This window comes from Halorubrum ejinorense (assembly GCF_039522565.1).
GTDB classification, from domain to species: Archaea; Halobacteriota; Halobacteria; order Halobacteriales; family Haloferacaceae; genus Halorubrum; species Halorubrum ejinorense.
Genome location: NZ_BAAADQ010000002.1, coordinates 221,333 through 444,688, shown reverse-complemented (window position 1 = coordinate 444,688; position 223,356 = coordinate 221,333). Strand labels below are relative to the sequence as shown.

General features: G+C 69.4%; 216 protein-coding genes and 2 pseudogenes (2 of these 218 only partly in view). 104 read left to right on the top strand and 114 right to left on the bottom strand.

All coding sequences use genetic code 11. From position 1 onward, the window contains the following. Positions 1-698 carry the 3' portion of a S1 family peptidase gene (locus ABDZ89_RS04365; protein WP_343776966.1) on the top strand. It extends 208 nt beyond the left edge of the window, so the window shows 698 of its 906 coding nt (coding positions 209-906); its start codon lies beyond the left edge, outside the window; the stop codon is at positions 696-698. Positions 699-824: 126 nt separating this feature from the next. On the opposite strand, the pseudogene ABDZ89_RS04360 reads toward ABDZ89_RS04365, so the two are convergent. The 4 genes and pseudogenes from ABDZ89_RS04360 to ABDZ89_RS04345 form a co-directional block, all read right to left on the bottom strand. Beyond that, positions 825-1,157: pseudogene (locus tag ABDZ89_RS04360) on the bottom strand (DUF2249 domain-containing protein); the annotation flags it as partial. Between the two features lie 123 nt (positions 1,158-1,280). Next, a complete protein-coding gene (locus ABDZ89_RS04355) occupies positions 1,281-1,994 on the bottom strand; it encodes an alpha/beta hydrolase (protein ID WP_343776964.1) in 714 nt (237 codons plus the stop codon). Beyond that, positions 1,991-2,998, bottom strand: a complete 1,008-nt coding sequence (locus ABDZ89_RS04350) for a VOC family protein (RefSeq protein ID WP_343776962.1) — start codon at positions 2,996-2,998, stop codon at positions 1,991-1,993. Before ABDZ89_RS04350 ends, ABDZ89_RS04355 begins: the two co-directional genes overlap by 4 nt. Before the next feature lie 131 nt (positions 2,999-3,129). Continuing rightward, positions 3,130-3,495, bottom strand: coding sequence for a DUF5658 family protein (locus ABDZ89_RS04345; protein WP_343776961.1), 366 nt, complete (start codon positions 3,493-3,495; stop codon positions 3,130-3,132). Positions 3,496-3,599: 104 nt separating this feature from the next. Here ABDZ89_RS04345 and ABDZ89_RS04340 point away from each other — a divergent pair, with 104 nt between their 5' ends. After that, positions 3,600-3,980: a DUF5830 family protein gene (locus ABDZ89_RS04340; protein WP_343776960.1), complete on the top strand. Its 381-nt coding sequence runs from the start codon at positions 3,600-3,602 to the stop codon at positions 3,978-3,980. A gap of 91 nt (positions 3,981-4,071) precedes the next feature. After that, a complete protein-coding gene (gene menD, locus ABDZ89_RS04335; RefSeq protein ID WP_343776958.1) occupies positions 4,072-5,964 on the top strand; it encodes a 2-succinyl-5-enolpyruvyl-6-hydroxy-3-cyclohexene-1-carboxylic-acid synthase in 1,893 nt (630 codons plus the stop codon). Between the two features lie 3 nt (positions 5,965-5,967). Here the strand turns inward: menD and ABDZ89_RS04330 are convergent, their stop codons facing one another. Further along, positions 5,968-6,417 (bottom strand): hypothetical protein, encoded by a 450-nt coding sequence (locus tag ABDZ89_RS04330; RefSeq protein WP_343776957.1) that lies wholly within the window; start codon positions 6,415-6,417, stop codon positions 5,968-5,970. A gap of 318 nt (positions 6,418-6,735) precedes the next feature. On the opposite strand from ABDZ89_RS04330, the gene ABDZ89_RS04325 reads away from it, so the two are divergent. Further along, positions 6,736-8,295, top strand: a complete 1,560-nt coding sequence (locus ABDZ89_RS04325; protein WP_343776955.1) for a hypothetical protein — start codon at positions 6,736-6,738, stop codon at positions 8,293-8,295. Between the two features lie 63 nt (positions 8,296-8,358). Here ABDZ89_RS04325 and ABDZ89_RS04320 read toward each other — a convergent pair whose 3' ends face one another. Then, on the bottom strand, positions 8,359-8,727 hold the full coding sequence (locus ABDZ89_RS04320) for a BsuPI-related putative proteinase inhibitor (protein ID WP_343776953.1): 369 nt from the start codon (positions 8,725-8,727) through the stop codon (positions 8,359-8,361). Between the two features lie 21 nt (positions 8,728-8,748). Between ABDZ89_RS04320 and ABDZ89_RS04315 the strand changes: the two genes are divergently transcribed. Next, entirely contained in the window at positions 8,749-9,582 is an 834-nt protein-coding gene (locus ABDZ89_RS04315; RefSeq protein WP_343776952.1) for a DUF2797 domain-containing protein, read from the top strand. A 40-nt stretch (positions 9,583-9,622) separates the two neighbouring features. After that, positions 9,623-10,288: a trimeric intracellular cation channel family protein gene (locus ABDZ89_RS04310; protein ID WP_343776951.1), complete on the top strand. Its 666-nt coding sequence runs from the start codon at positions 9,623-9,625 to the stop codon at positions 10,286-10,288. A gap of 25 nt (positions 10,289-10,313) precedes the next feature. Here ABDZ89_RS04310 and ABDZ89_RS04305 read toward each other — a convergent pair whose 3' ends face one another. From ABDZ89_RS04305 to ABDZ89_RS17160, 4 genes are all read right to left on the bottom strand, one after another. Next, positions 10,314-11,360, bottom strand: coding sequence for an ABC transporter permease (locus ABDZ89_RS04305; protein ID WP_343776950.1), 1,047 nt, complete (start codon positions 11,358-11,360; stop codon positions 10,314-10,316). After that, positions 11,353-13,383 (bottom strand): ABC transporter permease family protein, encoded by a 2,031-nt coding sequence (locus ABDZ89_RS04300; RefSeq protein WP_343776949.1) that lies wholly within the window; start codon positions 13,381-13,383, stop codon positions 11,353-11,355. Before ABDZ89_RS04300 ends, ABDZ89_RS04305 begins: the two co-directional genes overlap by 8 nt. Beyond that, the gene (locus ABDZ89_RS04295; protein ID WP_343776948.1) at positions 13,380-14,405 is read right to left on the bottom strand and encodes an ABC transporter ATP-binding protein; all 1,026 of its coding nucleotides are present in this window, start codon (positions 14,403-14,405) and stop codon (positions 13,380-13,382) included. The genes ABDZ89_RS04300 and ABDZ89_RS04295 overlap by 4 nt, the downstream gene beginning before the upstream one ends. Before the next feature lie 213 nt (positions 14,406-14,618). Then, positions 14,619-14,738: a DUF7989 family protein gene (locus tag ABDZ89_RS17160; RefSeq protein ID WP_464388570.1), complete on the bottom strand. Its 120-nt coding sequence runs from the start codon at positions 14,736-14,738 to the stop codon at positions 14,619-14,621. A gap of 189 nt (positions 14,739-14,927) precedes the next feature. Here ABDZ89_RS17160 and ABDZ89_RS04290 point away from each other — a divergent pair, with 189 nt between their 5' ends. Next, positions 14,928-15,371 carry an SRPBCC family protein gene (locus tag ABDZ89_RS04290; RefSeq protein WP_343776947.1) on the top strand — a complete coding sequence of 148 codons (444 nt, stop codon included), beginning with the start codon at positions 14,928-14,930 and terminating at the stop codon, positions 15,369-15,371. A 28-nt stretch (positions 15,372-15,399) separates the two neighbouring features. Here the strand turns inward: ABDZ89_RS04290 and ABDZ89_RS04285 are convergent, their stop codons facing one another. Both ABDZ89_RS04285 and ABDZ89_RS04280 read right to left on the bottom strand, forming a co-directional pair. Then, the gene (locus tag ABDZ89_RS04285; protein WP_343776946.1) at positions 15,400-15,882 is read right to left on the bottom strand and encodes a VOC family protein; all 483 of its coding nucleotides are present in this window, start codon (positions 15,880-15,882) and stop codon (positions 15,400-15,402) included. Positions 15,883-15,973: 91 nt separating this feature from the next. After that, entirely contained in the window at positions 15,974-16,423 is a 450-nt protein-coding gene (locus ABDZ89_RS04280) for a DoxX family protein (RefSeq protein ID WP_343776945.1), read from the bottom strand. Between the two features lie 69 nt (positions 16,424-16,492). On the opposite strand from ABDZ89_RS04280, the gene ABDZ89_RS04275 reads away from it, so the two are divergent. Together ABDZ89_RS04275 and ABDZ89_RS04270 are read left to right on the top strand one after the other, a co-directional pair. Then, entirely contained in the window at positions 16,493-16,930 is a 438-nt protein-coding gene (locus tag ABDZ89_RS04275; RefSeq protein WP_343776943.1) for a winged helix-turn-helix transcriptional regulator, read from the top strand. Positions 16,931-17,705: 775 nt separating this feature from the next. Further along, positions 17,706-18,176 (top strand): DUF7960 family protein, encoded by a 471-nt coding sequence (locus ABDZ89_RS04270; RefSeq protein WP_343776997.1) that lies wholly within the window; start codon positions 17,706-17,708, stop codon positions 18,174-18,176. A gap of 80 nt (positions 18,177-18,256) precedes the next feature. Here the strand turns inward: ABDZ89_RS04270 and ABDZ89_RS04265 are convergent, their stop codons facing one another. Then, positions 18,257-18,535, bottom strand: a complete 279-nt coding sequence (locus ABDZ89_RS04265; RefSeq protein WP_343776942.1) for an acylphosphatase — start codon at positions 18,533-18,535, stop codon at positions 18,257-18,259. A gap of 152 nt (positions 18,536-18,687) precedes the next feature. On the opposite strand from ABDZ89_RS04265, the gene ABDZ89_RS04260 reads away from it, so the two are divergent. From ABDZ89_RS04260 to ABDZ89_RS04240, 5 genes are all read left to right on the top strand, one after another. Next, on the top strand, positions 18,688-20,142 hold the full coding sequence (locus ABDZ89_RS04260) for a phosphohexomutase domain-containing protein (protein WP_343776941.1): 1,455 nt from the start codon (positions 18,688-18,690) through the stop codon (positions 20,140-20,142). 204 nt (positions 20,143-20,346) lie between these two features. Beyond that, entirely contained in the window at positions 20,347-21,501 is a 1,155-nt protein-coding gene (locus ABDZ89_RS04255) for a BMP family lipoprotein (protein ID WP_343776939.1), read from the top strand. Positions 21,502-21,620: 119 nt separating this feature from the next. Beyond that, positions 21,621-23,231 (top strand): ABC transporter ATP-binding protein, encoded by a 1,611-nt coding sequence (locus ABDZ89_RS04250; protein ID WP_343776937.1) that lies wholly within the window; start codon positions 21,621-21,623, stop codon positions 23,229-23,231. After that, positions 23,228-24,475, top strand: coding sequence for an ABC transporter permease (locus ABDZ89_RS04245; protein WP_343776935.1), 1,248 nt, complete (start codon positions 23,228-23,230; stop codon positions 24,473-24,475). Before ABDZ89_RS04250 ends, ABDZ89_RS04245 begins: the two co-directional genes overlap by 4 nt. After that, positions 24,468-25,547, top strand: a complete 1,080-nt coding sequence (locus tag ABDZ89_RS04240) for an ABC transporter permease (RefSeq protein WP_343776933.1) — start codon at positions 24,468-24,470, stop codon at positions 25,545-25,547. The genes ABDZ89_RS04245 and ABDZ89_RS04240 overlap by 8 nt, the downstream gene beginning before the upstream one ends. A gap of 49 nt (positions 25,548-25,596) precedes the next feature. On the opposite strand, the gene fer is transcribed toward ABDZ89_RS04240, so the two are convergent. Further along, positions 25,597-26,397 (bottom strand): ferredoxin Fer, encoded by an 801-nt coding sequence (gene fer, locus ABDZ89_RS04235; protein WP_343776931.1) that lies wholly within the window; start codon positions 26,395-26,397, stop codon positions 25,597-25,599. 159 nt (positions 26,398-26,556) lie between these two features. Here fer and ABDZ89_RS04230 point away from each other — a divergent pair, with 159 nt between their 5' ends. Beyond that, the gene (locus ABDZ89_RS04230) at positions 26,557-27,927 is read left to right on the top strand and encodes a geranylgeranyl reductase family protein (protein ID WP_343776929.1); all 1,371 of its coding nucleotides are present in this window, start codon (positions 26,557-26,559) and stop codon (positions 27,925-27,927) included. Positions 27,928-27,957: 30 nt separating this feature from the next. Continuing rightward, positions 27,958-28,422, top strand: coding sequence for a Rieske (2Fe-2S) protein (locus ABDZ89_RS04225; protein WP_343776927.1), 465 nt, complete (start codon positions 27,958-27,960; stop codon positions 28,420-28,422). Between the two features lie 29 nt (positions 28,423-28,451). Here the strand turns inward: ABDZ89_RS04225 and ABDZ89_RS04220 are convergent, their stop codons facing one another. Continuing rightward, the gene (locus tag ABDZ89_RS04220; RefSeq protein ID WP_343776925.1) at positions 28,452-29,732 is read right to left on the bottom strand and encodes an amidohydrolase; all 1,281 of its coding nucleotides are present in this window, start codon (positions 29,730-29,732) and stop codon (positions 28,452-28,454) included. Positions 29,733-29,804: 72 nt separating this feature from the next. Beyond that, positions 29,805-30,284 carry a pyridoxamine 5'-phosphate oxidase family protein gene (locus ABDZ89_RS04215; RefSeq protein ID WP_343776923.1) on the bottom strand — a complete coding sequence of 160 codons (480 nt, stop codon included), beginning with the start codon at positions 30,282-30,284 and terminating at the stop codon, positions 29,805-29,807. A gap of 120 nt (positions 30,285-30,404) precedes the next feature. On the opposite strand from ABDZ89_RS04215, the gene arcS reads away from it, so the two are divergent. Then, the gene (gene arcS / locus ABDZ89_RS04210) at positions 30,405-32,213 is read left to right on the top strand and encodes an archaeosine synthase subunit alpha (RefSeq protein WP_343776921.1); all 1,809 of its coding nucleotides are present in this window, start codon (positions 30,405-30,407) and stop codon (positions 32,211-32,213) included. A gap of 118 nt (positions 32,214-32,331) precedes the next feature. Here the strand turns inward: arcS and ABDZ89_RS04205 are convergent, their stop codons facing one another. Then, positions 32,332-33,942: a SufS family cysteine desulfurase gene (locus tag ABDZ89_RS04205; protein WP_343776920.1), complete on the bottom strand. Its 1,611-nt coding sequence runs from the start codon at positions 33,940-33,942 to the stop codon at positions 32,332-32,334. 40 nt (positions 33,943-33,982) lie between these two features. Between ABDZ89_RS04205 and ABDZ89_RS04200 the strand changes: the two genes are divergently transcribed. Next, positions 33,983-34,624, top strand: coding sequence for a type 1 glutamine amidotransferase (locus ABDZ89_RS04200; protein ID WP_343776919.1), 642 nt, complete (start codon positions 33,983-33,985; stop codon positions 34,622-34,624). 153 nt (positions 34,625-34,777) lie between these two features. Here the strand turns inward: ABDZ89_RS04200 and ABDZ89_RS04195 are convergent, their stop codons facing one another. The 6 genes and pseudogenes from ABDZ89_RS04195 to ABDZ89_RS04170 form a co-directional block, all read right to left on the bottom strand. Beyond that, positions 34,778-35,203: a universal stress protein gene (locus tag ABDZ89_RS04195; protein ID WP_343776917.1), complete on the bottom strand. Its 426-nt coding sequence runs from the start codon at positions 35,201-35,203 to the stop codon at positions 34,778-34,780. A gap of 222 nt (positions 35,204-35,425) precedes the next feature. Then, positions 35,426-35,719, bottom strand: a complete 294-nt coding sequence (locus ABDZ89_RS04190) for a DUF6199 family natural product biosynthesis protein (RefSeq protein WP_343776916.1) — start codon at positions 35,717-35,719, stop codon at positions 35,426-35,428. Positions 35,720-35,911: 192 nt separating this feature from the next. Next, positions 35,912-37,414, bottom strand: a complete 1,503-nt coding sequence (locus tag ABDZ89_RS04185) for an MATE family efflux transporter (RefSeq protein ID WP_343776995.1) — start codon at positions 37,412-37,414, stop codon at positions 35,912-35,914. Positions 37,415-37,552: 138 nt separating this feature from the next. Further along, on the bottom strand, positions 37,553-37,993 hold the full coding sequence (locus ABDZ89_RS04180; protein WP_343776915.1) for an EamA family transporter: 441 nt from the start codon (positions 37,991-37,993) through the stop codon (positions 37,553-37,555). Positions 37,994-38,023: 30 nt separating this feature from the next. Further along, positions 38,024-39,804 (bottom strand): annotated as a pseudogene (locus ABDZ89_RS04175) (histidine kinase N-terminal 7TM domain-containing protein). 127 nt (positions 39,805-39,931) lie between these two features. Then, complete coding sequence (locus ABDZ89_RS04170) at positions 39,932-40,897, bottom strand: UbiA family prenyltransferase (RefSeq protein ID WP_343776914.1); 966 nt, start codon at positions 40,895-40,897, stop codon at positions 39,932-39,934. Between the two features lie 179 nt (positions 40,898-41,076). Here ABDZ89_RS04170 and ABDZ89_RS04165 point away from each other — a divergent pair, with 179 nt between their 5' ends. Continuing rightward, positions 41,077-41,847, top strand: a complete 771-nt coding sequence (locus ABDZ89_RS04165) for a VOC family protein (RefSeq protein WP_343776912.1) — start codon at positions 41,077-41,079, stop codon at positions 41,845-41,847. 27 nt (positions 41,848-41,874) lie between these two features. Here ABDZ89_RS04165 and ABDZ89_RS04160 read toward each other — a convergent pair whose 3' ends face one another. The 9 genes from ABDZ89_RS04160 to ABDZ89_RS04120 all read right to left on the bottom strand — a co-directional run bounded on the left by ABDZ89_RS04160 (position 41,875) and on the right by ABDZ89_RS04120 (position 49,495). Beyond that, complete coding sequence (locus ABDZ89_RS04160; RefSeq protein ID WP_343776909.1) at positions 41,875-44,565, bottom strand: hybrid sensor histidine kinase/response regulator; 2,691 nt, start codon at positions 44,563-44,565, stop codon at positions 41,875-41,877. 79 nt (positions 44,566-44,644) lie between these two features. Further along, positions 44,645-45,082 carry a Zn-ribbon domain-containing OB-fold protein gene (locus tag ABDZ89_RS04155; RefSeq protein WP_343776907.1) on the bottom strand — a complete coding sequence of 146 codons (438 nt, stop codon included), beginning with the start codon at positions 45,080-45,082 and terminating at the stop codon, positions 44,645-44,647. Then, positions 45,079-46,245, bottom strand: a complete 1,167-nt coding sequence (locus tag ABDZ89_RS04150; RefSeq protein WP_343776905.1) for a thiolase domain-containing protein — start codon at positions 46,243-46,245, stop codon at positions 45,079-45,081. The genes ABDZ89_RS04155 and ABDZ89_RS04150 overlap by 4 nt, the downstream gene beginning before the upstream one ends. Before the next feature lie 118 nt (positions 46,246-46,363). Next, positions 46,364-47,116 (bottom strand): proteasome assembly chaperone family protein, encoded by a 753-nt coding sequence (locus tag ABDZ89_RS04145; protein ID WP_343776903.1) that lies wholly within the window; start codon positions 47,114-47,116, stop codon positions 46,364-46,366. A 74-nt stretch (positions 47,117-47,190) separates the two neighbouring features. After that, positions 47,191-47,403, bottom strand: a complete 213-nt coding sequence (locus ABDZ89_RS04140) for an RNA-protein complex protein Nop10 (protein WP_343776901.1) — start codon at positions 47,401-47,403, stop codon at positions 47,191-47,193. Between the two features lie 27 nt (positions 47,404-47,430). Then, complete coding sequence (locus ABDZ89_RS04135; protein WP_343776899.1) at positions 47,431-48,231, bottom strand: translation initiation factor IF-2 subunit alpha; 801 nt, start codon at positions 48,229-48,231, stop codon at positions 47,431-47,433. Positions 48,232-48,249: 18 nt separating this feature from the next. Next, entirely contained in the window at positions 48,250-48,423 is a 174-nt protein-coding gene (locus ABDZ89_RS04130) for a 30S ribosomal protein S27e (protein ID WP_004595868.1), read from the bottom strand. A gap of 2 nt (positions 48,424-48,425) precedes the next feature. Beyond that, complete coding sequence (locus ABDZ89_RS04125; RefSeq protein ID WP_008004085.1) at positions 48,426-48,707, bottom strand: 50S ribosomal protein L44e; 282 nt, start codon at positions 48,705-48,707, stop codon at positions 48,426-48,428. A 113-nt stretch (positions 48,708-48,820) separates the two neighbouring features. Beyond that, a complete protein-coding gene (locus ABDZ89_RS04120) occupies positions 48,821-49,495 on the bottom strand; it encodes a cyclase family protein (protein WP_343776993.1) in 675 nt (224 codons plus the stop codon). 113 nt (positions 49,496-49,608) lie between these two features. Between ABDZ89_RS04120 and ABDZ89_RS04115 the strand changes: the two genes are divergently transcribed. Beyond that, entirely contained in the window at positions 49,609-51,885 is a 2,277-nt protein-coding gene (locus ABDZ89_RS04115; protein WP_343776896.1) for a S9 family peptidase, read from the top strand. Positions 51,886-51,915: 30 nt separating this feature from the next. Here the strand turns inward: ABDZ89_RS04115 and mce are convergent, their stop codons facing one another. Beyond that, the gene (gene mce, locus ABDZ89_RS04110) at positions 51,916-52,302 is read right to left on the bottom strand and encodes a methylmalonyl-CoA epimerase (RefSeq protein ID WP_343776894.1); all 387 of its coding nucleotides are present in this window, start codon (positions 52,300-52,302) and stop codon (positions 51,916-51,918) included. Positions 52,303-52,420: 118 nt separating this feature from the next. On the opposite strand from mce, the gene ABDZ89_RS04105 reads away from it, so the two are divergent. Next, positions 52,421-53,224: a formate/nitrite transporter family protein gene (locus tag ABDZ89_RS04105; protein WP_343776892.1), complete on the top strand. Its 804-nt coding sequence runs from the start codon at positions 52,421-52,423 to the stop codon at positions 53,222-53,224. Positions 53,225-53,252: 28 nt separating this feature from the next. Here the strand turns inward: ABDZ89_RS04105 and ABDZ89_RS04100 are convergent, their stop codons facing one another. Then, complete coding sequence (locus ABDZ89_RS04100; RefSeq protein WP_343776889.1) at positions 53,253-54,926, bottom strand: acyl-CoA mutase large subunit family protein; 1,674 nt, start codon at positions 54,924-54,926, stop codon at positions 53,253-53,255. 243 nt (positions 54,927-55,169) lie between these two features. Between ABDZ89_RS04100 and ABDZ89_RS04095 the strand changes: the two genes are divergently transcribed. Together ABDZ89_RS04095 and ABDZ89_RS04090 are read left to right on the top strand one after the other, a co-directional pair. Then, positions 55,170-55,835, top strand: a complete 666-nt coding sequence (locus ABDZ89_RS04095; RefSeq protein WP_343776887.1) for an O-methyltransferase — start codon at positions 55,170-55,172, stop codon at positions 55,833-55,835. Between the two features lie 46 nt (positions 55,836-55,881). Continuing rightward, positions 55,882-58,497 carry a hybrid sensor histidine kinase/response regulator gene (locus tag ABDZ89_RS04090; protein WP_343776885.1) on the top strand — a complete coding sequence of 872 codons (2,616 nt, stop codon included), beginning with the start codon at positions 55,882-55,884 and terminating at the stop codon, positions 58,495-58,497. A 41-nt stretch (positions 58,498-58,538) separates the two neighbouring features. Here ABDZ89_RS04090 and ABDZ89_RS04085 read toward each other — a convergent pair whose 3' ends face one another. Continuing rightward, entirely contained in the window at positions 58,539-58,937 is a 399-nt protein-coding gene (locus ABDZ89_RS04085) for an OsmC family protein (RefSeq protein ID WP_343776883.1), read from the bottom strand. A gap of 155 nt (positions 58,938-59,092) precedes the next feature. Beyond that, positions 59,093-59,815 carry a metal-dependent hydrolase gene (locus ABDZ89_RS04080; protein ID WP_343776881.1) on the bottom strand — a complete coding sequence of 241 codons (723 nt, stop codon included), beginning with the start codon at positions 59,813-59,815 and terminating at the stop codon, positions 59,093-59,095. Positions 59,816-60,097: 282 nt separating this feature from the next. On the opposite strand from ABDZ89_RS04080, the gene ABDZ89_RS04075 reads away from it, so the two are divergent. The 8 genes from ABDZ89_RS04075 to ABDZ89_RS04040 all read left to right on the top strand — a co-directional run bounded on the left by ABDZ89_RS04075 (position 60,098) and on the right by ABDZ89_RS04040 (position 67,902). Beyond that, positions 60,098-61,180 (top strand): ATP-binding protein, encoded by a 1,083-nt coding sequence (locus tag ABDZ89_RS04075; protein WP_343776879.1) that lies wholly within the window; start codon positions 60,098-60,100, stop codon positions 61,178-61,180. 43 nt (positions 61,181-61,223) lie between these two features. After that, on the top strand, positions 61,224-62,348 hold the full coding sequence (locus ABDZ89_RS04070) for a DUF8108 domain-containing protein (protein WP_343776877.1): 1,125 nt from the start codon (positions 61,224-61,226) through the stop codon (positions 62,346-62,348). Positions 62,349-62,406: 58 nt separating this feature from the next. Continuing rightward, positions 62,407-63,150 carry a fumarylacetoacetate hydrolase family protein gene (locus ABDZ89_RS04065; protein WP_343776875.1) on the top strand — a complete coding sequence of 248 codons (744 nt, stop codon included), beginning with the start codon at positions 62,407-62,409 and terminating at the stop codon, positions 63,148-63,150. Positions 63,151-63,408: 258 nt separating this feature from the next. Then, the gene (locus ABDZ89_RS04060; protein ID WP_343776873.1) at positions 63,409-64,809 is read left to right on the top strand and encodes an HflX-like GTP-binding protein; all 1,401 of its coding nucleotides are present in this window, start codon (positions 63,409-63,411) and stop codon (positions 64,807-64,809) included. A 68-nt stretch (positions 64,810-64,877) separates the two neighbouring features. Next, entirely contained in the window at positions 64,878-65,972 is a 1,095-nt protein-coding gene (hisC, locus tag ABDZ89_RS04055) for a histidinol-phosphate transaminase (protein ID WP_343776871.1), read from the top strand. Next, a complete protein-coding gene (locus ABDZ89_RS04050; RefSeq protein ID WP_379700544.1) occupies positions 65,969-66,688 on the top strand; it encodes an adenylate kinase family protein in 720 nt (239 codons plus the stop codon). Before hisC ends, ABDZ89_RS04050 begins: the two co-directional genes overlap by 4 nt. A gap of 26 nt (positions 66,689-66,714) precedes the next feature. Beyond that, positions 66,715-67,317 carry a CDP-alcohol phosphatidyltransferase family protein gene (locus ABDZ89_RS04045; RefSeq protein ID WP_343776869.1) on the top strand — a complete coding sequence of 201 codons (603 nt, stop codon included), beginning with the start codon at positions 66,715-66,717 and terminating at the stop codon, positions 67,315-67,317. Positions 67,318-67,665: 348 nt separating this feature from the next. After that, positions 67,666-67,902, top strand: a complete 237-nt coding sequence (locus ABDZ89_RS04040) for a DUF7120 family protein (protein WP_343776867.1) — start codon at positions 67,666-67,668, stop codon at positions 67,900-67,902. Positions 67,903-67,961: 59 nt separating this feature from the next. On the opposite strand, the gene ABDZ89_RS04035 is transcribed toward ABDZ89_RS04040, so the two are convergent. Together ABDZ89_RS04035 and ABDZ89_RS04030 are read right to left on the bottom strand one after the other, a co-directional pair. Further along, on the bottom strand, positions 67,962-69,146 hold the full coding sequence (locus tag ABDZ89_RS04035) for an MFS transporter (RefSeq protein WP_343776990.1): 1,185 nt from the start codon (positions 69,144-69,146) through the stop codon (positions 67,962-67,964). Between the two features lie 87 nt (positions 69,147-69,233). Then, entirely contained in the window at positions 69,234-70,415 is a 1,182-nt protein-coding gene (locus ABDZ89_RS04030) for a M24 family metallopeptidase (RefSeq protein ID WP_343776865.1), read from the bottom strand. Between the two features lie 106 nt (positions 70,416-70,521). Between ABDZ89_RS04030 and ABDZ89_RS04025 the strand changes: the two genes are divergently transcribed. Next, positions 70,522-71,178, top strand: a complete 657-nt coding sequence (locus ABDZ89_RS04025) for a DUF7978 family protein (RefSeq protein WP_343776863.1) — start codon at positions 70,522-70,524, stop codon at positions 71,176-71,178. 270 nt (positions 71,179-71,448) lie between these two features. Further along, complete coding sequence (locus tag ABDZ89_RS04020) at positions 71,449-72,426, top strand: transcription initiation factor IIB (protein ID WP_343776861.1); 978 nt, start codon at positions 71,449-71,451, stop codon at positions 72,424-72,426. Between the two features lie 51 nt (positions 72,427-72,477). On the opposite strand, the gene ABDZ89_RS04015 is transcribed toward ABDZ89_RS04020, so the two are convergent. Beyond that, positions 72,478-72,966, bottom strand: a complete 489-nt coding sequence (locus ABDZ89_RS04015) for a cupin domain-containing protein (RefSeq protein WP_343776859.1) — start codon at positions 72,964-72,966, stop codon at positions 72,478-72,480. Between the two features lie 156 nt (positions 72,967-73,122). Here ABDZ89_RS04015 and ABDZ89_RS04010 point away from each other — a divergent pair, with 156 nt between their 5' ends. Further along, entirely contained in the window at positions 73,123-73,596 is a 474-nt protein-coding gene (locus ABDZ89_RS04010) for an NUDIX hydrolase (RefSeq protein WP_343776857.1), read from the top strand. A gap of 95 nt (positions 73,597-73,691) precedes the next feature. Continuing rightward, positions 73,692-75,956 carry a DUF7527 domain-containing protein gene (locus ABDZ89_RS04005; RefSeq protein WP_343776855.1) on the top strand — a complete coding sequence of 755 codons (2,265 nt, stop codon included), beginning with the start codon at positions 73,692-73,694 and terminating at the stop codon, positions 75,954-75,956. Between the two features lie 131 nt (positions 75,957-76,087). Here the strand turns inward: ABDZ89_RS04005 and ABDZ89_RS04000 are convergent, their stop codons facing one another. Further along, entirely contained in the window at positions 76,088-76,393 is a 306-nt protein-coding gene (locus ABDZ89_RS04000) for a hypothetical protein (protein WP_004045854.1), read from the bottom strand. A 294-nt stretch (positions 76,394-76,687) separates the two neighbouring features. On the opposite strand from ABDZ89_RS04000, the gene ABDZ89_RS03995 reads away from it, so the two are divergent. Further along, positions 76,688-78,037 (top strand): adenylosuccinate synthase, encoded by a 1,350-nt coding sequence (locus tag ABDZ89_RS03995; RefSeq protein WP_343776851.1) that lies wholly within the window; start codon positions 76,688-76,690, stop codon positions 78,035-78,037. A gap of 102 nt (positions 78,038-78,139) precedes the next feature. After that, positions 78,140-78,955, top strand: a complete 816-nt coding sequence (locus ABDZ89_RS03990) for a hypothetical protein (protein ID WP_343776849.1) — start codon at positions 78,140-78,142, stop codon at positions 78,953-78,955. A 27-nt stretch (positions 78,956-78,982) separates the two neighbouring features. Here ABDZ89_RS03990 and ABDZ89_RS03985 read toward each other — a convergent pair whose 3' ends face one another. Beyond that, positions 78,983-79,846 carry an aldo/keto reductase gene (locus ABDZ89_RS03985; RefSeq protein WP_343776847.1) on the bottom strand — a complete coding sequence of 288 codons (864 nt, stop codon included), beginning with the start codon at positions 79,844-79,846 and terminating at the stop codon, positions 78,983-78,985. Between the two features lie 164 nt (positions 79,847-80,010). Here ABDZ89_RS03985 and ABDZ89_RS03980 point away from each other — a divergent pair, with 164 nt between their 5' ends. The 4 genes from ABDZ89_RS03980 to ABDZ89_RS03965 all read left to right on the top strand — a co-directional run bounded on the left by ABDZ89_RS03980 (position 80,011) and on the right by ABDZ89_RS03965 (position 83,744). Next, the gene (locus ABDZ89_RS03980; RefSeq protein ID WP_343776845.1) at positions 80,011-80,499 is read left to right on the top strand and encodes an Lrp/AsnC family transcriptional regulator; all 489 of its coding nucleotides are present in this window, start codon (positions 80,011-80,013) and stop codon (positions 80,497-80,499) included. Then, positions 80,496-81,635, top strand: a complete 1,140-nt coding sequence (locus ABDZ89_RS03975) for a pyridoxal phosphate-dependent aminotransferase (RefSeq protein ID WP_343776843.1) — start codon at positions 80,496-80,498, stop codon at positions 81,633-81,635. Before ABDZ89_RS03980 ends, ABDZ89_RS03975 begins: the two co-directional genes overlap by 4 nt. A 121-nt stretch (positions 81,636-81,756) precedes the next feature. Beyond that, positions 81,757-82,911, top strand: a complete 1,155-nt coding sequence (locus ABDZ89_RS03970; protein ID WP_343776841.1) for an acyl-CoA dehydrogenase family protein — start codon at positions 81,757-81,759, stop codon at positions 82,909-82,911. A 74-nt stretch (positions 82,912-82,985) separates the two neighbouring features. Then, positions 82,986-83,744, top strand: a complete 759-nt coding sequence (locus tag ABDZ89_RS03965) for a sensor histidine kinase (RefSeq protein ID WP_343776839.1) — start codon at positions 82,986-82,988, stop codon at positions 83,742-83,744. A 27-nt stretch (positions 83,745-83,771) separates the two neighbouring features. Here ABDZ89_RS03965 and msrB read toward each other — a convergent pair whose 3' ends face one another. Then, positions 83,772-84,194, bottom strand: coding sequence for a peptide-methionine (R)-S-oxide reductase MsrB (gene msrB / locus ABDZ89_RS03960; RefSeq protein WP_343776837.1), 423 nt, complete (start codon positions 84,192-84,194; stop codon positions 83,772-83,774). Positions 84,195-84,278: 84 nt separating this feature from the next. On the opposite strand from msrB, the gene ABDZ89_RS03955 reads away from it, so the two are divergent. After that, complete coding sequence (locus ABDZ89_RS03955; protein ID WP_343776835.1) at positions 84,279-84,515, top strand: CDGSH iron-sulfur domain-containing protein; 237 nt, start codon at positions 84,279-84,281, stop codon at positions 84,513-84,515. An 18-nt stretch (positions 84,516-84,533) separates the two neighbouring features. Here the strand turns inward: ABDZ89_RS03955 and ABDZ89_RS03950 are convergent, their stop codons facing one another. Then, on the bottom strand, positions 84,534-85,619 hold the full coding sequence (locus ABDZ89_RS03950) for a DNA topoisomerase IV subunit A (RefSeq protein ID WP_343776833.1): 1,086 nt from the start codon (positions 85,617-85,619) through the stop codon (positions 84,534-84,536). Further along, positions 85,620-88,076 carry a DNA topoisomerase VI subunit B gene (locus tag ABDZ89_RS03945; RefSeq protein ID WP_343776831.1) on the bottom strand — a complete coding sequence of 819 codons (2,457 nt, stop codon included), beginning with the start codon at positions 88,074-88,076 and terminating at the stop codon, positions 85,620-85,622. Between the two features lie 213 nt (positions 88,077-88,289). Between ABDZ89_RS03945 and ABDZ89_RS03940 the strand changes: the two genes are divergently transcribed. Beyond that, entirely contained in the window at positions 88,290-89,285 is a 996-nt protein-coding gene (locus ABDZ89_RS03940; RefSeq protein WP_343776829.1) for an SDR family NAD(P)-dependent oxidoreductase, read from the top strand. A gap of 25 nt (positions 89,286-89,310) precedes the next feature. Here the strand turns inward: ABDZ89_RS03940 and ABDZ89_RS03935 are convergent, their stop codons facing one another. Then, positions 89,311-89,874 carry a hypothetical protein gene (locus ABDZ89_RS03935; protein ID WP_343776827.1) on the bottom strand — a complete coding sequence of 188 codons (564 nt, stop codon included), beginning with the start codon at positions 89,872-89,874 and terminating at the stop codon, positions 89,311-89,313. Positions 89,875-89,990: 116 nt separating this feature from the next. Continuing rightward, on the bottom strand, positions 89,991-90,185 hold the full coding sequence (locus ABDZ89_RS03930; protein ID WP_004045866.1) for a cold-shock protein: 195 nt from the start codon (positions 90,183-90,185) through the stop codon (positions 89,991-89,993). 193 nt (positions 90,186-90,378) lie between these two features. Between ABDZ89_RS03930 and ABDZ89_RS03925 the strand changes: the two genes are divergently transcribed. Together ABDZ89_RS03925 and ABDZ89_RS03920 are read left to right on the top strand one after the other, a co-directional pair. Continuing rightward, entirely contained in the window at positions 90,379-93,087 is a 2,709-nt protein-coding gene (locus ABDZ89_RS03925; protein ID WP_343776825.1) for a heavy metal translocating P-type ATPase, read from the top strand. 79 nt (positions 93,088-93,166) lie between these two features. Then, positions 93,167-93,823 carry an NAD-dependent epimerase/dehydratase family protein gene (locus ABDZ89_RS03920; RefSeq protein ID WP_343776823.1) on the top strand — a complete coding sequence of 219 codons (657 nt, stop codon included), beginning with the start codon at positions 93,167-93,169 and terminating at the stop codon, positions 93,821-93,823. A 57-nt stretch (positions 93,824-93,880) separates the two neighbouring features. Here ABDZ89_RS03920 and ABDZ89_RS03915 read toward each other — a convergent pair whose 3' ends face one another. From ABDZ89_RS03915 to ABDZ89_RS03870, 10 genes are all read right to left on the bottom strand, one after another. Continuing rightward, on the bottom strand, positions 93,881-94,156 hold the full coding sequence (locus tag ABDZ89_RS03915) for a DUF8119 family protein (protein ID WP_343776821.1): 276 nt from the start codon (positions 94,154-94,156) through the stop codon (positions 93,881-93,883). An 86-nt stretch (positions 94,157-94,242) separates the two neighbouring features. Further along, on the bottom strand, positions 94,243-94,704 hold the full coding sequence (locus tag ABDZ89_RS03910) for a universal stress protein (protein WP_343776819.1): 462 nt from the start codon (positions 94,702-94,704) through the stop codon (positions 94,243-94,245). A gap of 2 nt (positions 94,705-94,706) precedes the next feature. Then, positions 94,707-96,500, bottom strand: coding sequence for a sodium:solute symporter family transporter (locus tag ABDZ89_RS03905; protein WP_343776817.1), 1,794 nt, complete (start codon positions 96,498-96,500; stop codon positions 94,707-94,709). After that, a complete protein-coding gene (locus ABDZ89_RS03900) occupies positions 96,497-97,033 on the bottom strand; it encodes a DUF4212 domain-containing protein (protein WP_343776815.1) in 537 nt (178 codons plus the stop codon). The genes ABDZ89_RS03905 and ABDZ89_RS03900 overlap by 4 nt, the downstream gene beginning before the upstream one ends. A 113-nt stretch (positions 97,034-97,146) precedes the next feature. Then, entirely contained in the window at positions 97,147-99,141 is a 1,995-nt protein-coding gene (acs, locus tag ABDZ89_RS03895; protein WP_343776814.1) for an acetate--CoA ligase, read from the bottom strand. Positions 99,142-99,261: 120 nt separating this feature from the next. After that, positions 99,262-101,034, bottom strand: a complete 1,773-nt coding sequence (locus ABDZ89_RS03890; protein ID WP_343776813.1) for a bacterio-opsin activator domain-containing protein — start codon at positions 101,032-101,034, stop codon at positions 99,262-99,264. Positions 101,035-101,264: 230 nt separating this feature from the next. Continuing rightward, positions 101,265-103,226 (bottom strand): acetate--CoA ligase, encoded by a 1,962-nt coding sequence (acs, locus tag ABDZ89_RS03885; RefSeq protein ID WP_343776812.1) that lies wholly within the window; start codon positions 103,224-103,226, stop codon positions 101,265-101,267. Between the two features lie 107 nt (positions 103,227-103,333). Next, positions 103,334-104,680: a GTPase HflX gene (gene hflX / locus ABDZ89_RS03880; RefSeq protein ID WP_343776810.1), complete on the bottom strand. Its 1,347-nt coding sequence runs from the start codon at positions 104,678-104,680 to the stop codon at positions 103,334-103,336. Next, positions 104,677-105,027: a DUF2209 family protein gene (locus ABDZ89_RS03875; protein WP_343776988.1), complete on the bottom strand. Its 351-nt coding sequence runs from the start codon at positions 105,025-105,027 to the stop codon at positions 104,677-104,679. The genes hflX and ABDZ89_RS03875 overlap by 4 nt, the downstream gene beginning before the upstream one ends. Before the next feature lie 150 nt (positions 105,028-105,177). Continuing rightward, positions 105,178-106,230, bottom strand: a complete 1,053-nt coding sequence (locus ABDZ89_RS03870) for a threonine aldolase family protein (protein ID WP_343776808.1) — start codon at positions 106,228-106,230, stop codon at positions 105,178-105,180. Between the two features lie 120 nt (positions 106,231-106,350). On the opposite strand from ABDZ89_RS03870, the gene ABDZ89_RS03865 reads away from it, so the two are divergent. Continuing rightward, positions 106,351-107,877, top strand: coding sequence for a carboxypeptidase M32 (locus ABDZ89_RS03865; RefSeq protein WP_343776806.1), 1,527 nt, complete (start codon positions 106,351-106,353; stop codon positions 107,875-107,877). 51 nt (positions 107,878-107,928) lie between these two features. On the opposite strand, the gene ABDZ89_RS03860 is transcribed toward ABDZ89_RS03865, so the two are convergent. After that, positions 107,929-108,543, bottom strand: a complete 615-nt coding sequence (locus ABDZ89_RS03860) for a hypothetical protein (protein WP_343776805.1) — start codon at positions 108,541-108,543, stop codon at positions 107,929-107,931. Between the two features lie 135 nt (positions 108,544-108,678). Then, positions 108,679-109,851 carry a 3-dehydroquinate synthase II gene (locus ABDZ89_RS03855; RefSeq protein ID WP_343776804.1) on the bottom strand — a complete coding sequence of 391 codons (1,173 nt, stop codon included), beginning with the start codon at positions 109,849-109,851 and terminating at the stop codon, positions 108,679-108,681. A 126-nt stretch (positions 109,852-109,977) separates the two neighbouring features. Here ABDZ89_RS03855 and ABDZ89_RS03850 point away from each other — a divergent pair, with 126 nt between their 5' ends. Both ABDZ89_RS03850 and ABDZ89_RS03845 read left to right on the top strand, forming a co-directional pair. Then, a complete protein-coding gene (locus tag ABDZ89_RS03850; RefSeq protein WP_343776802.1) occupies positions 109,978-111,540 on the top strand; it encodes an HTTM domain-containing protein in 1,563 nt (520 codons plus the stop codon). 89 nt (positions 111,541-111,629) lie between these two features. After that, entirely contained in the window at positions 111,630-112,208 is a 579-nt protein-coding gene (locus tag ABDZ89_RS03845) for an NADPH-dependent FMN reductase (protein ID WP_343776800.1), read from the top strand. A 3-nt stretch (positions 112,209-112,211) separates the two neighbouring features. On the opposite strand, the gene ABDZ89_RS03840 is transcribed toward ABDZ89_RS03845, so the two are convergent. The 4 genes from ABDZ89_RS03840 to trpC form a co-directional block, all read right to left on the bottom strand. Next, positions 112,212-113,003, bottom strand: a complete 792-nt coding sequence (locus ABDZ89_RS03840) for a 2-amino-3,7-dideoxy-D-threo-hept-6-ulosonate synthase (RefSeq protein ID WP_343776798.1) — start codon at positions 113,001-113,003, stop codon at positions 112,212-112,214. A gap of 82 nt (positions 113,004-113,085) precedes the next feature. Next, entirely contained in the window at positions 113,086-113,973 is an 888-nt protein-coding gene (gene trpA / locus ABDZ89_RS03835; protein ID WP_343776796.1) for a tryptophan synthase subunit alpha, read from the bottom strand. Next, positions 113,974-115,278 carry a tryptophan synthase subunit beta gene (gene trpB / locus ABDZ89_RS03830; protein WP_343776794.1) on the bottom strand — a complete coding sequence of 435 codons (1,305 nt, stop codon included), beginning with the start codon at positions 115,276-115,278 and terminating at the stop codon, positions 113,974-113,976. Continuing rightward, positions 115,275-116,105, bottom strand: coding sequence for an indole-3-glycerol phosphate synthase (trpC, locus tag ABDZ89_RS03825; RefSeq protein ID WP_343776792.1), 831 nt, complete (start codon positions 116,103-116,105; stop codon positions 115,275-115,277). The genes trpB (ABDZ89_RS03830) and trpC overlap by 4 nt, the downstream gene beginning before the upstream one ends. 198 nt (positions 116,106-116,303) lie before the next feature. Here trpC and ABDZ89_RS03820 point away from each other — a divergent pair, with 198 nt between their 5' ends. Next, positions 116,304-116,774 (top strand): MGMT family protein, encoded by a 471-nt coding sequence (locus ABDZ89_RS03820; protein ID WP_343776791.1) that lies wholly within the window; start codon positions 116,304-116,306, stop codon positions 116,772-116,774. A gap of 189 nt (positions 116,775-116,963) precedes the next feature. Here the strand turns inward: ABDZ89_RS03820 and ABDZ89_RS03815 are convergent, their stop codons facing one another. Continuing rightward, on the bottom strand, positions 116,964-117,395 hold the full coding sequence (locus ABDZ89_RS03815; protein WP_343776789.1) for a pyridoxamine 5'-phosphate oxidase family protein: 432 nt from the start codon (positions 117,393-117,395) through the stop codon (positions 116,964-116,966). 108 nt (positions 117,396-117,503) lie between these two features. On the opposite strand from ABDZ89_RS03815, the gene ABDZ89_RS03810 reads away from it, so the two are divergent. Both ABDZ89_RS03810 and ABDZ89_RS03805 read left to right on the top strand, forming a co-directional pair. Next, complete coding sequence (locus ABDZ89_RS03810; protein ID WP_343776788.1) at positions 117,504-118,139, top strand: SOUL family heme-binding protein; 636 nt, start codon at positions 117,504-117,506, stop codon at positions 118,137-118,139. A gap of 59 nt (positions 118,140-118,198) precedes the next feature. Next, positions 118,199-118,627 (top strand): desampylase, encoded by a 429-nt coding sequence (locus ABDZ89_RS03805; RefSeq protein WP_343776786.1) that lies wholly within the window; start codon positions 118,199-118,201, stop codon positions 118,625-118,627. Between the two features lie 42 nt (positions 118,628-118,669). Here the strand turns inward: ABDZ89_RS03805 and cmk are convergent, their stop codons facing one another. Then, a complete protein-coding gene (gene cmk / locus ABDZ89_RS03800) occupies positions 118,670-119,284 on the bottom strand; it encodes a (d)CMP kinase (protein ID WP_343776784.1) in 615 nt (204 codons plus the stop codon). A gap of 228 nt (positions 119,285-119,512) precedes the next feature. On the opposite strand from cmk, the gene ABDZ89_RS03795 reads away from it, so the two are divergent. Both ABDZ89_RS03795 and ABDZ89_RS03790 read left to right on the top strand, forming a co-directional pair. Beyond that, positions 119,513-122,464, top strand: a complete 2,952-nt coding sequence (locus ABDZ89_RS03795; protein WP_343776783.1) for an ATP-dependent helicase — start codon at positions 119,513-119,515, stop codon at positions 122,462-122,464. Positions 122,465-122,557: 93 nt separating this feature from the next. After that, the gene (locus ABDZ89_RS03790) at positions 122,558-123,343 is read left to right on the top strand and encodes a CDP-alcohol phosphatidyltransferase family protein (protein WP_343776781.1); all 786 of its coding nucleotides are present in this window, start codon (positions 122,558-122,560) and stop codon (positions 123,341-123,343) included. 60 nt (positions 123,344-123,403) lie between these two features. Here the strand turns inward: ABDZ89_RS03790 and ABDZ89_RS03785 are convergent, their stop codons facing one another. Next, complete coding sequence (locus ABDZ89_RS03785; RefSeq protein ID WP_343776780.1) at positions 123,404-123,763, bottom strand: DUF7475 family protein; 360 nt, start codon at positions 123,761-123,763, stop codon at positions 123,404-123,406. Between the two features lie 197 nt (positions 123,764-123,960). Between ABDZ89_RS03785 and ABDZ89_RS03780 the strand changes: the two genes are divergently transcribed. From ABDZ89_RS03780 to ABDZ89_RS03765, 4 genes are read left to right on the top strand one after another with little or no spacing between them, the layout of a single operon-like run. After that, the gene (locus ABDZ89_RS03780) at positions 123,961-125,007 is read left to right on the top strand and encodes a zinc-dependent alcohol dehydrogenase (RefSeq protein WP_343776778.1); all 1,047 of its coding nucleotides are present in this window, start codon (positions 123,961-123,963) and stop codon (positions 125,005-125,007) included. Continuing rightward, on the top strand, positions 125,007-125,378 hold the full coding sequence (locus tag ABDZ89_RS03775) for a 6-pyruvoyl trahydropterin synthase family protein (RefSeq protein ID WP_343776776.1): 372 nt from the start codon (positions 125,007-125,009) through the stop codon (positions 125,376-125,378). Before ABDZ89_RS03780 ends, ABDZ89_RS03775 begins: the two co-directional genes overlap by 1 nt. A 7-nt stretch (positions 125,379-125,385) precedes the next feature. Continuing rightward, positions 125,386-126,522: a glycosyltransferase family 4 protein gene (locus ABDZ89_RS03770; protein ID WP_343776774.1), complete on the top strand. Its 1,137-nt coding sequence runs from the start codon at positions 125,386-125,388 to the stop codon at positions 126,520-126,522. Continuing rightward, positions 126,519-127,292 carry a class I SAM-dependent methyltransferase gene (locus ABDZ89_RS03765; protein WP_343776772.1) on the top strand — a complete coding sequence of 258 codons (774 nt, stop codon included), beginning with the start codon at positions 126,519-126,521 and terminating at the stop codon, positions 127,290-127,292. The genes ABDZ89_RS03770 and ABDZ89_RS03765 overlap by 4 nt, the downstream gene beginning before the upstream one ends. Before the next feature lie 31 nt (positions 127,293-127,323). Here ABDZ89_RS03765 and ABDZ89_RS03760 read toward each other — a convergent pair whose 3' ends face one another. Both ABDZ89_RS03760 and ABDZ89_RS03755 read right to left on the bottom strand, forming a co-directional pair. Next, positions 127,324-127,512 carry a hypothetical protein gene (locus ABDZ89_RS03760; RefSeq protein ID WP_343776770.1) on the bottom strand — a complete coding sequence of 63 codons (189 nt, stop codon included), beginning with the start codon at positions 127,510-127,512 and terminating at the stop codon, positions 127,324-127,326. 61 nt (positions 127,513-127,573) lie between these two features. Further along, a complete protein-coding gene (locus ABDZ89_RS03755) occupies positions 127,574-128,554 on the bottom strand; it encodes a formyltetrahydrofolate deformylase (protein WP_343776768.1) in 981 nt (326 codons plus the stop codon). A 180-nt stretch (positions 128,555-128,734) separates the two neighbouring features. Here ABDZ89_RS03755 and purS point away from each other — a divergent pair, with 180 nt between their 5' ends. After that, complete coding sequence (gene purS, locus ABDZ89_RS03750; RefSeq protein WP_343776766.1) at positions 128,735-128,986, top strand: phosphoribosylformylglycinamidine synthase subunit PurS; 252 nt, start codon at positions 128,735-128,737, stop codon at positions 128,984-128,986. Next, positions 128,983-129,660, top strand: coding sequence for a phosphoribosylformylglycinamidine synthase I (gene purQ / locus ABDZ89_RS03745; RefSeq protein ID WP_343776764.1), 678 nt, complete (start codon positions 128,983-128,985; stop codon positions 129,658-129,660). Before purS ends, purQ begins: the two co-directional genes overlap by 4 nt. 43 nt (positions 129,661-129,703) lie before the next feature. Here purQ and ABDZ89_RS03740 read toward each other — a convergent pair whose 3' ends face one another. After that, positions 129,704-130,039 (bottom strand): SHOCT domain-containing protein, encoded by a 336-nt coding sequence (locus ABDZ89_RS03740; protein WP_343776762.1) that lies wholly within the window; start codon positions 130,037-130,039, stop codon positions 129,704-129,706. 220 nt (positions 130,040-130,259) lie between these two features. Between ABDZ89_RS03740 and ABDZ89_RS03735 the strand changes: the two genes are divergently transcribed. Beyond that, positions 130,260-130,652 (top strand): VOC family protein, encoded by a 393-nt coding sequence (locus ABDZ89_RS03735; RefSeq protein ID WP_343776760.1) that lies wholly within the window; start codon positions 130,260-130,262, stop codon positions 130,650-130,652. A gap of 28 nt (positions 130,653-130,680) precedes the next feature. On the opposite strand, the gene aglF is transcribed toward ABDZ89_RS03735, so the two are convergent. Further along, positions 130,681-131,433: a UTP--glucose-1-phosphate uridylyltransferase AglF gene (gene aglF, locus ABDZ89_RS03730; RefSeq protein WP_343776758.1), complete on the bottom strand. Its 753-nt coding sequence runs from the start codon at positions 131,431-131,433 to the stop codon at positions 130,681-130,683. Between the two features lie 192 nt (positions 131,434-131,625). Then, a complete protein-coding gene (locus tag ABDZ89_RS03725) occupies positions 131,626-132,378 on the bottom strand; it encodes a glycosyltransferase family 2 protein (RefSeq protein ID WP_343776756.1) in 753 nt (250 codons plus the stop codon). 553 nt (positions 132,379-132,931) lie between these two features. On the opposite strand from ABDZ89_RS03725, the gene ABDZ89_RS03720 reads away from it, so the two are divergent. The 3 genes from ABDZ89_RS03720 to ABDZ89_RS03710 all read left to right on the top strand — a co-directional run bounded on the left by ABDZ89_RS03720 (position 132,932) and on the right by ABDZ89_RS03710 (position 135,265). Beyond that, entirely contained in the window at positions 132,932-134,098 is a 1,167-nt protein-coding gene (locus tag ABDZ89_RS03720; protein WP_343776754.1) for a glycosyltransferase family 4 protein, read from the top strand. Between the two features lie 112 nt (positions 134,099-134,210). After that, complete coding sequence (locus ABDZ89_RS03715) at positions 134,211-134,717, top strand: NUDIX hydrolase (RefSeq protein ID WP_343776753.1); 507 nt, start codon at positions 134,211-134,213, stop codon at positions 134,715-134,717. Positions 134,718-134,761: 44 nt separating this feature from the next. Beyond that, positions 134,762-135,265, top strand: a complete 504-nt coding sequence (locus ABDZ89_RS03710; protein ID WP_343776751.1) for a DUF7344 domain-containing protein — start codon at positions 134,762-134,764, stop codon at positions 135,263-135,265. Positions 135,266-135,324: 59 nt separating this feature from the next. On the opposite strand, the gene ABDZ89_RS03705 is transcribed toward ABDZ89_RS03710, so the two are convergent. The 3 genes from ABDZ89_RS03705 to ABDZ89_RS03695 are packed head-to-tail and all read right to left on the bottom strand — an operon-like array spanning position 135,325 to position 136,995. Continuing rightward, positions 135,325-135,894, bottom strand: coding sequence for a metal-dependent hydrolase (locus ABDZ89_RS03705; RefSeq protein WP_343776986.1), 570 nt, complete (start codon positions 135,892-135,894; stop codon positions 135,325-135,327). Between the two features lies 1 nt (position 135,895). Then, positions 135,896-136,861 carry a DUF1616 domain-containing protein gene (locus ABDZ89_RS03700; RefSeq protein WP_343776749.1) on the bottom strand — a complete coding sequence of 322 codons (966 nt, stop codon included), beginning with the start codon at positions 136,859-136,861 and terminating at the stop codon, positions 135,896-135,898. Continuing rightward, positions 136,858-136,995, bottom strand: a complete 138-nt coding sequence (locus ABDZ89_RS03695) for a hypothetical protein (RefSeq protein ID WP_343776747.1) — start codon at positions 136,993-136,995, stop codon at positions 136,858-136,860. Before ABDZ89_RS03695 ends, ABDZ89_RS03700 begins: the two co-directional genes overlap by 4 nt. A gap of 220 nt (positions 136,996-137,215) precedes the next feature. On the opposite strand from ABDZ89_RS03695, the gene ABDZ89_RS03690 reads away from it, so the two are divergent. After that, on the top strand, positions 137,216-137,518 hold the full coding sequence (locus ABDZ89_RS03690) for a winged helix-turn-helix domain-containing protein (protein ID WP_343776745.1): 303 nt from the start codon (positions 137,216-137,218) through the stop codon (positions 137,516-137,518). Positions 137,519-137,591: 73 nt separating this feature from the next. Here ABDZ89_RS03690 and ABDZ89_RS03685 read toward each other — a convergent pair whose 3' ends face one another. After that, positions 137,592-139,673 (bottom strand): hypothetical protein, encoded by a 2,082-nt coding sequence (locus ABDZ89_RS03685; protein ID WP_343776743.1) that lies wholly within the window; start codon positions 139,671-139,673, stop codon positions 137,592-137,594. Positions 139,674-139,888: 215 nt separating this feature from the next. Between ABDZ89_RS03685 and ABDZ89_RS03680 the strand changes: the two genes are divergently transcribed. Together ABDZ89_RS03680 and ABDZ89_RS03675 are read left to right on the top strand one after the other, a co-directional pair. After that, positions 139,889-141,013: a DUF354 domain-containing protein gene (locus ABDZ89_RS03680; RefSeq protein WP_343776741.1), complete on the top strand. Its 1,125-nt coding sequence runs from the start codon at positions 139,889-139,891 to the stop codon at positions 141,011-141,013. Then, complete coding sequence (locus ABDZ89_RS03675; protein WP_343776739.1) at positions 141,010-142,413, top strand: antibiotic ABC transporter permease; 1,404 nt, start codon at positions 141,010-141,012, stop codon at positions 142,411-142,413. The genes ABDZ89_RS03680 and ABDZ89_RS03675 overlap by 4 nt, the downstream gene beginning before the upstream one ends. Before the next feature lie 32 nt (positions 142,414-142,445). On the opposite strand, the gene wecB is transcribed toward ABDZ89_RS03675, so the two are convergent. The 6 genes from wecB to ABDZ89_RS03645 are packed head-to-tail and all read right to left on the bottom strand — an operon-like array spanning position 142,446 to position 148,938. Beyond that, positions 142,446-143,528 (bottom strand): non-hydrolyzing UDP-N-acetylglucosamine 2-epimerase, encoded by a 1,083-nt coding sequence (wecB, locus tag ABDZ89_RS03670; RefSeq protein WP_343776737.1) that lies wholly within the window; start codon positions 143,526-143,528, stop codon positions 142,446-142,448. Between the two features lie 3 nt (positions 143,529-143,531). Then, complete coding sequence (locus tag ABDZ89_RS03665) at positions 143,532-144,824, bottom strand: glycosyltransferase family 2 protein (RefSeq protein ID WP_343776735.1); 1,293 nt, start codon at positions 144,822-144,824, stop codon at positions 143,532-143,534. After that, complete coding sequence (locus tag ABDZ89_RS03660) at positions 144,824-146,218, bottom strand: nucleotide sugar dehydrogenase (RefSeq protein WP_343776733.1); 1,395 nt, start codon at positions 146,216-146,218, stop codon at positions 144,824-144,826. Before ABDZ89_RS03660 ends, ABDZ89_RS03665 begins: the two co-directional genes overlap by 1 nt. Next, complete coding sequence (locus ABDZ89_RS03655) at positions 146,215-147,201, bottom strand: Gfo/Idh/MocA family oxidoreductase (RefSeq protein WP_343776732.1); 987 nt, start codon at positions 147,199-147,201, stop codon at positions 146,215-146,217. The genes ABDZ89_RS03660 and ABDZ89_RS03655 overlap by 4 nt, the downstream gene beginning before the upstream one ends. Then, complete coding sequence (locus tag ABDZ89_RS03650) at positions 147,194-148,321, bottom strand: DegT/DnrJ/EryC1/StrS family aminotransferase (RefSeq protein ID WP_343776731.1); 1,128 nt, start codon at positions 148,319-148,321, stop codon at positions 147,194-147,196. Before ABDZ89_RS03650 ends, ABDZ89_RS03655 begins: the two co-directional genes overlap by 8 nt. Beyond that, the gene (locus ABDZ89_RS03645; RefSeq protein WP_343776729.1) at positions 148,318-148,938 is read right to left on the bottom strand and encodes an acyltransferase; all 621 of its coding nucleotides are present in this window, start codon (positions 148,936-148,938) and stop codon (positions 148,318-148,320) included. The genes ABDZ89_RS03650 and ABDZ89_RS03645 overlap by 4 nt, the downstream gene beginning before the upstream one ends. A 433-nt stretch (positions 148,939-149,371) precedes the next feature. On the opposite strand from ABDZ89_RS03645, the gene ABDZ89_RS03640 reads away from it, so the two are divergent. Next, a complete protein-coding gene (locus ABDZ89_RS03640; RefSeq protein WP_343776728.1) occupies positions 149,372-151,147 on the top strand; it encodes a COG1361 family protein in 1,776 nt (591 codons plus the stop codon). A gap of 222 nt (positions 151,148-151,369) precedes the next feature. Here the strand turns inward: ABDZ89_RS03640 and ABDZ89_RS03635 are convergent, their stop codons facing one another. Further along, complete coding sequence (locus tag ABDZ89_RS03635) at positions 151,370-152,581, bottom strand: Gfo/Idh/MocA family protein (protein WP_343776726.1); 1,212 nt, start codon at positions 152,579-152,581, stop codon at positions 151,370-151,372. A 171-nt stretch (positions 152,582-152,752) separates the two neighbouring features. Between ABDZ89_RS03635 and ABDZ89_RS03630 the strand changes: the two genes are divergently transcribed. Then, positions 152,753-153,763 carry a glycosyltransferase family 2 protein gene (locus tag ABDZ89_RS03630; protein ID WP_343776724.1) on the top strand — a complete coding sequence of 337 codons (1,011 nt, stop codon included), beginning with the start codon at positions 152,753-152,755 and terminating at the stop codon, positions 153,761-153,763. A gap of 94 nt (positions 153,764-153,857) precedes the next feature. On the opposite strand, the gene ABDZ89_RS03625 is transcribed toward ABDZ89_RS03630, so the two are convergent. The 8 genes from ABDZ89_RS03625 to ABDZ89_RS03590 all read right to left on the bottom strand — a co-directional run bounded on the left by ABDZ89_RS03625 (position 153,858) and on the right by ABDZ89_RS03590 (position 165,076). Continuing rightward, a complete protein-coding gene (locus tag ABDZ89_RS03625) occupies positions 153,858-154,085 on the bottom strand; it encodes a hypothetical protein (protein WP_343776722.1) in 228 nt (75 codons plus the stop codon). Between the two features lie 124 nt (positions 154,086-154,209). Next, positions 154,210-154,428: a hypothetical protein gene (locus ABDZ89_RS03620; RefSeq protein WP_343776720.1), complete on the bottom strand. Its 219-nt coding sequence runs from the start codon at positions 154,426-154,428 to the stop codon at positions 154,210-154,212. A 99-nt stretch (positions 154,429-154,527) separates the two neighbouring features. Beyond that, positions 154,528-157,221, bottom strand: coding sequence for a hypothetical protein (locus ABDZ89_RS03615; protein WP_343776718.1), 2,694 nt, complete (start codon positions 157,219-157,221; stop codon positions 154,528-154,530). 279 nt (positions 157,222-157,500) lie between these two features. Further along, positions 157,501-159,309 (bottom strand): hypothetical protein, encoded by a 1,809-nt coding sequence (locus ABDZ89_RS03610; RefSeq protein ID WP_343776716.1) that lies wholly within the window; start codon positions 159,307-159,309, stop codon positions 157,501-157,503. Next, positions 159,306-160,895, bottom strand: a complete 1,590-nt coding sequence (locus ABDZ89_RS03605; RefSeq protein ID WP_343776714.1) for an alkaline phosphatase family protein — start codon at positions 160,893-160,895, stop codon at positions 159,306-159,308. Before ABDZ89_RS03605 ends, ABDZ89_RS03610 begins: the two co-directional genes overlap by 4 nt. A 130-nt stretch (positions 160,896-161,025) precedes the next feature. After that, positions 161,026-162,279, bottom strand: a complete 1,254-nt coding sequence (locus ABDZ89_RS03600) for an alginate lyase family protein (protein WP_343776712.1) — start codon at positions 162,277-162,279, stop codon at positions 161,026-161,028. A gap of 58 nt (positions 162,280-162,337) precedes the next feature. Further along, a complete protein-coding gene (locus ABDZ89_RS03595) occupies positions 162,338-163,510 on the bottom strand; it encodes an FG-GAP repeat domain-containing protein (protein ID WP_343776710.1) in 1,173 nt (390 codons plus the stop codon). Positions 163,511-163,570: 60 nt separating this feature from the next. Continuing rightward, the gene (locus ABDZ89_RS03590) at positions 163,571-165,076 is read right to left on the bottom strand and encodes a lipopolysaccharide biosynthesis protein (RefSeq protein WP_343776708.1); all 1,506 of its coding nucleotides are present in this window, start codon (positions 165,074-165,076) and stop codon (positions 163,571-163,573) included. Between the two features lie 188 nt (positions 165,077-165,264). On the opposite strand from ABDZ89_RS03590, the gene ABDZ89_RS03585 reads away from it, so the two are divergent. Then, positions 165,265-166,269: a glycosyltransferase family 2 protein gene (locus ABDZ89_RS03585; RefSeq protein ID WP_343776706.1), complete on the top strand. Its 1,005-nt coding sequence runs from the start codon at positions 165,265-165,267 to the stop codon at positions 166,267-166,269. 11 nt (positions 166,270-166,280) lie between these two features. Here ABDZ89_RS03585 and glmS read toward each other — a convergent pair whose 3' ends face one another. Next, complete coding sequence (glmS, locus tag ABDZ89_RS03580) at positions 166,281-168,095, bottom strand: glutamine--fructose-6-phosphate transaminase (isomerizing) (RefSeq protein WP_343776704.1); 1,815 nt, start codon at positions 168,093-168,095, stop codon at positions 166,281-166,283. A 514-nt stretch (positions 168,096-168,609) separates the two neighbouring features. Here glmS and ABDZ89_RS03575 point away from each other — a divergent pair. The 6 genes from ABDZ89_RS03575 to ABDZ89_RS03550 all read left to right on the top strand — a co-directional run bounded on the left by ABDZ89_RS03575 (position 168,610) and on the right by ABDZ89_RS03550 (position 171,631). Beyond that, positions 168,610-169,209 (top strand): DUF7344 domain-containing protein, encoded by a 600-nt coding sequence (locus tag ABDZ89_RS03575; protein ID WP_343776702.1) that lies wholly within the window; start codon positions 168,610-168,612, stop codon positions 169,207-169,209. A gap of 187 nt (positions 169,210-169,396) precedes the next feature. Further along, positions 169,397-169,951, top strand: a complete 555-nt coding sequence (locus ABDZ89_RS03570) for a DUF7344 domain-containing protein (protein WP_343776700.1) — start codon at positions 169,397-169,399, stop codon at positions 169,949-169,951. Between the two features lie 194 nt (positions 169,952-170,145). Then, a complete protein-coding gene (locus tag ABDZ89_RS03565; protein WP_343776698.1) occupies positions 170,146-170,409 on the top strand; it encodes a HalOD1 output domain-containing protein in 264 nt (87 codons plus the stop codon). Positions 170,410-170,480: 71 nt separating this feature from the next. Then, positions 170,481-170,792 (top strand): HalOD1 output domain-containing protein, encoded by a 312-nt coding sequence (locus ABDZ89_RS03560; RefSeq protein WP_343776696.1) that lies wholly within the window; start codon positions 170,481-170,483, stop codon positions 170,790-170,792. Between the two features lie 181 nt (positions 170,793-170,973). Continuing rightward, the gene (locus ABDZ89_RS03555; protein WP_343776694.1) at positions 170,974-171,285 is read left to right on the top strand and encodes a HalOD1 output domain-containing protein; all 312 of its coding nucleotides are present in this window, start codon (positions 170,974-170,976) and stop codon (positions 171,283-171,285) included. A gap of 169 nt (positions 171,286-171,454) precedes the next feature. Further along, complete coding sequence (locus ABDZ89_RS03550; RefSeq protein ID WP_343776692.1) at positions 171,455-171,631, top strand: DUF7511 domain-containing protein; 177 nt, start codon at positions 171,455-171,457, stop codon at positions 171,629-171,631. A 394-nt stretch (positions 171,632-172,025) separates the two neighbouring features. Here ABDZ89_RS03550 and ABDZ89_RS03545 read toward each other — a convergent pair whose 3' ends face one another. After that, positions 172,026-172,262, bottom strand: coding sequence for a HalOD1 output domain-containing protein (locus ABDZ89_RS03545; protein ID WP_343776690.1), 237 nt, complete (start codon positions 172,260-172,262; stop codon positions 172,026-172,028). 168 nt (positions 172,263-172,430) lie between these two features. Here ABDZ89_RS03545 and ABDZ89_RS03540 point away from each other — a divergent pair, with 168 nt between their 5' ends. After that, complete coding sequence (locus ABDZ89_RS03540; RefSeq protein WP_343776688.1) at positions 172,431-172,772, top strand: DUF7344 domain-containing protein; 342 nt, start codon at positions 172,431-172,433, stop codon at positions 172,770-172,772. Between the two features lie 31 nt (positions 172,773-172,803). On the opposite strand, the gene ABDZ89_RS03535 is transcribed toward ABDZ89_RS03540, so the two are convergent. Then, the gene (locus ABDZ89_RS03535; protein WP_343776687.1) at positions 172,804-173,601 is read right to left on the bottom strand and encodes a TrmB family transcriptional regulator; all 798 of its coding nucleotides are present in this window, start codon (positions 173,599-173,601) and stop codon (positions 172,804-172,806) included. A 390-nt stretch (positions 173,602-173,991) separates the two neighbouring features. Between ABDZ89_RS03535 and ABDZ89_RS03530 the strand changes: the two genes are divergently transcribed. Then, positions 173,992-174,792, top strand: a complete 801-nt coding sequence (locus ABDZ89_RS03530; protein ID WP_343776686.1) for a TrmB family transcriptional regulator — start codon at positions 173,992-173,994, stop codon at positions 174,790-174,792. Positions 174,793-174,909: 117 nt separating this feature from the next. Continuing rightward, a complete protein-coding gene (gene ilvD / locus ABDZ89_RS03525; RefSeq protein ID WP_343776684.1) occupies positions 174,910-176,700 on the top strand; it encodes a dihydroxy-acid dehydratase in 1,791 nt (596 codons plus the stop codon). Between the two features lie 51 nt (positions 176,701-176,751). On the opposite strand, the gene ABDZ89_RS03520 is transcribed toward ilvD, so the two are convergent. Together ABDZ89_RS03520 and ABDZ89_RS03515 are read right to left on the bottom strand one after the other, a co-directional pair. Beyond that, positions 176,752-177,360 (bottom strand): mechanosensitive ion channel family protein, encoded by a 609-nt coding sequence (locus tag ABDZ89_RS03520; protein WP_371152885.1) that lies wholly within the window; start codon positions 177,358-177,360, stop codon positions 176,752-176,754. A gap of 391 nt (positions 177,361-177,751) precedes the next feature. After that, complete coding sequence (locus ABDZ89_RS03515) at positions 177,752-178,003, bottom strand: DUF7999 family protein (RefSeq protein ID WP_343776680.1); 252 nt, start codon at positions 178,001-178,003, stop codon at positions 177,752-177,754. A gap of 232 nt (positions 178,004-178,235) precedes the next feature. On the opposite strand from ABDZ89_RS03515, the gene ABDZ89_RS03510 reads away from it, so the two are divergent. Further along, a complete protein-coding gene (locus tag ABDZ89_RS03510) occupies positions 178,236-178,727 on the top strand; it encodes an NYN domain-containing protein (RefSeq protein ID WP_343776678.1) in 492 nt (163 codons plus the stop codon). Between the two features lie 22 nt (positions 178,728-178,749). Here the strand turns inward: ABDZ89_RS03510 and ABDZ89_RS03505 are convergent, their stop codons facing one another. Beyond that, positions 178,750-179,412 carry a S26 family signal peptidase gene (locus tag ABDZ89_RS03505; RefSeq protein ID WP_343776676.1) on the bottom strand — a complete coding sequence of 221 codons (663 nt, stop codon included), beginning with the start codon at positions 179,410-179,412 and terminating at the stop codon, positions 178,750-178,752. Positions 179,413-179,544: 132 nt separating this feature from the next. On the opposite strand from ABDZ89_RS03505, the gene ABDZ89_RS03500 reads away from it, so the two are divergent. Further along, positions 179,545-180,729, top strand: coding sequence for a glycine cleavage system aminomethyltransferase GcvT (locus tag ABDZ89_RS03500; RefSeq protein ID WP_343776674.1), 1,185 nt, complete (start codon positions 179,545-179,547; stop codon positions 180,727-180,729). Between the two features lie 9 nt (positions 180,730-180,738). Here ABDZ89_RS03500 and moaC read toward each other — a convergent pair whose 3' ends face one another. Continuing rightward, on the bottom strand, positions 180,739-181,266 hold the full coding sequence (moaC, locus tag ABDZ89_RS03495) for a cyclic pyranopterin monophosphate synthase MoaC (RefSeq protein ID WP_343776672.1): 528 nt from the start codon (positions 181,264-181,266) through the stop codon (positions 180,739-180,741). Beyond that, positions 181,256-182,716 (bottom strand): NAD(P)H-hydrate dehydratase, encoded by a 1,461-nt coding sequence (locus tag ABDZ89_RS03490; RefSeq protein ID WP_343776670.1) that lies wholly within the window; start codon positions 182,714-182,716, stop codon positions 181,256-181,258. The genes moaC and ABDZ89_RS03490 overlap by 11 nt, the downstream gene beginning before the upstream one ends. A gap of 260 nt (positions 182,717-182,976) precedes the next feature. On the opposite strand from ABDZ89_RS03490, the gene ABDZ89_RS03485 reads away from it, so the two are divergent. From ABDZ89_RS03485 to ABDZ89_RS03475, 3 genes are read left to right on the top strand one after another with little or no spacing between them, the layout of a single operon-like run. Then, positions 182,977-184,041 carry a glycosyltransferase gene (locus ABDZ89_RS03485; RefSeq protein WP_343776668.1) on the top strand — a complete coding sequence of 355 codons (1,065 nt, stop codon included), beginning with the start codon at positions 182,977-182,979 and terminating at the stop codon, positions 184,039-184,041. Continuing rightward, the gene (locus ABDZ89_RS03480) at positions 184,042-185,799 is read left to right on the top strand and encodes a DUF2070 family protein (protein WP_343776666.1); all 1,758 of its coding nucleotides are present in this window, start codon (positions 184,042-184,044) and stop codon (positions 185,797-185,799) included. It abuts the gene before it with no gap. A 59-nt stretch (positions 185,800-185,858) separates the two neighbouring features. Beyond that, positions 185,859-187,301: a pentapeptide repeat-containing protein gene (locus tag ABDZ89_RS03475; RefSeq protein ID WP_343776664.1), complete on the top strand. Its 1,443-nt coding sequence runs from the start codon at positions 185,859-185,861 to the stop codon at positions 187,299-187,301. Between the two features lie 19 nt (positions 187,302-187,320). On the opposite strand, the gene ABDZ89_RS03470 is transcribed toward ABDZ89_RS03475, so the two are convergent. Further along, on the bottom strand, positions 187,321-188,334 hold the full coding sequence (locus ABDZ89_RS03470; protein WP_343776662.1) for a lysylphosphatidylglycerol synthase transmembrane domain-containing protein: 1,014 nt from the start codon (positions 188,332-188,334) through the stop codon (positions 187,321-187,323). A 151-nt stretch (positions 188,335-188,485) separates the two neighbouring features. Here ABDZ89_RS03470 and ABDZ89_RS03465 point away from each other — a divergent pair, with 151 nt between their 5' ends. The 7 genes from ABDZ89_RS03465 to ABDZ89_RS03435 all read left to right on the top strand — a co-directional run bounded on the left by ABDZ89_RS03465 (position 188,486) and on the right by ABDZ89_RS03435 (position 195,444). Further along, on the top strand, positions 188,486-189,346 hold the full coding sequence (locus ABDZ89_RS03465) for a hypothetical protein (RefSeq protein ID WP_343776660.1): 861 nt from the start codon (positions 188,486-188,488) through the stop codon (positions 189,344-189,346). A gap of 37 nt (positions 189,347-189,383) precedes the next feature. Next, on the top strand, positions 189,384-190,430 hold the full coding sequence (locus ABDZ89_RS03460; protein WP_343776658.1) for a glycosyltransferase family 4 protein: 1,047 nt from the start codon (positions 189,384-189,386) through the stop codon (positions 190,428-190,430). An 88-nt stretch (positions 190,431-190,518) separates the two neighbouring features. Beyond that, complete coding sequence (gene proC / locus ABDZ89_RS03455) at positions 190,519-191,295, top strand: pyrroline-5-carboxylate reductase (RefSeq protein WP_343776656.1); 777 nt, start codon at positions 190,519-190,521, stop codon at positions 191,293-191,295. After that, positions 191,288-192,163, top strand: a complete 876-nt coding sequence (gene proB / locus ABDZ89_RS03450) for a glutamate 5-kinase (protein ID WP_343776654.1) — start codon at positions 191,288-191,290, stop codon at positions 192,161-192,163. Before proC ends, proB begins: the two co-directional genes overlap by 8 nt. Further along, positions 192,156-193,508, top strand: coding sequence for a glutamate-5-semialdehyde dehydrogenase (locus tag ABDZ89_RS03445; RefSeq protein WP_343776652.1), 1,353 nt, complete (start codon positions 192,156-192,158; stop codon positions 193,506-193,508). Before proB ends, ABDZ89_RS03445 begins: the two co-directional genes overlap by 8 nt. A gap of 126 nt (positions 193,509-193,634) precedes the next feature. Next, positions 193,635-195,077: a carotenoid oxygenase family protein gene (locus ABDZ89_RS03440; RefSeq protein WP_343776650.1), complete on the top strand. Its 1,443-nt coding sequence runs from the start codon at positions 193,635-193,637 to the stop codon at positions 195,075-195,077. Positions 195,078-195,138: 61 nt separating this feature from the next. Beyond that, a complete protein-coding gene (locus ABDZ89_RS03435; RefSeq protein WP_343776648.1) occupies positions 195,139-195,444 on the top strand; it encodes a hypothetical protein in 306 nt (101 codons plus the stop codon). On the opposite strand, the gene ABDZ89_RS03430 is transcribed toward ABDZ89_RS03435, so the two are convergent. Further along, the gene (locus ABDZ89_RS03430; protein ID WP_343776646.1) at positions 195,397-195,960 is read right to left on the bottom strand and encodes a hypothetical protein; all 564 of its coding nucleotides are present in this window, start codon (positions 195,958-195,960) and stop codon (positions 195,397-195,399) included. The two genes, ABDZ89_RS03435 and ABDZ89_RS03430, sit on opposite strands and share 48 nt — an antisense overlap. A 122-nt stretch (positions 195,961-196,082) precedes the next feature. Between ABDZ89_RS03430 and trpB (ABDZ89_RS03425) the strand changes: the two genes are divergently transcribed. Then, positions 196,083-197,246: a tryptophan synthase subunit beta gene (gene trpB, locus ABDZ89_RS03425; protein WP_343776644.1), complete on the top strand. Its 1,164-nt coding sequence runs from the start codon at positions 196,083-196,085 to the stop codon at positions 197,244-197,246. Positions 197,247-197,285: 39 nt separating this feature from the next. Here the strand turns inward: trpB (ABDZ89_RS03425) and ABDZ89_RS03420 are convergent, their stop codons facing one another. Together ABDZ89_RS03420 and ABDZ89_RS03415 are read right to left on the bottom strand one after the other, a co-directional pair. Then, positions 197,286-197,867, bottom strand: a complete 582-nt coding sequence (locus ABDZ89_RS03420) for a GNAT family N-acetyltransferase (RefSeq protein ID WP_343776642.1) — start codon at positions 197,865-197,867, stop codon at positions 197,286-197,288. A gap of 116 nt (positions 197,868-197,983) precedes the next feature. Next, positions 197,984-198,310 (bottom strand): hypothetical protein, encoded by a 327-nt coding sequence (locus ABDZ89_RS03415; protein WP_343776640.1) that lies wholly within the window; start codon positions 198,308-198,310, stop codon positions 197,984-197,986. A gap of 315 nt (positions 198,311-198,625) precedes the next feature. Here ABDZ89_RS03415 and ABDZ89_RS03410 point away from each other — a divergent pair, with 315 nt between their 5' ends. Next, on the top strand, positions 198,626-199,084 hold the full coding sequence (locus tag ABDZ89_RS03410) for an OsmC family protein (protein WP_343776638.1): 459 nt from the start codon (positions 198,626-198,628) through the stop codon (positions 199,082-199,084). Positions 199,085-199,311: 227 nt separating this feature from the next. Here the strand turns inward: ABDZ89_RS03410 and ABDZ89_RS03405 are convergent, their stop codons facing one another. After that, on the bottom strand, positions 199,312-200,253 hold the full coding sequence (locus ABDZ89_RS03405) for a DMT family transporter (RefSeq protein WP_343776636.1): 942 nt from the start codon (positions 200,251-200,253) through the stop codon (positions 199,312-199,314). A gap of 241 nt (positions 200,254-200,494) precedes the next feature. On the opposite strand from ABDZ89_RS03405, the gene ABDZ89_RS03400 reads away from it, so the two are divergent. After that, entirely contained in the window at positions 200,495-201,289 is a 795-nt protein-coding gene (locus ABDZ89_RS03400) for a helix-turn-helix transcriptional regulator (protein WP_343776634.1), read from the top strand. Positions 201,290-201,772: 483 nt separating this feature from the next. On the opposite strand, the gene ABDZ89_RS03395 is transcribed toward ABDZ89_RS03400, so the two are convergent. From ABDZ89_RS03395 to ABDZ89_RS03385, 4 genes are all read right to left on the bottom strand, one after another. After that, entirely contained in the window at positions 201,773-202,807 is a 1,035-nt protein-coding gene (locus ABDZ89_RS03395; protein ID WP_371152896.1) for a transcription initiation factor IIB, read from the bottom strand. Positions 202,808-203,252: 445 nt separating this feature from the next. After that, the gene (locus ABDZ89_RS17080) at positions 203,253-203,393 is read right to left on the bottom strand and encodes a DUF7563 family protein (RefSeq protein ID WP_425544602.1); all 141 of its coding nucleotides are present in this window, start codon (positions 203,391-203,393) and stop codon (positions 203,253-203,255) included. A 4-nt stretch (positions 203,394-203,397) separates the two neighbouring features. Beyond that, positions 203,398-204,828: a Fe-S cluster assembly protein SufB gene (gene sufB, locus ABDZ89_RS03390; RefSeq protein WP_343776631.1), complete on the bottom strand. Its 1,431-nt coding sequence runs from the start codon at positions 204,826-204,828 to the stop codon at positions 203,398-203,400. A gap of 166 nt (positions 204,829-204,994) precedes the next feature. Continuing rightward, on the bottom strand, positions 204,995-205,297 hold the full coding sequence (locus ABDZ89_RS03385) for a DUF8152 family protein (RefSeq protein WP_343776629.1): 303 nt from the start codon (positions 205,295-205,297) through the stop codon (positions 204,995-204,997). A 649-nt stretch (positions 205,298-205,946) separates the two neighbouring features. On the opposite strand from ABDZ89_RS03385, the gene ABDZ89_RS03380 reads away from it, so the two are divergent. The 5 genes from ABDZ89_RS03380 to ABDZ89_RS03360 all read left to right on the top strand — a co-directional run bounded on the left by ABDZ89_RS03380 (position 205,947) and on the right by ABDZ89_RS03360 (position 211,518). Further along, a complete protein-coding gene (locus ABDZ89_RS03380) occupies positions 205,947-206,780 on the top strand; it encodes an MBL fold metallo-hydrolase (RefSeq protein WP_343776627.1) in 834 nt (277 codons plus the stop codon). Positions 206,781-206,873: 93 nt separating this feature from the next. Continuing rightward, on the top strand, positions 206,874-208,706 hold the full coding sequence (locus ABDZ89_RS03375) for a hypothetical protein (protein WP_343776625.1): 1,833 nt from the start codon (positions 206,874-206,876) through the stop codon (positions 208,704-208,706). Positions 208,707-208,803: 97 nt separating this feature from the next. After that, positions 208,804-209,709 (top strand): phosphoribosyltransferase HisG-related protein, encoded by a 906-nt coding sequence (locus ABDZ89_RS03370; RefSeq protein ID WP_343776623.1) that lies wholly within the window; start codon positions 208,804-208,806, stop codon positions 209,707-209,709. 404 nt (positions 209,710-210,113) lie between these two features. Beyond that, positions 210,114-210,494 carry a DUF5805 domain-containing protein gene (locus ABDZ89_RS03365; RefSeq protein WP_343776621.1) on the top strand — a complete coding sequence of 127 codons (381 nt, stop codon included), beginning with the start codon at positions 210,114-210,116 and terminating at the stop codon, positions 210,492-210,494. Beyond that, the gene (locus tag ABDZ89_RS03360) at positions 210,487-211,518 is read left to right on the top strand and encodes a tyrosine-type recombinase/integrase (protein WP_343776619.1); all 1,032 of its coding nucleotides are present in this window, start codon (positions 210,487-210,489) and stop codon (positions 211,516-211,518) included. Before ABDZ89_RS03365 ends, ABDZ89_RS03360 begins: the two co-directional genes overlap by 8 nt. 290 nt (positions 211,519-211,808) lie before the next feature. Here ABDZ89_RS03360 and ABDZ89_RS03355 read toward each other — a convergent pair whose 3' ends face one another. Together ABDZ89_RS03355 and ABDZ89_RS03350 are read right to left on the bottom strand one after the other, a co-directional pair. Beyond that, positions 211,809-212,438, bottom strand: a complete 630-nt coding sequence (locus ABDZ89_RS03355) for a nitrous oxide reductase accessory protein NosL (RefSeq protein WP_343776617.1) — start codon at positions 212,436-212,438, stop codon at positions 211,809-211,811. Between the two features lie 84 nt (positions 212,439-212,522). Further along, positions 212,523-213,320 carry a sulfite exporter TauE/SafE family protein gene (locus ABDZ89_RS03350; RefSeq protein WP_343776615.1) on the bottom strand — a complete coding sequence of 266 codons (798 nt, stop codon included), beginning with the start codon at positions 213,318-213,320 and terminating at the stop codon, positions 212,523-212,525. A gap of 170 nt (positions 213,321-213,490) precedes the next feature. Between ABDZ89_RS03350 and ABDZ89_RS03345 the strand changes: the two genes are divergently transcribed. From ABDZ89_RS03345 to ABDZ89_RS03335, 3 genes are read left to right on the top strand one after another with little or no spacing between them, the layout of a single operon-like run. Further along, positions 213,491-215,545 carry a right-handed parallel beta-helix repeat-containing protein gene (locus ABDZ89_RS03345; protein WP_343776613.1) on the top strand — a complete coding sequence of 685 codons (2,055 nt, stop codon included), beginning with the start codon at positions 213,491-213,493 and terminating at the stop codon, positions 215,543-215,545. Next, a complete protein-coding gene (locus ABDZ89_RS03340) occupies positions 215,542-216,357 on the top strand; it encodes an ABC transporter ATP-binding protein (RefSeq protein ID WP_343776611.1) in 816 nt (271 codons plus the stop codon). Before ABDZ89_RS03345 ends, ABDZ89_RS03340 begins: the two co-directional genes overlap by 4 nt. Next, positions 216,354-217,217, top strand: a complete 864-nt coding sequence (locus tag ABDZ89_RS03335) for a copper ABC transporter permease (RefSeq protein WP_343776609.1) — start codon at positions 216,354-216,356, stop codon at positions 217,215-217,217. The genes ABDZ89_RS03340 and ABDZ89_RS03335 overlap by 4 nt, the downstream gene beginning before the upstream one ends. Positions 217,218-217,263: 46 nt before the next feature. Here ABDZ89_RS03335 and ABDZ89_RS03330 read toward each other — a convergent pair whose 3' ends face one another. Continuing rightward, entirely contained in the window at positions 217,264-217,617 is a 354-nt protein-coding gene (locus tag ABDZ89_RS03330) for a DUF7471 family protein (protein WP_343776607.1), read from the bottom strand. Positions 217,618-217,777: 160 nt separating this feature from the next. Between ABDZ89_RS03330 and ABDZ89_RS03325 the strand changes: the two genes are divergently transcribed. The 3 genes from ABDZ89_RS03325 (at position 217,778) to ABDZ89_RS03315 (ending at position 220,221) form a co-directional block, all read left to right on the top strand. Next, positions 217,778-218,281, top strand: coding sequence for a winged helix-turn-helix transcriptional regulator (locus ABDZ89_RS03325; RefSeq protein WP_343776605.1), 504 nt, complete (start codon positions 217,778-217,780; stop codon positions 218,279-218,281). A 102-nt stretch (positions 218,282-218,383) separates the two neighbouring features. After that, positions 218,384-219,070: an SCO family protein gene (locus tag ABDZ89_RS03320; RefSeq protein ID WP_343776603.1), complete on the top strand. Its 687-nt coding sequence runs from the start codon at positions 218,384-218,386 to the stop codon at positions 219,068-219,070. Between the two features lie 290 nt (positions 219,071-219,360). Beyond that, entirely contained in the window at positions 219,361-220,221 is an 861-nt protein-coding gene (locus ABDZ89_RS03315; RefSeq protein ID WP_343776601.1) for a phosphatase PAP2 family protein, read from the top strand. Between the two features lie 173 nt (positions 220,222-220,394). Here the strand turns inward: ABDZ89_RS03315 and ftsY are convergent, their stop codons facing one another. From ftsY to ABDZ89_RS03290, 5 genes are all read right to left on the bottom strand, one after another. After that, positions 220,395-221,483: a signal recognition particle-docking protein FtsY gene (gene ftsY, locus ABDZ89_RS03310; RefSeq protein ID WP_343776600.1), complete on the bottom strand. Its 1,089-nt coding sequence runs from the start codon at positions 221,481-221,483 to the stop codon at positions 220,395-220,397. A 15-nt stretch (positions 221,484-221,498) separates the two neighbouring features. Then, positions 221,499-221,954 carry a prefoldin subunit alpha gene (gene pfdA / locus ABDZ89_RS03305; RefSeq protein ID WP_343776984.1) on the bottom strand — a complete coding sequence of 152 codons (456 nt, stop codon included), beginning with the start codon at positions 221,952-221,954 and terminating at the stop codon, positions 221,499-221,501. Then, positions 221,954-222,130, bottom strand: a complete 177-nt coding sequence (gene rpl18a, locus ABDZ89_RS03300) for a 50S ribosomal protein L18Ae (RefSeq protein WP_004595730.1) — start codon at positions 222,128-222,130, stop codon at positions 221,954-221,956. Before rpl18a ends, pfdA begins: the two co-directional genes overlap by 1 nt. Positions 222,131-222,229: 99 nt before the next feature. Further along, a complete protein-coding gene (locus ABDZ89_RS03295; RefSeq protein WP_343776596.1) occupies positions 222,230-223,045 on the bottom strand; it encodes an ABC transporter permease in 816 nt (271 codons plus the stop codon). After that, on the bottom strand, positions 223,042-223,356 hold the final stretch of the coding sequence (locus ABDZ89_RS03290; RefSeq protein ID WP_343776594.1) for an ABC transporter ATP-binding protein. 678 nt of this gene lie beyond the right edge of the window; the window shows 315 of its 993 coding nt (coding positions 679-993); its start codon lies beyond the right edge, outside the window; its stop codon occupies positions 223,042-223,044. Before ABDZ89_RS03290 ends, ABDZ89_RS03295 begins: the two co-directional genes overlap by 4 nt.

Here is a 223,356-nt window from a genome sequence, read left to right as displayed (position 1 = left end):
AAGACGAGCGGATCGAAGCACTCGAAGGGAGGTCCGGGGAGCATCAGTACAGCGAGGAGGTCAGACAGGCCGCGACTGCTGCCGGTCGAACGCTCAGGGAGGCTGTCGTCGCGTTCGAGTTCGAGTACGCCGGGAACTACGGATCGGGCGGAACGGGCTGGTTCATCGATCAGAACCACGTCATTACGAACGCGCACGTCGTCCGTGACGCGGTAAACGGCGACACTGAGTCGGCGACCGGATACCTCCTCGACGGCACGGAGTTCGACTTCTCGGTCACTGACGTCGCCGAGGACGACGACGTGGCGCTGGTCGAGACCGAGACGGCGGCCCCGTACGTCCCGCCGCGAGGAACGGCGTCCTCGCTGACTGCCGGCCAACCGCTCGTCCAGGTCGGACACCCTTCGTTCATCGGTAATTGGGTCATCGGTCTCGGCGAGTACGCGAAGGACGGATACGGTGATTCCTTCAACACGGAGATGCCCTCGACGACCGGGAACAGCGGCTCTCCGGTCATCACGCTCGACGGGACTGTCGTCGGACTCACGTACGCCGGGACCCCTCGCGAGGAAAGCAGCGGACCGCCGACACCGAGTGAAGAGGGGGCGCTCGAAGAGTACCCGTATCAGACGTCACAGTACGGACTACACGTGACTATCGACGCCGTCGAGGAGTACTACGAGCGCTGGACGAAGTAGCGCCCCGAGCGAATTCGATCGCCCCAGTGACCCCGGAGAGCGGTCGGCCGGCCCCGCTCAGAGCCGCCGCCGGACCAACCGCGCGGCGATCGCGACGGGGACGACACACCATGCGGCGAGCGCGAGCGACAGCGAGAGCCGGACCGTCTTCGGTTCGCGGCCGGGGAACGCACGGGCGTGGGGCTCGCCGTCGAGGTCGGCGAGGCTGACAGCCTCCGGATCGGCTCCGGTCGCCGCCTTCGGCAGTTCGGCGACGAACCGCTCCGGCCCTTCGCGCCCGACCGCGTACGCCTCGTCGTCGAACGCGGGGACCTCCGCCGACAGCTCGTAGTACAGCGGCTTCGGGTCGTGGTCGTTGACTATCGTGAGCGACTCGCCCGGCTCCAGCGCCGCGAACGCGTCGTGGATCCGGTCGTGTCGCTCGTTCGGCGGTATGGATCTGACGTCGAGTTCGGATATCGGCGTCTCACCGTCGACGACGCTCCCGCATGTCCTCCGGCGCGAACCCGTTCGGAACTCGGCCGTGTGGCGGCGGGCCGGGGAGTCGCGCGAGCCCCCAGGACACCCGAGCCCGGCCGCGAGTCAGTCGTCGTCGAGGAGGTCGCCGATGCGCTCGCCGATCCGTTCCATCGTCGCGTCGGAGAGCCCGTGGCCGTCGCCCGGGTCGATCCGGCACTCGACCGCGGCGCCGGCGCGCTCGAAGACGCGCCCGGTCGCCCGGACTCGGTCGGCGGGCACGTACGGGTCGTCCTCGCTGCTGTCGAGCGCGACCGGCGTCCCGTGGAGGGGGCCGGGCGGTTCCTCGTCGCTGCGACCTCCTTCGCCCGATTCCGCCGCCGCGTCCACCTCGCGCGAATCGAGTTCCTCCCCCGGCAGCGCGGCCGAGACGACGAACGCGCCGCCGAACCGACGGGGGCGACGCCGGAGGTACTCCGCGACGACCGACCCGCCCTGCGAGACGCCGACGAGGACGACGCGCTCGGGCGGGACGCCGGCGTCGCGAGCGACCTCGACCGCGCTGGCGACGCAGTCGACCGCCGAGGCCAGCGCGGGTTCGTTGGCCGCTATCGCAGCGTCGTGCGGGGCCGGGAACCACGTCGACCGGACCGCGCCGGGCGCGAGGAGGGTCGCCCCCGAGCGGTAGAACTCGTCGGCGAGGCGGACGAGCCCCTCGGGCGTCCCGCCTCGACCGTGGACCAACACGACCGCGACTTCCGCGGCCGCGACCGGCGCGCCGCCGGTCACGAGCGTCGCCTCCGCGTGCGGGCCGGAGACCCCGGGAAGTCGGCGAGTCATCGCTGCGAGTCGGCGGCGTCTCCCTCGCTCGCCTCGGTGGCACCCGGTCCGTCGAACGCGGGGAGCTGCGACTCGATCAGCTCGCGGTCCGGCTCGAACCGCGGCGGGAGGTAGAGGTCCGCGGCGTGACCCGTCGCGTCGGGGTCCGCGAGCCCCGGTCCCGCCGGCCCGTCGGGGGTCGGCGCCTCGGTCGCGAGTTCGACGAGGAGCCCGCCGGGACCGCGGACGTACAGCGAGTGGTAGAAGTGGCGGTCCTTCACGCGCGACACGTCGTACCCGCGGTCGCGGAACAGGTCGTGCCACTCCAGTAGGGCCTCGCGGTCGGCGACGCGGACCGCGGCGTGGTGGAGCGTCCCCGGCCCCTCCCGGAGGTACGCCGCGTCGCGGTCGAGGAGGTCGACGACCGTCGCGCGGTCGCCCGGCGCACGGTACCGAATCCGGTCGGCCGACTCCGCCTCGTACTCGAAGCCGAGGGTCTCCAGCACGCTTGCGGTCCCGTACGGGTCGGCGGGGAGCGCGGTCACCCCGTGAAGCCCCCGGATCGCGTTCGCCGCCGAGACGGGACCGTCGGTCCACGGATCGGCGCCGGCCTCCCCGCCGGGGGTCGCGACCAGTTCGATCCGGGTACCGGAGGGGTCCGCCAGGGACAGGCCGCGGTCGCCGAAGCGCGCGTCCGCGTCGAGCGGGTCGGCCTCGACGTCGCGGTCGGCGAGCCGGTCGCGCCAGTATCCGAGCGAGTCCGGCGGCACCGCGAACGCGACCGCCTCGTACCCGGGTTTCCCGGGCCTCCCGGGGTCTGCGTTCGGGTCCGGAAAGACGGTGACCACGGAGCCCGGCGAGCCGGTCGCGTCACCGAAGTAGAGGTGGTACTGGAGCCGCTCCTCGTAGTTCACCGTCCGGCGGAGCAACCGGAGCCCGAGCGTCTCGCCGTAGAAGTCGGCGTTGGCCGTCGGCTCGCCGACGATCCCCGTGACGTGATGGAGGCCGGGGGTGTCAGAGATCATGCCGATCCGTTCGCCGCGCGCGGGAAAGTCGGTGTCGGTAGTGGGGTTTCCGCCGGGTACTCGGTCGCTGGACGCCGGTCCGAGGATCGGCCGCGCGCGAGCGTTGCCGTCGGCTGAGAGCGTCTCCGGCTTCAGGAGAGCCACAGCAGTCGCACGTTGCTCGCGGTGAGGTACGTCCCGGTCGCCGTGAGCAGCACCGGCGGGAAGTAGTACAACAGTTTGTCGCCCTCGCGCGCTCCCTCGACGCTGATCCAGAGCATGATCAGGTAGACGACGAACTTCAGCGCCACGAGCCCCGCGAACCCGAACGAGTCGAGCGCGAAGGCGACCACGGGGTTCGCCTCGGTTATCGCCGGGACGTACCGGAGGAAGGCGATAGTCGAGACGATGTCGCCGACGCCGTACGTCGCGGTCGCCGCGATCCACAGCCAGTAGAACTCGTTCGGGCGCCGGCGGTACGCGGGGCGGCGCCGGGACCGGTCGCGGGATCGAACCACGGATCGAACTGTCGACAGACGAAGGTGAATCTGCCGGTTCTCGCGGTTCCGGCGCCGGACCGGCATCCCGCCGACTTAAGACGACCCGCGCCGTTTCGCCGGCCGTGACGGAGCCGTCGACCCGCGAGGAGAAGCTGGAGCTCGGCGTCGAGCTGCTCGCGCACCTCGAACGCGAGGAGCTCGACCTCGCCGACGCGGTCGACCGGATCGAGACGATCACGACGAGCCCCGCGCTCACCCGGGACATCCTCGACGCCGCCGAGAAGCGCGGCGTCGTCGACCGCGAGGGCGCTCTGCTTCGGATCCGCCGCGGTGGGACCTACGTCGAGTACGAGAGTCAGGTCGCCGTTCGCGAGGGCGAGTTCACCTGCCGGCGGTGCGGCGCGAGCGTCACGACCGGGCACTTCGTGAAACTGGACGCGGGCGAGCTCGGTCCGTTCGGCTCCTCGTGCGTACGGAAGGTGACAGGGCGGGAGTCCGAGTAGCGAGGGGTCGGTGCGCCGCTCGGTCGTCGCCGGGACCGCCCCGTCGACCGAACCCGCCGGAGTATTTACCTCGGAGGTCGAACGGCGGGTAATGACCGCGCCGAACCGGAACGTCCTGTGGGCGAACGCGCTCGTCGACGAGCTCGTCGCCGCGGGCGTCGACGCCGTCGTCGCCTCGCCCGGCAGTCGCTCGACGCCGCTGACCGTCGCCGCCGCGAGCCACGAGGAGATCCGCGTTTACTCGCAGCTCGACGAGCGCTCCGCGGCGTACTTCGCGCTCGGTCGGGCCCGCAGGACCGGCCGCGTGACGCCGCTGATCTGTACCTCCGGCACCGCCGCCGCCAACTACCACCCGGCCGTGATGGAGGCGAGCAACGCCCGCGTCCCCCTGTTGGCGCTCACCGCCGACCGACCGCCCGAACTGCGCGACTCCGGCGCGAACCAGACCGCGGACCAGGAGAAGCTGTACGGCGACGCCGTCAGGTTCTACAAGGACCTCCCCGAGCCGGCCGCCGAGGACCGGGCGCTCCGGTCGCTGCGCACCACCGTCGCCCGCGCCGTCGCGACCGCGGAGGGCGCCGACCAGGGACCGGTCCACCTCAACGTCCCGTTCGCGAAGCCCCTGGAGCCGACACCGGTTCCGGGCGACGTGCCCGACGACCTCCCGGAACTGGCCGAATACGGACGCGACGGCCCCTACGTCGACGTGACTCCCGGGGCCCCCGAACCGGGCGACGACGAGGTGCGAGCGCTCGCGACCGCCCTCGGCGAGGCGGAGCGCGGCCTGATCGTCGCCGGCCCCGCCGACCCGCCGGGCATCGACCCCGAGTCGGTCACGGCGCTCGCGCACGCGACCGGGTTCCCCGTGCTGGCCGACCCGCTCTCGGGGCTCCGGTACGGCGGCCACACGCGCGTCGCGCCCGTCGTCGGCGCCTACGACGCGTACCTCTCCGCCGACCTCGCGGGCGACGGCGAGGGGTCGGAAGACTGGCGTGACCCCGACGCGGTCCTCCGGCTCGGCGCCTCGCCGACCTCGAAGCGGCTCCGGAAGTACCTCGCCGAGACGGGCGCCGACCAGTACCAGGTCGACCCCGCGGGACGGTGGCGCGAGGCCGAGTTCGCCGCGACCGACCTCGTCGTCGCCGAGCCGAGTCGGCTCTGCGCACGGCTCTCCCGGCACGTCCGCGGCGGCAGCGGCGACCCCGGCTGGCGCGAACAGTGGGAGGAAGCGGACCGGACCGCGGCGGCCGTTCACGCCCGTGACGCCGACGTGGAGGGCGACGGGAATGGCGACGCGGAGTCGACCGCGGCCGACGCCGGGTTTCACGAGGGCGACGCCCTGCGTGCGGTCGCGGACGCGCTCCCCGACCCGGCGACGCTCTTCGTCTCCAACTCGATGCCCGTCCGCGACCTCGACCGGTTCGTCGGGCCGACGACCGCGAACGTCACCGCGCTCGGCAACCGGGGCGTCTCAGGCATCGACGGGATCGTCTCCAGCGCGCTCGGCGCGGGCGTCGGGACGACCGACGATCTCACGCTCGTCCTCGGCGACCTCGCCTTGTACCACGACGCCAACGGCCTGCTCGCTATCGACCGCTGCGATGCGGACGCGACGGTCGTGACGATCAACAACGACGGCGGCGGCATCTTTCACAAACTACCGATCGAGGCGTTCGATCCGCCGTTCACCGACTCGTTCAAGACCCCGCACGGGCTGGCGTTCGAGCCGCTCTCCGAGTTCCACGGGCTGGAGTACGCCCGGATCGACGCGCGTCCCGAGGCGCTCGCGGAGCGCGGTGAAACGCCGGCGGAGCGCGCCGACGCGGTCGCCGCGGACGTGACCGCCGCGGTCTCCCGCGCTCACGAGGCGGCGGGGTCGCACCTGATCGAGGTCGAGACGGCGGCCGAGGCCAGCCATCGGACGCGGGAGCGGCTGGCGGCCGCGGTCGAGCGCGCGGTCCACGGCGACGAGCCGGCCGAGTAGGACTCAGGCGGCCATCGGATTCGGCTCGTCGCGGCGCCCCTCGCCGATCGAGACCCCCGCGTACGCGACGACGGCGAATTGGATCCCGACGCCGAGGCTCGCGCCGAGCGAGAAGACGGCGGTGAGGACCGCTCCGCTGCTCGGGGCGAGATACCAGAGGACGGCGGCCGAACCGACGAGGAACGCGACCGTCGCGCTCGCGCCCGTCGCCAGCGCGGTCGACGTCGGGGAGACGTCCGCGTCTCGCAGGCCGGACCCGAGTGCGACGCCGAAGACCAGGCCGTATATCAGTACGAAAGCCACGAACTGAGCGCTCATGAGGTACATCGTGAACCGCTCGGACGGCGGAAGCGACACGGGTGATTGGAGGAGGAGGGCCGAGAACCGTCTGATTCCGCTGACCGCGAGCGCAACGACCGCGGCGACGATCGGTGGGAGGGCTGCCGTACGCATGACTGAAGGCCGGACCGCGCGGCACTTATAGATTCATCACTCCAGGGAAACGACCGCCTCCGAGCGCACGTCGCGGTCCGTCGTGGTCTCTCGCCGCCGACTCGATAGGTACCGGCGGCTCCGTTGAAAGCTTCAACAACTGATAGAAACGGCGTGCTGAATACGGACGCGTATCTCGCAGAGAGCTGGTTCAGACCGAACTCCGTTCGTTGTCGATCTCGGGCACAGGCAATGGATCTGGAACAGGAAGCGCGTGCACAAATTTGATGACTATTTATAATCTAATTTATATGTTTAAAGCACGTTCGTAGTTCAGATATGGATAGCAACTCGAACGAGACGAGAAGCCGTACCGAGCGGAGCCCCTCCGGGTGGGGAATCACGAGGCGAACGATGCTCGCTGCCGGCGGAGCGGCCGTACTCGGTGGGCTCGCGGGATGTTCCGCCGTCGACGGACTCATCGACCGCGGTGCCCAGCAGCTGGTCGGGACGACGGCCTCCGCCCCGGCGGCGTTCTACCCCGGGCAAGCGCCGCCGAACCAGGGCCCTGACAGCGACGGTGACGGGCTGGCGTTCTCTCTCGCTGGTACTACCGAGGTTCGGGCGGTGCCGGCAACGGTCCGGGCTGATTCTCGTGAGATCGACCTTGAGGGCTGGTCGACGAGCGCGCAACAGAAGGCGAGGGGACCGGGATACCGCCGCAAGGCCCTCGCGGGCAGACCACCACGGAATAGGCCACGGACGCAGAGTGCCGACGACGATACGGACACTGAGACCGCGGATGACGACGCTCTCAGGGAGTACCTGGAGAACGAGCCGACTATCGGAGAGCGGTTCGTCGTCTGTCTGCCCGACGCGAAGCTGCCGGGTGACCGTGGCTCGCTGGCCGAGCAACTCACGCTGGATCGGGTGCTCGCGTACTTCGCCCCCTCACGCGAACCGGACGGTGTCCGCGCACCGTTCCACGACCAGTACGGGAGCCAGGGAATCGAGTACGACGACGACGGGTGTATCCGGACCGTCGGCTCCGTGTCGCTCCACGAGGACCTCGCCTGTCAGAACATTCTCTCGGCGGAACTGGACACCTACCGCACCGCAGGCCGGGGCATCGTCGGCCACGGAATGGAGGGGGCCGCTGTCGTCAGTGGTGCGCCGATATCGGCTGGCACCATCGGAACACGCGTCTTCCTCACGACCGACGGCACCGGCGAAATCATCCTCGGCGAGGACAGAGATATGGTGATGCCGGGCGACAACGTCGAATACGACAACGGCGGATCAGGCTCGCAGACGCTGGTCTGTCCCGTGGCCGTGACGCCGGTGGATGCACCGACGGCGTTGCCCGGGCTGTTCTACGTCCGGCGGGTCATCCACGACGATCAAATCATCTTGGCCGGCGGGTGGATACTCGACGAGGGCGCACTCTTCGAGGAGTCGGTGACGCTCCTGTTCGACGAGGGTCTGACCGAGGTCGCGAGCGTCACCCCGGATGATATCGAGAGCGACGAGTACGGGGACCGTATCGTCGAGCAGTTCGTCCGCGACCGGAGCCGATTGGGCTCGTTGGTCGGTACCACTCTGGCAGAGAGCACCGAGATGAATAACGCAGAACTGATCGAGCAGATGGCATCGCAAGCATTCCAGACCGACGAGGGGCGGAAAGGACTCAACGCCGTGAACGTGAAAGTCCTCGGTGAACGGGGGGACGACGACGATGACGACGACGGCAGCGATGAGATCTGGCTGAGCGCGACGGCGCTGGACGCTCCGCTCGTCCATCTGGCCGGGGCCCAAGAACTATCGGAGGAAGAAAAGTTCGAAGCGGCGGGCAGTGGCGAGGAAGTCGATATCTTGGGCATGGGAGCCGAAAAGTTATGAATTTCGGATGGCACGTTGGGAGTCAGTTCCATTCCGATACTATGCTGTATATATGCTCTGTATTCAGCACGACTGTAAAAAAATGTCATCCTCTATATACTTTGACAAGGCCGTCTCGGCGGGCGGGTGGCGCCACGTCCGCTCGTAGGCGACCGACTCGCCGGGGGCGATGGTCTCGCTGCCGAGCGCCTGCGTGAACGTCCGGGCCGCGCCGTACCGCCAGATCGGGTCGGCGGAGTCGCCGCCAGTCGGACTAGCTCCCCTCTCTCGTCGTCGAGCGCGCCCGGCGGATACGCGGTGAACTCCGCGCGCTGGCCGGTCTGAAATTCGAGCGTGGCCGGCTCCGACCCGTCGGTTTCGATCCCCAGCGAGAGCGCCACCCCGTCGTCGGTCTCCGTCGCCGCCGAGCGCCGCGACGACGGCTATAAGCATCGGCTGCCCGTACCTCGGGGCGTGCAGGTCGTCGGCTACGAGACGGACGGCGCGAGCGACTCCCCGGAGACGGAGAGCGGCTCGGCCGCGGACGACGCTCCGACCGCGGCGACCGACGGGCCGGTTGGAGGCGGGCTCTACGTCGCCGACGGCGGGAGCGTCGACTACGTCGACGCGAGTCCGGGGACCGAGCTGTCCTTCGGGCTCGGGGAGCGCCGCTGTGCCGGGACGGTTCACGAGGGAGACCACGTCGCCTGCGACGCCGGCGACGCGCCGTACTGCGACGACCACAGTCACGTCTGGGTGTGCGCCCGGTGTACCGGGACGTGCCTGAAAGACGAGATGGACTGCCACGAGACCCACGCGATGTACCTCGCCGCGTTCGCGCCGGACGTGCTGAAGGTCGGCGTCACCCGCGAGTGGCGGCTCGGCACCCGCCTCCGCGAGCAGGGGGCCGACCGCGCGGCGCATATTCGGACGTTCGAGAACGGTCGGATCGCCCGCGAAGTGGAGTCCGAGCTGGCGGCCGGCGACGACCTCGTCGACCGCGTGCGCGTCCCGACGAAGCTCGACGGGTTCGGTCGCTCGGTCGACGGCGACGCGTGGGAGGCGCTTCTCGCGCGGTTCGATCCGATAGAGCGGTTCTCGTTCGATTACGGGCTCGGCCTCGACGAGCGACCGGTCGCCGAGACGATGGCCGCCGGGACCGTCCGCGGCTGGAAGGGGCGAGTCCTGGTGCTCGACCGCGGCGGTTCGACGTACGCGGTCGACGCCCGCGACCTCGTCGGCTACGAACTGACCGACGCCGTGCCGGAGCGGGAGCTCCAGTCGAGCCTCGGCGCGTTCGGCGGGTGAGCCGGAGCGCTCAAAACGGCCGAGCGCCTACGATCGAGCAGTGACACAGGGCGTCCTGACGACCCTCTTCGGCGATCCGTTCGCCGTCATGAACACGGTCGGACTCGTCGCGTTCGCGCTGGTCGGCGCGAGCAAGGCCGTCCGCGAGGAGTTCGACCTGTTCGGCGTCGCGGTCGTCGGGCTGGCGATGGCGTTCGCGGGCGGCGTCACGCGCGACCTCCTCGTCGCTCGCGTGCCGCTGGCGCTGCGCTCGCCGGTCGAGATCTTCTTGGGGTTCGTCGGGGTCACGCTCGCCGTGGGACTGAGCGCGCGGCTCGCCTCGCCGGACGAACACCCGATCACGGTCGCCGCCGACGCCGTCGGGCTCGCGGCGTTCGCCACCACCGGCGCCATCGTCGCGACCGGCGCGGGGGTGTCCGCCTTCGGCGTGGTTGCGGTCGCGACGATCAACGCGGTCGGCGGCGGCGCGCTGGCGGACATTCTGCTCGACCGACCGCCGTTCATCCTCTTCGAGGACTTCTACGCGAGCTGCGCGGTGGCGGGCGGCGTCGCCTACTGGCTGGCCGGGGCGCTCGGCGCGCCCTCCGGTCTCGCGGCCGCGACGTGCGCGGCGGTGACCGTCGGCGTCCGGCTCCTCGCCGTCGCGTACGGGTGGCGACTCCCGACCGCGGCGGAGCTCGACGAGCGGATCAGCGGCCGGTCGTAGACGTTCGACGGAACGAGTCGCCGGCTCAGCGGCCGAACCCCTCGGCGGCGACGACGCGCCGGACGCCGAGGTAGGCGGCCGCCGCGATGGCTGCGTACGCGACCACGAGGACCCCGGTCGTCGCGTCCGCGCTGTCGATCGCCAGCCGCGCCACCGCGTTGGCCGGGCCGCCCGCCATCGCCGTCGCGCCGCCGAACAGCACGAGGACCGCGACGGAGTAGAGTAGCTGTGCCGCCTGCCGGTCGGGGGCGACCGCCGAGATACCGACCGCGACCGAGACGACGAGCGTCGTCAACGCGGTCATCAGCGCGAGTATCGGGCCGACGTTCGCGACCGACGTGCCGTTCGCCTCGAGGAGCAGCAGCCACAGCAACGCCTGTCCGGGGGCGATCCCGATCGCCGCGGCCGCCTTCCCGTCGACGATATCGGCGACCGTGACGGGCGCGACGCGAAGTAGCTCCAGCGTGCCCTGATCGATCTCTTCGGTGATCGAGTCGACGACGAGTGACCCCGAGATGAAGACGGGAAGGAACACCAACACCGGGATCAGGACGGTGTATGTGAACGAGAAGTACGGGCTGGTCTCGCCGCGGTCCGGGAGCGGCAGCGGCGACTCCTCCAGATACGAGGCGCGCGCGTCGCGCTCGTTCAGCTCGTAGGCACGGAGGAGATCCCGGAGCTGTACCACGATCACCGTCGTCTCCACGGTCGCGTCCGGGGCGGTGACGACGGTCGACACCCGCCCCGACTCCGTGCGAGTCGCGATCACCACCGCGTCGGCCGCGTTCCGCTCGAAGGCGCTCCGCGCGTCGGCCGGGTCGGCGTACGGCGTGACCGACGCCCCCGGGACCTCGGCCGCCGCGCGCTCTAAGTCGTCGACCGCGTCGCCCGCGCCCGCGACCTCGATCTCCGCGCCGTCGAGCGCGCCCGGGTCGTACATCGAGACGAGCCCGACGACGAGGAACGACGAGAACGCCGCGATGAACAGCTGGATCGCGATCGCCAGCAGGATCGTCTTCTCTGCGCGCAACCCGGCGAGTTCGCGCCCGGCTATCGTCAGGCGGCTATCCAAGGCTCACCACCCCCGCGTTGTAGGCGGCGTGACCGAGCGTCGCCACCACGAGCGCGACCGCGTAGGCCGTCCGACCGCGGCTCGCTCCCACGGCGGCGACGGTCGTCGTGACCCCGTGGAGGACCAGCGGGGCGAAGAACAGCGCCGCCAGCGCGACCGGCGGGAGCCCGGAGAGCCCGGCCACGTCGCCAAACGCGGCGCGGCCTAGGAACAGCTCCGTGAGCCCGACCGCCTGAACGACCGCGGTTGCCTTCTCCGCGAGGAAGAAGCCGACCGCCGAGGCGAGCCCGACCGCGAGCGCGACGCGGAGCGCGCCGCCGACGGGGCCGTCGTCGGTCGGCGACTCGGAGGCGTCTCGCCTCGACCGTCCGAAGACGCCGCGCTCGAAGCCGGCGTACAGGCCGATAGACTTCGCGACCTCCTCGATGAACGCGATGGTAACGAGCAACACCGGGACCGACACCGTGATCGGCAGCGCGAACAGCACCGCGACGGCCAACAGCTCGGCGACGAACACGAAGGGGATCGTACAGGCCGTGAGGAACGCGACCGACACGAGCGCGCGCAGCTGGCCGCGCCCGAGGAGCGATCCGCCGGCGGACACGGGTGCGAGCCGCACCGCGAGCGCGTCGAGGAACTTCCGGCCCACCGGCTTCTGTGAGAACATGTCCTCCTCGCGGTAGACGCCGAGCCCGAGGCCGAAAAGCAGCGTCGCGCCGACCGCCATCGGCACCGTCGAGAACAGCGCCTCGCCGACGGAGACGGCCTCGCCCTGGAGGTCGAAGACGACGAGCGTGAGCGGGGAGACGAGCGCCACCGGCGTCACGTTCGTGAAGATGGCAGGGACGAACGCGTACGTCGTCAACAGGACGCTCACGCCCACCGTGACGAAGGTGAGCTCCTTGAACGAGCGCGCGAACATCGCGCCGACGAACGTGGCCCCGAGGAACGTCGCTGCCACCGGTGCGACCGCGAACACCGACAGCGGCCCGCCGCCGACCGCGAGCGCGATGAGGGACGTGACGGCCGCGGCGCCCGCGGCGTACGGCAGCGTCTTGCCGGCGACGATCTCCGCCGGCGACAGCGGCGTGACGAGGAGCGGCTCCCCGCGGCGGTTCGTCCGCTCGTCGAGGATCGACGAGCCGTACGCCTGAATTAGGAAGTTCATCGGCACGAGGAAGACGAACGCGAGGAGTAGCGAGGTGAACGGGAACGGCGGCGTGATCGACCCCGGCGAGCCGACCGTGTCCGCGCCGAACGCGCCGCCGCCGATCGACGGCACCGCGAACCCGCCGTCGTCCGAGCCGCCGTCCGCGTCGACGGAACCGGCGCCGTCCGGCCCGCTCCCGTCGGTCGCGTCGCCGCCGTCCGAACCGCCGGCGGAGCCGCCGCCCGTCGCGTCGCCTCCGCCGGATCCGCCGCCGTCGGTCGCGTCGCCGCCGCTCCCGCCGAGGGTCGCGCCCTCGTCGAACCCGGTCGTCCGACCGGCGTACCGAAGCGTGACGGTGATCGGGAACGCGGCCGTCCGGTTCGGCTCGGCCCGCATCAGCCGTTCGTTGTGCGCCTCGACCGCCTCGCGGACCGACGCGGCCGCGGCCTCGCCCTTCCGCGTGTCGCTGGCGCGGACGACCACCTCCGTCACCTCGGCGGCGTCTATCGCGCCGTCGTCCTCGGCCCCCGCGGCCACGACCGTCACCACGACGGCGTCGGCGGAGTCACCGAGTGACTCGGGGCCCGCCGAGACGGGGCGGAGCGACGGGTTCGCCTCGACGGCGTCCGCGTACGGAGAGTCCGCGTCGACGCCGACGCGGTAGATGTCGCGGTCGACGTCGAGGCCGGCGACGCCCGTCGCCACGCCGACGCCGACGACGCCTCCAGCGACGAGGAGGAGGGCGAGCCCCGCCGTGAGCGTCCGTCGGTCGACGCCGCCGGTCGCGCGCGACGACTCCCACTTCGCGACTCGGAGGACGCGGCGGACGCCGACCGCGAGCCGCTGGGCGACCCGGCGCAGCCGATCGATCACTCGACGGCCTCCGTCGGCGTCTCGGCGTCCGTCTCGTCTTCTGACCCCCCGTCCGACCCGGCCTTCGCGTCGGCCGCGTCGCCCTCCGTTGCGTCCGCGTCTGGGTCGCCGGTGTACCGGCCCGGCATCGGGCGGCCGACGATGTCGAGGAACACGTCCTCGAGGCTCGGCTCTCGGCTCCGGATGTCGACGACCTCGCCCCCGGCGTCGGCGACGGCCTCGCGGACCGCCGCGATCGCGTCCATGCTCGGGACGGTCGTTCGGAAGCGGTCCCCGACGGCCTCCGTCGGCGCGTCGAGGTCGGCGAGCGCGCCGGTCGCGGTCGGCTCGACGTCGGTGAACACGCGGTAGGTCGTCTCGCCGTGGCGCTCGCGGATCCCGTCGACGCTCCCGCGGGCGACGATCCGCCCCTCGTTCATGACCACGACGCGGTCACAGACCGACTCGACGTGATAGAGGTTGTGCGCCGAGAAGACGACGGTCTTCCCCGTCTCGCGGAGCTCTCGGGTGAACGCCAGCACGGAGTTCGTCGTCACCGGGTCGAGCCCGGAGGCCGGCTCGTCGTACACCAGCACGTCCGGGTCGTTGACGAGCGAGCGCGCGATTGCGACCTTGCGTTTCATGCCCTTCGAGACGTCGCCGAGCCGCCGCTCGCGGTGGTCGAGTTCGAGGCGGTCGAGCGCGGCCTCGATCCGCTCGTCGGCCACGTCGCGGGGCACGTCGTAGAGGTCGGCGAAAAAGCGGAGGTACGACAGCGCGGTCATCTCCTCGTACAGCGGCGACTCCTCCGGCAGGAACCCGAGGTGCCGGCGCATCTCGGGGTCCGACGCGTCGAACCCGGCGACGGTCACCTCCCCGTCCGTCGGCTCGACGAGTCCGGCGATCACCTTGAGCGTCGTCGTCTTGCCCGCCCCGTTCGGGCCCACGATCCCGAACACCTCGCCGTCGTCGACGCTGAAGTCGCTGTCGACGACGGCCGCGAAGTCGCCGTAGGTCTTCCGCAGCCCCGACACCTCGATCATGCGTGCGCCTCCGCCGGGGTTCGGGTTAAAGCCACGCCCTCGGTTATCGGCGGCGAGAACGGACGGACGGACCGGGCGCGACGCCGGGGTTCGCGAGCGACCACCGTCGGGACGACGTCAGTGAGATCGCCCCGGGAGAGCGCGCTCTCGGGTGAGAGCCGAGCCGTCGGCTCCGCGTCGTCGAAAGCGAAAAACGGACCGAAAAAGACCGCGTTACTCCTCTTCTTCCTCTTCTTCGACCGGCCCTCGGCCTCGTTCCCAGACCGCGTCGGCGGACGTGCCGTTCGGTGCCGTGTGAGAGACGTCTTTCATGGTGTCGTTGTCGTTTGCCATCTTGTTCCCTCCTACCGCTAAACCCCGTATTAACCCTTCGTGGAAAGAGATAATGAGTCCTGATACCATATAAGGAATATATATGCTACGTCGCGAGCGCACCTCGATCGGTAGACGAACTTCGGGAAACAGCCCCTTCAGGTGTGCGGAACCGAACGCACGTTCGGATCCATCGGCGATGGCACCGCGATGACCCGCGCGGGTTCGGAGGAAAGCGATCGCGACGATCGAACGTCGGTGGTCCGCGAGGGAACGACGCTGGCGGTCGGCCGCGACGTCGCAGCGCCGCCGGAGGCGACCGCGGAGACGCTCCGCGACACGCGGCGGTGGCCGGAGTGGAGCCCTTCCGTCCGCGCCGTCGAGAGCACGGACCGGTACGTCGAGACCGGAACGACCGGGCGGGTCCGCGTCGCGGGCGCTTGGGTCCCGTTCCGGGTGACGGCCGCGACGCGGCTCCGCTGGGACTGGCGGGTCGCCGGCGTGCCAGCGACCGGTCACCGCGTCGAGCGCTACCCCCGGCGTCCCGATCGGTGCCGAGTCGTCATCGAAGTGCCGCTGCTCGCGGCGCCGTACGTCCCGATCTGTCGCCGCGCGCTCGACCGGTTCGCGGCGCTCGTCGAAGGGGACGAATGAGGGTCCGAAGGGGCCGGCGTCTGCCCGGTCAGTTTTCGTAGCCGCGTTCGAACGGGTCGATCGCCTCGCTCCCGGGGTCGTCCTCGTCGCGGGTGAACCCCGGCCCCTGCGTCGCCAGCTCGAAGACGAGTCCGTCGGGGTCGGTGAAGTAGATGCTCTTGAAGTAGGTTCGGTCCTTCACCTCGGAGACCCGCACGTCCCGCTCGCGCAGGTGCGCCTGCCACTCCCGGAGCGTCGCCTCGTCTTCGACGCCGAACGCGAAGTGGTGGCTCGCGCCCGGCCCGGGCGTCCCCCGCGAGTCCGGGTACTCGAAGTAGGTGACGGTGGTCCCGGGCTCGCCGTCGGGCGTCGACGAGAAGTAGTAGTGGGGCGTTCCCGGGTCGTCGTAGTTCTGGGTCCGCTTGACCGTGTGCCAGCCGAGCACGTCCTCGTAGAACGACTGCGTCTCCTCGATGTCGGTACAGATGTTCGTGACGTGGTGGAGCCCGGTCGTCGGCGGCGGGTCGCTCATGCGTCCGGCCTCGCCGCCGAGACGGTTAGCCGTTCCGGCGGTCACGGTCCGGGAGCGGCCGGCAGTGACGAGAGCGGGGCCCAAGCGCGCCTCAGAACAGCCCGACGCCGACCGCGTACGGCCACGCGGTGCCGCCGACGGCGAGCAGCGCCAGCGCCGCGCCGGCGCCGTAGACGTTCTTCAGGAAGCTCGTCATCTCGTTCTGTCTCTCCTCGGGGTCGTCGACCGACCAGAAGTCGTGCATCGTCACGGCGGAGGCGAGGAGGAAGACGGCGAGACCGCCGGCCGCGACGACGGGGAACGCGCCCGCCGCGACCCCGAGACCGCCGAGAACGAGGACCGCGCCGGACGCGATCACCGAGAACGCCGGCGCCGGGAGTCCCTTGAACTCGGCGTAGCCGGCCATCGTTTCGAGGTCCATGAAGTGGTTGAGCCCCATGAACGCGAGCGTCGCGCCGAACAGGATCCGGCCGAGCAGGAACAGCTCGCCGGCGAGGGCGGTGTCGAACTGGAGCGGTAGCGTCGTGAATTCAGCTAACATCGTGTAACCTGCTATACGGACGTAACCTATTTATCGCTTCCCGGACAATACGGTTAGTAGGTAACACCGATGTCATCGCAGGATCTCGCCGGGACGGAATCGGCGGAAACGACGGCAGGAGAGGCAGAACCGGCCGCGACCGGATCGGAGACCGACGGGAGCGAGTCGGCGACGGGAGCGGAGGCGGCGACCGCGCCGGAGACGCCCTGTCCGGTGATCGACTCGCTCGAGCAGATCGGCTCGAAGTGGCGGCTCGTCGTCCTCCACGAACTGCTCAGCGGCGAGGTGCGGTTCAACGAGCTCAAACGCGAGACCGACGCCAACGCCCGCACCCTCTCGCGCGTGCTCGACGACCTCCAGGAGACCGGCTTCGTCGACCGGAGGCTGGAAGAGGACTCGCCGGTGGCGACGTACTACAGTTTAACTGACAAAGGCGAGTCGCTCGCGCCCGTCTTCGAGGAGATCGACGACTGGGCCAACGAGTGGCTGGCCGAATGTGAAGCGTAAGATCTGGTTAAATATACTGTTGGTCATTTATAAGTGACACTCTGCCTCGTGGCTGTTTGTTTATAAATCGGTACTGGCGAATTGACGGCTAACACCTCCAAAGCCCCAGCCGCGAGGGCGGCGCACGCTCGTTGCGCTCCTCGGTCGCTCGTTTCACTCGCTCCCTGCGGTGCTTCCGTCGCCTGCGCCGCCCTCGCGGCTGCCCCTTTGAGTCCCGCCCCGCACAGCATCGCACCTCTCACCTCCCCAGCCTCGTCAGTCGCCTCCGCTTCGCTCCGGCGACTGACTCCCTCGCGCGTGCTACTCGGCCGCGAGGCGGCCTCGCAGGCACGCGCCACCGCACCAGACCTCGTCCGAATCAGTGGATCGCTGGGAGACACGTACCGACCGATCCGTGACGATTACCCGTTCACCACCTGCCGCTTATAAACAAGATACGCTAAGGGAGCCATCAGAAGGAAGATGACGGCGGTTAGGGCTGAGAATAGCTCGGCGGAATCTATCGCGAAACTGTAGAACATCCCGAATCCGGCGAGAACGTACGCTACAGCGAGTGCCCAAATTACTTTACTCACATGACATAACTGCCATCTAACAATATAAGAATTGTGGAAATATAGGTTGCTAACAGCCACAGATGGGTTAATGTACGGTGATTATGGTTACGCTTTCCGACCGTCAGTTTAGTTATATAAGGTATTGCCGACGGTGGGGTCTCGCCCGTGGGCTTCTCCGCGCCGAAACGCACACCCCTTTCCGACCCGTATGAATGGACGTGTACGCCGGACTGAAGAACACCCCCTGTTGCCTGTGCGGCCGGGACGACACCCACACCCGGATAGCGGTGCCGCCGCGGGCGCTCCGGCTCATGGAGAACGGAGGACCGATCGCGTGGCGCGACGTGGTCGGGACGGTCACGCTCCGCTTTTGCGCCGACGACTGGGACCTCGTAAGCGACCTCGCCATCGAGATGGACGCGCATCCGCTCTCGCGGTGTAACGCGGCGCACGTCTCCCTGGACCTCCGCGAGGACCACGAGGCCCTGCTGTCGGCGACGAAGGCCGAGACGGACCAGACCGAGTTGGAGGCGCGACTGACGCGCGAGGCCGAGGCGACGCTCGACGCGGTCGACGACGCCTACACCGAGGAGCGCGACGTCGTCGAGGCGATAGTGGTGTTGCGCGCGTTAGAGGAACTGGGCGTGCGAGACAGCTCCGGCGACGCCGCGACGGTCGGCGACGACTGACGCCGGACGCCACCTCCGTCGACCCCGGCCCGGCGGTCACCTCTCACCGCCTCCGTCGACCCCGGCCCGGCGGTCGCTCCTCACCACCTGACTTCGAACCCGTCCTCGCCCTCCGGCTCGACGTACTCCGCGTCGACGTCGTCGACGTCCGCCGCCTTGCTCCCCGTCTCGCACCACGCGACCATGTCGCGAACGTCTCCCTCCGGTCCCTCGAAGACGGCCTCGACGCGGCCGTCGTCGAGGTTCCGTACCCACCCGTCGACCCCCGCCTCCCGGGCGGTGTCGCGGGTGGTCGCCCGGTAGTAGACGCCCTGAACGCGACCCGAGACGAACACGTGCGCACGAACGCGGTCGGTCATCGGTGGGTCGTGCGCCCGCCGTCCTGTTAAACGGCCCGCCCGCGAGCGACCGAACCGCGGCGTGACCGTCCGGCCCGCGAGCGACCGGTCCTCGACCGACCGGCCCGCGCGCAACCGACGCCTACTAACTCCCGGGCGCCGAGGTGGCCGACATGGACCTGTTCGGAACCGCCGGTATCCGCGGCGGCGTCGAGGACCGCGTCACGCCGGCGCTCGCGCTCGCAGTGGGGCGAGCCGTGAGCGCCGAGATCCGCTCGCGAGCCGACGAGACGGACGCCGAGTCGACCGTCGTTCTCGCCCGCGACGGGCGAGTGACGGGGCCCGCGCTCGCGGCCGCGATGGAGGCCGGTCTGGCAGCCGGGGGCGTTACCGTCCGCCGCGCCGGTCAACTCCCGACGCCGGCGCTCGCGCACGCCTCTCGCGGGCGGTACGGCGTGATGCTCACCGCCTCGCACAACCCGCCGACGGACAACGGGATCAAACTGTTCCGCGACGGCTCCGAGTTCGACCGCGAACTGGAGCGCGCCGTCGAGGCCGGGGTCGCCGACGAGGAGCCGGTCGCCCCGTGGGACGAGTGGACGGAGGCGGTCCGGACCGATCCCCTCGGCGACTACCTCGACGACGTGCGCGAGTACGCCGCGGGGTTCGGCGCCGACCTCGACGGGCTCAGGGTCGCGGTCGACTGCGGCAACGGGATGAGCGCCCCGGCGACGCCGACCGTCCTCCGCGAACTGGGCGCCGACGTCGTCACGCTCAACGGGAACGTCGACGGCCACTTCCCCGGCCGCGGAAGCAAGCCGACCCCGGAGACGCTCGCGGACCTGCGCGCGTTCGTCGCCGACGCCAACGAGGGGGTCTCGGACCCGGGACGCCCGACCGATGAGGGCGACGGCGAGGCCGAGGGGTTCGCCTTCGGCATCGGCCACGACGGCGACGCCGACCGGATCGTGATCGTCGACGCCGACGGCGAAGTCGTCCACGAGGACACGGTCCTCGCCGTCCTCGCGGAGCGCTACACCCGCGCGAGCGATGCGGCCGACCCGGTCGTCGTCACGACGCCCAACGCCTCCGGGCGGATCGACGAGCGCGTCCGCGAAGCCGGGGGGCGCGTCGAACGAGTGCGCCTCGGCGCGCTTCACGAGGGAATCGCGACGGTCCGGGAGGCGGCCGCGGCCGCCGGGAACGACGCCGGTACCCGCGTCGTCTTCGCGGCCGAACCGTGGAAGCACATCCACGTCGGCTTCGGCGGGTGGATCGACGGGGTGACTTCCGCGGCGGTGATCGCCCGCCTCGTCGCCGCTGACGGACTCGGCGCGCTCCGAGAACCCGTCACCGAACGCCCGTATCGCAAGGCGAGCGTCTCGTGTCCCGACGAGGCGAAGGAGTCGGTGATGGACCGACTGGAGACGGCGCTGCCGGCGGCGTTCCCCGACGCCGCGGTCGACACCGACCACGGCGTCCGGCTGGAGTTCGCCGACGCCTCGTGGACGCTGGTGCGACCGTCCGGCACGGAGCCGTACGTTCGGGTGTACGCCGAGAGCGACGACGTCGACGACCTCGTCGCGGACGTCGAAGCCGTGGTCGAGGACGCCGTCGCGGCGTCGTAGCCCGCCTTCCGGGTCGGGCCTCCCGCCGAGCCGACGCCGCGGGGTTAATCGTTCACAACCGTGGGGAATTCGGATTCGTGGATCGAAATGCGGTGAACGGTCGCTCATTCGGGTCGAATTCGGCGTGCTCTCCTCACGAACGTGCTCCCGCGCCGCGGAGGGAACGGTGAATTTATGCCGCGTTCCGACGGGGTTACGTACGAGATGGCATCCGACTTCGAGCGGCGGCGGTTCATCAAGGCGGCAAGCGCAGCGGGCCTCATCGGCCTCGCCGGGTGTAGCGGCGGCCCGAGCGACGGTGAGGACGGCTCCGACGGCTCTGACGGGTCAGACGGAATGGACGGCGACGACGGTGGGGACGGCGACGACGGGTCCGACGGCTCCGACGGTGGGGACGGCCCGGCGGCGAACATCGGCATGGTCTACGCGACCGGCGGCCTCGGCGACGGGTCGTTCAACGACCAGGCCCAGCAGGGCGCCATTCAAGCCGAAGAGGAACTGGGGATCGCGTTCCGCGAGTCCCAGCCCGACGAGGTGGCGCAGTTCAGCACGTTCCAGCAGCAGTTCGCGGGATCGGACGACCCGGACTACGACCTGGTCTGCTGTATCGGCTTCCTCCAGGCGGACTCCCTCGCGGAGTCGGCCTCGTCGTACCCCGACCAGGACTTCATGATCGTCGACTCGGCGGTCGACGCCGACAACGTCGCGAGCTACGTCTTCCAAGAGCACGAGGGGTCGTACCTCGCCGGGCTGATGGCGAGCCTGCTCACGACGCGCTCGTTCTCCGCCGGCGCGGGCTCGACCGCGGGCGACTCGACGAACCTCGGGTTCGTCGGCGGCGTCGAGTCCGACCTGATCCAGAAGTTCCAGGCCGGCTTCGAGGCGGGCGCCTCCGCGGGCAGCGACGACGTGGACGTCAGCGTCAACTACACCGGGAGCTTCAACGACCCGGCGGCGGGCCGCGAGGCGGCGAACGCGATGTACAACAGCGGGGCCGACATCGTCTACCACGCCGCGGGTAACACCGGCACGGGCGTCTTCCAGGCCGCCCAAGAGCAGGAGCGGTTCGCGATCGGCGTCGACCGCGACCAGTCCGTCACGCGCCCCGAGTACTCCGACGTCATCCTCGGGAGCATGGTCAAGCGGGTCGACACCGCCGTGTTCAATTCGATCGAGGCGACGGTCAACGACGAGTTCCCCGGCGGCTCGAACGTCGCGCTCGGCCTCGAAAGCGACGGCGTCGAGCTCGTCTACGGCGACCAGCTCGGCTCGGAGATCCCCCAGGAGATCCGCGATCAGGTCGCGACCGCCCGCGACGACATCATCGCCGGCGACATCGACGTTCCCTCGGAGCCGTAACGGTCACCGAACCGACGCGACCCCTTCTCGCGTTCCGCGGTAACGGGCAGTCGTCCGGTGGCTTCCGCGGACGTATCCAAACATATTCAGCCCCCCTCGAACCAGAGATAATCAGACCAATGGCCTCAGCCGTCCACCTCGACGGGATCACGAAGCGGTTCCCCGGGGTCGTGGCGAACGACGACGTCGACCTCGAAGTCGAGCGCGGCACCGTTCACGCACTCTTAGGCGAGAACGGGGCCGGCAAGACGACGCTGATGAACGTTCTCTACGGCCTCTACGAACCGACGTCGGGGACGGTCCGGCTCGACGGCGAACCGCAGGCGTTCCGCTCGCCGCGGGACGCGATCGACGCCGGAATCGGGATGATCCACCAGCACTTCATGCTCGTGGACCCGATGACCGTCACCGAGAACATCACGCTCGGCAACGAGCCGCGGAAGTGGGGCGGACTCGCGGTTGACCGAGCCGGCGCCCGCGAGGCCGTCGTCGATCTCGCCGACCGCTACGGGTTCGACGTGGACCCGGACGCGCGTATCGAGGACGTCTCCGTCGGCGAGCAACAGCGCGTCGAGATTCTGAAGGCGCTGTACCGCGGCGCCGACACGCTCATCCTCGACGAGCCGACCGCCGTCCTGACGCCCCAAGAGGTCGAGGAGCTGTTCGACGTGCTCGACGAACTCACGGCGCAGGGGAAGACGATCATCTTCATCACGCACAAGCTCGGCGAGGCGATGCGCGCGGCCGACGAGATCACCGTCCTCCGCGACGGGAAGAAGGTCGGCGCCGTCGACGCGAACGCGACCAGCCAGGAGGAGCTCGCGGAGCTGATGGTCGGCCGCGAGGTCCTCTTAGACGTCGATCACGGCGCCGCGGAGACGGGCGATGTCGTCGCGTCGGTCTCGGACATCGTCGTCGAGGACGACCGCGGCGTCCGCGCCGTCGACGGCGTCTCCTTCGACGTCCGGGCCGGCGAGGTGTTCGGGATCGCGGGCGTGGACGGCAACGGCCAGTCCGAACTCGTCGAGGCCGTCACCGGGCTTCAGGACGCCGACGCGGGCGAGATCCGCTTCCTCGGCGAGGACGTCACGACGGCCTCCCGACGCCACCGGATCGACTCCGGAATGGCGTACATCCCAGAGGACCGTCAGGAGCGCGGGCTCGTGATGGAGTTCGACTTAGTCGAGAACGGGCTGTTGGGCAGTCAACACGGACGCGAGCTCGCGCCGAACGGCCGGATAAACTGGGACGACACGCGGGACCACGCCGACGCCATAATCGACGAGTACGACGTGCGACCGCCGGACGCGGACGCCGAGGCGCACTCGCTGTCGGGCGGCAACCAACAGAAGTTCATCGTCGGCCGGGAGTTCGAGCGCGACCCCGAGCTGGTGGTCGCCTCGCATCCGACGCGGGGCGTCGACGTCGGCTCGATCGAGTTCATCCACGAGCGACTGCTCGAACTCCGGGAACAGGGCGTTGCGATCGTCCTCGTTTCCTCGAAGCTCGAAGAGGTTCAAGGGCTCTCCGACCGGCTGGCGGTCGTCTACGAGGGGGAGTTCATCGACGTGGTCGACCCCGACGAGACGACGGAAGAGGAGCTCGGCCTGCTGATGGCCGGGGAGCGTCCGGGCGACGACGGCGGGGGCGGTGACCCGGAGGCGACGACGAGCGAGGCGGAGCCGAACGCAGCGGCCGACACCGACGCCGCGGACGGTGAGCGCGCGTGAGCGCCGCCGACCGCGCGCGCGGCGCGCTCGAACGGCTCGTCGAGGCGTCGGCGACCGAACGCATCCTGATCAGCTCGGCGGCGCTCGTCCTCTCCGTCCTCATCGGTGCGGTGCTGGTGCTGGTGGCCGGCCGGATGACGAGCTGTACCGCCGGCGAGGCGGTGTACTACTTCGGCACCGGGTTCTGTTACGACCCCGTCGTCGTCTTCGATCGGCTGTTCCTCGGGGCGCTCGGCGACCCGTTCAGCGGGGGCTGGTCGCCGGAGGGGCAGTTCTCTGTGACGCTCAGGGAGACCACGCTCCTGATCTTCACCGGGCTCTCGGTCGCGCTGGCGTTCCGCGCCGGGATATTCAACATCGGGACCCAAGGGCAGATGGTCGTCGGCGCGCTGGCGACCGCCCTCGGCGTCCTCTGGGCGTCGGCGTTCGTCTCCGGCGTCGTCGGCACCGTCGTGTTGATCCCGTTCGGGCTCCTCGTCGGTGGCGTGGGCGGCGGCCTCTACGGGTCGATTCCGGGTCTGCTGAAGGCGTACGCCGACGCCAACGAGGTGATCACGACGATCATGCTCAACTTCATCGCGACCGGCGTGGCGCTGTACCTGGTCAGCGGGATCTTCAAAGACCCCAACAGCGCCGCGAACCAGACCGTCCCGCTGCCGGAGTTCGCGCAGTTCCCCGCCGTGCTGTTCGGCGCTCGCCAGGACTTCTCGCTCGTCGCGCTCCTGTTCGGGCTCCTCGCCGTCGGCGCGCTGTACTACGTCCTCGAACACACGGCCTTCGGGTACGACGTCCGCACGAGCGGTGTCCAGCCCGAGGCGGCCGAGTACGGGGGCGTCGACTCCAAACGCACCATCGTCGCGAGCCTGACGCTCTCGGGCGCGCTCGGCGGCGTCGCGGGCGCGATGTACGTGATGATGATCCTCGGGACGTTCCAGACGGGGATTCCGGCCTACGGCTTCGACGGGATCACGGTCTCGATCCTCGCCGGCAACAATCCCCTCGGGGTCGGCGTCGCCGCGCTGCTTTTCGGCGTGTTGAAAAGCGGGACCACGGTGGTCCAGTTCGCGACCGACGTGCCGCCGCAGCTCGTGGGCGTCCTCCGCGGGCTCATCATCCTCTTCGTGGCGATGCCGGAGTTCTTCCGGCTGCTGGCCAAGGGGCTCCCGGGCGTGGGGTCGAAACCGGAGGCGGTCGCGACCGACGGCGGCACCGTCGTCGAGGAGGGGGGTGAGTCCGATGAGTAACGTCGACGCCGAGGGCGCGGCCGTTGACGAGGACGGTCTCCTCGACCGGTACTCGACGCGCGCGCTGTTCGCCGGAACGACGATCGGAGCCGTCGTCGCGCTGCTCGTCGCGGGCCTGCTGTTCCCGGACTCGCTCGCTGGGACGCTCGCCGCCGTCCTCACGAGCGAGAACACGCTGGCCGCGGCGCTGCGGCTCTCCGTGCCGATCGCGTTCGCCGCGCTCGGCGGCATCTTCGCGGAGAAGTCGGGCGTGATCAACATCGGGCTGGAGGGGCTCCTGATCATCTCGGCGTTCGGCGCCGTCTACGTCACCGAGGTCACCGGCGGCGTCTGGATCGGCTTCGTCAGCGGCGTGATCGCGAGCACGCTGCTCGCGGCGCTTTTCGCCGTGGTGACGATCAAGTTCCGCGCGGACCAGATCATCGCCGGGCTCGCGGTCTGGCTCATCGCGCTCGGGCTCGCGCCGTTCGCCTCGCAGGTGATCTACAGCAGCCCGAACACGCCGATCGTCGCGACCATGGGGTCGATCACCGTGCCGGTGCTCGCCGACCTGCCGTTCTTCGGGGCGCTGTTCTCGGCGTCGCCGTCGGTGTACCTGCTGTTCCTCGCCGTCTTCGCCTCGTGGTACGTCTTCGAGCGGACGGCGTTCGGTCGGTGGATCCGCGCAAGCGGAGAGAATCCGAAGGCGCTCGACACCGCCGGCGTGAGCGTCACCCGCGTCCGGTACGCGGCGGTTATCATCTCCGGCGTGCTCGCGGGGATGGGCGGCGCGGCGCTGTCGCTCGACCTCGGGCAGTTCACGGGGAACGGGCCGACGATGGTCAACGGGAAGGGGTTCATCGCCATCGTGGCGTACCTGTTCGGTAACTACAACCCGATCGGGGCGTTCCTCTCGACGATGCTGTTCGCGGGCCTGGACGCGGTACAGACCGTCCTCCAGCTACAGGGGATCGGCGTCCCCCGCCAGCTGATCCGGATCACCCCGTTCGTGGTGGTCATCATCGTGCTCGCGCTGGTCGGTCGGACGCAGCTCCCGGAGGCGGCCGGCGAGCACTACGACACCGAGGAGTGAGCCGACGGCGGCGCGGCCGTCGCGGCCGGGTGTCGGACTATTCTCGCGGTCAGTCGGACGCGCCGGCGTCGTCCGCCGGCGACGGCAGCCGGAGGTCGGCGAAGGCGTCCGTGTCGCCGACGCCGGTCACCAACTTGACCTCGTCGGTGATCGGCACGCCGACGCAGGAGAGCCGGGCGTTCGCCTCTCGGATCTGCTCGTCCGAGAGCACTGACTGTCCCGGCATCGCCACGTCGCCTTCGACGACGGTCACGGCGCAGTTCGAGCAGGCGCCGCCGCGGCAGGCGTACGGCCACGACCGACCGCCGCGCTCCGCGGCCTCGAGGATCGACTCGCCGGGCTCGACGAGGAAGCGCCCGTACTCCGGCAGGTCGAGGTCCGCCTCCGACGCCTTCTCGAAGAGGTCCTCGTCGTCGATCGACCAGCCGCGTTCGGTCAGCGCGCCGCGGTCGAGGTGGTAGACGGTCGACGGCGACCCGGTGCGAACCGGCTCGACCGACCCCTCGGCGTACCGCCGGACCACGTCGGCCGCCTCGGCGACCGGCTCGCCGTCGAGCGCGTCGAACCAGCCGCGGACGGTCGCGGGCGCGAGGTTCGACTCGTCGGCGACCGCCTCGATGTCGACCCCTTCGAGCCGGGCGACCGTCGAGGCGAACCCGGGCGAGTCGAGCGCCTCGATCGTCTCCACGATCCACTCCTCGGACCGGCCGTACCACGAGGCGAGCTCCGCCGTGCCGATCCCCCTGTCGTACGCCACGGCGATCATCAGCGCCGCGGTCGTCTCGGCCGACCGGACCTCCGGGAGCCACGCCCGAAGCCGATCTGCGTCGACCTGCTCCAGTTGACCCATAGACATGAAGCCGGTCTGGACGTTGTTAATAAGCGAGCCTGAACAGTTAGGTTTCCGCACGGAGCCCGGCGACCTCGGGGTGAGCCCGGAAATCCGTCCCCTCACTCCCGACCGAAACGGGAGCAAAGAGTTTTGCCGGACGCACGACACGCTTCGGTAATGGATATCGACGAGTACGACGTGGTCGTGGCGGGCGCCGGCACCGCCGGCTGCTACGCCGCAGCGACGATCGCGAACGAGGGGCTCGATGTCGTCATCGTCGAGCGGAAGGACGAACAGGAGGCCGGCCACATCGCCTGCGGCGACGCACTGAAGGGCGCCGACGCCTTCCCCGAGGCGATCCCGAAGGACCGACTCGAACCCGCGTTCACGAACACGGGCGTCGACCACGGCCGCTTCGAGATCCCGCAGGAGGACACGATCTTGGAGATCCCCGTCCCCGGCGAGCTCGCCGTCATCGACCGCTGGGAGTACGGTCGACAGGTCATCGCCGGCGCCGAGGACGCGGGCGTCGACTTCCACTACGACACGGTGATCAGCGACGTGATCCAAGACGGCACGGGTCGCGTCACCGGGCTGCGAGCCAAGCGCAAAGGCGACCCGGTCACCTACGCGTCCGACCTCGTGATCGACGGCCTGGGCTCGCTCTCGCTGCTCCAGGACAAGGCCGACTTCGAGGACGCGACCTTCGACACGAACGTGCGCTACTCGCAGTTCTGCTCGGCGTACCGCGAGATCGTCGAGGTGCCCGAGCCGGTCGAGTGGGACGACGCCTTGGTGTTCAAAGCGACCGACCGCGCGGCGGGTTACCTCTGGTACTTCCCGCGGACCTCGACCGAGATCAACGCCGGGCTCGGCTTCCAGATGAACGAGGAGCCGATGCAGCTGGTCGAGGCGCTGAAACGCGACCTCCGGAACCGCCCCGAGTTCGAGGGCGCGGAGGTCAAGGACAAACTCGGCGCCGCGCTGCCCACCCGACGCCCCTACGACTCGGCGGTCGCGCCGGGCTACATGGCGGTCGGCGACGCCGCGGGCCACGTCAACCCCACGACCGGCGGCGGCATCGCCGGCGCGGCGTACGCGGGCAAGTACGCCGGCGAACAGGCGGTGAAGGCCATCTCCGACGGCGACGTGACCGAGGAGAACCTCTGGCGCTACAACACCAGAGTAATGGACCACTTCGGCGGTCGCTACGCCGGCCTCGACGTGTACAACGTCCTCTCGACCGCGGTCGACGTCGACGACCTGATGGGCCTGCTCGCGTCGCTGCCCGGTGAGAAGCTCGCGGAGGCGCTCTACGAGGGCTCGACCTCGATGTCCTTCGGGCTGAAGGTGAAGGCCGCGATCAAGAGCTTCGGCTACTGGGGAACGATCCGGAACTTCTACCAGACGAAGTCGCTGGCCGACGAGCTGCTCGCCCACTACGAGGAGTACCCGACGAGCCCCGCCGCGATGGCCAACTGGACCAGCGAGCGCGACGCCATCATGGACCGGGTGTACGAGACGACCGGCGCCGACGCGAAGTACTGAGACGCCGGCCGATCGACCGCGACTCACCCAATGAGCGACTACCGACTCACGACGGTCGAGACCGTTCGCGAGCGGGGATCGTGGGCGTTCACCGCCCGCGAGGGCGACGCGGACCGCGAGGTGTTCCTCGTGCCGTGCGCCGACGAGCCGGACGGCGGAGTGGACCCCGAGGATTCAGACGGCGAAGGGCAACCGGTCCGCGCGTGGATCAACCGCTGTACTCACGAGGACCAGCGGCTCTACCGCGAGGAAATCGGTGCGGTCACGCGGGGCGGCTCCGTCGTCTGCCCGAAGCACGGCTCGGCGTTCGACGCCTGCGAGGGCTCCTGTGACGACGGCGAGGCCGCGGGGACGACGCTCCGCTCGATCGACGTCGACGTGCGCGACGGGGCGGTGTTCCTCACCGACGACGACCTCGCGTACCTCTACGAGGGGCTGCCGGACGACGACGGCGACGACGAGGGGCCGTCGTCGAGCTCGCACTTGACTTTCTGACCGCGCCCGCCGACGCCGACCTCGACCGGCTACGGCCGCGTCTCGGCCACGCGCCGGATGGCGCCCGCGAGCACGTCGACGCCGACCGAGATGTCGTCTTCGACCGTGTCGAACGTGCTCGTGTGGTGGCCGCCGGGGTGGTCGGTCCCGACGCCGACGTAACAGGCCAGCCCGCCCTGCTCTTGGACGCGGTTCATCAGGAACGTGGCGTCCTCGGAGCCGCCCAGCTCGTCGCTGTCGACGATGTTCGTGACGCCCGCGACGTCGCCCGCGGACTCTCGGACGTGCCCGGCGAGGGCGTCGTCGCTCGTCGCGCTCGGCGCCTCGCCCAGCGTCGACACGTCGACCTCGCAGTCGTGCATCTCGGCGGCCGAGTCGAGGATGCGGTCGGCGTGGTCGGACATGTACTCGGCCAGCTCGGTCGAACCGCCGCGCAGTTCGCCCTCGATGTGTGACTCCTCGGGGATGATGTTCGTCGCCGTGCCGCCGCCGACGAGCCCGGCGTTCACCCGCGTTGGGCCGTCGGCGTGGCGCGGGATGGAGTAGAGGTTCTGGACCGCCGCCGCCATCGCCTGAACCGCGTTGCGTCCGGCCTCCGGGCGGGCGCCGGCGTGGGCCGGCGCGCCGGTGAACTCCGCGAGGAAGTGTCGCACCGCGAGGAACCCCTCGACCCCGCAGACGACCTCGCCGGAGGGGTGATCTAACCCGACGTGGACCGCGTAGAGGTAGTCGACGTCGTCGAGGTGGCCCGACTCGGCCATCGGTTTCCCGCCCGCGACCTGCTCTTCGCCCGGCTGGAAGAACACCTTGAGGGTGCCCGAGAAGTCGGAGTCGAGGACGGCGTCGAGCGTGGCGAGCCCGATGGTCGCGTGAGCGTCGTGGCCGCAGGCGTGCATGAACCCCTCGTTCTCGGAGCGGAACCCCTCGGCGGCCGGGACGTGCTCGTCCGACTCCGACTCGGTGATCGGGAGGGCGTCGATGTCGACGCGGAGTCCCACGACCGGCCCCTCGCCGCGCTCGGCGACCGCGACGCAGCCGGTGTAGCCGCCGGAGAGCCGGTCGAGGATCTCCGGGTCGGCGCCCGCCTCGCGGGCCCGCGTCTCCCACTCCGCGAGCTCGTCGTCGTCGGGGACGTTCAGGCGCTCGTCGGTCGCCAGCGCGTCGGGCCCGACGTGGAGCGCCGTCAGGTCGCGGTCCCGAAGGGCCTCGACGATGCGGGCGGTGGTGTAGAACTCGCGCCACGCGGGCTCGGGGTGGCGGTGGAGGTCGCGGCGGAACGTCCGGTACTCGTCTGCGTCGAGAACGCTCATACCGGTCGGTGGCTCGGCGACCGCTTAAACGATCGCCCCGCGGACAGCGACGGGGGTCGCGCGGCCCTCGCCTCACTCGTCGGCCGAGCCCATCCGGCCCGAGTAGTCCCACGTGTGGAGCCGCTCGGGCCGGATCCGGATCTCGACCTCCTCGCGTTCGGGGCGTAGGAGTCGCTCGCCGGTCGGGTTGTCGACGCCGCCGAGGTACTTCTCCAGCAGCGACCGGAGCAGGTCTTTGTCGTCGTCGGGGAGGACCGTCGCGCGGCCGCGGCCGCGGACTCCCATGTACGGCGGGTCGTTCGTCGACACGTCGAAGGAGACCTCGTCGTCGTGGCCGACGAACTCGACGAGGTCCGCGTCCGCGCTGGTCGCACAGCGGATCGCGTCGCTCGGACCGTCGGGGTCGTCACCGGGGTCGGGGTCCCACGCGAACCACAGCGAGACGATCCACGGGCGGTCGCTCGGCGTCCGGCAGCCGAGACGGACCGGGACGCGCGCCGCGGAGAGGTAGTCGTCGACGCGGTCGCGGTCCCACGGGCCGGTCGGTTCCATGTGATCGCAACGGTCGCTCGCCGCCTAACAGTTGCGGCGGGCGCGTCGAGGCGGGCCGGCGGGTCCCGCTCGGCGACCGCGGAACACAAGAGAATTGACCGTCCCCGCGCGAGTGGAGGTATGACCGACTACTTCGAGGTCCACGAGCGCGACGGCGCCGCTCGCCTCGGCGAACTCCGCCTCGCCGAGTCCGTGTCGACGCCGGCGCTCGCGGACCCGTTCCTCGACGACCCCGGCAGCCTCTGGGCCGCCGAGCAGGGGGTGCCCGAGGGCGACGAGGCCGCGCTGACGGTGTTGCCGCACCGGTCGTTCCCCGCCGGCACCCGCGACGAGGTGCGCGAGTCGTTCGCGGTCGACCACCCCGACGTCGAGTTCCCCTCGGCGGCGGTCGTCGACAGCCGCGGCGCCGCCGACCTCGGTGCGGACGCCTACCTCCTGTCCGACGCGCAGGGGTTCGTCGGCCACGGCGAGGCGTTCCGCGACGCGATCGTTCGGGCGAAGGCGGCGCTACCGCCGGACGCGGCCCTCGGGCTCTCCGGGGTCGCGACGCCGCGGAACGTCGCCGTGCTCGCGTACGCCGGCGTCGACCTCGTCGACGCGACGCTCGCGCGGACGAAGGGGACGCAGGGGCGATACCTCACCGCCGACGCGGCCCACTTCCTCGAAGACCTCACGGAGCTGCCGTGCGCCTGCCCGGCCTGCGCGAAACCCCGCGGCGAGTTCACGCGCGCCGACTGCGCCGAGCACAACGTGAACGCGCTCCGCGCCGAACTCCGTCGGGTCCGCGAACGGATCCGAAGCGGCCGCCTGCGCGACTACGTCGAGGGACAGGCGCGTCACGAGGGCTGGCTCACGGCGACGCTCCGCGAGTTCGACGACCAGTGGGGATACCTCGAGGAGCGGACGCCGCTCATGCGCGACGCCGAGGTGACCGCGGCCTCGGCGGAGACGCTCGACCGCGTCGAGATCCGGCGGTTCGCCGACCGCGTGACGAGCCGCTACCGGAACCGGTTCACCGACCAGCCGCTCGTCTTGGTCCCCTGCTCGGCGACGAAGCCGTACAGCGACTCCCAGAGCCACCGCCAGTTCCACGACGCGGTCAAGTGGCGCGGCCACACCGTCTCGATGACCTCGCCGATCGGCGTGGTCCCCCAGGAGCTGGAGACGACCTACCCCGCACAACACTACGACTCGGTGGTCACCGGCGACTGGAGCGAAGACGAGATCGAGTTCGTCGCCGAGGTCCTCCGACGATACCTCGAACGCAACGACTACTCCCGCGTGATCGCGCACGTCCCCGAGGACGGCTACCGCGAGATCTGCGAGCGCGTCGAGCGCGACCCCGCGGTCGACCTCGACTTCGAGTACACCTGCGTCGACCACCCGACGACCGACGAGTCGCTCGGCGAGCTGAACGCCGCGCTCCAGGGCGAGCCGGCCTACAGCAAGCGGGAGCGCGAGCACAACACCGTCCGCGCGCTCGCGGACTACCTGCTCGGCGACGGCGCCGGCGACGACCTGTTCGGGGGCGACGCGGGAGCGAGCGCCGATATCCGCACCACCGGACGCTACCCGAAGCTCCAGGTGTGGGGCGACGACCCCGACGCGGGCCGCGAGGGGGAACCTGGCGAGCAGTTAGCGACGATGGTTCCGCAGTACGGCACCCTCTCATTCACCCTCGACGGCGCGCGCCGCTGGGTCGAGAGCGACGCGCCGACGAAACGCGTCGAGATCGACGCGTTCGTCCCGCACGGTTCCGTCCTCGCGCCCGGCGTCGTCGACGCGGACGACAGGATCCGAGTCGGCGACGAGGTCGTCGTCGAGGGGCCGAAGGCGTTCGCTGTCGGCCGCGCGGCGATGTCCGGCCCGGAGATGGCGGGCTCGACGCGCGGGGTCGCCGTGGAGGTCCGGCACGCCGACGAGAACTGACTGGGCCGGAGAGCGGTAGGTCGGCCGATCGGGCCGATCGGGCCGGACGGGTCGGCCGCACCACCGAGGCACTCTCCCGTCTCGTCCGAGAGGGGCGACGGACGACGCGGTGAGGGCTCTACGCGCCGTTCCCCTCGACGTACTCGCGGGCCGCCTCTCGGATGACGTCCTCCGGGCCTTCGACGCACTCGCGTCGGAGGTCGGGGTACTGCGCGTCGAGCGTACGGGTGACGTACCCGTCGAGGTCGGCGACCTCCCCGACGGACATCCCGACGAGGTGCTCCGAGAGGAGGCTGGCGACGGCGCGGCTGACCGCACAGCTCCGGCTTTCGAAGGCGATCTCCTCGATGCGGCCGTCGGCGATCGCGACGTGGAACTCGCCGTCGTCGCCGCAGGTCGTCTCTTCGGAGGACTTCGCGAACGTCGGATCGGTGAGCGGGCCCGAGTTACGTGGGCGATGGTAGTGTTCGCTGATGAGGTCGTGGTAGCGGTCGGAGGCGAGGTACGCGTCCAGATTGTCGCGCGCGGAGTCGACGACGTCGAGGAGGCGGTCGACGTCCGCACGGGTGTTGTAGACGTAGAACGACGCCCGCGCGGAGCCGGGGATGTCGAGTCGATCGTGGAGCGGCTGCGTACAGTGGTCGCCGGCGCGGATCGCGATGCCGCGGTCGTTGAGGAGGCTGGAGAGGTCGTGGCCGTGGACGCCGTCGACGTTGAACGAGACGAGGCCGGTGCGCTCCTCGCCGACGCCGGGACCGTACGTCCGGACGAACTCCCTCTCGGCGAGTTCCCGGAGGAGATACTGTGCGAGCTCGTTCTCGTGGTCGCGGACGGCGTCCATCCCCAGCTCCGCGAGATAGTCGACGGCCGCGCCGAGCGCGATGCCCTCCGCGATGGGCGGCGTGCCGGCCTCGAACTTCCAGGGGAGCTCGTTCCACGTCGAGTCGGTGAGCGTGACGTTCCGGATCATCTCCCCGCCGAACAGGAACGGGTCCAGCTCCGCTAGGACCTCCCGTTTCCCGTACAGTCCACCGATGCCGGTGGGGCCGGCGAGCTTGTGGCCGCTGAACGCGAAGAAGTCCGCGTCCATCGCCCCCACGTCGACGGGCCGCGTCGGGGCGGACTGGGCGCCGTCGACGACCGCGTACGCGTCGTGGTCGTGCGCGAGGGCCGCGAGGTCCGCGACGGGGTTGACCGTTCCGAGCACGTTCGAGACGTGCGGCGCGCAGACGACCGCGGTGTCGTCGGTGACGAGGTCGCGGGCGGCGTCCATGTCGAGGTGGCCGTCGGCCGTGACGGGGACGTGGCGGACGGTCGCGCCCGTGCGCTTGGCGATCTGCTGCCAGGTGACCAGCGAGGCGTGGTGGTCCATCTCCGTCGCGACGATCTCGTCGACCTCGTCGAGGTGTCGGCTGAGCCCGTACGCGACGAGGTTGATGCTCTCGGTGGTGTTCTTGGTGAAGACGATCTCCTCGCGGCCGTCCGCGCCGATGAAGTCCGCGACGCGGTCGTGTGCCTCTTCGTAGGCGAGCGAGGCCTCGTGGCTGAGCTCGTGGATCCCCCGGTGGACGTTCGCGTTGTACCCCGCGTAGAACTCCTCGAAAACGTCGTACACTTGGCGGGGAGTGTGCGTGGTCGCGGCGTTATCGAGGTAGGTGAGCGGATGCCCGTTCACGCGCCGGTCGAGCACGGGGAAATCCGAACGGACCGCCTCGGCATCGAAACTCATGTAGCTACCAAGAGTGCAACTCATCTTAAATAAACCCCAGATGATATTGGTACTCGATAACGCGGTCGACGGCGGGTACATGGCCGACGAGGTAGTCCGCTTCCTCCCCGACGCCCGGGCGTACCGCTACCCGCACGAGGACGGCGACCCGAGCCTCGAGGCCGTGGACGGCGTCGTCATCGGCGGAAGCGAGGCCGGCGTGCACGACGAGCCCGACCGGCCGTGGATCACGGCCCAGAAGCGCTTCGCGCGCCGGCTCGTCGAGGAGGGCGTCCCGACGCTCGGCATCTGTTTCGGTCATCAGATTCTGAACGCCGCCCTCGGCGGCGCGGTCGCGGACAGCGGGACGTCCCGCCTCCGGCTCCACGACGCCGAACTCGACGCCGACGAGCCGCTGTTCGACGGCGTCGAACCGAGCGTGCCAGTGCTCCACTCCGACGTCGTGACGGAACTCGGCGACGGGATGGAGGTCATCGGGCGTGCGGATTACTACGAGTACTTCGCCACTCGACACCGCGACCGGCCGGTCTGGTCGGTCCAGTATCACCCCGAATTCACCCACCGAATCGCGGACGAGTACGACGGCTGGGATGCGGCCGACGGCTCCTTCGAGGACTCCACCGCCACCCGAACGCTCGCCAACTTCGCGGAGCTCGTCGAGTCGTCCGGGAGCGAATCGTAGCGGTTGCGGGTTCACCCTCGGAGCGGCGACGAGGCGCCGGCCACGCGCGGTATCGCCTCCGCTGACCGCACCCTGGGACCGCGGCGGTCACCGCGACAGTGGGGTCCTCTCGCGCCGGCCGGCCGCTCGGGGGCCCGGCGCGTCGGTCGGGCGTCACGCTCGCCGGTCCGGGAACACCATCACGGGAACGTCCGCCTCTCGGATGAGGCGGCCTCCGGGGTCACCGGTGATCGTCCGCTTCCACGCGTCGATGTCACGGGGGGTGAACGCGACGAGGGTCGCCTCGGTCATGCCGATGGCGTCGACGAGCGCCGTCGCGACCTCCTGCGCGTCGAGCGTCACCCATTCGAACTGGAGGTCGTCTCGGTGGAGGATGTCGAAAAACGTCTCGTAGGTCGCTCCCGCGAACTCGTCGCGGCCCGTCTTGATCGTCGTCTCGCCGCTCTCGCCCCGCGTCACGTGCGTCACGATGAGCGTCGTACCCGGGTCGAGGTGCGGCCGAACCGCCCGCGCCGTGGCCTCGGCGTCGTCCGGGCCCGCGATCGGTATCAGGATGCGTTCGAATAGCTCGTCGTTCACGAGCGTACCCTCCGAGGGGGCGAACAAAAGCGTGCGGGGCGTTCTCGGCAGCCGACCGAGCGTCTCGGAACGCCGGTCGGCGGGCGGTGTCGAACGCCGCGCGGAGTGACTCCTCCCACTTCTCTCGTCGTTCTCGAACGAGTGACGCGAGTCAGGGCCCGCGGAGTCCGACTCGAAACCGTTCGTCGGCCGGTCTCCCGGGAGCCCGTGCCCGAGATACCTTCACTCGTCGTCTTCGGTCCCCGCCGCGTCGGCGAGCCCGGAGGGTTCGGCCTCCAACTCCTCCGTATCCTCGAGGAGGAGCCCCGTCCCGCCCGCGGCGATCATGCCCACGCCGATCGCGCGCAGCTGCCGGACGTACGCCGGCTTCGCTTCGAGATCCGAGGCGTTGTCGAAGTTCTTCCCTATCATCTTCTTCGTGAGCCGGACGCTCGCCTGTGGGAACAGCGCCGTCACGACTCCCTGTAACAGTATCAGCGCCGACCCGAACAGCCGGCCTTTCTCGCAGTCTTTCACGTCGATCCGTCGGTGTCGCTGGCGCATAAATACTGCCCACATTCTCCAATACTGGATACACTATCTCGTCCAAATTCGGTCCCTCGTTCCATCTAGCATAGAAAATTGTTTTCTTGATACAATACTATCTCGCCGGTACGGTATCCGCATACGACTCGCGTCGCGAAACGGCGGATCGACTCTTCGCCCGACTCAGTCGTCCGCGGTCGCCTCCGGGCGGTACGCCTCGCTGATCGCCTTCCATTTCCCGGAGCGGAACCGCAGGTAGTTGATCGCGGCGGGGATCGTCGTCTCGGCCATGAACGCGAGGTACAGCCCCCACAGCCCGATCGCGGGGAGCGCGACCTCCGAGACGGTGAATCCGACGAGCGGGAGGTCGATCGCCGGCGTCGCGTCGTACGCGCCGACGTACGCGAGCGGGATCGACACGCAGAACATCCCGAGGAACTGGCTCGCGAACGGAATTTTCGTGTCGCCGGCAGCGTCGAGGGGGCCCGCGGCGCCGCCGGAGACGCCCTGGAATATCACCGCGGCGCAGGCCGCGTACACGAGGTTGACGGCGATCGGTATCTCCGGGCTGTCGGGCGACTGGGCGAAAAGCGAGACGATGTCGGTCGCGAACACCGCGATCAGCACCGCGGAGACCGCGTACGTCGCCACCGAGTGGCGGATGATGTCGCGGGCGTACGCCTCGGCCTCGTCGGGCCGCTCGACGCCGAGCTCCTGCCCGACCAGGCTGGAGGAGGCGAGGCCGAACCCCCAGCCGGGCGTGTTCATGATCCCCCAGATGCGGCGGGCGATGACGAACGCGGCCACCGTGTTCTCGCCGAACACGTCGAGGATGGCGAGCATGGGGAACTCGGCGGCGGTCCACACGAGGTTGCGCGCGCCGACGGGCACGCCGATCTCGACGAGGTCGCGTAACATTCCGGGGTTGAGGTAGGAGCCGGCCGGGTCGATCGCGACCGGGAACTCGCCGATCAGCGGGGCGCTCCCGCGAACGAGTCCGACCGTGAACCCTCCCACCGCGAGGACGTTCGAGAGGACGGTGCCGACCGCGGCGCCCTCGACGCCCCAGCCGAACCCGAAGATGAACAGCGCGCTGAGGACGATGTTCGCGACCGCGCCGCCCGCCCGCACCTGCATCGCGGTGTAGGCGTCGTCGCAGCCGACCAGCACGCGGCTGCCGACGAGGTTGAGCGCGGCGAACGGTACGCCGAGCCCGACGATCCGGAGGTAGTCGGCGCCGAACGCGATCGCCCGTTCGTTGCCGCTCAACACGTCGATGAACGAGGGGGCGAACAGCCAGAACGCCGCGCTGACGGGGATCGTGATCGCGACCGCGAGGAGGACGCTCGACCGGACGGCGTCGCCGAGTTCGACGAACGCCTCGGCGCTGTATCGCTGGGAGACTAAGGCGATGGTGCCGCCGGCGACGCCGCCGCCGAGCGCGAACGCGAGCCCCCAGTACGGGCCCGCGAACCCGACGCCGGCGACGGCGCTCGTGCCGACCGCGACGCCGACCATCGCCACGTCGACCGCGTTCTTGGACATCCGAGCGATGCCCGTGACGATCCGCGGCCACGCGAGGTCGGTGGTCCGAACCACGCGGTGTCGGTCGATCAGCCCGACCTTCGCGAGGGCGAACCCGATGTAGAGGATGAGCGCGCGGAACGGGTTCGGGAGGTTCGACAGGCGGGACACTGCGGGTGCGCTCCTTTTCCGCTGCCGGCTAAAGGGGTTTCGTCACGCGGCAGCGGGTGCCGGATCGACGGGCGGACTCCCGGTCGCGGCGGCGGGGCCCGTACGGCCTGAAAATCGGTTTCGGGGCCGTTACGCGCCCGAGACGAGGTAGACGGAGGCGGCGGCGAAGACGATCCCGAGCCCCTTGCGAAGGGTGAACGACTCGCCGAGGAACAGGAAGCCGATCACCGAAGAGAAGACGAGGAACATCGCGAAGATGGGCGTCACGACGCTCACCGGACCGAGCGACAGCGACCGGTACAGCGCGAGGATCCCGACGCCGAGGAAGAACCCGGCGGCGAGGACGTGCGCCAACTTCGGCGAGGCGAGGTGCGTCGTGAACCCCTGGCCGGTGTAGGCGATCACTCCGACCGCCATCACGATGAGCAGCGTGTTCGACACGACGACCGCGACGTCGCTCGGTATCGCGTTCGGGCCGGTCGTGGCGACGCGCATCAGTGGAGAGACGAGCGCGTACGCGCCCATCGCGAGCAGCGCGTACGGGAGGTACGTAGTGGCCGTGGCGTCCATACCTCGCGGTCGCCCGCCGGCGACAAGTGCCTATCGACCCGCGTTCGGGGGCGGCCCCCGGTGCCCCGGTTTGTCGCCGGCCGACCGGTCGCCGTCGGTCGGCTCACGGCCGATCCACTGGGAGCCGCCCGCCCCGTCGCGGTCGACCGGAACGCTCACCGTGACCGTCGTGCCTCGGGGGTCCCGTGCGTCGAACGAGATCCGTCCGCCGAGGTGGTCGACGCCCCACTTGACGATCCACAGCCCGATCCCGCTCCCGTGTCGGAGCGGCGTCTCCGTGCCGCGCTTCAACACGTCGTACTCGGTGGGCTCGATGCCGGGACCGTCGTCGGCGACGGTGACCTCGATCCACCCGTCCGCGACGGCCGCGTCGATCCCCACCCACGGCGTCTCCGCGTCGTTGTGGCGGACCGCGTTCGAACAGAGGTTCTCCAAGACGACCGCAAGACGACCGGCACCCGAACGGTGGGAACCGACCCGACCTCGATCCGCGCGTCGGCGTCGAGCGAGCGCGCGTCCGCGGCCGCCTCGTCGATGACGTCCTCGAGGGGGACCGACGTGGACTTCTCGGTCGGGTCGAACAGCTCGCCGGCGGTCCGGGTGCGCTCGCTGAGCTCGAGCATGCGCGACGCGCTCTCCTCGACGACGGAGAGGGCGCGTTCGTCGGCCGGGTCCGCCCGCAGCTGTTCGGCGTACCCCTGAATGAGGTTGGTCTCCGTCCGCACGTCGTGGCGGAACACGCGGTTGAGCACGTTGAGACGTTGCTGTTGGCCGAGGTACGCTCCGACGTCGTGGTAGGCTATCACGCGGGCGGTCGTGCGGTCGTGGTCGTCCGTCACGTCCCTGACGGTCACCTCGTACGGGCGCTGCCCGTCCCGACCGACGATCGGGATCGCACGCGGCGCGTCCCCGTCGTCGTCGGGGTCGCGGACCGTGTCGTACTTCGGAACGACCGTCGCGGCGTCCCTACCGATCGCCTCCCGGCGGTCGATGCCGAACGTCTCGACCGCGCTCTCGTTCAGATCGACGAGCAACCCCTCGGTGCCGACGACGAAGACCGGGTCGTGGAGCTGCTCGAAGACGAGCTGTCGCGCCCGGCGGCGCGGGGCGGGCGCGAGCGTCAGCAGCCGGAACCGCGAGAGCGCGAGGAGGTACGCGACTCCGGAGACGGCGAACACCAGCGGCGTCGGGTCGAGTCCGGGGATCGGAGTCGAGCCGGTGAGGTACGCGATGCTACCGGCCCACGGCGCTGCGGTCCCGACCAGCAGGGCCGCGCTCTGTCCCCGGAACGAGCGGGCGTCGTCGCGGATCAGCTGCAGCAGGGGGACCGACCCGACCGCGCCGAGGAGGTACGTGTACGCCGCGATGATGTAGTACAGCGGTCCCGGAGTGGCGTCGAGGAACGTGCCGACCGCGGTCTCGCGCACGGTGTAGTCGACGGTGAGCAGGCCCCCGGGGTCGCCGAGGGCGGCGACGAGGACGGTGGCGACGGGGAGGATGGAGACCAACGACACAGAGAAGGGGGTCACGTAGCGGTCGTACCCGGTGTACGCCAGCGCGAAGAACAGCCACCCGATCGGGATCGCGACGACGCCGACCCACTGGATGTCGTACCACAGGGCCTTCGCCGGGAGCGTGGCGGCCTCCAGTTCGAAGACGAGAAACGTCGCCCACCAGACCTGCCCGGTGAGCAGCACCGCGAGCCAGGTCGCGCCCGGCTCGGGGCGCTCCCGCCACGCGAGGATCGCCGCCGCCAACCCGACCGTCACCGAGACGAGCAGAAAGGGAGAAAGTGTGCTCAGCGCGGCCATAGGGTTTTTTACACACATTGTGTTTATAACTCATCGGGTCTAATTTTCTCACTCAAAAATCGGGCGTTCCGAGCCGCCACGGCCGCGACCTCCGTTCTCGGTCGGTCGGCGCGATGAAGACGCGATCTCAGCCGGCAAGCGCCAACAGGACCCCGGCCGCGACGAGGTAGCTACAGTCGGGTGCGGCACCGAGGATCCCGCCGTCGAGCCGGTGGGACGCCGCGGTGACGACCAGCGAGACGGCGAGGCCGGCACCGAGCGCTACCAGCGCCGGGGTCGACACCGTTCCGACCGCGGCGACGGTCACCAGCAGCCCGGCGGCGACCGCGTCGACGCCGAGCAGCGCCCGGCGCGTTCGGGCGACCCCGTACACGACCGGCAGCGTCGCCACGCCGTGTGCGGCGTCGGCGGCGACGTCCCTGACGTTCGGCACCTCGACGTCGACGAACGAACGGACGGCGACGTACGCGAAAAGCAGCGCGACCGTGGGTCTCCCGGCCGACTCGATACCGGTCCCGGCGAACGCGAGCGGGGCACCGACGACGGCGACCGCCCAGGCGAGCGCGACCGCAGCGGAGTTGAGGAGGAAGACCTCCTTCAGCCGCGGAAGCGTGATTCTGCCGAGCCGCGTGTCACGGCCGCCGACGGCCGGCAACCAGTCGGCGGCGTAGCCGACCCACACCGCGCCCGGAACGAGGACGAGCCCGAGCGCCGCGGGGCCGGCGGTGACCGCGAGCGCGACCGCGAGCGCGTAGCTCACCGCCGCGGCGGTCATCAACTGGTCGCTGTAGCGCAGCGCGAAGCGGGCCCGGGAGGGAATCGACCCCGCGTCGGTGCCGGCGTCGGCGACGTGGTCCGCGGCGTACACCGCGAACGCGACGAGCCCCACCGCGACCGGCGCGGTCGACCACGAGACGCCGAGCGCCACCGTCGCGATGGCGACTTCGAGCGCGGCGACGACCGCCGTGAAGGGCGCGCCCGCGGCGAACGCGGCCGCCTGTCTGATCCCGCTCGCCTCGCGGGGCGTTGTCTGTGAGCGATGCTGCTCCGCTGTGCCGTCCGGGGTGGACGGTCTGGTCGGTTCGTTTGCCATAGTGGCGTCCGCCGCCGTCTGGCGGCGAACGTCCGGTATCGGCACGGAAGCCATATCTATCCACGCCGTACGGCGTTAATAAAACTCGAATGAGGCTGTTATCTGCTCGGCCGCTCCCGCGCCGCGTGCCTGCTTCGGGCTTCAGTACGCTTTTGACCCGAGCGACCGATCTCACACCCATGGACGGAACCTTCGATCACGTGATGATCCGCGTCGAGGACCTCGAAGAGAGCCTCGACTGGTATCAGACGCACCTGAACTACGAGGAGAAGGGCCGCTGGGAGGCCGACACGTTCACCAACGTCTTCCTCGGCCCAGAGGACGTACACGAGGACGGCGCGCTCCTCGAACTCACGTACAACCACGACGACCGCACCTACGACGTCGGCGACGCGTGGGGCCACATCGCGGTCCGCGTCCCCGAAGACGCGCTTCAGGAGTCGTACGACCAGCTGATGGCCGAGGGCGTCGACGACTACCGCGACCCCGAGTCCTGCGGGAACCGCTACGCGTTCGTGAAAGATCCCGACGGTCACGAGATCGAGATCGTCAAGCGCGACTACGGTGCGAAGTGGAGCATCGACCACACGATGATCCGCGCCGAGGACGCCGACGAGGCGCTCGGCTACTGGACCCGCAAGTTCGAGTACGCGGAGCAGCCGTCCGGTCGCTGGGAGGCGGACTCCTTCTCGAACTACTTCATGGCGCCCGAAGGCGCCGCCGAGGAGGCGATGAAGCTGGAGCTCACCTACAACTACGACGGCCGCGAGTACACCATGGGCGACGGCTGGGGCCACGTCGCGGTGCGCGTCGACGACCTCGACGACGCGTGGGACGCGTTGATGACCCGCGAGGCGCCCGACTACCGCGACCCAGAGTCCTGTGGCCACAGCTACGCGTTCACGAAAGACCAGGACGGCCACGAGGTCGAACTGGTCACGCGCGACTGACCGAGCGCGCCCCTCCCGTAGCGCCGATCACGCGGCGGACTCGACGCCCGTGATCTCGAAGCGCGCACCGCCTTCCTCGCTTTCGGTGGCCCGGACCGACCAGCCGTGAGCGTCGGCCACCTGTTCGACGATCCGCAGCCCGAACCCGGTCCCCGACTGCGAGGTGGAGTAGCCGGCGTCGAACACCTCCTCGCGCTGCTCCGGGTCGATCCCCGGCCCGTCGTCGGCCACGTAGAACCCGTCCGGCAGCGACCCGACCGTGATCGTCACGTCATCGCCCCCGTGTTCGACGGCGTTGCGCATCAGGTTCTCCAACAGCTGTTTAAGTCGTCCCTCGTCGGCGAGGATCATCTCCTCGGCGTCGGCACGCAGCGTCGCCTCGCCCGTGTCGACGGTCCGCCAACAGGAACCGATCACTTGCCCCAGGTCCACCGGCTCGGCGTCGGTCACGGGCTCGCCCTCGCGCGCGAGCGTGAGCAGGTCGTCTATCAGCGCGGTCATCCGGTCGTGCGCGCGCTCGACCGCGTCCAGGTGGTCGCTGTCGCACTCCTCGCGCGCGAGTTCGGTCCGACCCCGGGCGACTTCGAGGGGGTTCCGGAGGTCGTGTGACACGACGCCCGCGAACTCCTCCAAGCGGTCGTTCTGCCGCTCCAGATCCGCGGTCCGTTCGGCCAGCCGACGGGTGCGCGCCTCGGCCTGAAACGCCGTCTCCGCGGCGGTCGCGAGGATCCCGGCGAGGTACTCGTCGCCGCCGCCGAACACCCCAACTTCCGTCTCGCCGATCGCGATCGTCCCGTACTCGCCGATCGGGACGATGAGCAGGCTCCGGAGCGCCGTGTCGGTGTCGAGCGCGTCGGCCGTCCGGATGTCATCGTACATCCTGGTCTCGCCCGCCTCGAACGCCGCCCAGTTGAGGCTCCCGCCCTCGGGGTCGTACGTCTCGCGGTCCGGCAGCAGTTCGACCGCCTCGGGCGAGACCGCCATCGGCACCAGCCCGCCGGCTTCCTCGTCGTGGATCCGGACGGTGACGATCGAAAAGCCCAGGACGTCGGTGGCGGCCTCGACCGCCCGTTCGGCGATCTCCTCCCGCGACGCCGCCCCGACGAGGGTTCGAGTCGCGCCGTGGAGCCGCTCGACGCGGCTCTCCCGCTCGATCCGGTCGAACGCCGCTTCGAGGTGGCTAGAGAGGATCTCGGCCACGAGCACGTCTGTGTCGCTGAACTCCTGGGGGTCCGGCGAGGACACGACGAACAGCCCGTGGTCGCCGATCGGACGCAACACCAAACTCTCCGCGGGCGAGTCCTCGTCGAGGTCACCGTACGTGGAGAGCCGGTCGATCACCGACGACTCCTCGCCCCGAAAGGCGTCCCACGCCAGCGCCGCCCGGGTCCCAGCCGGGGCATCCCGTTCGTACGACGGTGACGATTCGAACAGCGACGACACGGAGTCGCCGAGCGCGGCCGGTTGGAGGCTCTCTCCGTCCGCGCTCAGTAGATGGATCCCGCTCAGGCCGGCGTCTATCAGGTCGTCGACGGCGTCGACGGCGAGCTCTGCGGCCTCTTCGGTGGTCCGGGTGTAGTTGAGTTCCCGCGTCCACTCCCGGAGTCGACCGAGCGTCCGCTGGCGCTCCTTCCGCGTGGAGATGTCGCGCGTGGTGACGACGTACCCCTCGATCCCGTCGGCGTCGATTCGCTCGCTCCCGACGGACTCGAGCCAGCGGTACTCGCCGTCGGCCGTCCGGAAGCGGTACTCCGCCGTCGGAGCGTCGCGGGCGTCGAGGCTGCCGAACGCCGCCTCGACCGCCTCCCGGTCGTCCGGGTGGATGTAATCGAGCGACCGCTCGCCGAGCAGCTCGGACGGCGTGTGGCCGGTAACGCGCTCGCAGGAGGGGCTCAGATACCGGAACCGCCAGTCGCGCGACAGCACCGCGACCACGTCGCTGGCGTGCTCGACGAACGTCCGGTGTCTGTCGCGCTCCGTCTCGTCCCGTACCACGGCGACGACTCGGGACTCGCCCCCGACCGTGAGTTCGCCCAGCGACGCCGAGACCGGCACTTCGCTCCCGTCGGGTCGCCGTACCCGACTTCGGACCTCGTGCTCGGCGGTCGGTCCGCCGTTTGCCGACAGCCAGCGATCGACCGGCGCCCCTTCCGGGAGCAGCGCGCTCAGCGGTTCGCCTTCCAACTCCGTCGCCTCGTATCCGAACACCGACTCGACGGCCGGGTTCGCGAAGCGGACCGTCCCGTCGGCGTCGAGCGACAGGATCGCGTCGGTCGTGCCCTCGGCGACCGCGTGGAACTGATCGACGACCCGCTCGACCGCTCGCTCGGCCCGGCGCTTCTCGACGGCCTCGACGATCCGGTTCGCGAGCCGCTCGTACCGCTCCGTTCCGCCGCGCTTCCGGAGGTAGTCCGTGACGCCGGCAGAGATAGCCTCGCTCGCGACCGCCTCGCTCCCCGTCCCGGTGTAGAGGATGAAGGGGAGGTCCGGGTCGCGCTCGCGGACCGCGTCGAGGAAGTCGAGCCCGTTCCGCCCGGGCATGTCGTAGTCGGAGACGACGCACTCGACGTCGCGTTCCGCCAGTAGTTCGAGGCCGGCAGTCGGGTCAGCGGCGGTTTCGACCGTGATCCGGTCGGTCTCGCGTTCCAAGAACGAGGCGGTGACCGCGAGCAGATCCGGGTCGTCGTCGACCAGGAGCACCGGAATGCGGTCGGTCATACGTCTCACGTATCAACGACCGGAACATAACCGTTGTGGCGGGAACCACCCCGATCGCGGCCGCTCCGGTCTCCCTTCCTCACTCCTCGGTCGCGGGCCGGAAGACGACGAGTCGCTCGCCGTCGGTGGCGCGCTCGCCGACGGCGACCGTGACCGCGTCCCCGATGGCGACCTCCGGCGGTGCGTCCGCGTCGCCGTCTCCGGAGCCGCCGCGGACGATGCCGGTCAGTCGCGTCGGGCCGAAGTCGACCACGGCGGTCGCGTACGGCGCGTCGGCCGCGAACCGCGGCGACGGGACGTGGACGACGCTGTACGTCTCGACGGTCCCGGTCTCTCGGAGGGGCTCCGTCGAGAGGTCGGTGGACCCGCAGTCGGGACACACCCGCCGCGGGGGGAGCGACCCGTGGCCGTCCGGACAGACGAGCGCGAACCCACTGCCGTCGGCGAGCGCGGCGAGCCACTCGGCGTAGTCGGCGTCCACCGGGACCGCGCCCTCCGCCCCGTCTCCGTCGCTCATTCCGCCACCTCCAGGACGTGGACGACCGCGCTGGCGACGGTGCCGCCCGCGTTGTGTGCGACGCCCACCTCGGCGTCGGCGACGTGATCGCTGTTCGGATGGTCGCCGCGGAGCAGTCGGGTCAGCTCCGCGATCTGTGAGCCGCCGGTCGCGCCCACCGGATGCCCCTTCGCTTTCAGCCCGCCCGAGAGGTTCACCGGGAGGTCGCCGTCGGCGGTCGTCACCCCCTCGCGGGCCGCCGCGATCCCCTCGCCGGGTTCGAACAGTCCGAGCGACTCCAGCGCCAGCACCTCGGCGATGGTGAAACAGTCGTGAACCTCTGCGAGGTCGACGTCGGCCGCCTCGACGCCGGCGTCGTCGTAGGCGGCGGCCGCTGCGTCGTCGGCGGCCGGCGTCCGCGCCAGGTGCTCGCGGTCGCCGAGCGCCATCCGGTCGGTCCCCTGACCGGTGCCCGTCACCGCGACGGGGGCGTCGACGTCGTGTTCTGCCGCGTACTCCTCGGAGACGATCACGAGCGCGCTCGCGCCGTCGGTGATCGGGCAGGCGTCGTAGAGGTGGAGCGGCTCCGCGACGGGCGGCGCGTCCATCGCCTCGTCGACGGACACCTCCTTGCGGTACTGCGCGTACTCGTTCGGGACGGCGTTGGCGTGGTTCTTCGAGGCGACGTGCGCGAGGTCCTCGCGGCTCCCGCCGTACGCGTCGAAGTACGCGTTCGCCATGAGCGCGTAGGCGCCCGGGAACGTCACCCCCGCCCGAACCTCGAAGAGGTCGTCGGCGGCGATGGCGAGGCCCTCCGTCACCTCGTCGGTCGGGAGGTTCGTCATCCGCTCCATCCCGCCCGCGAGGGCGACGTCGGCGTCGCCCGCGGCGACCGTTCGGACCGCCTCTCGGACCGCCACGCCGGCGGAGGCGCAGGCCGACTCGTAGCGGGTCGCCGGGCAGCGGACCCCGGCGGCCTCGGCCATGAGCGGCGCCTGGTGGCCCTGGTGTTCCGCGAGCGCTCCCATGAAGTTCCCGTAGTTCAGCTCCTCAACGTCCGATCTCGGGACGTCGGCGTCCTCGAACGCCCGCAACGCGGCTTCGCCGAACAGGTCGCGGCCGGTCCGCTCCGGGTGGCTGCCGAAGCGAGTGAGCCCGACCCCGGCGACGCGTACGTCGGTCATACACGAACGATGATCGGGGATCCGGTTTAGCTCTGCCGGAAGCGGGGGTTCCGGTCGGCGGGTCGGAGGGGAGACGGCGTCGGTCGGCGACCCCCGAGGTCGGCGGCCGCGTGCGCGGTCAGCCGATGTACCGCAGGTCGTCGTCGGGCACGGCGGGCCCCTCCTGCATCTCGCGGATCTTCCCGACGACTTCCTCCATCTCCTCGGCGCGGTCCTCGAGGCTCTCGTAGTCGACGGACAGGCCGAGGACGGCCTCGAGCGTCTCCAACACGGCGCGGGCGCTCTTGGGGTCGACGAGGTAGCCGCTCGTCTCGCCCATCAGGCAGGCCGCGTCGAAGCCGCGGCGCCCGCCGAGACCCAACACGAGCCCGGAGACGCCGACGATGCCGCCAGCGGGTTCGTCCGCCCGGAACTCCACGCCGGCGTCCTTCAGGTCGTCGAGGAGGGCGGCGTCGGAGACCGCGCCCAGCACCGTGTACTCCTCGACGAGTTCGCCCGTCGGCACGCCGCCGAGGGCGAAGGCCCGCGTCGCGCCGAACTCCTCGGCGATGTCGAGGAACGTCGAGGTGAGTCGGTAGTGACCCGCGTTCGACCCGGCCTGGTGGTCGCCGGTCAACACGAGCAGGTCGGCGCCGTCGGTCTCGACGGCGTGGAACTCGGCGCAGGTCAGCTCGGCGACCCCCTCCTCGTCGACGCCCACCTGCGGCGGGAACTCCGTGGCGTACACGCGGCGGACGAGTTCGCTGTCGAACTCCTCGAGTAAGTGTTCGGCCGCGAGCTTCCCCACGTGTCCGACGCCCGGCAACCCTTCGATCAACACCGGGTCGTCGAGCTCCGGCGTCGCGACCGCGTCGATCTCGATGTCTTCCATACCGTGCCCGTCCGGGCGGCGGTCACAAGAGCGTGGCTATTCCGGTGGCTCGCAGGGCCGATCGCGTCCGGCAGTCACTCCGACTGCGACGCCGCGTCCGACGACTCCTCGGGGCCGCGCCGCCGCGCCCGACGCCGGTACTCGCCGTACGGGTCTTCGGGGCCGAACGGTGCCGGCGCGCTGTTCTCGGTCGGGCCGTCGCAGGCCGGACAGCGGTCGCCGAGCGCGTACACCGGTCGGTCGTGGGCGGTCTCCCAGTTCGCGCAGACGCGGATGTCGGATTTCACGGGAAAAGACGCCTCAACGGTGGTGGACTACTCGTCGTCTTCGCGGCGTTCGCGGTGGAACTCGCCGACCCCGCCTGCGGCCTCGATCGACTCGCGGGCGCGTTCGGCGGCCGACTCGAGTTGGTCCTCGGCCGTCTTGTAGTTGGGGGCGCGGACCTTGATGCGGTACTCGGGCGAGCCGACGTAGCCGACGTCGAGTTCGACGCCGTCCGGGACCTCGCCGTTCCCCTCGGCGGCGGCGAGCGCGTCGCGCACGTCGTCGACGCCGTCGGGAGCCGCCGACTCGAGGTCGACGTACCCCGTCACGTCGACGTACGGCACGGAAACGTTGTCGCGGGCGGTCGTGACGACCGCGTCGGCCGTCTCCGCGTCGAGGTCGACGTCTTCGAGCGCCTCGTCGCCGCTGATCGCGGCGGCCTCGAAGGCGTCGTACAAGCTCTCGTACGCCGCGAGGAGGGCGTTCGCGACGCCGGTGTAGCGGTCGTCGTCGACGTCCTCGCCGAGCGCGATCTCCATCCAGTTGTCGGCCTTCTGGGCGTTCTTCCAGTCTTGGATCGTCTCCTTGCGCTGGTGCTCGTTGACGTCTTTGATCGAGAGGTCGATCTGGCTCGACGACTCGTCGACCTCCAAGACCTTCGCGACGACCGTCTGTCCCTCGCGGACGTGGTCGCGGACGTTCTTGATCCAGCCGGAGGCGACCTCGCTGATGTGACAGAGGCCGCGCTTGTCCTCGTACTCGTCGAGGTCGACGAACACGCCGAAGTCGGCGATCTCGTCGACGTCACCGACAACCAACTCGCCGGGTTCGGGCCAGCCGCTGTACTTCATGACGGGGTGACGAGGCGGTTACCGCGCCTCAACGGTTTCGACGATCTCGCCGTGAAGCTCTGCCTCTCCGCCGGTGGGGGTCGCGAGGGTCGTGCCGCAGACCGCACACGACACCGTCGAGGAGGCCTTGCCGAAGACGACCTGTTCGTTCTCGCAGTCGCCGCAGGCGACGCGGTGGAAGTCTCCCGCCATACTTACTCCTGGAACGTGAGACGGCCGGCGCGCCATCCCTCGCGCATGTGGGCCTTCCCGCAGTCGCCGCAGCGGTACTTCAGGTGGGTCTTCTTCGTCGGCTTGTCGCCACCGGGCACCTTCGAGTACCCGCCGGCGTTGCCGATCGTCGCGAGCGCGCGGCGTCGCTGCCGAGCGTCGCGTTTCATTCCGGTCGCGCGACCCGATCGAACCTTCTCCACCTCGTGCTCCTGATGGGAGTCACAGTTGGGGCAGTACGTGTTGAAGCGGCGTGGCATTTCCATGGATATCGACCTTGAAACGCGGTTCGTCGCCGACGCTTAAAACGGGTTTGGTCTCGGGCGCCCGCGGACGGCGCGGTCGCCTCACGGCACCGCTGCCGGGAGAACGCTCGCCGTCACTCTTCCCACTCGGCCACCGCGCGCACCGGCGATCCGTCCCCGTCGCGCAGTCGGAGCGGGAAGGCGAACAGCCGGAACCGCGCCGGGAGGCCGTCGAGCCCGCACAGGTTCTCGACGATCGGAAGCGAGTCGGCCAAGAGGACGTCGTGGGCGGGCGTCCCGTCGGGTTCGTCGTCGATCGACGCCCCGTCGCGGCGTCCGTCCGCCGTCGGCGTCGGGTCCGGACCGAAGGTGTCGAGTCCGACGCCGACGCCGGCCTCCCGACAGCGCTCGGCGGCCGCCGCGGTCAGGTACGGGTGATCGCGGTAGCGGTCGGTGCCCCAGTGTGAGGCCCATCCGGTCCGAACCACGAGCAGGTCGACGTCGGGGGCTAGGGCCTCCGGGTCTGGCAACTGCGCGTCCGTGATCGGCTCCCGAGGCCCTAGCGGCCGGCGGTCGACGAGGCGAGCCTCGAACGCGAAAGACTCGGGGTCGAGCCCGTCGACAGTTTCGCCTTCGGCGAGCGTGTGCCGCGGCGCGTCCACGTGCGTTCCCGCGTGCGTCCCGGCGCGGAGTTCGCTCGTCGCGTAGCCGTCGGCCTCGTGGGTCGCGTCGGGGGAGAGCGTCACCTCGGGGTCGCCCGGGTAGGTCGGCATCCCCGTCTCGATCGGTCGCGAGAGGTCGCGGAACACGGTCCGCGGTCGGTCCGCGGCGCGGTTAAGTCGGTCGGCGTTCGGTCGCCGGAGCACCGCTGTCGGGTTCCGCTGCCCGAACGTATTTCCTCCGCCCGTCGTTGGACGTGTTCATGTCGGAACTCCCGTTGGACGCCTACTACGACCTGACGCAGATCGGCGAGGTCGCCGTCTCGCCGACCGGCGACCGCGTCGCCTTCACCGCGACCGAGTACGATCAGGCCGCCGACGAGGCGGTCTCCTCGCTGTTCGTCGCCCCCACGGACGGCTCCCGCGACCCGCACCGGCTCACGAGCGCGTCGGGCGCCTCCGCGCCGACGTGGGGGCCCGACGGCGACCGCCTCGCGTTCGTCGCCGCCCGCGAGCGCGACGCCGAGCGACGGGTCGGCAGGCGAGACCGAGACGGGGAGGACGCGGGGAGCGACGACGCCGAGGACGCGGACGCGGAGGAGCAAGCGGACGGGGACGCCGAACCGCTCGGCGACGGCGACGAGGAGCCAAAACCGCAGGTGTGGCTGTTCGACCTCGCGCTCGGCGGCGACGCGCGGCAGGTCACGGACCGCGACGAGGGCGTCGCCGGGTTCGACTGGTCGCCCGACGGGGACCGACTGGTGATCGAGTCCCGCGATCCGACCGACGAGGAGTCCGAGTACCTCGATCAGGTTCGCGAGGAGGGCGGACCGATCGAGACGACGCGGCTCCAGCACAAGGTCGACGGCGCGGGGTGGACCGACGACGTGACGCGGTACCTCTTCGTGGTCGACCTCGACGCCCCCGAGAGCGACCCCCGCAGGCTCGACGACGCGTACGGCGGCGGCGCGTTCGAGGACCTCTCCGGCATGAGTCCCGCGTGGGGCGACGACGGCCGGATCGCGTTCACGTCCTGCCGGCTGGACCGCCCCGACGACACCACCATCCGCGACCTCTACGTCGTCTCGCCCGAGGGGGGCGACGCGGAACGCCTCACGGACGGCGACCTCGCACACGGCGTCCCGGCGTGGCGGCCCGAGGCGGAGGCGATCGCGACCGTCGCGAGCGACCCGGACGACCCGCCCGCTCCGGCCGAGGTGTACCTCGTCGACGCCGCCGAGGACGGGCCTGACCGCGACGATCCCGTCTCGCTGACTGCCGACCTCGATCGGACGGTCGCTCGCGGCGGCGAGATCGACTGGGTCGACGGCGCGCTCTACACGCGGATCGCGGACGAGAGCCGGACGCGGCTGGTCCGCGTCGAGCCCGACGGGACCGCGGCGCGCGTCTTCGAGGCGCAGGGCGACGACCGCGCCATGGCCGCGTTCGACGCCGCGGCCGACGGGGCGACCGCGGTAACTGTCCTCTCGCACCCGACGGACGGGACCGACCTCTACGCGATCGACGTCGCCGACCTCGACGCGGCGAGCGACGGGGGCCGCGCAGGTGGCGACGCGGCGAGCGACGGGAGCCGCGCAGGTGGCGACGCGGCGAGCGACGGGAGCCGCGCAGGTGGCGACGCGGCGAGCGACGGGGGCCGCGCAGGTGACGACGCGGCCACCGAGCCCGACTCTTTCCGGCGACTCACCCGCGTCAACGAGTCGCTCATCGACGAGTTCGCCATGCCGACGGCCCGCCGCGTCGAGTGGGAGTCCGACGGCTGGACGATCGACGGCGTGTGCTACCACGACCCCGATGTGGATCCCGCGGACGGCGACCACCCCCTCGTGGTGGCGATCCACGGCGGCCCGATGTCGTACGACGAGCCCGTCTTCAGCTTCGCGCACGCGGCACTGACGAGCCGGGGCTACCTCGTTCTCCGGCCGAACTACCGCGGCGGCACCTCCCGCGGCCGGGCGTTCACCGCGGAGTTGTCCGGCGCGTGGGGGACCGCCGAGGTCGACGACATCGCGGCGGGCGTCGAGGCGCTCGCCGACCGCGGCTGGGCGGATCCCGACCGCGTGTTCGGCTACGGCTTCTCCTACGGCGGCATCGCGCAGGGGTTCCTCGTCACGCAGGAGCCGGACCTGTTCACCGCCGCCGCGCCCGAACACGGCATCTACGACCTCCGGTCGGCGTTCGGCACGGACGACACCCACGTCTGGCTGGAGGCGGAGTTCGGGCTCCCGTGGGAGGACCCCGAGGCGTACGACGCGTCGACGGCGGTCCTCGACGCCGGGAACATCGAGACCCCGCTGCTGGTGATGGCCGGCGGCGAGGACTGGCGGTGCCCCTCCTCGCAGTCCGAGCAGCTGTACGTCGCGGCGCGGAAGCAGGGGGTCGACGCGGAGCTGGTCGTCTACCCGGACGAACACCACAACATCGGCGACCCCGACCGCGCGATCCACCGGTTCGAGAAGATCCTCGGCTGGTACGAGTCTCACGACCCGGCGGTCGAGGCCGAGTCCGCCGAGGAGTGAACCGGTAGGTTCCGGGGCGCGCCGACGGCTTCAGTGCTCGACGAACTCGACGAGCACGCCGCCCGTCGACCGCGGGTGACAGAAGGCGACCTCGTGGCCCCACGCGCCGGGGCGCGGCTCCTCGTCGACAAGGTCGATGCCGAGGTCGCGGGCGTCGTCGAGCGCGGTCGGGAGGTCGTCGACCGCGAGCGCGACGTGGTGAACGCCCGGGCCCTCGCGGTCGAGGTAGTCCGCGATCGTTCCGCCGCCGTCCGGTTCGAGCAGTTCGAAGTAGCCGCCGCCCTCCAGTTCGAGGAAGACGATCCGCATGTCGTGGAACGTCTCCTCGTGGGCGACGGGCGCGTCCAGCAGGCCGCCGAACAGGTCGGCGAGAGCGGTGGCGTCTCGCGTCGCGACGCCGACGTGGTCGAAGCGCATACGCCCCGGTTCCATCGCCGGCGACTTATAACGACCGAGCGCTGACCCCCGCCCTCCCCAGCCCGCCGGGATCCAAAGGTTTGGGTACGGGCCGGACGAAGCATGCGGGACCCTACTCGTGAGCGACTCAGAGACCGACGCGGCGACGGAACAGATGACCTCGCGGAACATCCTCGGCTCGCTGCTGGACAGCGGGCTCCACGAGATGAATCGAGAGCGCTCCGGACTCCTCCTCTCGGGGCTGTCGGCGGGGCTCGACATCGGCTTCGGGCCGCTGATGATGGCGGTCGTGTTGACCCTCTCTCCGGGGACCTTCGGCGACCTCGGGACCGAGCTCCTGCTGGCGAGCGTCTACTCCATCGGCTTCATGTTCGTCATCCTGGGGCGCTCGGAGCTGTTCACCGAGCACACGACGCTGGCCGTGATCCCGGTCCTCGACCGGCAGGCCTCGGTCCGTCAGCTCGGTCGGCTCTGGGGGCTGGTGTACGCCGGGAACATCGTCGGCGGGCTGCTGTTCACGCTGCTCGTGACCCTGCTGATGCCCGAGCTCGGCGTCGTCGACCCGGCGGCGTTCGAGACCATCGCCCTGAAGCTCGTCGACCACGGCCTCCCGTGGCTGTTCGTCGGCGGCGTCTTCGCCGGGTGGCTGATGGGACTGCTGGCGTGGCTCGTAACGGCGGCCCAAGACACGACGGCCCGGATCCTCCTCGTGTTGATCGTCACCGGAACGATCGGGCTCCTCCACCTCCCGCACTCGATCGCGGGCAACGTCGAGGTGCTGTTCGGGCTGATCGTCTCGGACGCCATCACGCTGACCGACTACGCCGAGTTCCTCGTGCTGGCGACGGTCGGCAACGCCTTCGGCGGCGGCGTGTTCGTCGCGCTGCTGAAGTACGGGCACGTCGTCCGCGGCGCGGACTGAGCGGGCACCGCGAACGCCCCTTTCCGGCTTATCTCCCCGGCTTGTACTCGCCGAACTCGTCGCGGAGCACGTCCGATATCTCCTGGACCGTCGCGTACGCCTTCACCGCGTCGACGATGTGCGGCATCACGTTCTCGGTCCCCCGTGCCGCATCGCGGAGCCCCGAGAGGGCGTCCTCGACCGCGTCGTCGTCCCGGTCGGCCTTCACTTCCGCCAGGCGCTCGCGCTGGTTCTGCTCCTGGTCGGGGTCGACCTCTTCGAGGTCCATCTCGGGCTCCTCGTCGACCTCGAACTCGTTGACGCCGACGATGACCCGCTCGCCCGCCTCGATCTCCTCCTGACGCTCGAAGGCGACGTCCTGGATTTGCCGCTGGACCCAGCCGCTCTCGACGGCCTCCAACATGCCGCCGCGACGGTCGACCTCCTCGATGATCTCGAACGCGTCCTCCTCGATCCCGTCGGTGAGGTTCTCGACGTAGTACGAGCCCGCGAGCGGGTCGATCGTGTCGGCGGCGCCCGACTCGTGGGCGAGGATCTGCTGGGTGCGGAGCGCGGTCCGGACGGACTTCTCAGTCGGGAGCGCGAGCGCCTCGTCTTTCCCGTTCGTGTGGAGGCTCTGCGTCCCGCCGAGCACCGCCGCGAGCGCCTGATACGAGACCCGGACGACGTTGTTCTCGATCTGCTGGGCGGTGAGCGTCGAGCCGCCGGTCTGGGTGTGGAACTTCAGCTGCTTCGACTTGGGGTCCTCCGCGTCGAACCGCTCGTCCATGATCTTGGCCCACATCCGACGGGCGGCGCGGAACTTCGCGGCCTCCTCGAAGATGTTGTTGTGGGCGTTGAAGAAGAAGGAGAGCTGCGGCGCGAACTCGTCGACGTCGAGCCCCGCGTCGAGGGCGGCCTCGACGTACTCGATGCCGTCGCCGAGGGTGAAGGCGATCTCCTGAGCCGCGGTCGACCCCGCCTCGCGGATGTGGTATCCCGAGATGGAGATGGTGTTGAACGAGGGGGCCTCCGTCGCGCAGAACTCGAAGATGTCGGTGATGAGCCGCATCGACTCCTTCGGCGGGTAGATGTAGAGGTTCCGCGCGATGTACTCCTTCATGATGTCGTTCTGGATCGTCCCCCGGAGCTCCTCCCGCGGGACGCCCTGCTTGTCGCCCATCGCGACGTACATCGCGAGCAGCACCCCGGCCGGGGCGTTGATCGTCATCGACGTGGACACCTCGTCGAGCGGGATCGAGTCGAAGACCGTCTCGAAGTCGTCGAGGGTGTCGATGGCGACGCCGGACCGGCCGACTTCGCCCTCCGCCATCGCGGCGTCGGAGTCGTATCCCATCTGGGTCGGGAGGTCGAACGCCATCGAGAGACCCGACGAGCCCTCGTCGATGAGGTACTGGAATCGCTCGTTCGTCTCCGCGGCGGTGCCCATCCCGGCGTACTGGCGCATCGTCCAGAGCCGCCCGCGGTGCATCGTCGAGTAGACGCCGCGGGTGTACGGCTCCTCGCCGGGGTAGCCGATGTCCTCGCGGTAGTCGGCCTCGACGTCCGCCGGGGTGTAGAGCGGGTCGACCTCCTGGCCGCCGGTGTCGGTGGTGAACGTCTCCTCGCGCTCGCCGAACCGGTCGACCGTCTCCCCGTAGGTGCCCTCCTCCCACGACGATTTGGCGTCGCGGATCGCCTCGAGTTCCTCAGGGTCGTACATTATTGAATCGGTCGGCCGACCGGGACTTAACGCTTTTCAGGACCGGGCGTTCGCCGGGCTTCGGGCCGCCGAACCGTCGACCCGGCCGCCCCGTCAATCCGGCCGAACCGTCGACCCGGCCGCCCCGCCGATCCGGCCGAACCGTCGACCCGGCCGCCCCGCCGATCCGGCCGAACCGTCGGCTCGTCCGTCCCCGCTGACCCCGCCGACTCGATTTAAGTGTGAGGCGTCCGACGCGAACGTATGGACGTGCTCACGGACGCCGGGCGGCGGTTCCTCGCCGCGACCGCGCCGGAACACACCCCGGTCCAAGCGGAGATGGCCGACCTCGCCGACGAGTGGGGGTTCCCGATCATCGGCCCCGAGTCGGGGGCGGTTCTCCGCCTGCTCGCGCGGCTCACGGACGCGAGCCGCGTCTTCGAGTTCGGCTCGGGGTTCGGCTACTCCGCCACGTGGTTCCTGCGCGGCGGCGCCGACGGCGTGGTCTGTACCGAGTTCGACGCCGACGAGGCCGAGCGCGGGGTGGCGTTCGCCGCCGACCACGGTTACGCCGACAGCGTGACCTTCGAGGTCGGCGACGCGATGGAGACGGTCGAGCGCTACGACGGCCCCTTCGACGTCGTGCTCATCGACCACCAGAAGGGGCGGTACGCCGACGCCTACCGGACGGTACTCCCGAAGGTCCGGTCGGGGGGCGTCATCGTCGCCGACAACATCACCCGGGGACCGATCGACTTCGACGACCTCGTCGCGCACTTCGAGGCGGGCGAACCGCTCCCCGACTCGGCGGTCGACGAGGAGACGCGCGGCATCGGCGAGTACCTCGGGACCGTCCGCTCCGACGACGCCGTCGAGACGGCCGTCCTCCCGGTCGGCTCCGGCATCGCCGTCTCGACCGTCGTCCGGTGAGCCCGAGCGAAATAGTTATCATGTCAAATATAAAACAACTGTCCGGATGACCGGACGGAACGACACCGACGGGTCGGTCGACGCGCGAGACGCGTCCCCGGTCCGCGTGCTCATCGTCGACGACGAAGCGGGACACGCGGAGCAGGCGGCCTCGACGCTGGAGCGACGCGGCGACCGGATCGACGCGACCCCCGTCGACGGCCCGACGGCGGCGCTTGACGCGCTGTCCGCGTCGTCGTTCGACTGCGTGGTTTCGTCCTACGACCTGCCCGGCTCGGACGGGGTCGAACTGCTCGAAACCGTCCGCGACCGACACGGCGATGTCCCGTTCGTGCTGTTCACCGGGGAGGGGTCGGAGGCCGTCGCCAGCGCCGCGATCTCCGCGGGCGTCGACGAGTATCTCCGGAAGGATGCGGTGTCGGACCAACACGACCGGCTCGCGGGCGTCGTCGACGGGCTCGTCTCGGAAAGCCGGAGCGAGAGCCGAGTCACCGAGCACCTCGAACGGATCTCCGACGCGTTCTGCGAGCTCGACGACGAGTGGCGGGTGCGGTACCTCAACGAGCAGGCGGTGAAGATAATCGACCTCGACGCCGACGAGCTCGTCGGCGAGCGGATCTGGGACCTGTTCCCGGAGACCGTCGACACCGACGGCGAGGCGACGCTCCGCGAGGCCGTCGAGACCGGCGAACCGGTGCGGTTCGAACAGCACCTCGACCGGCTCGACGCCGACCTCGTCGTGAACGCCTACCCGATCGACGAAGGGGTATCGCTGTACCTCCAAGACGTGACCGAACGGCGGGAGCGCGAGCGCGAGCTCCGCGAGCTCTCCGAGCGCCTTCAGCTGGCCGTCGAGGGGGCCGACGTGGGGGTCTGGGACTGGAACGTCCAGACCGACGAGGTCCGGTTCGACGAGCGCTGGGCCGGGATGCTCGGCCACGACGCCGAGGAACTCGCCTTCGACCTGTCGACGTGGGAAGACCGCGTTCACCCCGACGACATCGCCGACGCGTGGAGCGCCATCGAGGCGCATTTCGCCGGCGAGACCGACCTCTACCAGAGCGATTTCAGAATGCGGTCGAAGTCGGGCGACTGGAAGTGGATCCGCGACCGCGGTCGGGTCGTCGAGTGGACCGACGACGGTGAGCCCCGCCGCGCGGTCGGCATCCACATCGACGTGACCGAGGAGAAGGCCCGCGAGCGGGAGCTCGAGCGGTATCGCCGCATGGTCGACGAGCTCCCGAACTCCGTCTGCGTCTACGACGCGGACGGGCGGTTCGAACTCGTCAACGAGCACGTCGCCGACCTCTACGAGAGCGACGCGGACGCGCTCGTCGGCCGGGAGAGTCGCCTCGTCGAGCGGATCCGTGCCACGAGTGACGGCGACCCGTTCGGCGCGCTCGTCGCCGGCGACCGAGACTCGCTGAGCGGGTCGCTGGAGATGGACCTCCCGGCGAAGCCCGAGACCATCGCAGACTACACGCTGACGCGGCTCGTCATCGACGGCGAGTTCGACGGGGTGCTCTCTATCTCTCGGGACGTGACCGACGAGCGGCGGCGGCGGCGACGGCTCGAACGCACCTCGGCTCGGCTGGAGGCGCTGTTCGAGGGGTCGCCGGACATGGTCGACATCCACGACGTGGACGGCGAGATCGTCGACGTGAACCGCGCGATGGTAGCGGAACTGGGGTACGATCGCGACGAGATGGAGGGCATGGACGTCTGGGACGTCGACACGGATCTCGATCCGGACGAGGCCATTCCGCTCTGGGAGAGCCTCGAGGTGAACGAGACGTTCCGGCTGGAGACGACGTTCTCCCGTGCCGACGGCTCGACGTTCCCGGCCGAGGTCCACGTCAGGCGGGTCGACGTCCAGGGGGAAGACCGGTTCCTCGCGAGCAGCCGCGACATCTCGGATCGGAAGGCGTACGAGCGCCGTATCGAACGCGAGAACGAGCGGCTCGACGAGTTCGCCTCCATCGTCTCGCACGACCTCCGGAATCCGCTCAACGTCCTCTCCGGGTACCTCCGATTGGCCCGTGAGACGGGGACCGACTCGTACTTCGACCGCTGTGAGCGTGCGCTCGACGAGATGGAACGGCTGATCGAGGACGTGCTCACGCTGGCCAAGCAGGGCGAAGCGGTCGGCTCCTTCGAGCGCGTCCACCTCGGCGAGCTGGCCGCCAGATACGGCGACGAGACGTTCGGTTCGGCCGACCGTGAGGACGCCTTCGGCGGCGATGGCGACGAGGAGGAGACCGTCTCAGTCGAGATCGACGTCGAGGCCGACGGCGAGATCCTCGCCGACCCCGGTCGCGTCCGACAGCTCCTCGGGAACCTGTTCCGGAACGCCGACGAACACGGCGGCGAGCGCGTCGTGGTCGGCGACCGTCCGGACGGGTTCTACGTCGCGGACGACGGTCCCGGGATCGACCCGGACGAACGCGATAAGGTGCTCGAGAGCGGCTACACCACCTCCGAGACGGGGACCGGATTCGGGCTCTCCATCGTTCAGCGCATCGCCGAGGCGCACGGCTGGGACGTGACCGTCACTGAAGGCGAGCGAGGCGGCGCGCGCTTCGAGTTCGCCGAGGTCGACCGCCCGGAGCCGGGAGGCGATCGGTCGGGGGCAACTGAGGACCGAGTCGAGTCGGGCGACTGATCGGACGGAACGCGGGCGAAAAAACGGTGGAAACGCGCGGCTCAGAACGCGCCGGGGTAGACGCTGATGTCGGCGTGGAGCTCGTCGCGGAGCGCGCTGTGGACGTGACAGATGCCCTCGGCGCGCTCGGCGATGTCGGCGGCGGTCTCGTCGTCGAGGTCGGCCTCGACGTGGACGTCGAAGGCGATCGACTCGAGGTCGTCGTCGCCGTCGAGCTCGGCGCTCGCGTCGATCTGGATCGTGCCGAGGTCCTCCTCGCCGCGCTGGCTTCCGCCGACGCGGAGCGCCGGGAGGTAACAGGAGGCGTACGTCGCGACGAGCGTCGCGTTCGGGTTCGGCCCCGTCTCGTCGGTCGCGTCGATCTGGAGGTCGAACTCGCCGACCTGGCTGGTGCTTGCGTACCCTTCCTCGGAAACCGTGGACGTCTCGATGTCTGCCATAGTCGATTTCCCGTTCGTCCCCCCGCCGCTAAAGGCTGCCGACACTGGTTGTCGGTGCCGGAGAGCGGCCCGCGGTCACCGGACCGCGGTCGCGTCGCTACGCGGTCGCGCTGAGAAAAATCGCGGAACCACCGGTGGCCCGCCCGCCCCGAGCGTCACTCCAGCACGTAGGTCTCGTCCCCGTCGAGGACGACCGGTTCGGCGGCCGCTCCCGCGGCCTTGACCTCGTTGACGAACTCCTGTGTCTCGATCTCGATCGGCCCGAAGGAGTCGTAGTGCATCGGGAAGACGACGTCGGCGCCGACCCAGTCGGCGGCGATGCCGGCGCCGGCGGGCCCCATGGTGAAGTGGTCGCCGGCGGGCAGCGCGGCCGCGTCGGGTTCGAGGTACGGCGCGATCACGTCGACCATCTCGGACATGAGTCCGGTGTCGCCGGCGTGGTAGAAGGTCGTACAGTCGGCGTCCGACTCCTGGGTCGGCTTCTTGTCGCCGATGACGAACCCGGTCGGCATCCCGCCAGAGGCGCCGTACCCGTTGTCGATGCCGTTCGAGTGGTCCGCGCGCACCATCGTCACCCACGCGTCGCCGCACTCGACGGTGCCGCCGATGTTCATCCCGCCGGCCGGGAGCGTGTGCTCGTGACCGAAATTCTCCTGAACGTAGCCGGTCAGCTCCGGGGTGGCGACCACGGTGGCGCCCTCGAACCGGTCCGCGTCGGCGATGTGGTCGCTGTGGCCGTGAGTCAGGAGGAGGTAGTCGGGGTCGAGCTCCTCGGGGTCGACGTCCGTCTTCGGGTTGTCGAAGAACGGGTCGATGAGCAGCTCCGTGTCGTCGACGACGACGTGCCACGTGGAGTGGCCGTGCCAAGTGAGTTCCATGGTTCGAACGTAACGTCTCGGCGAGCCGTAATAAAACTCGACGCCGCGGAACCCGATTCCCCTTCCGACGGCCGCCACCGACCGGGGGAACCCACGGCCGGACTCCGTCCGAATCCCCGTTTCCGACCCCGCCGATCGGCTACGCGGGCCTTTTTCTTCCACGTCTGTCGCCAGAGAGGTATCGTTCGATCAGTTTTCTCGCCTCGCCGGCAAAATATTCTCGCGAATACAGCCTTACCTTCTCGGTGCGTGTATTCGACATCGTGATCACGGAGTGCCGACATGGCTCGTGACCTGACCGGGCGCCGGGACGACGGGAGCGGCGACCGGTACCGCCACCTGATCGAACACGTCCAGGACGCGGTCGTGGAGTTCGAACTGGTCGACGGGGAGCCGCTCGTCAGGGACGTGAACGACTCCTTCGTCGAGATATTCGGATACGACGCGGACGATATCCGGGGCGAGTCGCTCAACGACTGGGTCGTCCCCGAGTGGAAGCTCGAGGAGGCCAGAGCGCTGGACGCGAACACCGGCGCCGGCGAGGTGAACTACCGGAACGTCACTCGGAAGACGGCCACCGGGCTCCGGGAGTTCCTCTATCGCGGGGTCCCGTACGGCACCGACGGACCGTCGACGAACGGGTTCGCCGTCTACACGGACCTCACCGAACTGTCTCGCAACGAGCGGCGACTGGAGGTGTTGAACCGCATCCTCCGGCACAACATCCGCAACAGCGCGAACGTCGTGGCCGGCCACACTGCGCGGCTGCTGAACGAGTTGGACCGACAGGACGAGGAGACGACGGACGTGGCCGCCACCATCGAGCGCGCGGCCCACGAGCTCGAACGGCTCGCCGAGGAGGCCGGACACATCCGCCACGTCCTCAACCACCGCCCCGACGAGGCGGCCGACGTGGACCTCGCGTCTGTCGTCCGGTCGGTCGCCGACGAGTACCGACAGGGGTCGCCGAGCGCCGAGGTAACGCTCGACCTCGGCGGGTCCGAGCCGGTGATCGCCGACAGCCGACTCCGGTACGCCGTCGACGCGCTCGTCGACAACGCGATCACGCACAACCCCAGCCCGAAGCCGCGCGTCCGGGTTCGCGTCGATCCCGAGCGAGACGCCGACGGCGACGGGCGCGCCGGGGAGTGGGTGGTCGTCCACGTCGAGGACGACGGACCGCTGATCCCGCCGGACGAGCGGAACGTCGTCCTCGACGAGGCGGAGATCACGCAGACCCGCCACGGGAGCGGGCTCGGTCTCTGGCTGGCCGAACTGACCGTCGAGACGTTCGGGGGCGAACTCTCCTTCGGCACGAGCGACCTCGGCGGCAACGACGTTCGGATACGCCTGCGCCGTCGCTGACCGAGGAAAGCGATTAATTGGTCGGGTCGCCAACACCGAGCAGATGCCCTCCACGAGCGACGACCCGCAGCCGGCGTGCCCGGACTGCGGCGAGGCCGTCCCGCCCGACGCGAGCTTCTGTCCGGACTGCGGCGCCGACCTCGACGACGCGTCCGATCCCGCGTACTGCGCCGACTGCGGCGAGCCGTTCGCGGCCGACGATCGGTTCTGCTCGAACTGCGGCGCGTCGCGCTCGGGCGACGCACCGACCGCGTCCGAGCGGTCCGACGACGCGGACTCGCCTGCTCCCGGCTCGTCGTCCGCGCGAGAAGAGACCACGGGCGCCTTCCGCCGCCGCGTTCAGGACCACCTCGACGCCGGGTGGGAGATCGAGCGAGACGACGGCGAGCGCGTCGTCCTCGTCGACCGGGGGATCGGCTCCGTCGGCGTTCACATCCTCCTTTTCATCTTCACCAGCGGTATCGGGAACCTGTTGTACGGCTGGTGGCATTACTCGAAGCTGGCCGACCGTCGTCGGCTCGTCCGCGGGGACGAGACGCCGGTCCGCGCGCCGTCGCGGTCGGAGGGCGGGCAGCGGACGGAGACTATCACCGCGTACATGATGAGCGCCCTACTGGTGTTGATCGGCGGCTTCATCTGTTTCTTCGCGGTCCAGTCTGCGGCGCCGCCCGCGGCGCTGATCGGCCTCGCGTTCGCCCTGCTCGGCGTCGGATCGGTCCCGCCGGTGAAGCGTCGGTTGGGTCGCCGCCACGGGCTCACCGACTTCGGCCGCCAGAAGACGGTCGATCACCGGGTGGTCCGCCCGCCCGAGTCGGTCGACGACCCCTGCGTCGTCTGCGGCGAGGCGTTCGACCGCGGCCTCGTCAGGCGGCGTCGCGACGAGACGGTCGTCGCCGGCGTCCCGGTTCGTACCCACTCGATCCGCCACAACCACTACTGCGTCGACTGCGCGCAGTCGGAGCTGTTCAGCGATCCGCTCGGCGCGGATCGACTGGCGGACGTGGACTCGTCGTTCGGTGGCGAGGAGGAGACGGACCGAGAGGAGCCGCCCTCGGATCGGGGGGAGTCGGCGTCCGAAGGAGAGGCGTCGATACCCGATCAAGAGGCGTCGATACCGGACGAGCCGGACCCGACCGACGGGGAGCAGGCGGTCGGCCGGAACGAGTAGCCCCGCTCCGCTTGCCTCTCCGCGAACCCTTTTCGGGTACCCGCACGTTCGCTCGCGTATGTACCGCGCACGGTTCCGCGACCCGGCCGGATCGATCCGCGAGGGCGAGTACGACCCCGACAGCGACACCGTCGCCTTCGGCGGCGAGGAGTACGCCCTCGACGACCCCGACATCGACGTGCTCGCCCCCACGGACCCGTCGAAGATCGTCTGTATCGGACGCAACTACGCGGACCACGCCGCCGAGCTCGGCAACGACGTGCCCGACCGGCCGCTCCTCTTCTTGAAGCCGCCGAACGCGGTGGCGAGCCACGGCGACACCGTGACCGTGCCCGCCGGGAAAGAGCGGATCGACTGGGAGGCCGAGTTCGCGGTCGTGATCGGCGAGCAGTGCAAGTCGGTCGACGCCGCGGACGCGATGGACGTCGTCGCGGGGTTCACCTGTATGAACGACGTCTCGAACCGCGACGACCAGAACAGAGAACAGAACTGGGTGCGCGGGAAGGCGTTCGACGGCGCCGCCCCGCTCGGGCCCGTCCTCGCGACGCCCGACGAGGTGCCCGACGACGCGAGCGTCGAACTCCGCGTCAACGGCGAGACGAAGCAGTCGAGCGACCGGGAGCACATGATCTTCGACGTGCCGACGCTGATCGAGGAGATCACGACGTACCTCACGCTCGAACCCGGTGACGTCATCGCGACGGGCACCCCCGAGGGAGTCGGCGCGCTCGCCGACGGCGACGCCGTCGAGGTGGAGATCGAGGGCGTCGGCACCCTCGAACACGACGTTCGCGTTCCCTGAGCCGGCCGCCCGACAGCGCCGGGACCGGTCTCGTCTCGATCGCTCACCGTCGGTCGGTCCGTTCTTTCCCTTGTGACCGCGCCACACGCTCGGTGAACGCTTATGCTGCTCCCGCCGAACCCGGAAGGTATGGAGACCAGTTCGTTCGTCGCCGACGCTTGACCCGACCGACGCGGCGCGACCACGCCGGACGCGCCGACGAGGCCGCACCCGGAGCGAGACGCTCCCCTCCGCGGGCCGACGCGAGCGCCCGACCGAATGTCACGAGACGACGCCACGATGAACGAACGCGACGAATCGACCGACCTCGACTCCCCTGCCGCCGACGCGACGCCCGCCGTCGTCGCGGCGCGGACCGCCGACGAACCCCCGGACACGACGGAGATCCGCGAACTGGCCGCCGCGGCCGGCTACGCGGTCGTCGGTTCGGTCACGCAGCGACGCGAGGAGGACCCGACCTACGACCTCGGCCGCGGGAAGGCCGAGGAACTGATGCGGCTCGCCGCCGACACCGACGCGGAAGCGGTGATATACGACGGGTCGCTGTCGCCGGGACAGACGTTCTCGCTCGGTGACCTCCTGCCGACCGGGACCGCGGTGATCGACCGGCCGAGACTGGTCTTAGAGCTGTTCGCCGACGCGGCGGACTCCCGCGCCGCCGACCGACAGCTGGAGCTGGCGCGGCTCCGCTACGAGCTCCCGCGGCTCCGCGAGGCCGTCGCCCGAGACGCCGCCGAGGACGTGCGGCTCCAGCCGGAGGGCGACAGCCGCGTCCTCGACGTCGAGAAGCGCATCGAGTCGGCGGAGCGCGCCCTCGACGAGATCAGCGGCGACCGCGCGGCGCGCCGAACCGAGCGGCGGGACGCCGGGTTCGACCTCGTCGCGCTCGCGGGCTACACCAACGCCGGGAAGTCCACGCTGGCCCGACGGCTCGCCGACGACGTGGCCGACGCGGAGCCGGAAGACGCCCCGACAGATCTCGCCGCCGCTCTCTCCGTGGGGGGCCGCCCCTTCGAGACGCTCTCGACGACGACGCGGCGGGCGACGCTCGGCGGCCGGCGCGCGCTGCTCACCGACACCGTCGGCTTCCTCGACGGGCTGCCCCACGAGTCGCTGCGATCCTTCCGGACGACCACCGAGGCGGTCCGGCGCGCCGACTGCGCGCTGCTCGTCGTCGACGCGAGCGACGAGCCAGACGCCCTGCGCCGGAAGCTCCGGGCGTCGCTGACCGCGGTCGAAGCGACCGACGGCCCGGTTATCCCCGTGTTCTCCAAGTCCGACGAGGTCAGCGCGGACGGGCTCGCGGCCGCGGTCGAGGCGTACGAGGCCGCCGTCGCCGAACTCGACGCCGGAGACGCGCCCGTGGTCGACTCGCTGCTGTCGCCGATTCCGGTCAGCGCCCGCGACGAATCGGGGCTGGCCGATCTGACGGAGGCGGTGGCCGACGCGCTCCCGACCGCGACGGCGACCGTCGAAGCGTCGAACGGCGGCGACGCGCAGGCCGCGCTCTCGTGGGCGTACGACCGCGGCGTCGTCGCCGCGGTCGACTACGACGGCGAGACGGTCACCGTCGACCTCGCGGGACGCCCCGAAGTCGTCGCCGAGGCGGAGCGCCGCTTGACTGGTGCGGTCGGTGAGGCCGCCGACGGAGGCGAGTGACCGCTCCCGCGGCGATCCGCTCGGCCGTCAAGACCACGCTTAAGCCCGACGCCCCCGGACCACTGTACATGCAACCACGTGATCTCTCCGATCACTCGCCGTACGTGCCCGGGCGGGGCGTCGAGGAGGTCGCCCGCGAGCGCGGGATGGACCCCGACGACCTCATCAAGCTCTCGTCGAACGAGAACCCCCACGGGCCGAGCCCGGCCGCGGTCGAGGCGATCCACGACCACGCCGACCGGGTGAACGAGTACCCCAAGTCCTCGCACACGGACCTCACCGCGAAGATCGCGGAGCGATGGGACGTCGAGCCCGAACAGGTGTGGGTCTCGCCCGGCGCCGACGGCTCGATCGACTACCTCTCGCGGGCCGCCTTGGAGCCGGGCGACGCGACGCTCGTCCCCGAGCCGGGGTTCGCCTACTACGCGATGTCGTCGCGCTACCACCACGGCGAGGTCGAGACCTACGCGCTCGACACGGCCGACGGCTTCGCGCAGGACGCCGAGACGGTGCTGTCGGCCTACGGCGGCGAGCGGATCGTCTACGTCACCTCGCCGCACAACCCCTCGGGCTCGACGATGCCCCTCGACGAGGTGGAGGCGATCGCGGACGCGACCGCGCCGGAGACGCTCGTCGTCGTCGACGAGGCGTACGGCGAGTTCACCGAGGTCGACAGCGCGATTCCCCTCGTCGACGAGCGCGACGACGTGGCCGTCCTCCGCACGTTCTCGAAGGCGTACGGGCTCGCCGGCCTCCGGATCGGCTACAGCGTCGTCCCCGAGGCGTGGGGCGAGGCGTACGCCCGCGTCAACACGCCGTTCGCGGCCAACGAGCTGGCCTGCCGGGCCGCGCTCGCCGCCCTCGACGACGAAGAGCACGTCGAGATGACGGTCGAGACCTCCCGCTGGGCCCGCGAGTACATCGCCGACGAACTCGACGCGCCGACCGTCGACTCCGGCGGGAACTTCGTCCTCGCCGCGGTCGGCGACGGCGAGCGCGTCGCCGAGGCGGCACAAGAGCGCGGCGTGATCATCCGCGACTGTACCTCGTTCGGGCTCCCGGAGCACGTCCGGATCTCGACGGGCACCCGCGAGGAGACCCGCGAGGCGGTCGCGCTGCTCAACGAGACGCTGGCGGACCTCGAACTCGGTGTCCGCGCGTGAGCGGAGAGCGAAGCGAGTCCGACGACAGCTCCCGCGACGGCCCCGCGGGCCGCGCCGATCGCGTCGCCGTGACGGGGACGCCCGGAACGGGCAAGACGACGGCAACGACGCTGCTCGAAGCCGAGTACGACGTGATCCACCTCAACGAGCGGATCAAGTCGGACGACGACCTGTGGACCGAGCGCGACGCCGACCGCGACACGCTCGTCGCCGACCTCGACGCGGTTCGGACCGAACTCGGCGACTGGTCGGGCGTCCTCGACTCGCATCTCGCCCACCGGTTCGACGCCGACCGCGTCGTCGTGTTGCGCTGTCACCCCGAAACGATCGAGTCCCGGCTCGAAGCCCGGAGCGAATCCCCCGAGACCGCCGCCGAGAACGCCGAGTCGGACGAGCCGTCTCGAGCCCTCGCTCGCAAGGCTCGCGAGAACGCCGAGTCGGATGAGCCGTCTCGAGCCCTCGCTCGCAAGGCTCGCGAGAACGCCGAGTCGGATGAGCCGTCTCGAGCCCTCGCTCGCAAGGCTCGCGAGAACGCCGAGAGCGAGGCGCTCGACGTGATCCTCTCCGAAGCGGTCGCCGAACACGGCGCGGAGAACGTCTACGAGGTCGACGCCACCGACCGCGACCCGGAGGCGGTCGCCGACGCGATACGCGAGGCGGTCGAGGGCGAGCGCGAGCCGAGCGCCGGCACCGTGGACTTCATCGATTATATATGAGCCCGCCGCGAGCGTCGGGACGTTAGATGACCCTCGACCAGTACCGCTCCGTGGCGGACCGCCTGCTCGGCCCGTGGGTGTCGGCCGCCGACAGGCTGGGGCTCTCGCCCGACCAGGTGAGCGTGATCGCGTTCCTCGTCGCGGTGGGGGCCGCCGCCGCCTTCGCCGGCGGGTCGGCCGTCCTCTACGCCGTCGGCGCGCTGTTCGTCCTCCTCAACGGCTGGCTGGACCTCGTCGACGGGGCGCTCGCCCGTCACCAGGGGATCGCCTCGGACGGCGGCGACTTCCTCGACCACGTCCTCGACCGGTACGCCGACGTGGCGGTGATCGCGGGGCTCACCGCCGGGGTCGAGGCGTACGCGCTCGGCTTCGCCGCCGTCACCGGTGTCCTCCTCACCTCCTACCTCGGGACGCAGATCCAGGCGGTCGGCATCGGACGGGAGTACGGCGGCCTGCTCGGGCGGGCCGACCGGCTCGCCTTGATCGGTATCGTCGGCGTCGTCGCCGCAGTGTACTCGGCGCCGGTCGTCGCCGGACTGAACGTCGTCGGCCTCCTGCTCGCGCTGTTCGCCGTCGTCGGCCACCTGACGGCGGTCCAGCGGTTCCTCGGGGCCTGGCGCGACCTGTAGCGGCCGACCGGCGACGCGGCCGTCCCGGTGTGACTCGTCGAGTGACGCGCGGGCACCGACTCGACCGGCGGCGCTCCCGCGGGCTTCTCTTTCGCGTCCGACTCGTTCACAGCCGCGTGCTGGTCGATCCGCGGCCCTCCCCGTCGCGCACGTCGCAGCCGTCGAACGGATCGCCGTCGTCGCCAAACCGGGACGGGAAGCCGATCACGTGGGCCGCTCGCCGGTCCGGCGGGGCACTCCTGACCCCGCAGACGTTCGGGACTCGTCGATTCTCCCGCCGCCGCCCGCGACGGGCGAACGCGTCGCGACGAGGGAACGATTTAAAAGTGTCCGGTCGGAACGGAAGGTATGCCCACTTTCGAGCTGAACCTCTCGGACGACGTGTACGCGGAGTTTCAGCAGCTGGCGGAACAGGAGTTCGTCTCGGAGGAGCAGGCCGCAGAGGACCTCATCGCCTCCGGCATCGAGGCGTACAACGTGAGCGTCGTGGACGAAGAACCCCGCGACGAGATGCTCGACGGCGCCGAGAACAACATGTTCGACACCGCACAGGACCCCGGCAGCCTCGAAGACGACCGGCTGTAGTCGGTGACGAACGGTTCCACGGTTCCTTTTCGACGGCCTCTATCCGGTTCGACGCGCGGTCAGTAGCCCAGCCCGAACAGTCGGTTCGCCGTCAGCGTCGCCAATCCGAGACCCATCACGCCGGCGAGGAGGGCGAACGCGACCGGCCAGCCGGCCGTGTCGGAGACGGCGCCGACGACGACGCTGCCCGAGGCGCCCGTGACCATGTACGCGGTGCGGACGAGCCCGAAGCCGGCGCCGCGCTCGGCGTCCGAGAGGAGGTCCATGAACCGCGACTGGACGGGTGCTCCCCACGACATCGCGAGCCCGACGAGGCCGACGCCCGGGACCACGGCGAGGAGACCCAGGTCGAGCGTCGCGGCCGCGACGAGCGTCCCGTAGCCGATGACGCCGGCGCTCATCGTCACCATCGCGGTGGCGTCGCGACCGATCCGGTCGGATATCGACCCCGTCAGCGGTTGGGTGGAGCCGTGGACGAGGAAGTACACCGAGAACAGAAGCGCCGACAGCGCGCTCGACAGGCCGCTCCCTATCTCTAAGAACGTCGGCAGGAAGGAGGCTGTCGCCTGCCACGTGAACGCGCCCATCGTCGCCAGCGCGGTCGTGTACAAGATTCGCGGCCGCGAGAGCAGTTCGACGAGGGGGCCCAGCGCGAACCGCTCTCCCATCGGCTGGTCGGGGCGGAGCGGTTCCGTCGGTCGGACCTTCCACGCGAACAGGGCGAACACGGGGACCGCGACGGCGGCGCCGAGGAGGACGCCCGCCCGCCAGCCGTAGCGCGACCCGACGAGCGCGGCGGCGGGCGGCGCGGCGAGCCCGGCCAGCGGGCCGCCGGCGACGTGGACGCCGATGGCGCGGCCGGTGTCGTCGAACTGCCGCGTGAGGAACGTCGTCGCGACCGAGTAGTGGAGCCCCGCCCCGATGCCGAGTGCGGCCGCGAACAGCCCGAACGCGAGGATCGAGGGCGACGCGGCGAGGAGGACCGACGCGACGGCGGTGGCCCCGACCGCGGTGAGGATGACGCGGCGCTCGCCGAAGCGGTCGCCGAGGACGCCTGAGGGGAACTGCGCCAGCGCGTAGGTGAGCCACATCCCGCTGAGCGCGAGCCCGACGGTTCCGTTCGTCACGCCGAACCGCGTCGTGATCTCCGGGACCAGCGGACTGACGACGAGCCGCGCCACCATCGTCCCGGTGAACGCGAGCGTACAGAGCGCGAGCGCCGTGTGGTCGTACCGCCAGTTCACGCTCGGCGTTCCCGGCACGGGTCAAAGCGACTTCCGATCGCGGTCAGACGGGCCGGCTGTCGCGGTCGAGGGACCCGCCCTCTGGAGTCACTCCGCCGCGAACCGGACCGGGTACTCGGTGAGGTTCTCGTAGCCGTCCGCGGTGACGACGACGAGGTCCTCGATCCGGACGCCGCCGACCTCGGGGTCGTAGAGGCCCGGTTCGACGGTGATCACGTGACCCGGCTCCAGCTCTTCGCCCCCGCTCGCGAGCCGCGGCGACTCGTGGACGTCGAGACCGATGCCGTGGCCGGTCGAGTGGATGAATCCGGTCTCCGTCTCGGGATCGGTTCGGAACGTCGGCTCGCCCGCCTCCTCGTACACCTCGCAGGCGGCGGTGTGGACCTCTTCCCCGGTCGCGCCCGGCTCGACCGCGTCGAGCGCGGCCTCCAGCGCGCGCTCGGTGAGGTCGTACCACTCGCGGAGCGCCTCGCTCGGCTCGCCGACGCAGAACGTCCGCGTCATGTCGGCGTTGTACTTCGTCGCCTTCGAGCGCGGGAAGATGTCGACGATGATCGCCTCGTTCGCGCGGAGAGGACCGGAGCCGCGGTCGTGCGGGTCCGCGGCCTGCGCGCCGCCGGCGACGATCGTCTCGTCGAGCGCGCAGCCGTGTCGCAGGAGGGTCACCTCGATCTCCTCCGCGACGCGCTCGCTCGTGAGCGGCTCGCCCTCGTGAAGCAGGACGCCCGGTTCGACGTCGCCGGCGGCGTCCTCGCCAGCCACGTCGGCGCCGGCGATCAGGTCCTCGGCGGCGCCCATGGCTGCCTCGTTCGCCTTCTGGGCCTCCCGGATCGCGTCGACCTCCTCTTCGGTCTTCACCGCGCGGACCTCTTGGAGCCGGTCGCCGGTGTCGACGGAGACGTCGATACCCCGCTCGCGGAGGGCGTCGGCGGTGCCGACCGGGCCGCGCGGCGGCATCGAGACGGACTCGACGCCCTTGTCGCGGACGAACTTTGCGTACATATCGCTGCGGGCCTCGCGGCCACCGTACTCGTAGTCGTAGTCGGCGTGGCGTTCGACGGTGTCGGCCGTCGCTTCGGACTTCGCGCGTCCGTACTCCAGCCCGCTGACGAGGACGTGGACCTCGCCGTCGGCGTACAGCGTGAGGAACGGGTCCGGCCCGGTGAACCCGGAGAGGTACAGCTGGTTGGCGTCCTCCTGCGACGCGTCAAGGAGGTAGCCGTCCGCGTCGAGGTCGGCGAAGTGCTCGTCGAGCCGCGTTCGGTTCATACACCCGCTGCTCGCGCGACGCCCAAAGCGGTTGTCCTCGCGGAACCGGTCGGAGCCCACCCCGTGAGAAAGCATATACCGCTCGCTCGGGAACCGCGGGCCGGAGATGCCGACGGAAGAGCGAACCACCCTCCGCTCGCTCGTGTCGCTCCCGTCGCGCTGGCTCCCCGTCACCGTCGCGTGCGGGGCCGGCGCGGCCCTCCTGGGACTGGGCCTGACGTGGGTCGGACTCGCGGCCGCCGGCGTGTCGCCCGGGAACTCGGAAGTCGCTCACTGGACGGTCGGCGGACCGATATCCGCGGTCGAAGGGTCGATCTGGTTCCTCTTCGACGCGCACTGGATCCGGACCCGGACGGGCCCCGATCTGTCTAACCTCGTCACTTTCGGGCACCCGCTGATACAGTCGGACGCCGCGCTGTGGCCGCTCCGTCTCGTTCCCCTCACGTTCGGTCTCGGCGTCGCGACCGCCGTCCGGTACCTCGGTATCGACGACCCGCTCGTCGGCGCCGTGACCGGCGCGGGCGCGACGCTGGGGTACCTCCCGGCGATGCTCGCGCTGCGGGCGGTCTCCCGCGTGCCGCTCACGCGTCACGCCTCCGGCGCAACGGTGCCCATCTCCGACGCCGACGGGATCCCGGTGTCGGAGGCGGACGGCGTCACCGCTGGCCCCGACCTCGCCGTGACCCTCGCGCTGGTGACCGGACTGGGCGTGGTCCTCGGCTCCTTCGCCGGCGCGGTCGCGGCGGCCGCGACCGGAGACTGACCGACCGAGCGGCCGCCTCGATGGCCGCACGCCGCTCACGAAACGTATATATACTAAATCCCGTCCTCTCGGCGTCGGTTTCGCTCTCGACGCGGCTCCGATATTATCCTCGAGAATTCCGAATTGTACAGGGTTGTACACGTTGTTTTCGGCAGTGTCTCTGAGACGCCAAACACGCAAACATTTAAATATTCGGGGGCCTTACCAAAGGGTGAGGAAAATACCGAGATCCGTCTCTCGGTTTTGTCTTTCCCTCCACGCACCAAACCAATGAGCGAGAACCTTCGAACGTACACGACAGAGCAGGTCGACGACGAGAGCGAGACCGAGTCGGAATCCGAGGACGAAGAGCTTCACTGCCCCGAGTGTGGCGGCCAGCTCGCGACCGACACCGAACACGGCGAGACCGTCTGTGTCGACTGCGGGCTCGTCGTCGAAGAGGACGAGATCGACCGCGGCCCCGAGTGGCGCGCGTTCGATTCCAAGGAGAAAGACAACAAGTCCCGCGTCGGCGCGCCGACGACGAACATGATGCACGACAAGGGGCTCTCGACGAACATCGGCTGGCAGGACAAAGACGCCTACGGCAAGTCGCTGTCCAGCCGCCAGCGCGAGAAGATGCAGCGGCTGCGGACCTGGAACGAGCGCTTCCGCACCCGCGACTCCAAGGAGCGCAACCTCAAGCAGGCGCTCGGCGAGATCGACCGCATGGCCAGCGCGCTCGGCCTCCCGGACAACGTCCGCGAGACGGCCTCGGTCATCTACCGCCGCGCGCTCGACGAGGACCTCCTCCCCGGCCGCTCCATCGAGGGGGTATCGACTGCCTCGCTGTACGCCGCCGCTCGGCAGGCGGGCACGCCGCGCAGCCTCGACGAGATCGCCGGCGTCTCCCGGGTCGAGAAAGACGAGATCGCCCGGACGTACCGCTACGTCGTCCGCGAGCTCAAGCTGGAGATCCAGCCCGCAGACCCCGAGAGCTACGTGCCCCGGTTCGCCTCCGACCTCGGTCTCTCCGACGAGGCCGAGCGCCGCGCCCGCAGCCTCCTGAACACCGCGAAAGAACAGGGGATCCACTCGGGCAAGTCGCCGGTCGGGCTCGCCGCGGCCGCCGTCTACGCCGCGTCGCTGCTCGTCAACGAGAAGGTGACCCAGAGCGAGGTCAGCGAGGTCGCGAACATCAGCGAGGTCACCATCCGCAACCGCTACCACGAGCTCCTCGAAGCCGAGGACTCGGTCGCGCTGAACTGACTCGCTCTCCGACTCGCTGCGCGTCGTGACGCCGACGGTTCCGCTCGCGTCTCACCCTTCGTTTTCGCCCTCCCAGTAGTCTACGCCGTCGTCCACGCGGTAGTACCCCTCCAGCGACCGCGACTCGCGGCCGCCGGGCGGCGAGCCGACGTAGACGCCGAACTTCTCGGAGTCCGGATAGACGGTCACGTCCGGCTCGCGCATCGTCGAGACGACGAGATACCTGAGGACCGCGTCGCCGTCGTTCACGACTCGATGCGCTCCCGACGCGTCGGCCGGGAAGGCGGCGTACTCGCCGGGACGGAGCGGGTGCTCGTCGCCGTCGAGACGCAACGTGCCCTCACCCGAGAGGACGTACAGGGCCTCCTCGTTGGCGGTGTGGTAGTGGTACGGCCACGACCGGTCTCCCGGGGGGAGCTCGTAGAGGCTACAGCCGAGGTCGTCACCGCCGGCCGCCTCGCTCAGCTGTTTCCGGCGCCACGTCGCGTCCACTGCCTCGCTCGTCGTCCACGAGAGGTCGTCCGCGTTGATCGGCGGCATGGGCCGAGGTCGGTCCCCCGGGCAAAAGCCGTTTGCGTCCCCTCGGTGAGGCCGCGCGCCGGCGTCGGGGCGACTGGCCCGCCAGTCGGTACGACGGTCTCGCCGGTCGTCGCCGCCAGTCGAAACGGCGAAAGGGGCGTGTCCCGAGCCGATCACATGGAGACGACGCGCCACTTCACGGCGACGACCTACATCGTCAACGACGGGGCGACCGCGCTTCACGAACACGAGCGACTCGGGATACGGCTCCCGCCCGGCGGCCACGTCGACCGCGACGAACTCCCCCACGAGTCGGCGCTGCGCGAGGTCCGCGAGGAGACCGGGCTGACAGCCGAACTGGTCGCGACCGAGTCGTCGATCACGGGCCCCAACACGCGCGGCATCCCCGAGCCGGCCCACCTCATGCTCCACGACATCAACGTCTACGAGGACGGGTCGGTGGGTCACCAGCACATCGACCACCTCTACTACGCGCGAGTCGAGTCTCGGGCGATCGACCCCGACGGCGACGACGAGGTCGACCCGGACCGCTGGGACTGGTACACCCCCGCCGACCTCGCGGCGAGCGACCTCGCCGACGACGTCGTCAACCTCGGGCGGGAAGCGATCGCCGCCGTCGACGGCCGGTGAATCGAGCGGCCCGATCGACCGCTGAGCGAGGCGTCAGACGGCCGTCTCACGCTCCGGAAGGTATTTGAGTCGCTGTTGGCGACGTAAACGCAAGGATGGACGCACAGCGACGGGAAGCGATCACCGAGTGGGACGACCGCTCGTTCTCCGACGGGTTCGCGGGGCTCCGCCGGATCGTCACCGACGGGTTCTCCGGCGCGGCGACGGACGGCGTCGGCTGGCTGTTCCTCGTCGACGGGCGGGTCGTGGGGGCGGTGGACGCGACGGTCGACGACTTCGCCGACGCCTCGGGGACCGTCTACAAGGCCCCGGACGAGGCGCTCCCCGTGCTCTTCGCGATGCAGGAACTCGGCGGCGAGCCGCGGGCGAAATACTACACGAACGACACGCCCCTGACCGAGGCCGACCGCAAGCTCTCGCAGGGCGGGTTCACCGGCTACATCGAGCTGTCCGAGAACGTCCTCTCGGGCGACTACTACGTCGCGTACACCGGCGGCGAGTCGATGGCGGCAGCGTACGTCGGCAACGCGAGGCGGCTGGAGACCGGCGACGAGGCGTTCGACCTCGCCGCCGACGAGGTGGGCATCTACACGGTGTACGAGGTCGACCTTGACGTCCGGCCGCTCCCGAGCGGCGGCGCGTCAGGATCGACCGCCGCGTCCGGATCGGCCGCCGCGACCGACGCGGACGCGACCGAGACGGAGGCAGACGCCGACGCGAACTCGGCGGCCGCCGCGTCGCCGTCCGGTTCTCCCGAGTCGAGCGACGGCTCCGAGACGGTCGAAGGGGGTTCGGCCGGCGACGACGAGGCGGACGCGACGGACGAGACGGTGGGAGACGACGACGAAACTCCCGAGAGCGCCGGCCGAGACGACGGTCCGTCGGTATCTCCCCGACACCGCTCGCCGGCGGATCGGAACCGATCGGTCGGCGGCGCCGACGAGCCCGCCGGCGACGACGGCGCGGAAGCGACCGGAGCGGGTTCGGAGGCCGCGTCCGGACCGAACGCGGTTCAGATCGGCGATCGGTCCGCCGGCGACGAGGAGGCCGACGGATCGTCGGGACCCGGCCGCGGTTCGACGGGAGCCGGCCGCGGCTCGGCGGCCGGTTCCGACGCCGCGGCCCCGGACGCGGCCGGCGAGGCGCCCGGGTCTGAGGACGTGTTCTCCGAGGAGGCCGAATGGCGGGAACAGAAGTCGATCCCGGCGCTCGACCCCTCGGAGTCCGCGGACATCGAGGCGCGACAGCAGGGGGACCGGCGCCCGGACTCGCCCCAGCGCACCCGGTCGACCGACGAGCGCGGCCGGTCCGAGCGGAGCGAGTCGAGCCCGAACGGCGGCTCGCCGTCGCCGCGGTCGACCGCACAGTCGAGTTCGACGCCGTCCGCGGTCTCGAAGCGCGACGCGGCGAGCGGCGCGGACCCCGACCGGCTCCGGAAGCTCGAAGCGGCGCTGGAGGAGGCGGAGACGGAGCGGCGGTCGCTCGCGAACGAACGCGACGAGGTCGCGTCGGAGCGAGACGAACTCGCCGACGAGGTCGGGCGGCTCGAAGACGAGGTGGCGGAGCTCAAAGACGAGCGCGACCGCCTCCGCCGCGAACTCTCCGAAGCGAAAGAGCGGCTCCCCGACGCGGAGCGCACGCTCACGCCCGCCGAGGCGCGCGACGGGACGAACCTGTTCATCAGGTACGACTCGAAGGAGGGCGCGACGCTGGCCGACGCCCACGAGGGGAACGTCGACCGCGAGGCGCTCCGGGAGAACCTCCGGGTGGAACACCACACGAGCTTCGAGACCGACGGGCTCGCCGTGGACGGCCAGCCGTTCGCGGAGTTCTTAGAGGACACCATCGAGTACGGGTTCGCCCGCTGGCTCGTCGAGGACCTCCCGTTCGAGGTCCGCGGGACCGGCAACGAGGGCGCGCTGCGCGACCTCTACGACGCCCTCCCCGAGGTGGACCGCGCGGAGATCGGCGGCACCGTGTCGATCGCACTCCGCGAGGGCGGCAAGGAGACGCGCGAACAGCGCGCGTTCGACCTCGTGCTCCGCGACCGGATGGGTCACCCGCTGTTCGTCGCCGACCTCAACGACAGCCGCGACCCGACGCCCGAGGCGACGCTGGAGTCGCTCGTGGAGAACGGCCGCGACATCGCAGGGTCGAACGAGACGTTCGCCGGTGCGTTCGCGGTGACGGAGAGCTTCTTCGAGCCGGGCGCCCTCGAGACCGCGAGCGACGCGGTCGGCGGCGGCCTGTTCGGGTCGAAGCGGGCGAGCTTCGTGAAGCTCTCCCGCAAGCAGGGCTATCACCTGTGTCTCGTCGAGGCGCGGGACGGCGGGTTCCACATGACGGTCCCCGACCTCTAGGGACAGGGAGCCGCCGTTCGACCGTGCTGTCGCTCGCGAACACGTAACTGTCTAAGAGAACGGCTAGTTCGGTCGTTGCTGGACGGGAGCGAAACGCGGTGCCGGCGTCGCGGGCGAAATCGAAAGCGCAGTCAGTTCTCGAGTTCCGCGGCGTCGTCGATACGCATGGAGCCGAGCTTGTCGACGGTCTCGTCGAGCTTCTCGTCGAGCTCGTCGACGAACTCGTGGGTCCGCTCGGTGGTGATCGCACCCTGACTGGACGGCTCGATGAGGTTCTCCTCTTCGAGGACGCGCAGCGAGTACCGGACCTTGTGATGCGGGTAGCCCGTCTCGTTCGACATCTTGACGATGCCGATCGGCTCGTTTTCGATGACCATCCGCAGGACTTGGAGGTGACGTTCTAGCATGTCTACCTCTTTTTCTAGTCGGTCTATCATGGCACATGTTAACTTGTCATGCCCCGGTTTAAAAGTTGCTGTCGCCGCCTGCGCCGCGGTCGTCAGATTTGACACTTTTACGTGACAGTAGTTAACGTGTTCGATCGCGGCACGGCGGACAGGGCAGTCCGTCTCCGGTGAGCGTAGGGGCCGAGGGTGCGTCCACTGCGATCGAGACAATACACGAACGAGCGTATTCGTCACGATGCCGTCGTGCGGTGATCCACGCCCGTGGTGGTCTCGCGGTCGCAGACCGTAATCGGTTTTACCCCCCGCCCGGAATCGGCAGGTCGTATGACACTCACCATCGTCGGCTCCCAACTCGGTGACGAGGGCAAAGGCGCCCTCGTCGACCGGTGGGGAGGGGACGCGGATGTCGTAGTCCGTTATCAGGGCGGCGACAACGCCGGCCACACCGTCGTCGAAGGCGGCGCGGAGTACAAGCTCTCACTGGTTCCGAGCGGCGCGGTCCGCGGGACCGTCGGAATCTTAGGAAACGGCTGCGTCGTCAATCCGGAGACCCTGTTCACCGAGATCGACGAGCTACGCGAGCGCGGCCTCGACCCGGACGTTCGCGTCGCTCGCCGCGCACACGTCATCATGCCGTACCACCGCGTGCTGGACGGGATCGAAGAGGAAGTCAAAGCCGACGACGACGCGGGCGAGAAAGTCGGCACCACCGGCCGGGGGATCGGCCCGACCTACGAGGACAAGGCGGGCCGGCGCGGGATCCGGATCGCCGACCTGCTGGACCCCGACGCGCTCCGCGAGAAACTGGAGTACGTCGTCCCGCAGAAGCGCGCGCTCGTCGAGGACGTGTACGGGCTCGACCTCGATGAAGACCGCGCCGACGCGTTCGACGTCGACGCCCTCCACGAGGAGTACGCCGCGATCGGCGAACGCCTCGCCGACGAGGGGATGACCGTCAACTGCTCCGACTACCTCCACCGCCGTCACGAGGCGGGCGACGAGATCCTCTTCGAGGGCGCACAGGGGACCCACATCGACGTCGACCACGGGAACTACCCGTTCGTCACTTCCTCGAACCCGACCGCGGGCGCGGCGGCCGTCGGCTCCGGCGTCGGCGTCACGACGGTCGGCGACGGCGAGGTCGTCGGCATCGTGAAGGCGTACCTCTCGCGGGTCGGCGAGGGACCGCTCCCGACGGAGCTGGACGGCGACGCCGACGAGGAGGCGCTCGCCGACGACATCCGCGAGAAGGGCGGCGAGTTCGGGACCGTCACGGGACGGCCGCGCCGCATCGGTTGGCTCGACCTGCCCATGCTCCGCCACGCCGCGCGCGTCTCCGGGTTCACCGGCGTCGCGGTCAACCACGTCGACGTGCTCGCCGGCCTCGACGAACTGAAGGTGTGTACGGGGTACGAGCTCGATGGGGAAGAAATCGACACCGTTCCCACCACCACCGGGCGGTGGAAGCGTTGCGAGCCCGTCTACGAGACGCTCGACACGTGGGAGCCGTTCGACTCGGCGGCGGTCGCCGAAGCCGGCTTCGACGCGCTCCCCGAGGCGGCCCGCGAGTACCTGGAGTTCATCGCCGACGAGATCGACACCCCGATCTACGCGGTCGGCGTCGGCCCCGACCGCGAGGAGACGGTCGAGCTGACGAACCCGTTCGACGAGTAGGACCGCGAGGAGCGGCCGTGGCAGTCAGTCGGGCGCTCCCTCCGTGCCGAACCATCGACCCGGTCGGCTGACGCTTTTGAGGACGGAACGTGAAGCGCCGGTATGAGCAGGCCCTCCAGCGGTCCCCCGGACACCGACGGCGGCCCGACGGAACCGATCGCCGAGCGGACCCTCTCTCACCTCGGGCGGCTGCTCCCGCTCGCGCTCGTCCCGCTGGCGACGGCGCTGTTTCGGGCGCGGGAGCTGCTCGCCACGGGGAACGCGGACGGCGTCTCGCTCCGCGCGTCGTTCCCCGTCTACCGGTACGACCTCTGGAACTTCGTCGACCCCCCTCGCGGTGGCGGCGCGTCGGTGTCGCTCCCGTTCGGATCTCTGGAGCCGCTGCCGCTTCTCGCCCCCGCGATCGGCGCGTACGTCGTCGTCTCGGGTGCGCTGAGCGCGGGCTACTTCGGGAGCATCGCGGACGGGATCACGACCGGCCGGTTCGACTTCGTCGCGGCGGTCCGCCGGTTCGGCGTTCGGCTGATCCTCTTGGAAGCGCTCGTCGTCGTCGCGCTCGCCGCCCTTTTCCTCCCGCTGATCGTCGTCCCGCCGCTGTTCGTGGTCGCGATCGTCGCGGCGCTCGTGGTCTCGTACCTGTACTTTCCGACGGTCTACGTCCTCGCCTTGGAGGACCGCGGCATCCGGTCCGCGGCGGTGCGCGCACGCGAACTCGTCGATCGGGACCGACCGCTCGGCTTCTTCCTCGCCGTCGCGGTCGTCACGGCGCTCTGTTCGGTCCCCGTGAGCCTCCTCGCTCACGCCGGTCCGGCGGGGGCGGTCGCGGCCGCGGTCGTCGCCGCGCCGCTCGGGCTCGCGTTCAACGTCGCGACCGCGCTGAAGGTCGCCGAGATGGCCGGCGTCGAGACCGTCGAGTGAGGGTCGGCGGTCGGGGGAGTCCGGCGCTTACTGCGGGTCGACGCCGTTCAGTCTCGTCAGGTCCTCTTCAGTCAGCGACAGGTCCGCAGCCGCGAGGTTGGATTCGAGGTGGTCGACGCTCGACGTGCCGGGGATCGGGAGCGTCACGTCCGAGTGGTCGAGCAGCCACGCGAGCGAGACCTGCTGCGGCGTCGCGTCCCGGCGTTCGGCGACCTCGGCGAGCACCTCGCCCGCGTCCTCGTCGTCGACCGCGTACATCGGCCCCCATGGAATGAAGCCCACGTCGTGGCGCTCACAGGCGGCCAACACGTCCTCGTCGTCGCGGTGACCGACGTTGTATCGGTTCTGGACCGTGGCGACGTCGACGATCTCCATCGCGGTCTCCAGCTGTTCGACGGTGACGTTCGAGAGACCGACGTGCGCGATCTGCCCGGCGTCTCTCATCTCCGCGAACGCGTGGACGGAGTCCTCGAAGTCGGTGTCGGGGTCCGGCCGGTGGTACTGGTAGAGGTCGATCCGGTCGGTGCCGAGCCGGTCGAGGCTACAGAGGACCTGATTTCTCAGGAAGTCCGGGTCGCCGTGGGGGAGCCACTCGCCGTCCCGGTTGCGGAGCAGGCCGGCCTTCGACGCGACGACCACGTCCTCCGGGTCGCCGAGCGCCTCGCCGATGAGTCGCTCCGAGACGCCCGGGCCGTAGGAGTCGGCGGTGTCGACGAAGTCGACGCCCAGGTCGACCGCGCGTTCGAGGACGGCCTTCGCGTCCGCTTCGTCCTCCGGGCGGCCGACGATGTCCTCGCCGGTGATCCGCATCGCGCCGAAGCCGAGCCGGTTGACGGTCAGTTCGCCGCCGATGTCGAACGTGTCGCTCGCCGTTAGTGAGTCGGATGGCATGTCCGTCCGATTGCGGTGCCGCGCGGAAAGCCGTGCGGGTGGCGGAAGCGACGGCCGCTGCTCGCCGCGGCGGGGGACATCGACCTGTCCTCGACGCGTCGCCCACACGTCGCCGGTGTTGCGCGCGTCGCTACCCATAAACCGCCCCCGCGCGATCGTGACGTATGGACGCCGAGCGCGAGGTACTCGACGTGTTGGCGCGGAACGCTCGCGAGAACATCGACGACATCGCGGCCCAGACGGGCCTCGACGCGGCGGCGGTCGCGGACGCGATCGACGCGCTGGAAGCGGATAACGTGGTCCACGGCTACCAGGCGGTCGTCGACTGGGACCGCGTCGACGAGGGGAAGATCCGCGCTGTCGTCGAGATCAACGTCGAACTCGACCGCGAGACCGGCTACGAGCAGGTCGCCGACCGGATCGCGAAGTTCCCCGCGGTCGACGCCTTACATCTCGTCTCCGGCGACTACGACTTCGCCGTCGAGGTGCTCGGCGAGAACATGCAAGACGTCTCCGAGTTCATCTCCGAGCAGGTCGCGCCCATGCCCGAGGTCACCCAGACCGTGACCCACTACATCATGGAGACGTACAAGGACGGCGGGATCCGGTTCGAGGACGGCGACGACGACGACCGCCTCTCCGTGTCGCCATGAGGCTGTCCGACCGCGCTCGCACCCTCCCGGAGTCGGGGATCCGGAAGTTCTTCGAACTCGCCGAGGCCCGCGACGACGTGATATCGCTGGGGGTCGGCGAGCCGGACTTCTCGGCGCCGTGGGCCGCTCGCACCGCCGCGATCGACTCGCTCGAACGCGGGAAGACCTCCTACACCGCGAACCGCGGGATGGCCGCGCTCCGCGAGCGGATCGCCGACCACCACGAGCGCTACGACCAGTCGTACGACCCGGCAGCGGAGATTCTCGTCACCACCGGCGCGAGCGAGGCGGTCGACCTGGCGTTCCGGGCCTTGGTCGACCCCGGCGACACGGTGGCGGTCCACGAGCCGACGTACATCTCCTACGGCCCGGGGATCGAGCTCGCGGGCGGCGAGCAGCTGACGGTCCCGACCAGAGCCAAGGACGACTTCGTGCTCACCCGCGAGGCGCTGGAGACCGCCGGCGCGGCCGACGCCGACCTGCTCGTGCTCTGTTACCCGAACAACCCCACGGGCGCGACGATGACCGACGAGGAGCTCGCCGAGGTCGCCGCGTTCTGCCGCGAGAACGACCTCCGCGTCGTGGCCGACGAGATATACGCCGCGCTCACCTACGAGACCGACCACGCGTCGATCGCGACGCAGCCGGGGATGCGGGAGCGCACGGTCGTCGTCAACGGCTTCTCGAAGGCGTACGCGATGACGGGGCTGCGGCTCGGGTACGCGTTGGGCCCCGTCGACGCCGTCGACGCGATGAACCGGATCCACCAGTACACGATGCTGTCGGCGCCGACGACGCCGCAGTACGCCGCGATCGAGGCGCTGGACGGCTGCGACGGCGAGGTCGCGGAGATGGTCGACGAGTACGACCGCCGCCGCCGGCTCGTCGTCTCCCGGTTCAACGAGATGGGCCTCGACACCTTCGAGCCGGGCGGCGCCTTCTACGCCTTCCCCGACTGCGGCGGCGACGACGAGGCGTTCGCGGAGGAGCTACTGGAGGCGCAGGGCGTCGCGGTCGTCCCGGGGTCCGTCTTCGGCGCGGGCGGCGAGGGCCACCTCCGGGTGTCGTACGCCACCTCGATGCGGGACCTGAAGGAGGCGACCGACCGGATCGCGACGTTCGTCGAGAACCGCTGAGGCGGCGACCGGCGAGCCACCGGGGGCGCGCGATCTCCCCGCCCGGTTTGTGACGGACAACTCGTTTCCAATTGTTCAGCGTTCGCTAACGATTATCACGTTCGATCCGGATCGTTCCCTCATGGAGTTCCAGCTAACGGACGAGCAACGACAGCTACGCGAGGAGGTACGGAAGTTCGCCGACGAGGAGATCAAGCCGGTCGCCACGGAGTACGACGTCGAGGAGGAGTACCCGTACGAGATCATGGACAAGGCGGCCGACATGGGCCTGTTGGCGCCGCACGTCCCGGTCGAGTACGGCGGCATCGGCTACTCGTCGCTGGAGAACGCCATCCTCACGGAGGAGTTGTTCGCGGCCGACCCCGGGATCGGCCTCTGTATCTCGAGCGCCGGCTTCGGCGCGGAGGCGCTGATGGAGTTCGGCACGGAGGCACAGAAGGAGCGCGTCCTGCCCGAGGTGACCGCCGGCGACGCGGTGATGGGGTCGGCCATCTCGGAGCCGCAGGCCGGCTCGGACGTGACGAGCGTGGCGACTCGCGCCGAGAAGGACGGCGACGAGTGGGTGATAAACGGCTCGAAGATGTGGATCACGAACGGCACCGTCGCCGACTACTTCGTCGTGGTCTGCGAGACCGACCCCGACATCGACGACCGCTACTCCGGCTACTCGCAGATCCTCGTCGAGGGCGACCGCGACGGGCTCACGCGCGACAAGATCACCGGGAAGCTCGGCATCCGCGCGAGCGACACGGCAGAACTGCGCTTCGACGACGTTCGGGTCCCGGAGGAAAACCTGATCGGCCAGCGCGGCATGGGGTTCCTCCAGCTCATGCAGTTCTTCGACGAGACCCGGACCGCGGTCGCCGCGCAGGGCGTCGGGATCGCCCGCGGCGCCGCCGAGCGCGCGCTGGAGTACGCCGAGGAGCGCGAGCAGTTCGGTCGGTCCATCTCCGATTTCCAGGCGATCAAACACAAGCTCTCGGAGATGCACACGAACACCGAGGCCGCCCGCTGGCTCACCTACCGCTCCGCGTGGGCGGTCGACAACGAGGCCGGCGACCTCACCGCGCTCGCGTCGATGGCCAAGGAGTTCGCCTCGCGGACCGCGGTCGAGGTCGCCGACGAGGCGGTCCAGGTTCACGGCGGCGCCGGCTTCGTCAACGACCACGACGTCGAACGGCTCTACCGCGACGCCAAGATCACGCAGATATACGAGGGGACCACCGAGATCCAGAAGAACATCATCGCGCGAGAGCTGCTCGACGAGGGGGTCTGAGCCGCCTCTCGTCGGGGCGCCCTCGTCCGCTTCGACCGATATGTAAAAGCGAGCGGCCGACGTATCGCCCGGTCATGAGCGACGACCCGGACACCCGACCGGCCGCCGACGGGGACCTGACACGCCGGCCGGCGGAGGAGGCCGACCCGGAGGAGCGTCTCAAACGCCAGCGCGACGACTTACAGCTGTTGAATCAGGTGATGCGCCATGACATCCGCAACGACCTCCAGCTCGTCGGCGCGTACGCCGAACTGCTCGACGACCACGTCGACGAGGAGGGTAAAGAGTACCTCGACGTGATCAAGCGGAACACCCAGAGCGCCGTCTCGCTCACCACGACGGTCAGGGACCTCGCCGAAGTGATGCTCCGTGAGGACGCCGAACCGAGCCGGCTCTCGCTCGACCGGGTGCTCTCCCAGCAGATCGAAGAGGTCCGGTCTGGGTACTCGGAGGCCGTCTTCACGGTCGAGGGCTCGTTCCCCGAAGACGAGGTCGTCGCCGACGAGATGCTGAGTTCGGTGTTCCGGAACGTCCTCCGAAACGCGGTCCAACACAACGACGAGACCCCGCCGAAGGTGACGGTGTCGGCGACCGTCGACGAGGCCGACGGCGCCGCCGAGGTCCGGATCGCCGACAACGGGCCGGGGATCCCCGCGGACCAGCGCGACGAGATATTCGGCAAGGGAGAGAAGGGGCTCGACAGCCCGGGCGCCGGGATCGGGCTGTACCTGGTTCGGTCGCTCGTGGAGATCTACGGCGGCGACGTGTGGATCGAGGACAACGAACCGAAGGGGGCGGTGTTCGTCGTCAGGCTGCCGCTGTGTGACGAGTGACGCCTCGGGGCCTCGAACGGCCTCGGACTACTCGTCGTCGTACTCCATCGCGACCGAGTTGATACAGAAGCGCTTCCCGGTCGGCTCGGGGCCGTCGTCGAAGACGTGGCCGAGGTGCGAGTCGCAGTTCGCACACCGGACCTCGGTGCGGCGCATCCCGTGGCTGGTGTCGACGTTAGTCGTCACCGACTCCTCCTCGGCGGCGTAGAAGGCGGGCCAGCCGCAGCCGGACTCGTACTTCGTCTCGGCCTCGAAGAGGACGGTCCCGCAGCCCCGACAGCGGTACTCGCCGTCGTCGGGGTGGTGGTCGACGTACTCGCCGGAGAACTTCGCCTCCGTGCCGCTCTCGCGGAGCACGCGGTACTCCTCCTCGGAGAGTCGCTCGCGCCACTCCTCGTCGGTCAACTCGGCGGGGTCGACGTCGTCGGTCGGGTCGCTCGTCTCGCTCATACCACCGGTACGCGCCCCACGGGCAAGGGGGTTGCGGCGGCCGGCGTCGCAAGCGGTATGCGGGTCGCGTGCGACGCCCGAACCATGACTCGGGAAGTGACGCACGAGGCGGACGGCCCGGCGATACTCGACGCGTCCGACACCGGCGACGACGGGAAGATATTCGTCTGTCGATGCGGTCTCTCGGACTCGAAGCCGCTCTGTGACGGCTCACACAAGGCGGCCGAAGACGAGGCGGACGGGGTCGTGTACAAATACGAGGGCGACGATCCCGAGGGGGAACGCCGCGAGATCGACGAGATCGCCTACGTCGACGAGTGAGAAGCGTCGGCTAGCGGGTCAAAGCACGCCCATCTCGTTCAGCCGCTCGGGGAGGTACGTGTCCGTGACGAAGTCGAGCCCGCGGCTCGCGAGCGACTGCTGTTCGGACTTCTTGCCGATGTCGAGTTGGAGTTCGATCTGCTCTTCCCAGTAGTCGGTCTGGAACCGCGGGTCCTCCAACTCCGACTCCAGCGCGTTGATGTCGGAGTCGGCGAGCGGGTCGCTCGGCAGGTCGTACTCGACGATGTCCTTGGGCTGGATACCGATGAACCGCGCCTCCGGCGTCGCGAGGTACTTCGAGAGGTGCGCGGACTTGATCGAGCCGTACGCGACGGAGCCGTAGATGCGGTACGACCACGGGTCGCCGTCGGTGAACACCACCACGGGGAGGTCGAGTTCGTCGCGGAAGCGCTTGGTCAGCCGCCGCGTGGCGCGCGCCGGCTGCCCGCCGAGGTGGACGACCAGGGCGTTGTGCGCCTCGTCGAAGCCGTTCTCGACGAGCCGGTCGCGCATCCCGCCGGTCTCCACGCAGAGCACGAAGTCGGCGTCGTTGTCGAGGAACTCGATCGTGTCCGGGTTGTTGGGGATCTGGTAGCCGCCCTGGCCAACGTCTAGCTGACAGTGGATCTCGCGGTCCCCGCGGTTCGTCTGCTCGCGGAGGCGGAGCGGGCCCATCACCTTCGCGCCCGACTCCTCCGGTCGCATGTGGAAGTCCTCGCGGGTGACGCCCGTGACGATCTCCAAGTCCTCCACGAGGTCGTTCGACTCGTCCTGCGATTTGAACTGCGCCTCGTCGTTGTCCCACGACTCCGAGAGGTAGTACAGCTCACGCAGGGTCGACGACCGCTCGTCGTCGAGCTGGTCCGCGAGGAACTCGATCGTGTACGCCGCCTTCAGCAGCTTGCGCGCGCCGCGAACCGAGTTGGCGCTGCGCGTCGAGGTGCGGTCGCCGTAGGTCCAGACGCCGCTCTCCTCGTCGTACTCGATGTTGCTCTTCGTCCGCGTGGGAAGCGTCATCTCCGGGATCTTCCCGTCGGCGAACTGGTCGTAGAAGTCCGCCGCCAGGTCGATCAGCTCGTCTCGTGCGTCGCTTTCTGTCGTCATTTATTCGTTCACCGTGAGTTTCTCGGTCTCGACGCCGCCGACGCTGACCTCGAACTCCGCGTCGCCGTCGATCGCGTACGTCAGTTCCCGCTCGTCGCCCGACGGCACCTCGGGCTTCCACTGGACGAACCACTCGCCGTCCATGTCCACCACCGTCCCGTCCGACAGGTCCGTCGGCTCCGTCGAGACGATGTCCGTGATGTCGAGCTCCTCGTTCACGTCGGAGTGGTTCTCGACGACGAGCCTCACCGTGTCGTCGTCCACCTCCCGCTCGACGCTGACGTTGTTCATGATCCGCGCGAGCGCCCCGTCGATGTCGGGCCGCGGCCGCCCCGTCACCTCCGAGACCTTGTCGGCCATCTCCGGGAGGATGCGGCCGAGCACGTCCTGTTTCTCCCGGCGCTGTTGCATCGAGCGCCGCTTGTTGAGGTACGACTTCAGCTCGCGGGCCGCCTCGCGGACCGCGAGTTCGATCTCGTCTTCGATCGCCGGGACGTTCGCGAGGGCGTCCTTCGACTCGCTCGTGAACGGAACGTTCGTCGAGGCGACGTGGATGCTGATGACGGCCGGGCCGTTCGGCATCCCCGAGCCGCCGGGCTGGTCGAGCCCGTAGTTGCGCCAGCCGATCGACTTTATCACGTCCGTCGTCGCGCAGGCGCCGCGCTGGTAGACGAGCGGGACGCGGTTCGCGAACCGGAGCAGCTCCACGGACCCCTCCGCCGGGATCGACCCGCCGTAGGCGATGCCGGCCTCGACGATGAACGGGTCGCCGCCGTGGACGTCGGCGTCGCGGGTGGCGGCCGCGTAGAAGTCGGCGTCGTACTCCTTCCGCAGGCCGGCCTCGACCAGCTCGGCCGTGATCGGCGCGAGGCAGTCGGTCGGGGGCGCGAGGATGTCGGTCGTCCGCATCGCGTCGAGCAGGTCGGCGGCGGCGTCGCGGTCGCCCGCGATCGCTTTCACCTTCGGCGGGTCGTCCGGGACGGTCCGCGCCCGCGACCAGAGCGCCTCGACGACGTTCTCGCGGGCGGTCTCGCCGAAGGTCGCGTCGCGCTGCTCGGCGACGAACGACGCCGCGTCCGCGACGAGGCGCTCGAGGTCGTCGCGGGCGATTCGGAACGCCTCGCCGTCGAGCCCCTCGAACCGGCGCGCGAGCGCCTCGGCCATCGCCTGGACCGCGGCGTCGTCCTTCCGCGTCGAGGTGGCGTCGTCGACGAGCGCGTAGGTGTCGGGGACGAGGGGCGACTCGTCGACGGCGTCGCCGTCACTCTCACCCGCGTCGGCCGCCGCCTCCTCCCGGCCGACGCCCGTGATCGCCTGCCACGCGGCGTCGACCGCGTTCTCGCGGACGGTCCCGCCGAAGGTCTTGCCCGTGTCGTTCGCCACCGTCTCGGCGACGTTGTCGACGATAGTCGCGACCTCGGACCGGGAGACGCGGTCGTTGCCCGCGACCGTCTCGGCGACGCCCTCGGCGAAGGCCCTCGTCGCCGTCTCGCCTTTGTTCGCGACGGCGTCGCTCACCGCGGCCGCGACGTCGCGGTCGTCGTGAGTTCGGGGCGGCGACCACGACAGCTCCCGGCCGTAGTACACGTCGCGGAAGTTGTCGATCACGCTGTCCGCGGTCTTCTTGCCGACCCGCGTGAACTCCTCCTGGAGGAACCCGGAGACCGAGTAGGACTCGGTCGCCTCAAGCATCTTGATCAGCGCGCCCAGCTCGACTCCGTGGGGGTGCGGGCGGATCTCCTTCGTCTCCGCCGGCAGCTCGTCGGTCGCGCGCTCGAACTTCATCGGCTCGTCGAGCCCCGGCTCGCGCAGCTCGATCCGGGCGTGCGGGTTGACGACCGCGGTGTGTTTCACGTAGTCGTGGAGCTGGCCGCGGGCGCGCATGTTCGCCTCCATCTCCAGCTCGATCCGCGTGCCGTGCGGTCGGTCCCACGTCGTCTCCTCGTCCGCCTTGATCTCCGGCTCGTTCGTGTCGGTGTCGATGATCAGCTCGAAGTACTGCGCCCGCGACTGCCCCTTCGGCCGCGAGGTGATCTTCGCGGGCTGGCCGGAGGTCAACTGCGAGTACAGCACGGCCGCTGAAATCCCGATCCCCTGTTGACCGCGAGACTGCTCGCGGGCGTGGAACCGACTCCCGTACAGGAGCTTCCCGAACACCTTCGGCAGCTGTTCTTTGGTGATGCCCGGGCCGTTGTCCTCGATCACGACCCGGTAGTAGTCGCCCACCTCCTCGATCTCGATGTAGATGTCGGGGAGGTAACCGGCCTCCTCGGTCGCGTCTAAGGCGTTGTCGACCGCCTCCTTGACGGCGGTGACGAGCCCGCGGGCGCCCGAGTCGAACCCGAGCATGTGTTTGTTCTTCTCGAAGAACTCGGCGATGGAGATCTCGCGCTGGCCCTCGGCCAGCTCCTCCGCGATCCCCTCCTCGTCGCCGATCGTCGACTGGAAGGACGTCATTCGGTACACTTCCCTTCCGCCGAGGCAGGTAAAAACGCACCGGCGGCGCGGCGGAAGTGGATCTCCGCGTCAGACGCCGTCTCGACCCCTCCTCGCGGACGTGTCACACGGGCGACGCTCGGCGAACCGCCATCGGGCCACGACGCTCGACGCGGCCCGACGACTGTCCTTCCCGCCGACAGGTTTCTTGCCGTGACGCCCCACCGTTCTCCCATGACCGACTGGACGGCCGACGAGATGCCGAGATTGGACGGGAAGACGGTGGTCGTCACGGGAGCGAACAGCGGGCTCGGGTTCGCGGGGACCCGCGAGTTCGCCGCGAAGGGGGCGACCGTCGTGATGGCGTGCCGCAGCGTCGAGCGCGCCGAGGACGCGGCCGACGAGATCCGCGTCGACGCGGGCGGCGAGGTCGACGGCGCGCTCGACGTCCGCGAGTGCGACCTCGCCTCGCTCGACTCGGTGGCCGCGTTCGCCGAGGGGCTCGACGACGACTACGACGCGGTCGACATTCTCTGTAACAACGCCGGCGTGATGGCGATCCCGCGCAGCGAGACCGAGGACGGCTTCGAGACGCAGTTCGGCGTCAACCACCTCGGCCACTTCGCGCTCACCGGGCGGCTGTTCCCTCTCCTCGATGCCTCCGACGGGATCGAGGGCGACGGGGCGGCGCGAAGCGCCGACGGCGGCCGGACGGAGTCCGGCGACGCGCGGATCGTCACGCAGTCCTCGGGCGCCCACGAGCAGGGAGAGATGGACTTCTCCGATCTCAACTGGGAGCGCTCGTACGGCAAGTGGAAGGCGTACGGCCGGAGCAAGCTGTCGAACCTGCTGTTCGCCTACGAGCTCCAGCGGCGCCTCGACGCGTCCGACGAGGTCACCGGCGTCCGCAGCGTCGCCTGCCACCCCGGCTACACCGACACGAACCTCCAGATGCGGACCGCGGCGGAGAGCGGGAACCCGCTGATGAAGGTCGGGATGAAGGCCGCGAACGCGGTGTTGGGGCAGTCGCCGGAGATCGGCGTGTTGCCGATGCTGTACGCGGCGACGACCGACGTCGACGGCGGCGCGTACGTCGAGCCGGGCGGCCTGATGAACATGCGCGGCCACCCGACGGTCGGCCGGTCGAACGACGCCTCCTACGACCGCGACGACGCCCGGAAGCTCTGGGAGTACTCGACCGAGGCCACGGGCGTCGAGTACCCGGTGTAAGCCGCCTGCGAGCGGCGCCGCCCGGTCAGTGGAGCGTCCCCTCGCGGACGTGCGCGTCCGACGCGAACAGCGCGTAGCCCACGTCGACCGCGCGGAAGCCGGTCTCGTCTGCGATTCCGCGGATCGGCTCGATCATGGTCACGTAGTCGGCGGCGTCGAACGACTCCTTCCGACCGTCGACCGCGCCCAGCCGCTCCAGCGACGCCCAGACGCGGGTGTCGACGACGGCGTGACGGTCGCCGTCGAGCGCGGCGAGCACGCAGGACGCCGTCGCGGCCTTGAATCCGGAGAGTCCGGTGAGAAGCTGGATCGCCGAGAAGTCGCCCTCGACCGCGCGAGCGTTGCGGGTCACCTCTCGGCAGCGTGCCCCGGGGTTCTTCTCGACGTGGTAGGCGCTCCGCGTCGACGACTCGTAGGCGATCTCGTACAGCTGCTCGCGCGTCAGGTGCCCCTGCGACCGGTACGTTTCGCCGTACGCTTCGAGCTCCGCGGGCAGGATGCCCTGCGTCTCCGCGTAGCGGTCGAGGTTCTCGGCGACGAACGCGCCGAGGTCGTCGGCGTCGAACGGATCGAGGTCGGCGGTGGTCACGGAGACACCTCCTCGCTCGCCGAGTAAAACGTCGGCGCCGTCGCTCAGCGGAATAATATACGCGGAACGCGTTTTGAGAGCTGTCCGATCTCGCCTAACGGATGCCGTCGGACGAGCTACAGCCGAGTGAGGTTCGTCGCGCGCGGACCCTTGTCCGCCTCCTCGATCTCGAACTCTACCTCCTGTCCTTCCTCGAGGTCCGGGCCGCCGACGTCTTCCATGTGGAAGAACACGTCCTCGTCAGCGTCGTCAGTCTCGATGAATCCGTAGCCGCCAGTGTCGTTGAAGAAGTCGACCTTGCCTGTCGCCATCGCACCCTAACAGTCACCCGACGCCGTGATAAGTGTTGTGTGCCCCCGCCTGCGAGCGTCACCGGCCCCGCCGTGTCGACTGTGCCCCGGCCGAGACGCCCGATCTGCTTTGGATTCCAAGATACCGGCGCGGGTATTCTTTGGTTTCGAAGTGGAAAGGACACTAAGGGAGGGGCCCGTAGGAGAACACAGCATGAGTACCAGAACCGCCCACCTCGACGTCACGGGGATGAGTTGCGCCAACTGCTCGGGCACGGTCGGTGACGCCGTCGAGTCGCTCGACGGTGTCGTCCGGGCGGACGCGAACTTCGCCACGGACGAGGCGACCGTGGAGTACGACCCGGAGACGGCCTCGCTCGCGGCGATCTACGACGCGATAGCGGACGCCGGCTACGGCGCCGTCTCGGAGACGGCGACCGTCGCGATCACGGACATGACCTGTGCGAACTGCGCCGACGCGAACCGCGACGCGCTCGAAGCCGTCCCGGGCGTCGTGGACGCGGACGTGAACTACGCGACCGACGAGGCGCAGGTGCGGTACAACCCCGCAGACACCTCGCTTTCGGCGCTGTACGACGCCGTCGAGGACGCGGGTTACTCGCCGGTCCGCGAGGACGGCGACGACGCCGACGGCTCGGGCGAGAGCGCGCGCGACGAGGCGCGGAACGCCGAGATCCGGAAACAGCTCCGGCTGACGCTGTTCGGCGCCGCGCTGGCCGCGCCGCTCCTGTTCTTCATGGTCGACAAGCTCCTGCTCGGCGGCGCGGTCATCCCCGAGTCGGTCTTCGGCGTGGAGATCGGATGGCTCCAGTTCGCGCTCGCGACGCCGGTCCAGGTGGCGCTCGGGCGCCCCTTCTACGTGAACTCCTACAAGGCGATCGTCAAGAACGGCCGCGCCAACATGGACGTCCTGATCGCGCTGGGTTCGACGACGGCGTACGTGTACTCCGTCGCGGTCCTGCTCGACGCGGTCGCCGGGAGCGTCTACTTCGACACGGCCGCGCTCATCCTCGTCTTCATCACGCTCGGCAACTACCTCGAGGCCCGCTCGAAGGGGCAGGCCGGCGAGGCGCTCCGGAAGCTCCTGGAGATGGAGGCCGACACGGCCACCGTCGTCGACGAGGACGGGGTCGAACGCGAGGTCCCGATCGACGAGGTGGAAGTCGGCGACTGCATGAAGGTCCGCCCGGGCGAGCAGATCCCGACCGACGGGACGGTCGTCGAGGGCCAGTCCGCCGTCGACGAGTCGATGGTGACGGGCGAGTCCGTCCCGGTCGAGAAGACGGAGGGCGACGAGGTCGTCGGGTCGACGATCAACGAGAACGGACTCCTCGTCGTCGAGGCGACGAAGGTCGGCGCGGACACCGCGCTCCAGCAGATCGTTCGGACGGTGAAGGAGGCGCAGTCCCGCCAGCCCGACATCCAGAACCTCGCGGACCGGATCTCGGCGTACTTCGTGCCGGCCGTCATCGTCAACGCCCTGCTGTGGGGCGCCGTCTGGTTCCTCTTCCCCGAGACGCTCGCCGCGTTCGTCGACCGGCTCCCGCTGTGGGGCCAGGTCGCGGGCGGCCCCGTCGTCGCCGGCGGAACCGTCTCGACATTCGAGTTCGCGCTCGTCGTGTTCGCTTCCTCGGTCCTCATCGCCTGCCCCTGCGCGCTCGGGCTCGCGACGCCGGCCGCGACGATGGTGGGGACGACCATCGGCGCTCAACACGGCGTCCTGTTCAAGGGCGGTGACATCCTCGAACGCGCGAAAGACGTCGACACCGTGGTGTTCGACAAGACGGGCACGCTCACGCGGGGCGAGATGGAGCTCACGGACGTGGTCGCGTTCGACGGCGAGACGACCACCGACGGCGGTGAGACGGTCCCGGACGGCGGCGCGCTCGCAGAGGACGACGCGACGGCGACGGACGACGCTCCGACGGCGGACGACGCTCCGACGGCGGACGACGCTCCGACGGCGGACGAGACCGACGGCTCGGCGACGCGCGAGGACGAAGTCCTCCGGCTCGCCGCGAGCGCCGAACGAGGCAGCGAACACCCCTTGGCCCGGGCGATCGTCGACGGCGCGGAAGAGCGCGGCCTCGACCTCTCCGATCCCGAGTCGTTCGAGAACGTCCCCGGCCACGGCGTCAGAGCGACCGTGGAGGGCGACGAGGTCCTCGTCGGGAACCGGAAGCTGCTTCGAGACGCCGGCGTCGACCCCTCTCCCGCCGCGGAGACGATGGAGCGGCTCGAACGCGAGGGGAAGACCGCGATGCTCGTCGCGCGAGTCCGCGCCGGCGCCGACGGCGGGGAGCTCCTCGGCGTCGTCGCCGACGCCGACACGGTGAAACCGAGCGCGAAGGAGGCGGTGAGCCAGCTCCGCGAGCGCGGCGTCGACGTGATGATGATCACGGGGGACAACGAGCGGACGGCCCGCGCGGTCGCCGAACAGGTCGGGATCGACCCAGAAAACGTCCGCGCCGGCGTCCTCCCGGAGGACAAGTCCGACGCGGTCGAGTCGATCCAGTCGGACGGCAGCCGGGCGATGATGGTCGGCGACGGCGTCAACGACGCGCCGGCGCTCGCCGTCGCGTACGTCGGCACCGCCATCGGCTCCGGGACCGACGTGGCCATCGAGGCCGCCGACGTGACGCTGATGCGGGACGACCCGCTCGACGTGGTGAAGGCGATCCGCGTCTCGGACGCGACGCTCCAGAAGATCAAACAGAACCTCGTCTGGGCGCTCGGCTACAACACGGCGATGATACCGCTGGCGTCCCTCGGGCTGCTCCAGCCCGTCCTCGCGGCCGGCGCGATGGCGTTCTCGTCGGTGTCGGTGCTGACGAACAGCCTCCTCTTCCGCCGGTACGACCCCGACGACGACTACGCGCTCTTCGGGTTCCTGCGGCGCTGATCGACGCCGACGGTTCGCCGACGCCTCCTCGTCGGCCCCCTCCCGAAACCACAAGACGGGGCGGGGCGTATTCGGTCGTATGTCGACCCTCCTCGTCGTCGGCGGCAGCGGATTCGTCGGGCGCAACGTCTGCCGGTTCGGGGTCCGCGACGACCACGAGGTCCGCAGCGTCTCGCGTCGCGGCCGGCCCGACACCGACGACGACTGGGCCGACGCCGTCTCGTGGACGAGCGCCGACCTCTTCCGACCGAACGCGTGGCGCGACCGGCTCGACGGCGTCGACGCCGTCGTCCACTCGGTCGGGACGCTCACCGAGTCCCCGACCGACGGCGTCACCTTCGAGCGCGTCAACGGCGACGCGGCGATCCTCACGGCGCTGGAGGCCGAACGCGCCGGCGCCGACACCTTCGTCTTCCTCTCGGCGGCCGCGAAACCGCCCGGCGTCCGGAACGCGTACCTGACGGCTAAACGGCGCGCCGAGACGTCCATCGCCGACCTCGACCTCAACGCCGTCACCCTCCGACCGGGACCGGTGTACGGCGAGGGGCAGCCCCACCTTCCCGGCGTCGCCGACCGCGTGCTCCGGTTCGCCGCGAGCGCGCCGCCGATCGCGTCTCGGCTCGGCGAGTCGCGGCCGCTCTCCGTCGACACCGTTGCCCGGGCGACCTACCGGGCGGCGATGGACCCGGGAGAGCGGCTGCTCGACGTGTCCGACATCCGCGATCTCGCCCGATAAGAGCGGCGAGCGGGACGTTTGAAATAGACTGGACAGTGCGGAGCGCCGGCGCCGGCGTCAGCGTCGGCTCCGCTCTCTGGCCATCTCCAGCGAGATGAAGAAGCCGAAGTACGCGGGAATGCCGGCGAGCATGAACATGTACAGCACCCACCGCGGCGCCGTCGGGAAACCGAAGTCGTACAGCAGCGACGCGAGCCCCACCCACGCGAACGCGAAGAGCAGGTCCTGTACCATCCCGGTGCCGTTCTCGCTGAGCACGTCGCGGGCGCGGTCGGCGACGCTCGGATCGGTCGGTTCGTCGGCGGGCGTCTCAGCGGAATCAGAGTCGGACATGGCGTGAGTGTGTGAGGGAGGTACGTCGGTGTTGCGGAAGTGTGAAACGTCGATCTCGAAGGGAGAGCGGGATCCGACCGGGGTGCTCAGTCCTCGTCGAGGTAGTCGACGACGAGGACGGGGACGTGCGTCGAGCGCAGGGTGCGCTCAGTGACGCTCCCGAGCAGCGCGCGCCGGACTCCGGCGCGGCCGTGGCTCCCCATCACGATCAGGCCGATGTCGTGGTCCTCTGCGTACTCGGCGATCAGCTTGTGCGGCCGACCGCCCGAGACGTGTTCGACGACCTCGACGCCGCGCTCCGCGGCGCGCGCCGCGACGGCGCCGGTGGCCTCGTCGGCCTTCGCTTTCACCTCCTCCATTTCGTCGAACCGGCCCTGCTTGAGCCGGTCGACCTGCTCCGTACCGAGGCCCAGGTTGATCGAGTCGATGTCGACCACGTACAGCGCGTGGACCTCGGCGTCGTACTTCTCGGCGAGGTCGAGCGCGTGGTCGACGGCCGCTTCCGCGACGTCGCTGCCGTCCGTGGGGACGAGGATGCGTTCGTACATGATCACTCCTCCGTGGACGCGTTGTCGTCGTCTGTGCGACCGCCGACGCCCGCGTCGTCCGTTATGCGGCCGCCATCGACACCCGCGTCGTTCGGTGCGCGGCCGCCATCAGTCACCACGTCCTCGCCGCCGTCCGCGGCGACGACGTCCTCGGCGCTCTCCTGTTGTGCCATCGGTTCGGGGCTGTGACACTGCCGCACGACCCGCTTCGTCTCCAGCGACGGTTCGTCGGTCGCCATCGAGACGACGATGGTGACGGCGAACACGACCGGAAGCGTGATCAGCGCCGAGCCGATGGCGGGCATCCACGTCGCGAGCCCGGTCGACAGCGGCGCCTCCAGCGAGCCGATGTACGTCGGGACGATCTGGTTGATCATCGGGATCGACCAGAGCGTGAGCCCGGTCGACATGCCGGCGAGCGCGCCCTGCCGGTTGGCGTTCTCCCACCACATGCCGAGGAAGAACATCGGGAACAGGACGGAGCCGGCCAGCGAGAACGCGTACCCGACGAGCGCGGCGATCGAGGACGCGGGGTTCAGCGCGGCCAACGTGGTCAACACACCGAGCGCGACGATCGAGAGGCGCCCGACGAGGATCTGCTGGCGCTGCGTCGCGTCCTCGTTGATGATGTTCGTGTAGATGTCGTGGCTGATCGCCGACGACCCGGCGATGAAGAGGCCGGCGACCGTCGCGATGGCCGCCGCGATACCGCCGGCGGCGACGAGGCCGACGAACCACTGCGGCAGTTCCGCCAGCTGCGCCGCGAGCACGACGATGACCTCGCTGGCCGCGCTGGCCATGCCGGGATCGCCGTACGTCGCGCCGACGTTCTGCGAGTACAGGTCCGTTCCGAACGCCGCGAACGCCGGGGCGCTCCAGTACAGGATACAGATGAAGAACAGCCCCCAGACCGTCGACCAGCGGGCCGTCCGTTCGCTTTCCACCGTGTAGAACCGGACGAGCACGTGCGGCAGCCCACAGGTGCCGACGATCAGCGAGAACGTCGTCGCGACCCAGAGGTAGTAGCTCGACGAGGCGAACGGTTCGCTGAACTCGGTGCCGAGCTGACTGATCAACGCGCCGTACTCGAGCTGCGGCAACACCGTGGAGTAGCCCTGCGTCCAGCCGACCGCGTACAGACCGGCGACGAACGCGATGATGAGGATCGTGTACTGAACCGCCTGATTCTTCGTCGCCCCCATCATGCCCGACAGCGTCAGGTAACCGACGGTGATCGTCATCATGAAGACGACCATCACCTGGTAGCCGTCGAGGCCGGGGATGAGCCCGCCGTAATCACCGAAGATGTACAGGGAGACGAGCGCCATCCCCTTCGCCTGACCGATCGCGTAGACGAAGCCGATGAGGAACGTCGTCACCGCCGCGATGGCGCGCGCGGTGTCGGAGTTGAATCGGTCGCCGACGAAGTCCGCCGCCGTGTACTTCCCGAACCGGCGCAGCTGCGCGGCCAGGAAGATGAGCAGGATGAAATAGCCCGTCGTCCAGCCGACGACGAACACGAGCCCGTAGAACCCGGCGAGCGCGATGGAGGCCGCCATACCGAGGTACGATGCGGCAGACATCCAGTTCGCCCCGATCGCCATCCCGTTCTCGAGGTTGCCGATAGACCGCCCGGCGACCCACATGTTGTCGGTGTCGGCGACGCGGAAGACGAAGCCGATAGTGAGGAACAGCCCCAACATCGCGAGCACGAGGATAGCCGGTACCAGCTTGAACGAGATGTCGAGGGCCTCCGGGAGGAGGTCGCTCTGGAGGGGGATCGAACTCGCCGTCATTCCTCGGTCCCTCCGTCGGCCGCCGCGGCCGCGGCACCGCTGCTGCTCTCGACGACGCTGGCGTGATCGATGCCGTACTTCTCGTCGAGCGCGTCCCGCTTACGCGAGTACCAGAACGCTAAGATGAGCGCGCTGGTCGGCGCGCCGAACGCGACGAGGAAGTAGTGGAGCGGGAAGCCCAAGATCGGCATCTGACTCGTCATCGGACCGGGCGCGAGCCGCGTCAGCGTCACCGGGCCCCAGACGGCGAGAACCCATATCGCGAACCCGGTCCAGACGATCCGGAGGTGATCGCGCATGTACGGCGTGCTCGGATTCAGAATGTTCACCTCCGCGCCGAGGTAGTCGGTGTCGTTGTGCGTCTGCGCCGCGCCCGTGGCGACGCCGCCGTCGGTGGCCGCATCGTCAGCTGTGCGGCCACCATCGGTCGCCGCATCGTCAGCTGTGCGGCCACCGTCGGTCGCCGCATCGTCAGCTGTGCGGCCACCGTCGGTCGCGACGTCGTCCGAACTTCGTGAGTTATCGTGTGACATGTGCTGTGGTATGTAGTGTCGTGGTGTGTTTGTGTGGTTTTATCGTGATGTTTATTCGCGGTGTCGCCGCGTCGTCGCTCGGCTGTCGTTCGGAAAACGGAGCCGTCGCTCGGCTACTCGCCGTCGGCCTTCTGCTGGATCTGCTCGACGATCTCCGGATTTCGGAGCGTGCTCGTGTTCCCGAGTTCCTTCCCGTCGGCGATGTTCTCCAACAGGCGGCGCATGATCTTGCCCGAGCGGGTCTTCGGCAGGTCGGGCGTGAACACGACCTGCTCCGGCCGGGCGATCGGGCCGATTGCGTCCTCGACGCCCGCGATGATCGCGTCGCGGAGTTCGTCGTCGCCCTCGTAGCCGTCCTCGGTCGTCACGTAGGCGTACACCGCCTCGCCTTTGATGTCGTGGTCTCCGCCCACAACCGCCGCCTCGGCGACGCCCTCGACGCCGACGATGGCGGACTCGATCTCCATCGTCCCCAGCCGGTGGCCGGAGACGTTGAGCACGTCGTCCACCCGGCCGAGGACGGTGATGTAGCCGTCGTCGTCGATCTTCGCCCCGTCTTCCGGGAAGTACACCCAGTCGTCGGGGTCGTCGCTGTCCGTGTCGGAGTACTCCGCCCAGTACTCCTCGATGTACCGCTCGTCGTTGTTGTACAGCGTCCGGAGCATGCCGGGCCACGGCTTCTGTACGGTGAGGTAGCCGGCCTTCCCGGGTTCGACCTCCTCGCCGAGCGTGTCGAGGATCTGGACGTCGAGGCCCGGCAGCGGCGGCCCCGCGGCGCCGGGTTTCATGTCCTTGACCCCGGGTAGCGTCGTTATCATCATTCCGCCCGTCTCGGTCTGCCACCACGTGTCGACGACGGGGCACTCCTCGTCGCCGACGTGGGTGTAGTACCACTTCCAGGCGCGCGGGTTGATCGGCTCGCCGACCGTGCCGAGCAGCCGCAGCGAGGAGAGGTCGTGGCGGTCGGGATACTCCTTCCCCCACTTCATGAACGCCCGGATCGCCGTGGGCGCGGTGTACAGCTGGGTCGCCTCGTGCTCCTCGACTATCTCCCAGAGCCGGTCCTGTTCGGGGTGGTCGGGCGTGCCCTCGTACATCATCGTCGTCGTGCCGAGCGCGAGCGGCCCGTAGACGATGTAGGAGTGACCCGTGATCCAGCCGATGTCGGCCGAACAGAAGTACGTGTCATCCGGCTTGATGTCGAGGACCGACTGCGAGGTCCACGACACCCACGAGAGGTAGCCGCCGGTCGTGTGTTTCACGCCCTTCGGCTCCCCCGTCGTCCCCGAGGTGTACATCAGGAAGAGCATGTCCTCGGCGTCGCGGGTGACCGGCTCCACCTCGGCGCCCTCGTGTTCCGCGACGAGGTCGCCGTAGTCGAGCTGGTCGTCGCCGAGGTCGTGGCCGAAGTCGTCGCCGTTCGGCCCGAGCCGGTCGACGACGACGGTCGTGGTGTCGTGGTCGACGCCCGCGAGCCCCTCGTTCGCCTTGTCGAGGTGGTCGAGCGGGTCGCCGCGCCGGTAGTAGCCGTCGCAGGTGACGAGGTACTCCGACTCCGCGGAGTTCATCCGCGTCGCGAGCGCGTCGGCCGAGAACCCGGCGAACACGACGCTGTGGGGCGCGCCGATGCGCGCACAGGCCAGCATCGCGATCGGCAGCTCCGGGATCATCGGCATGTACATCGTGACGACGTCGTCCTCCTCGACGCCCTGCTCCCGGAGGGCGGCGGCGAACTCGTTTACCTCGCGGTGGAGTTCCGCGTAGGTGTACGAGCGGTCGTCCTCGTCGACGGGCTCGCCGACCCACTCGATGGCGACCTCGTCGCCGCGCTCGTCGAGGTGTCGGTCGAGGCAGTTGGCCGACGCGTTCAGCTCACCGCCGGTGAACCACTCGTAGAACGGCGGGTCGCTGTCGTCGAGCACCTGGTCGTAGTCGGTTTCCCACTCCAGCAGGTCGGCGGCCGACTCCCAGCACTCAGGCCAGTTTTCCTCGAACTCCTCGTACACGTCCGGATCGGAGACGTTCGCCTGTTCGACGAACGACTCCGGTGGCTCGAACACCTCTTGCTCCGCTAATCTCGCTTCCAGTTGGCCGTCTCCCTCTGTCATGGTACGGTCGTACCCAACCGATATCACCATATAAACGCTGACGCTAAATAGGAAAAACCGTGATAGATACCCCCGTCTCGCGGGGGAACGAGTCGGGACCGCCGGCCCGGCCTCGCCCGCTCAGTCCTCTATCCGGGCCGTCGGCTCGTCGCCGGCTCGGATCGGTCGCTCGCTGCCGTCCTCGAAGAGCCCGTCGAGCAGCGCGCGCTGGGCCTTCCGGAGGTGGTTGTGGAACGTCGGCGAGGAGACGCCCATCGCGTCGGCGACCTCTTCGGCCGTGCTCCCGCGCGGCCAGTCGAAGTAGCCGCCGTGGTACGCCGCGGACAGCGCCGCCCACTGGCGGTCGGTGAACCGGTCCGCGACCCCGTCCCGAAGCGACGACTCCGTGCGCGGCGAGCGCGCGACGGACTCCTTGCTGGCGAGCCGAACGTCCGCGAACCGGTCGCGGAGCCCATCCGCGACGGGCCTGACGTTCGTCCCCTCCGGGAAGTCCGCGACGACGCGGACTCGCCCGTCGGCGCCCGACGCGTCGCGGACCGTCGCCCCGTGGTCGATGAGCCCCCGCACCAGCGACCCGTCCGCGAGCCGAACCGACGCCGAACAGCCCTCCTCGCGTGTCTCTATCACCCGGAAGTCGGAGACGCCCGGGGCGTCCTCGACGACGACCGCGACGTCCTGCGGCCGAGCGCCGTCGACGGAGAGGTACGCCCGGGAGGCGTCCTCGTCGACGTCGACGGTCGACGCCACCTCGATCCGGCAGTCCAGCCGGTCGCTCGCGCGGGCGAGGAACGCGCCCTCGTCGGTCGCGTGGAACTCGACTTCCGTGACCGCGTCCGAGTGGAGCAGCTCTCGCCACCGGTCCGCGGTGACGGCTCGCCCGAGACAGCGCCCGAGGGCGACGAGCGCCCGTCGCTCGCTCTCGTCGACCCGACCCTCGTCGGCCGCGACGACGCAGAGCGCGCCGTGAGTCACGCCCTCGTGTGCCGCCGGCACCGCGACCGCGGGTCGCCCGTCGGTCTCCTGCCGGCCGTCGGTCGCCGCGGGCGCGCCCTCGGTTATCGCGTCCAGCCACGGCCCGCCGGCGGTCACGCCGCGGTTCGAGAGGCGCTCCGCGTCGACGCCCGCCGCCGCGGCCACGTCGGCTCCGTCCCCGCCGACCGCCCGACGGACGACCCACGCCTCGTCCCAGCGATCGGCCTCCGCGAGCCCCGCCGCGACGGCGGCGGCGGGGTCCGACGAGCCGGAGTCCGCGAGCGCCTCGAACCCCGGTAAGGCGACGGGCTCCACCCGCTCCGCGCGGTCGTCGCCGCGACCCCCGTCACCGGCGACGGCGGCAGCGAGCGCTTCGCCGTCGAGCGCGTCGAGGTGTGAGTCGAGCGTCGCGAGCGACTCCCACCCGCCGGCGTCCCGGACGGCTCGCGGGTCGACGTCGCGCTCGACGAGCAGCCGCCGGGCGAACGTCTGTCGCAGCACGCTCGGGGTGACCCGGTCGTCCGGGACGGCGTCGCTGAGGTCGGCCGCCCGCGCCGCGGTCTCGCGCACGATCATCTGGACGCGGCGGGGCGAGAGGTCGACGTACGGCTCGTCGTCGCCGATCCCCTCGCTCGTCGCGTATCGTCCGAGGTCCGCAGCCAGCGACGCCGGGACGACCGTCTCGCGGTCGACCGTCTCGTCGGGCGCGCCCGGCTCCCCGTCGGCGTCCGTCGCGGGGACCGCGAGGAGGTGCGCGCCCGCGACGGACTCGGCCTCGCGGAGGTGCCGGGGCTCGACGCGGGTGATCTCGTCGGTCCTGAGTCCGGCCTCGCCGGCCAGCCTGACCACCAATGCCGACCGATACGTCTCCGCGGCGGTGACCAGCGCGTCGTAGGCGTCCGGGCCGAGGTGGTCGACCATCCGTTTCGCATCCCAACGTGGAACCGAAAGTAAAGTGTTCCGGGAGACGGTGCGTCGCCGTCGAGACTCGTCGGAACAGGAAACGGGTCGTGTTCGCGGTCGCGATAGCCCCTCGATCAGTTTCGGCTCTCGTCTGAGTTCCGAAACAGGCGCTAGCAGTCGGCCTGAAATGCCGACGCCGCACGCGACGTGGCCCCACAGGCGCTCGTGGGCTTAGTACGTGACCGGCTTTACTCCTCGTCACGAACGGTGGACTCGATCTCGCCCACCACTTCCGGGTTCCGGAGCGCGCTCACGTCGCCGAACTCCTCGCCGCGGGCGATGTCTTCCAAGAGGCGTCGCATGATCTTCCCCGAGCGCGTCTTGGGGAGGTCGGGCGTGAACACGACTCGGTCGGCCCGGGCCGCGTCACCGACCGCACCGACCGCGCTCGCGAGCCGGTCCGCGATGGCGTCGCGGAGCGCTTCGTCGGGCTCGACGCCGCTCTTCGTCGTCACGTACGCCACGACCCGGCCGTCGTCGTCGCCGACGACCGCGGCCTCGGTCACGCCGGCGGCGTCGACGATGGCAGACTCCAATTCGCCGGTGTTGAACCGCTGGGCGCGGACGTTGATCACGTCGTCGACGCGCCCGAGGATCGTGACGTAGCCGTCCTCGTCGACGGTCGCGCCGTCGCCGGTCCGGTAGCGCCACTCGTCTTCGCCCTCGAGCCAGTACTCCCGTCGGTAGCGCTCGTCGCCCTCGCGGAGCCCCCGCAGCATGCCGGGCCACGGGGACGCGAGCGTGAGGTAGCCGGACTCGCCGGGCTCGACCGGCTCGCCGTCCTCGTCGACGACGCGGGCGTCGATCCCCGGGAGCGGCGGGCCGACCTTCCCGGGTTTCATCGGCGTGATCCCGGGCAGCGTCGCGAGCGCGATGGCCCCGGTTTCGGTCTGCCACCACGTGTCCACGACCGGGGCGTCGCCGCCGCCGACGTGGTCGCGGTACCAGCGCCACGCCTTCGGCGTGATCGACTCGCCGACCGTCCCGAGCAGGCGGATCGAAGAGAGGTCGTGGGCCTCGGGGTACTCCTTCCCCCACTTCATGAACGACCGGATCGCCGTCGGCGAGGTGTAGAAGACGCTGACGGCGTTGCGCTCGATCAGGTCCCAGACGCGGTCGCGGTCCGGGTAATCGGGCGACCCCTCGTATAGCACCGTCGTCGTCCCTGTCGCGAGTGGGCCGTACACGCCGTAGGAGTGCCCGGTGATCCAGCCGATGTCGGCCGCGCACCAGTAGGTGTCCTCGGGCCGCACGTCCAAGACGTTCTGCGTCGTCCACGCGACGTGCGCGAGGTAGCCGCCGGTCGCGTGCTCGACCCCCTTCGGTCGCCCGGTCGTCCCGGAGGTGTACATCACGAAGAGGAGGTCGGTCGCGTCGCGGGCGACCGGTTCGACCGTGTCGCCGTCGTGCGCGTCGACGAGCGCGCCGTACTCGTGTTCGTCGTCTCCCAGCGAGACGGCGAGTTCGTCGCCGAGGCGGTCGACGACGACCGCGGCCGACAGCTTCTGGTCGGCGCGGATCCGAGCGTTATCGGCCTTCGACTTCTGGTTGAACGCGTCCTCCCGACGGTAGTAGCCGTCGCAGGTGATCAGGTACTCGGAGTCGGCCGCGTCGATGCGGGTCGCGAGCGCCTCGGCGGACAGCCCCGCGAACACGACGTTGTGCGGCGCGCCGATGCGCGCGCACGCCAGCATCGCGATCGGTAGCTCCGGGATCATCGGGAGGTAGAGCGTGACGACGTCGTCCTCCTCGACGCCGAGGTCGCGGAGCCCGGCCGCGACCGCGTTCACCTCGCGGTGGAGGTCGAGGTAGGTGTACGACCGGCGCTCGCCGCGCTTGCCGAACCACCGGATCGCGAGCTGGTTCCGGCGGTCGTCGAGGTGTCTGTCGACGCAGTTCGCCGCGGCGTTGAGCCGCCCGTCGGGGAACCACTCGTAAAACGGCGGGTCGCCGTCGTCGAGGACTGTCTCGTACTCGCGGTCCCACGTCAGGAGGTCGGCGGCCGCGCGCCACGCCTCGGGCCCATCGCGCGCGAACCGCTCGTACACTCCCGGATCGCTCGCGGCGGCCCGCTGACGGAACTCGGCCGGCGGCGGGACGGCGTCCCCGTCGCCGTCGACGAGCCGACCGCCGTCCGCGAAGTCGTCCATACCGTGTCATGGCCTGCGGAGAACCGTATACTTTGTCCGATTCCCCGTCGGTCGGAAGCGGTCGAAAAACGGGGCCGATCCGCGCCTTCGAGTCGATACCGCCGTGGTCAGGCCGACTCCTCGGTCGGGGGCGCCGCGATGTCGGCCGCTCGGGCGCGGGCGCGGGAGACGATAGACGGCTTCGCCTCGAAGTCGAGCGTCACCTGCTCGCCCGCGTACGTCTCCTCCGCCACGTGGCCGTGGTCGTGAACCCACGAGACGAGGCTCATCGCGTCGTCGGAGACGGGGAGGACGAGTCGCTCGCGCTCCCACTCGGGGAGTTCGCCCTCGACGCGGTCGCGGAGCTCCGCCACGCCCGCTCCCGTCTTCGCCGACACGGCGACCGGATCGGGGGCCACCCCGGAGAGCGCGGCGCGCTTGTCGGCCAACTCGCCGGGCGCCAGCCGATCGATCTTGTTGAACACGGTGACGATCGGCGCCTCGTTGCGCTCGTAGAGCGTGTCGTGGCTGGTGACGAGCTTCTCGCGCATCTCCTCGACCGACTCGCTCGCGTCGACGACGAGCAACACGAGGTCCGCGCGGTACACCGAATCGAGCGTGGACTCGAACGACTCGACGAGCCAGTGGGGCAGGTCGGCGATGAATCCCACCGTGTCCGTCAGGAGGACGTCGCGCTTCTCCATCTCGGCGCGGCGGGTCGTGGTGCCGAGCGTCGTGAACAGCATGTCCTGTGACTCGGCGGTGGTGTCGAGGTCGCGGTGGCGCTCGTCGTTCTCGTCGACGGCCAGCTCGTCCGCGAGCTGGCGCATCAGCGTCGACTTCCCCGCGTTGGTGTAGCCCGCGAGCGCGACGAGGTCGAACCCGGAGTCGCGGCGCTGCTCGCGGCGCGCCTCCTCCTTTTCCGCTATCGAGTCGAGCTCGTCGCGGATCTCGGATATCTGGCGTTTGATGTCGCGCTCGACGCTCTCGTCGTACTCGCCGAGCCCCATGAACCCCGGCCGCTCGTCGCGTTTCGCGAGGCTCGCCTTCGCCTCGGCCCGCGGGAGTTCGTACCGTAGCTCCGCGAGTTCGACCTGGAGCTGCGCCTTGCGGGTGTTCGCGCGCTGGCCGAATATCTCGAGGATGAGCGTGAACCGGTCGACGACCTCGACGCCCTCGGGGAGCTCCCCGCCGATGTTGAACGTCTGGTACGGGCCCACGTCGTTGTCGATGATCACCGTTCCGGCGCCGGTCCGGCGGACCAGATCGCGGAGTTCGGCGACCTTCCCCTCGCCGAACATGAACGCGGCGTCCTCCGTCCGGGTCTGCGTGAGTTCGCCGGCGACCTCGTAGCCCGCCGCGGCCGCGAGCTGGCGGATCTCGGTGAGGTCGGCCGCGCCGCTGTCGACGCGCTTGGCGACGACCGCCCGGCGCGCCGCGGTGTCGGCCTCGCTCGGGTCGGCGTCCCCGCTCATAGGAGGAGGTCGCGAGCGGCGTACGCCGCGTGGTGTGCTGCCTGCACTGTTTCGCGCTCGCCTATGCTCTCGACGTATTTAAACTCGGGCTGGAAGCTGAGCCCGACGCGCTCGGCCGGCTCCTCGTAGTACTCGCCCGCCTCCGCGACGACCGGTCCGTCGGGCGGCTCCGGGAGGTGACCGACCGCCTCCGCGGTGAGCGCCACGGTCGCCTCCAGCGTCGGTCCCTCACGGACGGCGGCGAAACCCATCCCCTCGACCGACCGGATGCGCGCCGAGTCGACCCGCGCGTGGACCGCGGCCGCGACCATCAGGTACTCGCCGTCCTCCTCGTGGCGGCCGCTGATGTCGACGCCGACGACTTCAGGGGCGGGCGCCGTTCACCTCGGTTCGCTCGGACCGGACCGCGACGATCGTCCTCGCCTCGTCCATGTGTCACCGTAGGTCGGCCGGCGAATTGAACGTTTCCGTGGGGCGGACGGGACGAGTCGACCCGCTCACGCCCGCAGTTCGTCGACGACGCCCGCGATCCGATCGATCGCGTCGTCGACCTCGTCGGCGTCGACGTCGAGGTGCGTGGTGAACCGCGTCGCGTACTCGTCGAACTCGACGCAGCCGACGCCCGCGTCCTTACAGGCCGCGTAGAGCGACTCGGCCGGGATGCCGGCGTCCTCGGTGTGCGCCACGACGATGTTGGTGTCGGGCGCCGGGGCGTCGACGCCGTCGAGCGCGTCCAGCCCGGTCGCGAGCCGCTCCGCGTTGGCGTGGTCGTCGGCGAGGCGGTCGACGTTGTCCAACGCGCGGAGCGCGGGCGCGGCGATCATCCCGGCCTGCCGCATGCCGCCGCCGAACAGCTTGCGGACCCGGCGGGCGTCCTCGACGAACGCCTCGTCGCCGGCGAGGATCGAGCCGACGGGAGCGCCGAGCCCCTTCGAGAGACAGAACGTGACGCTGTCGACCGGGTCGACGAGTTCGCTCGCGTCGACGCCCAGCGCGACCGCGGCGTTGAACACGCGCGCGCCGTCGAGGTGGACCGGCACGTCGCGCTCGCGGGCGACCGAAGCGGCTGCCGCGATCCGGTCGACCGGGACCGCGACGCCGCCTCGGTAGTTGTGGGTGTTCTCCACGGCGAGGAGGCCGGTTCCGGGACGATGGAGGTCCTCGTCGACGAGGCCTTCACGGACCGCGTCCGGGGTCGGGACGCAGCGCTCGCCGGCGTCGATCGTCCGCGTCTGGACGCCGGAGAGCTTGGCCGCGCCGGCCAGCTCCCAGCGGTAGATGTGCGACTCGCGCTCCAAGAGGAGCTCTTGGCCGGGATCGGTGTGGACGTGGACCGCGATCTGGTTCGCCATCGTCCCCGAGGGGACGTACAGGGCGGCCCCGGTGCCGACCGCCTCGGCGGCCCGACGCTCCAGTTCGTTGACGCTCGGGTCGTCGCGGTACACGTCGTCGCCGACCTCGGCGGTCGCGGCCGCGTCGCGCATCGCGTCCGAGGGCGTCGTCACGGTGTCCGAGCGCAGGTCGATGTCGAGTTCGTCGGCTTCGGGCATCGGTTGGCTATCGTTCCGCGGCGGCGCGGATATATCCCGCGCTCGGCGCGGCCGCTACCGGCCGTAAACGCCGGTTCCGAGTTCGGTTCCTTCTTAACGACGGGGATCGATTCGAAACACATGGCTACGGAAGCCGCGACCGACGACACGGCCGACGCACCGGACGCCTACGACGCGCTCCTCGACCGCGCCCGACGGTGGAACGCGGTCGGCAGCGCTTCCGGCGTCCTCGGCTGGGACCAGCAGGTGATGATGCCCGAAGGCGGTACCCCCGCCCGTTCGAAGCAGCTCTCCGCGCTGTCCTCCGTCCACCACGACATGGTGACCGACGACGAGACGGGCGAGCTGCTCGAGGAGCTCGCCGACGCCGACCTCACCGACGAGCAGGCGGCCGTCGTCCGCGAGATCCGCCGCGAGTACGAGCGATCCGACGCCGTCCCCGTCGAACTCGTCGAGGAGATATCGGAGACGGGCTCCGAGGCGCTCCAGGCGTGGGAGGAGGCCAAAGCGGAGGACGACTTCGACGAGTTCGCGCCCTACCTGGAGAAACACGTCGAGCTGAAACGCGAGTACGCCGAGCACATCGACCCAGACCGGGACCCCTACGAGGTCCTGTTCGAGGAGTTCGAGCCGTGCCTCTCGATGGAGCGCGCCGAGTCGATCCTCACGGAGCTCCGCGAGGCCCTCGTGCCGATGATCGACGACATCCGCGAGTCGGACGTCGAACTCGCGGTCGACACCTTCGAGGGGACCTTCCCCGAGGACGACCAGGAAGCGCTCTCCCGCGAGGCGCTCGAACTGGTCGGCTACGACTTCGACCGCGGCCGCCTCGACGTCTCCTCGCACCCGTTCACCTCGGGCAACCAGTTCGACTGCCGCGTGACGACCCGGTTCGACGAGACCGACCCGCTCGGCGCGGTCGGCTCGACGATCCACGAGTACGGACACGCGCAGTACAACCTCGGGCTCCCGCAGGAGCACTTCGGCACGCCGCTCGGCACGTCGCGTGACCTCTCGGTCCACGAGTCGCAGTCGCGCCTCTGGGAGAACCACGTCGGCCGGAGCAAGGCGTTCTGGCAGGAGTTCCTCCCCGTCTTCCAGGAGCACTTCCCGCAGACGGAGGAGGCGACCGTTCAGGACGCCTACGAGGCGTTCAATCAGGTGTACGAGGACAACCTCATCCGCGTCGAGGCCGACGAACTCACCTACCACCTCCACATCGTCGTCCGGTTCGAGATCGAGCGCGACCTGGTCCGCGGCGACCTCGCGGTCGAGGACGTGCCGGAGGTCTGGAACGACAAGTACGAGGAGTACCTCGGCATCCGGCCCGACAACGACGCGGTCGGCTGCCTCCAGGACATCCACTGGAGCCACGGCAACTTCGGCTACTTCCCCACCTACTCGCTCGGCTCCGTGATGGCCGCCCAGCTGTTCGCGGCCGCCGAGGCGGAGATCGACGACCTCGACGGGAAGATCGCGGCGGGCGACTTCGAGGACCTCCAGGACTGGCTCGGCGAGAACGTCCACCAACACGGCGCCCGCTACGAGACGAACGAGCTGGTGAAACAGGCGACCGGCGAGGACTTCTCGGCGGACGCCTTCCTCGACTACGTCGACGAGAAGTACGGCGAGCTGTACGGGATCTGAGGCGGGACGACCCGCTCGGCGGCCCCAAAACCCCGCGTGTTCTCCCGCGACCTACCCGAGCCGGAACCCGGTCATCAACGCGACGATCGCGAGCATCACGGCGCCCTCGAACAGTCCGACGACGAGGTTCTTCTTCTCGATCGATTCGAGCCGCGAGGCGTCGGGGTCCGGCGAGCGCGTCTCGTAGTACGCGCTGAGGTGGAGCCGGTGGGGCACCGCCAGTCCGAACGCGAACAGCCCCCAGCCGACGCCGAGCGAGAGCGTCGACCACGTCCCGGAGAAGCCGTAGCCGAGTCCCAGCGCGGGCGTCAGGAGAACGGTCCCCGACAGCACGGTCGTCAGCGAGAAGCCGACGAGGAAGAACACGACCTTCGGGACGAGCGTTCCCGTCACCGCCGCCGACGCCTCCTCGTCGAGCCCGCCGAGCGTCGGGCCGACGACCGCCGGGAAGATCAGCGCGAAGCCGAACCAGACCGCGCCCGCTCCGACGTGCGTGTAAAAGAGCAGTTCCGTGCTTCCGATCGCGACGCTCGCCCCGAGGAACGCCAGCGGGACGAGAACGCTTCCGGCCGCGAACGCCGGGTTCGCCGCGTCCGCGAGGTGGCGGACGCGGTCGAGGAAGCCGAGCTCTCGCACCCGGCGATCGGCCTCGTTAGCGAATGCCATGTCAGAAGATAGCAATTGTCGATAATATTCGTTTTGATAGACACGAATACGGCGCGTTTCGGGAGCGCGATGCGTGGGACCGTCCCCGAGAGAAAACGCGTCGATGCGCGGCCTGCGGTCCCGCCGGCTGGAGTCCTACTTCTCGATGATGCTCTCCTCGACGGCCTCGCCGAAGTGGCGCGCGACGTCCTCGTAGTAGACGAGCGCCTCGTCGCCCGCCTCCACGTCGGTGACGGCCTTCCGACCCTCGCTCGTGGCGATCTTCACGGTCTCGGCGTTCTGGATGAGCGTCTCGATGCGGTCGGTGCCGTCTTCGGTCTCGATCTCGGCCTGGATCCGGAACATCGGACGCTTCTCGATCTTCACGCGCCCGACCACCGCCTCGCGGGTGTGTCCGTCGGTGTCGACGACTTGGACCTCGTCGCCGCTCGACAGCTCCGCGAGGTAGTTGGTGCCGCCCTCGGCGTTGCGGACGTACGCGTGGACCGCGCCGGCGTTCACCCGGAACGGGCGCGAGGCGACGTACGGCGACTCCGCCGTCTCGGCGTGGACGAAGAAGAGCCCGCGCGACATCGAGCCGACTAACATTCCCTCGCTGTCGTCCATCAGCGACCCGGTGTCGATACAGACGCGGTCGGCCATCCCGGTCTGTTCGATCTCCGTCACCTCGGCGTGGCGGAGGTCCAGCGTCTCGCGGTCGGCCGCGTCGCGGGCCTCGACCGCGCCGCGGATCTCGTCGGGCGAGTCGGAATCGAGGAGGACGCCGTCCGCGCCGATCTCCAGCGTCTCGAAGGCGGTCTTCGCCTCCGCCGCCGTCGTCGCGCCCGCGACGAGGTGCGTCTCGTCGCCCACCCGCGCGATCAGGTTCTCCAGCGGGATGATCGACCAGTCCTCGCCGATGACGATCGTGAACTCGGCGTCAGCGGCCGCCTCCTCCGCGAAGCGCTCGTACTCGGTGCCGAGGACGCGGACGTACGCCCCCTGTGCGCGGTCGTCCCGACGGCGGACCGTCGTGAGGTCCGCGGAGCCGGAGAAGTCGTCCGGCAGGTCGATCGTCCCGTCGCCCTCCCCGTCTTTCCCGACGAAGTAGGCGTCGGCCTCGGCGTCGCTCTCGGCGTCGTCGATCACGTCGGCTTCGGAGCGGAAGGCGGCGACGCTCACGTCGCCCAGCTCCCGCACGCGGCCGACGTCCTGCTCGTCGACGAGCACCCAGTCCGCACCGGCCTCGATGGCGGCCGTGATCCGTCGCTTGCGCGCCTCCCAGTCGCCGACCGCGCTGTCGGCTTTGACCCAGACCGTGCGTGTCATTACCGACACGTCGCGGCGCGCCGGCTTGAAAACTGCGGAAGGGTCGGGCGTTGCACGCGACCGCGGCGCCGCGGAGACGACAAAGCACTTATCGCTGAGATCGTATCGTAGGACGCACACTTCCGAATGACGACACAACGGCAGCGGTCCTCGGACGCCAGCTCTCGGTACGCGGCGGTCCGCGAGTCGCTCCGCGAGCGCGCCGCACCGCATCTCGGGATCGATCCGCGGGCGCTCGGCGCGTTTCGGATCGCGCTGGCGCTCCTCCTCCTCGCCGACCTGCTGCTCTATCGGCTCCCGGGGGTACGCCCGTTCTACACGGACGCGGGCGTACTCCCGCGGTCGACCCTCGGCGAGACGTATCCGCTGTTGGAGGCCGTCTCGCTCCACGCGTTGTCCGGATCGGCGTGGGTACAGACCGGACTGATCGCCGTCGCGGTCGGCGCGGCCGTCTGCCTCCTCGTCGGTTACCGCACGCGGGCGTCGACCGCCGTGTCCCTCGTCCTGCTCGCGTCGCTGTACGCACGGAACCCGTACGCGCTCAACGGCGGGAACACGATTCTGGCCGCGTTCCTCTTTTTGAGTCTCTTCCTCCCGCTCGACGCTCGCTGGTCGCTCGGGGGGAGCCGTTACCGCGACGGTCACGGTCGGGAGCCGGCTGGTCGGAGGGCGGACGCCGGGAGCGAGGCCGGGAGCGACTGGCGAGTCTGTTCGGTCAGCACGGCCGTCGCGCTGCTGACGCTCGTGTCGATATACGCGGCGAACGCGGTCTCGAAGTACCGGAGCGACGCGTGGATGTCCGGCGTCGCGGTCCCTCGGATCTTCCAGTTGGGGGAGTTCACCGTCCGCCTCGGACCGCTCGTCTCCGAGTACACCGCGGTCCTCGCGGCGATCAACTGGCTCTGGGTCGCGCTCCTCTCGGCGGCCGTCCTGCTGGTCGTCGCGACCGGACGGCTCAGGACGGGAGTCGCCCTCGCGTTCGTCTCCGCGCACCTCGGCATGGCCGCGACGATGCGGCTCGCCGTCTTCCCCTTCGTCATGATCTCGGTGTTACTCCTGTTCCTCCCGCCCGGAGCGTGGAACGCCCTCGAGGCCGTCGCGCCGGAGCTCCCCGTTCCCACTCGGGACGCGACGCGCGCGCCCCGAAGCGACGGCGGAAGCGGTGACGACGGAGGCGCGAAGTCGACCGCCCCCTCCGGTCGGTGGCGGGTTCGGCGCGGGCTTCGAGTGGGGGCCACCCTGCTGCTCGTCGGGTTCTTCGTCGCGCTGGTGTGGTGGCAGGCCGCGGGGGTCGGGCTCGTCGACCTCCCGGCGTCGGAGTCGGCTGGCGAGCTCTCTGAGGTGAGCTGGTCGTTCTTCGCACCGAACCCGCCGGACGCCTCCGGTTGGTACGTCGTTCGCGGAACGCTGGAGTCGGGCGACACGATCGACGTACGTGACGGGGGCGCGGTCACGTACGACCGGCCGCCGGACGCCGCGGAGACGTATCCGACGACGCTCTGGCACCAGTTCGGATTCCGGATGAGAAACGCCGGCGAGTCCCAGTACCGGCCGGTGGCGTCGTACGCCTGTGACCGATCGGACCGCGATCTGTCGTCCGTGACCGTCTTCCGGGCGGAGCAGCCGGTGGGCCCGGACGGACCGGTCGGAGAGCCGCAGGTAGAAGAGCTGGCCCGCGCCGCCTGCTGATCGCGTCGACGCCCGTCGTCGCGGGCCGTACCTCGCCGGAGGCCGGCCCGGCCCGATCGTATTAGTGGCGATGACGCGTCGTGTGGAGCATGTCCGACTCACCACGCGTCGTCGGCGTCGTCGGCAGCCTTCGAGACGGGAGCTACACTCGACTCGGGGTCCGCCGGGCGCTCGACGGGTCTCGGCGTGCGGGGGGTACCGCCGAACTGATCGACCTCCGCGAGTACGACCTCCCGGCGTACGACGCCGACCGCGGCGAAGCGGGAGACGCCAGCTCGCTGACGGCGGCGATACGCGACGCCGACGCGGTCATCCTGGGGACGCCGATGTATCACGGGTCGTACTCCTCGCCGCTGAAGACCGCGCTCGACTACTGTGGCTTCGAGGAGTTCGAGGACAAGACCGTCGGGCTCGTCGCGGTCGCCGGCGGCGGCTTCCCCGTGACGGCGCTCGAACATCTCCGTTCCGTCTGTCGGGCGCTCAACGCGTGGGTAATCCCTCATCAGGTGGCGATCCCGCGGGCCAGCACGCAGTTCGAGGACGGCGACGTCGTCGACGCGGGACTCGACGAGCGGACGCTCACACTCGGCCGGCGCGCCGTCCAGTACGCCGACATCGAGCCGGACCCGGACTCGTTCGAAGGGACGCAGAACGTCGGCGCGAACTGACCCTCAGGCCTCGACGAAGCCGCCAGCCCGCAGCGCCTCCTCGACCGACGCGTCGTCGTGGACGACGGCGGAGACCGCTCGGGCGATCCCCTCGGGGTCCTCGTGCTGGAATATCGACCGCCCCATCGACACGCCGGCCGCGTCGCCGTCCATCGCGCCGCGGACCATCTCCACCGTCTCGCGGTCGGTCCCCTTCGACCCGCCGGCGATGACGACCGGGAGCCGGGTCGATTCGGTCACGCGCTCGAACGAGTCGCCGTCGCCGGAGTAGCCCGTCTTCACCACGTCGGCTCCGAGTTCCTCGGCGAGCCTGACGGCGTGACCGAGCGCCTCGGGGTCTGACCCGTCGACGCCCGGGCCGCGTGCGTACGCCATCGCGAGGACCGGCAGCCCGAGCCGTTCCGCGTCCGCGGTCAGCTCGGCGAGGTCCTCGATCTGTTTCGGCTCGTGTTCCGAGCCGACGTTGATGTGGAAGGAGACGGCGTCGGCGCCGGCGCGGACCGCGTCCTCCGCGGTGCCGGTGACGCGCTTGTCGCTCTCGTCGGGGCCGATCGTCGTCGACCCGTTGAGGTGGACGATGTAGCCCGCGTCGTTTTTGTTCGCGTGGACCCGCTCGGCGATCCCGCGCTGCGTGAGCACCGCGTCCGCGCCGCCGCTGGTGACGCCGTCTATCGTCGACTCGATGTCGACGAGCCCCTGGACGGCGCCCATCGTGATCCCGTGGTCCATCGGGACGACGAGGTATCGGTCGTTCGTGGAGATGCGGTCGAGTCGTGCCGAGAGTCCTGCTGTCATGATGTCGTGGGTCGTTGTGAGAGAGTGTGTCAATCGAAGGTAAGTGGGTTTCGTTCGGGGACGTATTGCCTCCCTTCCCGACTCACTGCGTGCTCGCCGCTTCGGTCCGGGAGCGGTAGCCGCGCTCGGCGCCCTGCTTCAGTTCCCGGGAGAGCGCCTCCAGCCGGTCGGCGACCGCCCCCGTCGAGCGGTCTTCCTCGACGCCCTCGGCGACCAGGTCCACGAGCGCCGAGCCGACGATGATCCCGTCGGCGCCGCCCGCGACGATCCGTTCGGCCTGCTCGCCGGTGGAGATGCCGAATCCGACCGCCTTCGGCACGTCGTACTCGCGGAGCCGGTCGAGGCTCTCGGTCGTCTGGTCGGACACGTCGTCGCGGGCGCCCGTGGTCCCGAGCCGCGCTTGGACGTAGACGTAGCCGGAGACGTTCTCCATCATGCGGTCCAGTCGGTCACCGCGCGTCGTCGGTGCGACGATGAAGACCAGATCGAGCCCGAACTCGTCGCACGCTTCGCGCAGCGGGTCCGCCTCCTCAGCCGGCAGGTCGGGGACGACGAGCCCTTGGATGCCGGCCGCGGCGGCGCGCTCGACGAAGGGTCGCGGGCCGGTGCTCGCGGCTTCGCCGCTCGCGTTCGAGGCGCTTCGCGCCTCGCTACCCCCGTACTGGTAGATCAGGTTGTAGTACGTCATACAGACCAGCGCGGCGTCGACGTCGAGGTCCTCCGCGAACGCGAAGAAGCGGTCGGGGGTCATCCCCGCGTCGAGCGAGCGGACGAGCGCCTCCTGGATCGTCGACCCCTCGGCGATCGGTTCGGAGAAGGGTAAGCCGAGTTCGATCACGTCGGCGCCGCCGCGGTCGAGCGCCTCGACGTACGCCTTCGAGGATTCGTAATCCGGATCGCCGACGACCAGGTACGGGACGTAGGCGGGACCGTCGGCGAACGCGGCGTCGATCGCGTCGGAGTTGCCCATCTACATCCCCTCCGTGAACATCGACATGTCCGGCGCCTCGTCGATGTCGCGTTTGTCCGTCTCCTCGATGGCGGCGTCGAGGTCCTTGTCGCCGCGCCCGGAGACGTTCACGACCACGCGCTCGCCGAGTTCCTCGTGGTGCTCCTCGAGGTAGCCGAAGGCGTGCGCCGTCTCCAGCGCCGGGATGATCCCCTCGGTGTTCGAGAGCCGGTGGAACCCCTCCAGCGCGGCGTCGTCGCCGACGGCGACCGGGTCCACGCGCCCCTCGTCGACGAGGTACGCGAGCTCCGGCCCGACGCCCGCGTAGTCGAGCCCGGAGGACACGGAGTGGCTCTCCATGATCTGCCCGTCCGAGTCCTGAAGCAGCTTCGTCCGCGCGCCGTGGAGGACGCCCTCCTCGCCGGTGTACAGCGAGGCGGAGTTGGGCGCCACGCCCGCCTCCTCGTCGACTTCGAGCGTGGAGCCGCCGGCCTCGACGGCGTGGAGCGCGACGGACTCGTCGTCGACGAAGTCGGCGAACGTCCCCATCGTGTTCGAGCCGCCGCCCGCGCAGGCGACCACGTCGGTCGGGAGCCCGCCGGTCTTCTCGACGGCCTGCTCGCGGGCCTCCTCGGAGATGATCGCCTGGAAGTCGCGGACCATCACCGGGAACGGGTGCGGGCCGACGATAGAGCCGATCACGTAGTGGGTGTCCTCGACCGTCTCGGCCCAGTCGCGCATCGTCTCCGAGATGGCCTCTTTCAGCGTCCCGCGGCCCGTGGTGACCGGCTTCACCTCGGAGCCGTTGAGCTTCATCCGGAAGACGTTGGGGCGCTGGCGGTTGATGTCGCGTTCGCCCATGTAGATCGTACAGGGCATGTCGAGGTGGGCGGCCGCCATCGCGGTCGCGGTGCCGTGCTGGCCGGCGCCCGTCTCGGCGATGATCCGCTCTTTGCCCATGTACTTCGCGAGCAGGACCTGCCCGAGCGCGTTGTTCAGCTTGTGGGCGCCGCCGTGGAGGAGGTCCTCCCGCTTGAGGTACACCTCCGTGTCGTAGCGCTCCGAGAGCCGGTCGGCCCGCTGGAGCGGCGTCGGCCGACCGCCGAAGTCGGCGAGCCGCTCGCGGAACTCGTCCATGAAGCCGTCCTCGTTGCCGAGGACGTAGCGCTCGTAGGCGTCCGCCAGTTCCTCTATCGCCGGCATCAGCGCCTCCGGGACGTACTGGCCGCCGTAGCGGCCGAACTTCCCGTCGTCGCGGCCGCGCTCGCGCCCGGGGCGTCGCGAAAGCTCTCCAACCTCGCTCGTCGATGATTCGGTTTCGCTCATGTGGGTGTCTCCGTGGTGTCGGTCGTGTCGTCGGCTGTCGGGTCCGCGTCGTCGTCCTCGTCCGCTTCCGCCCGCGTCAGCGCTCGGGTGTTCGCCTCGACGTCGCCGTCCATGATGGCGCTCCCGACGAGCAGTGCGTCCGCTCCGGCCGCCCGCATCCGGCGAGCGTCCGCCGGCGACCCGATGCCGCTCTCCGCGATCAGCGTCACGTCATCAGGGACGTGGGGCGCCACGGACTCGAAGGTTCCGAGGTCGACGACGAGTTCGGCCAGGTCGCGGTTGTTGACGCCGACCGTCGTCGCGCCCGCGTCGATGGCGGCCGCCAGCTCGTCGCGGTCGTGGACCTCCACGAGGACTTGGAAGCCGCGCTCGCGGGCGGCGGCGAGGAGGTCCGGGAGGTCGTCGCCGACGAACCGGGCTATCAGCAGGACCACGTCGCTCTCGACGGCGTCCAACTGCGCCTCGTCGACGACGAAGTCCTTCCGGAGGACCGGCACGTCGACGGCGTCGCGCACGCGGGCGACCGTCTCGACGTTCCCACCGAAGTGCTCCGGCTCGGTGAGCACGCTCAGCGCGGCCGCGCCGCCCGCGACCATCTCCTCCGCGAGCGCGACGGGGTCGTCCTCGCGGGTGCCCTCCGTCGTCGGACTCGTCGGTTTCACCTCGGCGATCACCGGAACGCGCCCGTCGGCCTCGGCGCGCTCGAACGCGGCAGCGAGGTCGCGGGGAGCCACCGAGACGGCCTCGGTCGCCGCCGCGTCGGCCCGGTCGCGAGCGGCGGACAGGATCGATCTGACCGCCGGTGCCAGCTCATCTGGATCGTCCATTACTATACACTAATGTACTTATCTGTTCATAAGGCTTGCGGGCCGCGTACCGCGACCGCAACGGGTCACGCTCCCGCGTTCGTCGCTCTCGTCACCTCTCCCGGGTCGGTTCCCCGCCGGCGGTGAGGGTCGTCCGAGGCCGGCGTCAATCGGTCTCGCGGCCGACGTTTTAAGTGAACGACCCTTCCAATGAAGGTCATGAGTATCGGCAGCACCTCCGGGGTCTTCGCCCGAGAGTTCGACGAGATCGGCCGCACCGTCCAGGTGGGGTTCGCGGGCGGTCGCGTCATCGCCGTGTCGTTCCCGGCCGAGCCGCCGGCGGACGCCGACACCGACCACGACCTGCTCGACCGGATCGGCGCGTACCTCCGCGGCGAGCGCGACGAGTTCGCCGAAGTGGCGATCGGTCTCACGGTGCCGACCCCCCAGCGAGACGTGCTGGAGTCGCTCCGCACGCTGCCGTACGGCGAGGAGGTGACCGTGAGCCGACTCGCGAGGCTCGGCGGGTTCGACCCCGACGACCCCGACGACCTCGAAGCGGTCACCGATGCGCTCGCGGACAACCCGATCCCGGTCCTGTTGCCCGACCATCGCGTGAGCGGCGGGCCGTACGCGACGCCGGGCGACACCCGGGCGGCGCTGCGCTCGATCGAAGGGATCGAGTCCTGACGGCGACCCCTCGGGCGAGGCGTCGCCTTTCCGCGCCCGTCACGGCTCCGTCCCAACGACCTCACCCCGCTGCGCTCGTACCTGCGACCCTCCTCTCCCGGCGATCCCCGCTCGCTCCGGCCACCCTCCTCGCTGCGGCCGTCGCCGTCACGAGCCACGACGGCTACTCAGTCGCGTCTCGAACGCTTCTCACTCGACCGTTTTGCGACCGATGACGGTCTCCATCTCGAGCGCATACAACGAGAACTCGACGTTCGCCACCGCTTCGTCGAACAGTCGGAACGGCGGAAACCACTCGTTCAACGTCGCTTCGCCGACGTCCGACTCCCACTCCCGTACCGGGCCGCGAACGTGGATACTCCACGACTCGTTCGTTGACGCTTCATAGCACACGAACGCCGCGGTGTCGGTGGTCCCGAGGAACCGCCCTTTCTCGCTTTCGTCGTCGTGTCGGCTCACACGGAGGAGCAATCGGTCGCCGTCGTAGTGATAGCTCAGGGGAACCGCGTACGCGTCGTCGCCGTCCGCCAGTCCGAGAATGCCGTGCTCGCCCGCCCGCAGGTACTCGTCGATGTCGGACTCGGTCATTCCACTCGTGTACACGTATTCGGCGTGATCCATGGGGAATCCCACGGAACGTGTGCTGATATAGACTCCCCGCGAACGCGCCGCCGACACGGAAAGCGGTCTGAGCGGTCGGTTAATGACCGCCGGCGACGAACGCGTCGTATGAGAACGATCACGAAGACCCTGCTCGTCGGCGCGGGCGTGGCGTTCGCCGGCTGGGTCGGGTGGGGCGTCTACTCGACGAGGAACACGGAGTCGGTGCCGTACGAACGGCTCCGAGCGCTGGACGGTGCCGAACTCCGCCGCTACCCCGAAACGATCGCCGTCGAGACGACGGCGCCGGACGGGCGCGTCGCCTTCCAGCGACTCTTCGGATACATCTCGGGAGCCAACAGGGCGGAGGAGTCGATCTCGATGACCGCTCCCGTCGAGACGGAGACCGGAGAATCGATATCGATGACGGCACCGGTTCGAACGGAGACGGCCGGGGACGACGCCGGCACGGTCCGTATGGCGTTCTATCTCCCGTCGGAGTACGGCCCCGAAACCGCCCCGGAGCCGACGGAATCGGACGTCGCGCTCGTGACCGAGCCACGGAGGGCGGTGGCCGTGGATCGGTTCTCCTGGTACGCCCCGAACTGGCGGGTCGAACGCCGCGCAAGGAAGCTCCGTTCCACGCTCGAAGCCGAAGGCATCGAACCGATAGGGGACCCCTCCCTCCTCCGGTACAACGACCCGTGGACGCCGCCGTTCATGCGGCGCAACGAACTGGCGGTCGAAGTGGCCGGAGCGGACTGACCCCGACTGGACGCGGCCCGTGGGCCGGACTTATCGGGTAAGCCCCCGTCGGTACGGTCGTGATCGAGTTCCCCAGGGCGGTCTACGACGAGGTCGTCTCCCGGGCGTCCGACGGCGAGGAGGCGGAGGTGTGCGGCGTGCTGGCCGGGACCCGCGGCGACGGGGACGAGCCGAGCGTCGTCGCGCGGGCTCACGAGGCCGAGAACGTCGCGGAGACGCCGCGGACTCGGTACCGGATCGATCCGGCGGAACTGCTCGAACTGATCGACGGGATAGAGGCCGCGGGGCGCGACGTGGTCGGGTTCTACCACTCGCACCCGGCGGGACCGCCCCGGCCGAGCGAGACGGACGCCGAGCGCGCGACGTGGCCGGACCGCTCGTACGTCATCTGCGCGCTGGACGGCCACCCGTTCGTGGGGTCGTGGCGCTGGCGCGCGGGGGATGAGACGTTCGAACAGGAGACGGTCGCCGTGCGGGAGGACGACTGATCCGAAGCGGACTCCCGGAGGAGGGGGGCCGTGCGGGACCGCTCAGATCTCGAAGTCGGGCGTGTCGAACGCGCCCTCGTCGGCCTCGACGTCGTACCCTTCGATGCCCGTGAGCGCCAGGTCGAGCGTCGCCTCGGCGTCCCAGCGGCCGGTGTTGATCGCGAGGTCGTAGATCGAGCGGTCGGACAGGTCGATCCCGTAGTAGGACTTGTAGCGCTGCTCCTCGATGACCTCGCGGACCTGCATCTCGGAGGTCATCTCCTCGCGGTCGGCGGTCCGGTCCGCGCGGACCTCCTCGGGCGCGTCGAGCCAGATCCGAACGTCGGCGCGGTTGCCGGCGATCCAGCCCGCGAGCCGCGACTCCAGCACGAACGCCTTGTTCGCGGCGCCCCACTTCTCGGCGATCCGGCGGAGCCGCCGGTCGAGCGCGCGGTCGATCTCCTCGGACTCGCCGGTCTCGGCGATCAGCTGTGAGAGGCTCATGCCGCGTTCGGCAGCGATCTCGCGGAACAGTTCGCCCCCGGAGACGTAGCCGCAGTCGAGCGCCTCGGCGACGCCCTCGACGAGCGTCGTGGCGCCACAGCCCGGCGGTCCGGAGACGGTGACGAACAGGTTGCGGTCTATCCGTCGCTCGGGCTCCGGCGAGGTTCCGCTCATGCGTCTTGCGGCACGGAAGGCCGTCGGATAAACGGGTCGGTTCCGCGAGATCCGCGGCGCCGACGGACGACGGGTCGGTTCCGCGAGATCCGCGGAGCCGACGGACGACGGGTCGGTTCCGCGAACGTCCGCGGAGCTGACGGACGACGGGTCGGTTCCGAGCGCTCTCGCGGGGGAGCGATCCGCACCGACGCAACCGATTTCCCTCCCCGACCCCACCGATCGGACGTGAGCGAGTCCACGGACCGCGGCGACGAGGCGGCCGCGCGGTCCCTCCTCCGGGACGCCGTCGACCGCGGGGCGGTCGAGAACCCCGACTTCGATCCGGAGACGGTGCCGATAGCCGACGCCGACGTGCTCGCGCGGCTCTCGCCGCCGGTCCGGCGCTGGTGGGTCGAGCGGTTCGGTGAGTACGTCGGGGAGAATGGCGGTTTCTTCACGCCGCCACAGCGCGAGGCGATCCCCCACGTCGACGACGGAGAGAACTGCCTCGTCGCCGCGCCGACGGGCAGCGGGAAGACGCTCGCCTCCTTCCTCTCGGTCCTCGACGACCTCTTCGAGCGAGACCGCGCCGGCGACCTCGACAACTCCGTCTACTGCCTGTACGTCTCGCCGCTGAAGTCGCTCGCGAACGACATCGAGCGTAACCTGGCGACCCCGATCGACGGGATCGGTGAGGCGGTCGCGGCGGTGGAAGCGGGAGGCGAGGAGGCCTCAGGGGACGAGGCCGACGCCTACGAACCCGGCGTCAGGCAGGCGATCCGCCACGGGGACACCTCGAAGGCCGACAGGCAGGCGATGCTCTCGGAGACGCCCCACGTGCTCAACACCACGCCCGAGACGCTCGCGATCCTGCTCAACTCGCCGAAGTTCAAGGAGAAGCTCCGCACCGTCGAGTACGTGATCGTCGACGAGATCCACTCGCTGGCCGCGAACAAGCGCGGGACGCACCTCTCCGTGTCACTGGAGCGACTGACGGAACTGACGCGGACGAGCCCTGAGAGGGACGAGGGAGACGACGAGAAGTCGACAGCGACCGCGCCCCCGGACGCGACCGACGACATCACGCGGATCGGCTGCTCGGCGACCGTCGAACCGCTCGACGGGATCGCCTCGTTCCTCGTCGGCCGCGACCGAGTCTCGGGTGCGCCGGGCGACGCCGACGGCCTCGAAACGCGCCCCTGTGAGGTGGTCGACGCGCGGTTCTCGCGGGAGTTCGACCTCGAACTCAAAACGCCCGCCGCCGACCTGATCCACACCCCGCGGTCGGCGGTGACCGACCGGTTCTACGAGTCGCTCCGCGACCTGATCGAGAGCCACGAGAACACGCTCGTGTTCACGAACTCCCGGTCGGGCGCCGAGCGCACGCTCCAGGAGCTCCGCGAGCGGTTCGACTACGACGAGTCCGACTCGGGCGTCCACCACGGGAGCCTCGGCGAGACCCAGCGGACCCGCGTCGAGGAGGGGCTGAAGGCGGGCGAGCTCGACGTGGTCACCACCTCGACGAGCCTCGAACTCGGCATCGACATGCCACACCTCGACCTGGTGGTCCAGGTCGGGTCGCCGAAGTCCGTCGCGGCGCTGCTCCAGCGCGTCGGCCGCGCGGGCCACAGCCCGGGCGAGACCGTCGAAGGGCGGGTGTTCGCCTTGGACCGCGACGAGCTGATCGAGTGCGCCGCGCTGCTCGCGCGCGCCGAGGAGGGGTTCGTCGACCGGGTGTTCCCGCCCGAGGGCGCCTACGACGTCGCCGCCCAGCAGGTGTACGGGATGGCGATCAACCGGATCCGACCCGACCGCGAGATCCGAGAGGTGCTGCGCCGGGCCCACCCGTACCGCGACTTCGACGAGGGCGACTACGAGCGGCTCATGCGGTACCTCACGGCCGACTACGAGGGACTGGAGTCGAAGAACGTCTACCCGAAGGTGTGGCGCGACGCCAACGACCCGCCGGACGGCGAGCACCACCACCCGGAGTTCCCGGTCGGCGAGACGCTCGTCGGGAAGCGCGGCCGGCTCGCGCGGGTCATCTACATGACGAACGTGGGGACGATACCCGACTCGTTCACCTGCGACGTGTTCACGCGCGACGACGAGTGGGTCGGCACCCTCGACGAGTCGTACCTCGACACCCTGGAGTCCGGCGACGTGTTCGCGCTCGGCGGCGAGCGGTTCGCCTTCCGCTACCGCCGCGGCTCAAAGGTGTACGCCGACCGCACGAGCGAACGGCCCACCGTCCCGTCGTGGTTCGCCGAGCGCCTGCCCCTCTCCGCGGACCTCGCCCGCGAGGTGTTGGCGTTCCAGGCCGAACTCCTTGATCGCCTGACCGGCGACGAGTCGAGTGCTGGCCCCGCCGCGGTCCGCGCGTGGCTCCGCCGGTTCCCCCTCGACGAGAACGCGGTCCGAGCGCTCGCCCGCATGTACGACGAGCAGGTCAAGTACGCGGGGGCGACGGCCGTCTCGACTCCCGACCGCCTCGTCGTCGAGGAGGAGCTCGACCGCAACGAGTACAAGCGGCGGTTCTACGTCCACTCGACGTACGGCCGGCGGTTCAACGACGGGCTCTCGCGGCTCGTCGCCGCCGCGGTCGCGAACCGGACGGACGCCAACGTCGCCGTCGCGGTCGCGGACCGCGGGTTCAGCCTCGCGCTCCCGCTGAACCGCAAGGTCGACGTGGCACGGATTCTGGCCGACCTCGACCCGCTGACGGTCCGGGAGGACCTGCGCGAGGCGGTCCAAGGGACCGACCTCCTCCAGCGGTACTTCCGGATCGACGCCGGGCGTTCGCTGATGATCCTGAAGCGGTACAAGGGGTACGAGAAGTCGGCCGCCGAACAGCAGGTCTCCGCCGAGATGCTCCTGTCGTTCGCGGCCGACCTCGACGAGTTCGCGGTGTTAGAGGAGACGTACCGCGAACTGTTAGAGGACCGGCTCGACGTCGAGGGGATCCGCGAGGTCGTCGGCCGGATCGCCGCGGGCGACCTCGCGGTCGAGCACCGCGTCGTCGACTCGCCGAGCCCGCTCGCGTTCGGGCTGGCGACGCTCGTCGATTCCGACACCGTCATCGCCGACGACGAGTCCGCCGTCCTCCGCGAGTTCCACGCCCGCGTGATGGAGGAGATCGGCGAGACTCCACGGAGCGCAGAGGAGCGGCCCGACCCGACCGATCGAGAAACCGGGTAACCCCGTGATCCGCTGATCCCGAGTCCGATCGCCCGCCGCCGTCGCGGCGCTCGACCGCAACACCGAACACGACGCGGTCCGACGGCCAGAGACATGACGCGCTCGGAGGACTCCGCGAGGGTGCCGTCCCGGCTCCGCCTGCGGTTCGTCGCGGGCGTGGCTCTCGGCGTCCTCGGCCTCGCCGCGCTCTGGCGCCCGTTCGGCACCGAGTGGGTCCTCGCCGCCGTGCCGCCCGGAACGTACCTCACGGCGTACGCGTGGACCAACCTCCCGGCGAACCACCCGCCGGGCGGCGGCGACCCCGGCTCACGGCTCGGCCCGGCGAACGCGGTCACGCTGTTCCGCGGCTCGCTCGCGGCGGTCCTCGCCGGCGCGCTGGTCGCTCCGCCGCCGAACCCGTGGGTGCCGCTCGGACTCTTCGCCGGCGCCGTCGGCCTCGACGCGGTGGACGGAGCGGTCGCCCGCCGCACCCGTGAGACCGTGTTCGGCGCGCGCCTCGACGGCGCGACGGACGCGCTGGCCGTCCTCGTCGGCGCCGCGGTCGCCGTCGCGGTCGGCGCCCTCCCCGCGTGGTATCTCGTCGCCGGCGGCGTCTGGTACGCCTACGCCGGGTCCCTGTGGCGACGGCGACGGAGCGGGGCGCCCGTGTACGAACTCCCGCCGAGCCGGGTCCGCCCGTTCGTCGGGAGCGCGCAGTTCGGCGTCGTCGCGCTCGCGCTGCTCCCGACGGTCGGATCGACGACGCCGGCGTGGCTCGCCGCCGTCGCGGCGCTCGCGCTCGCGACGCTGTTGGCGAGTTTCGCCCGCGACTGGGCCGCCGCGACCGGCCGACTCGGCCGCGACGACCCGCCGATCGCGGCCGGTCGCGGCGCCGACTGACGGAGGCTGCGGCGGATCTCAGTGGTCAGTTCGATACGGGTTCCGTTCTCGGCGGTACGGCTACGACTCCCTGTACAGCAGCACCGCGAGGACGGCGATCAACACGACCTGCGCGACCTTGTCGACCGCGTGGCTCGTCGGGATCGGCGGCACGTCGTTGAGGACCCACCACATGACGATCTGCCCTGCCGTGAAGGGGATTCCCAACGCGTACACCAGGCGTCGGCGGTACCCGGCGAGGACCGCCGCGATGCCGGCCCCGAATCCGATCGCCGCGAAGATGAACAGGATCATGAACGTCCCGCCGAACTGAACGCCGAGGACGACGTGGGCGATAGCGGTCACCGTCGCGGCGAGGATTCCGATCCAGTGGAGGGGAGTCACTCGCGCGCCGGCGGCGCCGGAATCGGAGTATGACATGGACACCCGTAACACGGCCCCGGTCGACTTAGGTCTATTCGTCGCCCGGGCGCCGACCCCGCCGACGGCGGTTCGACCCGTCGGTCTCGCCGGTCGGGCGACCGGCGTCGGTCCTCGCGGGGCTTTATGTCCGATCGGTCCCTGTGATCGGTAATGCCACACCGTCTCAGTCGCCGACCGCGGACGGGTGAGTCGCCGTGAGCGAGGGCGACGCCGGGCACGCGGTGGAGTTCACAGGACCGGAACGAGTCGACGTGGTCCCGATCGACGACCCGGTTCCAGACCCCGACGAGGTGGTCGTGGAGGCGACCGTCTCGGCCGTGAGCGCCGGCTCGGAGCTGCTCGCTTACCGGGGCGACCTCGACCCCGAAACCGTCGCGGACGAGGAACTGTCCGCGCTCGAAGGCGACCTCTCGTACCCGCTCCGGTACGGCTACGCGGTCGTCGGGCGCGTGACCGCGGTCGGCGACGCGGTCGACCCCGAATGGCGCGGCCGCACCGTCTTCGCGTTCAACCCCCACGAGAGCCGGTTCGCCGTCTCCCCGGACGGGCTCCGCCCGGTCCCGGAGGGGTTCGACCCGAAGACGGCGACCCTGTTCGCGAACGCCGAGACCGCGGTCACTCTCGCCGTCGACACCGCTCCTCGACTCGGCGAGCGCGTGGCGGTGTTCGGTCAGGGCGTCGTCGGACTGCTCACGACGGCGCTGCTGGCTCGGAGCGGCGCCGAGACAGTCGTCGCGGTCGAGCCCCGAGACGACCGCCGGGCGCTCGCGAGCGAGTTCGGCGCCGACGCGACCGTCGACCCGAGCCGACACGACGCGCGGGCGGGCGTCGTCGAGGCGGTCCGCGACCGAACCGGGGGCGTCGACCTCGCGGTCGAGGTCTCCGGCCGGCCCGAGACACTGGAGACCGCGGTCGAGAGCGTCCGCTTCGACGGCGACGTGGTCGTGGGATCGTGGTACGGCACGAAGCGCGCCGACCTCGGCTTCGGCGACCACTTCCACCGCGGCCGGGTGACCGTCCGGAGCAGTCAGGTCACCACCATCGCCCCGGAGCTACGCGGGCGCTGGGACCGAGAGCGCCGCCGCGAGACGGCCTGGCGCGAACTCCGCCGACTCGACGACGACCTCGACGTCACCGACCGCCTCGTCACCGACCGCGTCCCCGTGGCCGACGCGCCGACCGCGTATCGGCGGCTCGCCGACGAGCGCGAACCCACCATCCAACTCCTCTTCACCTACTGATGTACGAACTCACCGTCAGCGAGACGTTCGTCGCACAGCACTTCCTCACCGTGCCGAACCCGCCCGCCGACGAGGCGACGCTCCACTCCCACACCTTCACCGCGGAGGCGACGTTCAGCGGACCGGAACTCGGCGAGTACGGCTATCTGCTCGACATCGACCTCGCGCGCGAAACCCTGGCCGACGCGGCCGACGACTACCGCGACGAGACCCTCAACGACCGGCTCGACGGCAATCCGAGCACCGAGCGGCTGGCGCGCGCGCTGTTCGAGGCGCTCGCCGACATCGACGCCCCGGCCGCGACGGAGCTGACCGTTACGGTCCGTGAAGACGACGTCGCGAGCGTCTCGTACGCCGGCGAGCTGCGGTGACCGCGGGATGCGCGTCGCCCTCGTGCTCGCCGGCGACATCGAGTCCGAGTCCGGCGGCTTCTACTACGACCGCCGGCTCCGCGACCGGCTCCGCGAGCGCGGTCACGCGGTTGAAGTATTCTCGCTGCCGCGCGGATCGTACCGCCGACGCCTCGCGGCGAACGTCGGCGCTCGTCGACTCGCGGACCCGCTCTCCGCGTTCGACGTGGTCGTGGAGGACGGGCTGGCACACCCCTCGGTGCTCGCCCTCAACCGCCGGCTCCGGGTCCCGGCCGTCGCGCTCGTCCACATGATCGCCGAGCGCGCGCGGGCGGCGCGGAGCGGGGTAGCGCGAAGCGGGGCAGCGGGCGGCGGCGTCCGGGCCGAGTTGGGTCGTCGCGGCGTCGCGGCGATCGAACGCCGGTTCTTCCGCGGGGTCGACGCCGCGGCGTACAACGCTGAGACGACGCGGCGGGACGCGGCCGCCCTCGGGGGGCCGGAGCGGAGCGTGGTCGCGCCGCCCGCGGGCGACCGATTCGAGCCGACGGTCACGGAGGCGGAGATCCGAGAGCGAGCGCGCTCGGGGCCGCTGGAGGTGACGTTCCTCGGCAACGTCGTCCCCCGCAAGGGCCTCGACGCGCTCGTCGACGGCGCGGCGCGACTCGGCGGCGGCGAGGTCGACTGGCGCCTGACGGTCGTCGGCGACAGGACCGTTGCCCCCGGTCACGCGGAGGCCGCTTCCGAGGCGGTGACCGCCGCGGGCGTCGACGACCGAGTCCGCTTCGCCGGTCGACTCGACGACGCGGCGGTCGCGAAGCGGCTCCGCGAGAGCCACGTGCTGGCGGTGCCCTCGCGGTACGAGCCGTTCGGAATGGTGTACTTAGAGGCGATGGGCTTCGGCTGCGTCCCGATCGCGACGACCGCGGGCGGGGCCGGAGAGTTCGTCCGCGACGGCGAGTCGGGGGTCCTCGTCCCGCCCGGCGACCCCGCGGCCGTCGCTCGGGCGCTCCGGGATCTCGACGACCGCGATCGGCTCGCCGAGATGGGTGCCGCCGCGCGCCGCGACTACGAGGCGTGGCCGAGCTGGCCCGAGACGTTGGACCGCGTCGTCGACTTCCTGAAGCGAGTGGCCGGCGGCGAGGAGGCCGGGGGTGAACACGCGTGACGGACCACGCGACCTACCTCGACGCGAAGCGCGCGCTCGACGACCGCTCGCTGAACCGCGAGGTGCTCGACCGGTTCGCGAGCGAGCTCCCGCCCGAGCCGGAGATACTCGAAGTCGGCGCCGGCACGGCGACGATGGTCGAGCGCTTCGGCGAGTGGGACGTGATCGAGGGCGGTCGGTGGGTCGCCGTCGACGCCCACGAGGAGGCGCTCGCCGCGGGGGAGGCACGCGTCGGCGACGCGGTCGGCGATATCGACGTCGAGTACCGAGTCGCCGACGCCTTCGAGTTCGCGAGCGACGCGGCGGCCGGGGGGCGACGGTTCGACGCCGTGGTCGGCTGCGCGTTCTTCGACGTGGTCGACGCGGCTCCGGCGGTCGACGCCCTCGCCGAAGTTGCCCCGCTCGCGTACGCGCCGATCACCTACGACGGCGAGACCCGCTTCGCCCCGCCGGACCCCGACGAGGAGGCGGTCGTCGACCGCTACCACCGACACATGCGCGAGTACCGCCCCGGCGGCCCGGACGGCGCGGCGGCGCTGGCGCGGGAGGCGACGGTGATCGCGCAGGGCCCGTCTCCGTGGGTGATCGAACCGCCGTACGAGTCCGGTGAGCGAACGGTGCTCGCACACCTGCTCGACACGGTCGAGGGCGCGGTCGGCGAGACGGGCTTCGACGCGAGCGACTGGGCGGCGCGGCGGCGACGGGCGCTGGAGGCGGGCCGGCTCCGCTACGAGGCGGCGAACCGCGACCTGCTGGTTCGGTTGGACTGACGGCGGCGCGTGGGGCGGTCGACGTCGCGGCTCACGGGAGGACCGGATCGGTCGGGATCGGCTCCGGCAGTCCCTCCAAGACGAGCGTCGTGTAGTGGAGGAACACCGCCAGCGCCGCGACGGAGAGTAACAGGAGGAAGAACAGCACCAGTCGCTCGTCGCTCCGGACGATGGCGGCGGTGTCCGCGACGAACTGCGTCCGCGTGCGACGATCGGTCATCGGACCGACGGTGGGGCCGCAGTCGATTAAAAGTAGTCGATGGCGGGGTCGTGACCGACGCTCAGTCGTCCGAGGGCGACGGTCGGGACCGGCCGAGGGGCTCGCCGTCGACGGGCTCGTCGGGGTTCGCGTCGACGGCGGCGTCTGAGAGGCCGAGCTGCGCGTCGACGTCGACGTCCTCGCGCACGTGGACGGTGCCGCGGTGGACCGCGATGGCGTCCGCGAGGTGGAGCCGGACCGCGTCGAGTAACACCTCGGCCTCCAGCGGCTGCCCGCGGCGCTTGATCTCGTCGACGTCGGCGTTCGGCGGCACGTCGAAGGCGCGCTGGGCGATGACCGGCCCCTGATCGAGGTCGGTCGTGACGTAGTGGGCCGTGACGCCCGCGATACGGACGCCGGCGTCCTTCGCCTGCCGGTACGCCTCGGCGCCCGGGAACGCCGGGAGCAGCGAGGGGTGGACGTTGACGATCCGCCCCTCGTACCGGAAGACGACCTCCGGCGAGAGGATGCGCATGTACCGGGCCAGAGCGATCAGGTCCACCTCGTACTCGGCGAGGAGGTCGAGGAGCCGGCCCTCGTCGGTGTTGCCGTTGCCGTCGCCGACGTCGTAGAAGGGCTTGTCGTAGCGTTCCGCGAGCGACCGCAGGTCGCCGCGGTTCCCGATGACGACCGGGATCTCCGCGTCCTCGCCGTCGTCGGCGAGTTCGTCGTTGGCCTCGGCCTCCAGGAGGGCCTCCGGCGCGTGGGTCTCCTTCGTCACGAGCAGCGCGACGCGGCGCGCGTCGCGGTCGCTCGGGAACCGCACCTGGATGTCGACGTCGAGTTCGCGCCCGAGCTCGGCGAGCGCGCGGCGGAGTTCGCCGCGGGACGTTTCCATCTCGGACGCGTCTACGCGCATCGTCATCCGGAAGACGCCCTCGCGGACCGCCTGATCGAGGTCCTCGATGTTGATTCCCCGCTCGAACAGCAGGGAGGTGACCCGCGCGATGAGTCCGGTCTTGTCTCCTCCGACGACCGTGATCTCGGTCAGTTCGCGGGTCATGCGACGATCACCTCCGCGGGTTCGACGGGCTGCATACACCCATCAGAGCAGTCGGAGGGTTTTGCCCCTTTCGTTCCGCGCGGTCCCTGCCTCCCGCACGGTCGACCGATCTATATCCACGAACGTGGGCATAAACGCCGTTCCAAAACGGTTTTTACACACGACTCCGCACCACAATCCATGACCGCATACACGGCGACGGTGACGGTCCGACTGAAGCGGGGCGTCCTCGACCCGGAAGCCGAGACGACCCAGCAGGCCCTCGAACGGCTCGGGTTCGATCTGTCCGACCTCCGCTCGGCGGACCGCTTCGAGGTGGACCTCGACGCCGCCGACGCCGACGAGGCGGCCGCGCGCGCCGACGAGATGGCCGAGCGGCTGCTCGCGAACCCGACGATCCACGACTACGACGTGGCGGTCGCGGAGCGATGACGGTATCCGTCGTCCAATTCGGCGGCTCGAACTGCGATCGCGACGCGGTCCGAGCGTTGAACCACCTCGGCGTCGACGCCGAGCGCGTCTGGCACGCGGACGGCCTCCCGGACGACGCCGACGGGATCGTGCTTCCCGGCGGCTTCTCCTACGGCGACTACCTGCGGGCCGGCGCGATGGCGGCCCGCGACCCGATCATGGAGGAGGTGCGCGAGGCGGCCGACGACGGCGTCCCCGTGATCGGGGTCTGTAACGGCGCGCAGATCGGCTCTGAGTCCGGTCTGACGCCCGGCGCGTTCACCACGAACGCCTCCGCGCGCTTCCAGTGTGAGCCGGTTCACCTGCGCGTCGAGCGCGCCGACACCCCGTGGACCGCCGCCTACGACGAGGGCGACGTGATCGAGATCCCGATCGCCCACGGCGAGGGGCGCTTCGAGATCGGCGCGGACGCACACGACGACCTCCTCGACGACGACAGGGTCCTCTTCCGCTACTGCGACGCCGAGGGGAACGTCACCGACGCCGCGAACCCGAACGGCTCCACGGACAACGTCGCCGGCGTCCTCGGCGAGCGCGAGACGGTCGCCGTGTTGATGCCCCACCCCGAGCGCGCCACCCTCACCGACCTCGGCCGGAGCACGGACGGCGCGGGGATCCTCGAAGCGTTCGCCTGACCGATCCGGTAGCCCGTCGCCCGCGGCCCTCCGGATCGCCGCGTCACCGCTCGCGTGCCGGCTCGGAGCGCGCACGGCGGTCCGACCCGACCTCGCCGAGCCCGCTCTCCGTCCCGCCCGTCTCCTCCGAGAGTTCGCGTTCCAGCGCCCGTTCGAACTCGGCTTCCGTGAGTTCGCCCTCGGCGTACCGTCGCTTCAGCCGTTCGACCGGGTCCTCGTCGGACTCGGCGTCCGCCGTCTCGTCGCTCGCGTCCTCGGCGAGCGCGCGGATCCCGAAGGCGCCGAACACGAGCAGCGCCGCGACGGCGAAGAGCGCGAGCAGCGGGAAGAGGAACGTCCAGACGCCCATCCCGCCCATCATCCCGGCGCCGCCCATCATCGCCCCACCCCTCCGTTCCCGCCTCGGGGCCTACCGATACCGAACTCGTCGCCGGCGAACCCGTCACCGGCGAACCCGTCGCCGACCCGGTTCGGTCTCGTAAACACAGTCATGGGAAGTAGTTACACGTCTACACATAAGTACGCACGGCTCGTTCGCGGGCGGTGAGAGGTCCCGTCGACCCGGGCGACTTTTTCCGCCGGCGCCCGTCGGTACGAGTATGCAGGCGCGCCACATCGACCACGTGAACCTTCGGATACCCGAGGACGGCGTCGGCGAGGCCCGCGAGTTCTACGGCGAGAAACTCGGCTTCGGCATCGAGGACGCGCTGTACGCGGCCGACGAGAAGCCCTTCTTCGACGTGCGGCTCTCGGCGACCGCGGTGATCCACCTGTGGCCGACCGAGTCGTTCGAGGCGCCGTCGAAGACGAACTACGACCACGTCGCGGTCGTCGTCGAGGAGTCCGTCGACGAGGTGGCGGCCGAACTCGCCGACGCCGGCGTCGAGGTCGAGAAGACGCTCGAGTCGCCGCTGGGCGCCACCGGGGAGGCCGGAGCGGTGTACGTCCGCGACCCGTTCGGCTATCGGGTGGAACTGAAAGCGCGGGTGTGAACGGAGGCCGAATCGGCTGCGACCGGCCTCAGTCGTCGGTGCTGTCGCTCCCCGTCACCGCCTGCTCCTCGGCGGCTCGCAGCCGGCGTTCGGCGCGGTCGCGGTCCTCGGGATAGCCGACGTCGATCCGCCAGCCGTCCATGGGGATCGCGTCGATGGTCCGACCGGACTCCAACAGGAGGTCGATGGTGTCCGGCAGTTCGTACTCGCCGCGGTCGGACGGCTGGACGAGGTGACAGGCGTGGAAGATCGCGGGCGAGAACGTGTAAAATCCCGTCATCACTAGGTTCGAGGGCGGGTCGTCCGGCTTCTCGACCACCTCGACGATCTCTCCGTCCTCGGTGGTCTCACAGACGCCGTACCGGGAGGCCTCCTCGATGGGCACCTCCTCGACGAGGAAGGCCGCGTCCACGTCGCCGCGACGCTGTCGGTCGATGACGTCCCCGAGGTTGGCGTCGAAGACGTTGTCACCGAGCATCAGGGCGAACTCTTCGTCGACGTACGGCTCGGCCTGTAAGAGCGCGTGTGCGAGGCCCAGCTGCTCGGGCTGGTGGGCGTACGTGATCGACGCGCCTCGGAACCCGTCCCCGTAGCGGTCGATGATCTGGTGTTTCCGGTGGCCGACGACCACGACGAACTCCGAGATACCGACCTCGAGAAGCTGTTCGAAGACGTGCTCCAACAGCGGACGCCCGGCCACCTCGACGAGCGCCTTGGGGCGGTCGTCCGTCAGCGGCTTGAGACGCGTGCCTTTCCCGGCCGCGAGGATGACTGCTTTCATACGCCTCACTGGCCGGAACACGACCTAAAGTATGAGCGGCTTATTCGACCGTAGCGGCGGTATACCGCCGGATTACCTCGAACACGAACGGACGAGCTACAGCCGCACCCGCGGCGGGTCCCCGGTGTGCGATCCGTCGCGGCGACCGTCTCGCTCTCCCCTTCGTCTCGGCGACCGGTGTCTCGGCTCCCGCTAGTCTGTCGGGACGGAGTCGTGTCGGCGCATCCCGCGAACGCGGCCGGCGGCCCGCGCCAGCGTTCCGGCGCCGTTTAGCAGGGCCGACCGCACCGGGAACCCGAGGTAGTTCGTCGGCGTGATCGCGTCGCCGAGGATCGTCAACCACTGCTCCCGGTCGCTGCGTCCCTGCTTGGCCCACAGGTACGGTTGCTCGACCTCCTGTCGGTACGTCTTCCGCAGGTAGTCCGACACCGAGTCGGCGTACGGGTGATCGACCACCAACTCCGGATCGTAGTAGATCGGCGAGACCGTGAGCACCCGCTCCGCGAGCTCGACCTCCTCGTGACCCCACGGGATCGCCTCGTCCCACCCGCCGATCTCGTCGAACACCGATCGGTGGACCCCCATGTTACAGCCCCAAAAGCGCGTGACGTAGCGCGGCTCGTCGCCGAAGTCGTAGTGGTTGGTGAGCTTCCCGGCGAAGATGTCGTCGCGGGGATGGACCGTCCTGCCCGCGACGGCGGACTCCGTCTCGAACACCTCGGACATCCGGGAGAGATAGCCGTCGCGCGGCCGCGAGTCGTCGTCGAGAAAGACCAGTTTGCCGGACTCCGCGCGCTCGATACCGGCGTTCCGCGCCGACGTGGCCGTCGGTTCGTTCTGGAGACAGACCTCGTAGTCCGAAAAGGAGTTGGAGGCCAAGTGGTCGAGACATTCGACCTCGTCCGGCGGTTTCAGCGTGGGGATAATGACACTGATGTCCGTCATGTCCCACGGAACGGGGGTCCGCGGTTTCGTTATAGATCACTTACCTTCCGGGTCACTCTCTCTTCCGGGCCGCCAGTTCCCGGACCCGTCGAGCGGACCGCCGCCGAATCGGGCGACGCAACGCCGACCGTCGTCGGCTCATGCGGTCGGACCCCCGGTATCGCGTCGCGGTCGACGCCGAGTCGCGTCGCGGTCGACGCCGAGTCGCGTCGCGGTCGACGCCGAGTCGCGTCCGAAGCGACGCCGAGTCGCGTCCGAAGACGACGCCGAGTCGCGTCCGAAGTGACGCCGAGTCGCACGGCGGCGCCGCGACGACCGAGGCGGTGTGACCCCCGAAACAGCCGCCGTACGGGGGTCCGCGCGGCGTCGTCACCGGTAGTCGACGGATAACAAAACTGATCTCGGTGGAGGGGACGGACATGGACAACGAAGCCCCGTTCAGTCGGCCGCTCGCCGGCTCGGGCGGTGCCTGCGACGACGGTGATCGACAGTACGGCCGTGCGTCCGAGGCGGACGCCCCACGGGGGCGGTCGGCGCCAGATCGAGGGCCGCAATGAGCCTCGTCGGCGGGGTCGACGCCGACGCCGACGGCGACGAGGAAGCGGTCTCGGCGTCGAGTTCGACCGAGCCGACGGTCGCGTCTTCGACGGCGGTGCTCGTCGTCGGTCCGGCGGGATACCGGACGGAGGGGACGGGAGGAATTAGCCGCTACATCGCGGAACAGCGGCGCTACCTCGAGGACCGCGTGTCGCTCGACGTCGTCGACACCGCCGTGCGAACCCCCGAGCGACCGCTCGAGTACCTCCGGGCCGCGGTGACCGCCCTCCTGACGTGGCTCGGGTTCCTCGCGCGCCGGCGGCCCGACGTCGTCCACGTCCATACCTCCCACTCGTTCTCGTTTTACATCTCGGCGCCGTACGTGCTCGTCGCCGGGCTGTTGTGGCGGCGACCGGTGATCCTCCACGTCCACGGATCGTCGTTCGACGCGTTCATCGAGGACGCCTCGGCGCCGGCCGCCCGCTTCCAACAGACGGTGTTCGACGCCTGTACCGCGGTCGTCGCCCTCTCTGAGCACTGGCGAGAGGTCCTCTCGGCCCGCGTCCCGCCGGAGCGTATCGTCGTGCTCCCCAACGCCGTCGACCCGGAGGAGTACGACCCCGATCCCGTCGCCGACCCGCCACACCTCGTCTTCGTCTCTAACCATATCGAGCGGAAAGGGATCGTCGAGGTGACGCGGGCCATCGACGAACTCCAGGACGCCGGGGTCCGGTTCCGGGCGACGATCGCCGGGAGCGGTCCGCTTTCGGACCACGCCGAGGCCGTCGCCGACGCGCACGACGGGGTCGAGTACGCGGGGTTCGTGTCCGAGGCGCGGAAGCGCGACCTCCTCAGCGAGGGGAGCGTCTACGTCCTCCCGACGCGCGCGGAGGGACTGCCGATAGCCGTCCTGGAGGCGATGGCCGGGGCGAACGCGATCGTCTCGACCGACGTCGGGGGGATCCCATCCATCGTCGACGACGCGAACGGCGCCCTCGTCTCTCCCGGGGACGAGCCCGCGCTGACCGACGCCCTCGAGGAGCTGCTCGCGGACCCGGAGAGGACGGAGCGGATGGGCCGGGTCAGTCGCCGTCGCATCGAGGAGTCGTACGCGTGGCCCGACGTCGTCGACGAGCTCCTCTCGCTGTACGCACGGGCGCTCGACGACGACGGCGGCGAGTGATCGCGAACCCCCGCCGAGGGCGCCGCGTCCGTCGGACCGTCGGCGAGAAGGGTGGTCCTGTGTGGAGGTATGAGCCGTATAATAATCAACACGGGTCCTGTCGGTGAGAGGTATGCGAAACCACCCTTCCGATGGCGTCGTCCGGCGGGTACGCGATGAGCGAGGGGCCGCGTCCGTCCCTCCGAACGTGTCGGAGGGTGAACCCGAGCGGCGGGCGCTCCGGTTCGGAGCGAAGGCCCTCGTCACGAGCGACGGTCGGGTCCTCCTCATCAAGGAACGCCACGAGGACGGCTCGCCGTTCTGGACCCTCCCGGGCGGCGGCGTCGAGTCCGGAGAGTCGTTCACGGCGTGTCTCGACCGCGAGATCCGCGAGGAGATCCGGTGTCGCGCGTCCGTCGGCGAACGCGTCGGCGGCTGTGTCTACCACCACACGAGCCGGCCGGCCACGACCGTCTACGCCGTGTTCGACGCGTCGCTTCGATCCGAGCCCGAACCTAACCCGGCTGAGAGCATTCTCGACTACGCCTGGCTGGAGCCGACCGACCTCCTGTCGACGACGCTCGACCCCGTCCGGCGGTTCGTCGAGCGAACGGTGGCGGAGACGGACGGAGAACGGTGACGCCGCCACCGACCGACAAAATGACAGAAACTCGGGAAAACGGATTGAGTCAGGACGAGCTGTTCAGTCTCCTCAGCAATCCGCGACGACGATTCATTCTCCAGTACCTGAACAGGAACAGGGAGGGCATCCGGCTGCAGGCCCTCGCCACTGAGGTCGCGGCCTGGGAGAACGAGACGGACCCGGACGACCTGACCGACAAGCAGGAGAAACGGCTGTACGTCTCCCTCCACCAGACGCACATACCGAAGCTCGAAGAGGCGGGCATCGTCGAGTACGACGGTGACTCGGGGGAGATCCGGCTCACCGACCGGGGCACCGACGTCAACCGCTACCTCGACGCGGACGCCCCCGGAGGCGAAGAACCCCGCCAGTGGGGGCGGTACTACCTCTTGATCGCGCTGTTCGGAGTCGTCGTGTTCGGGCTGGTCACGCTCGGCGACGGGTCGGTCGGCCAGACCGGAGTGATAGTGATCGGCGTCGCGTGGGCGCTCCTGGTCGCGCTCGCACTCTACCAGTACGTCGGAACCGAGCGCGGCGGGAATTGAGCCGGACCGCCCGCGAGTTCGCCGGCCGCTTCGGCCGGTCGAGGCTCCGAGGGCCCTCCTCACTTCGATCGATCGACCGACCGAGGCAGCGGTAAGCCGGGCTTTCCGTCGCGAAGCCAGAGCGCCACGGTCCCACAGAGGAGGAGCCCTTCGAGCAGGAAATACGTCCGGCCCATCTCCCCGCCGAGGAGGGCCCGGCTGTCCAACAGCAGCTGCCACGTCTTCGCGCCGAGCCCCGGCGCTGGCGACACGGGCCTCGTGTAGAGCGGCCAGAGGAACGACGGGAGGATCGGCGGACGGCTGAACAGGGAGGCGAAGAGGAGGTCTCCGAAGACGTGGCTGCCGTAGCCGACCGCGACGCCGGCACCCAGCTCCGGCCGACCCTTGTATCGGAGTGCGACGCCGACGACGAGCGCCGCGGGAACGCCGACGAGCAGGGAATGCGCGACGCCGATACCGTTACTCAAGAGCCCGAACTGCCACGCCAGCGGCTTGTCGATGAGGTCGGGGAGCTGCGTGGCGACCGCGAGCGCGATCGCTGCCCTGTCGCTCGGCGGACGGCGAAACACGACCCGGACGAACGCCGAGAACGCGACGTACCCGACCGCGAGGTGACCCCACGGCCACATCTCACTCACCGCCCGCCGACGAGGGTTGGACGTCGAACCAGACGTACGTCGTCCGGTAGGCCGTGTCCGCGGTCGGGTTCTCGGGCGGATCGCCCCGATAGAGGTGTGTCACGAAACGGACGTTCTCACCGGTGAACGACGCCTGGAACTCCTCGGACTCGCGCCAGCTCTCCCCCTGTCCCAGCTCGAAGGCGTACTGGTCTATCCGGCGCTTGTCGGTGACGACGACGGAGCGACCGTCGACCTGAACGCGTTGGAGCTCCGTGACGACCGTGTACTCGACCGTCCGGTGCTCGTCGTTCGTCACCCCGACGGTGATGGCCGCCGACTCACCTTCGGTCAGCGAGTCGGGATACTCGTTCGCGACGAGTCGTCCGTCCTGTTCGGTCAACAGGTGGAGGTCCGTCGCCGTCTCCCCGTCCGCGGGAACGGTCACCGCCACGCCGAGCGTCGCGACCGCGATGACCACACTCACCGCGAGGATAGCGGTCGTCGGAGTCAGCTCTCCGAAGAGGCGCCTCGACGACGCCGTGGTCCCGGCGCGACTTCCGGCCGCTCCGCTCCGGTGTCCGCTGACCCCTCCGGAGCGACGGGCGCGACGGACGAGCGTGGCCGCGGCGCCGACGACGACGTACCCGGCGACGAGCCCGACGAGCCCCCACGCGGACAGCGCCCCGGCCGCGAGGTAGACGACGATGGCGAGCAGCGGCAGGACCGCCAGACTGCCCCCCACCGAGAGCGCGAACCGCTCGACGACGGTGGCGAACGTCCACGGCTCGCGCTCTCGCTCGGCGTACGCGAACGTCGCCGTCACGTACCCGGGAAGCACGAAGAGGAGGAGCACGGCGGGCGGGAGTCGGACCACGCCGGTCGTTCCGATCGCGATCGCCACGACCGAGACCGCGACCAGCCCGCCGACCGCGAGGAGGTCGCGGCTCTCGAAGAGCTCGTCGGCTATCGAACTCATCGCTGTCCGGAGCCCGAGCGGTCGGCCCTGAGACGCGAGTCGTCGACGTCGACCGATCCGACCGCGTCGGGCCGCTCCGTCCGCGCCGAGCGACTGCGTCGCGACGCGACCGGTGCGGGATGGCGATCACTCATTCGTGGGTACCTCTCTCGAGTCGGTATATCGTTATGGAGGGCATATCCCGGCCGTCGGGTTCGGGCTCCGGAGGCTGCTCGAGTCGGTAAGTTCGAGTTACCGCCGGACGCCGCGCGGATCCGCGTCGTCCGGAGCGGAGCGTCCGCGTCGCCGTGGAGGCGCTCCGACCGGAATAAACGATCTCCACGCCTTATGCCCGTACGACCGATAGGGAGTCCGATGGAGAACGAGCGGAACGAAGACCCAACCGACGACTGGGACCAGATCGGGTTCATAATCAGTTCGAAGTACCGAACGGCGGTGCTCGAACAGCTCGTCGACGGCCCGTCGATCCCCTCGTCTATCGCGTCCCGAACCGGTCTCCCGATCACTCACGTCTCGCGGGCGCTGCGCTCCCTGCGCGAACGCTCGCTCGTCGAACTGCTCGTCTCGAAGGACAAACGCAAGGGCCGCATCTACGGCGTCACGGAGAAGGGGAAGCGGCTCTGGAACCGGATCGAGGCCGAAGGGCTAGTCGAGTGACCGCGTCGCCGGCCCGACCGCGCTCGCCGTCCGCTCCGTACCCCCCGTCCGCTCATTACTCCCCGTTGGCCTCTTATCCGCCGCCCGGCGGGTCCGCCTCCCGGTCGTCGAGGTCGTTCGCGGACGCCTCGTCCGAGATGTCGACGAAGTAGACGGTCAGTTCGCCGTTGTCCCTGACTTTGCCCACGTCGGGCTGGGCCGCGACGGCCTCGAAACTCAGCGCGGAGTACCGAAGTTCCCGGTAGGCGGTCACCTCCCGTTGCCTGTCGGCCTCGGCCACCATGAAGTAGTGGTCGCGCCTGACGATCTCTTCGGGATGGTTCGCGTAGAACCCGGGCAAGTCGTCAAGCATCGCCTCTTCCGGTACCGGAGCGCTCTTTTTCACGGCGGGGTTCACCTGCCGTTCCCACGGCGCCGAGGCCGCACCGTACAGTGCGACCTCGTACCGGTCGGACGTGCTGCGCACCCCGCCGAACCACACCGGCGACCCGCTCGACTGGCTCGCGAACGCCTGTTCGTAGCCGTCCATCTCGCCCTCAGAGACGTGCGAGCCCGGGAGGTAGATGAACGGTGACGGGAAGAACGTCGCCAGCGACAGCGACAGGACGAGCACGACGACCGCGACCGCCGCGATCGTCTTGCCGTCGGGGAGGACTGCCGCGATCCGCCGTCCGGCCGACCGGCCTCCGGGCTCGACCCACGGGTAGTTGACGTCGCCGACGGGCGACTCGTCGTCGAGCAGGTACCGGACGCCGACCGCCCCGAAGATCGTGGCGAGCACCATCAGGAACCCGACGTGGCGGAACAGGTACGTCGAGATGGACCCCACGAAGTGCGCCGCGAAGAAGGGGAACAACAGCAGACACCCGCCGAAGAACAACACGATGACGTCCTTCGCGGTGTCGGGCGTCGACCGCATCGACCCGCCCGCGTCCAAGGGACCGAGGTAGCCGGTCAGCCGCCCCACTACGACCCCCGCCGCGAGCAGCGAGTAGACGGCCGCGACGCCGAACAGCTTGACGAACAGCTCCTGGACGCTCACTCCGATCGACGAGGCGGACTCGCTTTGCCGCTCCACGCGCGGCGTCGTGCTGCCGTCGCCGGTGACGAAGTCGCTCACCGACTCTATCATCGCCTCCGCCGTGTTGATGAACTGCCAGTCGTGCGTGGCGACCCAAACCGTGAACACCACCACGAGAAGCACCGTCTGGAGCGTGAGCAGCCGGTACCCGGCCAGCGGATTGTTCGGGCGGAACCGCCGGTACCCGTGTTGTGCGACCGACATCCCGGTGAGGAGGAACAGGACGTTCAACGCGACCTGGGGGTGAAACAACAAGAGGCTGATCAGGACCGGTGGCAGGAGGTAGCTCGTCGGCACCGGTTGCCGCACCCCAACGCCGAGCGCGGCGGTGTCGTCGAATCCGAACCCGGCCCGATCGACCGTGCCGCGTCCGTCGGCGACGCGCTCGACGAGCCGCTCGCGTCCGTCGCCGCCGACCAGGTGCGAGAACACCAGATACAGCACGAAGGGAACGAACAGCATTCCGATCGAGTACGTGTGGAAGTGGAGGTGAGTGCTGACGTTGTTTATCGGCAGGAGGAGGAACGCGGAGAACGCGCCGACCCCGAGCGCACGGCGGTCGGGGATCAGAAACCAGACGCAAAGCGCGACGCCGGCGAAGAACATCAGCGTGTACGTCCACATGACGAACATCATGGCCCTCGTGACCTCCACGGCGGCGACCTTCGCGAGCCCCGCGGCGATGAGGTGGCTCCCGGGGTAAAACAGCTGAAGCGGGTCGTTCCCGACGCTGATCGACCGCGCGAGTCCGAGGTGGACCAGCGAGTCCGCCCGGCCGTAGAAGTGGTAGCCGCGGATCAGCGGGAGTCCGGCGACCGTCGCGGCCCCGAGTCCCGCGAGCGACACCGCGGGGACGAGGTACCCCTCGCGGGACAGGAAGACGGCGACAGAGACCACGGCCACGACCGCGAGCGCCGCCCAGGTCGCCACCGGCGTCGCCGCGTACACCGATATCTCGTAGCCCGTCGCCGGCGCGGCGTAAGCGGCCGCGACCGCCGCCGCGAGCGCGAGGTAACCGACCGCGAGCGCCGCTTCGGTGACCTGTCCGTCATCTCGATGGGCGGGCGTCCTCACGCCGTCTCACTCCGTGTGGGGTCTCGCGGTCCGCGGGCCGCCCGCAGACCGACGGACCCGACGCGCTGTCGAACGAACACTACCCTATCGTGCCCCCTGCCGGCTTTTGTTATACATCGGTTACCGGCCCCGGAGACGGCAACCGCCCCCGACCGCCGGTCGCAGGCGCGGTAAGCGAGCCATTACAATCGGATCGGCGCCCCACTCGACCGTACATGCGTTTCGTCTTCTTCGCCAACACACCCGCCCACGTTCACCTGTACAAACACGCCGTCGACCGGCTCGAACGGGCCGGTCACGACGTGCTCGTCATGGGTCGGGACTACGGCTGTACGGTGGCGCTGCTCGACCGGTACGAGCTCCCGTACCGCCTCTACGGCTCCTGCGGAACGACGAAGGGGTCGCTGTTCCGCAATCTCCCGGGACACTACGCCCGTATCGTTCCCGCGGTCCGGGCCTTCGATCCGGACGTGATCTTCGGGGTCGGCGCGTACGCGGCCCACGCCGGGGTGGTCACCGGGGCCCCGGCGGTGCTGGTCCTCGACTCGGAGCCCACGTCGCTCGATCACGCGGTCTCTCGGCCGTTCGCCTCGGCGTTCCTCACTCCCCACACCTTCGGGAAGGACCTCGGGGAGAACCACTACCAGTTCCACGGCTTCTGTGAGACGGCGTACCTCCACCCGGACACCTTCCGGCCGAATCCGGGCATCCGCGAGCCCCTCGGCCTCGAGCCCGACGAGGAGTTCGTCCTGCTGCGGTTCAACGCGTTCGGCTCGCACCACGACGTCGGCCAGTCCGGGTTCTCTCCCGACCAGCGGCGGCGACTGATCGAGACGTTCGCCGACCACGCCGCGGTGTTCGTCTCCGACGAGGGCGGGACGCTGGACCTCGATTCGCTCCCCGCCCGCGAGTTCGACGTTCACCCCGCGCTGCTTCACGACGCGCTGTCCGCGGCGCGGCTCGTCGTCACCGACACGCAGACGGTGTGTACCGAGGCCGCCCTGCTCGGGACGCCGGTCGTCCGATCGAACTCCTTCGTCGGGGACGGCGACATGGGGAACTTCACCGAGCTGGAGCGACAGGACCTGGTCGTCAACACCGCGGACTTCGAGACGGTGATCTCCACGGGCGTCGACGTCCTCCTCGACGAGTCGATCGGCGAGGCGTGGCGGCGGCGGCGGAACGAGTACGTCGGCGGCCTCGTTGACCTCACGGACGTGATCGTCGCGGTCGCCCAGGCGGGCGGCGGGACGGCCGTCGCGGGGCTCGAACGGTGGCGCGGCGAGACCGAGCGACGGCGGTCCGACCGGTCGACGCCCCTCACGGAGGAGTCGACGTGACGGCGTCCGACATCGGACCGGTCGGCGACGACGGTCTCGACCGCGGAGCGGAATTCGACGCCCGCACCGGACGCCCCGGGAGCGAGGGCGGTCCTCCCGCGCCGATAGAGACCGGCAGACGCCGCGACGACGCGCACCGCGTCACCGACGACGCGGTCGCGGACGTGCTGTCGGAGACGCTGAGGTACGCGAGAGAGCGCGACTACACCGGTTGGGACTACTTCGACGGGATGAGCAGTCGCGTCAGGCGGGCGCTCCCGTTCGAGACCAAGTGGACGAACATCCTGATTCAGGAGGGGATCAAGCGGGCGCCGGTCAACCTCCGGCCGCTCATGCTGGTGGAACAGCGGCAGAGCTTCAAGGGGACCGCGCTGTTCGTGCTGGCCAACCGGAGCGCGCGCGACCACCTCGGCGACGACCTGTACCGCCGCGAGGCCGACCGGCTGTCGACGTGGCTCGTCGAGAATCAGAGCCGCGGGTACGAGGGGTTCTGTGGCGGTCACCAGCACGCGACGCAGGGGCTCGACGACCGGTTGGCCGCGAAACACCCCGGGGTCGTCTCGACCGGCTACGCGGTGCGGGCGCTGCTGTCCGCGAGCGAGACCGATGTCGACTTGGCCGACGGCGAGTCCGAGGCCGACTTCGACGACGGCGAGTCCGAGGCCGACTTCGACGACGGCGCCGCCGGCGGGAGCTTCGCGTCGGTCGCCGAGTCCGCCCTCCCGTTCGTGCTCGACGAGCTCAATTACCGTGAGTCGGACGGCACGGCGAGGATCGACTACCACGCGAGCGTCGAGGCGGGCGAGACGCCGATCATCAACTCGAACGCGCTCGGCGCACGGCTTCTCATGGACCTCCACGAGCGTCGCCCCCGACCGGAACTCCGCGACCGGGCGGAGCGCATCCTCGACTACGTGGCGGGCCTCCAGGCCGACATCGGCGGGTGGTACTACACCGACCCGCCGTCGGCGTCACACCTCTCGATGGACAACCACCACAACGGCTTCATCGTGGAATCGTTCCTCCGATACCGGGAGGTGACGGGCTCGACCCGGTACGACGACACGCTGCGGCGCGGCCTCGAGTTCTATCGCGAGACGCTGTTCGAGCCGTCCGGGGCGCCGAACTGGGACGAGACGAGCGCCTACCCGAAGGACATCCACGCCGCGGCGGAGGGGATCGCGCTGTTCAGCGCGGCCGGCGACACGGCGTTCGCGTCCCGTATCATCGACTGGACGCTCTCGAACCTCTACGCCGGTGACGGCCGGTTCTACTACCAGAAGCGCCGGTTCTACACCAAACGGTTCACGCTGATGCGGTGGTGTCAGGCGTGGATGGCCTTCGCGCTCGGCGAGTACCTAGACGCCCGTGAGCGAGGGCGCGAACGGGACGAGCGATAGCGGTCGACGGCGCGACCGCGCTTCGCCGCCGCTCAGTCGTCCGCCGCGTCGGCGAGCTTCGCCTCGATGGCCGAGACGGTCAGATCGGCCGCGTCGCCGCCGCCGTACAACTCGGGCTTCGGCGGGAGTTCCGACCGGTCGAACAGCGCGCGGGAGATCCGGTCGGGGTTGCCCCCGACCAGCGCGTTCCAGCCGGCCTCGACGGTCTCGATCCACTCCGTCTCGTCGCGGAGCGTGACGCAGGGCGTGTCGAGGTAGAACGCCTCCTTCTGGACGCCGCCGGAGTCGGTTGCGACCTTCGACGCGTTCGAGAGCAGTTGGAGGAACTCGACGTAGCCGACCGGGTCGACGAGGCGTATCTCCTCCGCGGCGCGGTCGTACAGCCCGTGCTCCCGGAGCGCGTTCTCCGTCCGCGGGTGAAGCGGCAGGACGACCGGGATGTCGACCCCGGTCAGGCCGTCGAGGATGCCCGCCAACCGGTCCGGGTCGTCGGTGTTCGACGCCCGGTGGACCGTCGCCAACACGTACTCGTCCGGGCGGAGTCCCGAGATCGGTAGGGGGGTCGACTCGTCGAGCACTCGGTCCCGAACGGCGAGGACCGCGTCGTACATCACGTCGCCGGTCACGACGACCTCGCCTCTGGCGTTGTCCTCGCGGAGGGTCTCCGCGGCGTTCTCGCCCGGAGTCAAAAGGAGGTCGGAGCAGTGGTCGGTGAGGACGCGGTTCACCTCCTCCGGCATCGACCACTTCCCGCTGCGGAGGCCCGCCTCGACGTGCGCGAGCATCGGCTCGCGCTTGGCCGCGACCAGCGCGGCCGCGAGCGTCGAGTTCGTGTCCCCGTAGACGAGCACGACGTCGGGCGACTCCGCGTCGAGCACCTCGTCTATCAGGCGCATCATCTCGGCGGTCTGCGGGGCGTGGTCCCCCGAGCCGACGCCGAGGTTGTACTCCGGTTCGGGGATGTCCAACTCCTCGAAGAAGACGCCCGAGAGCTCCTCGTCGTAGTGTTGGCCCGTGTGGATCAGCACCTCCTCGTGGTCCGCGCGCAGCCGTCGGGAGACCGGGAACGCCTTGACGAACTGCGGTCGCGCGCCGACCACCGAACAGACCCGCACGGGTCAGTCCTCCCTCGCGGTCGACTCGTCCGTCGTCGGGGCGATCCCCGACCGCTCGTCCCCGGACGAGCCCTCGGACGCGGCGAAGTCGAACTCCCCCGAGAGGTCGGCGGGCCCGACGCGGACCTCCATGTCGGTGTCGGCCCGTCGCTCGGCGGCGATCCCCGCGACGAACGAGGCGAGCCCGAACAGCGCGAAGAGGCCGCCGGCGACCGCCGTCCCGGTCGCGCCCGCGACGGCCGACCCGACCCCGAGCGCAGTCCCGCCGAGGAGGAGCCCCAACCCGAGAAGCTGTGCGACGGACGGTGGCGAGCCGACCCCGCGGTCGCCGTCCGCGAGCAGGCGACCGAGGTAGCTTCTAAACAGCAGCGCCGAGAGCCTCGGCACGAAGGAACTGTACCTGATGTTGCTGGTCTCGTCGCCGTACACCGCGCGCATCGGAACGTCAGCGATGCGAATCCCCTGCTTGTTCAGGCGGACGAGCAGGTGGTTACAGAACCCGTAGTCCTCGTACAGCGACTCGTACTCGACGCGGTCGAGCGCCCGACGGGAGATTGCGGTGTACCCGTTCTGCGGGTCCGTCATCCGCCAATACCCGCTGGCGATCCGGGTGAGTCCCGTGAGCAGGACGTTGCCGAACGTCCGCCAGGTCGACATCTGCCGCCGGTACTCCGCGTGTCGCAGGCGGTTCCCCTTCGCGTAGTCGGCCTCGTCGCGGACGACGGGACCGATGATCCGGTCGAGTATCGCCGGGTCCATCTGCCCGTCGCCGCTCATCACCGCCACCACGTCGACGTCGGCGTCGTCGGCCATCGCGTTGCGGTACCCCGTCTTTATCGCGCCGCCGACCCCGGTGTTCTCGCGGTGCCGGAGCGCGACGACCAGACGGTCCGGAAGCGCCGTTCCGCTGCGCGCGTCCCGAGCGACGATCCGGTCCCGCCAGGCCGGTCCGGCACCGCCGGGGAGGTCTCCGGTAGCGTCGGGGACGGCGCCGGAACCGTCCGCGATCGGATCCGAACCGCCGGCGACCGAGCCCGAACCGTCGGCGCCCGACTCCGATTTCCCCGGAGCGGACGGTGAGTCGTCGGCGATCGGACGGAGCCTCCCGCCCGGTCGTTCCGACCCTTCGAGCCCGTCGAGCGTCCGGCGGATCTCTCCCCACGTGTCGTCGGTCGAGCAGTCGTCGACGACGTACACGCGGTCGACGTACCCGGGGACGGTCTCGATCACGTCGCCGACGAACCCCACCTCGTTGTAGGCGGGGATCACGACGGCGACGGTCGCCTCCTGGTACATCAGTGCCACCCCCGGCCGACGGTGTAGACGGTGTGTGCCGTCTCCGAGAGGTCGAGCGCCTGTCGCCCGTCGACGACGGTGATGCCGCGTCGAATCCCGTCCGACCCCTCGCGTTCGAAGGCGTGCCAGTCGACGTCGCCGAACTCCTCGTGGGCGGTGATGAGGGCGGCCGCGTCGACGTCACGGTCCGTTATCTCGTCGAGCGCGACGTCCTCGGCGGGCATTTCTGGCAGCTCGTCGAGGATCGGGTCGACCGCGAGGACGGTCGCTCCCAGCCGGTCCAGCCGGTGAGCGACGTCGATCGCGGGCGAGGCCCGCGTCTCGGGAACGCCCGCGCGGTAGGCCACGCCGAACAGCGCGACCGTCGCGCCCTCGACCGAGCGGTCGGTCGAGAGCCCGTCGACCAGCGTCTCGACGACGAATCCCGGCATCCGCTCGTTGACGGATCTGCCCGTCTCGATCATCGGAGCGGGGTCCGTGATCGCATCGAGGAGGAAGTGCGAGTAGTAGGGGATACAGTGGCCGCCGACGCCCGCTCCGGGCGTGAGAATGTCGCAGTACGGCTGGGTGTTCGCGGCCTCGATGGTGTCGATCACGTCGACGCCGAACGCGTCGGTCAGCGTCGCCAGCTCGTTGGCGAGCGCGATGTTGACGTCGCGGTAGACGCCCTCGAAGAGCTTGACGCACTCCGCGGTCCTCGCGTCGCTGGTCCGGATGACCTCGTTGTCGGTCAGCTCGTCGTAGACGAGCGCCGCGACCCGGCCGCTCTCGCCGTCGACCCCGCCGACGATCTTCGGGTACGACCCGCGGATGTCGCGGAGCGCGCGGCCGCTAGCGGTCCGCTCCGGCGTGTGCGCGAGCCCGAACTCGCCCGGCGACCGCTCGCCGGCCGTGAGGACCGGCTCGATCACGTCCTCGCAGGTCCCCGGCGGTACGGTCGACTCCACGAACACCGCGTCGCCCGGGTCGAGACCGGACCGGACCGTCTCGGCGGCCGCCTCCAGCGACGAGAGGTCGGGGTCGTCGTCGGCGTCGATCACGGTCGGAACGACGATCACGTGAACGCGGGCCGTCGACGCCGCCGCTTCGCCGTCGGTCGTACAGGCGAAGCGGTCCTCGGCGACCAGCTCCGACAGCAGCGCGGACACGCCCGGCTCGTGGTCGAGCGGGTTGGTCCCGTCGGCTAGGGCCGCGACGCGTCCGGGATCGATGTCGACGCCGGTCACGGCGCCCGTCGTCTCGCCGTACACCAGCGACAGCGGCAGCCCGATCTTCCCCATCCCGTACACCGCGACGGGGACGCGACCCTCCCGGAATGCGGCCCGCTGTTCGTCCGGGGACGCGTCGGCGCCGTACAGTCCGACGGTCTCCGTCGCGGGGGCGTTCGCGGTCATCGCCCACCCGTCTGCGCGATCGTCGCCTCGGGGTCGTCGACCGCATCGCTGATCTCGCGGACCAGCTCGATCGCCCGGAGCCCGTCGTGGCCGGTGACCTCGGGGGCGGTTCCCTCGGTCACGGACGAGACGAACGACTCGATCTCGCCGCGGAGCGGCTCGCCGCTGTTGACCTGCGGCCGCTCGACGACGCTCTCGGACCGGTACCGCAGGTCGCCGTTCGACTCGACGTAGCCGGGCAGCGAGTGGCGGTGGATCTTCACCGACTGCGTCAGGTAATTCACCGTCACCCGACACTCCCGCCCGGTGACCGCGAGTTCGCGGACCTTCTGGTGGGTGATCCGGCTCGCGGTCAGCGTTCCCAACACGCCGTTGTCGAGCTGGAGCGTCGCCGTGACGTGGGGCTCGCCGTCGATCCCCGCGGCGTACGTCTCGTCGACCTCGGCGTCGAAGAGCGACAGGAGGATGTCGAGGTCGTGGATCATCAGGTCCTCGACCACGCCGTCGGTGTTCTCGCGGTCCACCGGCGGACCGAGCCGGCGGGCGTCGACCGCGAGGACGTCCATCTCCGGGAGCACGTCCACGAGGGCCCGCACCGCCGGATTGAACCGCTCGATGTGGCCGACCTGGAGCCGGAGGTCCCGCCGGTCGGCGAGCGCGATCAGCTCGCGTCCCGCCGCCGGGTCGTCGACGAACGGCTTCTCGACTAAGACGCTGGTGTCGGCCTCCAGCGCCTCCCGCACGATCGACGCGTGGAACTGCGTCGGAACGACGACCGAGACGGCGTCGACCGCCTGAAGCAGCGTGCCCCGATTGAGCGCTCGCGTCCCGTGTTTCTCGGCGATCTCCTTCGCTCGGTCCCAGTCGGTGTCGGCGACCCCGACCAGGTCCACCGCGGCCGAGCTGGCGTACACGCGGGCGTGGTGTGCGCCCATGCTCCCGACGCCGATGACGCCGACGCGGAGCGCCCCGTCGTCAGTCATCGGCGGTCACCTCCGCCTGCGGCAGGCCGTAGTGATCGCGGACGGCGTCGGCGATCCGATCGAGGTCCTCGTCGACGAGCCCGGGGTGGACCGGCAGCGACACGACCTCGTCGACGAGCCGACGAGCCGTCGAGACGGACGCCTCGTAGCCGTCGTACGCGGGTTGGTCCGGGATCAACGTCGGGTAGTAGACGGCCGTGTCCACCCCCCGCTCGTCGAGGTGGTCCCGCAGCGCCGCCCGGTCCGGACAGCGGACCGTGTACTGGTGGTAGACGTGGCGCCGCTCCGGCGGCTCCACCGGCAGCGTCAGCTCCGAGACGTCCTCCAGCGCCGCGGAGAGCCGCCTCGCGTTCTCGCGGCGTCGCGCGTTGTACGCCGGGAGTTTGCGGAGCTGTTCGACGCCGATCGCGGCCGAGAGGCTGGTCAACCGGAGGTTGTGCCCGACGGACACGTGGTCGTAGCCGCGGTCGGCCGCGTCCGACCGGCCGTGGTTGACGAAGCGGGCGGCGCGGTCGGCGACCCCCTCGTCGTCCGTGACGACCATCCCGCCCTCGCCGGTCGTCATGTTCTTCGTGGGGTAAAACGAGAAGCAGGCGGCGTCGCCGAACGTGCCGACGGTCGTCCCCTCGTATGCCGCCCCGTGTGCCTGTGCCGCGTCCTCTATCAGCGCGACCTCGTGGTCCGCCGCGATCTCGGTCAACCGGTCCATCTCCGCGGGCAGCCCGTACAGGTGGACCGGGAGGATCGCGGCCACGTCGTCGGTCGCCTCCAGGGTCGCCTCGACCGCGTCGGGGTCCAGCGTGTACGTCTCCGGGTCGACGTCGGCGAACACCGGTCGCGCGCCACAGAGCCTGACCGCGTTCGCGCTCGCGACGAACGAGAACGGCGTCGTGACGACCGCGTCGCCCTCGCCGATCCCGACCGCTTCGAACGCGGTCTGGAGGGCGGCGGTCCCGTTCGCGACCGCGACCCCGTGGTCGGCGCCGCAGAACGCCGCGAACTCGCGCTCGAACTCGCGGACGACGGGCCCGTCCGCCAGCCGACCGCTCGTCAACACCTCGCGGACCCGTTCGAGTTCCCGTTCGCCGACGTCTGGGTCGGCGATGGCGATCCGGCTCATGCTATCGTGTTCGAGCCGTCGAGCGGTTCCGGCAGATCGCGGGGCTCTGCCGGGACGCCCGCGGCGAGCGTCTCCGGGGGAACGTCGTCCGTGACGACCGCCCCGGCGGCCACGAACGCCCGTTCGCCGACGGTGACGCCGGGAAGGACGGTCGCGTTGGCCCCGATGGAGGCCGAGTCGGCGATCGTCGGCCCCTCCAGGTCGACGTCCTGACGGACGGGATAGGGGTCGTTCGTCAACACCGCGCCCGGACCGACGAACACGTCGTCGCCGATCACGGTCTCGCGCGGGACGTACACGTTCGTCTGGAGGCTCACGTGCGAGCCGACCGTCGTCCGGCCGTCGATGACGGTGTTGGTCCCGACGAGCACGTCGTCGCCGAACTCGGTGTGTTCCCTGACGAGGGCGTTGTGTCCGGTGGTGAAGCCGTCGCCCGCTCGCACGTCCGCGTAGACGATCGAGCCGGCTCGGACCGTCGCGTCGGCGCCGAGGACGGTCGCACCGGCGTCTGCGGCGTACTCGTAGCCGAGCGTCGCGCGATCGCTGATCGCCGATCGCGCGCCGAGCTCAATGTCCGCGACCGCCGACGCCGGGTCGTTCCGTTGTGAGTCTCCCATGACTGATTCGTGTAGCGGTCCGGTCGGTCCGGGCATTGTTATGGAGAGGCTTGCCGAGGTACGCTGGACATACTCCACCGCCGCCGCCAGTTGAACCGCACTCGACGCGTGCTCTCTCGTCGGTCGGTTCGCGACGGAGTCGGGGCCGTCTGCGGAATCTCGAGGCGACGCCCGAACCACCGAGCGGGAGGGGCTTACGAGTCACCGAAGGGACGGACCGGTGAACGCGAGCGGTGAGCGGGTCCGCGAGAGGAGCGGAGTAAGGAGCGAACATCTGCCCGACGTGTCACGTTACTCGGCTCAAGTCCGTCGTTACTCGACTCGCGTCCGCGACGGGTCGCTCTCGGTCCTCTCGGGTCGATCGCCCCGCTGCGGGGGCTCTCCACCGGAGTATGCCCATCGTAACAAAGACGATATTCGCGAACGTCCCCGTATGGAGATCACCGGAATACACGCGGTCGTCGCGGTGCTGCTCGTCGTCGGTGCGGGCGTCGGTGCCGCGTCCGTCGCCGACCTCGGGAGCGGTGCGTCGGTAACCGTCGAAGGTGCGGAGGCGGTCAAACCGGGCGCCGGCGACGCCGCCTTCGAGGTTCGGACCACGATCAACAACACCGACGCCGCGAACGCGACGCGGTCCTACGAGCTGGTCGTCGAAGACGAGGAAGGCTCATCGGTCACCGTCGACGAGCGAACGGTCACGCTCTCCGCGGGAGAGACGCGGGAGCTCACGCTGTCGGCCCCGAGAGACGCGCTGACGGCCGGACGGTACAACTACACGCTCGGCGACGAGTCGGGAGCGCTGGAGACGGGCACCGTCTCCCTCGATCCACCCGCGTTCGTCGTCTCCGACGCCCGGGCTGACCGGGTGGTTCGCGGCGACACCGGGAGCGTCGCCGTGACCGTCCGCAACGACGGCGACTTCCGCGGGCTCAGGAACGTCGACCTCCGCCTCGACCGGAACGCAGACGGCGACTTCGACGGCGACGAGACCGTCGCCGCGAAGGCCCCGATGGTCCGCGCCGGGAGCGAGGCCGCCGTGAGCTTCTCGGTCGAGACCGGCGGGCTCGAACCGGGGACCTACCCGTACCGGGTCGAGGCGTCGGGGAGCTCGCGGGAGGGGACGCTTGTCGTCCTCCGACCGGCGACCGTCCGCGTCGCGGGCGCGACGATGACCGCCGACGCGGTCAGGGGCGACCGGTTCAACGGGTCGGTGACGCTGACGAACGCGGGCGACGTTCCCGGCACGGAGGAGGTCTGGCTCGACGGGCCGGCCGAGTCGTTCGACTGGAACCGCTCCGTGACGCTCGACGGGAACGAGACGAAGACGTTCGAGTTCGAGGCGGCGACGGCGAACCTCACCCGCGGGAACTACTCGGTCGCCGTCGCGACGCCGAACGACGCGACCACGGCGACGCTCCGCGTCCGCGAGAGCTTCCTCAAGGTAGACGAGGTCGACGGGCCGCGGTCGGCCGACGTGGACGACGACGTCGCGTTCACCGCGAAGGTGTCGAACATCGGCGACGCGGCCGCGAACGAGACCGTCGAACACCGCATCGACCTGGACGGCGACGACGACCCGGAGACGGTGACGGCGAACTCGACGGTCGACCTCGCGCCGGGCGAGCGGACGACCGTCGAGTTCGCGATCGCCGCCGACGACCGCGACCGGTTCAGCGACCGTGACCTGCTCGGCACGCACGTCTACGGCGTCTACAGCGGGGACGCCAACGCGACCGGTGTCGTGGTCATCGAGGACTACTACTCCGGCGGTGGCGGCTCGTCGTCCTCGGACTCCGACAACGGCGAGTCGGAGACCGTCTCGAAGGACGCGATCACCCAAGAGAAGTACGGGCTCGACTACGACGAGGTCAGCGCCGAGACGCAGTCGCAGGTCGACGAGATCCACGAGCGACAGCCGTTCGCGGGTGACCTCGTGATCACCGAGGTCCTGACCCGCGAGGAGATAGCGCGACAGGAGTTCGGGCTCGACGTCGAGCGGAACGACGAGTTCGACTTCACCAGCATCGACGTCGAGACCCAACAGGAGATCGAGGCCGCCTTCGACGACCAGTTCGAGTCCGACGACGGCGACCGGATCGACTCGTGGGACGAACTGGCCAGAGAGCGGTTCGACAGCGAGTACGAGGCGCTCGACGAGACGCAGAAAGAGACGATCCGCGAGCAGTACAGGGCCCAGTTCGACTCCTAAAACCGCACGTCGGTGCGGGCGCGACCGCCGCGCCCGCCGCCGGCTACGGCGGGCCGTCGACGAACTGTGCGCGGTAGCAGCTCGTTATATCCCCGCTCGTCTCCTTGCTCCCCCCGACAAGCCAACGTTGTGTCGCGTCCGCGTGAGCTCGTCGTTCGTGAGTTCGGCTTCCGCGTCCTGCCGGAACGCGCTCCGGGTTGCGTCGGGGGCGTCGGAGACGCCTCACCGGTCGGCTGACGGCGCGTCGCCGGACCCGTTCGCGGGGGTGTCGGCGGCGGACGCCGCGCGGTCGGCCGCGGGACCGAGCCACCCGTCGTCGATCATCGCGACGAGCGGGTTGTCCTCGATCTCGAGCGGGAGGTCGATCCGCCCGCGCCGTCTGGCCGACTCCCACGCGGCGAAGACCACCTCCGTCGCCCGGAGCGCGTTCCGCCCGGACAGTTCGGGCTCCGACCCCGTCTTCAGTCCCTCGACCGCGTCGGCGATCGCGCGCTCGATGAACACCGGCGCCTCGCGGTCCTCGGCCGAGAGCAGCGGCAGCCGCGCCCGGACACCGCGCAGCGCTGCGCCGAGGTACCCCGGGGAACCGAGGCCGTGGAGGTTCTCGCCGTCCGTCCCGACCGACTGCCACTTCCCGCCGTCGGTCCGGTAGCGGAGCGTCGGTCCGCCGTCGACGCCGAGTTCGATGGCGCCGTCCGTGCCGACCAGTCGGAAGTAACACGCTCCCGCGGGCGCCGACTCGCCGGTGGTGGCGAGCCCGACCGTCCCGTCGGCGTACCGCCACTGGACGAGCGCCTGCGTGGCGTTCGGGGTGCCGAACCACCGGTTCTCTTCGCGGTAGTCGACCTGTGCTATCACCCACTCCACGTCGGCGCCGTCGGTGAAGTATCGGGAGAGGTCGACCTGGTGGATCCCGGCGTCGAAGAGCGTCTCGTCCGCGAACTCGATCTTGGCGAGCTCCCCGATCGCGCCGTCGTCGAGGAGTTCCTTGGCCTTGCGGAAGGGCGCGCCGAACCGGCGCTGGTGATTGATCGTGAGCTGGACGCGGTTCCGGTCGCAGGTCCGGACCATCGACTTACAGTCGCCCCAGGTGTCGGCCATCGGCTTCTCGCAGTGGATCGCCGCGACGTTCCCGCTCTCGGCGCAGTCCTCGACGATCGCGGCGTGGATCCCCGGCGGCACGCAGACGCTCACGAGGTCCGGCTCGACCGCGGCGAGCATCGCCTCGTAGTCCTCGTAGGCGGTGCCCTCGCGCAGGTCGAACTCGCGGGCGAACGCCCGCCCGTTTTCCAAGACGATGTCCGCGCACGCGACGAGCTCGCAGTCCTCGTTGTTCTCGTAGGCGTGTCCGTGCCGATACCCCATCGCGTACCCGTCTCGATCGGGGTCCGAGGGGTCAGGGCCCGTGCCGATGACCGCGACGTCGTAGACCATTCCGGACTGAGAACGCCGTCCCCGACCAAAGAGTATAGACCGCCTACCTCGCGCGCCCGGACCGCACCGCGACGCGGCGAGCCGATCCACCCGGCGGCCCCCGACCCGTCGGCGACTCGAGTCGGCGGTACGATTCGTATAACAATACCGTCGCTCGCGGAACCCCCGTTCGTGACTCCCGACCCCGGCCCGTCGACCGCCGATCGCAGCTCCGCCGAGGCGAGTGACGGCACCGACGCCGCTGGGGAGGGACTCCCGTTCGTCTCGGTGGTGATCCCGGTGTACAACGACCCGGCCGGGATCGAGGCGACGCTCGACTCGCTCCGGCGACAGACCGCGACCACCGACCGGTACGAGGTGATCGTCGTGGACAACGGGTCGACGGACGGGACGCGCGACGTCGTCCGCGAGTACCTCGGGGACGAGGCGTTCGACGGGATCCGGCTGTTCGTCGAAGACGACGTTCGGGGCTCGTACGCCGCGCGGAACGCGGGCATCTCCGCCGCGACGGGCTCCGTGATCGCCTTCGTCGACGCCGACATGGTCGTCGATCCCGGGTGGGTCGAGGCCGTCGCGCGGGAGATGGCCGTGACGGGCGCCGACTACCTCGCCTGCGACGTGCGGCTGTTCACGACCGGCGACGAGGGGACGGTGGCCGAGTACAACCGACTGAACGACCTCCACGTCGAGCGGTTCATCGAGGAGCTCTCGTTCGCGCCGACCTGCTGTCTGGTCGTCACGCGAGCACTGATCGAAGGGGTCGGCGGGTTCGACGCCCGACTCCAGTCGAGCGGGGACCTGGAGTTCGGGAACCGCGTGGCGGCGAGCGGGCGCGACCTCCGATACGCGCCGGACGTCGTCATGTACCATCCCACCCGGACGACGCTCGGCGCGCTGCTCCGGAAGTCCAGACGGGTCGGCCGCGGGAAGACCCAGCTCCGGCGGTACTACCCGGAGCGGTACGGGTCGCCGATCCTCGCCGCGCTCAACCCCGCCGCGTTTCTCCCGCCGCGGCCGAGTTTCATGCGCCGGTCCGTGCGCGACTGGGCTGAACTGCCCGCCCGGCGGAAGCTCGCGTTCCTCGTCGTGGCCTACGTCACGTCGCTCGCGAAGGCGTACGGACAACTGCTCGAACTGGCGTCGCCGACCGACACCGACGCCGAGGGACCCGGCCGTCCCTGACGCGCACGGAGCCGGTCAGAACGACGCGTACTCGGCGGGCGCGGACGACGCGGACTCGACCGACCCGAGCCGCACCGTCCCTCTCGCCGCCGGGTCAGGAGTCGTCGGTCTCCTGGAACGCCTCGACACCCGGCAGGTCGGAGACGCCCTCGTGTTGGCCGACGTACGCCGCCGACTCCGTCACCGTCTCGAACGTCTCCTCGTCCGGGTATTCGCGGACGGTCAGGACGCGACCGTCGTCGACGGCGAACACGATCTCCACGGACCCGTCGTCGTGTCGATACTCCGCGGCCTTCCTCGCCGAGTCGGCAGGCTCTCCCATCGGAAATAATTCGAGAGTCAACGGCTTGACCGTTTCGGCCGCGATCGGTCCGCGGACCGGTCTGTGACACCGGACTGGACCGCCGGCGGGTCTGGCACCGCACTGGACCGGTCAGCCGGCGGGCCTACCTGTTGTCGAGCAGGTCCACGACGGCCGCCGGCGCGGCCACGACGAACGCCTCCTCGCGGAGCAGTTCCTCGTCCTCCGGCAGGTAGAGGAACTTCTCGGAGTCGACCCCCGACGCCCGTATCCGCTCCCAGTCGTCGAGGTCGTAGCCGAGGTCCTCGCTGTCGGGGTCGTCCGGCTGGGCCTCCCACTCCACTTCGAGCGCACTCCGGCTCATGCTCCCACCCCGCGGCAGTCGGCCGCGGTCACGGCGCTCGCGGCGGAGCGGCGTCGACGCCGACCGGCCGACGGCTCCTCGGGGTTCGAGGCCATCAGATCACCTCCGGAACGTGAGGGAGGCGTCGCCGTCGATCTGGAGCCGAGCGACGTCGCCGGAGAAGCCGAACGTGTCGCGGTCGTCCGCGACGGTCCCGCTGGCGACGCCGCCCGTCGCCGCGTCCGACGCCTCGGCGCCCCAGCCGCCGGCGCGCTTCGCGACCGAACCGGTCGTCTCGACGAGGTAGCTCGCCTCCGCGCCGTCGCCGTCGACGACCAGCTCGTGCGGCAGGTCGTGGCCCCCGTCGAGCGTCGCCGGGTCGACGGGCTCGCCGTCCACGCGGACGACGAGGTCGCCCTCGACCTGGAAGTTCGTGAACTCGCCGGTGACCTGGAAGGCGCTGGCGTCGCCCTGGACGCGTCCGGTGACGGTGCCGTCGGTCACGTCCGCGGCGGCCGCGCCGTCGCCGGGCGTCACGCTCCCGTCGACGCTGAACGTGTACGCGAGCGGGTCGGTCGAGTCGGTGCCGTCGACCTCGACCGTGCGACCGTCGTCGACGACCAGATCCGCTGGATCGACGGTCTGGCCGTTCAGGCGAACGGGCACGTCCGCATCGATCTGGAAGTCGGTGAACTCCCCGCTGACGAGGAACGAGTCGAACCCGCCCTCGACGTGGCCGGTGACGGTCGACCCGTCGATCACGTCGCTGTCGTTGGCGTACTGACCCGGCGCGACGCTCCCGTCGACCGTGAACGCGTACTCGACGCGGTCGTAGATGCCGCTCCCGTCGATGACGAGTTCGCGCTCCTCCGTCGTCTCCGCCGTCGAGTCGTCCGTCGTCGAGTCGGTGCCGTCGGTCGAATCGTTCGTCTCCTCGGTCGAGTCGGAGACGACCAGATCCGACGGGGCGACCGTCTCGCCGTCGAGGCGGACCTCGGCGTCGCCGTCGAGTTGGAAGTCGGTGAACTCTCCGGACACCCAGAAGGAGTCGCTCCCGCCCTCGACCTGACCGGAGACGGTCGTCCCGTCTATCACGTCGTCTGGGTTCGCACGGGGACCGGGCTCGACGCCACCGTCCACGGTGAACGTGTACGTGAGCTTGTCGGAGGTGTGGCCGCCGTCGATGACGAGCTCCTGCTGGCCGTCGTCGGGGGTCGAGTCGTCCGTGGAGCCGCCGGACGTGGAGTCGCCGGTCGAGTCCGAAGACGCCGGCTCCGGGTTCGGGAACGGGCACGACCCGTCCTTGGTTATCGACGAGCTCGACGCGGTGGAGTTCTCTAGGGTGATCTCCCTCCCGGTCACGTCGACTGTCGAGTCCTCGACGACGCCGCCGGTCGAGTCGACGAAGTTGATGCCGTCACGGCTCGATCCCGACTGGTGGACACAGCAGTTCCGGACCACCGAGTCGTCGGCCTCGACGAGACGGACCGCCTCCCGGCCGGACGCCGACCCCGTGATGCTGACGTTATCCATCCGGATCCAATGCGGTTTCGGCGGCGTCCGCTGCCACTCGCGCCACGGGATAGCGCCGGGGCGTCCCCGGCGGACGGCCCACATGTTGTCGATGTCGACCCGGACGCGAGTGTTCTCGACGCGCAGGCTCCGCCCCTGCGGCGAGAGGTTGATCATGGCGAGGCCGTTCGGAGCGTCGGCGCCGATGAGCTCGCAGTCGCGGACCTCCGCGCCCGCCGGGATCGTCTCCGCGCCCTCGAGTTGGACGCCCTGATCGACGTGGATCCCGCGCATCCCGAACCCGGTCGAGATGTCGCCGAGCTCCGGGCCGGTGTACTTCCCGAAGTCGATCTCGACCGTACAGTTCTCGATGTAGCTCCCGTCTCCGCCGATGCGGATGTTCGCCGCGTTGTTGTTGAGGAAATAGGAGTCGACTATCTCCACCTGACCGGGCGTCCGGGAGGTGTACGTCCCGTTGTTGCCGAACTCGCGGAAGTCACAGCCCTCGATGCGGACGGTCCCCTTGTTCGACCAGCCCACCCACACGCCGATCCGGCCGTTACCGCGCGCGTACCCGTCGACGCGGGACCCCTTCTTCGCCACCGCGTTCCGCAGGACACCGCGCCCGCTCTCGTTCGTGATCCCGAGCAGGAAGGCGCTGATCTGGCCGGAGTTGTCCGTGAGCCCCCGGCCGAGAAACTCGACGTCCTCGATGTGGAAGTGGTTCCGACACAGGAGCCGGATGCCCGTGGTGGTGTCGTTCGCCCGCATGTCGATGTCGATGCCCTCGATGAGCACGTCGTCGGGGTTGGGGTAGTAGTCGAACAGCAGTCCCGAGTACCCCGTCGGCGGGAGGAACCGCACGTCGCCCTCGCCGAGCATGCCGACGCGGTCGGCGTCGATCTCGATCTCACCGTCGAAGCGGTACTCGCCCTCGGGGAACCGCACCAGCGTCCCCTCCGAGAGCGCGTCGTCCAACCGGGCGTTGACCGGGTCGTTCCCGCCCGCGTCCAGTCCGAGGTCGTCGACCGCGTCGAGCACTCGGTCGAACTCGATCCCGCGACGGGTCGTTCCGCTCGCGGCGGCGCCGCCGGCCGAGGCGGTGGCGACCGTGGCGGCGGCCACGCCGGCCATCTTCAGGTACCCGCGTCGTTCGAGCAGCGGGGTGTCGTCACCCCCCTCCGTCTCGCCGGCAGACCCGTCTTCGTCCCCCGTCTCGACCTCGTAGTCGGTGCTTACTGTCCCGTCAGCACCATAACTGCCTCCTACTCTCTCGTCGTCGGGTGTCCGTTCTTTGGACATGGCCGGGCATATCCGGCTTACTATGATATTCGTTTTCGCCAGTAACTGACCGGATGCGTCCGGTTGGAATCGCTTGGTTACCAGATGGGTCCCGGTTGCTGGCGGCACGGTTTACTCCGCCGTAGGAACCCCCTACTAACGCCGTGTCCGGCCGGGCTTTCCGTAACCGGCGAATACCGGGTCGTAGGGGGTTCCTACTAATCGAAACCGCGACCGGATCGACCCGATCCGCGAGCCACCGGTTCGTCGGGCGCGCGGATCGCTGGGGTCGGACGAGCGTCACGGCCGATCCAGCACTCGTCCGAACGGTACGTCTCCCTCCAGCGCGTCGACGCTGATCCGGAGGGAGCTCGAGACCGACCCGGCGTCCGGCAGCGACGGCACCGCGTCGAGCCCGAGACAGACGCGCTCGGTCCCGGCGCTCTGAGCGAGCGCGCGCAACAGGGGTACGTCCGAGGTGAGCTCGACGCCCAAGCCCGCGTCGCCGAACCGCTCTAGGACCGTGTCGACGCCGAGACACACGACGTGTTCGTCGGGCGGCGTCGTCAGGTCGACGTCGACGACGATCGGGTGCCCGTCGGTGCGGATCTCGCCCCCGCTCACTTCGCTCCGCGGGGAATGATCGAAGAACACGCCGTCCCGCCCTTCCCCTCGACAGCGGATGTCGCAGTCTATCACCGCCGACTCGGGCGCGAACCTGAGGTCGACCGCGACGCCCCCGGCCGCGTTCCCACCGACGGTGACGTTGCGCAACTCCGTCCAGTGCGGCGGCGGAGGCTCCCGCCGGTCCGGACGGTAGGGGAGCGACCCCACGGGGCCGCGGCGGACCGCCGGCGTCCCGTCGATGTCACACCGGATCTCCGTGTCGCGGACGACGAGGCTCCGCGCAACGGGCGACTGTTCGACGACGGCCTGTGACCGCGGCGACGAGCGGGCGCGGAGCGTACAGCCGCGGATCTCCGCACCCGCGGGCAACGGCGGCGCACCCGCCCGTTGGACGCCCTGTTCGACGACGATCGCCCGCGTGTTGAACTCCGTCGACGTGTCCACTGCCCCGCCGGTGTACCGGTCGAGGTCGATCTCGACCGTACAGTCCTCGACGTAACTTCCCTCGCCCGCGATGCGGGCGCTCGCCGCGTTGTTGTTGAGGAAATAACAGTCGACGATCTCGACGTTTCCGGGGGTCCGAGAGCCGTACACGCCGTTATTGCCGAACTCGCGGAGGTCACAGCCCTCGATGCGGACGGTCCCCTTGTTCGACCAGCCCACCCACACGCCGATCCGGCCGTTACCGCGCTTGTACCCGTCGATTCGAGAGCCCTTCTTCGCCACCGCGTTCCGCAGGACGCCCCGACCGTCCTCGTTGTCGATCGCGAGGACGAACGCGCTCGGCGTTCCGGCAGGCGACTCGCTGGTTCCACGACCGAGGAACTCGACGTCTTGGATGTGAAACCGGTTCCGACATTCGAGCCGGATCCCCGTCGTCGTGTCGTCGGCGCTGACGTCCACGTCGACGTTTTCGATGAGGACGTCGTCCGGCACCGAGTCGGAGTCGAACAGGGGTCGCGTGTAGCCGACCGGCGGGAGGAACCGCACGTCGCCGTCGCCGAACACGCCGACCCGGTCCGCGCTGACGACGACCTCGCCGAGGAACCGGTACTCGCCCTCGGGGAACCGCACCAGCGTCCCCTCCGTGAGCGCGTCCTCCAGCCGGTCGTTTGCCGGCGCGCTGCCGGTCGGGTCGAGGCCGAGGTCGTCGACGGCGTCGAGCACTCGGTCGAACTCGATCCCGTGGCGCGTTCCCAGGTCCTCGTCGTCGGATCCGTCCCCCGGCCCGTCTGGCCCGTCTCCCGACGGTCCGTCTCCATCGTCCGGATCTGCGGGCGGGTCTTTCGACGCGTCACCCCGCGCGAACCCGAGACAGCCGGCCGCCGAGGCCACCGCGGCACCGATGGCGCCGAGATACGGGCGCCTCCCGCGGGCTCCGGCCGCGTCGCCGACGCCGCGAGAGTCGTCGCCGGAGCGGTGGCCGCTGCCCGCACCGGCTTCGTCGCCGGAGCGGTGGCCGCTGCCCGCACCGGCGGTCATAGGTAACCCAGCCCGCGCAGCCGCTCTTCGACGGCCTCGTCGCTTCCGGGCCCGCCGGCCGTCGCGTCCGACGAGCCGCGGTCCACCTCGACCGCTTCCCGCTCCGCCGGCGGCGATCCGGGTTCGAACAGCTCCGTCAACACGCGGCCGTGAGCGGCCGCGGGAACGGGTTCGCCGAGCCCGTGGAGCAGGGTCGGCGCCACGTCGACGACCGCGGCGCCCTCGACCGCGACGTCGGCCGCTATCGAGGGGCCACGGGCGAAGATGACGCCCTCCGGCCGGTGGTAGCCGGCGATGCCGTCGGCGTCGACGACGGCCTCGTCCGCGAGCCCGGGCTTGACGTGATACCCTTCGACGGCCTCGACGACCACGTCGGGGGCGAACTCGTCTTCGGGGTTGAGGTCGTCGCCGTCGTGGACCGAGAGCACCCGTTCGCCGGTCTCGGGGTCGGTCAGCTCCGAGAGCGCGGTCATCACCTCGGCTTTCACCTCCGCTCGCTCCGCGGGGTCGACGGCCCCGTCGTCGAACCGGACGGTGTCGTTGACGTAGACGCTGCCCAGCCCGTGGAGGAACGCCCGGGTCCGCTCGGAGTCGACGTCGTAGAGGGCGTGGTCGCCGGGCACCGCTCGCGCGACGCTGTCGACGAGCGCCGCCGGAAGCCGATCGACGAGCACCTCGTCGTCGATGCCGATCCGTTCTAACGCGTTCAACACGGACGACTTCGACACGCCTGCGCGAGAGAGCACGCCCCGGGTACCGGTCGAGTCCTTCGGCGTCAACAGGCCCGCGTCCGCCAGCGCCCGGTTGAGGTTAACGACCCGCGAGATCGGCCCGAACCCGTGGTCTGAGACGACGTACAGCGTCGCGCCCAGTCGGTCGCAGTAGGTCATCACCTCGGCGAGGACCGCGTCCAGCTCGCGGTAGTGGTCCAACAGCACGCCCTCGTCCCAGATCAGGTGCTGGAGCCTGTCAGGCGCGGTGAAGGTGAAGAAGAACAGCCGCCAGTCCTCCCGCTCCATGAGCGACTCCAACAGCTCGCGGCGCGCCTCGAGCAGCGACGCGAAGTCAGCGAGGAACTCCTCGCGTCGGTCCTCGCCGTACTCGTGCCACTTGAGACCGACCCGATAGTCGGGGATCTCCTCGCGGATCTCCTCGCCGAGCTCGGGCGGATCAGTGAACCCCGCCGCGTCGGTCGAGCTCGTCATCATCCCGGCGACCATCGCCCCGTCATCGCCGACGCCGCCGGCGGGGTACGTCATCGGCACGTTCGCGACGACGGCCGGCGAGAGCAGCTCCCAGAGCGGCGGCTGCCGGAGGTCGTTCCGGTTGTACGGCCGCTGGCTGTAGTCGCTTTCCAGTTTCATGAACTCGTAGAGGCCGTGTCGGTCGGGCCAGGTGCCGGTCGCGATGGAGGGCCACGCGACCGGCGTGTTCGCTGGCGTCGTGCTCCGGAGGGGACCGGACGCCCCGGTATCGACCAGCTCGGCGAACGCCGGGAGCTCGCCGTCGTCGATCCACGGCCGAATGAGCGGCCACGGGACGCCGTCGAGCCCCAGTACGAACGCGCGGTCGCCGTCGTCGCTCACCGCGACCGCCCCCGTCGACGCCGCTCGGTCCGAATCATTGCGCCCCGCTTGGGGAAGGACGCCGTTTGTTATGCCTTTCGTACCCGAGTAAGGCGGCGTTACCGGTCGGAGACGCGGTTCGCGACCGGTCTCAGTCGACGTCGAGTTCGAAGCGGTCGGCGTGCGTCAGCGTCGTCCACCCGAGGATACGTCGGTCGTACAGCGGTCGACCGATCGACTCGACGACGCCCTCGAACGCGGGGCGGTCCCACCGCGAGTGCGCGAGTTCGTACACCGAGCCGGCAGCCGTTCGGTCCCCGTCGGTGTATCCGTTCTCTCCGGTTCCGTACTCCCACTCCGCGGCGTCGGTGACGTACGGACACAGGCCCTCGAAGGCCCGCAGGAGCGCGCTCGCGTCGTCGTCGGGGAGCGTGTGCCCGTAGAGGTCGACGTCGTAGTGCCGGGCTATCTCCGCGGTGAACGCGAGCGCCTTGAGCCCGTACACCGAGTACTCCAGCCCGTCGACCCGCTGCCGCTCGTGCCGCAGGAGGCCGTTCGGTTCGAGTTGGTCGAAGCCGTGCTCGCGCCAGTCGTCGAACGCGCGCGTCAGCGCGTCGCGGTCGTCGAGGTACGCCGCCGCGGTCGCTCTCGCGAGGATCCACCAGGCGTAGATGTTGTTCTTGACCGCACCGGTGTAGCGCTGCTTCCCCCGTCCGTCCTCGAGGTCCGCGAGGTACGTCTCGATCCACCCGCGAAGGGCCTCTCGGTCCGCTCCGACGGCCGACCACCGCGGGGAGTCCCGGACGAGCGCCGCGCCGTAGATGAGCGTCGGGAGCGTGACGTGGAGTTCGATGGAGAAGTACGTCTCGCCGAAGTTCCGGCCGGAGGGGTACATCCGCGTCTCGGGGTCGAGAAACCAGTGGTCGAGCAGCCGGATCGCCTTGCGAGCGAACCGCTCCCGCCCGGTGAACACGTACCCTATCCCGAGATCACGGACCCACGTTCCCATCTCGACCGCGGCCCGGTAGTCGGGCCGCTCCTCGCCCGTGGCGAACCGGTGCTCGTCCACGCCGTCCGGTGAGCCGTCGTCGACGACGCTCGACGGGGTCGCCGTCACGGCCCGGTCCGCGTCCCGGATCTGGGCGTCGTAGGCCGCCTTCCACGGCCGCTCGTCGTCTTCCACGCGATCGCGGATCGCGACGACCTCGTTGCCGTCGAGGAACCCGGCGTACACGGCGGGGTCGTCCCGGCTCTCGGTCGGTACCCCGGATCCCGACCCGCCGGAACCGGATCCCGACCGATCGGAACCGGAGCCGCAGCCGGCGAGGACCCCGGCGAGCCCGAGCGACGCGGCGCCGCGCAGCAGGTCGCGGCGCCGCGTCCCGTCAGCGTCGCGTTCGGTCACGCTCCGCGCTCGGCGTCCGTCACCGACCGCTCGGTCCCCCGGACCGCTCGGCGCCGTATCACCGGTCGGCGCCTCCCTCGTTGTGCCAGACGTCGACGTGGTGGTCCGGCGTGTACGACTTCCCGACGACGTCCGGGAGGCCGTTCCCCGAGAGGTCGACGGCCTTCGCCTCGTGGGTCTCGACCCCCTCCGCGACGACGGACTCCTCGAACCGACCGTCCCCCTCGTTCCTGAACAGGTAGTGTCGCGGGACCTCGTTCTCGCCGAGGCTCATCTCCGCCGCGTACACGTCGAGTCGGCCGTTCCCGTCGAAGTCGGCGAGCTGTAGCGTGTGGGGACAGAACAGGTCCTCTGCGATCACGGTCTCCGCCCAGCCGTCGTCCCGGCGGTCGAACCACCCGACCCGTCCGGGGTGGGTGCCGTAGGTAGGCGAGTCGCCCTCCGCGAGCACGACCTCGGGCTCGCCGTCGCCGTCCACGTCGCCGACCGCGACGCGGACGTCGTCCCAGCCGGTGGCGATCGGCTCGCGGTCCCACTCGTGGGTCCCCTCGCGGCGGCGGTAGAGGTCGGTGCCGACGACGAGCTCCGTCCGACCGTCCCCGTCGACGTCGCCGATCCACACGCCCTCCGCGTCGCTGTCGCCGTCCACGACGTGACAGTTCCGTTCCGGCCACGGCCCGCCCGTCGGGTCGTCGGGAACGTCGTAGTAGAACACCGCGCCGGAGCGCTGTGACAGCCCGACCACCTCCGGGTCGCCGTCGTCGTCCACGTCGCCGAACGCGAGGTCGTGGTACTTCTCGAAGCGGTCGGTCACCAGGTGTCTCTCCCACCGCGACCGGGGGTCCGCCGGCTGTTCGAACCAGTAGACCGCGTTGTAATGGATTCCCTGACCGGCGAGGACGTCGACCCGGCCGTCGCCGTTCACGTCGCCGAGCGAACAGCCGACCCCGAGTTGCGGCACGTCGGCGATGGCGTGCCGCTCCCAACCGGGGTTCTCGTACCAGAACAGCGTCGGCCCGGCGAGTCCCGTCGCCTGCTTGATCCCCTCCACGCTCGGCAGGCGGGTCCGGCCGCCGGCCACGAACAGCTTCGTTTCCGGCCCCGTCCCCCCGACGATGACGTCCGGGCGGCCGTTGCCGGTGAGGTCGGTCGTCAGACAGATCCCGAGCTTCGTCGTCGGAGGCGCGGGGTCGATGACCTCGTGGCGAAAGCGGGGTCGCTGTGTCTGCATGGATTCCCGCTGGACCGCGGTCGGCTTTGTTATCGATCGCTTACGCGGCCGGCTCGGGTGTCAGATCGCCCCCGCGAAGTTCCGGAGCGTCTCCCGGAGCTCCCAATTCAGTTGCGTCTCGAGCAGCAGTACCGCGACCCCGTACACCGCGGCGCCGGCCGCGACGAGGACGACCAGCTCGAGGAACACCCACGGGAGCGTCAGCGTCGCCTGTAACCAGAGGACGACGCCGCCCATGAGGAGGCTCGCGAGCGCCGGGTACGACATCTCCCGGAGCAGTCGGCCGAGGCTCGTCTCGACCGAGTCGATGACGAGGTACACGTCGATGGGCATCACCGGGAAGACGTAGACGCCGAGGACGGCCGCGGCGGCCCCGACGATCCCGAACTCGCGGGTGGCGGGAATGATGATGATCGCGGTCAACACGAGCCGGAAGGCGCCGAGTTTCGCCATGTAGTCGGGTCGGCCGAGGGCCTTCCAGACCGGGGAGTAGGCGGAACCGAGCGCGATGAGCAGTCCGTACACCGCGACGAGTTGCATCACCGGCACCATCGGCAGCCAGTCGGGGCCGAAGACCGCCTCGACGAACGTCGGGGCGACCGTCGCGATGCCGACGGAGGCGGGAAAGGAGATCACCATCGTCACCTGAAGCGTCCGGTAGAACGCCGACCGGAGGGCCGGAATGTCGTCTTGAAGCTTCGAGTAGGCCGGGAACGCGACGCTCGAAATGATCTGTGAGATCTCCGTCGCCGGCGCCTTGGCGAACTGGTAGGCGACCTGATACAGCCCGAGCGACGCGGCCGACAGCAGCCACCCGATGACCGCGTCGTCGCCCTGGTTGATGAGGAAGTAGATGCTCTCAGAGCCGGTGATCCACTTCCCGAACCCGAACAGGTCGCGGGCGATCTCAACGTCGAAGTCCGGCCACGGGCGGTAGCCGTGGACCGCGTACGACGTCAGCATGCGAGCGGCGTCGGAGGCGACGTAGCCGAGCACGAGCGCCCAGACGCTCTGGGTCGCGAGCGCGACGGCGAGCGCGACGACGAAGTTCGTCAGCGAGCCGCTCATCGTGTAGAGGAACTCCTTGTGGAACTCGAGGTTCTTCCTGAAGTAGACGATGCCGGGGTTCCGGAGACCGAGGAGCAGCGGCGTGAGCGCGATGACTCGGAGGATCGGGGTGGCCCGCGGTTCGTCGAAGAACCCGGCGACGAAGGGCGCGATGACCACGAGGATCCCGGCGAGCAGGAGGCCGCGGAGGATCTCGATGCTCCAGTACGTGTTGAGGTAGTCGTCGACGTTCCCGGACGCCTTCTGGATGAGCGCCTGGTCGAACCCGATGTTGGAGAAGCGCTTGAACGCCGTCAGCGTCAACAGGGCGATCCCGAGCAGCCCGAAGTCGGCCGGCGTGAGCATCCGGGCGAGGATCGCGATCATCAGCAGTTGGAGGCCGCGATCGAGGACGTTCGTGATCGTGGCCCAGATGCCGCTCTTGACCGTCTGTTCGGTGAGGTCGCCGCCCGGAGTGAGCCGCGTGAGGAGTCGACGAACCGAGGAGAGAACTGACATGGTGCGGTGAGTTGGTCCGTCTCCGCAGACCCGTGTTTCGGGCATTGTTATGTACGCGTTACCGGCCCGTCGAGGGGACGCCGGACCGCGTCGCGTGGTGTCGAACCCGGGGTCACGCCGGGCGCCGTGACGAGCGGCCCGCGGTAACGACCGTCCTAACAATACGGTTCCCGGGGCACGTCCATCCAATGGAGACACCGGACCGACCGTTGGTCAGCGCGATCGTGATAACCCGCGATCGGCCGGCGAAACTCGAGGACGCCGTCGCCAGCGTCCGGGCGCAGACGTACCCGAACATTGAACTCGTCGTCGTCGACGGGTCCAGCGAGCCGGTCGAGTCGCTCGCGCGCCGCCGCGCCGGTGACCGGCCGGTCACGTACCGGCGCGACGACGGCCGGGGACCGGGCGCCGCCCGGAACGTCGGGATTCGCGCCGCTGACGGGGAGTACGTCGCGTTCCTCGACGACGACGACAGGTGGCTCCCCGAGAAGATCGAGCGGCAGGTGTCGGCGTTCGAGCCCGGCGTCGTCGCCGTGTACACGGGGCAGTTCGCCGTGCGCGACGGCGAACGCGTCGGCGGCCGCTCCCCGTCGCTGTCCGGGGACGTCACCGAGGCGCTGCTCCGCGGGGCCCCGTGCGTTCCGACCTCGGCGTTCATGGTGCGCCGGGCGGCCATCGACGACGCCGGTGCCTTCGACGAGGCGCTCCCGATCTGGGAGGACCGCGAGTGGTACGTCCGGCTCTCCGAACACGGGCAGTTCCGGTCGGTCCCAGAGGAGCTGGTCCGGCGCGGGTTGGGGGAGTACGACCAGCTCACCGACGACTTCGAGGCCGCCCGTGACGTGGCCTACCCGCGGTTCCTCGACGCACACCGGGCGTCGGCCGCCGAGTACGGCGCCGGCTGCGAGCGGATGCTCGTCGCGTCGCTCTCGCGGAAGCTCGGCGCGACCGCGCTGGAGAACGGGCGCTACGGGGAGGCGCGCCGCTGGCTGGCGCGCTCGGTGCGTCACGACCCCGGACAGCGGCAGACGTGGGTCTACCTGTTGGTGGCGCTCGGCGGGGCCCCGGCGTGGCGGGGCGTGCGAGGGCTGCGACGGGCCTACGAGTCGCTCGCGGGCCGGTGGACGACGGCGGCGGTGTCGTGGCGGGGTCGCGGTGACGCCGACCGGTCGGGCGAGGAAGGGAACGGCTGACGGCGCCGCCTTCAGACCGTGACGCTCTTCGCGAGGTTGCGCGGCTTGTCGATGGAGCGGCCGCGGCGTCTGGCGGCGTGATAGGCGACGAGCTGGAGCTGGACGTTGGCGAGCACGCCCACGAGTTCCGGGTGGGTGGACGGGACCGACAGGACGTGGTCGGCGATCCCCTCGAGGTCGGGGGTGTCCCCGCTCGCCACGGCGATGACCGGACCGCCGCGGGCCCGGATCTCCTTGACGTTGCCGAGCGTCTCCGTGTCGTCGGAGCCGCCGTTGAACACCGCGAACACCGGCGTGTCCTCGGTGACGAGCGCCAGCGGGCCGTGTTTCAGCTCGGCGGCGGTGAACCCCTCGGCGTGCTCGTAGGTGATCTCCTTGAATTTCAGTGCCCCCTCCAGCGCGACCGCGTGGCCCGGCCCGCGACCGATGAAGAAGTACGCCTCGGAGTCGGTGAACGCGTCGGCGATCTCCTCGGCGGCGGGGCTCTCGACGACCTGTCGAACCTGGTCGGGCAGTCGCGTCAGTGCGGACAGGAACGCCTCCGCGTCCGGCGACGGCGTGCCGACCACGTCCCGACGGATCCGCTCGGAGAGCAGCGACAGCGTCGCGACCTGCGAGGAGAAGGACTTCGTCGCGGCGACGCCGATCTCCGGGCCGGCACGGACCAAGAGGGCGTCGTCGCACTCCCTCGTCAGCGACGACCCGACGACGTTCGTGACCACCAGCGTCCGCTCCGCCCGGGCCGCCCTGACGGCCGCGATGGTGTCCGCGGTCTCGCCGCTCTGTGAGATCGCTATCACGAGCGTGCCGTCCTCCGCGGGCGGCGGGGACGACGCGTACTCCGAGGACATGAAGGCGCGCGCCGGAACGCCCCGGCGCGCCAGCAGCGCTTCGGTGTACATCGCCGCGTGGTAGGAGGTCCCCATCGCGACCAGATGGACCCGGTCGACCCCCTCGAACTCGCCCGCCGGGAACCCGTCGAGGTCGACCGTGCTCCCGGCCGAGTCGGTCCGGCCGCTGACGGACCGTCCGAGGGCGGTCGGCTGCTCGTTGATCTCTTTGAGCATGTAGTGGTCGTACCCTCCCTTGCCGGTGTCCTTCGGGTCCCAGTCGACGGTCTCGGTCGCGCGGCGGACGCGCTCGCCGTCCGCGTCGGTGACCGTGAAGCCGCTCGGGGTGACCCGGACCACGTCGCCGTCCTCGAGGTACGCGACGCGGTCGGTGAACTCCAGGAACGCGGGCACGTCGCTGGCGAGGTACTGCGTCGAGTCGCCCGCGCCGACCACCAGCGGTGAGTCGTTCCGCGCCGCGTACACCGCCTTCCGACCGCCGATGACGGCGGCGACGGCGTAGCTCCCATCGATCCGATCGACGGCAGCGCGGAACGCCGCCGCGGGGGCCGCTCCGTCCGCGAGCGCCGACTCGATCAGGTGCGGGATGACCTCGGTGTCCGTGTCGCTCTCGAAGACGTGTCCCGCCCGGGAGAGCTCCTGACGGAGCCGCTGGTAGTTCTCGATGATCCCGTTGTGGACGACGGCGACGTCGTCGAGACAGTCGGTGTGCGGGTGTGCGTTCGCGTCGGTCGGCGGCCCGTGGGTGCTCCACCGGGTGTGACCGATGCCGACGGCCCCGCCCGACGGGGCCGCCGCGAGCGCGTTCCGGAGCGTGTCGATGCCGCCCGCACGTTTGCGAACGTCCACGCCGCAGTCCCGCTGGACGGCGATGCCCGCCGAGTCGTAGCCGCGGTACTCGAGGTTGTCCAGTCCGGCGAGCAGCTCGTCGACCGCCTCGTCGCTCTCGCCGATCCGAGCCACGATGCCGCACATTACCTCGTCACCCCGTCGGCCTCGCCGCCCGCACACGCCGTCTCGGGTAGTCGGCGCGCACCGTTCGTGTTCGTACAGGGACCGATTTCCATGCCGTCACATACCCAGAGATGTACTTTGTTATGGACCGGATTTCGCTCCGGACCGCGAGTATGTGGCTGATACCCCGTCCAGCGCTCCGCCGTTCTCCGTGGGTTTTAACGTCTCTTTCGGCCGTCCTCGCGCGAGCGAGGTCGCGCGATTTCCGGGTGAAGCGGACGGTCCGAGCGGCCGGACCCGACACGTCGGTGTCCTCCGGCGCGTCGCGACGAGGACCGGATTCTCTCGTTTATTCAGTACACAAACAGTCTGTGAAAATATAGAAGAGTTAAGTAAGAAACATGAAATTACCCGGTAAGGCCCCTCACACGTAGACTCGTCACCAACGTAGCAAGATAACAAATATCCCGACAATGATGAACGAAAAGACAACAAAGACGCATAGTTCTGTGACAAATTGGAACAGAGGTGTGAAATGAACGCCGATCCAGAAGCCGAAACTCGCCCGGAGAGTCAGGCCGATCCGGAGTCGTCGGGACCGGAAGCCGCCGGTTCGAGCGTCGAGCCGTTGAACATCGAGCAGGCGCCGATCGGGTTCGATCAGCTGTTCGAGATCCTGAAGAACCAACGGCGCCGACGGGTGCTGCGATACCTGATCGAAGACGAGAACGAGGGGGTGACACTGGACGAGTTGGCCGAGGAGATCGCCGCGCGCGAGACGGGCAAAGACATCAGACAGATCACCTCACAGGAACGCAAGCGCGTCTACGTCGGGCTCTACCAGTGCCACCTGCCGAAGATGGACGACTACGGCGCGATCGCGTACAACAAACCGCGCGGCCATATCGAGACCGCGGACAACACTGACCTCTTCGAGCGGTATCTCTCCGTCGACGAAGACGCCGACGACTCGGGGTGGACCGAGTACCACTCGACGCTGTCGCTCGTCGCCGCCGTCGTCCTCGCCGTCCCCGTCGTCCTCGGCGCGATCGGATCGAACACCGTGTTCCAAGTGACGACGGCGCTCCTCGTCGGGGCGCTCGTCGGCGTGTCGGCGTTCCGGTACTTCGAGTAACGCGACACCGGTCTTCCGGGTTCCTACCGCCCGGATAGCGCTCGCGTCAGGGGAAGTGACTGCGACGAAAACGCCCGTTAGGAGCGTCCTACGAGGAGATAATCCGGTCCATAACTATGTCCCGTTTGGGAAAGAGACGGGACATGAACGGAGACGGAACCGACGAACGGGACCGGTACGCCTGGCGATGAGTTCCGCCGAGACGGAGCCGTTGACGCCGGACGGCGTGTTCGAACTACTGAGCAACCACCGGCGTCGGATGGTGCTGTACTACCTCCGGACGAACGGCGGGTCGGTCGACATGCAGGAGCTCGCCACGGAGATCGCGTCGATGGAGAACGACGTTCCCGTAGACGAACTGACGAGCCAACAGCGCAAGCGCGTCTACGTCTCCCTGTACCAGACGCACCTCCCGAAGATGGCGGAGATGAACACCATCGAGTACGACAAAGACAGCGGGGTCGTCCGGCTCGCCGAACGGGCAGACGACATCGACGAGTACCTCACGACGGACGACCGGACGACGTACCCGTGGCGATTCCATTACTTCCTCCTCACGGTGGTCGGGGCGACCGCGCTGTCGCTGTCGGCGCTGAACGTCGCCGTCTTCGGGGCCGTCTCGCTACTGGTAGTAGGTGTCGCCACCCTCGTCGCGCTCGTCGCGTCGATCGTCGGGCAGTACTGGCGGATGCAAAACGACACCGAGCAGGTTCCGGTCGAACTGAGCCAGTACGACCAGTGACCCGCCCGAGAGCGGTCACGGGTTCCGTTCCGGCCGTCGGAGGGCGAGGTGCGGTCGTTCCCGACTTCCACCCCAGTAATTTTCAAACCGCGTAGGTGTAAGCATAGGAACACGAAAAGCGCGGTTCGAGTAAGCACGAGGGAGGATCGAATATGTTCTTTATTATTAATTACTAAGGGCGTCTCCACCGTTGTATGAGCAGCGTTCACAAGGAGATCTGTGTCACCGTGAGCGAAACCGTCTCCGACGCGCTCGGGGAGCCGGTGGACGCGCTCCCACCGCTCTCGGAGGCGATCGACACCGACGGACTCGACGCGGTGGTGACGGAGGACCGTTCACACGACGTGACGATCGCCTTCTCGTACGCCGGAATGTCCGTGTTCGTCTGTGCCGACTCCACGGTGTACGTCCGGCCGCAACGGACTCCGGGCGAGCGCTCGCCGGACACGAGCGCGTGAGCGCCCCCGGAGTAAACGTGTCACCTAGATACTCACAACAAAGTTATACACCCGCGTCGAAAGGTAGGGGCATGGAACAGGACAGGGTGTCGGAGCGCGGAGCGATCGAGGCACGCGAACGATACGATTGGTCGGACACGAGGCCGTCGGACGCGGTCGTGGAGGTCGTCGCAGACGTCGTGGCCGGCGGGCCCGTCTCGTTCGGCCCGCTGTACGATCGCATCGATCCCGACGCGCTGGACGACATCTTCCGGTCTGACGGCGACGACCGACCGGCGGCCGGAACCCGCGTCTCGTTTCCCCTCGCCGAGCGGACCGTCGTCGTCCACGGCAGCGGAACGGTCGTCGTCCGCACGGCGGCCCGGGACGACGCCGACGAGTGACGAGCGGCGTTGCGCCGCCCGGACCGTATATCAATCTGACATGTCGCGCGTGACGCGACGCGGTCGACCTCCCCGGATCGGCGGCCGGTCCCCGAAAACCGATGAATTGAGTCGCCTCCCGACCGACCCGCTGGAATTCATAAGAGTTAGTAGTGGGTTCGCCCGAGTAATATGTATCTGAATGAACGAAGTGGATCGAGATGTCTCCGAGTTCGGCGCGGCGGGGACGGACGAATTTCGGACAGCGTACGACTGGGAGTCGACGGCACCGAGCACCGGTGTGGTCGAGGCGGTGTCGGAGGCGACGAACCGCGAACAGCTGGACCTGCCGCAGCTCTACGGCGCTCTCGACCCGGACGCGCTGGATTCGCTGGTTCGTTCGAGCGACGGCCCGATGTCGCTCGCGTTCTCGTTCGCCCGCTGCGAGGTGACCGTCCTGAACGACGGTGAAGTCGCCGTGAAACACAGTTCTACTGACCCTCAAAGCGAGTAACTCGGCGATATCGTCGTCCGTTTCCGTCGCTACCCCGCTAGCGCCTGCCTCGTCGAGCGCCCCCCGCTTCAGACTCGCCGCAGTCGGTTTCCCCGTCGAGTCCGTCGGTCGTCGCGGTCGTGTAAGCCGTCTATAACAATCAGTTCGGCGGTGGTCTCGCCGATATCCGATGGATCGGGACTCACCGACCCCGAGATACGAGGCGTACGAAGCGGCCGTCGTCAGCGACGACGGGCGGTCGACCGAGTGTACGATATTCCCGAGGGACGTCGACGACGAACGCCGAACGACCGCGTGGATCACCGCCCGCGAGGAGGCCTACTGCTCTGCGGCCACCATGCGGTGACGCGCTCTCGACTCCCGCCCTCCGAACCGGTTCCCCGCTCCGCGTACTGACCCGTGAAACGCCGTTTGATCGGTCGCGGAGACCGGTCTGACGCCAGCCGTGAGACCGGCGGTGTGACCGCGTCTCCGGCCCGCGTCCGTCCGGCCGTTCGGCACGCGAGTCCGCGAAGCCGTCGCCTCCCGCGATCGGTGCCGAGTATCGACGGACTACCGACCGGAACGGACTTATTACTCAAGTTACCTCGGCTTAATGGGTGGGTATGGAAAGCTCCATCACGGAAGCCGACAAGCGGCGGATCGCGACGTTCGTGTCGACCCCGAAGTACGAACGCGACCCCGAGATGCTCGTCCCCGACGACGAGTGAACTCGTCGTCCGGCGTCCGGCGGGCCGCGTTCAGCGAGGGGATCGGACCTGTTCGCCGTCGACGAGGATCTGTTCGGTCCCCGTGACCTCGACGACGTGGTTCGGCGTTTCGAACCGGAGGCGCCACGAGTCGCTGTCGTGGCTCACGAGGTCGCGGATCGCGTCGGTGGAGACGTGGTCCTCGATGGAGACGTCGAGTTCGTGTGGCTCCACCGATTCGACGTCGGCGAGGGCTCTTGCTACCTCCTCGATGAGGGCTTGAGTCACGACCGTTAATTCCCTTATTTATAATCATAAGGTTGTCCATTCGGACCGCCGTCAGGGATGCGGGACGGAGAACGACCGGTCGTCGGCCGACCGTTACTCTGTTAATGAAAAAAAGTCCGGGCGTGAGGAACTGGTCACTTGATACCCGTGGGCACCGACCGCTCTGTCGTGAGTGAATCACGTCTCGACGCCGCGCTGTCTCTCGTCGCTGACCGCCAGCGAAGACGGGTCATTCGGCGGTTGCGAACCGACTCGGACGGGGAGACGACGTTCGAGGAACTCGTCGACGACCTCCACGACGCGGACGCGACTGAGTCGCTCCCGGCTGATACGGACCGAGAGGGACTCGAGATCCGACTGATCCACAGCCACCTGCCCAAACTGGCCGACCACGGCCTCATCGAACACAGACGAGACGAGGGCGTGATCCGGTACCGACCCGACGAACGCGTCGAAGCGGTGTTAGACGCCCTTCCGACCGAGCACGAGCCGACGCCTTACGGCACGTGATCGAGGGTGTCGACCCGATCGAGCGCGTCGCTCAGATCGCGTCCTCGCGCTCTAACCGGTAGGTGAACATCGCCTTCAACACGACCGAGAGACTGTTCGCTTCGCCTTCGCCCCAGATGGCCGTCTCCGACCGCGGGTCTGACCTGGACGCGTCCGCGCCGTTGACGAGCGCGCTGACGAGCGTCTTGCGGCGGTCGATCATCAGCAGTCGTCCCGCCGACGTGTCCGACCAGACCCACAGGGACTCGAACATCGTCGCCCCGGGGATGTCGTCTCGAATGCGCTCTTGAACGGCCGGCGAGACGCCGCCGAGCTTGACCGAGACGCCGCGTCCCGCGGCCTCGCTCAGTCCGTCGATCACCTCGTCGGTGAGCAGGTCCTCGACGGTCATGTACACTATCTCCTCGTCCGCGCTCGCGAAGAACTCGAGGACGCGCTCCGTGACCGGCTGCCGGCCGTCGACCGTCCAGACGCCGCGCTGTTCGGTCCGGTGGTCCACGGGTTCGAGTTCGCTCAGGGCCGCCCGGAGGACGCCCGCCCGATGTCGGAGCTCGTGTTCGAACGTCCGACTCGCGGTCTCGGCCGAGGTGGCGCGGAACTGCTTCGGCGACGACTGGAGCACGTCGACGAGTCCCCTCTCGTGGAGTTCGTCGATGGCGTCGTACACCCGCGTCCGCGGGACCTCCGACGCGCGACTCACGTCCTTGGCCGTCCCGGACTCCAGCGCCGAGAGCGCGACGAAGGTCCGCGCGGCGTACGCGCTCAGCCCGAACTGTTCGAGCTGTTCGACGGCTGCCGACTGCGGGTCTTCGATCGGCTCGTCGTTCATCGGTAGTGTCGAGTGTTGAGAACCCGGTCACCCCGAAACGAGGTGACCGGACCGGGCACGCAGCAGTAGGGTGGTTGGGACACTCGACTGGACTGCGTGCGAGTAATGACCCGTGCCCCACGTAGTTATCCTTTTTGTGATTAACTGAGTTATTCCGGGGGAATATACCTGTGGGCGTATTTCGAGCTGACACGGAGCGTCACGGGTTTAGTCACTATGAACGTGACAACCTCTCTGGGCCGGATATCGTTCAGGCACGCGCCGTGCCGAGAGCTGGGGCGAAGAGCGCGCAAAACGGACTCGTTCGTCACTCCGATAGTGACAATGCCTATCCCTTCCCGGGGGTAATCCTCATGCGAATCTCGGGGGGATCCCGAGAGGTTGGGACACATGGATACGTCAAAAAACGTGGAGGAAGCGATCGAGATCCTCCAGCAACTCGGTCTGAAGGAGTACGAGGCCCGATGCTTCGTCGGGCTCGCTCGGCTCAACACCGGCACCGCGAAGAAGCTCAGCGAGATCACGGAGGTCCCGCGGACCCGCGTGTACGACGCGATACGAGTGCTGGAGGCGCAGGGATTAGTCGAGATCCAACACTCGAGCCCGCAGCGGTTCCGCGCCGTTTCGCTGGAGGAGGCGACGGAGACGCTCCGCGGCCAGTACGAGGAGCGCGTGGGGCGGCTCCGGAACGCGCTCGACACCATCGAGACCGTCGAGGACGACGAGGAGTCCCCGGTACAGGAGATCTGGGCGATGACCGGTCGGGACGCGATCGAGAGCAGGGCGGACCAGCTCATCGGCGCGGCGGAAGAGGAGATCGTCCTCGTCGTGGGCGACGGTTCGCTTCTCACCGACGACCTCATCGAGACGCTCAACGGCGTCGACGACGACATCGATCTGGTCGTCGGGGCCCTGTCCGAGCCGCTTCGGGAAGAGATCGAAACGGCCGTTCCGAACGCCACGACGTTCGTTTCGGGGCTCGAATGGTTACGGGACCAAGACTTGCCGGCCGACGAGACGGCGATCGGGCGGCTCCTCTTGGTCGACCGCTCGACGATCCTCGTCAGCACGATCATTCCCGACAACAAAGAGGAGCAGGCGATCTTCGGCGAGGGGTTCGGGAACGGCCTCGTCGTGATCTCCCGGCGGCTCATGGCCCAGGGGCTGATCCCCGCTCGCGACCCGCAGTAGCGGTCCGACACGTCGACGTCGGCCGACCCCCTCACCGCCGGGCCGAACTGGTTCGCCCCGCCGAGCAACCCTCGCCCCGACGCGGCGGTTTAAGAGCCCCGAGCGACAGGGGCGAGTATGAGCGAACAGCAGTCGCAATCTGACGACGACGAGCGGCGGCGCCGCCGGGAGGACACCGACCGATTCGCCGGCGGAAAGGACGAAGACCTCCGGAGCAGAGACGTGACCGAGGGACCGGACAAGGCGCCACACCGGGCGATGTTCCGCGCGATGGGGTTCGACGACGAGGACCTCTCGTCGCCCATCGTCGGCGTGCCGAACCCGGCGGCCGACATCACCCCGTGTAACGTCCACCTCGACGACGTGGCCGACGCCGCGCTCGACGGGGTCGACGCGGCGGGCGGGATGCCCATCGAGTTCGGGACGATCACCATCTCCGACGCCATCTCGATGGGTACCGAGGGGATGAAGGCGAGCCTGATCTCGCGGGAAGTGATCGCCGACAGCGTCGAACTCGTCTCCTTCGGCGAGCGCATGGACGCCCTCGTGACGGTCGGCGGCTGCGACAAGAACCTCCCCGGGATGATGATGGCCGCCATCCGCACCGACCTCCCCAGCGTGTTCCTCTACGGCGGCTCGATCATGCCCGGCCAACACGACGGGCGCGACGTGACGATCGTCCAGGTGTTCGAGGGGGTCGGGACGTACGCGCAAGGGGACATGGACGCGGACGAACTCGACGATCTAGAGCGCCACGCCTGCCCCGGCGCGGGCTCTTGCGGCGGGATGTTCACCGCGAACACGATGGCCTCCATCGCCGAGGCGCTCGGGCTGGCGCCGCTCGGCTCCGCCTCGGCGCCCGCCGAGGACCCCGAGCGCTACGCCGTCGCCGAGCGCGCGGGCGAACTCGTCATGGACTGCATCGAGAACGACCGCCGCCCCTCCGACATCCTCTCGCGGGAGTCCTTCGAGAACGCGATCGCGCTCCAGACCGCCATCGGCGGCTCCACGAACGGCGTCCTCCACCTCCTCGCGCTCGCCGCCGAGGCCGACGTCGACCTCTCAATCGACGACTTCGACGAGATCTCGCGGCGGACCCCGAAGGTCGCGAACCTCCAGCCCGGCGGCACCCGCGTGATGAACGACCTCCACGAGATCGGCGGCGTGCCGGTCGTGCTCCGGCGGCTGCTGGAGGCCGACCTGCTCCACGGCGACGCGATGACCGTGACCGGTCGGACGCTCGCCGAGGAGATCGCGGAACTGGAAGAGCGAGGGGACCTCCCCGAAGATTCGGAGATCGAGGCCGACTTTCTCTACACCGTCGACGAGCCGAAAGAGCCCGAGGGCGCGATCAAGGTCCTCGACGGCAACCTCGCGCCCGACGGCGCGGTGCTGAAGGTGACCGGCGACGACGAGTTCTACCACGAGGGTCCGGCCCGAGTGTTCGAAGACGAGGAGGAGGCGATGGAGTACGTCCAGTCCGGCGGGATCGAGTCCGGAGATGTGATCGTCATCCGCAACGAGGGGCCCCGCGGCGGGCCCGGGATGCGCGAGATGCTCGGCGTCACCGCCGCCGTCGTGGGCGCGGGCCACGAGGACGACGTGGCGCTGCTCACCGACGGCCGCTTCTCGGGCGGCACCCGCGGCCCGATGATCGGCCACGTCGCACCCGAGGCCGCCGTCGGCGGCCCGATCGGACTCATCGAGGACGGCGACCACGTCACGGTCGACATCCCCGAGCGCGACCTCGAAGTCGACCTCTCCGAGGAGGAACTGGCCGCCCGCCGCGACGAGTGGGAGACGCCCGAACCCCCCTACGAGGGCGGCGTCCTCGCGAAGTACGCGCGCGACTTCGCGTCGGCGGACCTCGGCGCGGTGACGAACCCCCGGCTCACGCGCGAGCGCTGAGCGGACACGGAGTTCCGGCGCCCGTTCCGTAGCCGTGCCGCGTTGCCGGCGTCACGCCGCGTCCGAGACGGTCGCGTCGCCGGGCACGTCCGACGCGTCACCCGTCGCGTGCTGCGTCCACTTCTTCTCCACGTCCTTGTTGGCGAGTACGATCGTTTTCCCGTCCCCAGAGCGGATCCGCGTCTTTCGCAGCCCGATCCCGATGATGGTCCCGGTGACCGAGGCCGTCTCGACGACGTCTCCGTGGTTGAAATCCTCGTCGCGCAGGAGGTACACGCCGGCGACGGTGTCGGCGATCATGTCCTTGAGCGCGAACGCGACGCCCAAGCCGATAAAGCCCGCCGCGGACCCGAGGCTGGTCGCCACCTCGCCCATACCGACGATCTTCAAGAGCGCGAGCGCCGCCCCGAACCAGAGGAAGATGCCGACGATGGCGACCGAGAGGTCGACGACGAGCTCCTCTTCGACGGGGTAGACCCGCCGGAACGCGGCCTGCGTGACGAGGAGGATGACTTTGATAACGACGTACGCGAGCGCGAGGAAGACGATCCCCGAGATGATCCGCGGGATCGCGCCCACGACGCCGGTGATGAACTCGTCGAACACCGCCTGAACGGTCTGTTCGGCGATCGGCTGTGTCGGTTCGGTTCCCATTTCCATCGTATCGGCGGTGGCTCGGGGGAAACCGTTTGGGGTCGGCGCGAGGGTCGCCGAACGCATGGTGGCAAACCGGGGAGGAATTCGGACCGGCGGTCGGACGCCCCGTCAGCGGACGAGCACGACCGGCGCGGGAGCGCGCTTCGAGACGGCCTCGGCCATCGCCTCGTCGCACTGTCATCTGTGGTAACTTGTGCGTAATCGGTGACGAGACCGTCTGAGACTCGCCGCTCGGGATCGAGCAACGAGCGGAAACGAGGAGGAACGCGGCGAATCGAACGGGGAACGGAGGCGGACTCCGAGAAAGCGACCGATGGACCCGAAACGGACTCCGGCGAGGCGGGCGAGGGACGCGGAACGGTCTCCCGCGGCCGCCCGCGGAGCGGACCCAGCGCTACTGCCGCTCGCCCCCGTCGGTCTCGGCGGTCCGGACCGAGTCGGCACACCAGACGTTGCTCCGGCGACCGGCGCGCGAGAGCTCCATGCGTACCACCGAACCGACCGGCAGGTCGGCGACGCGCTCGCGCGCGTCCTCGTCGGCGTACTCGACGACGTGGTACGTCTCGTTCCGCGGATGTGCACGGACCGTGGTACATTCATGATCGTTCTGCTCGGAAATGACGGTGTACGCGTTTGGTTGCGACATCTTACTTCCAGATAATTGGACATCCTACTTTAACTCTCCGTATATTCACTACGGTCGTGAGGGAGGTGGTTATACGAATATAAGGTGTCCAAGTGCCGAAACGATCAGTCTCGACGCGGCGCCCGTGGCGCGTGCGGCACCGCCGCTCGGCGGTCGGGGGACCGGACGCCGCACTCCGCCTCGGTCGAGCGCGGATCACCACGCCTATCTCCGGCGGTCTCGGATCGCGGCCATGGAGCAAGGCGACGAGGCGAGCGGCGAGACGGACCCGGACGCGGGCGGCGTGGCGCTGTTCGTCGACGGCCCGAACGTGTTGCGCGACGAGTTCGACGTCGACCTCGACGACGTGCGGCTGGCGGCCGAGGCGGAGGGGCCGCTCGTGACGACCCGGCTGTACCTCGACGAACACGCGACGCCGGGGCTGATCCAAGCCGCCGAGGCCCGCGGCTTCGAGGTCGTGATCACGAGCGGCGACGTGGACGTGCGGCTCGCGGTCGACGCCGCCCGGTTCGCCGCCGAGGGGCGGATGGAGACGCTCGCGATCGCCTCGCGCGACACCGACTTCAAGCCGGTCGTCGAGACGGCGAACGGCTACGGGATCCGGACGCTCGCGATCGCGCCCGGCGAGTTCGGCCGCTCGGACGCGCTCCGGAACGCGGCCAACGGCTCGGTGACGCTCGACGGCGACACCGACGCGGACGCCTCCCCGTCCGCCTCGCGGTAGGTCCGCCCGCCACACCGCCGACCTACCGTCGTTTTCCGTGCCGTACTCTCCCGACGACCAGCGCGCCGACCCCGCCGGCGAGCCCCGCGATGCCGACGACGACGACGGCGGTCGCCACGCCCCCGTACCGCGCGGCCGCCGCGTCGACCCCCACCCGCGCCCAGCCGAGGTTCGGCACCGCGAACAGCGCTTTCCCCGCGATCCACTCCTCGCGGACGACGGGGGCGATCCCGGCGCTCTGGTCGTACAGCTCGTTCGCGTCGCCGTGCGTGACGTAGCCGTCGTACGGCGCCGGGCAGGTCGTCAACTCCGCGCAGTCGCCGCTGAGGAGGTCCTGATCGGCCCGCTCCGTCCAGTCCTCGCCGGCGTCGACGTGGAACGCCAACCGGTGGAACACCGGTCGTCCCCCGGCGCCCGGCACCGCGTACACGACCACGTCGCCGGCGCCGCCGAGGCGCTCGGGGGCGTCGGGGTCGGTGGCCGCCGCGAGGTCGCCCCACGGGGCTCGGTCGGTCGCGGTGACGACGACGAGGTCGCCGCGCTCGACGGCCGGGGTCATGCTGCCGCTCTCGACCGCGACGAACGGGGGCCACGTCCCGACGAGCGCGCCGATCACCACCGCGACGAGGAGGACGGCGACCGCCGGCGCGACCGCGGCGGTGCGGTCGGAGCGAGGGCTGCTCACGGCCGATAGGGGGGCCGGCGACCGCTTGAGCCTGTCGCCCGAGGTTCGCGTGACCCCGCTCGGCCGGGGGCCGCTCTGGCCGCGATTCCCCGATGTCACAAAAGCTTAGGTTCGGCCGAGAGAGGGTCAGGTATGACCGATCGGTACCCCCCGCTCCACGAGGCCCACGACGCGCGCGGCGCGAAGTTCACCGACTTCGGCGGCTGGCAGATGCCCGTCGAGTTCGACTCGATCCGCGAGGAACACGCCGCGGTCCGCGGGTCGCTCGGCGTCTTCGACGTCTCGCACATGGGCGAAATCGAGGTGGCCGGCCCGGACGCGACCGAGCTGATGAACCGGCTCACGACGAACGACGTGAGCGCGCTCGGCCCGGGCGACTCCCAGTACGCCGCGATCACCGACGGGGAGGGCGTGATGCTCGACGACACGGTCGTCTACCGGCTCCCCGACGGGACCGAGGCCGGCGAAGCGGCCCCGTCGCTCGCCGAGCGATCGGGGACCGACGTCGTCGACCTCGACGCGCCCGACGGCGACCCGGCGTACCTCTTCGTGCCCAACGCGGGCCACGACGCGGACACCGCCGAGCGATGGGTCGACCACCGCGACGAGTGGGGGCTCGACGCGACCGTCGCCAACGTCACCGACGACTGGGCGATGCTCGCGGTCCAAGGCCCCGACGCCGCCGACGCCCTCGACGAAGGGACGCCGACCGACCGCGTCGTCGGCCTCTCGAAGTTCGAGGCGACCGTCGCGCATGTAGCGGGCGTCGAGAGCTGGGTCGCTCGCACCGGCTACACCGGTGAGGACGGCTTCGAGGTGATGTGTCCCGCCGACGCGGTCGAGCCGGTCTGGGACGCGTTCGTCGGGGAACCGCGCGACGCACAGCCGTGCGGACTGGGCGCGCGCGACACGCTCCGCACCGAGATGGGGTTCCTCCTCTCCGGTCAGGACTTCGACCCGGAGAACGAGCCCCGCACGCCCTATGAGGCGGATATCGGGTTCGTGGTGGACCTCGACACGGAGTTCGTCGGCCGCGACGCGCTGGCGGCGCAGAAGGAGGAGGGCGTCACCGAACGGTTCGTCGGGGTCCGGCTCACGGAGCGCGGCGTCCCCCGCGGCGGCTACGCCGTGACCGACGGGGACCTCACGCGCGTCGGAAAGCTGACCTCGGGGACGATGAGCCCCACGCTCGATCAACCGATCGGACTGGGCTACCTCCACGAGTCCTACGCCGAGGCCGGGACCGAGGTCAGCGTCGTCGTCCGCGGCGACGAGAAGCGCGCCGAGGTCGTGATCCCGCCGTTCCTCGACCGCTAGCTCGCTCGCTCACTCCGCCGACTCGACCCGCCGCTTCCGCTTCTCGACGACCTCGACGTCGGCGATACGGGTGTCCGGGTAGCCGCCGTCGGCGTCCTTCTCCGCCGCCTTCACCATGTCCCAGATGGTGTTGAGTCCGGTCGTGACCCCCTCTAACGCCTCCATCTCACAGCCCGTCTTCCCGGTGGTCTCGACCGCGACGGACAGCTCGATCCGGTCGTCGCCGACGGCGAACTCGGTGTCGACGTTGGTGATCGGTATCTGGTGACACATGGGGATCGTCTCCCAGGTGTGTTTCACGGCCTGAACCGCCCCGATACGCGCGGTCGCGAGCACGTCGCCCTTCTCGACCGCGTCCGCCTCGACCGCGGCGACCGTCGACTGCGTCAGTCGGATCTCGCCGCGCGCGACGGCCCGGCGGCTCGAATCGGGCTTGTCGCCCACGTCGACCATCTGAACGTCGCCGTCGTCGTCGGTGTGGGTCAGCGAGTCAGCGTCGCCCGCTCCGGACCCCGCCTCGTCCCGTTCATTCGCCATTACGCATCGCCTCCGGCAGCCGGTCGGGTAAGTCCGTCGCCACCAGTCCGGCGCCGTTCGCGTCGGCGGCGGCGTCACCGGCTCGCCCCACTGCGTACGCGGCGGCCGCGGCCGCGCCGAACGAGTCGGTGACGGCCGCCAGCGCGCCGACGGTCCCCGCTAACACGTCGCCGGTCCCGCCGACGGTCATGCCCGGGTTCCCGGTGCGGTTCAGTCGGACCGCCGCCCCGTCGGAGACGACGTCGACCGCTCCCTTCACGAGCAGCGTCCCCCCTATCTCGGTCGCGAACGCGCGGACCAACTCGGCGCGTTCGTCCGGGTCCGACGCCGTCTCGCCGCCCATGCCGACGAGTTCGCCTTGGTGGGGCGTACAGATCAGGCCGGCGTCGGTGTCGACCTCGGGGACCACCCGGAGCGCGTCGGCGTCGACGACGGCGCGTCCCGCGTACTCCGTCAGGAACTCGTGGACGAACTCGCGGGTCCCGTCGTCGGTCCCGAGGCCGGGGCCGACAACCGTCACGTCGTTGTCGGCCGCGAGCGACGCGACCCGGTCGACGTGCGACGGGCCGAGGCGGTCCCCGGGGAGCGCCCGGACGATGACGTTCGGCGAGAACCCCTGAACCGCGCTCGCGACCGACTCGGGGCACGCCACGCGGACGAGGTCCGCGCCCGCTCGGAGGGCGGCGAGCGCCGAGAGGGTCGGCGCACCGGTGTACGGCCCGCCGCCGACGACGAGCACCTCGCCGTTGTCCCCCTTGTGCGAGTCGGGGTCGCGGTCCAGACCGAGGAGGTCGCCGGGCCCGGTGAACCGCTCGGCCGCGGCCGGGATGCCGATGTCCGCGACCGTGACGGCGGCGTCGAGCGCGGCCAGCCCCGGCTTCTCGTCGTGGAACGTCACCACGCGGTCGGCGTCGACGGCGACCGAATCGCCCTCCCCCGTCGGGTCGCCCGTGTCGGCGTCGATACCGGAGGGAACGTCGACCGCTATCACCGTCGCGTCGGTGGCGTTGATCGCGGTCGCCGCCGTGCGTTCCGGCTCGCGGAGCCCGCCGGAGACGCCGGACCCGAGCATCGCGTCGACGACGACCTCGGGGTCGCGACCGCCGGGATCGGTCACGTCGAACTCGCTCGCGTCGGTGACGGCCTCGGTCGGTATCTCGGCGCTCGCGAGCGCGTCCCAGTTCTCCCGGGCGATGTCGGTCCGGATCGTCTCCGGTCGCCCGAGCAGGTGGACGGTGACGTCGTACGCCGACAGGAACCGCGCCGCGACGAGCGCGTCGCCGCCGTTGTTCCCGCGGCCGCAGACCAGCGCAACGGCCGCGCCCGGGTCCGCGACGGCTCGAACCTCGCTGGCGACGGCGTTGCCGGACGACTCCATCAACTGTTTGCGGGGCACGCCGAGCGCGGCCGCGTTGGCGTCGACGGCCGCCATTCGGTCGGTCGTGATCATGGGGGTCGGTTCGGGCGCCCGACGATTAAGCGGGCGGGTCGCGGTCGGTGCGCCCGCCGGCGAACCGGTCGTCTCGGGAAATGAAAATGTTGAAGCGGTCCGGTGGAGAACCCGCGATCAACTGTGGTATCGGCACTATCGGTCGACGCGCCGACCCCGGCAACGGCCCCTTCGACGGCCCTCACCGGCGCGTTCCCTCCACTCCGAGTCCGCCGCGACGAGCGCGGCCGACCGCGACCCCTCCACCACCAGACGCCATCATGAAAATCGGCTTCTTCACCGACAGCTACTTTCCCGGGATCGACGGCGTCACGTACACCATTCAGGCGTGGCGGGAGCGCCTCGAGGCGCGGGGCCACGACGTGTACGTCGTGTACCCCGCGAGCAGCCACGACCCGGACGATCACGAGATACCGGTCCCGTCGCTGCCGAACCCATTCTACCGCCAGTACCGCTTCCCGACCTACAGCCGCCTGTCGTCGCTGCCGGACCTCGACGTCGTCCACTGTCACGGGCCGGCCTCGACGGGCCTGATGGGGATCCGGTACGCGAAGCGGCACGGTGCCACGTCGGTGTACACCCACCACACGCCGATCGAGGACTACTTCATTCAGGGCCTCAAGTCCGAGCGGCTCGCCTCGCTCGCCGGCAAGGCGTACGTCGCCTACGAGAACCGCTTTCTGAACGCGTTCGACTGCGTCACGGCCTCGACCTCTCGGATCCGCCGCGACGTGGAGCCGTACCGACTGCCGGTCGGCATCGAGATGGACCGGTTCCGGCCCCGACGGAACGCCCGCGTCGACGCGCTCGCGACCGACGGCGGCCCGACGGCGGCCGACGCCCCGGTGGTCGGGTACAGCGGCCGGATGACCCGCAAGAAGAACGTCGACGAGATCCTTCGGCTCGCGGAGCGACTGCCGGAGCTCCGGTTCGAACTCGTCGGGGAGGGGCCCGTCCGCGCGGAGTTGGAGGCCGACGCGCCCGCGAACGTCCGGTTCCACGACTTCCTGCCGCGAGCGGACCTCCCCGACTTCTACGCCGCCCTCGACGTCTTCGTCACGGCGTCGACCTGCGACACCCTCGGCCTCTCGACGCTGGAAGCGAACGCCTGCGGCACCCCCGTCGCCGCCGCGGACGTCGCGCCGTTCGACGAGACGATCGGCCCCGAGAACGGGGCCCGTTTCGCGCTGGACGACCTCGACGACATGGAGCGCGCGGTCCGAGACTGCCTCGACCGCGACAGGGACACTCGCAGCGCGGTCGAGCGGTTCTCCGTGTCACAGACGATAGACGAGCTCGAATCGATCTACGGGGTGACCGCCTAGATGGGCGCGGACAACGTCGACGCCTTCCAGCGGCTCGTGTTCTCCGTCCCGGGGGTACGGGTTCAGGCGGCGGCGCTCGTCGGCCTCAGCGGGGTGTACGGGCTCGCGACGTTCGCGTCGATCTGGCTCTTCACCCCGTTCGCGCCGGACCCCTCCCGGATCGTTCCGGTGGCGGTGCTCATCTTCCTGCTCCCCTTCGCCGTCGCCGCGGAACTGTTCCCGCGCGTCCTCGACGGCTACCCGCGGTCGTGGAGCTACTTCCTCGCGCTCACCTCGCAGTCCGTCCTGTTCGTGTACGCGCTCGTGCTCTCGGGCGCGAACAACGTCGGGAACGCCTGGAGTATCATCTGGCTCAGCTTCATCACGCTGTACCTGATCAACATCCTCGTCCTCGTCGTCTCGACGGGCATCGACCGCTCCGACCGGATCCTCCTCCTGTCGCTCGTCGAGCCGGCCGCCCTGATCGGCGCGTTCTACGCGCTGGGCGGCAGCGACTTCGGTTTCACGACGTACCGACACGTGTTCGCGTTCGCCTCGCTGCTCATCGCCGCGGGCTTTCTCGTCTTGGTCCTCGTCGTCGTCGACTACCTCATCAAGAGCAACACCGACGTCTCCGCGTTCGAACTCACCTCCGGCCTCCTCCGGAACGACCGTGAATCGCTCGACCTCGGCGTCGAGGCCCGCCCGTTCGTGGAGACGTTCGCCGTCGACAACGGCGACCGGCTCACGCTCGCCGCGCCGTGGGTCCACCCCGGTCCCCTCGGCGGGTTCGGCGGGGGGCAGTTGAGCGGAAACGTGATCGACGCGCTGAACGCCGACCGCGGCGAGCGGAGCGACGGCGGCGGAGACGACGGCAGGCGCGGCGACGGCGGCGACGGCGGCGACCGCGTCGGCGCGGACCCGCCGGAGGGCTCGGCCGGCTTCTTCTTTCACGTCCCGTGTACGCACAAGGAGGACCTCTCGAACCCGGCGGACGCGGAGCGGATCCTCGACGCGGTCGCGGAGCCGGACCGCACCGACCGCGCCTCGCGGCTCGTGACCGAGTCGTACGGCGAGCGTGAGGGGTACGCGGACATCCGATTCCACGGGCGTCGGATCGGCGACAAGGAAGTGATCGTCCTCCACGGTGAGGGGATAGACGACTACGACACCGGGGTGTTCATGCGCGACGTCGACCACGACGAGGTGCTCCTCGTCGACCAGCACAGACACGACATCCAGAACGGTCCCGACGTGGAGATCCAGTACGGCACGGACCGGGCGGACCGGCTGAAGCGCGCGTTCGACGACTTCCGCGACACGCTCGCTGACGCCCCGCTCGGCGACTACGCCGCCGGCTTCGCGCTGGCGGACGCGGACCAGCACGCGCTGGCGTTCGTCGAGTCGGTCGACGGCGAGGAGACGCTGTGGATCGGCGTCGACACGAACGGGCTCACGCCCGACGTGCGCGCGACCGCCGACCGCTACCGCGACGAGTTCGACGCGGTGATCCCCTTCTCGACGGACACCCACGCCTCGATCCACGAACTGGCGAACATGCGCGAGTCAGACACCGACGCCATCGAACGCGCGATCGACCGCGCCGTCGACGACGTCGCCCCCGCGACCGTCGGGCTCGCGAGCCGCCGGACGGGGCCGGTGAAGCTCCTCAAGAACGACTACAACGGACTCGTGTTCAGCGTCAACATCCTCATCCGCCTGACGGTAATCTCCCTCGTGACGCTGTACGCGCTGCTCGTGTTGTGGCTGTTCTTCTGAGGGCGGTACGGAAGTTGTTGCTGCGAAAAGCTGTTGTCGAATGATCATTAATATTCACTATGGCCGGTCCGCCGATAGATCGGTGTGGGTACACATGGCCAGAGGACCACGAAGTAGGGACGCCGCCGGACCAGCAGAGTTGCTGTTGGAGGGAGACGGCGTCGACAGAAGCGGCGCGGTGTGTATGGCATACGACCGATGTAGAGGCGGGGTCGATAGACGGCCGAACGAGCCGGATCAGGTTTCCCGAGACGGTAGAGAGCGCTCGGTTCGAAGTGCTACTCGACGGCGCGTGTATGTCCGGCGTCGAACTTCAGGACTCTGTCAACCTCGACAAGGTGGCGTTGCGAGAGAGCGACCTTTCGAACGCGGAACTCGAGGAGGTATCTCTCTCCGAAGCGGATCTGTCCTTCGCTGACCTATCCGGGGCAAACCTGTCGGGAGTCGACCTCACGAAGACGGAATTACAAGGTGCTGACCTGCCCGGAGCTGACCTCAGCGACGCCGATCTGTCTTCGGCGAATCTTGACGGTGCTTTTCTACCGGAGGCGATTTTAAAACGAACGCGGCTCAACAGGTCGGTTCTGTCGGAAGCCGATCTCTTTGGAGCGAACCTTTCGTACGCCAGAATGTTTTACACCGACCTCTCAGAAGCACACTTGCTTGAAGCTGAGCTCCAAGAGGCGAGGGTGATCCGAGCCGACGCGGGGAGCGCAGAGTTCGGCGACGCTGATCTCTCTGGGGCGTCTCTCATCGACTCGGACCTGTCCGAAGCCACGTTCGGTGGTGCGACCCTGTCGGAAGCCAATTTCAGTCAGGCAGACCTGTCTAGGGCGGACTTATCCGGTACCGATCCGTCGGGGACACGTTTTAAACAGACTAGGTTCGCCGAAGCGGACCTGCGGGGGGTTGACTTCTCCACGACGAACCTACGAGGCGCCGACCTCTTGCGAGCGGACATCCGTGGAGTCAGCGTTGACGACGCGGATATCGACCGTGAGGCCGTCGTCGGGGGCGTGCCGCCGGCTCTTGACGACGCTGATCATTATGACGCGCTTGCGAAAGCGTACCACCATCTTAAGTCAGTGTTCAGCGATAAGGGGATCGACCGACTCGCCCGCAGCGCCCGTTTTTCGGAGAAAAAGGCACGGACGATGGAGGCATTCCATCGTCGGCAGCTGGTCGCTTGGGTCGGGATGACACTATCCAGGCTATTGACCGGGTACGGAACCAGAGCCTCCCGAGTCCTCGGACTGACGGCGCTGTTGTTTGCCCTGACGACCGCTTGGTACGCCGTCGTTCCGACCGTTGGCGGCGGCTGGGAGGGCGGAAGTGTTTACTACAGCGTGGTTACGCTAGTCACATCGCCGCCCCATCCGCCGCAGGTAGCCGGGATCGTCTTCGGCGCGCTCACGGAGGCAGTAGTTTTCGTCGAGACGTATCTGGGGACGGCACTCATCATCTTGCTCGGTTACGTACTCAGCAATAGGGATCGCATCTGATACCGAGACGCTCTGCGCGCTACTCGAAAGCCTTGACGCCCAGCGCCGACGCCGACGCGCCCCCGATGACCATCGGGATCCAGTAGACGGCGCCGCGGAAGACTAAGACGGCGGCGGTGATCGACGAGGCGGCGACGCCGGTCGTCGGGACGAGCAGGCCGACGAGCGCGGCCTCGATGCCGCCGAGCCCGCCGGGGAGCGGCGTCGCGCCCGCGACGTACGACAGCGGGACGACGAACACTGCGATTAGCGGGGAGATCGGGTGGCCGATCGCGGCGAACGCGACCGTGAGCGCGGCCGCCTGAAAGAGCCAGCCGACCAGCGACAGCGCGACGATCCCGACGAGTCGCCGCCTGTCGGTGCCGACGCGCTCGATGTCGGCGAAGAAGTTCCCCAGCCGGTCGGCGAGGCCGGCCTCGATCGTCTCGGCGTCGAACCGGTCGAGGCGCCCGAGCAGGGGACCGACGGCGCCGGGAACGCGGTCGACGACCGCCACGCGGTAGCGCCAGACGACGGCGATGGTCGTCACGATCGCGGCGATCAGCGCGACCGCGCTCGCGACGGCGACGACGACGCGGTCGCCCACGGCCGTGGTGGCCGCGTACGACCCGACGCCGAGGAACACGAGCGACACCGAGGGGACCACGTTGAGCACGTCGACGCTCGCGATACCGACGAGCCCCGTCTCGTAGCGCGCCTCGCCCACCTTCGAGATGAGCGCGGCGGCGACCGGCTCGCCGCCCGCCTGTCCGAACGGGGTGACGTTGTTCGCGAAGGCCGCCCCGCTGTAGACGAGGAACGCGGTCCAGGGCGACATGGGGACGTCGAGCGCGCCCAACACGGCGCGCAGCATGAGGCTCCACGCGGCGAGCCAGCAGAGCCCGAGTCCGGCGGTCGCGACGACGAGGGGCGGGTCCGCGGCCGCGAGCGCGTCGACGACCCGATCGACCCCGACGACGACGAAGAGCAGGGCGAGGAGCGCCACCGCCCCGGCGCCGCCGAGGATCAGCGCCCGCCGCTGTGGGCCTTCCATAGACGTGGTGACGCGGTAGCGAACTTGAAACGTCTGCTTCGCGCCGGCGGGACGGGGCGATCCGGTCCGGTGGGTTCGGTCGGTCGTGCCCGCCGCGCACGCGGAAACCGAATGAGAATACATACGTACCGGCGGGCCGACGGCCCACCTAATGGAAGATCAGCGGTTCCTCGAGTCGGAGTGGGATTACTGTCTGGTGCTCGACGCGTGCCGGTACGACGTGTTCGCCGACGTGTACGACGAGTACCTCGACGGGACGCTCGAAAAGCGGAAGAGCGTCGGCTCCTCGACGCCGGAGTGGGCCTACCGCACGTTCACCGGCGACCACGACATCGCGTACTTCTCCGGGAACCCCTTCATCAACGACCTCGGGATCCCGCTGAACGAGCTGAAGTGGGGCGCGAGCTGCGACTACGAGTGGACGGCCTCCGAGCACATCAGCGACATCCACGACGTCTGGAAGAGCGACTGGGACGACGACCTCGGGACCGTCCCGCCGGAGGGGCTCGCGGACGCGTTCCACCGCAATCAGGACGCCGTCGAGCGCGCCGACCGCACCGTCCTCCACTACATGCAACCGCACGCGCCCTACCTCTCTCGCGGGAAGGGCCAGAAGCTCAAGCAGATCCAGAAGGGGATCAGAGAGCAGGGAGAGGAGGACGGCGGAAGCGACGACGACGGCGGGCTGCTCTCCTCGCTCAGCGACACGGTTCGGCCGAAGATCGAGAGCCGACTGGACGACAGCGAGTTCGCCCAGAAGGCGGGACTCTGGCTCGAACTCGACCCGAAGGACCTCGTGAAGGACGGCACCCGCGTCACGGCCCTGAGCATGTACGAGGAGAACCTCCGAATTGCCTTAGAGAGCGTGTCGGAGCTCGTCGAGGAGCTCGACGGCGACGTGGTCGTCACCGCCGACCACGGCGAGGCGTTCGGCGAGGAGGGCGTCTGGGAACACCACATCGAGACGTACATCCCCGCGCTGATGGAGGTCCCGTGGCTGGAAGTCGAGTAAGCGCGCGGCCCGGACACGCTCGCACCCGCCTCCGCCGATGAAGGTCAGCCACTACTTCGAGTTCGAGGAGCACGTCACCGGCGGCATCGCCGCCTCCGTCGACCACCAGCGGAAGATGCTCGACCGGGTGGGGGTCGAGTACACGACGGAGCCGACCCTCGACGCCGACGTCCTCCACCTCAACGTGATGGGCCCGCGATCGGTCTGGCACGCGCGCCGCGCCCGGCAGGCCGGCGTGCCCGTCGTGGCGCACACCCACGTCACCGCCGAGGACTTCGGTGACAGCTTCCGCTTTACCAACGCCCTCGCGAAACCGCTGAAGCCGTACCTCCGGCGCGCGTACGGGCTCGCCGACCTGCTCGTCTGTCCCTCCGAGTACAATCAGGACCTCATCCGCGGGTACGCGGACGTGCCGACGACGGTCGTCTCGAACGGCGTCGACCGCGAGAAGCTGGCGGGGTTCGAGTCGCTCGAAGCCGAGTACCGCGAGCGCTACGACCTCTCCCCGCCGACGGTGTTCCTCGTCGGCCACGTCATCAAGCGCAAGGGGTTGGAGACGTTCGTCGAGACCGCCCACCGGATGCCCGACGTCGACTTCGTCTGGTTCGGCCACATGGACCGCTCGCTGAAGGGTCGAGAGACGAGGCGACTCGTCGACGAAGCGCCGAAGAACTGTACGTTCACCGGGTTCGTCGACGACGTCCGGGGCGCGTACGCCGCGGGCGACGTGTTCTGTTTCCCGACCCACGAAGAGAACGAGGGCATCGCGTTGCTGGAGGCGATGGCGGCCGGGAAACCGGTCGTCGTCCGCGACATCGAGACGTTCTCGTGGCTCGAAGACGGCGAGGACTGCCTGAAAGTGGGCGGCGGGGACGACGGGCCGGGCGACGACGTGGACAACGACGCCAGTGGCGTCGACGACGGGCCGGGCGACGACGTGGACGGGTTCGTCGCGGCCATCGACGAACTGCGCGACGCCGACCGGCGAGCGGAACTCGGCGCGAACGCCGCCGCGCGCAGCGAGGCGTTCTCGCTCGATTCGATCGCGGAGCGGTACCGGTCGCTGTACGCGGAGTTGGCGTAGGAGACGCGGAACGGTCGTCTAACGGCGCCGATCGGAAATTTGCGAAAACCGCAGTTGGTATGTCGGGCTACCGTCTCCGTAGAGGCAAATGACTCGAGTCAGCGTAATCGGTTGTGGGAACATGGGCGGGGCCCTGCTCAAGGGGCTCGCCCGCGCGGAGGGGTATCACCTCACGGCGATCGACCTCGACCCCGAGGCGCTCGCCGCGGTCGAGGACGCGGCCGACGAGACGACCGACGACGTGGCGGTCGCGCGCGACGCGGACATCGTCGTCCTCGCGGTGAAGCCCGACGTGGCACCGGCCGTGCTCGACGACCTCGACCTCCGGGCCGACCAGCAGATCGTGACGCTGGCCGCTGGGCTCCCCCGCGAGTTCGTCGCCGACCGGACCGACGCGTCCGTCGTCCGGATCATGCCCAACCTCGCGGCCGAGACGGGTGACATGGCCGCGGCCGCGACGAACGTCGGCCTCACCGACGAGGTCCGGGCGATGCTCGACGACGTCGGCGAGTTCGTCGAGGTCGACGAGTCGCTGATGCACGTCTCGACGGCGGTCAACGGCAGCGGCCCCGCCTTCGCCTTCTACCTGATCGACGCGATGAAACAGGGCGGGATCGACGGCGGGCTCGACCCGGAGCAGGCGGAGACGCTCGCCGCCCAGACGTTCAAGGGCGCCGCGGAGACCGTGCTGCGAGACGACCGGAGCGTCGACGAGCTGATCGACGCGGTCTGCTCGCCGAACGGGACGACGATAGAGGGGATGGACGTGCTGTGGGACAGCGACGCGGACGCGGCGGTCGAGGCCGCCGTCGCGGCGGCCGAGCGCCGGTCCCGCGAACTCGCCGAGGCGTTCGACGATGGCTGAAGACGTGAGCGTCGAACGCGTCGGGTCGGCGGACCCCGAGGGGGTCGCGACCGCTCGGGAGCGGGCGGCGGCCGCCGACCGGGTGATCGTCAAGGCCGGGACGAACTCGCTGACCGACGCGGACTCGCGGCTCGACCGCGTGAAGCTGGACAAACTCGTCGCCGACGTGATGGACCTCCGCGAGCGGGGAACGGAGGTCGTGTTGGTCTCGTCGGGGGCGGTCGGCGCCGGGACGGGGCGGCTCGACGTGGGGCCGGAGTCGCGCGACGGCGTCGACTCCATCGCGGAGAGTCAGGCCCTCTCGACGGTCGGTCAGGGGCTCCTGATGCGCCACTACACGCAGAGCTTCGAGCGGTTCGACCAGGACGTGGCACAGATCCTCGTGACCGGGACCGACCTCGACGCCCCCGAGCGGTTCGACAACTTCACCAACACCGTCGAGACGCTGCTGTCGTGGGGCGTCGTCCCGGTCGTCAACGAGAACGACGCCGTGGCGACCGACGAGCTGCGGATCGGCGACAACGACATGCTGTCGGCGTCGGTCGCCATCGGGCTCGACGCCGACCTCCTCGTGACGCTCACCGACGTCGACGGCGTCTACACCGGGAATCCGAAGCGCGACGCCGACGCGGAGCTGATCGAAGCGGTCGACGACGGCTACGACCGCTTACGGGAGATCGTCGGGGACGGCACCGAGACCGACTTCGGCGGGATTCGAACGAAAGTCGAGGGCGCCCACGACGTGAGCCGCCACGGCATCCCTGCGATCATCGCCGGGTCGGCGGAGCGCGACGTGTTAGCGCGGATCGCAGCGGGTAAGCCGACGGGCACGCTATTCGTGCCCCAGACGGGTGACGACGATGAGTGAGACCGACACCGACCTCGAACGAGGCACCGACGAACTGGCGCGGCGGGCGGAGCGCGCCGCCCTGCGGCTCGCGAACGTCGACGAAGCGACCCGGAACGAGATGCTCCGGTCGATCGCCGACGCGATCCGCGAGCGGGAGGAAGCGATCCTGGCGGCGAACGCCACCGACGTCGAGGCGGCCGAGGCGATGCTCGCCGACGGCGAGTACACGCAGGCCCTAGTCGACCGCCTGAAGCTCGACGAGACGAAGGTCGAGTCGATCGCGTCGATGGTCGAGTCGGTCGCCGAACAGGACGACCCCCTCGGCGAGACGCTCGCGGCGCGCGAACTCGACGAGGACCTGGAGCTGTACCGCGTGTCGGTACCGATCGGCGTCGTCGCGACCGTCTTCGAGTCGCGGCCGGACGCCCTGGTCCAGATCGCCGCGCTCGCCCTGAAGTCCGGCAACGCGGTCGTCCTCAAGGGCGGCAGCGAGGCCAGCGAGTCGAACCGAGCCCTGTACGAGGCCATCGTCGATGCGACCGCCGACCTGCCCGACGGCTGGGCCGCGCACATCGAGGCCCACGAGGAGGTCGACCGGCTGCTCGAACTCGACGACCGAGTCGATCTGGTCATGCCGCGCGGCTCCTCGGAGTTCGTCTCCTACATCCAGGAGAACACGCAGATTCCGGTCCTCGGTCACACCGAGGGGATCTGTCACGTGTACGTCGACGCGGACGCCGACCTGGAGACGGCGGCGGACGTGGCCTTCGACGCGAAGGTCCAGTATCCGGCGGTGTGTAACGCGGTCGAGACGCTGCTCGTGAACGAGTCGGTCGCCGCCGAGTTCCTCCCAGAGATCGTCGACCGCTACGAGGCGGCCGGGGTCGAACTGCGCGGCGACGAGCGCACCCGCGAGGTCGTCGACGTCGACCCCGCGACCGCCGACGACTGGGACACGGAGTACGGGGACCTCGAACTGTCGATCACGGTCGTCGACGACGTGTACGACGCGGTCGAGCACGTCAACGAGCACGGCTCGAAACACACCGAGTCGATCCTCACCGAGGACTCCGACACGGCCGAGACGTTCATGACCGGCGTCGACGCCGCGAGCGTCTTCCACAACGCCTCGACCCGGTTCGCCGACGGCTACCGGTACGGGCTGGGCGCGGAGGTCGGCATCTCGACGGGCAAGATCCACGCCCGCGGTCCGGTCGGTCTGGCGGGACTCACGACCTACAAGTACTACCTCGAGGGCGACGGCCACCTCGTCGCGAGCTACAGCGGCGAGGACGCGGCCCCGTTCACGCACCGCGAACTCGACGGCGCGGAGTGGACGCCCGGGCGGCTGTCGGACCGGTAACTCGTTCTCTCTCCAGCCGTCTCGACGTCGCTCGCGCCGGTGCGAGCGCTCCGCGACGACGCGGGAAGTGTCGGAGTCCGGGAGCAGCACCGATGCTACTAGGGCGTCTCGGGCGTATTGTCAGGTGTGACCACGCCTGACGATTACCGAGCGGGCTTCCGCACGCAGCGCGAGGAGGTCGACGACGCCCGATTACCGGTCGACGGCTCGTTCCCGGACTGGCTCACCGGTGACCTCGTCGGCAACGGTCCGGGGCGGTTCGAGGCCGGCGACACGTCGCTGCGCCACTGGTTCGACCCGCTGGCGATGATACGCCGGTTCCGGATCGACGACGGCGACGTGACGTACGCGAACCGGTTCGTTCGTAGTCGCGACTACGAGTTCGCGGAGGACGGCGGCGGCGTCCGCACGCCGTTCCCCGGGACGCCGCCGGACCGGCCCGTCTGGACGCGACTCCGACAGGTCCTCGACGGGACGTTCCCCGACAACCCCGTCATCGGCGTCCAGCGCCTGGGCGACGAGGTCGCCGCCGTCACCGAGTCCCCGACCGCGCTGACGATCGACCTCGACACGCTCGAGACGACCGGCCGCACGGACCTCACGGCGGGGCTCGACAGCGACCTCACGCTCGCGCACGTCCACTACGACCGCGAGGAGGACGCGTTCTACAACCTCGGCGTCTCCTACGGTCGCGAGACCGTCTACACGCTGTTCCGTCGGCCCGGTGACGGCGGCGAACCGACTCCCCTGACGCGGCTCCGGTTCGAGGCGGCACCGTACATCCACTCGTTCGCGCTGACCGAGCGGTACGCCGTAGTCACGGTGAACGCGTTCGGACTCGACACGGCTCGCCTCCTGCGCGGCGCAGTGACCAAGGAGACGTTCCTCGACGCGTTCGAAGCCTTAGACGCCCCGCTTCGCTTCCTCGTCCTCGACCGCGAGACGGGCGCCCGCGAGGCGACGGTGACGGCACCTCCGGCGTTCGTCTACCACCACGCGAACGCCTACGAGCGCGACGGCGAGGTCGTCGTCGACCTCGTCGCGTTCGAGGACGAGCGCGCCGTCTCCGGGCTCGAACTGTCGAACCTACGGAGCGGCGATCCGGACCTACCGAGGGGCGACCTCTACCGCTACACGCTCCCCCTCGACGGCGGCGACGCCGAGCGCGAGCGGCTCCACCGCGGACCGGTCGAGTTCCCAGTCATCAACTACCGAGCCGTGAACGGCGAGCCGCACCGGTACGTCTACCTCGCGGAGACGGACGGGGGGTCGAGCCTGCCGACGGACGTCACGAAGGTCGACGTCGAGCGCGGCACGGTCCGCCGCTGGCGCGAGACGGGCGCGCACCCGGGCGAACCGCTGTTCGTGCCGGCCCCCGACTCGGCCGGCGAGGACGACGGCGTGTTGCTCTCGGTGGTGCTCAAGCCTGACGCGAACCGTTCGGACCTCGTGTGTCTCGACGCCGAGACCCTCAGCGAACGCGGACGGGCACGGCTCCCGCACCGACTTCCGTACGGGTTCCACGGCCAGTTCTACGGCCCGTCTTTCCCCGGTCGGAGCATGAACTGAGCGGTGTTTTCGCCGCCGGCCGCGGGCAGCAGTTATCCGCGCCGAACCCCTAGCCGCGTCCGTGCCCACGACGTGTGCCCTCTGTCGACGCGTCGTCCGCGACGAGCGGATCCCGGACCCGCAGGTCGTTCAAGAACACCACCTGCGGCCGGAGGAGCGCGCCACGAGCCCGACGGTACTGCTCTGTCGGCCGTGTCACGATCAGGTCCACGCCGTCTTCACGAACGCGGAGCTCAGGGCCGATTACGACACGATCGACGCGCTCCGTTCCGCCGACCGCCTCGACGGCTACCTCGAGTGGATCCGGGGGACCGACAAGCTACGGATCAGTGTCGACACGAGCACCGACGTGCGCGACCGCCCTTGAGCTGATCGCCGTCAGCGACCGGACAGCGGACTCAGCGACGGCCGCAACCGACGGAGCGACGCGTCGGCGAGCGCTCGGCTCCGAGCGAGCGTTCGGCTCGGCGCGCTGGTCGCCGTCCGACCTCGCCCTCGAATAGGGGCGGAACCCGTCCGAGAACCACGTCCTCGGCTCCGGCACGAGACCAGACAGTATCCCGACCAGCAGCCCGAAATACCCCGCCAGCCCGCCGAGCGTCAACGGGTGGGCCGTCCCGGGGCCGCGACGGTCTAAGAGGAGCGTCCCGACGACGAGCGCGAGCGGCGAGGCGACGCGAACCGCCGGCCGCCGCCACAGCCGTCCCAGGCGCTCCGGCCACCGGGCGAAGGCGATTTCGACGCCGATCGCGCTCGCGACGCCGACGGCGAACGGAGCGGGACGCAACAGCGTACGCGGCGTGCGCCCGCTCCGTCGCCCGCTCAGCCAGACGGCCGCCGCTGCGAGCCCGGCCGAGACCGAGTCGGTGAGGCGCGTCGACATACGTGGTGACAGATCACGTGGACCCGCTCGGCTCTCAAGAAGTTCACGGTCGTCGCGCTCGCGGTCGCCCCACCGCCACGGGGTCACCGCGTTTTTTTATTATTCACGCGTCTGTATCGAATATGGCGACACCCGGTGAGTTCGGTGAGTTCGGTGGTCGACACGTTCCGGAACCGCTCGAAGAGCCGCTGGACGAGTTAGCGGCGGCCTATGAGGCCGCGGTCTCGGATCCGGAGTTCATGGCCGAGTTCCGCGACCTGTTGGAACACTTCGCGGGACGCCCGACGCCGGTGTTCCACGCGGAAACGCTGAGCGAGCGGTACGGCGCCGACATTTACCTGAAACACGAGGACCTGCTCCACGGCGGCGCCCACAAGCTCAACAACACGCTCGGGCAGGGACTGTTGGCCAAACGGGCGGGCAAAGAGCGGCTCATCGCCGAGACGGGCGCCGGGCAACACGGCACGGCGACGGCGATGGTCGGCGCGCTGCTGGACATGGAGACGACCGTCTACATGGGCCGGCACGACATGCGGCGACAGGAGATGAACGTGTTCCGGATGCGGCTGATGGGCGCCGACGTCGAGCCGGTCGACCGCGGGAACGAGGGGCTCGCCGAGGCCGTCGACGCCGCGCTGGAGGACTTCGCCGAGAACGTCGACTCGACGCATTACCTCGTCGGGAGCGTCGTCGGTCCCGACCCGTTCCCCCGGATGGTGCGCGAGTTCCAGTCCGTCATCGGCGAGGAGGCGCGCGAACAGATTCAGGAGCTCCACGGCGACCTCCCCGACGCCTGCGTCGCCTGCGTCGGCGGCGGTTCGAACTCGATCGGCCTCTGGCACGCGTTCAAAGACGACGACGTGGCCTTCTACGGGGCCGAGCCGGGCGGCAAAGACGAGTCGAACCACTCCGCCCCGCTGTCCCGCACGGCGCAGGACGAGCCGCAGATCTTCCAGGGGATGAAGACGAAGACCATCGGCGAGGACACCCGCAACCACTCGATATCGGCGGGGCTCGACTACCCGGCGATCGGCCCGGAGCACGCCGCGCTCCAGGAGATGGGGCGCGCCGAGTACCACGCCGTCTCCGACGAGGAGGCGCTGGCCGCCTTCCGCGAACTGAGCGAGGCCGAGGGCATCATCCCGGCGCTGGAACCGGCGCACGCGCTCGCGCTCGCCGCCAAGCTCGCCGAGGCCGACCGGCACGACACGATATTGGTCAACCTCTGTGGCCGCGGGGACAAGGACATGCAGACGGCGGCCGAGCACTTCGACCTCGGGGACTGAGACCGCCCCGGAGCTAGCGGCCCGTCACCCCCAGCCGCCTCACAGCCGTTTCTCGTAGTGGACGAGTTCGTACGCCCCGGCCGTGGAGCGGCCGACCTCCTCGTACCCGTTGTCGGGATAAAACGAGGTGGCCGCCGACTGCCGCGTCGACGTCGTCGCCAGCAGCGACTCGAACTCGGCGGCCGCCGCGCGGCGCTCCAACTCTCCGATGAGGGCCCGACCGATTCCTCGTCGCTGGCACGGCGGCGCGACTCGCATCCGGTGGAGCTCCGCCGCCCCGGGGCGGTCGCGCTCGTCCGCGTGGCCCTCGCCGTTGGGCAGGAAGCCGCCCATCGCGACGACGACGCCGTCGTGCGTGGTCAGCGCCTCACCCGCCGTCTCGCCGGCCCAGTCCGCCGGCGCGGCCGCTCCCGCGTCCTCTTCCGGCGACGAGTCGGCGACGCCGACGACGAACGCCCCGCCGGAATCGAGGTACGACGATCTGACGGACCGGAGGTCGTCCGTCCCGGGGACGTCGTCTGGGTCGACGCCGGTCTCGCGCATCGCCCACCGGTGGAGTTCCCAGATCGCGTCGTCGTCCGGCGGCTTGTACGACCGGAACCCTAGGCCAGTCGGTTCCATCTCATAGACCGTCGCGTCGGTTCACACATACCGATACCGATCGATCCAGCGGCCGGTCGTCTCGACGGAGCGAACCGGCCCCGGGCGGGCCGGGGTCGGATCTCTCGGTCCCGCGACTACGGGTCCGCCTCGCGGCGGTCGAGCGACCGCCGGTTCAGTTCGTCCACCAGCGGTCGCCCCGCTTCGAGCATCCGCTCCGCGGTCTCGACGGCCTCGCGGAGCTCCGACGCGGAGAGGTGTTCGTACGCCGGCCGGCCCGCCACGTGGTCGTACCAGACGTCGTCGAACAGGTCGTCGAGAACGATCCTCGCGAAGCAGTGGTCCTCGCTGACCGGCCAGTCGCCGCGGGCCCGGGCCGCCCGCGGTAGTTCCGTCTCGACGAGCGCTCGGTACCGCCGACGTAACTCGGACAGGTCGTCCCCGCCGAGGGTCCGCTGTCCCATGCCGACTACTTGATTCCCGGACCTTTGAACCTGTCTCGGAGCGGGTCGTCGGACAGCGGACGGAGACGCGTCACGACCGGTGGCTCCGGCGAGACCGGCGTCTCGGTCACACGAGCAACCCCGAGGCGAACTCCGCTGGGCGGCGGTTTTTTCTGGTATCCGAGGCGCCGATCAGCGATTTCGAGTGCCGGACAGCGCCTGTTCGGCCGCTTCAGCGGCGATCGACGGCTCGCGAGCGAGAAGCCGGCGTCTTCGTCACCGGCCATAAGCCCACTAACTGGCCGTCTTAACCGCGTTCGGCGGGTATGTGTGGCCATGAGCGATTCGGACACGACACAGCGGATGCGCGTGCGCGGAACGAGTGACGGCGAGTCGAGGTTCGTCGCGGAGGCTCGCGGCCACAGCCTGGTGATGGACGACCCGGAGGCGATGGGCGGCGACGACACGGGCGCGATGCCCGTCGAGTACCTGCTCGCCGCGTGGACCGGCTGCCTCAACGCCACCGTCCGAGCGGTCGCGCCCGACTTCGACCTCGAAGTGGAGGGCGTCGACGTCGAGGTCGCCGGCGAGTTCGACCCGCGGAAACACCTCGGGCAGGCAGACGACCCCCGTGCTGGCTACCAGGGCGTGGAGGCGTCGGTCGACGTAGCGTTCGCGGACACCGTCCCGGACGAGACGCTCGCCGAGTTCAGGGCCGCCGTCGAGGAGCGGTGTCCGGTGAGCGACAACCTCGCGGCCGAGACGCCGACCGACGTCACGCTCGATAGAGCGTAACCCGTAGCCAGCGCGGGGAGCGCTCACGTCCCCCGCGACCGCTCGTGTCGGTTATCGATCCGGCCGACGGGAATCGAGACGGACCGTCCGCCCGGCGAGACACCTGTCAGTCCCACGAGTGAGGCGGCGTATCAGGATCCGAGCGCGGACGACGGAGACCGCGGTGGTTCGGTCGGAGACACCGGGAATCGCTGAACGGCCGGGTCGGCGGCGTCTCGCCGGACGGCTCACGACCCGATCCGCACGCCCCAGTTCCGGACGGCGCGCTTGAGCGAGTCGGACGCGCCGGGCGGGACCCCGCTGACGAGGAGGAACCCGACGAATATCACGGCGAATCCGGCGAGCGAGAGGGGAGCTATCGTCTCGCCGAGCAGCGCCCAGCCGGCGACCGCAGAGACGACGGGGACGAAGTAAAACAGGAGGTTGGCCTGACTCGCGCCCGCCTCGTCGATCAGCGCGAAGTAGGCGAGGTACGCGACCGCGCCCGAACAGACGCCCACGTACAGCAGCGCCGCGAGCGCCACCGGCGGCAGCGTGAGGCCGGTGACCGATTCGCCGGCGGACAGGCTGAGCGCGTGCGAGAGGACGGCCGCTATCGGGACGCCCCAGACGGTCCGGGCGGTGCTTGACATCGTCGCCTTCGCGCGCCGGATCACCACGGCGCCGAGCGCGCTGGTCACCGCGGCACCGAACAGCAGCGGGACGCCCAGTCCGCCCGCGGCCAGCGCGGACGGGTCGGGATTCGCGACCAGCCCGACGCCGACGAGACCGAGGACCGTCCCGGCCGCACCTCGGGCCGAGAGCCGGCCCTCGGACAGCAGGAGTGCGGCGAACACCGGCGTCAGGATCGGATTCAGGCTGAACACGACGGCGGCCACGCCGCTGGTGACGTACTGTTGCCCGACGAACAGCAGCGCGTTCGTGAGTCCGATGACGAGCACGCCGGTCGCGAGTATGCCGAGAACGTCGCCGGCCGTCCGCGGCCGCAGGTCCGACCGCGACAGCTTCGTCGCGGCGAAGACGCCGAGCACGACCGCGCCGATGTCGAACCGGACCGCGACGAAAAACAGCGGCGGGAGGTGTGCGAGGCCGGCCTTCGCGGCGACGAACGTCCCGCCGAAGAGGAGCGCAGAGACGGCGAGCAACAGACCGCTGCGTCGCGTGAACACGCTTAGGCCACCGCGACGGGTTTCTCGCTGATCTGTTCGGGGCACTCGGAGGGGGACATCACAGTAGATCGGAGGGTCTCGGGCCGTATAACGGATCTCGGAAAGGATTCCGAAGCGAGAAACTCACCGCGGTCGTGAGAGGCGATCACGGCGTGAAAGGGTTTCTCGTCGGGGAGAACCGACCCGCCGCGACCGCGGCGGCGAGCGAAGTCTGTTTCCCGTCGCGCCCGTTACGCGTGGTATGGACGCGCCGATCGAGGAGATAGAGTTCCTCGCCCGTTCGAAAAACCGGGTCGAAGTGTTGCGGTTGGTGGCGGCGGAGCCGCACACCCGTGCGAGCCTCGCTCGCACCACCGGCGCGTCGCAGGCGACGCTCGGGCGCATTCTGGAGGACTTCGCCGACCGGTCGTGGGTCAGACGCGACCCCGACGGGTACGTCGCGACGGCCACCGGCGAACTCGTCGCCGACGCCGTCGCCGACCTGCTGTCGGTACTCGAGACCGAGAACCTGCTGCGGGACGTGGTCGGCTACCTCCCGGAGTCGGAGTTGGGATTCGACCTGCGCGAACTCGCCGACGCGACCGTCGCGGTTCCGACGCCGACGCACCCGAGCGCCCCGCTTCAACGAGTCATTGACGCGATGGAGCGCGCCGGCACGCTTCGAGCGTTCTCGCACGCGCTCAACGAACAGAGCCTGTCGACCGCGCTGTCACGGGTTCAGTCCGGCGGGCTGGTGTTCAAGACCGTCCTCTCGGAGAGCGCCATCGAAGCGCTCGCGGCCGAGGACGCGCTCTGGAGTCGCCTCCGCGATCTGGCCGCCGAGGACGGCGCCGAGATCCGCGTCCGCCGGGCCGACATCCCGCTCGCCGTCACCGTGGCCGACGGGACCGTCTCGATACTCGTGCGCGACGCGGACGGCGTGTTACGAGCCTCGCTCCACACCGACGCGGAAGCGGTGCGGGCGTGGGCCGACGACCGCTTCGAACGCTACTGGGAGGAAGCAGTGCCCTTCGATCCCGCGACGTTCGAGCGGTGAGCTGACGCTTCGCGTTCGGCGACTGCGCGGACGCACTGGTTCGCCCTTTCCGTTACCTACGCAGTCGGGCTCTCACCGATCCGATCTCAATGCGCGTGTAGCCCCGGAACTGCCTTTCTCCATAATCTCGGAGGATAGATCTGATGGGTGCCTTCTATTTTCTACTTAAATATATGGAGTAATACACCCACTCTAGCTTCGCCTTCTATTTTTCATTGAATCCGCAGAGTGTGTTAGGACTAGGTGAAGACAAGACCGGCACTGTGTCGCTTTCGGGGGCTTCTGAAACACACATTTGGAAGAGAAGTAAGACAGCAGATGTCGTAGGAAGTTGATCTAAGCTGCCGACGGCGAAAGATGATTTTCCGCCTTTTGTGATATCTTGGTCCGGACACAGTTATGCGATCCAACGGAGCAAAACAATCCTTGATCGATACTGTCCAACTCGAACCTACTCAAGCACAAGTCAACTACTCACTGTGCCTATTCATCCTCGGTATCTGTTGCGGCCAAAATCTCAGGATACCGGTTCCGTATCGTCATCTCGCTTACGTCTGCAGCACGGGCGATATCTGCTTGTCGGAGAGACTCATCGCACTGTTTGGCAGCCGCGTACAGTGCTCCCGCGGCGATGCCTACCGGATGTTTCCCGCTGTGTACGCCGTTTTCAACCGCTATTCCGGCGAGACGTCGTGCCTCTCGCTCTGTCGCGTCAGTACACTCCACGTCAGACGCGATCCGTCCGATGAACGAACGGGGGTCTGTCGGGGCAATTTCCAACCCCAGTTCGCGTGAGACGTGTCGGTATGCCCGCTCAACGCGAATCTGTTCGACGCGGCTCACTGTTGAGACCTCGTCGATAGAGCGCGGCACACCGTCCATGCGACTCGCCGCGTACAGCGCCGCAGTGGCGACGCTTTCAACGGCTCGACCCGTAACGAGTCCGTCCGCAAGCGCGCGACGATAGATGACGCCTGCTGTCTCTCGGGTGCTGTCGGGCACGCCAAGCGCGGAAGCCATGCGATTGATCTCACCGAGTGCATGCATGAGATTCCGATCCGCAGATGAGCGTCGTCGGAAGCGCTCATCCCACCGTCGGAGGCGACGCATCTGTTGTCGCCGTTCTCCTGACAGCGCGTTCCCCTTCGCATCGGTGTCTTGCCACCCGATCATCGTTGACAACCCCTTATCGTGTAAGAGGTTCGTGCTCGATGGCCCGACGCGAGAGTCCTGACCGCCGGCGCCGTTCGGCGTGTATAGTTTGATGTTCGTATCAAGCGTCGCGTCTGAAACGACGAGTCCACAGTCGTCACAGACCGCATCCACGTCATCATCGGCTCGACGAAGTCGCCCGTGACACTCCGGACACGTGGTCCGACTGTGCTGTCCGTCCCTATTCTCCTCCGAAACGGAGTCGGTAACAGACTGTCCGTCGCCGGTTTCGCTCGACGAGGCCCTGTCGGTCCCGTCTCTGCGAGAAACTGTGTCCGGTTGCCCTCCGTCAGTGTGCTCGCTCATCACGTGGCATCACTCTCGTGACCGGGATAGCGCAGACGCGACCGACCGCGTGTCTGGCCTGTACTGGTCATCACGCGCCTTGAGCAGGTGTCGAGTCGCTGATTCTGATACCATGCGCGGTCACTCTCGTGGCGACGGCAGACGGAACCGACCACACCGTATCAGTGGGTACCGTCATCCCATCGATCGCGAGACAGACGAGTTTCCCTCGCCCGCGACGCGCCGCAACGACAAACTCGAAGCGACGAGAGCGGGCGTCGACCGCCGTCACGTGGATCGTCGAGGGCCCGTTCGCACTCTCCCACGTCGTTGTGTCGACGATATTGAGGTCGCCTGCCGGCGTAACGACCGATGAGCCGCAGGCTGGACAGGAGCCTTCGTGCGGCGTCGTTCCAAGGTACCCATAGTCGGTGTCACACGCGAAGCAGTGTTCCATAGTTCGCTGTTAGCGACGGGCTCGCACTGTCTCTGCGATGTTCGCCTTATTGGAACACCCCGGGCAAGCGACTACGTCACCGCCGTCTAACCCGAACACGGTCACAAACTGCTGGGAGACGTGTGCTCCGCAGTGGGCGCACTCCGGCATCGAATTACCCCAACGAGCCCTCCATCTCCAGCTCGACGAGCCGGTTCAGCTCGACGGCGTACTCGATCGGCAGTTCCTCCGTGATCGGCTCGATGAACCCGGAGACGATCATCTGTTTCGCGTCGTCGTCGTCGAGGCCGCGCGATTGGAGGTAGAAGATGTCCTCGTCGCCGATCTTCCCGACGGTCGCCTCGTGGGCGACGTCGACCTTCGACTCGTTGATCTCCATGTACGGCATCGTGTCCGAGGTCGACTCGTTGTCGAACATCAGCGCGTCACACTCCACGGCGGTCGAGGAGTTCTCGGCGCCGTCGGCGATGTGGACGAGCCCGCGGTAGTTGGTGCGGCCGCCGTCCTTCGCGATCGACTTCGACTCGACGGTGGACTTGGTGTCCGGCGCGTTGTGGTACACCTTCGCGCCGGTGTCGATGTCCTGGCCCTCGCCGGCGAAGGCGATGGTGATGTGGTTGTCGGAGGCGCCGCGGCCCTTCAGGATCGTCGACGGGTACAGCATCGTCGCCTTCGACCCCATCGACCCCGAGATCCACTCCATGCGCCCGCCCTTCTCAGCGATGGCGCGCTTGGTGTTCAGGTTGTACGTGTTCTTCGACCAGTTCTGCACCGTGGAGTACTGGACGTGGGCGTCCTCGCCGACGAACACCTCGACGCCGCCCGAGTGGAGGTTGAACGCCGAGTACTTCGGCGCGGAGCAGCCCTCGATGTAGTGGACCTCCGAGCCCTCCTCGGCGATGATGAGCGTGTGCTCGAACTGGCCCATTCCCTCGGAGTTCATCCGGAAGTACGCCTGGACCGGCATGTCGACGGTGGTGTTTTCGGGGACGTAGACGAACGAGCCGCCGGACCAGATGGCGCCGTGAAGCGCCGCGAACTTGTTGTCACTCGGGGGGACGCACTTCGTCATGAAGTGCTCGCGGACGAGCTCTTCGTGCTCCTGGACGGCCTCGTCCATGTTACAGAAGATGACGCCCTTCTCCTCCCAGCGCTCCTGCATGTTCTGGTAGACGACCTCGGACTCGTACTGGGCGCCGACGCCGGAGAGCGCGTTCTTCTCGGCCTCGGGGATGCCCAGTTTGTCGAAGGTGTCTTTGATCTCGTCGGGGAGTTCGGTCCAGTCGTCGACGCCGGCGCGGACGTCGACGTCCGGCCGGATGTACGGGATGATCTCGTCGACGTCGACCTCGCTCAGGTCCGGCTGGCCGGGCCAGTCGGTCGGCATCGGCATCTGCTGGAACTGTTCGAGCGCGCGCAGTCGGCGCTCCAACATCCACTCCGGCTCGTCTTTGTCCTCCGAGATGACGCGGACCGTCTCCTCGGTGAGACCCTTCTCGCTTTTGAAGGCGGACTTCTCCTCCTTCTTGAATTCGAAGCGGGCCTCGGTGTTCGTCTCTTTGAGATCGTCTTGTTTTGAACTCATCAAAGTATTCTTCAGAGACTACGAATATAAGTGTGGTGCGCTGGAACACACGTTAGTAACTTATAATGGTTGCTTTAACGAAACTGAATAACTTTGCGTAGTTTAATTTGGTTTCTATAGTTAGTAGAATTTAATATGTGGAGAGAGTTATTCCGTACAGACAGGATCACATCCACTCGTTAGCGAGAACGACTCGACAGCACTCGATCGCCGCTTCGATGTGGCGGTCAGCGACCACGTCGCCCGTTTCGTCAGCCGACTCAAGCAGTGTAGCAACCTGCCGAACCCGTTTCTGTCTGGTTTGCGTGTCAAGATCGTCACTGGTAGCATCGCGGGCGACGGCTTCAGCCTCCCCGAGCCATCGGTTCGTCGCTGGCGGTACTGGGCGATCTGCGGTCGCGGTTAGATGGGTCGCCAGCGCGTCGACCGCGGCCCGCGGCTCGGTTGGGATGTCGATTTCGTCCGTCATCGTTGGCGTATAGGCATCCACTATGAAGAATTGTTGCCCCAAGCTACACTCCAGATGCTTGAGGACGTCTCCAGCCTAGCAAGACCCCTTGTTAGCCGGTAGTAACGTGTCCTCGATATCTGTCCGGTCTCGTTCGATAAACACAACAGACGACGCGAACTCATACGCAGCCGAAAACGACTGTGATCGAGTCGCTCCTCCGGATTGACGTCATGCTCTTCGTCCTCCTCGGCGTGCTGGACGGCGCACACTGTATCGTGATGTGTTGGACCGTTGGTGAGATGTACGCGAAGCAGATGACGCCACAGCCTGACGGCGGGACGGTGACAGCCAACGACGGACGTGCCGGACATCTCACGGCCTCCGAGGTTCGCCGGCGCTTCCTGTTCGTTCTCGCGGGGACGACGGAACCGGTTCGACGACGCGACCCACGAATATGTCCACGCCGCTGCCCACTTCGTTGTCAGCGTTGATTCCACACGACTGACCGGCTGAGCCCTCGCTCCCACGGAGGAGTTATTTTGTATAGCGCTATTCAGTTTATTCGTCGCGTCCGCAACAGCTATCTGTTGCTAAGATAGCAATAGAATACTCCTCGACCTCGCCGGACTCCGGAATAATTACCCTCGGCGCTCACGCAGCGACAGCTATGGTCGACTCCGACTGGGGTGACTGGCTGCCGCGCGCGGTGGCCGACGCCGACCCCGACACCGTGGCGCTGTGGTACCTGGGCTGTAACGGCTTCGCGATCAAGGGGAGCGAGGGGACGGTCCTCTGGATCGATCCCTACGTCGGCACGGGAGACCCGCCGCGAACGGTCCGGATGATCCCGATTCCGTTCGATCCGGAAGACGTCGACATCGCGGACGCGGTGCTGGCGACCCACGAACACACCGATCACGTCCACGGTCCGTCGCAGGCGCCGATTCTGGCGAATACGGACGCCGACCTCGTCGCGCCCGACGACTCGCTCGCGGTCGCGCGCGAGGAGGAGCAATGGACCGACGAGTACGCGGTGAGCGAGGCCGCCTTCACCGAAGTGACCGAGGGCGACGAGCTGCGGATCGGGGAGTTCACCGTCCACGTCGTCGCGACCCACGACCCGGACGCGACGCATCCGGTCGGCTACCTGATCAAACACGACGCCGGCACCGTGTTCCACGCCGGCGACAGCAAGCCCGCGCCCTCGTTTTCCGGGCTCGCCGAGCGGTTCGACATCGACCTCGGAATCTTGGCGTTCGGGTCCGCGGGGACGATTCCGGACAAGGAGACGGGGGAACCGGTCCGTACCAAGTGGTACAGCGACGAGAACGAGATCGCCGAGGCGGCCGCGGACCTCGGGCTCGATCGGCTGGTTCCGACCCACTGGGACATGTGGAAGGGACTGACCGCGGACCCGACCGCGCTTCACGACCACGTCCGGAGCTACGACGCGCCGAATCGACTAGAGATCGTGGAGATCGGCGACCGGATCGACCTCTAATCGGGAGTCGAGCGGCCGTTTTCGCGGCGTTTCGGTTATCAACCACGAAACGCGGCCCGTGGAATTTAAGCCCTTGCTCCGGGACGTGCGGGTATGAGCGAACGGACGGCGGAAGCGGCCACGACCGTCGACGAAGACGGGATTCGCGTCGAGAAGTCCTTCACGGACGACGCGTTCCCCGTACCCGCTGTGAGGTACTCCCTCTCCTCGCACCGCGAGGACCCCGTACGGGTGCGGATCGTCGACCGGATTCCCGAGTCGTTCCCGATGGACCGCGTCGGGTTCCACCCGGAGTACGAAAGCGAGAACTGGACGGCGTACAAAGACCACCGGGTCGAGTTCGAACGGGTGATAGACCCCGACGAGACCGTCGAAACGGTGTTCGGGATCCGCGACGAGGACCCAGACCTCGACGGGTTCCTCGGCACGCCGGTGATCGAGCACGTCCCCGTCGGCGAGGAGATCGAAGACGTCCTCGGCGCCGGTGAGACGGACGCGGTCAGGGAGGTCCTCTCCGGGGACCGCGCGACGCTCCCCGGGATGGCCGAAGATGACGAACTACTGCCCGAAGACCCGGCCGAAGGCGAGGAGCCGGCCGAAGAGCGGACTCCGGAGTCTGCCGACACGGAGGCCGAACCCGAGGGAGTTGACGAAGAGAGCGAACCCGAGGGAGCTGGCGAGGAGAGCGAACCCGCCACACCAAAGCCGCGGACGGTTTCCGACGAGGGCACGGCCGCCGTGACCGCACACGAGGGGGAACCCCTCGGCTCCGAGCCCGAGGCGGAGTCCGAGGACGCAGACGAGGCGGCTGAGGCGGCCGGTACCGACGCTGACGACGTCGAAGAACACGTCGGCGACGAAGCCGCGGAAGGAGACGCGCACGACGACGAGGCGCCGGAGAGCGACGGTGCGCCGGAAAGCGACGAAGCGCCCGACGAAGAGCCGGACGACAGCGCCGCTCCGCGGCTGCCCGGCGAGGGCGGCATCGCCGCCGCGCTCGCGGCCGAGATACGGTCCGGCGCCGCCGACGAGGAGGACATCGACGCCATCGAGGAGGCGTTCGACGCGGCCGTGCCCCGCAGCGTCGACGTGCGTATCGCCCGACTCCAGTCGAGCGTCGCCGACATCGAGGCGTACGCGGACGCCCTCGCGGAGTTCATCGACGAGGAGGGCACCGCCAGAGAGATACTCGACGGGATCGACGAGCGCGTCGACGCGGTGGAGTCCGAGGTGGAGGCGCTCGACGACCGTCTCGAAGACGCCGACGCAGAGCGCGATGCGATCGATTCCGACGTGGCCCGCGTCGAAGACACCGCCGCCGCTGCTTCGGAAACGGCGAACGCCGTCCAAGAGCGCGTGGACACGGTCGAAACGGACGTCGAGGCGGTCGAAGGCGACGTCCGCGACGTTGAGGCCTCCGTCGAGGACGTCGAGGGCGACCTCGAAGCGGTCGAAGTGGAGGTCGCTGCCGTCGACGAGTCGGTCGAGTCCGTCCGGGACGCCGTTTCGGCCGTCGAGAGCGACATCGACGGACTCACCGCCGACGTCGACCGGATCGACGACGAGTCCGACGCCGTCGCGGAGTCGGTCGACGACCTGGGCGACGACGTCGAGACGCTGTACGAGGAGGTCGACAAGGCGGCCGAGCGCGCCGAAAACGCCGAATCGCAGGCCGAAGAAGCGGTCGATCAGGCAGACGTCGCCACGGACCGCGTCGACGACGTGGAGTCCGACTTGGAACGGTTCGACGAGGAGTTCGACGACCTGTGGGACGACCTCGCGGAGGTCGACTCGCGGCTCACCGACATCGAGGACCGGCTCGGCGAGGACCTCGACGACGTGGCCGCCGAGTTGGACGACATCAACGACCACCTCGACGAGCTCGACGAGTTCCGCAAGCGGCTGAACGAAGCGTTCGGCCCCTGAGAGAGGTTCTCGGCGCCGAACCGCCCGCCCGAAGACGAGGGCGTTGGAACGGCCCGAAAACGCAACCCGTTTTACGCGCCCGACCGCACATCGGTCAATGACTGACCCGGTTCCGGTCGCCGTCCCCCGGAAGGGACGCCCGCTCGAGGCCGTCTTAGAGCGGTTCGCGGCCGTCGCGGAAGCCGACCGCCTCGACCGCCTCGCGGACGGCGTGAGCAACACGCTCCGGTACGAGAAGGCCGTCACGAAGGGATCGGTCGACGCCGACGACGGACCGTACGAGCGACTCGCGGAGTACTCGGACCCCGCGACACCGGCGGAACCGGAGTTCACCCTGATGCGCGACGACCGGAACGGGAAACCGCGCAGAATCGTCTTCGACGCGGCGACGGTCGATCTGGGCGACGTGACCGTCAAGCTCGTCGGTCGCGAGGAACCGTTCCGGGCGCTTCGAACCCACGAGTTCGCGCTGGGATTCGACTCGGCCGACCTCGTCTTAGAGGAGGTCGTCGGAATCAGAGGCGCCGGCCTCGGCGACATTGCCGACATCAACGACCGGATCGACCCCGTCGACACCGACGTGCGCGTCGTCACCGGGCTCGGCGACACGGTGTATCACACCCTGATGGGGCGGGAAGACCGGCGAGCACCGAACACGACGTTCGACCGGGAGTACCTCGCCGACTACGAGGGACCGCTGTGTATCTCGCCGCGATACGAACGCCTCGTCACGGCCGTGCTGGGGACCGACGCGCTCGACGGCGTCGAGTTCGTCTATCCCGACCCGGACGAGGAGGAGGAGGCCGCCATCGCTCGGGTGGGCCTCGGCGTCTACCTCACGGTGACGGGGACGACGGCTCGCGAACACGGGCTGGCGGTCGGTGAACACCTCTTCCCCAGTGAGACGGTCTTGATGCGTAACGCGGCCGAGACGGACGAATCGGTCTCCACCGTCCTCCGAGCCCTCGAACGGGAGACCACCGACTCAGAAATTCGCGTCTGACTCGGAGAGCGTATAGCGGAATAAGATATACTCGTCGGCACTGTGGTACGCTCGGTACGGACGAGTTCCGGGAGCCGAGTCGACAGGAAGCGACTTCGTCGGTTCGGACGGATCTCTGCTCCCGTCTATCACCTCCCCGACTCGATGACGGGCGCTCGCGATCGCGACTCAGAGTTGAGCGAGTCGCGCGGACCGATATCGATTCCGACCCCCTAGATGCGACGCGAACAGGTATGTATTATATCTGGATTTCTAGTACCCGTTTGCCTCAACTGAGGCCCCATAAATAGAGATAAATATTCGATGCGGCGGCTTCTGCGGCACCTTACACGAAGATAAGTGACCTTATCCCGAAATCTGGGATACATTGAAGTCGGACCCGCAAGAACCGTTGACCAAGACAGATGGGAGGCGATCGACAGTCGGTGAAAACCTACGTGCCGGCGGAACAGAAGGAAGTGTGGCGCGACCACGCAGACGAGCTCGGCATGTCACTCAGCGAGTTCGTCAGGACGATGGTCCAAGGCGGACGCAGGGGGTTCGCCCCGGGCGAAACGGAGTCGGAAACGGAACCCACATCCGAGGGCTCTACCCCCGGGGGTCGCGACCTCGAAAGACGTGTCCGCGCGGCTCTCGAATCCGGCCCTCGTTCGTGGGACGAACTCGTCCAGGCGGTCGTCGGAGACGTGGAAGACGATTTGGAGCAGACGCTCGACGACCTCCAGGATCGAAACCGCGTTCGGTACAGCGGCCGAGACGGGGGGTACGTGTTGACCGATGAGTAGCGCGAGGGCGGATCCCGATCCCGACGACCCGGTCGGCTACTTCCTCGAAGACCTCACCTACCACGGGAAAACGGATCGGACCAGAGAGGCGTACGAACGCGTCCTCCGGCGGTTCGAGAGGTTCCTAGAGACCACGGAACCGAGCGGTGCGACCCACCGGGACTGTATGTCGTTCGTCCACTCCTTGCGAGGAGAGGTCGCCGACAGCACCGTTGCCACGTACGCGGCGTATCTCCACCGGTTCTACGGGTACATGACGGAGGTGGGCGCGTTCGAGGGGAATCCGATGACGCTCGTGATGGAGGAGATGGACGAGACCGTCGACAAGGACCCGGCCCGCCGCGACGTCTCGATTCCGGCGATGCGGTCGTTCGTCGGCGACATTCGACATCCGCTTCACCGTGCGCTCGTGGTGACGCTTTTGAAGACCGGCATGCGGGTCGGCGAGCTGTGTAATCTCGACTTGCGGGACGTATCGGTCGCCGACTCGGAACTCGAAGCCGCGTACCCGCTCGGCGGGCGCCCGGCGCTGTCCGAGCGACCGGACTCCCTCTTCGTGACCGCCGAGGCGACCGTCGGGGAGGAACTGAACGGCGAGGTCCGCACGGCAGCCAACAAGCGCAAGCGCGGGACGGTGATCCCGGTCGACGACGAACTGCGCCGGACCCTGAAGGCGTGGCTCGCGGTCCGACCGGACGTACCGTCACCGGCAGAGCCGCTGTTCGTCGGTACCGCGGACGGGTGGGGTGAGCGCTTGGAACCGCAGGCGGTCAGACACGTCGTCGAGCGGTACGCGCGCGACGAGGGGTGGTATCGGACGGGTGGCGGCGCCGACGAGAACGTCACCCCACACTACTTTCGCCACTTCTTCACGACACACCTCCGCGACCGAACCGGTGACCGCGGCGTGGTGAAATACCTCCGGGGCGACGTCGCGGACGACGTGATCGACACGTATACACACAACTGGGGGGACCAAGTCCGAGAGACCTACGAGGCGAACGTCTACCGGCTCGGGGTGTGAGGTCGACGAGTAGCGCGAGTGATGAGATAATTTACCATAATTATCGGATAGGAGGTCGTCGGATAGCGAACGCGTAAACTGTATGCCGCTATATAGAGTTGGCGGGCCCTCCGAACGCGACGGCCGGGTCCTCAAAGGGGGTGACGAGGCCCGGCTCTTCGGTTTCGTTTCGGACGGCGACCCGAGTCGGTACTTCGCACGGAGAGCGCCTTCGCGGATACTCGCCGTAAGCCGGGATGGTAGAACCGTCCGGCCGATTGCTCAGGCGGAGTTGTGGTGAAGAGGCCGACCTACTCCATCCCTGTCATTTGGATGCCCTCGACCAGTGACCTGTCGATGTCGTCGTACTCGAGCGTTCGCCCACCGTGATCGTCCGCGAACGTTTCAGCCTCACCGTCGTCGGAGAACGGCAGAAGCTCCGGTCCCATCCCTCCCATCACGTCCGTTTCGACGGCGTAGGTGAGCCCGGTCGCATCGGCGAAGGTCTCCGGTGCGGTCGGCGCCGGCATCTTCTTCCGTTCCGTTCCGTCGGGGATCTTCCAGTCGACGCGAGAGTAGTCCGTGACGTAGATCGCGGTCGCCTCCGCACCGTCGGCCACCATGTCGAAGTGATACGGAAAGAGCCCGTGCGCGAGCGTGTGGAACCAAGCGAGGTGTGCGGTGTCCTCACCGTCTTCGGCGGGTCCCTGTCTGGGTTCCGGGCGTGCGTCGGCGTAGAAGACCTGGCCGTTCGGTCCGCCGTGGTCTCCGATCACCATTCCCCCCTGGTAGTCCGTCTTTTGACCCGACAGATCCACGGGTTCGGGAGCCGAGTCGGGAGAGCCGCCGAGACAACCGGCGAGACCTATCGCGACTCCGGTACCGATCGCGTGAACGGTGTGTCGACGCGATACCGAGCGCTGGCCGAACTCGAGACCCATACGCGACAGTTCGACCACGCACCGAATACCATTCTGGTGCGGCCGTCGAACGCCGTCCGCGTATCGAGGCGAGCGACCCGCGTGTCAGTGGCCCATCCCGCCGAGCGGCTGGTAGTGCGGGAACATCGGATGCGGGAGGTGTACGCCGAGCGCCATCAGTCCGTGCGCGAACAGTACGTACCCCAGTATGACGAACGCGACACCGAGCAGCCGGTGGACGCGACGCCGGTGCGCGACGTCGACCGACTGGATGACCGTTCCGTAGAGGAAGACGGCGGGAATCGTCCCGATGCCGAGGGCGCCGAGAGCGACCCCGCCGGTGATCGGGGAGCCGCTCGCGAAGGCGAACAGGTACGCGGGGTACAGCATCGGGCAGGGAAGAAGCGCGTGAACGGCGCCGAGGCCGACGATGCCCGGGCTGTTCACGTGACGGTGAACCCTCGCCGCGAGCCACGACGTTACGCGCTGGACGCCGGGGATTCGGATATCGCCCCCGCTTCCCCCGATGACGTACCGAGCCCCGGTCAGTACGATAAATCCGCCCACCGCGAGGCCGACGGTACCTCGCAGGAGGTCGGCGATCGGCGTCAGCTGGTCGGCGGTGACGAACACGGCGCTCCCGACCGCGCCGAAAACGGACCCGAGAACGGCGTACGTCGTCGCCCGTCCGACGTTGAACAGGAAGTGTTGTCGAACTTCGTAGGTCGTGAGATGACCGGCACGCCCGTCGGTGACCGACGCGGTTCCGCCGTCTGGCTGCGGCGTCATCTGTTTCGAGTACAGCGTGACGAGCGGGCCGCACATCCCGATACAGTGTGCGCCCCCGAGGACGCCGATGACGACGAACAACACGACGTCGATCCGGAAGATCGATTCGATCATAGGTAGTATCGACCCCTGTTCGGTTTCTGTCGTCTGGTGCGATCTTCGACGGACGAACCCGGTCACGCCTCGCGACGAGTGCCGGGGTGCGGCACTCCGTGAACCCCGGAATCACGCGCGTTCGAGAGTCACACCAGATTCGATAAGTCATCGCGGAGCGACGCGACCGTGTGGCAGTTTTCGCACGCGACGACGACCGGTCACGGCGCGTTCGGCTCGCGGTCGCCGCGGTCATGGCCCTCGGCGTGGTCGCGACCGCGGGCGCGTTCGTCGCCGATCCTGCCGAGTCGGCCCCCGATCCGGTGGCGTACGACGACACCACGGAGCTCGGACTCTCCGCAGAGGGCGACGAGGTAATGGCCGGAAACGCGACGATCCCGCGGACGCAGGTGTTCTACTCGCAGCTACAGTACGTCGTCGGATACAACGGGATCGGCTCGTTCACGGCGTCGCTGTCGGACGGGCGGACCGAGCGTCAGTTCGGCTATCCGCTCGTCGCGTACGTCGAGACCTTCGATCACCGAAACCCCGAAACGACCGATGACGGGCTGTTCGCGGCGACCGGAGCCGGCGGATGGACCCCGGTCGATGCGGCGTACTACGTCGTCGGCAGCGACGCCCACACGCCGGCCGGCGAGGCCGTGATTCCCTTTCGAAGCCGAGCGGCCGCCGAGTCGTTCGCCGACGCTCACGGCGGGGGAGTGGTCGGGTGGGAGTCGGTCCGCGACCGCTCGTTCGACGTCGACTCGGCGGCGGCGGTGCGCTCGCTCGCACCGGGCCGGTGGCGGGCGGCCGACGATCGGATCGCCGAGGCGGAACGAACCGCCGACCGCCCGGTTTCGGTGATCGTCGGCGAGGACGCGCCGTCGATCGACGCGGCGGTCGCGGCGGCACCGTCGAACTCGACGGTCGTCGTCCCGGAGGGCGTGTATCACGAGACGGTAACGGTCAACGAGTCCGTGACCATCACCGGGGACGGCGCACGGATCAGCGGCGACGGCAACGGATCGGTCATCACCGTTCGCGCGGCTAATGTCGCTATTCAGGGACTCCGGATCGACGGTGTCGGAAACCGGACGCGAGATCCGGAGGCGGCGGGCGACTCCGGAGACGGGGAGAGCGAGGCGTGGGACGCGTACATCCAGAGCGGATACGGTGGCGGTGACGCCGGGATCAAAGCGATCGACGCGCCGGGGCTCGTCGTCGACGACGTCGCGATCGAAACGAACGCGAGCGGGCTCCTGTTGCGAGAGGGATCGCACGCGGTCGTCCGTGACCTCCGCGTCGACGGATCTGACACGTGGCAAGACGGGTTCATGGGGCTTACCGGGATGGAGTCGCGTGTAACCGTGACCGACAGCCGATTCGAGGGCGGTCGCGACGGGATCTACCTCCACCGCGCGGACGGCTCGATCGTCCGGAACTCGACGTTCACGAACAACCGGTACGGCGTCCATCTCATGTACACCGGCGACGCGCTGGTCGCGGACAACACCGTTCGCAACGAGCTGTTCGCGGGGGTCACGGTGATGACCCGGCCCTCGGGGAACGCGATCGTCGGCAACGACGTGCGCGACTCCGGTGCGGGGATTCAGTCCTCGGGGACGCGGACGTACGTCGCGTACAACACGCTCGTCGACAACGAACTCGGCTTCTCGACGAGCGCGCGCGGGTCCCTGTACGAACGCAACGTGGTCGTCGGAAACGAGCTCGGCGCGCGTGCGACGACGATCGTCCCGTCGAGTCGCGTCGTCGCGAACGACTTCGTCGGAAACGACGACCACGCCGCCGCCGGTGCGGGCGCGCTCCGCGTCTGGGCGGACGGTGATCGCGGTAACTACTGGGAGGGGGCGAACGTCGGGCCGCGCTCGTCCGACGAGCGAGCGTACCGTCCGACGTCACCGGTCGACGCCGCGCTCCACCGCGAGGCCGCGGCCGTCACCCTGCGAGAGTCGCCCGCAGCGGTCCTGCTCGACCGACTCCGCGGTACCGTTCCCGGTGCCCGCTCCGGGAGTATTATCGACCCGGCGCCCGCGTCTGAGCCGTACGCCCCCGAACGAATCGACGCGGTGACGGGCCCCGGCTCCGAACGCGCAGGGCCGCTCCACGCGGACTGGCGCGCCGAACTCGGACCGCCAGATGAACGAGAGGCGGCTCACTCGAACACGACCGTCCGAGAGTCGACGAATCAGGGGACTACCGCGGAGTCGAGAGGGCACCGATGACAGAGAGCGCGCTCGCCGAAGTCGTCGGCGTGACCCGGACCTACGGCGGGATCCCGGTTCTCGACGACGTCTCGCTTTCGATCGGTTCAGGCATCACCGCCGTCGTCGGGCCGAACGGCTCCGGGAAATCCACCCTGCTCGGCGTTCTCGCGGGAGCGGTCGAACCGACCGCCGGGGCGGTGCGGTACGCCCACGGGGGCGGAGGTGGCGCTGACACCGGCAAGCGGATCGGCTACCTTCCGCAGGGGGTACCGCTCCGCGGCGAGTTAACGGCCCGCGAAACGCTCGGCTTCTACGCGGCGCTCGTCGGTGACGAACCCGACGCGGCGCTGGCGGACGTCGGACTGGCCGACGCGGGCGACAGACGCGTCTCGGCGCTTTCGGGCGGGATGCGGCGTCTACTCGGGGTCGCGCAGGCGACGCTCGGCGAACCGGCGGTCGCGGTGCTCGACGAGCCGACGAGCGGGCTCGACCCGGAGATGCGCGAGCGGACGTTCCGGGCGGCGGCGACTCGCGCGAGCGACGACACCGCCGTCGTCGTCAGCTCCCACGACCTCGACCTCGTCGACGCGTACGCCGACGACCTCGTCGTTCTCGATCGCGGCCGAGTGGCCGCCGCGGGGGCCCGCGATCGCTTGCTTATCGACCACGGGGTCGACGACGTGGAGAGCCTGTACCGCGTCGTCGTCGGTGACGGATCTGGCGCCGAAAGCGACGGCGAAACCGGTGGCACAGACGGCGACCGTGGTGTCGCCCACACGGACGAGACCGCTTCGGAGTCGCTCCACGTCACGGGGGTGTCGGACCGATGAGTCGGTTCCTCGCGGGCGTCGGGACCGTGTTTCGTCGCGAACTGGTAACCGTTCGCAGGACTCCCGGCTACGCCGTGCTCGCGGTCGGACTTCTCGTCGTACTCGGTGGTCTCGTCGCGGTCGGCGGAGGCGGGGAGACCGGTTTCGTGCCGGCCGTGGTCGACCTGCTGCTCCCGTCGGAGGTGCTCGTCCCGCTTCTCGGTGTGGCGCTCGGGTACCGTGCCCTGCTCACCGACGGCGCAAGCGGTGAGTTCGTCGTTATCCGGACCTACCCCGTAAGCACCACCGGCTACGTTCTCGGCGTGGTACTGGCGCGGACGGCCGCGCTCGTGGCGGTCGTCGGTCTCCCGTTCGCCCTCATCGGGCTGTTCGTCTGGCTGACCGCGGCGCCGGAAACGGGAATATTCGCGACCCACAGCGGAGTGGACTCGCCGCTCCTGTTCGTGCGGTTCGTCGCGTTCGTTCTCCTCCTCGGGGCAGCGTACCTGTCGCTGTCGGCGGCGGTATCGGCGCTGGCGTCGAGCCGCCGGAGCGCGGTCGCGATCGGTCTCCTCACGCTGCTCGCCGGCGTCATCGGTGGTGACCTCGCGATCCTCCGGTCGCTGGCGGGCGGCGCCTCCCCGGGCGGCATCGCCGAATCGCTCGCTTTGACCCCGAACGGGGCGTTCCGCGGACTGGTCTTCGAACACGTCATCGGTGTCGCCTTCGCCCCCGACGAGCGGTTCATCGGGACGGGCCGCGCGCTCGGCTCACTACTCGGCTGGATCCTCGCCGGGACCGCAACCGCAGTGGCGACGTTCGCGTACGCCCCGCAGATCGATGTCGTCGCCGAGCGAGTCCACGAGCGGTTCAGCGGCTAGGCGAGCGAGACGAAACGCGACCGTTCGCCCGACGACCACCGCCCGTTCAGTCAGAGGCAGCGTCGTTGCCGACCGATCCCGGCGCATGCGTGTACACCGTGTAGAGGACGATCGCCGCGATCAGGAAATCGAGGCTATGCCCCACGAAATGGTGGATCGGCATCGGTACGATACCGAAGATCGTTCCGGCGCCCACGACCGATCGGAACAACAGCACGCCGACCGCGACGGCGATCAATCGGTACTGCGTTTCTCGCCGTCGACGATACGCGACGACGCTGACGGCGAAGAGGATCCCCGTGCCCACTCCGGCGACGAGCGCGATCGTGAGAAGCAGTAGCGACCCCTCTACGGACCACCCATCGATCACGGACAGCAGGAGGCCGATCGGCCGCGTCACAACGGCTATTGAACCCGGACGAATAAGAAAACGACCCTTCGACCGGGCCGTGGGGTTCCGAACCGGTCTCTCGGCCGAGATCGCGGTTTCGCCGGTTCCCAAGCAGGGATAACGAACGCGTACGCTTTATTCGGGTACCGGTTACGGCCACCGATCACAGATGTCGGACACCCGGACCCAGATTCGACGCCACGTTCGCGACACTCCCGGTGTCCACTTCAACCAGGTCGGCCGCGATCTCGATATCGCGACCGGACAAGTACAGTACCACCTCCGCCGTCTCGTGCGTAACGACGAACTCGCGGTCGAGCGGATCGGCGGCCGCACGCACTACTTCGACCCGTCGTTTGACCCGTGGGAACGACGGGCGCTCGCGTTCCTCAGACGCGAGACGCCCCGCGAGATCATCGTCCGGCTTCACGCCGACGGCCCGAAGCGACCGAAGGCGCTCGCGAGCGATCTCGACCTCGCACGGAGCACGATCTCTTGGCACGTCTCGACGCTCGCCGAGAACGGAATCGTCGAGAAGTCCGACGATCGCCCGATGACGCTCGCGTTGAACCGTCCGGACCGCACGGCCGAACTGCTGGGAGTAGTGTCGCCGTCGCTACCGGACCGCCTCGTCGATCGGTTCGTCCGGACCGTCGACGAGCTCTTCGACTGACCGCCGTCTCGGCAGGTCGAACACACGCGCAGATCGGACACAGCGTGCGCATTCGGGGGTCACACCAGACGCCTCAAGTCCTCAGATCTACCACGGTAGCACATGGACCGACGGACGTTCTGTAAATCGGCCGGAGCCCTAGGCGCGACCATCGGTACCGCCGGTTGTCTCGGCGTGCTCGGTGACGGCGGTGCCGACGGAACCGTTCTCAGTCCGCCCGAACAGGATCTGAGCGAGGCCGTACACCCGAGCTACGGCGACGAGATGCCTCAGTTCACCGTTCCGGACCCGATCACGAACGAAGAGATTTCGAGCGGCGAATATGAGGGCGAGCGGGCCGTCCTGTGGACGTCGTTTTACACGAACTGCCCGGACGGCGTCTGTCCCGCGCTCATTCTCCGGCTCCGTCGCGCACAGGCGGCCGCCGCCGAGGGTGGATACGCCAACGAGACCGCGTTCTTCGCGCAGACGTTCGATCCCGAGCGCGATACCGCGGGCGTGCTCCGTGAGTACGCCGGCCGGCAGGGTGTGAACCTCGATGCGGGCAATTGGCACTTCCTCCGCCCCGAGAGCTACGAACGAGGCCAAGAGCTGCTAGACGAGAACTTCGGGCTCGTGATCGAGAAGGCGCCGGCCGATCAGTCTGACGACCTCGAGTACCGGTTCCCGCACTACGGGCTGATCCTCCTCGCAAACAAGCAGGGAATCGTTGAGCGCGCGTACCCGAGAGGCCCGCGGACGGACATCGAACGCCTCGTCGCCGATGTCGAACGTGTAGCCACCGCATGAGATCCGCTCTGCGCCGAACGGTAGTCGCCGAACGTATCCTTCTGAGCCGTTCCCGACGAGCAGGCACAGACTAGATAGATCCGTCGAAGCGGTGCCGAACCGCTTTCGGGGCCTGAGGAGCCTGGGCGAATCACCCCGCAGTCGGACGGCGTGTCGGAGCGGCATGCGCCCCGTTCGACCGCAACCACCGATTTCACGCCGGACAGATAGGAGTGTGACGCCGGTATCCCGTCTCTCGTCGGGGAGACCGTGTCACTCATGTCGCCGCAGCGACATCGGCTAGACGACGAATGGCGCTCCTCGAAGTGACCGCCCTCACCGGCCTTTCGGTCATCGCCGGAACGGCGGTCGTCGCCCTCCTCTGTATCGGGCCCCGACAGCTGTCTCGCGCGATGACTGACGTGGACGACCGGCTCCGAGACATCGCCCCGTACCTCGGAGCGGCGCTCGCGCTGCTCGCGGTCAAGCAGATCACACAGGGGTATCGAATCCGCCTCTCACGCGCGCTCGATTGGAACATCACCGACGAACTGTACGCCCTCGAAGGCGAGTTCGTGGCGACGCTCCAGGGGCTGACTCCGGAGGCGACGCTGGAGTTCTTCACGGTGAGCTACATGGTCGGGTTCGCGTTCCTCCTCGTCGCGGCACCGGTGACGTACCTCCTCTCGGCCGGGAGCGGACAGCGGCGTCTGAAGGAACTGCTCGTCGCGTACATGCTCAACTACGCGGTCGGGACGGTCTGTTACACGCTGTTCGTCTCGTACGGCCCGCGGAACTACTTGGAGACGGTGTCGGGGTTGATGTACAGCGTCTACCCGCAGACGCAGGACCTCACCGCGGCGGTCGCCTCCAACACGAACGTCTTCCCGTCGCTTCACACGTCCCTCTCCGTGGCGGTCCTGACCGTCGCGTGGCGCTCGCGACGGACGCACCCCCGGTGGACGCCCGTGGCCGCGGTCGTCGCGGCCGCCGTGGTGTTCTCGACCATGTACCTCGGTATCCACTGGCTGGTGGACGTGGTCGCCGGCGTCGCACTGGGCGTCGGATCGGTGTCCGCCGCGGTACGGATCGTGAGCCGAGTGGAGGCGTCGCAGTCGACGCCGACTCGCGGCGGGGGCGATCCGGCCGGCCAGATCGGCGGCGACGACTGAGCGCCGTCCCGGCGTCGGCCGACGCACGGCCCTGAATCACCGATTCGACCACACCGAAAACGCTAGTCGACTGGCCGGACGCTCGTCTCCGGAACTACCACGAAAAGGCCGACGCTGGGAGGCGCGGTGACCGCGGCGGAAACGGGAAACAGCGGGCCCCGACGGGCCTGCGATCACTCCTCGTCGAGGAGGCTCTCGACGAGGTCCTCGGGGTCGAACCGAGTGATGTCGTCGTACCCCTGTCCGGTCCCGAGGAAGAGAATCGGCTTGCCGGTGACGTACGCGACGGAAATGGCGGCACCGCCCGAGGAGTCGGCGTCCGCCTTCGTGAGTATCGCGCCGTCGATAGCGGCGGCGTCGTCGAACTCCTTCGCGCGGTTGACCGCGTCCTGTCCCGCGACCGCCTCGTCGACGAACAGCGTCATATCCGGGGCGACGACGCGGTCGATCTTCTCCAGTTGCGACATCAGGTCGTCGCTCGTGTGGAGCCGTCCCGCCGTGTCGCCCAAGACGACGTCGACGTCGTTCGCCTCGGCGTACTCGACGGCGTCGTAGATGACCGCCGCCGGGTCGCCGCCCTGGTCGTGGCTGATCAGGTCGCGGCCGAGCCGGTCGGCGTGTTCGCGGATCTGTTCGTTCGCGCCCGCCCGGTAGGTGTCACCGTTCGCGAGCACGGTGGAGTAGCCGCGGTCCCCGAGCCACTCGGAGAGCTTCGCGATGCTCGTCGTCTTCCCGACGCCGTTGACGCCGGTGAAGACGATGGTGACCGGCTTGTCCGCCTCGGCGATCCGCCCTTCGAAGTCGAACTGCCCGACCGCGATGACGTCCAAGAGCGCGTCGTGGAGCGCCGACTCGACGAGTTCGCCGGTCGTTTCGACCTGCTTGCGGGACTCGCCGAGCATGCTCTCGCGGACGCTATCGAGGATCTCCTCGGCGACGCTCATCTCCACGTCGCTCTCGAGGAGCGCCATCTCGAGGTTCCACAGCGGCTCCTCTAGGTCCTCCTCCTCGATGATGATCCGACCGGTCGCGAACGCCTTGGCCCGCTGGAACGTGCTCGGCTCGTCGGATTCGGCGTCGCTTTCGCCGTCGGAATCGTCGCTTTCGGCGGCCGCGACGGCGTCGCCGCCCGAGGACGAGTCGTCGGTTGCGGCGTCGCTCTCGGAGGGCGCCGATTCGGCCGGCGCCTCGTCGTCGGCCTCGGTCGACTCTTCGACGTCCTCGCGGAAGCCGGAGAGCTTGTCTTTCAGTCCGTCGAACACGGTCTGATCCCCGTCTTACTCCTCTTCGTCCTGAGCCTGCTGCATCTGCTGCATCTGCTGTTGTTGCATCTGCTGTTGCATCTGCTGGGCCTGCTGTTCGAGCTCGCTGCTCTCGGTTTCGAGCTCGTCGACTTCCCCTTCCGTCTCCTCGATGCGCTCGTCGAGCGCCTCCTGTTTGCTTCGGAGGACGTCGATCGCGTCGTCTTGCTCCTGCTCCGCGGAGTAGTTCCCGCCGAGCGAGACGATGACCTCGTCGATGTCCTGAACTTCCGCGCGGAGGTACGCGCCGCCGCCGAGCGGAACCTGAACCGTCGAGCCGGTCTCGAGGGTCTCGATGGCCTCGATGGCGTCGTCGATGTCCGCCTGCTCCTCGCGGAGGTCAGCGATCTCGGCTTCGAGCTCTTCGATCTCCTCGTCGAGGGCCTGAAGCTCCTGGGAAAGCTGCTGGAGCTGCTGTTGTCCGCCACCCATCATGCTTCGGACACCTCCTCGATATCGATCTGGGTGCGCTTGCGGTTGTGCTGGCTCCCGACCGTGGTGTAGATCCGCTCGCGGGCGAGGTCCTCGTTTTCCGCCTCAACGTCCTTCGTGAACGGCTGGTCGCCGTCTCGGCTCTGGAACCGTCCACTCACCGTGTAGGTACTCATGTTCCCCGATCCGGCAGGCACAGGGAAGTATCTTCCTAAAAAGCGACAGCCCCCTCTGTCGCCGCAGACGCCGCTCTCAGCCTGTCACCGACGTGAGGCTCACCCCGTGAGGTCGGCGCGACGGAAGCGAACGACGGAGAGCGCGACGAGGCCGACCGCCGCCGCGAGGAGGACCGCCGCACCCGTCGCGTCGTACTCGCCCGTGACGAGGACGGCGGAGGGGTCGTAGTGCGCCGTCGGGCTGAGGTCCCCGAACCCTGCGTAGTCGGTGCTCGCGACGAGCGACTCGAACATGAACAGGCCGAACAGCGCGCCGAGCGCGACGCGCTGGGCGACTCCCGGCCGCGAGACGAACGTCGACACCGCGAGGCCGAGCGCGACGCACGTCAGGTGGTACGGCACCGCGAGCGCGTGGACCGCGACGAGCCGTTCGACCGCGATCGTCTCACCGACCGCGAGGACGCCGACGTACGCGACGACAGGGAGGACGACGTTCAACAGCGCGACGAGCGGTACCAGTCCGAGGAACCGCCCGATCACGACGTCGCGGCGCGCGACCGGCGCCGACAGTGTGAGATCCATCCGCCCGGACGCGACATCGGCGGAGATGGTCCCACCAGCGAGGTACGCGAGGTAGAGGCCGACCAACAGCAGCCACGCGAACTGGTAGAACTCCACCGCGAGGAACCCCTCGATAGAGGAGAAGGCGACGATCCCGAACGCCTCCCGAAACGCCGGCGGCAGCGCCTCGACGTAGGCGTCGAGGTCGATGCCCGCGGTCGACAGCGACGGGTAGAAGGCGAGGAACAGGAGGAGGAACGCGGAGAGCAGCCCCGTCAACACAAGGGACCCACGGGCGCGTCCCGCCGCGTCGTACCGGGCGATGGCGAGCCACGGCGCCGGTCGGTCGCTCATCGCTCGTCACCTCCGGAGTCCGCGACCGCGTCCGCGGGCGCCGCGTTCGAGGGCGCGTCGCCGCCGCCCGTCCCGCCGCCTCGGTTGCCTCCGCCGCGACCGGTCGGCCCCGGAACGTCGCCGTCGTAGAACGTCATGAACGCCTCTTCGAGCGGGGCGTCGACGACGTCGAGGTCGCGCACGGTGTACCCCGAGAGCAGGTCGATCAACGCGTCGTACTCGCCGGTCCACGTGAACGAGACGGTCTCGCCGACGCGGAGGTTCATGATGCCGCGACGCTCGAAGTCGGCGTGCTCGACGTCCTCGGCGAC

What these genes read in the sequence shown, in the direction of transcription:
- ABDZ89_RS03955 (WP_343776835.1), top strand. Translation starts at nt 84,279, where the DNA reads ATGACTCGGGAAGTGACGCACGAGGCGGACGGCCCGGCGATACTCGAC.
- ABDZ89_RS04125 (WP_008004085.1), bottom strand. Translation starts at nt 48,707, where the DNA reads ATGGAAATGCCACGCCGCTTCAACACGTACTGCCCCAACTGTGACTCC.
- ABDZ89_RS04115 (WP_343776896.1), top strand. Translation starts at nt 49,609, where the DNA reads ATGTCGGAACTCCCGTTGGACGCCTACTACGACCTGACGCAGATCGGC.
- ABDZ89_RS03840 (WP_343776798.1), bottom strand. Translation starts at nt 113,003, where the DNA reads ATGACAGCAGGACTCTCGGCACGACTCGACCGCATCTCCACGAACGAC.
- ABDZ89_RS03315 (WP_343776601.1), top strand. Translation starts at nt 219,361, where the DNA reads ATGGCGCTCCTCGAAGTGACCGCCCTCACCGGCCTTTCGGTCATCGCC.
- ABDZ89_RS03380 (WP_343776627.1), top strand. Translation starts at nt 205,947, where the DNA reads ATGGTCGACTCCGACTGGGGTGACTGGCTGCCGCGCGCGGTGGCCGAC.
- ABDZ89_RS04330 (WP_343776957.1), bottom strand. Translation starts at nt 6,417, where the DNA reads ATGCGTACGGCAGCCCTCCCACCGATCGTCGCCGCGGTCGTTGCGCTC.
- ABDZ89_RS03905 (WP_343776817.1), bottom strand. Translation starts at nt 96,500, where the DNA reads ATGACGGCGAGTTCGATCCCCCTCCAGAGCGACCTCCTCCCGGAGGCC.
- ABDZ89_RS04020 (WP_343776861.1), top strand. Translation starts at nt 71,449, where the DNA reads ATGAGCGAGAACCTTCGAACGTACACGACAGAGCAGGTCGACGACGAG.
- ABDZ89_RS03585 (WP_343776706.1), top strand. Translation starts at nt 165,265, where the DNA reads ATGGAGACACCGGACCGACCGTTGGTCAGCGCGATCGTGATAACCCGC.
- hisC (WP_343776871.1), top strand. Translation starts at nt 64,878, where the DNA reads ATGCAACCACGTGATCTCTCCGATCACTCGCCGTACGTGCCCGGGCGG.
- fer (WP_343776931.1), bottom strand. Translation starts at nt 26,397, where the DNA reads ATGGGTCAACTGGAGCAGGTCGACGCAGATCGGCTTCGGGCGTGGCTC.
- trpB (WP_343776644.1), top strand. Translation starts at nt 196,083, where the DNA reads ATGGCGACACCCGGTGAGTTCGGTGAGTTCGGTGGTCGACACGTTCCG.
- ABDZ89_RS04295 (WP_343776948.1), bottom strand. Translation starts at nt 14,405, where the DNA reads ATGATCGAGGTGTCGGGGCTGCGGAAGACCTACGGCGACTTCGCGGCC.
- trpA (WP_343776796.1), bottom strand. Translation starts at nt 113,973, where the DNA reads ATGGGCAACTCCGACGCGATCGACGCCGCGTTCGCCGACGGTCCCGCC.
- ABDZ89_RS03445 (WP_343776652.1), top strand. Translation starts at nt 192,156, where the DNA reads ATGAGTGAGACCGACACCGACCTCGAACGAGGCACCGACGAACTGGCG.
- ABDZ89_RS03785 (WP_343776780.1), bottom strand. Translation starts at nt 123,763, where the DNA reads ATGTCATACTCCGATTCCGGCGCCGCCGGCGCGCGAGTGACTCCCCTC.
- ABDZ89_RS03550 (WP_343776692.1), top strand. Translation starts at nt 171,455, where the DNA reads ATGGATCGGGACTCACCGACCCCGAGATACGAGGCGTACGAAGCGGCC.
- ABDZ89_RS03490 (WP_343776670.1), bottom strand. Translation starts at nt 182,716, where the DNA reads ATGATCACGACCGACCGAATGGCGGCCGTCGACGCCAACGCGGCCGCG.
- ABDZ89_RS03810 (WP_343776788.1), top strand. Translation starts at nt 117,504, where the DNA reads ATGAGAACGATCACGAAGACCCTGCTCGTCGGCGCGGGCGTGGCGTTC.
- ilvD (WP_343776684.1), top strand. Translation starts at nt 174,910, where the DNA reads ATGAGCGAACAGCAGTCGCAATCTGACGACGACGAGCGGCGGCGCCGC.
- ABDZ89_RS03850 (WP_343776802.1), top strand. Translation starts at nt 109,978, where the DNA reads ATGACGACACAACGGCAGCGGTCCTCGGACGCCAGCTCTCGGTACGCG.
- ABDZ89_RS03570 (WP_343776700.1), top strand. Translation starts at nt 169,397, where the DNA reads ATGAGTTCCGCCGAGACGGAGCCGTTGACGCCGGACGGCGTGTTCGAA.
- ABDZ89_RS03950 (WP_343776833.1), bottom strand. Translation starts at nt 85,619, where the DNA reads ATGACGACAGAAAGCGACGCACGAGACGAGCTGATCGACCTGGCGGCG.
- ABDZ89_RS03485 (WP_343776668.1), top strand. Translation starts at nt 182,977, where the DNA reads ATGAAAATCGGCTTCTTCACCGACAGCTACTTTCCCGGGATCGACGGC.
- ABDZ89_RS03920 (WP_343776823.1), top strand. Translation starts at nt 93,167, where the DNA reads ATGTCGACCCTCCTCGTCGTCGGCGGCAGCGGATTCGTCGGGCGCAAC.
- ABDZ89_RS04160 (WP_343776909.1), bottom strand. Translation starts at nt 44,565, where the DNA reads ATGACCGACCGCATTCCGGTGCTCCTGGTCGACGACGACCCGGATCTG.
- acs (WP_343776814.1), bottom strand. Translation starts at nt 99,141, where the DNA reads ATGACAGAGGGAGACGGCCAACTGGAAGCGAGATTAGCGGAGCAAGAG.
- ABDZ89_RS03475 (WP_343776664.1), top strand. Translation starts at nt 185,859, where the DNA reads ATGGCCGGTCCGCCGATAGATCGGTGTGGGTACACATGGCCAGAGGAC.
- ABDZ89_RS03515 (WP_343776680.1), bottom strand. Translation starts at nt 178,003, where the DNA reads ATGTCGCAACCAAACGCGTACACCGTCATTTCCGAGCAGAACGATCAT.
- ABDZ89_RS04230 (WP_343776929.1), top strand. Translation starts at nt 26,557, where the DNA reads ATGGATATCGACGAGTACGACGTGGTCGTGGCGGGCGCCGGCACCGCC.
- ABDZ89_RS04240 (WP_343776933.1), top strand. Translation starts at nt 24,468, where the DNA reads ATGAGTAACGTCGACGCCGAGGGCGCGGCCGTTGACGAGGACGGTCTC.
- ABDZ89_RS03735 (WP_343776760.1), top strand. Translation starts at nt 130,260, where the DNA reads ATGCAGGCGCGCCACATCGACCACGTGAACCTTCGGATACCCGAGGAC.
- ABDZ89_RS03335 (WP_343776609.1), top strand. Translation starts at nt 216,354, where the DNA reads ATGAGTCGGTTCCTCGCGGGCGTCGGGACCGTGTTTCGTCGCGAACTG.
- ABDZ89_RS03510 (WP_343776678.1), top strand. Translation starts at nt 178,236, where the DNA reads ATGGAGCAAGGCGACGAGGCGAGCGGCGAGACGGACCCGGACGCGGGC.
- ABDZ89_RS04045 (WP_343776869.1), top strand. Translation starts at nt 66,715, where the DNA reads ATGACCCTCGACCAGTACCGCTCCGTGGCGGACCGCCTGCTCGGCCCG.
- ABDZ89_RS03725 (WP_343776756.1), bottom strand. Translation starts at nt 132,378, where the DNA reads ATGACGGACATCAGTGTCATTATCCCCACGCTGAAACCGCCGGACGAG.
- ABDZ89_RS03590 (WP_343776708.1), bottom strand. Translation starts at nt 165,076, where the DNA reads ATGTCAGTTCTCTCCTCGGTTCGTCGACTCCTCACGCGGCTCACTCCG.
- ABDZ89_RS04155 (WP_343776907.1), bottom strand. Translation starts at nt 45,082, where the DNA reads ATGAGCGACGGAGACGGGGCGGAGGGCGCGGTCCCGGTGGACGCCGAC.
- ABDZ89_RS03990 (WP_343776849.1), top strand. Translation starts at nt 78,140, where the DNA reads ATGAGCAGGCCCTCCAGCGGTCCCCCGGACACCGACGGCGGCCCGACG.
- ABDZ89_RS03480 (WP_343776666.1), top strand. Translation starts at nt 184,042, where the DNA reads ATGGGCGCGGACAACGTCGACGCCTTCCAGCGGCTCGTGTTCTCCGTC.
- ABDZ89_RS03870 (WP_343776808.1), bottom strand. Translation starts at nt 106,230, where the DNA reads ATGCCCGAAGCCGACGAACTCGACATCGACCTGCGCTCGGACACCGTG.
- ABDZ89_RS04030 (WP_343776865.1), bottom strand. Translation starts at nt 70,415, where the DNA reads ATGAACCGAACGCGGCTCGACGAGCACTTCGCCGACCTCGACGCGGAC.
- ABDZ89_RS04005 (WP_343776855.1), top strand. Translation starts at nt 73,692, where the DNA reads ATGGACGCACAGCGACGGGAAGCGATCACCGAGTGGGACGACCGCTCG.
- ABDZ89_RS04075 (WP_343776879.1), top strand. Translation starts at nt 60,098, where the DNA reads ATGGCTCGTGACCTGACCGGGCGCCGGGACGACGGGAGCGGCGACCGG.
- ABDZ89_RS03460 (WP_343776658.1), top strand. Translation starts at nt 189,384, where the DNA reads ATGAAGGTCAGCCACTACTTCGAGTTCGAGGAGCACGTCACCGGCGGC.
- ABDZ89_RS03860 (WP_343776805.1), bottom strand. Translation starts at nt 108,543, where the DNA reads ATGGCATTCGCTAACGAGGCCGATCGCCGGGTGCGAGAGCTCGGCTTC.
- ABDZ89_RS04280 (WP_343776945.1), bottom strand. Translation starts at nt 16,423, where the DNA reads ATGTTAGCTGAATTCACGACGCTACCGCTCCAGTTCGACACCGCCCTC.
- ABDZ89_RS03565 (WP_343776698.1), top strand. Translation starts at nt 170,146, where the DNA reads ATGAGCAGCGTTCACAAGGAGATCTGTGTCACCGTGAGCGAAACCGTC.
- ABDZ89_RS03415 (WP_343776640.1), bottom strand. Translation starts at nt 198,310, where the DNA reads ATGGGACAGCGGACCCTCGGCGGGGACGACCTGTCCGAGTTACGTCGG.
- ABDZ89_RS03370 (WP_343776623.1), top strand. Translation starts at nt 208,804, where the DNA reads ATGACTGACCCGGTTCCGGTCGCCGTCCCCCGGAAGGGACGCCCGCTC.
- ABDZ89_RS03760 (WP_343776770.1), bottom strand. Translation starts at nt 127,512, where the DNA reads ATGACCGATCGTCGCACGCGGACGCAGTTCGTCGCGGACACCGCCGCC.
- ABDZ89_RS03575 (WP_343776702.1), top strand. Translation starts at nt 168,610, where the DNA reads ATGAACGCCGATCCAGAAGCCGAAACTCGCCCGGAGAGTCAGGCCGAT.
- ABDZ89_RS03385 (WP_343776629.1), bottom strand. Translation starts at nt 205,297, where the DNA reads ATGACGGACGAAATCGACATCCCAACCGAGCCGCGGGCCGCGGTCGAC.
- moaC (WP_343776672.1), bottom strand. Translation starts at nt 181,266, where the DNA reads ATGGCGAATGAACGGGACGAGGCGGGGTCCGGAGCGGGCGACGCTGAC.
- ABDZ89_RS03740 (WP_343776762.1), bottom strand. Translation starts at nt 130,039, where the DNA reads ATGATGGGCGGCGCCGGGATGATGGGCGGGATGGGCGTCTGGACGTTC.
- ABDZ89_RS04275 (WP_343776943.1), top strand. Translation starts at nt 16,493, where the DNA reads ATGTCATCGCAGGATCTCGCCGGGACGGAATCGGCGGAAACGACGGCA.
- ABDZ89_RS04180 (WP_343776915.1), bottom strand. Translation starts at nt 37,993, where the DNA reads ATGGACGCCACGGCCACTACGTACCTCCCGTACGCGCTGCTCGCGATG.
- ABDZ89_RS03985 (WP_343776847.1), bottom strand. Translation starts at nt 79,846, where the DNA reads ATGCCATCCGACTCACTAACGGCGAGCGACACGTTCGACATCGGCGGC.
- ABDZ89_RS03980 (WP_343776845.1), top strand. Translation starts at nt 80,011, where the DNA reads ATGGACGCCGAGCGCGAGGTACTCGACGTGTTGGCGCGGAACGCTCGC.
- ABDZ89_RS04145 (WP_343776903.1), bottom strand. Translation starts at nt 47,116, where the DNA reads ATGGAAGACATCGAGATCGACGCGGTCGCGACGCCGGAGCTCGACGAC.
- ABDZ89_RS04200 (WP_343776919.1), top strand. Translation starts at nt 33,983, where the DNA reads ATGATATTGGTACTCGATAACGCGGTCGACGGCGGGTACATGGCCGAC.
- ABDZ89_RS03635 (WP_343776726.1), bottom strand. Translation starts at nt 152,581, where the DNA reads ATGGTCTACGACGTCGCGGTCATCGGCACGGGCCCTGACCCCTCGGAC.
- ABDZ89_RS03355 (WP_343776617.1), bottom strand. Translation starts at nt 212,438, where the DNA reads ATGGGTCTCGAGTTCGGCCAGCGCTCGGTATCGCGTCGACACACCGTT.
- ABDZ89_RS03855 (WP_343776804.1), bottom strand. Translation starts at nt 109,851, where the DNA reads ATGACACGCACGGTCTGGGTCAAAGCCGACAGCGCGGTCGGCGACTGG.
- ABDZ89_RS03375 (WP_343776625.1), top strand. Translation starts at nt 206,874, where the DNA reads ATGAGCGAACGGACGGCGGAAGCGGCCACGACCGTCGACGAAGACGGG.
- ABDZ89_RS03645 (WP_343776729.1), bottom strand. Translation starts at nt 148,938, where the DNA reads ATGGGAGACTCACAACGGAACGACCCGGCGTCGGCGGTCGCGGACATT.
- aglF (WP_343776758.1), bottom strand. Translation starts at nt 131,433, where the DNA reads ATGAAAGCAGTCATCCTCGCGGCCGGGAAAGGCACGCGTCTCAAGCCG.
- ABDZ89_RS04225 (WP_343776927.1), top strand. Translation starts at nt 27,958, where the DNA reads ATGAGCGACTACCGACTCACGACGGTCGAGACCGTTCGCGAGCGGGGA.
- ABDZ89_RS04065 (WP_343776875.1), top strand. Translation starts at nt 62,407, where the DNA reads ATGTACCGCGCACGGTTCCGCGACCCGGCCGGATCGATCCGCGAGGGC.
- ABDZ89_RS03595 (WP_343776710.1), bottom strand. Translation starts at nt 163,510, where the DNA reads ATGCAGACACAGCGACCCCGCTTTCGCCACGAGGTCATCGACCCCGCG.
- ABDZ89_RS03295 (WP_343776596.1), bottom strand. Translation starts at nt 223,045, where the DNA reads ATGAGCGACCGACCGGCGCCGTGGCTCGCCATCGCCCGGTACGACGCG.
- ABDZ89_RS04220 (WP_343776925.1), bottom strand. Translation starts at nt 29,732, where the DNA reads ATGAGCGTTCTCGACGCAGACGAGTACCGGACGTTCCGCCGCGACCTC.
- ABDZ89_RS03535 (WP_343776687.1), bottom strand. Translation starts at nt 173,601, where the DNA reads ATGAACGACGAGCCGATCGAAGACCCGCAGTCGGCAGCCGTCGAACAG.
- ABDZ89_RS03320 (WP_343776603.1), top strand. Translation starts at nt 218,384, where the DNA reads ATGGACCGACGGACGTTCTGTAAATCGGCCGGAGCCCTAGGCGCGACC.
- trpB (WP_343776794.1), bottom strand. Translation starts at nt 115,278, where the DNA reads ATGAGCGAAACCGAATCATCGACGAGCGAGGTTGGAGAGCTTTCGCGA.
- arcS (WP_343776921.1), top strand. Translation starts at nt 30,405, where the DNA reads ATGACCGACTACTTCGAGGTCCACGAGCGCGACGGCGCCGCTCGCCTC.
- ABDZ89_RS04350 (WP_343776962.1), bottom strand. Translation starts at nt 2,998, where the DNA reads ATGATCTCTGACACCCCCGGCCTCCATCACGTCACGGGGATCGTCGGC.
- ABDZ89_RS03820 (WP_343776791.1), top strand. Translation starts at nt 116,304, where the DNA reads ATGAGTATCGGCAGCACCTCCGGGGTCTTCGCCCGAGAGTTCGACGAG.
- hflX (WP_343776810.1), bottom strand. Translation starts at nt 104,680, where the DNA reads ATGAGCGGGGACGCCGACCCGAGCGAGGCCGACACCGCGGCGCGCCGG.
- ABDZ89_RS03915 (WP_343776821.1), bottom strand. Translation starts at nt 94,156, where the DNA reads ATGTCCGACTCTGATTCCGCTGAGACGCCCGCCGACGAACCGACCGAT.
- ABDZ89_RS03770 (WP_343776774.1), top strand. Translation starts at nt 125,386, where the DNA reads ATGCGCGTCGCCCTCGTGCTCGCCGGCGACATCGAGTCCGAGTCCGGC.
- ABDZ89_RS03350 (WP_343776615.1), bottom strand. Translation starts at nt 213,320, where the DNA reads ATGATCGAATCGATCTTCCGGATCGACGTCGTGTTGTTCGTCGTCATC.
- ABDZ89_RS04095 (WP_343776887.1), top strand. Translation starts at nt 55,170, where the DNA reads ATGGACGTGCTCACGGACGCCGGGCGGCGGTTCCTCGCCGCGACCGCG.
- purS (WP_343776766.1), top strand. Translation starts at nt 128,735, where the DNA reads ATGACCGCATACACGGCGACGGTGACGGTCCGACTGAAGCGGGGCGTC.
- ABDZ89_RS03520 (WP_371152885.1), bottom strand. Translation starts at nt 177,360, where the DNA reads ATGGAAATGGGAACCGAACCGACACAGCCGATCGCCGAACAGACCGTT.
- ABDZ89_RS04080 (WP_343776881.1), bottom strand. Translation starts at nt 59,815, where the DNA reads ATGGAACTCACTTGGCACGGCCACTCCACGTGGCACGTCGTCGTCGAC.
- ABDZ89_RS03775 (WP_343776776.1), top strand. Translation starts at nt 125,007, where the DNA reads ATGTACGAACTCACCGTCAGCGAGACGTTCGTCGCACAGCACTTCCTC.
- trpC (WP_343776792.1), bottom strand. Translation starts at nt 116,105, where the DNA reads ATGGACGATCCAGATGAGCTGGCACCGGCGGTCAGATCGATCCTGTCC.
- ABDZ89_RS04355 (WP_343776964.1), bottom strand. Translation starts at nt 1,994, where the DNA reads ATGACTCGCCGACTTCCCGGGGTCTCCGGCCCGCACGCGGAGGCGACG.
- ABDZ89_RS03500 (WP_343776674.1), top strand. Translation starts at nt 179,545, where the DNA reads ATGACCGATCGGTACCCCCCGCTCCACGAGGCCCACGACGCGCGCGGC.
- ABDZ89_RS04170 (WP_343776914.1), bottom strand. Translation starts at nt 40,897, where the DNA reads ATGGCAAACGAACCGACCAGACCGTCCACCCCGGACGGCACAGCGGAG.
- ABDZ89_RS03940 (WP_343776829.1), top strand. Translation starts at nt 88,290, where the DNA reads ATGACCGACTGGACGGCCGACGAGATGCCGAGATTGGACGGGAAGACG.
- ABDZ89_RS03430 (WP_343776646.1), bottom strand. Translation starts at nt 195,960, where the DNA reads ATGTCGACGCGCCTCACCGACTCGGTCTCGGCCGGGCTCGCAGCGGCG.
- ABDZ89_RS04040 (WP_343776867.1), top strand. Translation starts at nt 67,666, where the DNA reads ATGCCCACTTTCGAGCTGAACCTCTCGGACGACGTGTACGCGGAGTTT.
- ABDZ89_RS03660 (WP_343776733.1), bottom strand. Translation starts at nt 146,218, where the DNA reads ATGACCGCGAACGCCCCCGCGACGGAGACCGTCGGACTGTACGGCGCC.
- ABDZ89_RS03930 (WP_004045866.1), bottom strand. Translation starts at nt 90,185, where the DNA reads ATGGCGACAGGCAAGGTCGACTTCTTCAACGACACTGGCGGCTACGGA.
- ABDZ89_RS03530 (WP_343776686.1), top strand. Translation starts at nt 173,992, where the DNA reads ATGGATACGTCAAAAAACGTGGAGGAAGCGATCGAGATCCTCCAGCAA.
- proC (WP_343776656.1), top strand. Translation starts at nt 190,519, where the DNA reads ATGACTCGAGTCAGCGTAATCGGTTGTGGGAACATGGGCGGGGCCCTG.
- ABDZ89_RS03845 (WP_343776800.1), top strand. Translation starts at nt 111,630, where the DNA reads ATGTCCGACTCACCACGCGTCGTCGGCGTCGTCGGCAGCCTTCGAGAC.
- ABDZ89_RS03470 (WP_343776662.1), bottom strand. Translation starts at nt 188,334, where the DNA reads ATGGAAGGCCCACAGCGGCGGGCGCTGATCCTCGGCGGCGCCGGGGCG.
- mce (WP_343776894.1), bottom strand. Translation starts at nt 52,302, where the DNA reads ATGCGCTTCGACCACGTCGGCGTCGCGACGCGAGACGCCACCGCTCTC.
- ABDZ89_RS04205 (WP_343776920.1), bottom strand. Translation starts at nt 33,942, where the DNA reads ATGAGTTTCGATGCCGAGGCGGTCCGTTCGGATTTCCCCGTGCTCGAC.
- ABDZ89_RS04255 (WP_343776939.1), top strand. Translation starts at nt 20,347, where the DNA reads ATGGCATCCGACTTCGAGCGGCGGCGGTTCATCAAGGCGGCAAGCGCA.
- ABDZ89_RS03640 (WP_343776728.1), top strand. Translation starts at nt 149,372, where the DNA reads ATGGAGATCACCGGAATACACGCGGTCGTCGCGGTGCTGCTCGTCGTC.
- ABDZ89_RS03615 (WP_343776718.1), bottom strand. Translation starts at nt 157,221, where the DNA reads ATGTCCAAAGAACGGACACCCGACGACGAGAGAGTAGGAGGCAGTTAT.
- ABDZ89_RS03945 (WP_343776831.1), bottom strand. Translation starts at nt 88,076, where the DNA reads ATGACGTCCTTCCAGTCGACGATCGGCGACGAGGAGGGGATCGCGGAG.
- ABDZ89_RS03400 (WP_343776634.1), top strand. Translation starts at nt 200,495, where the DNA reads ATGGACGCGCCGATCGAGGAGATAGAGTTCCTCGCCCGTTCGAAAAAC.
- ABDZ89_RS04000 (WP_004045854.1), bottom strand. Translation starts at nt 76,393, where the DNA reads ATGATAGACCGACTAGAAAAAGAGGTAGACATGCTAGAACGTCACCTC.
- ABDZ89_RS03865 (WP_343776806.1), top strand. Translation starts at nt 106,351, where the DNA reads ATGGCTACGGAAGCCGCGACCGACGACACGGCCGACGCACCGGACGCC.
- ABDZ89_RS17080 (WP_425544602.1), bottom strand. Translation starts at nt 203,393, where the DNA reads ATGCCGGAGTGCGCCCACTGCGGAGCACACGTCTCCCAGCAGTTTGTG.
- ABDZ89_RS03465 (WP_343776660.1), top strand. Translation starts at nt 188,486, where the DNA reads ATGGAAGATCAGCGGTTCCTCGAGTCGGAGTGGGATTACTGTCTGGTG.
- glmS (WP_343776704.1), bottom strand. Translation starts at nt 168,095, where the DNA reads ATGTGCGGCATCGTGGCTCGGATCGGCGAGAGCGACGAGGCGGTCGAC.
- ABDZ89_RS04265 (WP_343776942.1), bottom strand. Translation starts at nt 18,535, where the DNA reads ATGACCGACCGCGTTCGTGCGCACGTGTTCGTCTCGGGTCGCGTTCAG.
- cmk (WP_343776784.1), bottom strand. Translation starts at nt 119,284, where the DNA reads ATGAGCGGAACCTCGCCGGAGCCCGAGCGACGGATAGACCGCAACCTG.
- ABDZ89_RS03560 (WP_343776696.1), top strand. Translation starts at nt 170,481, where the DNA reads ATGGAACAGGACAGGGTGTCGGAGCGCGGAGCGATCGAGGCACGCGAA.
- ABDZ89_RS03925 (WP_343776825.1), top strand. Translation starts at nt 90,379, where the DNA reads ATGAGTACCAGAACCGCCCACCTCGACGTCACGGGGATGAGTTGCGCC.
- ABDZ89_RS04165 (WP_343776912.1), top strand. Translation starts at nt 41,077, where the DNA reads ATGGACGGAACCTTCGATCACGTGATGATCCGCGTCGAGGACCTCGAA.
- ABDZ89_RS04260 (WP_343776941.1), top strand. Translation starts at nt 18,688, where the DNA reads ATGGACCTGTTCGGAACCGCCGGTATCCGCGGCGGCGTCGAGGACCGC.
- ABDZ89_RS03900 (WP_343776815.1), bottom strand. Translation starts at nt 97,033, where the DNA reads ATGTCACACGATAACTCACGAAGTTCGGACGACGTCGCGACCGACGGT.
- ABDZ89_RS03655 (WP_343776732.1), bottom strand. Translation starts at nt 147,201, where the DNA reads ATGACTGACGACGGGGCGCTCCGCGTCGGCGTCATCGGCGTCGGGAGC.
- ABDZ89_RS03715 (WP_343776753.1), top strand. Translation starts at nt 134,211, where the DNA reads ATGCGAAACCACCCTTCCGATGGCGTCGTCCGGCGGGTACGCGATGAG.
- ABDZ89_RS03815 (WP_343776789.1), bottom strand. Translation starts at nt 117,395, where the DNA reads ATGGATCACGCCGAATACGTGTACACGAGTGGAATGACCGAGTCCGAC.
- ABDZ89_RS03650 (WP_343776731.1), bottom strand. Translation starts at nt 148,321, where the DNA reads ATGAGCCGGATCGCCATCGCCGACCCAGACGTCGGCGAACGGGAACTC.
- acs (WP_343776812.1), bottom strand. Translation starts at nt 103,226, where the DNA reads ATGGACGACTTCGCGGACGGCGGTCGGCTCGTCGACGGCGACGGGGAC.
- ABDZ89_RS04215 (WP_343776923.1), bottom strand. Translation starts at nt 30,284, where the DNA reads ATGGAACCGACCGGCCCGTGGGACCGCGACCGCGTCGACGACTACCTC.
- ABDZ89_RS04070 (WP_343776877.1), top strand. Translation starts at nt 61,224, where the DNA reads ATGCCCTCCACGAGCGACGACCCGCAGCCGGCGTGCCCGGACTGCGGC.
- menD (WP_343776958.1), top strand. Translation starts at nt 4,072, where the DNA reads ATGACCGCGCCGAACCGGAACGTCCTGTGGGCGAACGCGCTCGTCGAC.
- ABDZ89_RS03890 (WP_343776813.1), bottom strand. Translation starts at nt 101,034, where the DNA reads ATGGTCGACCACCTCGGCCCGGACGCCTACGACGCGCTGGTCACCGCC.
- ABDZ89_RS03975 (WP_343776843.1), top strand. Translation starts at nt 80,496, where the DNA reads ATGAGGCTGTCCGACCGCGCTCGCACCCTCCCGGAGTCGGGGATCCGG.
- ABDZ89_RS04085 (WP_343776883.1), bottom strand. Translation starts at nt 58,937, where the DNA reads ATGGCAGACATCGAGACGTCCACGGTTTCCGAGGAAGGGTACGCAAGC.
- ABDZ89_RS03695 (WP_343776747.1), bottom strand. Translation starts at nt 136,995, where the DNA reads ATGAGTGATCGCCATCCCGCACCGGTCGCGTCGCGACGCAGTCGCTCG.
- ABDZ89_RS17160 (WP_464388570.1), bottom strand. Translation starts at nt 14,738, where the DNA reads ATGGCAAACGACAACGACACCATGAAAGACGTCTCTCACACGGCACCG.
- ABDZ89_RS04135 (WP_343776899.1), bottom strand. Translation starts at nt 48,231, where the DNA reads ATGAAGTACAGCGGCTGGCCCGAACCCGGCGAGTTGGTTGTCGGTGAC.
- ABDZ89_RS04100 (WP_343776889.1), bottom strand. Translation starts at nt 54,926, where the DNA reads ATGTACGACCCTGAGGAACTCGAGGCGATCCGCGACGCCAAATCGTCG.
- ABDZ89_RS03360 (WP_343776619.1), top strand. Translation starts at nt 210,487, where the DNA reads ATGAGTAGCGCGAGGGCGGATCCCGATCCCGACGACCCGGTCGGCTAC.
- ABDZ89_RS04250 (WP_343776937.1), top strand. Translation starts at nt 21,621, where the DNA reads ATGGCCTCAGCCGTCCACCTCGACGGGATCACGAAGCGGTTCCCCGGG.
- ABDZ89_RS04010 (WP_343776857.1), top strand. Translation starts at nt 73,123, where the DNA reads ATGGAGACGACGCGCCACTTCACGGCGACGACCTACATCGTCAACGAC.
- ABDZ89_RS03790 (WP_343776781.1), top strand. Translation starts at nt 122,558, where the DNA reads ATGACGCGCTCGGAGGACTCCGCGAGGGTGCCGTCCCGGCTCCGCCTG.
- ABDZ89_RS03690 (WP_343776745.1), top strand. Translation starts at nt 137,216, where the DNA reads ATGGAGAACGAGCGGAACGAAGACCCAACCGACGACTGGGACCAGATC.
- ABDZ89_RS04060 (WP_343776873.1), top strand. Translation starts at nt 63,409, where the DNA reads ATGTCACGAGACGACGCCACGATGAACGAACGCGACGAATCGACCGAC.
- ABDZ89_RS03610 (WP_343776716.1), bottom strand. Translation starts at nt 159,309, where the DNA reads ATGACCGCCGGTGCGGGCAGCGGCCACCGCTCCGGCGACGAAGCCGGT.
- ABDZ89_RS03995 (WP_343776851.1), top strand. Translation starts at nt 76,688, where the DNA reads ATGACACTCACCATCGTCGGCTCCCAACTCGGTGACGAGGGCAAAGGC.
- ABDZ89_RS04320 (WP_343776953.1), bottom strand. Translation starts at nt 8,727, where the DNA reads ATGCTTATAGCCGTCGTCGCGGCGCTCGGCGGCGACGGAGACCGACGA.
- ABDZ89_RS03755 (WP_343776768.1), bottom strand. Translation starts at nt 128,554, where the DNA reads ATGACCCGCGAACTGACCGAGATCACGGTCGTCGGAGGAGACAAGACC.
- ABDZ89_RS03625 (WP_343776722.1), bottom strand. Translation starts at nt 154,085, where the DNA reads ATGGGAGAGCCTGCCGACTCGGCGAGGAAGGCCGCGGAGTATCGACAC.
- rpl18a (WP_004595730.1), bottom strand. Translation starts at nt 222,130, where the DNA reads ATGAGTACCTACACGGTGAGTGGACGGTTCCAGAGCCGAGACGGCGAC.
- ABDZ89_RS04090 (WP_343776885.1), top strand. Translation starts at nt 55,882, where the DNA reads ATGACCGGACGGAACGACACCGACGGGTCGGTCGACGCGCGAGACGCG.
- ABDZ89_RS04015 (WP_343776859.1), bottom strand. Translation starts at nt 72,966, where the DNA reads ATGCCGCCGATCAACGCGGACGACCTCTCGTGGACGACGAGCGAGGCA.
- ABDZ89_RS03620 (WP_343776720.1), bottom strand. Translation starts at nt 154,428, where the DNA reads ATGAGCCGGAGTGCGCTCGAAGTGGAGTGGGAGGCCCAGCCGGACGAC.
- ABDZ89_RS03420 (WP_343776642.1), bottom strand. Translation starts at nt 197,867, where the DNA reads ATGGAACCGACTGGCCTAGGGTTCCGGTCGTACAAGCCGCCGGACGAC.
- sufB (WP_343776631.1), bottom strand. Translation starts at nt 204,828, where the DNA reads ATGAGTTCAAAACAAGACGATCTCAAAGAGACGAACACCGAGGCCCGC.
- ABDZ89_RS04285 (WP_343776946.1), bottom strand. Translation starts at nt 15,882, where the DNA reads ATGAGCGACCCGCCGCCGACGACCGGGCTCCACCACGTCACGAACATC.
- ABDZ89_RS03325 (WP_343776605.1), top strand. Translation starts at nt 217,778, where the DNA reads ATGTCGGACACCCGGACCCAGATTCGACGCCACGTTCGCGACACTCCC.
- ABDZ89_RS03700 (WP_343776749.1), bottom strand. Translation starts at nt 136,861, where the DNA reads ATGAGTTCGATAGCCGACGAGCTCTTCGAGAGCCGCGACCTCCTCGCG.
- ABDZ89_RS03705 (WP_343776986.1), bottom strand. Translation starts at nt 135,894, where the DNA reads ATGTGGCCGTGGGGTCACCTCGCGGTCGGGTACGTCGCGTTCTCGGCG.
- ABDZ89_RS03365 (WP_343776621.1), top strand. Translation starts at nt 210,114, where the DNA reads ATGGGAGGCGATCGACAGTCGGTGAAAACCTACGTGCCGGCGGAACAG.
- ABDZ89_RS03910 (WP_343776819.1), bottom strand. Translation starts at nt 94,704, where the DNA reads ATGTACGAACGCATCCTCGTCCCCACGGACGGCAGCGACGTCGCGGAA.
- ABDZ89_RS03410 (WP_343776638.1), top strand. Translation starts at nt 198,626, where the DNA reads ATGAGCGATTCGGACACGACACAGCGGATGCGCGTGCGCGGAACGAGT.
- ABDZ89_RS03970 (WP_343776841.1), top strand. Translation starts at nt 81,757, where the DNA reads ATGGAGTTCCAGCTAACGGACGAGCAACGACAGCTACGCGAGGAGGTA.
- proB (WP_343776654.1), top strand. Translation starts at nt 191,288, where the DNA reads ATGGCTGAAGACGTGAGCGTCGAACGCGTCGGGTCGGCGGACCCCGAG.
- ABDZ89_RS03395 (WP_371152896.1), bottom strand. Translation starts at nt 202,807, where the DNA reads ATGAGCGAGCACACTGACGGAGGGCAACCGGACACAGTTTCTCGCAGA.
- ABDZ89_RS03340 (WP_343776611.1), top strand. Translation starts at nt 215,542, where the DNA reads ATGACAGAGAGCGCGCTCGCCGAAGTCGTCGGCGTGACCCGGACCTAC.
- ABDZ89_RS04290 (WP_343776947.1), top strand. Translation starts at nt 14,928, where the DNA reads ATGACCCGCGCGGGTTCGGAGGAAAGCGATCGCGACGATCGAACGTCG.
- ABDZ89_RS03965 (WP_343776839.1), top strand. Translation starts at nt 82,986, where the DNA reads ATGAGCGACGACCCGGACACCCGACCGGCCGCCGACGGGGACCTGACA.
- ABDZ89_RS03665 (WP_343776735.1), bottom strand. Translation starts at nt 144,824, where the DNA reads ATGTACCAGGAGGCGACCGTCGCCGTCGTGATCCCCGCCTACAACGAG.
- ABDZ89_RS04150 (WP_343776905.1), bottom strand. Translation starts at nt 46,245, where the DNA reads ATGACCGACGTACGCGTCGCCGGGGTCGGGCTCACTCGCTTCGGCAGC.
- ABDZ89_RS04130 (WP_004595868.1), bottom strand. Translation starts at nt 48,423, where the DNA reads ATGGCGGGAGACTTCCACCGCGTCGCCTGCGGCGACTGCGAGAACGAA.
- ABDZ89_RS03720 (WP_343776754.1), top strand. Translation starts at nt 132,932, where the DNA reads ATGAGCCTCGTCGGCGGGGTCGACGCCGACGCCGACGGCGACGAGGAA.
- ABDZ89_RS04325 (WP_343776955.1), top strand. Translation starts at nt 6,736, where the DNA reads ATGGATAGCAACTCGAACGAGACGAGAAGCCGTACCGAGCGGAGCCCC.
- purQ (WP_343776764.1), top strand. Translation starts at nt 128,983, where the DNA reads ATGACGGTATCCGTCGTCCAATTCGGCGGCTCGAACTGCGATCGCGAC.
- ABDZ89_RS03555 (WP_343776694.1), top strand. Translation starts at nt 170,974, where the DNA reads ATGAACGAAGTGGATCGAGATGTCTCCGAGTTCGGCGCGGCGGGGACG.
- msrB (WP_343776837.1), bottom strand. Translation starts at nt 84,194, where the DNA reads ATGAGCGAGACGAGCGACCCGACCGACGACGTCGACCCCGCCGAGTTG.
- pfdA (WP_343776984.1), bottom strand. Translation starts at nt 221,954, where the DNA reads ATGGGTGGCGGACAACAGCAGCTCCAGCAGCTTTCCCAGGAGCTTCAG.
- ABDZ89_RS03680 (WP_343776741.1), top strand. Translation starts at nt 139,889, where the DNA reads ATGCGTTTCGTCTTCTTCGCCAACACACCCGCCCACGTTCACCTGTAC.
- ABDZ89_RS04025 (WP_343776863.1), top strand. Translation starts at nt 70,522, where the DNA reads ATGCCGACGGAAGAGCGAACCACCCTCCGCTCGCTCGTGTCGCTCCCG.